Genomic DNA, 226,951 nt, shown 5'->3' on the forward strand with positions numbered 1-226,951 from the left:
ACGATGGCCTATATCATCGCCGGAAAGCTCAACTTCAAGTCGCTATACCCTCAACCCACTTGAAACGTCGAAGAGCCTTGCAGCCATTAAAGAACTACCGTCTCCCGGTGGACGCCGAAGACGTCGCGGAGGACGTTGGCGATTTCGCCGAGGGTGGCGTAGGCCTTGACGGCGTTGAGGATCGGCGGCATGAGGTTGTCGGTCCCCTTGGCGGCAGCGGCGAGGGCGGCGAGGGTTTCCTTGACCCTGGCGTCGTCACGCTTGGCTTTCATGTCGCCGAGGGACTTCTTCTGGGCGATTTCGACCTCTTCCTTGATCTTGAGGAGCTCGGGGGCCGGCTCGCCGGTGACGGTGAACTTGTTGACCCCGACGATGATCAGGTCCTCGGTTTCGATGGCCCGCTGGTAGGCGTAGGCTGAGTCCTGGATCTCCTTCTGCTGGAAGCCGCGGGAGATGGCTTCGACGGCGCCGCCGAGGGAGTCGATCTTGTTGATGTACTCGGTGGCGGCCAGCTCGATCTGGTCGGTGAGGGATTCCACGAGGAAGCTGCCGGCCAGGGGGTCGATGGAGTCGGCAACGCCCGATTCGTGGGCGATGACCTGCTGGGTGCGCAGCGCTATCCGGACCGAGTCCTCGGTGGGGAGCGCCAGGGCCTCGTCGCGGGAGTTGGTGTGGAGCGACTGGGTCCCGCCGAGGACGGCGGCCAGGGCCTGGATGGTGACCCGCATGATGTTGTTGTCGGGCTGCTGGGCCGTGAGGGTGCAGCCGGCGGTCTGGGTGTGGAAGCGGAGCATGAGGGACTTGGGGTCCTTGGCGCCGAACCGCTCTTTCATGATGGTGGCCCACATGCGGCGGGCGGCCCGGAACTTGGCCACTTCTTCCAGCAGGTTGTTGTGGGCGTTGAAGAAGAAGGCGAGCCGGGGGGCGAATTCATCCACGTTGAGGCCCGCCTTGATGGCGGCTTCCACGTAGGCGATGCCGTCGGCCAGGGTGAAGGCCACTTCCTGCACCGCGCTGGAGCCCGCCTCGCGGATGTGGTAGCCGGAGATGGAGATGGTGTTCCACTTGGGTACATGGTCCTTGCAGTAGGCGAAGATGTCGGTGATGATCCGCATGGACTCCTGGGGGGGGTAGATGTAGGTCCCCCGGGCCATGTACTCCTTGAGGATGTCATTCTGGATGGTGCCGGAGATCTTGTCCGGCGAGACTCCCTGCTTCTCGGCCACGGCGATGTACATGGCGAGGAGGATGGAGGCGGTGGAGTTGATGGTCATGGAGGTGGAGACCTTGTCCAGGGGGATGCCGTCGAAGAGGGTCTCCATGTCGGCCAGGGAGTCGATGGCGACCCCCACCTTTCCCACTTCGCCCTGGGCCATGGCGGCGTCGGAGTCATACCCCATCTGGGTGGGGAGGTCGAAGGCGACGGAGAGGCCGGTCTGGCCCGCCTGGAGCAGGTACTTGTAGCGCTCGTTGGATTCCTTGGCCGTGCCGAAACCGGCGTACTGGCGCATGGTCCAGAAGCGGCCCCGGTACATGGTGGGCTGGACGCCGCGGGTGAAGGGGTATTGGCCCGGGAAGCCCAGCTCCTCTTCGTAGCCCGGATAGTCGTCGAAACCGGGAGTGAAGCAGCGCTCCATCTCGATACCGGAGGTGGTGCGGAATTCGGCCTTCCGCTCCGGGGCCTTGGCGATATTCTTGGCCACGACAGTCTCCTGCCATGCCTGTTTCTTGTCGCTGATGCTCATGGTGTTCTCCTTCCGGTTGATAGTGAGGCACTTGCAAAACTATTGCGGGGCCGGTCTGCGTTGTTGCCGCTCGCTCGAAAGCTCAACGTACCAACGGGTACGCCTCGCTTCCTCGCTCGCTTGCGCCTAGCATCCCGGCCTCCTCATCACGTTTTGCAAGCGCCTCATTCTTTATCCTGAAAATGAAACGGCCCCCGCCGTGGTGTTCAGCAGGGGCGCGTCGGTAAGTTGTGCGGCTAGAGGATGGTTTGAACCTTGGCCCAGATGTCGGCGTTTATCTCCTCTTCCGACCTGCCGGCCCCGGCGTCGATGCTGACGCCATGCCAGCGGGAAATCTCCTTGAGATAGAACTCCCGCATCTTCTCGTAGTATTCGATGCCCCCTTCGTGGTGGATCTGCAGGACATCCTCGATCCGCTCGAAGGCCTCCTGGGCCGGCACGTCGATGAAGAGGGTCAGGTCCGGATAGATCTCATCCTCGAAGAGAAATCCCCGGGAAAGCTTCTCGATATGGCGCAGCACGTCGAAATGCTTGGTGTAACCGCTTACCCACGCGTTAGCCAGGGAGGAGATGCTCGACTGCTTGCACAGGACGATCTTGTCATCCTGGAGCGCCGGCTCAACGATGTTCTTGAAGACCTCGGTCCGGACCGCGGCCTCGAATAGGAAATCGGCCCGGGGTGTCCTCCCGAAGGGCCAGTTGAGAAGATTGTCGATCCCGAGTTCCTTTGCCCGGCCGGAATCGGGGTTGGCGCATTCGACCACGTCGTATTTTTGGCCTGCCAGGGCTTTGTGGAGGCCAACAATGGCCGCCTTCACCTGCTGGCCTGAGCCGCTGATTCCTTCAATGACGATAAGTTTTCCTTTTCTCACGGTATCCTCCCGAACGTTAGTGTTGTTTCCGGCAAGGCAATTCGGCCGCCACCATAAAAACCGACCCTGCCTTGCCAGGCAGGGTCAGCCGGTACGACGGGGGCTCCAGGCCTTTGCGCGGAGCCCCGTCCGTAACCACCTGGCCCGCGCCTAGAGAACGGCCTTGAGATAGGCCGCGGTCCGTTCGCGCTTGATCTGCTCCTGCTCTTCCGGATTCACCTCGACGAATTTCTCGTCGGGCGTGACCTTGAAGAGGGGCTGCCCCTTCTGGACGATGCTGCCGTCCGCCCCCTGCATGATGATCTTGTCGATGGTGCCCGAGAAGGTTGCCCGCACCGTGTTGAACATCTTCATGACTTCGATGATGTAGAGGGGCTGACCCTTGTCGAAGTGCATCCCTTCGCTCACGAAGGCCGGCATGCCGGGTGCCTCCTGGCCGTAGTACATGCCGCCGCACATGGCGACAATCTCGTCGGCCTTGGTGGCGGGAGGCGGCACCAGGATCTTCTTCATCCGGGCCTGCAGCTCCGGATCGTTCAGGTAGTCGGGGATGGTGACTTCCAGGTCGTCCTCCACCTTGAAGTCCCAAAACTTGACGGTGTCGGCGATGATGAAGAGCATGCCGAGGAGCTCAAGCCCTGCCTCGAAGCCCATGTGGGCGGACTGGATCTCGAGCCACTGCTCGTCGGAGAACCCCCCCTGGGGCTTCTCCTTGTTGAGGATGGCCGAAAGGGCGTCGAACTCGTGGAGCCCCAGTTTGAAATGTCCGGCCAGGGTCGTGTAGAAGCGGAGTCCCTTCTGGAGCAGGTCGTTGTCGTGGCCCCAGATGACGTCCGCAGCCGGTGCCGCCGGGTCGTAGGACATGTTCAGGTAGTCATAGGTGTCCGCCAGGATCACGAAGGGGTTGTCGTGCCAGGCCACCTTCCCGTTTTCCAGGGTGAAGTTCCTGCGGTTGATGGAGAGCCACCCCGACAGGAGATGGGGATCGGCCAGGAGCCGGTCCATGGGGCGGGTGACGAGGGTTCCCTTCCGGTCGAGGATGGCGGACATCTCCTTGGCGATCTTCGGGTCGTCGGGGAACTGCGCGGCCATCTTCTTGGCGTAGGCCTTCTTCATCTGGATGAAGGCGAAGACCGTGTCGAGCTTGTTGGCCTCTTCCTTCAACTGCCCCACCAGGGTCAGGTAGGGGACGAAGCGAGTGGTCGGCTTGGCCATGACGTTCTGGCCGATGAACCAGTTGACGAGGCCGTAGTGGAACTCCAGGTTGGTGGCCAGGTCGGTCCCCCGCAGAGAGGTCTTGCCCAGCACCTCGGAGAGTTTCAGGTAGCTGGCGAGACGGTCATCCCCCTTGGTGAGGAGGAGGGCGATGTTGGAGTCGTAGGCCCCGGCCACCTTGTAGCGCATGAACATGCCGGTGTCGGGGTTGACCATGCAGATCCCCTGGTCGTCGCGGATCTCCCCCTCGATGGGGTTGGACCAGTACCGGATCATGCCGCCGGCGTGGGGGGAGAGGGAGGCGTCGGTGGCGTTGAGGCGGGCCTCTGCGCCGGCCCCGAACCGGGCGATCCGCTCCGGCTTGGGGAGCCGCTTCTTGTGCTTCACCAGGAGAGCCATGGCCTCGACGAGGGACTCGACGATGAAAAAGTCGTTCTTGTCCTTGGGGTTGGTGAACTTGAGGGAGTAGCAGAGCTCGGAGACCCGGTGCTCCACCTGGATGCGGGTGTTCACCTCCATGAAGTAGTAGCGGTCCCGGTCCACGATGCACTCGAAGGTGGATGCGGAGTCGAGCCCCACGGCGGCGCCGAACTTGGCGGCATCCTCTTCCATCCGCTTGAGCACCTTGAGATCGCTCTCCAGGGCCTTCACCTCGGCCTTGCGCCCGGCAGCCTTGGCCTTCTCGATGGCCAGGGCAAGCCCTTCCTGGGTGACAGAGATCTCAAGGAGCTTCTGCTCGTGCATCTGGAGGGAGCAGTCGCGTCCTCCCATGGAGATGCACCACTCGCCGTTGCCCAGGAGCTGGATCTCGTTGTGGCGGGTCTGCTCGATGTTGAGCTCGATGAGGACGTTCTTGTTGTCGCCGACGCCGTTGGCCTTGACCTCGTTGAGGACCTCCCGGACCAGGGCGGGGGCCTCGGCGGCCGCTTCCCTGACCTGGGCCTCGGTCGGCTTCTTGATGTTCAGCAGCGACGCGCCGAGAATCCGCTGGCCCTTGCCGCCACCGCCGCCAATGGCCTTGAGGCGGATCCGGCTGCCGGGGTATTCCGTGAACATGTTCGCCACTTCCACCTGCACCTGGGCGGAGAGATCCTCGATGGTGTAGAGGTCGATCCCCTTGGCGTAGGAGGCGTAGAGGATGGCGTCGGCCAGCTCCTCCAGGGGAAGCTTGGCGTCCTTCAGGACCTTGGCGTCCACGTCGAGTCCCTCGGACTGCACAAGAGCCAAGAGTGCCTCGCGGGTCTGGTGCTTCTTGACCAAGGTCCGGGCGGTTACGTTGTTGATGCCCGGGGTGACGCTAACTCCCACCTGGAGGGCGGTCCGCTTGGCTTCGTCCTTCTTGCCGGCGTCGGCCTGGGTGCGGGAGTTGGGGCCCATGAACGACAGGCCGGCGTTCTCGATGGCGGCGACAAACTCCTCGTCCTCGGCCATGAAGCCGTAGCCGGCGAAGATGGCGTCGTAGTTGTTGTCCTTGGCGATCTGGATGATCTGGCCGATCCGCTCGACCCGCTCCTCCTTGCTGGCGCCGGTGTAGTCGGGCACCCGGTGGACGCGGTTGGAATCGGTCAACTGGCGCAGTTCCGGGGCCAGGGCGTTGGCGTAGACGATGGAGTCCTTCTCGGAGAGGAGGATGCCGTAGTGGGTGATCCCCATCTCCTCAAAGACATCCATGGCCTCCTTGCGGATGGGGCCGCGGCAGACGATGAGCGGCTTCATGTCCTCGCAGGTAAAAGAGCGCACCCACTCGGAATCGGACGCGCCGAGACGACGGTCCCGGTGAATCAAGGGGTTGTTCATGTACAGGTCGGTCATTGGTCTCTATCTCCAAATTAAGATAAAAAAAACTTTTGAAACACAGAGCAACTGAGCAACAGAGAAAATCGAAAAGATTTTTCAGTTTAACGATGGGGTGTCAGTAATTTTATTTTGTCAGTTCTTTAATTCTCAGTTGCTCTGTTGCTCTGTGTTATTGAATTTAATTATTGACTAGTGGAACTCGCGCTGCGGGCCGCACATGGGCGACGGCTTGTAGTGCCGCATCAGGAAGGCGATGTTCTCGCCCAGCACCTGGCGCAGGTCGGTCGGCATGACGATGGAGGAGATGGAGCCCAGGGCCAGGCCTTCCTTCGGGTTCATCAGTTCTTTTTCGTATCGCTGGTTCAGGACAGCTTCCTGCCCCTTGAGCCACTCGGCGGCTTCCTTCTCGGCATCCCGCTTGGCCGCCGCGGCTTCCGTGCCGGCACAGATCCGCTCCTCGGTCCCCTTCTTGACCATCTCGGCCACGGCGCTGCGAATCTTGCGCAGCTCGTCCTTGTAGACAAATTCCTTGCCGGCCGGCCCCATGACGGCGAGGCGGGTGGTGGGGAGGGCCAGCACCAGGTCGGCGCCGGTGGGGTAGTTGTTGTAGGAGGCGTAGGCGCCGCCGAAGGCATTGCGGAGGATTAGAAGGATCCGCGGGGTCCGGACGTCGACGATGGCGTCGAGCATGGAGCGCCCCGCCTGGACGATGCCGCGGCTCTCCTGCTCGCGCCCCGGCAGGAAGCCGGTGGTGTCTTCCATGAAGATGATGGGGATGTTGTAGATGTTGCAGAACCGGACGAAGCGGGCAATCTTCACCGCCGAATCGCAGTCGATCTGCCCCGAGGCCACGGCCGAGTTGTTGGCCACGAAGCCCACCACCTGGCCCCCGAGGCGGCCAAAGGCGGTGACCGCTTCCCTGGCCCGCTCCGGCTGGAGCTCGAAGTAGTCGCCGTGGTCGCAGATCTGCTGGATGATGATGGAGACGTCGAACGGCGTGTTGAAGCCGGTGGGGGAGTTGAAGGCCTTTTTCAGCAGGGTGTTGATCTCCCATGTCTTGCGGTCGATGGGATCGCTGGTCTCCTGGAACGGAGCCCCCACGCTGTTGTTGTCGGGAATGTACGAAAGGAGGCGGACCGCCGTGCGGAGAGCAGCCACTTCATCGGAAACGGTCAGGTCGGCCACGCCCGATTTGCCGTGGACCTTGGGACCCCCCAACTCGTCGGGGGTGATGTCCTCACCGAGGACCGACTTGACGACGCCGGGGCCGGTGAGGCCGAAGAAGGTCTCGTTGGGCTGGATGACGAAGCTCCCCTGCCGCGGCAGGTAAGAGCCGCCGCCGGCGTTGAAGCCGAACATGCACATGATGGAGGGGACCACGCCGCTGATCTTGCGCAGGGCCGTGAAGGCCTCGGCGTAGCCGTCGAGACCGCCGACCCCGGCCGGCACGAAGGCGCCCGCGGAGTCGTTCATGCCGATGAGGGGAATCCCCTTCTCGCCGGCCAGGTTGAAAAGCTTGGCCAGCTTGCTCCCGTTGGTGGCATCGATGGAACCGGCGCGGACAGTGAAGTCATGGCCGTAGACCGCAACGTCGCGGCCGCCGATGTTCATGATGGCGGTTACCAGGGAGGCACCGTCCAGGTTCTTGCCCCAGTTCTGGTACAGGACGTTGGGAGCCTGGTCGGAGAGGACCTTGAGGCGTTCCCACACAGTCATCCGCTTCTTGAAGTGCTGTTTCTCGATCTGGTCGATCTTGACCGACTTGATGGGGCGCTGGATGAGGTCGTACCCCTCCTGCATCGCCTCCTCGTAGGGGCCGGTCGTCCGAGAGATTTCGCCCGGGATGGTAAATTCTACTTTCTCGGGGGGGTCAAACGGGTTCTTGAGTTGCGGTTTGATTGCATTCTTAGACATCGCGGCCATCCTTCCGGTGAGTAGATTTGTTCAACAGTCGCATTGCGAAATCCCTCCTGTTGAGTTCTGTGCACGTTTAAACGTGATTATGTATACGATTCTGCATAAAAAAACGGGTTGTCTGAGGGGGGTGTCGGTTTAGCGGGTAACCACCGCCAGCACTTGGACTTCGCTTCCGTCCTTGGAGAGGAGCCGGTGTCTGAGGGACGAGTCGAAGTAGACGCAATCCCCCTCTTCGAGGGCGATCCGTTCGTCTTCGAGCAGGAGTTCCGCGGTCCCTTTCATGACAAAGAGAAACTCTTCGCCATCGTGGCTGTAGGTGTTCTCCTCGGCGGCCTTCTCGGTGACGGTAAGGAGAAAGGGTTCCATCTTCTTGTTCTGCTTGCGGAAGGAGAGGGACTCGTAGGAGTACCCCTGGCTGGTGCCGGCCCGGGAGATGACCCGGGGGATGACCTTGCGTTCGCCCCGGCGGACCACCTCATAGCGGTATTCCTCTTCATCCTCGGAGAAGAAGAGGCTGATCTTAACGTCGAAGAATTTTGCGATCTTGGACAAGGTCGCGATGGGAGGGGAGACGTTGTTGTTCTCGATCTGGGATATGAGGGCGGGGGAAAAGCCTGTTTCTCGGGCGACCGCCTGGAGAGTCAGCTTCTTGGCCAGGCGGAGCTTTTTGATCTTGGCCCCGATGTTGTATTCGGACATCCGCTACCCCGTGGAAGAAAGAAATAAAACTGGTTTTTATTCAGTGTTTACATACCCTAAAGTGGTTTGTACTGTCAATAAAATAATTTTTATCTTGACTTAATTTGTCAGAATAGACGGGGGATTGGAGCGGGGAGGGAGGGAACGGATTCCGTCATCGAGGAGACTATAGAACGATTTTTCCAGAAGGGGAAAATGAGTCGGCGGGAGAGGGATGGAAACCCCGTCCCGCCGTCTGGTCGCTTACTTGTTAACGGAACGGGCAAGGATTTCGAGGGTGTGCATGACGCGGGTCCGGTTGCGTTGCTGCTTGAGCCCGTCGGAGAGCTGCATCATGCAGCCGGGGCAGCCGGTGACCACCGCATCGGCGCCGGTGTTGATGATGGCGGCGCTCTTCATCTTGTTGATGGCCAGGGAACTCTCGTAATGGTAGACGTTGAAGGTGCCGCCGAGGCCGCAGCACTTGTCGGCCCCCTCCATCTCGGTCAGTTCCACGCCCGGGGTCCCCTGCAGCAGTTCCCGGGGCTGACGGGTGATGGCGCGGGTTCTCAGGTGGCACGGGTCGTGGTAGGTGACGCGGATGTCGCTGCCGGCGCCGGTTTCCTCGGGATTGAGCCCCAGTTTCTGGAGGAGCTGGGCCGCGTCCACGGTCTTGTCGGCGATGGCCTTGAGGCGGGCCGCCAGTTCCGGGTGCCGCTTACCCACCAGGTTGGGGTAGAACTTGTGGAGGGCGCCGCCGCAGGTGGCGCAGGCGGTCATGATGTAGTCGGCTTCGTACCGCTCCAACTCGGCCAGGTTCTTCTCGGCCAGCCCCCGCACCGTGTCCAGGTCGCCGCCGGACATCCCGGGCAGGCCGCAGCACTGCTGGTTCTTGGGGATGATAACCGTGCACCCCAGGTGCCGGAACAAGGCCAGGGCCGCCTCCCCCACCTGGGGATAGCAGAAGTTGGTCATGCAGCCGACGAAATAGACGATGCGCGGCTTTCCCGGTTCCCCCGGAATCACTTCGGGGTGCCGGTCCAGGAACGGTTTCTTAGCAAGGGGGGGGATGTGGCGCTTCCCCCCCACAAAGGGGAGCGGGAAGCGGAGCCGCAGCCCCGAGGTCTCCGGCACCTTGCGGAAAAAGAGGGGACCGAGAATCCGGGCCGCGGCGGCGCCAAATTTCATGAGAGAGCGATTCCTGATCACCCGCCCCACCGCCGCGTGGAAGGTGGTGAGCCCCCGTTGGCCCGAGAGGGCCTCCCGGGCCACCACGACGATCTCGTCCGTGGGGACGTTGTTGGGGCACTTCTCCACGCAGCTGCCGCAGAGGAGGCACTTGGACATGGCGGCGTAGGTGGCGTCGTCCAGCTCGATGTCCCCCTTGAGGAGGTGCTGGGCCAGGGCCACCTTCCCCCGGGCCACGGCCGGCTCCTTGCCGAAGGTGGCGAAGGCGGGGCAGTGGGCCCGGCAGGCGCCGCACTTCACGCATTTCTTCAGTTCGTTTTCGACTCGCTGCAAGGCAGACACATTGGAATTTTCCTGAATCATAAAAACCTTTGTGAAACACAGAGCAACTGAGCAACAGAGATATTTTCAACCCAAAAGGTTTCTCAGTTGCTCTGTTGCTCTGTGTTGAAAAGAAGGATTTTCCTTTAAGCTTCTCTTGGGAACATTTTCCCCGGATTGAGGATGTTGTTGGGGTCCAGGGCCTTCTTGATGGCCTGCATGGTTGCCACCTGGGCCGGTTTCAGCTCCAGGTGGATGTAGGGCTGCTTGGCGAGCCCCACGCCGTGCTCGCCGGACATGGTGCCGTTCAGGTCAAGGGCCGCCTGGAACACCTCGGCGATGGCCTCGTGGGCTTTCTCTTCCTGCCCGGCCACGGACTTGTCGATCATGATGTTGACGTGGATGTTGCCGTCGCCGGCATGGCCGAAGTTGACGATGGGGATCGCGTACTTCTGCTGAATCTTCTCGATCACCCGGATAACGTCGGGCACCTTCGAGCGGGGGACGACGATATCCTCGTTGAACTTGTCAGGGTTCACATCCCGAAGCGACGGCGACACCAGCCGCCGCACCTTCCAGAGGGCCTCTGACTCGGCGGCGTCCCTGGCGATCTTGCACTCCACGAGCCCCAGGGGTTTGATCAGTTCCTGGATGCGGGCCGCCTGCTTCTCGATCAGGTCCCGGTCGCCGTCCACCTCGATGAGGAGCACGGCCCGTCCGCTGGCCGGAATCCCCAGGCTGAAGCGCTTCTCCACGCACTGAAGGGTGGCGTAGTCCATGAACTCCAGGGTCGTGGGGATGATCTTGTTGCCGATGATGGTGGAGACCGCCTTGGCAGCCCCATCGATGGAGTCGAAGATGGTCAGCATGGTCTTCTTCGCCTCGGGGAGGGGCAGGAGCTTGAAGATGATCTTGGTGATGACGCCGAGGGTCCCTTCGGAGCCGCAGAGGAGTCGGGTCAGGTCGTATCCCACCACCCCCTTGTAGGTCTCGCCCCCGGTGCGGATGATCTCGCCGGAGGGAAGGACCACTTCGAGCCCCATGACGAAGTCCCGGGTGACACCGTACTTCACGCAGCGGGGGCCGCCGGCGTTCTCGGCCACGTTTCCCCCCAGGGTGGAGAACTTGAGGGATGCGGGGTCCGGCGGGTAGAAGAGCCCCAGCTTTTCCACCTCCAGTTGGAACTGCTCGGTGACCACGCCGGGCTCCACCTCGGCGATGAGGTTCTCGGTGTCGATGCGGAGGATGCGGTTAAGCCGCGTGACGACGAGGACAATGCCCCCCCCCTTGGGGAGTGCCCCGCCGGTGAAGCCGCTGCCGGCCCCCCGGGGATAGACCGGGAACTGCTCCCGGTTGGCCAGCTTCAGCACCGCGGAAACCTCGTCGGGGCTGCCGGGATGAACCACTGCGTCGGGGAGGAATTCCATCTGGGTGGCGTCGTAGCCGTAGCAGATCAGGTCCTGGCGGTCGGTGGCCACGTTGTCGGCGCCGACGATTTGTTTCAGCTCTTGAAGGATGCGCTTATCGAGCATGTTACCTCTGTTCTTGAATAACACAGAGCAACTGAGCAACTGAGAAATCAAAAGCTAAAATACAAAACGTTCAAAGAACTTGTCTTGTGATTTTCAACTCTGTTGCTCAGTTGCTCTGTGTTATTTCATGGTTTTATTACCGGTAGCACCGTCCCCCCCTCGGGGATGACGTAGGCGGTGTAGTCGGCCGGGAGGAACTCCGCCGCCTGTGCCATGGCCTCGTCGAGGCTCCTTGCTGGAGTCATTCCCATGGTGCGGACTTCCTCCGGCGGAAGCTCCGAGACGAGGATGACGCGGAATTTCTGCGCTTTCTGGAGCAGGGAGTAGGCGGTCTGGCCGTTGATCTCGTAGTGGCTCCGGAGCCGCGTCTCAAAGGCGCCCAGATCCCTGAACCGGAACCAGTCGAAGAAGGTGGCGTTGCCGTAGCCGTCCCGGCATTGGGCCAGGAGGACCATGCCCCCCCCCTCCTTCAGTGCCTGGCTGCCGTATTCCATGGCCTTGTGGGACTGGATGACGTTGATGTCCTTGGGGAAGCCGCCGCAGGAGACCACGACGAGATCCGCCTTCTCCCGGAGCGGCCAGGCGAACCGCTCGGCGTAGAAGCGGCACCCCTCTTCGTGGGCCTCCCGCCAAGGGCCGGCAAAGGCGGCCATGATCCGCTTGTCCGGGGAGAGGACCGTGTTCAGGATGAAGTCGGGCTCCACCATGGCGCACGCCTCCACCATGGCGCCGTGGACCGGGTTCCCCTCCAGGTTGCCGGTAACGGCCAAGGGGTTCTTGCCGGTCCCCTCGCCGGGGTTCAGGACGGCAAAGTGGCTGGCCATGCACGTTGCCCGGGACGCCACGCCGGGGAGGATGCTCTTCCTTCCCCCACCGAAACCGGCAAAGTAGTGGAAGCCGATGGTGCCGGTGAGAATGACCCGGTCGGCCTCCATTACCCGGCGATTCACGTTCACGTCGATGCCGTTGGAGGTGCGGCCGATGAAGGCCAACTGCCCCGGGTCGTCGCAGTCGTGGTCCACGATCCGGATCCGGCCGTGGAGGGGGCCGGCGATCTTTTGGTGCTCATGCTCCGTCTGCTTCCGGTGTATGCCGAGGGCCACGAGGATTTCCATGTCCCGCTCCCGGATGCCGGCGGCCACCAGCCGTTCCACGAGAAGCGGCAGGTAGACCTCACTCCCGGTGTAGCGGGTGATATCCGAGGTGACGATGACGACCCGTTCCCCGGACCGGAAGGTGCCGATCGTTTCGGCGCACCGGTCGAGGGCGGCCGCGATGATCGTTTCGGGCCTGTCGACCGGTACGCCGATTTCCGGGCGGATGACGCCGAGAAGCCGCTCCGGGGGAAGCGTCAGGGTGAATGAGGTGTCGCCGTAGTGCAGGTCCATGGGGGATCAGAACCCCTTGTGGTACTCGGATACCTGGCGGGCGAAGGTGCGGCCGAATTCGAAGCAGGCCTCCTCGTCGGCCAGGGAAGGACGGTAGGCGAGTTGGATTCCCGGTTCCACGGTCTGGAGCCCCATCTGTTTGAACACCTCGTAGGCCTCCTTCACGGCGCCACCCCCCCAACCGAAGCTGCCGAAGGCCCCGACGATCCGGTTCTTGGGGCGCAGGCCACGCAGGTGGGTGAGGAATTCGGCCACGCTCGGGAAGAGGATGTTGTTGAGGGTCGGTGAGCCGATGAGGGCGCCACGGCACTTCCAGAATTCCTTGATGGCGACGCTGGTGGGGGTGGCCCGCAGCTTGATGATCTGGCAGTTGAGACCCTCGGCCCTGACCCCTTCGGCGATGGGGCCCGCCATCTTCTCGGTGCTCTGCCACATGGTGTCGTAGATGATCGCCACCGATTCCCGGGCCTTGCCGTTGGCCATGTCCAGGTACATGCCGAGGACCTTGCCGGGGTCTTTGCGCCAGATGAGGCCGTGATCCGGAGCGATTATGTCGATCTCGAATCCCTTTGCCTGGATCTCGGCAATCTTGGTCTTGATCATCTGGCCAAAGGGCATGAGGATGTTGGCGTAGTAGTCGACGACCGCGTCTTCCAGTTCGACCGGGGAGTTGGAAATCTCGTACTCGTCATCGAAGCGGTTTGCCGAGGCCACGTGCTGGCCAAAGGCGTCCTGGGTGAAGAGGATCTTGTCCTCACGGGCATAGGTCACCATGGAGTCGGGCCAGTGGAGCATGGGGGTTTCGAGGAATTCGAGGGTCCGCTTGCCGATGGTGAGGGTGTCCCCCGTCTTGACCGTCTTCACGTTCCAGCGGGAGAGGTCGAAGAAGCGCTCAAGACCCTTTTTCCCCTTTTCCGAGATGTAGATGGTGGCGTTGGGGGCCAGATCCATGACACAGTCGAGGCTCGTGACGTGGTCGTTTTCGATGTGGTTGATGATAACGTTCTTGATCCGTGCCGGGTCCACCACCCCGCCGATGTTCTTGAGGGTGTAGGTGGCAAAATCATACTTGACCGTGTCGATAAGGGTGATCTCGTCGTCCATGATCAGGTAGTTGTTATAGGTGGTGCCCCGGGGGGTCTCGTAGCCGTGGAAATCACGCACTGCCCAGTCGACGGCGCCGACCCAGTAAATATCGTTCTTTATCTCAACAGCCTTCACTGGCATATCCTCCTGTTATATGGTGTTTGGTCGCCGTCGGCATGCCTTCCGGCGGGTAAAACGAGAGCGGGAGCGCCTCGGCGCCCCCGTTGTCAGTAGCCTGAAGAGTTACATCTCGGTGAGGACCCGTTCGTCGTAAACCGCCTCTATCTTCTGTTTGTGCCCCTTCTCGATGTCGGCGAGCACCAAGAGCATCCGCTTGAACTTGGGGTCGTCGGTCAACTCGGCCGCGGCCGTATAGAGTTTGTACGCATTCTCTTCAGTCTTCATGGCGTAGCGGAGGATCTCGGGGTAGCTCATGTCGTCCCGGAAGGGCATCTCCACCATGTACTCGGCGATCTTCATGTCAGGGCGGTCGGCGAGAGAGTACTTTTCAGCCCCCTCGATGTCCAGTCTTTCGAAGGCGGTCTTGTGGCCTGCCTCTTCGTTCGCCATCTCCTCGAACATCTTGCGGGCCGAGATGCTGGTGGCCTTTTGGGCAGCGGTCTTGTAGAGCTGGTAGGCGTTTTCTTCCCGCTCAACGGCGAATTTGATGATATCGTCAAGGGTCTTGAATTCCATGCAGTCTCCCCTCCCTGGCAGGTTTGTGTTCTCGTTCATTGCAGACAAACAAATCTATCCAACTTCCTCGAACTGGTCCCTGCCGACTCCGCAAACGGGACAGATCTCGGGCGGCTCCGGTCCCTCGTGAATGTAATCACAGACAACGCATCTCCATTTTTTCATCCTGTCCTCCTTTCGCGTGATGGGTCATGAACGACAGTCGGGGCAGATCCCGCTGAAGTTGATGGAATAGTCGACGATGGTAAAGCCGCTTTCCGTGGCGATGGGCACCTGCTGCGCAAGGTGAAGGGCCGGGGTGTGCATGTCCTCGATCTTCTCGCAGCGAATGCAGTGGATGTGGTGATGGCGCACCGTATTGGCATCATACCGGGCCTTGGACTCGGGGTTGCTGATCTTCTGGACAACGCCGATTCCCACGAGGGTTTCCAGAACCCGATAGACGGTGGTGCGGGAAATTCCCCGGAGCCTTCCGCGGACCGCATCGTAGAGCTGGTCGGCGGATGGGTGGTCCGTGCGCTCCGCAAGGGCGTCCAGGACGACGCGGCGCTGGACGGTCATGGCGAGGCCGTTTTGGCGGCAGCCGTCTTCAAGGTGGCGGAGTTTTTCCTTTTTGAATGCGAGAGGACAATCCATACTAGGTTGGTACTTTATTGCAATCGATGCCGCTAGTCAAGTGGATTCCCCTGTTGATGAAGGTCCTGTTTCCGCCTCGACTACTTGAGAGTGACGGTCGGGATCCGGTAATTTAACATTGACAAAACTTCAGACGTTCTATAACAATGTTACGTTTTTTGCTCTCTTGGAGCATTGTCTGGTTCGAGTAGGTTCAAAGCCTTTCGCAGGCTATTTTGTCAGGAGGTTGGTAAATGGAACAGTATGCAGTTTACTTCGCCCTGGCCTGTGCCGTGGCGGCCGTCGCCTACGGCCTCGTTTCGGCCCAGTGGATTCTGGGGCTCCCCCAGGGCAACGACCGGATGCGCCAGATTGCGGCAGCCATCCAGGAGGGTGCCGGCGCCTACATGAAGCGCCAGTACACCATCATCGCCGTCGTCGGGGTGATCATGTTCATCGCCCTGTTCGCTACCCTGGGGATGAAAACCGCCATCGGCTTCGCCATCGGCGCCCTCTTCTCGGGACTGACCGGCTTCATCGGCATGTTCGTTTCGGTCCGCGCCAACATCCGCACCACGGAAGCGGCAAAATCCGGCATCCACAAGGCCCTCAACGTGGCCTTCAAGGGGGGCGCCATCACCGGCATGCTGGTGGTGGGTCTGGGGCTCCTGGGTGTTGCCGGCTACTACTTCATCCTTCAGCAGGTCATGCCGGGCGCCCCGGTGAAAGAGGTGGTCAGCCAGCTGGTGGGCCTCGGCTTCGGCGGCTCGCTCATCTCCATCTTTGCCCGTCTCGGCGGCGGCATCTTCACCAAGGGTGCCGACGTGGGCGCCGACCTGGTGGGTAAGGTGGAGGCCGGCATCCCCGAGGACGACCCCCGCAACCCGGCGGTCATCGCCGACAACGTGGGGGACAACGTGGGTGACTGCGCCGGCATGGCCGCCGACCTGTTCGAGACCTACGCCGTGACCCTCATCGCTGCCATGCTCCTCGGCGCCATCGCCTTCACCGGCAATGCCGCCGCCGTCAACTATCCGCTGATCCTCGGCGGCATCTCCATCATCGCCTCCATCATCGGCACCTTCTTCGTGAAACTGGGCGGCAACCAGAAGATCATGCCCGCCCTCTACAAGGGGCTGATCGCTTCCGGCGTCCTGGCCTGCATCGCCTTCTATGCCGTGACCGTCCAGATGTTCCCCCAAGGGCTCACCAATGCCAACGGCCAGACCTTCTCGGCGCTGAATATCTTTATCTCCGCCATTGTGGGACTCGTGGTCACCGGCGCCATCTTCTGGATCACTGAATACTACACCGCCACCGAGTACGGGCCGGTCAGGCACATAGCCCAGGCCTCCACCACAGGCCACGCCACCAACATCATCGCTGGCCTCGGCGTCTCCATGAAGTCCACCGCCATGCCGGTCATCGTCATCGCCGCCGGCATCATCGTCGCCTTCCAGTGCGCCGGGGTGTATGGCATCGCCATCGCCGCCGTCTCCATGCTGTCGCTGACCGGCATCGTTGTCGCCATGGACGCCTATGGCCCCATCACCGACAATGCCGGCGGTATCGCCGAGATGGCCGAACTGGACGACTCGGTCCGCGCCGTCACTGATCCCCTAGACGCCGTGGGGAACACCACCAAGGCGGTCACCAAGGGGTACGCCATCGGCTCCGCCGGCCTTGCGGCGGTCATCCTCTTCACCTCCTACGTGGACGAGCTGAAGCTGGCCGGCAAGATTATTGACTTCAACCTGGCCGATCCCTACATCATCGTTGGTCTGTTCCTCGGCGGCATGCTCCCCTACTACTTCGCCGCCCTCTGCATGGAGGCGGTCGGCAAGGCGGGCGGTTCGGTCGTCGAGGAAGTCCGTCGCCAGTTCCGCGAGATCAAGGGAATCATGGAAGGGACCGGCAAACCCGACTACGCCTCCTGCGTCGACATCGTGACCAGGACGGCCCTCAAGGAGATGGTCATCCCCGGCATCATCCCCATCGCCGCTCCGATCGTCATCGGTTTCACCCTCGGTCCGAAGGCCCTGGGCGGGGTCATTGTCGGCACCATCGTCACCGGCATCTTCGTCGCCATTTCCATGACCACTGGCGGCGGCGCCTGGGATAACGCCAAGAAGTACATCGAGGACGGCCATCACGGCGGCAAGGGTGGCGATGCCCACAAGGCCGCCGTCACCGGCGACACCGTCGGCGACCCCTACAAGGATACCGCCGGCCCGGCCGTCAACCCGATGATCAAGATCATCAACATCGTTTCGCTCCTCATCGTGCCGCTTCTGGCCAAGATGGGGTAGGGCGAACGAGCCTTGCTGCAAAGCATGAAAGGGCGGCCGGAGACACTCCGGACCGCCCTTTTTTCATGGTCATCCTAACGGGTCAGGACGAAGTTTCGACCGAAAAGAGAAATTCCGATATAGCCGCGCAGCTCCAGTCGATCAGGCGATGCCAGACGCATTTTGCACTTGTAGCTCTTGCCGGTTTCAGGATCGTAGCAGGTCCCGTTCTCCCACCGTTTGTCACCTTTGGCGGTGAGCCCTTTCATTACCTGCAGACCGAGAATCGGGCGGTTCCTCAGCGCCGGATCGGGATTTTTCCTGTCCACTTTTGTCTTGCCGACGGGCCCATCTTTGCTGTCAATATAGTTCGGTACCATCAACCAAACTATTTTCCCGCAGATTTTCTCTCCACACCGGAATAATTCCAGCTGTGGATCGCCCCCCTCGGTTTTCCACAAACCGAGGACGCTGCCTGGACCAGCGCCAAACGCGGTTGTTGCCGTCAGCAGAACTGTCGCAAAGAATGTCCAGACCTTCATGGATTTCCTCCGGCAACGATTATATGGGGTGGCCTTCGGTGCGTTTTAATCAATGAGGCGTGCTGCATGACTTCAGTTTCCCATTTTCGAAGAGGGAGATAGATTCGAATTGCGCACAGGTTTTGCCATCAATCTGTATTGACCTGGAAAGATTGCAGGTGTTCAATTTTCCCGTTTCGTAAAAGCTAACTTGGTCATGCTGATTGCAAATTATCTCTCCATAATTGAAATAGTCACTTGTGACGCAGTTCTTGAGCGTTCCGGTTTCGAATAAGTTGATGGTCGCATACTGTTTACAGTTGACTCCACCTACCGCAAAATTATCTTTGAGTGTGCATGTTTTCAAGGTGCCATTCTGATGGTAGACAATTTCAGAGCCGGGAGTGCAAATGGACTGGTCAATCCCCCAGCATGTTCCGACATCGGTTATGGCTATGATGCTCAGCATGATAATGGTGTATCTCATAATAACCTCCTTCTGCCCGATCAGCGCCTCAGCTCCGTAACTCCGAGGGCAACGCTGGCGATCATGCCAGGCAGAACTGCGCAACCGATGCACGGGCGAGCCCTCCGCTCATATCGGGGATGATACTCAGTTCCAGCGTTGTCAATCCGACAAGATCGACAGCATAGTCTTCTATCTCCAGGGTGTTGTGGGGGGCGCTGAAGTTGTATTGCTGGCGAACAATCTCCCGGTAAGATCTACCGCCGTCCGAGGACCACCGCAGCACGAACTCATGGGTACGTTCCTTCTCCTCTTCCCGAAACATCAGAAAAATACGCCTGACCCGCAACGGCTTGTCAAATAGCAGGCGGACAGTCTGCTGGCCTGATTCCGATGCCCGCCAGCCAGGTCCCTCGATGGGTTTCAACGCCAGCTCAATCGGGTGTGACGGGTCCTCGGACGTGAGTTCCGCCTCGGCCAGGGTTTCCAGGGCCAGCCAGTTTTCATCGGGGGGTATGATATTCTCAATGGCCTGGGTGATTATTCGTTTACGCATGGTGTTTCCTCCTTTGGCTCGTAGCCGCGGATCATTGAGAAAAAATTAGCACGCTGTAGGGACCGATAGAAAGCACGGCATGGAAGGGGAGGCCGTCGCATTCGCCCGGCTCGGCGTTGACGTCGGTGCTCGGATGACTCTGGAAGTCGTCGCTGTAGCCTTGCCAATCGCTGTTGAACCGGAGCGTCCAGGCCCCTTCCGCCGGGAAGCCGATGACGTAGTCATCCTGGGGCTCGTGGAAAAAGTTGGCGACGACTACGACGTCGTCCGTCGGTCCCCCCTTGTCCCACCGGTGGAAGGCGATGACATTGCGTTCTTCGTGCAGGTGATAGACCTGGGTGAACTGCCCGCAGAGGCCGCGGGTGAAGCCGCCGCGGTTGAGCCGCAGCCGGATGAGGTCGCGGTACAGTCGAACGATGCCGTGGAACTCGTCCTTTTGGTCCCAGTCGAGGGGGACCGTGTCGCGGAACCATTCGCCTTCGAGGAATTCCTGCCCCTGGAAGAGCATGGGAATGCCGGGAGCCGTGAAGACCATGGCGGCGGCCAGGGTCGAACGTTTCCGTGCGTACCACCCCTTGGGGTCGTTGGGGCTGATCTCTTGCGGCACGCGTGCCCTGCCGTTTGCCACCTCGTCGTGGGATTCACTGTAAATGACCCGGTCGAAGGCGTCATCGTTGTAGCGGTAGCAGATGGCGTCGCGGACGGCGGCGAGGGAGCGCTGCTCGTCCTCGGGAGTGGTCACCGCGAGGCGGATGGGGTGGACGAACATGGCGTCCCACTGGGAGCCGAACCCGGCTCCACCGGCGCCAACGTCTTTGGTGATCCATCTGTTGTGTTGCAAATCCTCGGCTATCGTGATCCGGCCGGGGAATTTTTGCGCGACCTCGCTGTTGATCCACTGGAGCAGGCTCCACCCCTCGGGCAGATCCTGTGTGCCGGCACCGTTGACGGTGCGGATGAATTGGGTGCAGTCGAAGCGGATGCCGTCAACGTGGTATTCCTCAAGCCACATCAAGACGTTATCGAGGATGTATTGCCGTACTTCGCCGCGTCCGTAGTCGGGCCGGGTTTCTCCCCACGGCGTGACGGCCCGGTCGTCATTGTAGAAGTAGATCCCGCCGCGATCGTTCTCGCTCCAGCCGTCAAACTGCCAGAGATCCAGATCGCTGGGGCCCAGGTGGTTGTAGACCACGTCGAGAATCACCCCGATCCCCACCTGGTGAGCGCGCTTGACGAACCGTTTGAATGCCAGCGGGCCGCCGTAGGCGATCTCCACCGAGAAGATATGGGCGGGGTTGTAACCCCACGACCGATCCCCCGCAAACTCCCCCACCGGCATGATCTGGATCGCGTTGACGCCGAGCTTTTTCAAGTGACCCAGACGCGCTGTAACCGAGGCAAACTTGCCCGGATGGTCGACGTCCTCCTCGTCGTTGAACGTGCCGACATGGAGTTCGTAGATGACCAGTTCGTTCCAGGGCGCGAGCTGGAAGTCGTCCCCTTGCCAGTCGAAGTCCGGATCGTGAACGATGGCGTTGCCAACAGAGTTGGTCACCTGGCGGGCATAGGGGTCGATGCGCTTTAACTCGCCCTTTTCCGTGGCCAGCAGGAACTTGTACTCATCGCCCACATGGGCCTCTGCCACATCAGCGTACCAGTAGCCGTCCTCCTCGGCCTGCAGGGGGTTTTTGTTGCCGTCCCATCCGTTGAACGAGCCGATAATGGACACTCGCTCTGCATGGGGCGCCCACACGCGGAATGCGACCCCCCCGCCGTGGGGGATCGCCCCCATTCCCGAGATCTTTGTTCCATCGCTCATGGATCCACCTCCGCTTTTCCCGCTTGGGGTAATTCAAGGGTGAAGTAGAACGTCGCCCCCGCGCCCGGCTTTCCCTCCGCCCAGATTCGCCCGCCGTGGCGCCTGACGATCCTGTCCACCGTGGCCAGGCCGATGCCGCTCCCCTCAGCGTCCGTTCCGGGGAGCCGCTGGAAGGGAATGAACAGCTTGTCTGCAAGCGCCATGTCGAAGCCCGGCCCGTTGTCCCGTACAAAGAACGCCGGCTTTCCGGCACTATCCGTCACGCCGAATTCAATGACCGCCTCTTCCCGGTTGCCGGTATGCTTCCAGGCATTCCCCATGAGGTTGTCCAGGACAACCCGCAACAGTGCCGCGTCGCCGTGGGTTACGATTCCGTCCGGGATTCTGAAGGTGACCCGGCGGTCCAGCGCCGTCACTTTCAGCCCCATGGCAACATTCTTCGCCATGGTACTGAGGTCAACCTGTTCATGGCGCAATTCGACGTGGGCGATGCGTGAAAAATCGAGCAGGGTATCAATGAGCCGGTTCATCCGCAGGGTGCTTTCGTACATGTCATCAATATATCGGCGGCATTGCCCGTCGAGTTTGCTGCCGCAGAGTTCCTGAACCACCTGGCAGTAGCTGTTGATGAGTGTCAGTGGTTTGCGCAGGTCGTGGGAGACCGTGTAATTGAATGCCTCCAGTTCGATATTGGCGGCGACCAGTTCGGTGGCGCGGGCGGCCAGGTCGGTGTGCAGAATGTCGAGCCTCTCCTCCAGCTGACGGCGCGTGGAAATATCGATGATCGCAGCGCGGCACTCCTGCCCCGATGTCGCGGCCACGGCCTCGATCTGCACAAAGAGCGGGTGCGTTCCCCCTTTCAGGAGCGCCACTTCACTGACCACTTTGGCCCGGCTTTCCACTACCCTCGCGAGGAACGCGGCAAAGGCGGGACGGGCCTCATCGGCGACGAACTGCCCGAAGCGTCGGCCCAGCAGCCGGGCCCGCTCTGTCCCAAGGAGCCTTGCCGCGGTGAGGTTGGCGGCCCGGACAACTCCGTCGCGGTCGAGGGTCAAGTAGCCGACCGGGGCGAAATCATAGAGGTCGGTGTACTGTTCCAGTGCCGTCTCCATCTCTTCCCTGGCCTGGCGGAGCTCTGCATTCTGCATCTCCAGCTCGATTTGGTGGACCTGCAGTTCGTGAAGGAGTCGCTGCGTCTCATCGCCCGTGCGGGAGAGGCCCGCTTCAGGCGTTTTCGCGGTCAGCTGTTCTTCTGCACGACGGCGCAACTCGGTGGCCGTTGTTGGCAGGTTCGTGTCCTTGTCGGTTTGCATGGTTGACCCTCATACGTCAGGTTGTCAGGCTAGCGGTGAGCCGGCACACAAATGAATCGCAGCGGTGGCCATGGCCAGACAAATTTTCGGAAAGATTCTGATCGGTTGCATCGGATTCACATGATTCACTCCCTCCATATAAAACCACGTAACCACAATGTTACAACCATCGGACGAATAAATTCACAAACCACTCCCTGAACCTGAGCAACAAGGGTCTATCTTGCCACTCGTCCCAGTGGATCTGCCGTGAATCCACCAGGTCACCGGCAAACATCTTCTCCATCTCGGCGGCAAACTCTTTGCTCAGAATGACCGCATTCACCTCGTCATTGCTCAGCATGCTTAGGAAGTCCATGTTGGTTGAGCCGACGGTTGACCAAACCTTGTCAATCACCGCGGTTTTAGCGTGCAGCAGGGAGGTGCTGTGCTCGTAGACCTTCACTCCTGACTTCAGCAGCACGGAATAATGATATCTCTGGGCATGTAATGCCAGCTGGGAATCGGTGGTCCCGGGGAGGATGATCTTTACGTCAACACCCCGCTCTGCGGCATCCGTGAGGGCCTTCAGTATCTGGCCGTCAGGGATGAAGTAGGAATTCGTCAGGTGAATCGAGTGCTCTGCAAACGTCATGGCCGACACATAGACAATAAAAGGGATCCTGTTGGTCTCTCCCGGGGTGCTGCCGACCACTCGCACCAGGGCATTACCTGCATCTTTCAGGTCAGGGAAGTAGTTCCGTTCGGAACGTTGTGGTCCCTTCTGCTTCACCCAGGTGTCAAGAAAGAGCCTCTGTAATTCAGCCACGGCCGGCCCTTCGATCTGAACGTCCGTGTCACGCCAGTGAATTGGCGCCTTTTCCTTTTGTTTCCGTTTGAGAGGATTGCTCGAATAAACCTCGCTGATGTTGATGCCCCCGATAATGGCGATGGTGCCGTCGGCTATCAGGATCTTGCGGTGGTCCCGGTGTGTCAGTCCCCAGTTTTCCCTGTCTTCCAGTGGATTTATCGGGTTGAATTCGACGACTTCTATCCCGCCGTCGCGCAGGCGCTGGAAAAAGGCAGCGGGGGTAGTGATACTCCCCACACTGTCATAGATGATATTTACCTGGACACCTTCCCCCTGTTTTTTCAGTAACAGATCGGCAAACCTGCGGCCTGTTTCGTCATCTTCGATGATATAGCTTTCAAGGTTGATATGGTCTTTGGCATTCTGGAGCGCCTTGCACATTGCGGCATAGGTGGCCGGGCCATCGGCGAGCAGGGTGACCCTGTTCCCCTTTGTGAGCGGGCTTTCGGTGACCGACTCCACCACGGCAGTGTGGCGTCCCAGAACGTCAGTCGGATCGACCGATCGCTTCAGCCGTTCCATGACGGCCTTGCTTTTCTGGGGAGACAGCAGACCCTTGGACGAAAGGATCCGGCGGTGTTTCTGTGCCCTCGGCGCCCCATCAATCACGTCAGAGACGTTGGGCAAGGTCGCGCATCCCGTGCCGAGACTCACGATGGACACGAGCAGAATGAACAAAAAGAAGGGCTTGGCGATTGTCATGGTATTCCGAGGAGCCTTCCTTTCATACCAGTTCTCACCCTCGCGCTGCATCCACCGCCTCTGCTCCCGCCGTGGAGACAATGGTGTTGAACCTGATGTCCGGCGCTTTCTTGAGCAGTTTCATTGCTCCGATCAGAATCCCGAAATGGACGGACCTCAGATGGGTGTCCAAGTCCTCACGGCTCTTCCACTCCTCTATGAAGAGAAGAGAGTTTTCAGTCTCGATATCCACGTAGCAATTGCAGCTTATGCAGCCCTGCTCCCGCCGAATCGGGGCGAGTATTGCCTTGAAGGTCTGGAGGACCTCCTGCCGCTTTTCGGGTGGCATCGTTATCTTGATAATGGCGTCAATCATGGGCCTTATCCTTCAGACATCACGCAGTTGACAGCAGGGAACTATCATGATCTCCGCCCCTGGATGAACCCGAAAATCAGAACAATAATGGCGATGACCAGCAGGATGTGAATAAAATAACCAAGCGTGTAGCCGGTCACCAGCCCCAGCGCCCAGAGAACGATCAGTATCACAGCTATTGTCCACAACATGAGATCCTCCTTCCAGATTGCTATGATCACTGCCGGTTGGATCACCCTGCCGGCAGTGATCATTCAGTCTCTTTGATTCATGAACGTAAACTACTCGATGGTCATCCGGTTTTCTACGTCCTTCACGCCTTTAACGTCTTTGGCGAGTTTGGTGGCCAAGTCCTGTTCGGCTGAGTTTTTGGCCTTGCCGGTCAAGGTAACCACACCATTCTTCGTGGTGACCGATGTATTGATGGCACTGGTCGAGCGGTGGCTAAGCAGCGTCATCTTGACCAGGGCGGTGATGGACGCGTCATCGATCTTGTCGCCCATCGTCCGTGTCTTTTTCACGGGTTTTGTCACGGTCATCTCATTGTTTACGCTTTTGACCCCTTCTATGTCCCTGGCGTATTCAGCGGTCAATTCCTTTTGTGCCTGGCTGGGGGCATTGCCTCGCAGGGTCACGATGCCGTCCTTGACGTCAACCTCGGTTTTGAAGCCGCTCACGCTCCGATGGTACAGGAGTGTGGATTTAACCTTTGTGGTGAGCCACGCATCCGACATCTCAGAGGGGCGCTCCCCTTTGACTTCCAGCCTGTTGTCAACGCTCTTGACGCCGGGCAGGCCCGCCACGGTTTCCTGGGCCAATGACTTGTGGGATTCCTCGGAGACGGTTCCCGTCAGGGTGACGACACCGTCCTCGGAATCGACCTTGACCTTGTCGTTCTTGAGGTAGGTCTTGAACACATAGGTCTTTTTGGCTGATGATTCGATGCGGTCATCCAGCTTGGACGCATGGGCAGGTGCGCTGATCGCCAACAACGCGACTGCAGCGACCATCAGGAACAGGGAATAGAGTGCTTTCATAGAAACATTCTCCTTTTAGTGATCATCTATGTTTTTTCATCATTTTCTTCGCCGGTTTTTTCTCACCCGGCTGCATGGACATCATCATCGTCTTCATTTTCTTGAACTGCTCGTCCGTCAAAGTACTCCTCACTTCTTTCATGGCCTGTAACATTTCCAAATGATGGGCTGTCTTTATCCCTTCAATTTTCTTGACCGCAGAGCTGGCTTTCTCCAGATCAAAATCTTTCACTTCCATGATCTCCATGAGTTCGATCTCTGCAATCTTCAGGTCGGCTTTGAAGCGGGCATGCTTCTTTTGCATTTCCCGATGTATAGGCTTCAATTTCATGACCTGGTCATCGGTTAGCCCCATCTTGTCTGCATGTTCGATGCACATGCCTATCATGTCGCCCATCTTGTCCATGGAGCCCATTTCCATCATCGGTCCATAACCTGCCCGATGCTCCATGGGCATATCCTTCATCTGCGAAAAAGCCGGTACCGCAAAAACAGCCGTCAACAACAATGAGAGTAGTATTCTTTTCACAAATTTCCTCCTTTGCGCGGGGAGCCGTTCTCCCTATCTTTCCAGAACCTTCTTGACCTCGCCGATCTTCTCCTGAGCTTTACCAGCTAACTTTTCAGCTTTGCCTTTGGCCTCCAACTCGGGATTGTCAGTTACTTTCCCGGCGACCTCCTTGACCTTGCCTTTCACTTCGTGAAACTTTCCTTCCGCTTTGTCCCTGATGCTCGATTTCATAATGACCTCCTGTCGGTTGTGCTGATAAATTTCTTCCCGGTCAAAGGGTTGGAATCGTACCTTTTCCAACTCGTAGAATTCTCGCTGACGCTTTTCCAGGGCTCACCTCCTTTGAATTCCGGTTACCTATAACTTGCCCAACAGTAGCAGGATGAGCAGAATCAAAAGAATCAGGCCAAGCCCGCTACTGGGGTAGTAACCCCACTGTTTGCTGTGAGGCCACGTGGGCAGCGCACCTACTAACAGCAATATCAAGACGACGATCAAAATAGTTCCTAACATAGTCATTTCCCTTTCTCAGTGAACGTTCCGCCTGACAGAAACGTTCAGTGTCCTTGTTCCTTTGAACTTTGAGGCCCTTCTCTGAATAACAAACAACCCCTTCACAACTGTGCTCATGTCCTTCTACAAAGGTAGATCGCAACTAACGTACCAGAGAAAAGCTGCGGATACTGAGAGTGCAAGGGGCTGATTGTGCGGGTTAAAATGGAAAGTGAACGTGGAGGGTGAGTGGAAAGCCGTCAGCGGCATCCGTCATATGTAACATAACTGCCAAATATGACGGGTAACGTACAAAACATGAATGTCAGTTTGATGTCTTTATCTGTATAGCCGCACGCCTGACAAAATATTTACGCGTTTCGTCAAGGACGAGGAGCAGGATTGCAAAGGGGATCAGCAGCAACAGTACGTTAGCACCGATGGGGGCGGAGGCGAACAGGGAGTTGCCGAAAGGGGTGTAGATGATGAGAGCCGCCAGAAGCAGTTCGGAGGCGATCCCTCCCAGCACCAGCCGGTTTGAGAAGATTCCCAGGGTGAACAGGGAAACATTGGGCGAACGGCAGGCAAAGACGTTGGCGATCTGTGTCGCGATGATGCCGGCGAGACAGGCCGTGGTTGCCTGCAGGTAGAGTGTTGTCGTATGGGCCAGTGGTTGGGACCAGCTCCACCCCCCCTGGTACATGACATAGAAGTAGGCGGACATTCCTGCAACTGCTTCCCACAGCCCCAGATACAGGTAGGCCCTTAAAAGGACTCCTCTGGTGAGCAGGTGCTCGTCTTTGGGCCGGGGAGGGCGCTGCATGATGTCCGGCGATGGTTTCTCCGAACCCAGCGCCAATGCAGGGAACATGTCGGTGCCGAGGTCCACCGCCAGTATCTGCATGATGGTGAGCGGCAGGGGGATGCCGAACAGGATGTAGCCGATATAGGGGATCAGTTCCGGGATGTTGGAGGCGAAGATGTAGGTGATGAAGTTCCGGATGTTCTCGAAGACGGCGCGACCTTCCTCGATGGCATGGACGATGGAGGCGAAGTTGTCATCCAGCAGCACGATATCCGCAGCCTCGCGGGCAACGCTGGTTCCGGCCAGCCCCATGGCGATGCCGACATGGGCTTTTTTCAGGGCCGGCGCGTCATTGACCCCGTCTCCGGTAACCGCTACCCGATGACCTCCCTCGATCAGTAGACCTACCACATGCATCTTGTTCTGGGGGGACATGCGGGCAAAGATAAGATTCTCCTTTTTCAGCTCTTCGCGCAGTTGTTCATCGGGCATGCCGGCCAAGTCCCGCCCCTGGATGATGACAGGTTCTCCCGTTATCATCCCGATATCCCGGGCGATGGCGCTGGCGGTCGGGCCGGCATCGCCGGTAATCATGATGACCTTGATGCCTGCGCTGTGGCACTCCTTGAGGGCCTGCGGCACTTCGGGACGTGGCGGGTCCAGCAGTCCCATGAATCCGGCAAGGGTGAGACCTTCTTCCGGTATCTCTCCCGTGGGAAGCGCATCCAGTTCCCGGAATGCCAGGGAGATCACCCGAAGCCCTTCGGAGGCCATGGCCTGAAGCTTCTCCTGAAGTTCGGCAGTGCTGTTGCCGTCCAGCGGGACCATCGAACCTGCCTTGCTCAGCGATGTGCAGAGCGGCAGCACGCTTTCGCCTGCCCCTTTAACCAGTACGAACAGCTTGCCGTCGATCCGGTGGAGAGTGGCCATCCGCTTTCTGTCGGCATCGAACGGAATTTCGCCCAGTCGCTCACCGTCCACGGCCCCCTGTTCGACTGCATAGGTGTAGAGTGCCGTCTCGGTCGGGTCTCCCTTGACCCCTTCCGGTGTCACGGTGACATTGTTGCAAAGGCGGGCAACCGTGCCGGCCATGGCAGGATCATCGAGACTCCAGAGCTTTTTGACGGTCATCAGGTTTCGCGTGAGCGTGCCGGTCTTGTCGGTGCAGATCAGGTCAACGGAGCCGAGCGCCTCCACGGCGTTCAGGCTTTTCACCAGTGCGTTCCGGTGGGCCATGCGCTTGCTCCCCATGGCAAGTGCAAGGGTCACGGTCGGCAGCAGCCCTTCAGGGACGGTGGCGATGATGATGCCGATGGCAAACAGAAAGTTGTCCCAGAATCCCCGTCCCACCAGACTGCCAATCAGGAAAAAACAGCCACCACCGGCCACTGCAATGATAGCGACGATGCGGCTGACCCGGGTGATCTCGATATGGAGGGGGCTTACCTCCTCCACGACCTTACCGGTTATCTGTGCGATCTTGCCGAATTCGGTTGCCATGCCGGTCGCATAGACAACGGCCTTCCCACTGCCGCTCACCACGAGCGTGCCTGCGAAAACCAGGTTTCCGCTTTCAAGCAACTCCCCCTCGAAGGGGGCATCGGTGAGCAGGCGGGAATCGGATTCGCCGGTCAAGAGAGAATTGTTGACGGTCAGTCTGCTTGCTTCCACGACCCGGGCGTCAGCGGGGACCTTATCCCCTTCCCGCAGCACCACCAGGTCTCCCGGCACAATCTCTTCGGCATCGATTTCACGCTCGGCCCCTCCCCTGATCACGGCAACCCGGAAGGGGAGCATCTTTCGGAGTTCCTCGATCGCCTTTTCGGTGCGGTACTCCTGAATGAAGGTGAAGATGGCGTTGATGAAGATGACGGCGAGAATTGCTATGCCGAGACGGAGCAGTCCTTCGCCGGGGTGGAGGTATTCGGACAGAAAGCAGAGGGCGGCGGCAAACCAGAGGAGCAGGGCCAGGAAGTGGGTGAATTGGGACACAAGACGCAAAAGCAGGGAGCGGCCATGCAGCTCATGGATTTCGTTCAGTCCATACTCGCCACGACGGCGCGTTGCCTCTTCAGTCGTGATCCCCTGCGGGGTGCTCAGAAGGGTTGAAAATACTTCGTCGTGGGAAAGGGCCTGGATTCTCATGGCGCAGACCGGAACAGGATGGCGTTACAGGGTGGCTTATGCATGACATCGCCGGCAGGGTTGCCGAAGAACAGTTTCTGCAGTACTCCGCGCTCGCTGGCGCCCAGTACGATCAGATCATTGTGGCGGGTGATCGCTTCCACGGTGATGGATTTGCCTATATCTCCTTTGCCGCTTCGCTCCAGCACAGCAACGTCTTGCTGTTGCAGTTGTTCCCGAAACCGAGTGATGTCGTCGGGCATCCCCTTTGCGTCACGCTCTGCGGACAGATGGAACAGCGTGACCTGTGAATGGAAGCTCCTGGCCAACTCGGTGATAAAAACCAGGCGGTGATCCCTGTCGCTTATGACCTTGCCGAGCGGCACCAGGATGCGTCTGGGGTGCGGTTTGGCCATGGTGATGGCCCGCATGATTGCCAGATCTGACCTGATGGTCCGCAGGAGGCTATGAACCGTGTGCTGCTGCAGATCGGCTCCGTAGCGTTCATAGGGCGTCAGGGGATACCATACGAGATCGGCTTTTTCGGCATCTACCCGTTTGGGCAGCAGGGTGCTGATATTACCGACCTCGGTTATCCGGGTGACGGCGATGTCCAGTTCAAAGGCAACCGTGAAGAGATGATCCAGATGACGATCCGTATGGCGGAGTACTGTCTCGTCACTATTTTCGGCATGGGCGGCATACAACACAAGGTCGGCCTTGCCTGCTGCCGCCAGCGAGATGGCATAGCGGGCAGTCACCGTGGATGCGGTATGTTCGTTGATAACTGAAAATATCTTACGGTAGCTCATGGTGGCCGGGTTACGCAGTCCGGACCGGATCAGATCAGACTGCGCACTCTCCTTTCAGCGATGGTATCCCTCTGGTATTTGCTCCGTAAAATAGCCGTTACAATGCCAATCAGCCAGATACCGCCTCTTTCATTATTTTTACAATCGTGTCCTCCACTTCCTGCGCCACCTCTGCAAGTTGCGGCGCGTTGAACATCGCCAGGAGAGTGGTTGGCTTCAGGATAGCCAGAATGGTTTTACCCCCCTCCTCGTAAATGGATATCCGGCATGGCAGCGCGGTGGAGATGTCCATGTTCTGGTCGAGCACCGTCTTGGCCTGTCGCGGTTGACACACCTCAAGGATCAGGCATTCACGGGCGAACTCCACCCCTTTCTTCGCCATGGTCTCTTTGAGGTTATGCACCTGCATGACGCCGAAATTATTTGCCAGAACGGCAGCCTGCAAGGCCTCCGCAGCCTCGCTCACGGTTTTCCCGGTAGATTGTTTGATCAGCATCGGTGTTACCTGCTCCTTTCCGCCTGGTTCATCGACCCAGTATCCCTGGCGGTTATAATGGTTATGAAGACTGGTCTCATAATCCCGAGTCAGCAGAGCCTCCTCAGTGTATTCCGGTGACTCCTTGATGGCCTCGCGGGGAAGATTGACGAAGACTTTAGACTCGATCCAACTCACGCGCTCGATCCATTTAGGTGAAATCAGTGTTTTTTTGCCTGGCCACCAGTTCCTCGTATCGATAATGAGATAGCGAATCGCCCACATCTCGTCATCGATGATAAAATCCTCCACATGGCCAATTTCGCCGTCCGCGGCCTGGATGTGATAGTTTGTCACATCGCGAGAGCTGCGCAAAAAAGGATCCCAGGTTTTCTCGCTCTGGGCGGTTTTTTTCCATTTTTCAGGGTCATGCACAATGAAGGGATAGGCACCCCACATGTTTGGGCCGCCCCAATACATCGGCCATCCATAAAACCCGTAGTAGGCATCCTCGAATTGTCGCGAGACGGGCTTGTCACTGTCCAGGGGAGGGCTGTCCTCTATCTGCTTCTTGGTCAGATTGATTTCGATGTTTTGTTTTTCCTCGTTCACGGCGACCATCGCATACGGGGAGATCAGTACCTGTCTCTCCTTAAGCCAGTTTCCCGTGTCGGCGACCAGATAGCGAATCGTCCAGTGCTGGTCATCGAAGTAGAATTCTTTGACCTTCCCGATTGTCCCGTCGAGGCTGTCCAGGGTGTAACCCTTCAGTATGTTGGCTTTGCATAGCATATGTGTCTCCTTTGCGTACCGGTATCGGGCTGACGCCGTGCAGGAAATGCCTTGTCCATATGAGTCAGAGATCCTCGGCCACTTCGCGGGCAGCTATCACGACCGGGGCTGCATCGCTTTGTCGCCTACCCCTTGATGAACGCGAGCAGATCCTCGTTGACCTGGTCCTTGAGGGTCGAGCACATGCCGTGGGGTGCCCCTGGATAGATCTTCAGGGTCGCGCCTTTGATGAGCTTCGCCGAGAGGAGGGCCGAGGCGCCGATGGGCACGATCTGGTCGTCGTCGCCATGGAGGATCAGGGTCGGCACGTCCATTTTTTCGAGATCTTTCGTGAAGTCCGTCTCGGAGAAGGCCTTGATGCAATCGAAGACCCCTTTGAAGCCAGCTTGCATCCCCTGGAGCCAGAACGAGTCCCGCAGCCCCTGAGAGACCTTGGCGTCCGCCCTGTTGACGCCGTAGAACGGCGTGGTGAGGTCCTTGAAGAACTGTGATCGGTCGGCGAGGACGCCCGCGCGGATCCCGTTGAAGACCTCCATCGGCAGGCCAGCGGGATTGGCAGAGGTCTTCAGCATGAGCGGCGTCACCGAGCCGATAAGCACGGCCTTGGCAACGCGTTTCGTGCCGTGGCGGCCGATGTAGCGGGCAACTTCGCCGCCCCCCGTGGAGTGCCCCACATGGATCGCGTTCTTCAGGTCGAGCGCTTCGACGAGCGTCGCCAGGTCATCGGCGTAGGTGTCCATGTCGTTGCCATTCCAGGGCTGGCTCGATCGGCCATGGCCGCGGCGGTCATGGGCAATGCAGCGATAGCCGCGGGCGCCCAAAAACAGCATCTGGTCTTCCCATGCGTCCGCGCTCAGGGGCCAGCCATGGCTGAATACCACGGGCTGTCCGCTTCCCCAGTCCTTATAGTAGAGCTTGATGCTAGTCGAGTTTTCTTTCCCGACCGGTAGGTAATTCATGGTAGGTCTCCTTTCCATGGTAACAGCTCAACGTTCGCAGACAGCATGACAGTGCTCATATTCTGCTCAGAAGATACATCGCAACTAACGAGCCAGAGAAGACCTGCGGCTACTGCGTGCGCAAGGGTTTGATTGTGCGGGGGAAAGTGGGAAAGGAGGAAGCGGGGGGGAAGGGGAAACCGTCAGCGGCATCCGTCATATGTAACGTAACTGCCATATATGACGGGCAATGTTGAGGCAACTATCGGTAATTCTTGTGTGTTGTTTCTTTAGTGCCGGCGGATGCCATATTTACGCATCCGGGCGCGAAGAGTGCTGGGGTTGAGACCAAGGAGTACCGCCGCCCCGTTTTTCCCCTCGATGCGCCAGCCGGTTTTCTGGAGCACCTGGAGGATGTGATCCTGTTCCAGGTCGGCGAGGGCTTTGACGTCCTGCTCTGCCAGTTCCCCCGCCTTGCGGAACGTATCGAATCGGTCCAATACCTGGAGCGTGGTCCCCGGGCTGGTGATGATCGCCCGCTCGATGACGCTTTCCAGCTCCCGCACGTTGCCGGGCCAGTGGTATTCCTGGAGGGCGTTCAGGGTCTCCTTCGAAACGGTCTCTATCTTCTTGCCTATTTTCTTGTTGTATTTGGCGACAAAATACGTGACGAGCAGCGGGATGTCTTCCTTGCGCTGCCGCAGTGGCGGGATCGTGATGGGGAAAACATTGAGCCGGTAGAAGAGGTCTTCCCGGAACCTCCCCGCGCGGATCTCTTCCTCCAAGTTCCGGTTGCTGGCCGCGATGATCCGCACATCGACCTTGATGGTGCGGGGGCTGCCCAGGCGTTCAAACTCGCCGTCCTGGATGATCCGAAGCAGCTTAGACTGCAGTTCCAGGGGCATCTCGCCGATTTCGTCGAGAAATATGGTTCCGCCGTCGGCCAGCTCGAAGCGTCCCATCTGCCGGGCATCAGCCCCGGTGAACGCACCCTTTTCCCGCCCGAAGAGCTCGCTTTCGATGAGGTTCGCCGGCAGTGCCGTGCAGTTGACCGTTATCATCGGCCGGTCCTTGCGGGAACTCCTGCCGTGGATGGCGCGCGCGATCATTCCCTTGCCGGTGCCAGTCTCGCCAAGGAGGAGAACGGTCGCATCCTGCGGGGCCACCTGCTCGACCCGGAAGAATACATACTCCATGGCATTGCTTTGCCCGATGATCTCGCCGAAGTTGTACGCCCGGGCAACCTCCTTCCGCAGGTAGATGTTCTCGGCCCCGAGCCGGTCTTTCAGGTGGCTGATTTCCGCAAACGCACTCTGGAGTGACTCTTCCGCACCCTTGCGTTCCTCTATTTCCCGCGAGAGCCGCACATTCGCCCTGCTCAGCTCTCCGGTCCGCTCCTGTACCGCCAGCTCCAGCTTGTCATGGGCATTTTGCAGCGCCTCTTCCAGTTGCTTGCGGACCGTGCCGTCAACGATGGAGGTAAGGATAGAGCCGTCCATGCTTTCGATGGTGACCGCTACGCTCTGAAGTTGGCCATGGAACACCGCACCGTCGTTTCTCGTGAGACTGATTTCACATCTGAGCATGACCTGTCGCTGCAACGCCAATGCGAGATGGTTGGAAAAAATCTCCCGGTCGCCTGCATCGGCAATAAAACCGGCAAAGGGTTTGTTGACCAGCTGCCGCCGCTCTATTCCCAGCAGTTGCGCGCCGGCAAGATTCACCTCCCGTATCACTCCGCGGGCATCAAAGGTGAAATAGCCGACAGGTGCGAAGTCATAGAGTTCGGCATACTTGTTGAGCGATACCTCAAGCTCCTCCCGGGCTCGGCGCAGCTCTGCATTCTGCATTTCCAGCTCGATCTGGTTGACCTCAAGCTCATGGACGAGCCTCTTCGTCTTTTCCACGGGCCGGGGCGGGGAGTGTTTCGCCCTGTTTTCACTCAACTGCTCTTCGGCACGGCGGCGCAAGTTGGCGGTATCCTTAGACAATCCCTTGTCTTTGTCGATTCCCATTGCAAACCCTTTGATTCAGGATGAAGGCAGAAGGCCGAAGACGGCTGGAAACAAACCACACCGTTAAGACTACTACACTTTTTAACTTCTGCCTTCCGTCTTCAGTTTCAGCCGTGAAATCTCCTCGCGCAGTTCCGTCTCCAGCGTCTTGGCCGCAGTGATGTCCGCAAAGGTAATTACCACCCCGCCGATGACGTCCTCCATGGTGCGGTAGGGCATGATGCGTACCGAGAACCAGCGCCCGTCGGTGGCGGCGACCTGCTTCTCCGAAAAGACCAGCGTCCGCAGCACCTCCCGGGCCTCTTCGGTCATCCCGGGATAGAGCAGGTCGCTGGCGATGTCGGAAAGCGGTCGCCCCACATCGCCCGGGATCAGCTTGAAGAGCTTGTTCGCCCCGGTGGTAAACCGCCGGACATGGAGGTCGTTGTCCAGGAACACGGTGACAATTTCAGTGCTGTTGAGCAGGTTCCTCATGTCGTTGTTCATGCGCGACAGCTCGTCCATTTTTGACTGCTGCTCGGCGTTCACCGTCTGGAGTTCTTCGTTCAGGGACTGCATCTCTTCCCGGGAGGTGGTCAGCTCCTCGTTGGCGGACTGCAGTTCCTCGTTGGTGGACTGCAACTCCTCGTTGGTGGATTTGAGCTCTTCCTGGGAGGACTGCATCTCCTCGCGGGTCGTCTGCAGTTCTTCGCGCACCTGCTGGAGTTCCTGCTCCAGTTCGAGCACCCGGATGTTGTCGGAAGAGGAACTCCTGGAGCGGCCAGATGCTTTCTTTTCCGGGGGCGTCGCCACGTCGGTAAAAACGATCATCACCATCCCCCGCAGCGCCTCCGGCTCCTCGATCGCCTGGACAGTGACGTCAACGGTTTGCGTGGCGCCGTTCTCCCCGACCTTGAGCCCCTTGAGGGTGATCGCCTCCTTGTGCCGGACCGCCTTCTGGAAGGCGCTTCCCAGATCAAAACGGAGCCCTTCGCGGGCCATGGCGAAAATATTCCAGTTGGCCTTGCCGGCCGCCGGCTCAAGATATTTGCCCGTCCGCCCGCTGATGTAGAGGATGTCACCCTTGTCATTGACCAGCACGGCGGGCGGGGAAAAGTGCTGCAGGAGAAGCTGGTCCGCCAGCGTCTGGAGATTGGCTGCAGGTTTCATCATCGTCAACTCCTTGGGAACTCCCGGCAGGGCCGGTACAAACGAAGAGGGAAACGCCACCGGTTCGGCCGAAAGCACCGATTCGCGGCGCCGGAAGAGTCTTGACTTGGTGTTCAGCGGGGCAAAGAGATCGGTGAAGGTGCTGACGGTCTCCGCGCTCCCCAGAAACAGGATGCCGCCCGGGTTCAGGCTGTAGTGGAAGAGCGGCAGGAGCTTTTTCTGCAGTTCCGGCGTCAGATAGATCAGAAGGTTGCGGCAGATGAGGATATCCAGCTTGGTAAAGGGGGGGTCCATGATGATGTTCTGCGTGGCGAAGGTCACCATTTCCCGGATCTCCTTGCCGACCCGGTAGCCACTCCCTTCCTGGACAAAAAACCGGCGGAGGCGCTCGGGAGAGACGTCCGCGGCAATGTTGGCCGGATAGACCCCCTGACGGCCCTTGTCGATGGCGTCCCGGTCCAGGTCAGTGGCAAAAATCTGCAGCTTGAAACTCTCCGTGGGCTTGGCCTGTTCCAGCGCCTCCCTGAAGGCGATGGCCAGCGAATATGCCTCCTCCCCGGTGGAGCAGCCGGCCGACCAGGCCCGCAGCACCCCGCCGGCCGGTCGTTCCGCCAGGAGTGCCGGAATAAACTCTCCCTTCAGCTGTTCCCATGCCGCCGGGTCGCGGAAAAAGCTGGTCACACCGATCAACAGTTCCTTGAAGAGGAGTTCCACCTCCTGGGAATTATCCTGCAGGTAGCGGACGTAGGCGGCGATCCGGTCGATCTGGTGAATCCCCATGCGCCGCTCGATCCGTCGGTACATGGTGGTCTTCTTGTACAGTGAGAAGTCGTGGCCGGTCTTGGCCCGCAACAGGATGAGGACTTTCTCCAGGGCGCTCTGGTCCTTTTCCTCCAAGGGGCGCTCGGTCCTAATGAGGACGCGGGCGTGCCGGAGATAGTCGATGATCTTTACCGGCAGATCCTCCGCCGGGGCCACCAGGTCGGCCAGTCCGGCATCGATGGCGCTGCGTGGCATGCTGTCGAACCTGGCCGATGCAGGTTCCTGCACCAGCACCACACCCGCTTTTTCCTTGATTGCCCGCAGGCCCATGGTGCCGTCCGAACCCATGCCGGAAAGGATGACGCCGATGCTGCGCTCCTGCTGGTCTTCGGCCAGGGATCGGAGGAAGAAATCGATGGGAAGGCGCAGGCCGCGGGGCGCCGTCGGCTCGAACAGGTGCAGCACTCCGTGGAGAATGGACATGTCCTTGTTGGGGGGGATCACATAGACGCAGTCCGGCTTGACCCGCATCCGGTCCCTGGCCTGAAAGAGCGCCATCCCGGTGGTGCGCTGGAGCAGTTCGGGCAGGATCCCCTTGTGGGTCGGGTCCAGGTGCTGGACGATGACAAAGGCCATGCCGCACCCTTGCGGAACGTGCCGCAGGAACTGCTCCAGCGCCTCCAGCCCGCCGGCGGAGGCGCCAATGCCCACAATGGGGAAGGGGGGGGATTCCTGACCTGACAGCGCGTTTTGTGCTGGAATTGTGGCGGGTACTTTCTCAGGGGGCTTTGATGGAACTTGTTTTTTCATGAGACGAAGTCTAACAGCAGTTTGTCGGGCCGTCATCAAATATACGTTGTCATGGTGGCAACAACTGCGGCATCCAGCCGATAATGGTGGGATAATGTGACCGAAAGCGGGATGAGGGGGTCGCTCTCCGCGTTTCCCCCTCACCCTGGCCACCCCCTTGGGAAAGGTTTTGGTTCCTCCGTTCCCGTGGTATCCCAACCGCTGTTACGGGGTTATTCCCGCACGTAGATGTCCTGGTCCGACTCGTGGACCATGGTCATGACGTGGCGGTACTCCTCCTCGATCATTGCCAGGTGCTTCTCGGTCTCCTTGATGACCCGCTCGAAGATGGCCTTGACCAGGGGATCGATGATGTCTCTGGCAAGGCCCGTGTACTGGTCGATGCACGACTTCTCTTCCTTGAGGGCCAGTTCAAGGGCCTGCTGCTCCGGGGTCTCCTCGTTGACGGCCTTCATGAGGGCTGTGTACGTGGGGTTCTTCGTGTCCGGGGGCTGTGCCATGTAGGTGGCGATGTCGCCGAACTCCCCTCCCTTGTAGTGGTCGAAGAATGCCTTGAGGTGCCCCACCTCCTCATTGGCCAGAAGATCGAAGACCTTCTGGGCCCGTTCGTTCTTGGTCACCGAAGCCGCCTTGCGATAAAAGTCCATGCTGTCCTTCTCCCCCTTGATGGCGAGCTTCAGGGCCTCCTGAATCGAATACTCTCTGCCCATACCGTTACCCCCTTTCATCCCATTCGATGTCGTTTGGTTGAAAGTATAGCGGCAAATTGTTGACCTTCAACAAGGGTATTTTATCAGTCAATCCCGCACCAGATCGTTTATCACAACACCCGCCATGGTGAGCCCGAAGATGCTCGGGATGAAGGAGATGCTCCCGAGGATGTTGCGGCGGTGCTCGCAGGAAAAGCGCTGTTCCTCCTTGTTGGGGCAGATGCAGTTGGAGCGGCACCCGGCATCGGCAATGGCCTGTTCCCGGGGTTCCTCGGTGGAGTAGACCACCGTGACGCCGCTTTTGATCCCCTGCCTGCGCAACTGCTTGCGGACCACCCTGGCCAGGCCGCAGACGCTCGTCTTGGAGATGTCGGACACGCGGATCTTCGTGGGGTCCAGCTTGTTGGCGGCCCCCATGCTGGAGATGATCCGCAGTTCCCGCTCCCGGCAGCTGCGGATCAGATGGAGCTTGCTCGTGATGTGGTCGATGGCGTCCACCACGTAGTCGTATTCCCCCGAGAGGAGGAAGTCGCTGTTGCCGGCTTCGTAGAAATCCTTGTGGGGGACGATGTCCGCATCGGGGTTGATGAGGCGGAGCCGCTCGGCCATCACCTGTACCTTGGCCTTCCCCACCGTGCCGTCCATGGCGTGGAGCTGACGGTTCACGTTGGTGAGGCAGATGTCGTCGAAATCCACGAGGACGAGCCGACCGACCCCGGCCCGACAGAGGGCCTCGGCAGCAAAGCTCCCGACCCCCCCGAGGCCGAAGATGGCCACGGTCGACTCGCGGAGCCGCTGGAGCTTCTCGGGGCCGATGAGGATCTCGGTGCGGGAAAAGCGGTGAAGTGGGGACATGGGAATACCTCGATTTAGAGTTATGAAAGGCGAAAGAGTTTGGCAGCGTTTGCGTTCGTTATCCACGCCACGTGGTCCGGTGTCACCCCCTTCAGCTCCGCCAGACGGCGCGCCGTCACCGCAAGAAATGCCGGCTCGTTGGAGGTGCCGCGGAAGGGCTCGGGGGGCATGTCGGGGGCGTCGGTCTCGATGAGGAGGTGTTCCAGGGGGATTTCCCGGGCCACGGCCACGGGCCTCACGGCGTTACGGTAGGTGACGGTCCCCGCGACGGAGATGAAGAGGCCGAGCCTGATGCATTCCCGGGCAATCTCCACGCTACCGGAGAAGGCGTGCATGACCCCGCCAACCCGGGAGACACGTTCCTCTCTGAGGATGCGGAGAAGGGGCTCGAAGGCCCGGCGGCAATGGATGATGACTGGAAGCCCCGCTGCCACCGCGATCCGGAGCTGCTTCCGGAACGCCGTCTCCTGGGTTTCGCGGGGAACGGTGGAAAGCAGATGATCAAGGCCGATCTCCCCCACGGCAACGGCTGTGCCACTGAGGGTGGCGAGCCGCGCCAGGGCACCGTCGGCGGCCTGGTCAGCCGCCTGGGGATGGATGCCGAAGGCGGGAAAGATTCCCTCCTGCTCCCGTGCCAAGGAGGCGATCCGATCCCATCCACCCGGAGCGACCCCCGGAACGATGATCCGTCCGACCCCGGCCTGTCGCGCGGCGGCCATGACCTCGCCGAGGCGCGAGCTGAGGGTCGGGTCATCCAGGTGACAGTGGGTGTCGGTGAGCATCGGGGCGCTCCACACTCCGGTTGCAGGGGCGAGGGGTGAAGGAGAGGCGTATCTACTTCGGCCGTGAAAAAAAGTCGACGAGGGCGTCCGTCATGGCAGCGAGGGTGTACTTCGAGGGCTCCACGTGAACCTCAAGCCCCAGTTCCCGGCAGGTTCTGGCGGTGATTGGGCCGATGGCGGCGATCGTTACCCCCTTCAGGAGGTGGAGGAAGCGGTTCTCCCCGAGGATGGCGGCCAGGTTCTCCACGGTGGATGACGAGGTGAAGGTGACGCAGGTGATGCGCCGTTCTTCCAACTCGGCGATGACGCCGGCGGGAAGGGAGTCGGGCGTCACGTTGCGGTAGGCGACCGGCGCGGTCACCTCTCCCCCCAGCTCCGCGAGGCCCTGGGGTATCACGTCCCTGGCCCGGTCTCCCTTGGGGAAGAGGATCCGTTTCCCTGCAATCTCCTCCGAGCGGAACACTTCCACCACTCCTTCGCCCTTGTAGTCGGACGGAATGAGGTCCGGCCGGATGCCGAAGGGGGCCAGCGACGCGGCGGTCTTGGGACCCACTGCGCAGACGCGGCAGTTCCCCAGGGCGCGAGAGTCCCTTCCGGCTGCGGCGAGTCGCTCGAAAAAGAAGCGGACCGCGTTGACCGAGGTGAAAATGATCCAGTGGAACCGGTCCAGACGGGCGATGGCCCCGTCGAGGTCGTCCCAGCTTTCCGGGGGGACGATGGCAATGGTGGGGCACTCCACGACCCGGGCACCCAGTGCCCCGAGCATGGCACCGAACTCGCCTGCCTGGTCCGCGGCACGGGTAACGAGGATGCTTGTGCCGAAGAGGGGGCGGTTGTCGAACCAGCGGAGCTTCTCCCGCAGGCGCACCACCTCTCCCACCACGGTGATGGCCGGGGCCCGGAAGCCGGTCCGCCGTGCCTGCTCGGCGATGTCGGCCAGGGTGCCGGTGAGTACTTCCTGCTCGGGCCGAGTCCCCCAGCGGATGAGGGCGACCGGGGTCTCCGGCGGCCTGCCGTGGGCCATAAGGTTTGCCGTTATCTGGGGGAGGTTCTTGATCCCCATGTAGAAGACTACGGTGCCGCTCCCCAGGGAGAGACCCTCCCAGTCGATCTGGGAGACCTCCTTGTCGTGCCCCTCATGGCCGGTGACGAAGGCGACGGAAGTGGTCACCCCCCGGTGGGTGAGGGGGATGCCGGCGTAGGCAGTGACACCGATCCCGGCCGTGACGCCGGGGACGATCTCAAAGGGGATTCCCGCCGCCACAAGGGCCTCGCACTCCTCACCCCCCCGGCCGAAGACAAAGGAGTCACCCCCCTTGAGCCGTGCCACCACATTCCCCGCCAGTGCCTTTTCCACCAGGAGCGCGTTGATCTGCCACTGCTCGCGGTTGTGGTGCCCGCCGATCTTGCCGGCGTAGATCAACTCTGCGTCGGGCCGTGCGAAGCGGAGGAGGTCGTCGTTGGCCAGGTAGTCGTAGATGACCACGTCGGCCTGGCCCAGGCACTCCCTTCCCCTGACCGTGATGAGACCCGGGTCGCCAGGGCCGGCGCCGATGAGGTAGACGAGGTTTTTCTTGTGAGATTTCTCGGGCATGGGGTAGTGCTAGACCGGGATTTCCTTTTCCCGCGCCACTTCCCGCTGGTAGACCTCGGCGAGGATCTCGTGGGCGCCGTCGGCCAGGAGCTTCTCCGCCAGGGCAATGCCGAGCTTCTCGCACTCCGTCACCGGTCCGGAGATGGTGTCCTTCACCGAGCGGGTGCCATCCACCGAGGCGACGAAGCCGGTGAGGGTGAGGGTGTCGCCGGAAACCTGGCCGTGGGCGGCTATGGGGACCTGGCAGCCACCTTCGCAGCGCCACAGGAGCGCCCGCTCGGCCCGGACCGCGTGGGCGGTGTCGGGGTGGTTGAAGAAGGCGATGGTCTCCTCGATGGTTTCATCATCGAGACGGCACTCGATGCCGAGGGCCCCCTGGCCGATGGCCGGGAGCGACAGCTCCACCGGCAGGTACTCGGAGACCTGGTCGGCGAAGCCGAGGCGGTTCAGGCCGGCAGCGGCCAGAATGACCGCATCCAGGTTCTCGTCGGTGAGCTTGCGGATGCGGGTCTCCACGTTGCCGCGGATGACCACCATCTGGAGGTCGGGGCGCACCTTGAGGATCTGGGCCTGGCGGCGCAGGGCCGAGGTGCCGATACGAGCCCCCTGGGGAAGGTCGGCGAATTTCACCCCCCGGGAGATGACGGCATCGCGCGGGTCCTCCCGCTCGGTGATGCAGTAGAGGCCGAGCCCCTCGGGGAATTCGGTGGGGACGTCCTTCATGCTGTGGACCGCGATATCGATCTCGCCCCGGAGCATCGCCTCTTCAATCTCCTTGACAAAGAGCCCCTTGCCCCCCACCTGGGCCAGGGGGACGTCGAGGATCTTGTCCCCCATGGTCTTGATCTTGACGAGTTCCACGGCCATGCCGGGGTAGCGCTTTTCCAGCTCACCCTTCACCCAGTTGGCCTGCCAGAGGGCAAGCTGGCTCGCCCGGGTTCCTATTCTCAGCTGCTTCGGTGCCATTGCAGTCTCCTTTTTTTATCTATGAAAACAGCGGAATGCTTTGAGGGGTCTTACTCTTCCAGCTCTCCAAGTTCCTCCGCCTCAGACTCGCCGGTCTGGAGCTCGAAGAGGGTACGGAGGGCATCCACGTAGAGGTCGGTCCGCCCTCCCTGGCCCACCCGCTTGAGGGTTGCGGTAGGGGGGTGGAGGAGCTTGTTGACGATGGCGGTGGTGAGGGCCTCCAGCCGCTTGGCCCCGTCGGGGGGGAGGTCCTTCCAGGAGGCGAGGGTCTTTTCCAACTCGGCCTTCCGCGTCTCCTCGAATTTCGACCGGAGCGCCACGATGGTCGGCGTCACCTCCAGGTTGGAGAGCCACTTGTGGAACTGGCCGATTTCCTCGTCGATAATCGCCTCGGCCTTTTTCGCCTCCTCGGCCCGCTGCTGCAGGTTGGAGGCGACGACCCCCTGGAGGTCGTCCATGTCATAGAGGTAGACGTTCTCCACGTCGTTCACCTTGGGATCGATGTCCCGAGGCACCGCGATGTCGATGAAGAACATGGGCTTCAGCTTCCGGCGCCGGATCACCTCCTCCACGTCCTTGGGTTTGATGATGAATTGGGTGGCGCCGGTGGAGGAGAGAACGATGTCGGCCTTATGGAGCTGGTCGAAGAGGTCGTCGAAGGAGACCGGTTTCCCCTCGAACTCCTCGGCCAGCTTCACGGCCCGTTCGTAGGTCCGGTTGGTGACCATGACCCCCCGCACCCCGTTGTTGATGAAGTGCTTGGCTGCCAGTTCGCACATCTCGCCGGCGCCGATGAGCATGACCGTCTTGTCCGAGAGATTGCCGAAAATCTTTCGGGCCAGTTCCACCGCGGCAAAGGAGACGGAGACGGCCGACGAGGCGATCTTCGTTTCGGTCCGCACCCGCTTGGCCACGGAGAAAGCCTTGTGGAGGAAGCGGTTGAGGATGATGCCGCTGGTCTTGAACTCGGCGGCGTAACCGTAGGCGGTCTTGATCTGGCCCAGGATCTGGGGCTCTCCCACCACCATGGAGTCGAGGCTTGAAGCGACCCGGAAGACGTGCCGGATGGCTGCCTCGCCGTGGTGGGCGTAAAGGTGAGGTTCGAGGATTTCGGGGGAGATGCCGTGGTAGTCGGCCAGAAAACGCTTGATCCGCGCCATCCCGCCGGCGATGTCGCGGGTGGAGATGTATACTTCCACCCGATTGCAGGTGGAAACGATGACCGCTTCGGCAATGTCCTCGATGGCCAATAGCGCCCGCAGCGGCTTTTCCATCTGTGTCGGTGCGAAGGCGACTTTTTCCCGTATATCGACGGAGGCGGTCTTGTGTGACAGCCCCACAACCACAATGTTCATGGGATCCTCTGACTTCTTATTTGTAACTGTGCAGCCCCGACAGGAACAGGTTCACGCCGAGGAAGGTGAACAGGAGGACGAAGAAGCCGACAATGGCGAGAATGGCGGCCTTCTTTCCCCTCCATCCGGTGGTTAGCCTGCCGTGGAGCAGCGCCGCGTAGACGAACCAGGTGATGAGGGACCAGGTTTCCTTCGGGTCCCAGCTCCAGTAGGTTCCCCACGCGGATTCAGCCCAGATGGCACCCGAGATGATGGCGAAGGTGAGAAGCGGGAACCCGATGGTGAGGCAGCGATAGTTGATCTCGTCCAGTATGTCCAGGGAAGGAAGCTTCTGGTACATGGGGCCCAGCTTCTTGCTCTTGAGGAAATGCTGCTGGATCAGGTACATGATGGCGGCGCCAAAGGCAACGGAGAAGGCGGCGTAACTCAGGAACGCCATGACCGTGTGGACCATGAGCCATTTGCTCTTGAGGGCCGGATTCAACGGCATGATGGCCGAGGGAAAGCCGGTGGAGGCCGCCATGAGCAGGAATGCCACAGGGGTGACGAAGGAGCCGAGGATGAAGATCCGGTATTTCCGCTCGAAGAGGATGTAGATGCCTACAACGGCAAGACTGAAGAAGGAGAGGGACTCGTGGAGGTTGGTGATGGGAGTGTGTCCCGCCTCCAGGTACCGGTCGACCGTGTAGGCACAGTGAGCCACGAACCCCGCCGAGAGAATCCAGCAGGAAACCTTGCCGAGTACTTCCCGGGGTTTGACGAGGTAAGCCAGGTAGGCAATGGTGGCTGCGAAGTAGATGGCCAGGGTCAGTTTGAAGAACAGGGCGTTCATGCGGGGTCCTCGGTCCTCGTTCCCAGCGAGGCCAGGGTAAAACCGGGGCCGGCGTGGGTCACGAGGAGGCGGTCGATCGTTTCGTATTCCCCCCGCCGGATCAGGCCGGGGAGGTCGGCATCGGCAAGGGTGCGTAAAACCGCCTTATTGTAGGTGCGGTTGCTGCGGACAGTCAACAGCTTTTCACGGACTGCGCCAAGTATCGCAACGGTTTCAGCGTATTCGGGGCCGAATCGTTGCGCCAGATCGTTACAGATGCTCTGGGCCAGGGCCGGGTTCTTCCCTCCCGTGGAGACGGCGACCAGAAGATCTCCCCTGCGAAAGTGCGCCGGGGTTGTAAAACTTCCGTGCTCCGGCGCACCGGTGATGTCCACAAGAATGCCGAGGGCTGCCGCGTCCCGGGCCACGTGCAGGTTGACGGCGGGGTTGTCCGTGGCTGCGAAGGCGAGAAAGGCATCTGCGAGGTCCCCCTCCCCGTACTGGCGGGCGTGGCAGATGATCCGGCCTTCCCTCCAAAGCTCTTCCAGACGGGGATCGAGGCGGGGAGCGATCACGGTGACCCGCGCTCCCGCTTCCATAAGGAGAAGGCACTTGCGCGCGGCAACGGCACCGCCGCCGACGATGACGGCATTTCGCTCGCGAAGGTTCAGGTTTACGGGGAATTGGATCATGGAATCCGGTTGTTTCGCTAGGGTAAGTAACGAATGTGTGTGTACCAGATTTCAGGCCGATTGCCAAGGGGAGGGGAAACGCTGCCGTTTTCCTCCTTGATGTTTCGGGGAAGCTCGTCTATATTCTGAAAGTACAATTTGTTTGACAAGGAGGCTTCCATGGCCAGTGAAAAGGTGCTGACGTTCAGTGATGATAACTTCGATACCGATGTGCTCAAGGCTACCGTTCCGGTGCTTGTGGATTTCTGGGCCACCTGGTGCGCCCCCTGCAAGGCCATCGCCCCGGTCATCGACGCCATTGCCGACGAGTACGACGGCAAGGTGAAGGTCGGCAAGGTAAACGTGGACGACAACCCCGGCACCCCCGGCAAGTATGGCGTACGCGGCATCCCCACGGTCATCCTCTTCAAGGACGGCAAGGTTGTCGATCAGGTCGTAGGGGCTGTTCCCAAGGCTCAGCTTGAGGCCCTCATCAAGAAGGCGCTCTAGCTCGAACTAACTCAGGAGTTGTGCCTCTTATGCGGATAGTCCCTGTTTTGAGAGCTTTTGTCGCGGCGGCCGGTTTTACGATGGCGGTTGCCTCGCCGTCGCTTGCCATCCCCCAGAAAGGGCAGCCTGCCCCGCCCCTCAAGGTGGTAAGCACCTCCGGGCAGCAGATAAGTCTCGCCAATTACAAGGGGTATGTGCTGGTCATCGATTTTTTCGCCACCTGGTGCCCCCCCTGCAGGGAGGCTATTCCGCATCTGAATGGCATCAGCAGGAAGTACGGCAGGCAGGGACTCCAGGTCCTGGGGCTCTCGCTTGACGATGGCGATGAGGGGGCAGTCAAGGACTTCATCGCCAGCAAGCGGATAGTCTATCCCGTGGCCCTTGCCGGCCAAGATGTCCAGACCGATTACGGTCTCCGGTCCCTCCCCACGGTGTACGTCATCGACAAGAGGGGAAATGTGGCCGACAGGTTCATGGGAGGTTCGGACGCCACCCTCAAGAACATGGAAACCCTCATCAAGAAGCTCCTGGCCGAAAAATAGGGGGAGTTTCCACTGGAGCGCCCGAAGGCGGCATCCCTTTCAGGGGGTGTCGCCTTCGTCGTTTTCGTGGAGAGATTTCCAGATGCTCTCGGCCAGGGTCGGCGAAATGGTCGGGGTGGCGGCCAGCTCATCCCGGCTCGCTTCCCGGATTCGCCGCAGGCTTCCGAATTGCCGCAGAAGTTCCTTCCGCCGTTTCGGCCCGATTCCCGGAATGGTGTCGAGGATCGACCGGATGGTGTCTTTTCCCCGCAGTTTCTGGTGGTAGGTGATGGCGAAACGGTGGGCCTCGTCGCGGATGCGTGCCAGGAGGAGGAGTGGTGCGCTGTTCTGGCGGAGGACCACCGGGTTTTTGCGGCCCGGGAGGAAGACCCGCTCGGTGCTCCGTGTCAGCTCTTCCGCCGCCATGTCCCGTTCCACGCGACTCTTGGCCAAGGAGGCGGCATCCACATCCTCCACCCGCAACTCCCGGAGAACGGCGGTCAGGATGTTCAACTGTCCGATGCCGCCGTCCACCACAATCAGGTCGGGATGCTCGTCCTTGGCCGGGCTGTCCCTGAACCGGCGTGAGAGGACCTCGTGCATCATGGCGAAGTCGTCGGCGCCGGCGACCGTCTTGATCCGGTAGTGGCGGTAGCCCCCCTTGTCCGCCTTGCCGTCGCGGAACGAGACCCTGCTGCCCACTGGGTAGGTCCCCTGGATGTTCGATATGTCGTAGCACTCGATGGAGCGGGGGAGGTTCCGCAGGTGGAGCCGCTCCTTCAGTTCCGTCAGGACCGCTTCCGCTCCTTCCTCCCGTTTCTGCCTCTCCCGAAGGGCCGCTTCGGCGTTCTTCCCCGCGAGTTTGACCAGGGCGGCCTTTGTTCCCCGTTGGGGGTGCGCTACGCTTGTCCGCTTGCCCCGCCGCTCGGAGAGAAGTTCCGCCAGTGCCGCGCTGTCGGCCACGGGAAGCGGAACGAGTACCTCGTCGGGGATGAAGACCTCCCGGCTGTAGTAGTCGTTGAGGAATGACGAAACGGCCTCCTCGTCCTCCAGTTCCCAGGCGAGTAGGTAGCTGCGGCTGCCGATGAGACGCCCTCCCCTGATGAAGAGGAGGGCGAGGGAGAGGGAACTCCCTTCCCGGTGTATGCCGAGAACGTCGGCATCTCCTCCCGCGGTCACCATTTTCTGTTTTTCCACCGTTACCTCGATGGCGCGGATGAGGTCCCGGTAGCGGGCCGCGTCCTCGTAGCGCTCGTTCGTTGCCGCGGATGTCATCCGTTCCCGGTAGGTCTTCAGAAGGTCCCGGTTCTTCCCGTCCAGAAAGAGGGCGGCCCCCTGGACGAGGCTCTGGTATTCCTCGGGTGAGATGAGGCCGTGACACGGAGCCGAGCACTGCCTGAGCTGGTAGAAGAGGCAGGGGCGCCGGCGCCGGCGGCAGGTTTCAAGGGGGTAGTGGCGCAGGGGAAAGAGCCGGTAGAGCTGCTTGAGGGCTTCGCGGGCCGAGGCGGCCGATGAATAGGGGCCGAAATAGCGGGCCCCGTCCTGGCGCACCTTCCGGATGATGGTGAGCCGGGGGAACTCCTCGTTCATGTCCATGCGGAGCGAGAAGTAGGTCTTGTCGTCCCGCAGGTCCAGGTTATAACGGGGGCGATGCTTCTTGATGAGGGTGTTCTCGAGGATGAGGGCCTCTTTCTCGGTGTCGGTGACAATGACCTCCACCTCCGCCACCCGGGCCACGAGGAACCGGATGTGGTAGCGGGATTCACCGGCCGCGCCGAAGTAGGAGCGAACCCGTTTCCTGAGGCTCTTGGCCTTCCCCACGTAGAGGATGGTGCCGTCTGACCCTTTCATGAGGTAGACGCCGGGGGAATCGGGGAGGGTGTTCAGGCGAGATTTGTCGAACATGGGGCCAGTATACCGAGTGAGGGCTCCGTTGAAAAGAGGGTCGGGACCCCGGAATTCAAAGTTTTGTATGGCCGTTTTTCGCGTAGTTACGGGGCCTCGCGCCGGCATTCATCGTTGACAAGCGGGTGTTATGATGCTATGTAACTGAATCTAATTACCTTAATTTCTTTGCCCTCACGAAGGGAAAGGTCAAGCCCGTGGATTTTATGAAATATTTCCGCACTGCCGCTTTCCGGTGCCTGACCGGATGTCTCATAATCGCGTCGCTCCTTTCCTCTCCCGTCTATGCTGTCAACTCCGACGATTCCCAGGTATTCATCGCAGGTTTCAACGCCTACCAGAAAAAGGACTACCAGACCGCCATCGAGCGGATGAAGACGGTCCTTGAGAAATACCCCGACACTCCCTTGCGCGACATGGCCATCTTCTGGCTTGCCCGGGCCAATTTCAAGGCGGGGTTTGAGCGGGACGCGGCACGGTACATGTCCCAGTTTATGAAGGAGTATCCCGACAGCCCTCTCAAGGGAACTGTCGAGGATGAGCTTCTTGGGCTTGTGGCGCGCTTCGACAAGGGGGAGCAGCTTCCCGTTGCGGCTAAGCGTCCGGCATCCGCGACGGTGGCCGCTGCTCCGGCGCCGGAACGGAAGGCGCTGGCAGAAAAGACTGCGGCGGCAAAGCAGGCCGCGGAGCAGGCTGTGCGCAGCGTATCCGAGGCCGAGCGCCTTGCTGCGGAGAAGGCGGCTGCGGAGAAGGTTGCGGCAGAGCGGGCCGCTGCGGAGAAGGCTGCGGCGGAACGGGTCGCTGCCGAGCGCCTTGCTGCGGAGAAGGCTGCCCGGGAGAAAGCGGAAGCCGAGCGCATGGCCCTGGCGAAGGCAACGGCCGAGAAGGCGGCCGCAGAGCGTGCGGCTGCGGAAAAGGCCGCAGCGGAACGGGCTGAGGCTGAGCGCCTGGCAGCGGAGAAGCTTGCGAAGGAGAAGGCTGAAGCTGAGCGTCTGGCCTCGGAGAAGGCCGCCAAGGAGAAGGCCGAGGCTGAGCGCTTGGCCCTGGAAAAGACGGTTGCGGAAAAAGCCGCTGCGGAAAAAGTCGCAGCCGAGAAAGCCGCTGCGGAGCGGGCTGCCGCAGAACGTCTGGCAGCGGAGAAGTTTGCGCGGGAAAAGGCGGAAGCCGAGCGTCTGGCTGCGGAAAAAACAGCCAGGGAGAAGGTCGAGGCTGAGCGCCTTGCCGCGTTGAAGACGGCTGACGAAAAGGCTGCTGCCGAGCGCGCTGCTGCGGAAACGCTCGCCGCTGGCCGGGCCGCTGCCGAGCGGATCGCCGCGGAGAAGGCTGCCAGGGAGAAGTCGGCGGCTGAGCAGGCGGCCCGGGAGAAGGCGGACGCCGAGAAGCGTGCTGCCGAACGCCTTGCCGCCGAAAAAGTGGCTGCAGAGAAGGCGGCTGCGGAGCTCCGGCTTGCCGAACAGAAGGCCCGGGAGAAGGCCGAGGCTGATCGTCTCGCAGCCGAGAAGGCCACAAGGGAACGGGCCGCAGCGGAAAAACTGACCGCGGAAAAGGCGGAGGCCAGCAAACGTGCGACTCTCAGGGAAAAGGCCATCGGCGAATACAAGTCGCTCATCGACCGTTTCCCGGGGACCAGAGCCGCGGCAACAGCGACGGCCAAGCTGAAGGACCTCGGCATTGTCTATCCGGTTCCCGGTACCGCTGCCGTGGCGTCGAAGCCGGCACCTTCCGAAAAGAACGCCCAGATCCTTTCTCTGGAAGTGGGGCAGTTTGCCGATGCGGACCTGACGGTTGCCCCGGTCTCCCAAAGCCTGGAGGTTGGCAAGCGGCACGACATTCCCTTTGAAGTGGTCAACAGGGGTAATGGCACCGACAGTTTCTATCTCGAATCGGGCTTTCCTGCCGAGTTCGGAGCCCAGTTCGCCGATGCAGCCAGGAAGGAAATTCCCGTCAACATGACGCCGCCCATCGCTCCCGGGGAACGTTTCAACGGTGTGGTCTCCGTTACCGTTCCGCGCGAGTACATCGATGGCCAGAAAATGATCTATCCCGTCAAGATTGCCTCGCGTATGGACAGGGATGCCACCCAGGCCCGGGATATCATGTTTGCCGCCTCGGCGCCGCTGCTCCGCGCCGTGGTCAAGACCGACAAGGGTCAGATTCTCCCCGGGGAGAAGGTCGCCTATCGGGTGACGCTCCTCAACATCGGTACCGCCACTGCCCAGGGGGTAAGCCTGCGGCTTAACTATCCGCCCCAGTACGAGCCGGTAAGTCCGGTGGGAACCGGCCTCAAGCAAGAGATGAAGGCGGCGCTGGTGCTTGACGCCATACGTCTCGCATCGGGAGAGAGCAGGGAATTCGATGTGGCCTTCCAGCTGAAGGATGAGGCAATCGCTCAACAAGAGCTCTTCCTGCGGGCTGACGTGGTCAATACTGAACTCCAGACCCGGGATTCCTTCATCTCGGCCTCTTCCTTCGTGAAGCCGGTGAGCGGCGTCGCCGTCAGGACCAACAGCGACAAGCTGGTCGTGATTCCCGGCCAGTCCATGGCCGTGCCCCTTATCGTTACCAACACCGGCAACGTGCGGGAGGATTTTCTCATCAAGCCGCAACTTCCTCCCAACGTCACCTATACCTTCTATCAGGATCTCAACCGCGACGGCATACGCCAGGCGAACGAGCCGATCATTAACCACGTTGGGCCGCTGGCGCCTAAGGAGGAGTCCTACGTGATCCTCGATCTCTCCACGCCGGCCGCCGAGAGCGACGGGACAGCCGCCACCGTTTCCATGGCCTTCGAGCCGGAAAGCGACAAGGCAAAGAGTGTCACCGCGAACCTGCGGTTGGTCTACGCCAGACCTGTGGTTGAACTGGCCATGAGTGGCAAGGGGGGAAGGCTCAAGCCGGGTGAGGTGTCCTCCTTCGAGCTTAATTTCACCAACCGGGGTTCGAGCATGGCCAAGGCTGTGGAACTCCAGAGCGTTCTCCCTGAAGACCTGGAACTGGTCGCATCGGATCCTTCTTTCGGTCGAGCGAAAAACGGCGATTACATCTGGAAGTTTGACGAACTGGGGGCTGGAGAGAAGCGGGTCATCAAGGTGACCTTCAGGGTCAAGGCGGGAACCGCGGTTGGCAGGAGCATCCAGGTGAAAAACGTCCTGAACTACCAGGATCAACTCGGGAACAGGTACTGATATGAACGGCACTCTCAGACTTGTCGCGTCGTCTCTCGTCCTCTCCCTTGCGTCGCTTTCCTCAGCCAGTGGCGCGGAGTATCTCCGTTACGCTCCGGAACCATCGGATGGCAAACCACTGGCGGGCCCCGAGGAGGGGGTTCTTGTCAAGCGCATCACCATCGAAAAGGGAGATACCCTGTATGGCCTGTCGCGGAAATACAGCGGCAAGGGAACCTACTTCTCTCAGATTCTGCTCTTTAACGAGATTGCGAACCCCAACCTGATCTATGCGGGCCATAAGCTCCTGGTTCCCCTGCCTCCCGGTCACGGCGAGGGAACTGCGGCGCCGGTACGCCGTGCCAAGTCTGCAGAGAAGCGGAAGGGTGCCAGAAAGCATCAGGCGGTGACCCCTGCGGTGCCGAAGGCTCCGAAGGAGGCAAAGCCGGTGGTCAAGGTGCCTGCGGCTACAACCCGTCCATCCTCGCCACCCAGGGCGTCCGAGGTGCCGGCGGCGTCAAAGGTCGTTTCTCCTCCTCCAGCCACGCGCAAGGGGGGAGAGAACGAGCAGACCCTCTTTGAGAAGGGAGTCAGCGCATACAAGTCGGGCCAGTACCAGCAATCGCTCGACGCGTTTGACCGGTTCCTGGCCCGTTATCCGGAATCTCCCCTTGCCCCCGATGCATCCCTCTATCGGGCCGATGCCCTCATGAAGATGGCGGGTCAGTAGGGATTAGTTCATCTGCAGTATCATCTCTTTTGCCGGTAGTCTGTTCATGCGGAAATCATACATTCCCGTGATGCCGCGCCCATTTCCTTTGATCGAAAAATTCCCACCCGATAGTCTGTGATCATCGCCCGTGCAACCATGGCGTTGCTTACCCCTGGGCCCTTTACTTCTTCTCAGTCGGAGCCCACCGCAGCAACTCGGCAAATACCGGGTCGGATGGCCGGGACGTGAGCAGGAGACGGCCGGCCGAAGATTCGCGGCGGGTAATCTTGAAGCCGGTGATCGCGATCCTGTACCGCCCGTAGTCCATTTCATGCCTTCCAAATGAGTTTGGGTAGTTGAGCTCAGTGAGCAGACGCCGCGTTACGTCGGTGAAATCCTCGTTCTCCTGGGGTTGGATGATGCCGTAACCCTGCACCTGGAGGAGCCTGAAGAGGGTGTAGTTGTAGGGATCGTTTCCTGAGCAATCGAGGATAAAGCGCTTTCCCCCCGCCTCGAAGTATCCTTCTACCCTGATGCTGAACCGGTTCTCCGAGTTCTCTCCCATGGCCCCGGAAACGATACGGTTGCGGTCCAGTTTCAGGGAAAGTGCGTTAAGAAGCGAAACCGCCATATCGCAAGGTGTGGAAGGAGGGATGGCCCGGAGGTCGTACCCCGGCTCGGCAACGGTGTCTCCCGGGCGGTCGCAGAACTGGGCCACCTGGTACCCTTTCCGATGGAGGTAATCGGTGAGGGGGGGAGGAAGGCAGGGGCCATGTTCGTCCAGAAAGACGAGGACGGTTTCGGGCCCCCCCCGGGTCGTCGGAAGCCTCACGATGCGGAAGTCTGCCCGGACGGAGAGGGTGGGATCAGCCCCCAGGTCGACGGCCACGTTCTCTTCTGCCCGGGCGAACTCGGCTGCTCGCACGAGGGTTGCGACGAGCGTCTTGAGGCTATCGTTGCCCCGGGTAACAATGTGGATGTCGGGGTACTTTTGAGCCAATTGAGTACGAAGCTGGGGTTGGAGGGTGCCCCGGAGGTCCACCAGAATCCGTCCTCCATCGGTAGCCAGGAGGAGCGGGTAATCGGCCGGGTCGAGAACCTTCCCGTTGACGGTCAACGGTTCGATTTGCCGCTGGCCGGGAACGAGGTTTTCCCACAGACGGATAAGTGCCGTGGAAAAGGAAAGGTCAGCCTTTGCTTCCGTGGCTGGTGCAGGCGGCACAGTTTCATTGCCCGATAGTGTGAGTGGCGGAGGCGGCGGAGGCGACGCCACCGTTCCCTTTGCTGTTTCATGCTGTGGGGACGCCACTGGCTCGGGGGGCGAGGTGACGACAGTGGAGGGAGCCGGCGCCGATGACGGAGCAGGCGGGATGATGAGGGGGCGGTGTCCTTCCGGTGCAGATGCGGGTTCAGGTGTGGATGCCGTGGGTGCGGGTGTAGCGGTCTTAGCCAGAGATGATGCCCGGCGGTGACGGGGAATGAGGATGGTCTGTCCCACCTCGAGGCGCGTCGTGCTCGGCAATTTGTTGATTCGTTGGATTTCCGGAATGAGCGCCTCGGCCTGGGCGTTGCTGAGGCCGAAATCGCGGATCAGGATCTTAAAGAGAAAGTCGCCGGGCCTGACGGAATAGCGGGTATAGTCACCAGTTGCTTCGGATGCTGGGGTGTCCGGTTTGGTATCTGCTTTCCGGGCACTATCCTTGCTGGGAGCGCGGACGGGTTGCCGCCGGCGTTGAGGGGAAGGCTTCGTCGTTTTTTCCAGGTCCTTCAGATCCAGTTCGAAGGAGGGGGAGGCAGCCTGGGCGGTTACAGCCTGCAGTGGTCCGAGAAGTCCCCAGAGGGTAAAGGCGGTGCAAAAATTCATGTAGGTGCGTGATGTCATGACAGAGTCCGTATCTTCGGTAAGGAGTGATCAGTTGAAGTGGACGACGAAGGCCCTGATGGCGCCTTTGGGAACCGTACGGTAGACAACGAGCCGGCCGCCTCCCTTCGCCGTTCCCTTCTCCACCCGGAATTTCCCCTGGGTCTCCGTGGAGTCTAGGGTGAACTCCCGCGAGGTGCTCATCTGGTTCAGGGCGCCGCGCAGGAAAGATTCGGGAATGCCGACACCGCTGCGGTCGATGGCCTGCACGGCCCGAATGACAGTGCCGTCGCGGTAGACCTTGAACTCGGTGCGGGCGCCCTTGTAACGCTCCCAGCCGGGGTGCGACTTTCCATAGTCCCGGTCGCGCCCCTCCCGCGGTATGAAGGAGGGAAGCTGGGCGAGTCCCCCCCCCGTGCCAACCGGGGGGTGAGGAGGCGTGGCAGCTTGAGGGGGGCGTTGCGGCTCTGGCTGTGCCGGGATTTTGACTGGTGTCACTGCCGGTGCGGTTGCCCCAGGCGATGAGGCTTGTGCGGCAGTCGGTGGCGCCGCCGGTGCGGGGGGCTGTGGTGTAGGGACAATTTTCTTAGGCGCTGGCGCTGCGGGACGTGCCGCCGGCCTGGGGGCCTGTTTGGGGGAGGGCGTTTCGGGAGTCAGCAGCATGATTGTTCCGACCGCAACGACAGCCAGAGCGGCAAGCCCGATCCAGAGTAGCTTTGTGAGTTTCGTCTCTTTCCTGCCAATGCGGGGGCGTGTTGCGGCAGATGACCTCGCACCGTCAGCCCCAGCGGTGAGGTGCACCGTATCCTCCATCTCCGCCAGGGGGACCGGTTCGGCAGTCTGTTCGATGACGGTCGTGAGCTTCTCGTCGAAGGGGCTCATAGATTGGGGCGGAACAGGTGATCCCTGCCGGCCGAAAGTGTCCACCACGGTATCCGTGGCCGGGATGGGTGGTTCCGTGATCGACGGCGCGGCATCGGTGGCTGGCGAAGCAGGTACGGGCTGTTCCGCGGGGGAAGGCGCAGGCGCCTGTTCTTCCGCCTCCACGGAAGGTGGGATCTCGACGGGGGGCAGTGGTGCGGGGAGTTCCGAGATGATGCCGATGATGGCAGCGGTCAGTTCCCCGTCGGTGCGGGCAATGTCGAGGCATGCGTCCAGGGGGCCCTGGTCCGGCGGCTGTTGTGCCATTTCTCCGAAAAGTACCACCCGGGGCCTTGCCCCTTCCACCTGACCGATGAGGTGCCGGGCGATGATTTCCCCGGAGAGCCCCGAGAGGTGGTTCTGGACGAAGAGGATGTCCGGGGCCTCGTCGGCAATGTCCTGACTCCCCTGGCGGAGGGAGCGGGAGATCCTGAAGTGTATCTGGGGGGAATCGCTCACAAAGTCGAAGAGCTTTTCGAGCCGGTCCTGGTCCGCTATGAGAAGGATTTTTACCACATGCACCCCGTGCGCCGAAAAAATAATCGTATTCTATGTGACGGTCTGGAGAGAATCAAGAGCGAATGGATCATGGTATGCAAAATGGTTGCCGTCCAGCCAGGGGGGTGACGTTGGGGCCGGATTTCACGGAAAAGGAGTGGACGGCCTCCGACGACTCGGTGTACCTTTGACAGTCGAAAAACGCAGAAGGAGAAGAGATCCATGGAGTACGTTGCTGATCTTCACGTCCATTCTCCCTTTTCGCGGGCCACGAGCCGGGAGTGTGATCCGGCCGGCCTTGCCGCCTGGGCCCGGGTGAAAGGGATTCAGGTTCTGGGGACCGGCGACTTCACCCATCCCGGCTGGTTCCGTCTCCTGCGGGAGACCCTCATGCCGGCGGAGCCAGGGTTCTTCCGGCTGCGGGAGGAAACGGTGCCCTCTCCCCTGCCGGGGCTCTCCCCCTCATCGACGCCGGTCCGCTTCGTCCTTTCTGCGGAGATCAGCTGCATCTACAAGCGCCACGGTGTGGTCCGCAAGGTCCACAACCTCGTCTACGTTCCGGATTTCGCCTCGGCGGAGCGCCTTGCCGCGCGGCTTGCGGGCATCGGCAACATCGAGTCGGACGGCCGCCCGATCCTCGGCCTCGACTCCCGGGATCTCCTGGAAATCGTTCTTGAGGAGGCACCCGAGGGGTTCCTCGTTCCGGCCCACATCTGGACCCCGTGGTTTTCCCTCTTCGGTTCCCGGTCCGGCTTCGACACGGTGGAGGAGTGCTTCGGTGACCTCTCCCCCCACGTCTTCGCCTTGGAGACCGGCCTCTCCTCCGATCCTGACATGAACCGGATGATATCGGCCCTGGACCGTTTCACCCTCATCTCCAATTCCGACTGCCACTCCCCCTCCCGGCTCGGCCGGGAGGCGAATCTCTTCGCCACTGGCTTCGATTTTTTCTCGCTCCGCGACGCCCTGAAGTCGAATCACCGCGATACCTTCCGGGGGACCGTTGAGTTTTTCCCCGAGGAGGGGAAGTACCACCTGGACGGCCACCGGGCCTGCTCGGTCTGCCTTGAGCCGGAGGAGACCCGGCGCCTCGACGGCCGCTGCCCCGCCTGCGGCCGCCCTCTCACCGTGGGGGTCCTCCACCGGGTGATGGAACTGGCCGACCGGGAGCACCCCCTGTTTCCTCCTGATGCACCGGAGTTTTTCAGTCTCGTGCCCCTCCCCGAGGTGCTGGGGGAGATCCTTGGCGTCGGCCCGGGCTCCAAGGAGGTGTTGCGCCAGTACGGACGCCTTGTGGCCCGCTTCGGCTCGGAGTTTGGACTCCTGCTCCACACGCCTCCGGAGGAGATTCGGGAGGTGGCACCCCTGGTGGCCGAGGCGGTGACCCGCATCCGGTCAGGGCGGGTCATCCGGCACGGGGGGTACGATGGAGAGTTCGGGACGATCCGGGTCTTCGAGGAGGGGGAAGTGGCGCGCCTCTCGGGCCAGGCCGGCCTCTTCGCCGACGATCCCCCCCGACGGAGCCGTCGGAAAGAACCGCCGCAGCCTCTCGCCCCGCCCGTTCGCAAGGACGTAACGGCAAGCGATTCCCCACCCGGAGGGCCGAACCCGGAGCAGGCCGAGGCGATCGGCTGTGCCGACCGGCAGGTGCTGGTGGCGGCCGGACCGGGCACCGGCAAGACCTACACCCTCGTAGCGCGCATCGCTGCCCTCCTGGCGCGACCGGAGACGGTGCCGGAGCACGTTTGTGCTATCACCTTCACCAACCGGGCCGCCAGGGAGGTGCGGGAGCGGCTTGTGGCTACGGCCGGCGGAGCAGGGGAGCGGGTCTTTGTGGGGACGTTTCACCGGTTCTGCCTTGACTGGCTCCGGCAGGAGGCGTCGGGGCTCGCCGTGGTGGGGGAGGAGAGCCGGGAGCGGCTCCTGAAGCGCCTCTTTCCCGATCTTGGGAAAAAGGAACGGGGTACCGTGGCCGACGGCATCGCAGACCATCTTCACCGCTCGGGTCTCGACGGGGCGTCTGAGCCGCTGCGGCGGTACCTGGAGGAGCTTGCGGGACGCGGGGCCGTGGACCTGGATGCCGTGGTCCCCCTCGTTGTGCGGCGCCTCGGGGAGGACGACTGTTTTCGGCAAAGGGTCTGTGGCAGTGTCGAGCATCTCTTCGTGGACGAGTTCCAGGACCTGAACGCCCCCCAGTACGCCCTGGTGGAGATCCTGGCCCGGGAGGCGACGGTCTTTGCCATCGGCGACCCGGACCAGGCCATCTATGGCTTTCGGGGGAGCGACCCCGCCTTTTTCTTCCGCTTCGCCGACTATTCCGGCACCCGGCGGCTTTCCCTCTCCCGCAACTACCGTTCGGCTTCGCCGGTGGTGGAGGGGGCTTCGGCGGTCATTGCCCGAAATACCCTGCGGAGCGGCCTCGCCCTTGTGGCCGGGGCACCGCACCAGGGGATGATCGAGCTTTGCCGGGCCCCCACGCCGGCAGCGGAGGCGGAGTTCATCGTGCGGCGCATCGAGGAGTTCATGGGTGGGGTCAGCAACTTCTCCCGGATTTCGGGGCGGGGGGGCGACCAGGGGAGGGGGCGAAGCTTCGGGGAGATGACGGTTCTCTACCGGCTTTCCCGGCAGGCCGAGGAGCTGGCCGGGGCGCTGGAGCGGCGGGGCATCCCCTTTCAGCTCGTTGGCTCGGTCCCCTACTTTCTGGGACCGGCGGTGCGGGCCGTTACCCGGTTCATTCAGGCAGCCGCCGGAAGCGATGACATCGGCGAGTGGCTGGCCCTCCTGGGGGGGCTGCGGGGAATCGGCGAGGAGAGCCTGACCCGGCTTGAGGAGGCGCTTCCCCTGACCGGCGATTTCCTTTCCCTGACGGCCGCGGTGGGCCTCCCTTCCGTGGCTGCGCGTCAGGTGGCGGAACTGGCCGCCGCCCTGGGGCGGTTCCGGGACGTGATGTCCCGGGAAGGAATCGCGCCGGCCATTGGTCCTGTTTTTCCCTTTCTGGAGGTGGATGCCGGCCATCCCGATGTCTGCCGCCTCGTGGCCCTTGCGGGGAGTTTCGGACGCAATCTTGCGGCCTTTGCCCGCCATCTGCGGGACTATGCTTCCGAGACCCTCTACGACGAGCGCGCTGAGGGGGTTCCCCTCATGACGCTCCATGCCGCCAAGGGGCTTGAGTTCCCGGTGGTCTTCCTGGCCGGGTGCGAGGAGGGGCTTCTCCCCTGCACCCTCTGGCGCGATGCCGATCTGGAGGAGGAACGGAGGCTCTTCTACGTGGGGATGACGCGGGCCAAGGAGGCACTCATCCTGACCGCCTCCCGGGAGCGTCCCTGGTGCGGCCCGGGGGAGCGCCCCCTTTCCCGGTTCGTGGAGGAGATTCCGGCGCGGCTTGTCAGCCGCGCCGACCGGGATACCGTGCGCACGGGGAAGAAGGGGGAGCAGCTGGAGCTGTTCTGAGGGGCCTTCCGTCAGGTGCCGAGAATTGCCTGCCGGAACGCCTCGATCCCCATCTGCTCCACGATCCGTCCCAGCCGCTGCTCGCTGCCGGAGCCTTTGTAGTAGGCGACGATCCGTGCAACAACAGCCAGAACCTCGTCATCGTCAGGAGCGGTATCGGTGAATACCTCCCCGATGCGGGGCCGGGCGCCGGCGTTTCCCCCCACGTAGATCCGCCACCCTTTCGGCGTCCCCACCACCCCGATGTCCTTCAGCAGCGTTTCGGCGCAGTTGACCATGCACCCCGAAATCCCCATCTTCATCTTGTTGGGAAGCTTCATGGCGTGGTAGATGGTGTCGATCTTGAGGCCGAGGGCCACTGAATCCTGCACCCCCCGCTTGCACCAGGTGGTGCCAGGGCAGATCTTGACGCTCCGGACGCAGAGGCCGATGGCCGCACCCGGTTGCTGATCCAGGTCGCTCCAGATAGCGTCCAGGTCCTCTTCCTTCACCCCCATGAGAGCGATGCGCTGGGCCGACGTGAGTTTCAGTTCCTTGACGCCGTAGCGGTCGGCCACGTCGCAGATCTTGCGGAGGGTGGCGGTATCGGTGATGCCGCCGGGGATGTGGGGGGCGATGGCGTAGGTTTCCCGGTCCCGCTGGACGATTGCCCCCTTTTCGAGGATGTCCTTTTTCATTGACTGACTCCTGGATTGGAAAATAACCCTTTCATTAGCATAGTTCAGGGGGGAACGGAAGGGGATTGGCGATGCCAGAGGCTACTCGGCCTTTGCCATGTCCCCTTCGATGCTGCGGCAGCAAACGAAGGCGAAGAGGGCCGCAACGAGGATGGCGACAGGGGTGGAGAGGAGGGCAGTGCGGAGTCCCCAGATGTCCGAGAGCCGGCCGAGGATGGTGGGGGAGATTGCGTCCCCCAGGGCATGGATGAAGAAGATGTTCACGGCGAAGGCCATGGCGCGGACGGCCGGGCGGGTGACGTTGACGATGACGGTGTTGAGGGGGCCGGTGTTGAGGAAGAGGAAGAACTCTGCCAGGAACATCCCCCCCAGGCAGTGGTTGAGGGAAGGGGCCAGGATGGCGTAGGCCGCCGCCGGCGTCCCCAAGAGGAACCCCCAGCCCGAGACCAGGAGATACCCCTTGGGGGTGCGGCGCTGGAGACGGTCGCCGAGCCATCCGCCGGTGAGGGTGCCGCAGATGCCGGTCACCACGGTGAGCCCACCGAACAGGGTGTTACCGGTAGCCACGCTGAGGCCGTGCTCCCGGTAGAGGAAGGTGGGTATCCACTGGGCGAGCCCCCCCAGGGCGAAGGTCATGGCTGCCATGGCCAGGGTGTTGGCGATGAAGGAGCGGTTCCGGAACAGGGCGCGGTAGCCGCCGTTGTCAGGGGTGTCGTTCTGCTCCAGTGCTGCATCGGCGCTGCGGGGCGGTTCCCGCATGAGCCAGACCGGGAGGACGAGGAGAAGCCCCGGCAGGCCCACCATCATGAACGCGGCATGCCATCCCCAGTGCTGGCCGATGACCCCTCCCAGGAGATAGCCGAGGGCGCTCCCGACGGGAATCGCCAGGTAGAAGTAGGAGAGGATGCGCCCCCGACGCTCCCGGTCGAAAAATTCGGCCAGGAGACCGGGGGAGACGGTGCCGAAGCTCGCTTCACCGACCCCGACCGTGGTGCGGGCGGTCAACAGTGCCGGATAGGTGGGGGCAAGGCCCGCGGCGGCGGTGGCGACGCTCCAGATTCCCAGGCCCGCCGCGGCGAGCCTGGTCCGGCTCCAGCGGTCGCCGAGCCACCCGAAGAGGGGAGCCGATACCATGTAGGTGACCATGAAGCCGCTTCCCAGAAGCCCCAGGGCCGTGTCGGAGAGGCTGAAATCGTGCTGGATGAGGGGAAAGACGGCATAGAGGACCTGGCGGTCGATGTAGTTGAGAAGGTTGACCCCCAGAAGGAGGGCCAGGACGTAGCGTGCGTAGGGAGAGCTTTTCGAGGGGGGCGACGGAGCGTTGATATGCATGGGCTGATCCCTAACGAGGAACGTAAGCGGCTATGTACCGTTTCACCTGGTCGGCGGCCTCGGCGGCGATGCCGACGAACTCGACCCCGAACCCTTCGGGGAGGCCCGACTTGATCCGGCGGTGTCCCTGGTTGACCCACGCTACCCGGGCGTCGGTCTCGATGAGATCGCTCCCCGGGAGAAAGAAACCGAGCCGGATCCGGTCCTCCATTTTCACGTCGCACCGCGCACCCACATAGACGCCGCTGAAGCTGATGTCCTCGATGGAGCCGTGGAAGCTTTCGTTCCCCCTGCGGAAGACGGCCAGGGACCCGCACCGGATCCGATGGTGGCGACGCTCCACCTCGGGGACGAATCGCCGCCCCGCTTCGAGGAACTCCCGCCGGTCGATGGGCTTCGCGATGATCCCGTCGCACCCCGCTGCAAGGCACCGCTCCCGGTCCTTCTCCTTCCCCTCCGGCACCATCATCAGAACGGGAATGGTGCGCAGTTCCCGGTCCCCCTTGAGGATGGTACAGCAGGCGACGCCGTCCATCTCCGGCATCCGGCAGTCGAGGTAGATCAGGTCGGGCCGCTGCTCCCGGGCGATTCTCAGGGCCTCCTCTCCCCCCGAGGCGGAGAGGACGGCGATCGGGGAGCCCTTGAGAAAGTCCCGCTGCACGGAGAGAAAAAAGCGTTCATCGTCGACGAGCAGTACTGATGGTGGTTTCATGACGTTCTCCGGCATTTCAGGGGTGGAGCTGAAGGTGCCGCTCCTCCAGGTTCTTTATCCGGTCACGGAGTTCGGCTGCCTTCTCGAATTCCAGGTTCTTGGCAGAGGCAAGCATCTCCTTACGGAGGCGCTTCACCAGCTTAGGAATCTCATCGGCAGGAACGTACTCTTCTTGAGGCTCGGCCGCAAGGGGAATGGTGTAGTAGTCCCGCTCCTCGATGGATTCGAGTATGGTGCGGAGCCCCTTTTTCACCGTCCGGGGGATGATGTTGTGCTCGGTGTTGAAAGCCTCCTGGATCGTCCGGCGCCGTGCGGTCTCGTCGATGCATGCCTGCATGGAGCCGGTTACCGCGTCGGCGTACATGATGACCCGGCCATTGACGTTGCGGGCGGCTCGGCCACAGGTCTGGATCAGGGACCGGGCCGAGCGGAGGAATCCCTCCTTGTCGGCATCGAGGATCGCCACCAGCGAAACCTCGGGGATGTCGAGCCCCTCCCGCAGGAGGTTGATCCCCACGAGCACGTCGAACTCGCCGAGGCGCAGGTCCCGGATGATCTGCATCCGCTGGATGGTGTCGATGTCCGAGTGGAGATACCGCACCCGCACCCCCAGATCCCGGTAGTAGTCGGTCAGTTCCTCGGCCATCCGCTTGGTGAGGGTGGTGACCAGCACCCGCTCGCCCCGGGCCACGGTCTCCCTGACTTCGTGGAGGAGGTCGTCCACCTGGCCTGTGGCAGGCCTCACCTCAATGACCGGGTCCAGGAGGCCGGTGGGGCGGATCACCTGTTCCACCACCACGCCGCCGGCCTGCTGCAATTCGTAGTCGGCGGGGGTGGCGGAGACGTAGATCGTCTGGTTGAGCCGGGCAGTGAACTCCTGAAAGGTGAGGGGGCGGTTGTCCAGGGCCGAGGGAAGGCGAAACCCGTAATTCACCAGGGTCTCCTTGCGGCTTCGGTCCCCCCGGTACATCCCTCCCACCTGGGAGACGGTGATGTGGGACTCGTCCACGAAGAGGAGGAAGTCCTTCGGGAAATAATCGAGGAGTGTGTAGGGGGGCTCCCCCGGCGCCCGGCCGTCAAAGTGGCGGGAGTAGTTTTCGATTCCCTGGCAGAACCCCATCTCTTCCATCATTTCCAGGTCGAACATGGTGCGTTGCTCAAGCCGCTGGGCCTCCACGAGCATGTTCCGTTCCCGGAACCACTGGATTCTCTCCCGCAGGGCTACTCTGATTTCTTCGATTGCCCGCTCAAGGGTCTCCCGGGTGGCCACGTAGTGGGACGCAGGATAGACGGCGCATTTGGCAAGCCGCTGGTGCGCCACCCCCCGTAGGGGATCGATCTCGCTGATGGCCTCCACTGTGTCGCCGAAGAATTCGATCCGCAGCGCCTTCTCGTCCTCGTGGGCCGGAAAGATCTCCACGATGTCCCCACGCACCCGGAAGGTTCCCCGGTGGAAATCAATGTCGTTACGCTCGTACTGGATCTCCACGAGCTTGCGCAGCAGGGTGTCCCGCCCGTACTCCTCTCCCTCGTGAAAGAAAATATGCATTGCCTGATACTCGGCTGGGGAGCCGATGCCGTAGATGCACGACACCGAGGCCACGATGATCACGTCCTGCCGGGTCAGGAGGCTGCGGGTGGCCGCGTGGCGCAGCTTGTCGATCTCGTCGTTGATGGAGGAGTCCTTCTCGATGAAGGTGTCCGTGGTGGGGATGTAGGCTTCGGGCTGGTAGTAGTCGTAGTAGGAGACGAAGTACTCCACGGCGTTGTGGGGGAAGAGCTCCTTGAATTCACCGTAGAGCTGCGCAGCCAGGGTCTTGTTGGGGGCCAGGACCAGGGCGGGACGGTTGGTGGTGGCGATGACGTTCGCCATGGTGAAGGTCTTCCCCGAGCCGGTGACCCCCAGGAGAACCTGGTGCCGGTCGCCCCGGAGGATTCCCTCGCTGAGTTCCTCGATGGCCGTCGGTTGGTCTCCGCGGGGAGTATAGTCACTTACCAGGGTATAACGGTCCATGGGGGGATAGTACCATGGACGGGTTGCGTTTGCATCGGGGAAAAGGACGCACGGAATCCGGAGTTATGCGAATGTTTCGGAAGGAAGCGGTGGCGGAGTCACAGATTGCCGCGGCTTGCGACTACCTTGCGGCGTTGGAGAGTTTCGGGGTCAGGTTCATGGTGAGCCAGTAGGTGCCGATGAGGCGGAGCGCCTCACTCAGGTGGTTGAAATCGACCGGCTTGCGGATGTAGCTGTTGGCCCCCAGGGTATGGCACTCAAGGATGTCCTGCTCCTCGTTGGAGGAGGTGAAGACCACCACCGGAAGAAGCTTTGTCCGTTCGTCGCTTCTGATTCTGCGCAGGACTTCGAGCCCGTCCACCTTGGGGAGTTTCAGGTCAAGCAGGACCAGGCAGGGCATGGTGGCCGTGTCGCGTCCGCCGTGGGTGCCGGTGCCGAACAGAAAATCGAGGGCCTCAACCCCATCCCGTGCCACGGTTATTTCGGAGGCGATGTTGTGCTTGCGGAGTGCGCGAAGCGTCAGTACTTCGTCGTCGGGGTTGTCTTCAACAAGGAGAATGTGTCTGTTGGTCATGGAAGGCCCTTGCATCTAGCGTTGCCGACAAGTTAGACAAAATATACCATAGAGGGAAAGGATAGTTGAAGAGTATAAATAAAATGTGCTGCTGATTTTGAGATGTCGAGGTTAATTCTATCGGCAGTCAATCATAAAATACAGGAAAATATTGAAGAGGGCGAGGGAGACCGTTGGGTGCCGATGAAGGATCAGCTCTTGATTTTTAAGGACCCAGATGTAATACTTTTTCGTACCGTTCAGAGCAGAAGGAGGCCCAGTATGTTTGGAATCGGCATGCCCGAGCTGATAGTTATTCTCGTCATTGTCCTGGTGGTCTTCGGCGCCGGGAGGCTCCCCGAGATCGGTGGCGCCCTCGGCAAGAGCATCCGGAACTTCAAGAAGGCATCGGATGGAAAGGATGAAATCGAGATAAAGCCGGAGAAAAAGGACGACCCTTCGAAATAGGGCAAAGGGCCGGCAATGCCGGCCCTTCTTGTTATCAATAAGAGGATATTTCTGACGAATCGATCCGTGGTGAGCGGGCAGGCTCCTAGTGGCTCTTCTTGGCTTTTTTGGCCTTGCCGCCGGATTTAGTGGATGATTTCTTGGAAGTGGCCTTAGCGCCCTTCTTCGATGATTTCTTCTTCGACGCTCGGGATTTTTTTGCCTCTTTCGAAGCTTTTCCTTTGCGCCCTTTCTTGCTGTAGCGGGGTGGTTCGGGAGAAAGTTCTTCTTTGATGTTGCTCAGAAGGACGGCTGTTTCTTCCATCCCCGGGTCGGCTTTCTTGGCTGCTTCCAGAGCTCCTTTTGCTTCGGAGATCTTTCCCGTCTTCAGGTAGATCCGTCCCAGGGCATTGAGACTCTTGGCGTGATCCCCCTTCAGTTCCACCGCCTTTTTGTACTCTTGTTCGGCGGCATCGTAGTCCTTCTTGAATTCGTAGATGAGCCCAAGCTTGTAATGGCTGGCCGGATCATTGGGGGCGAGTTCCACTCCGTCCTTCAGAAGGGTGATCAATTCGTCGTATTTCTTGGACTTCACATAGAGCGCAGTGAGGATGTTGCGGGCTTCGGCGTCGTCTTTCTTGATGCGGAGGATTTCCTTGTATTGCTTCTCCGCCTCCTCGTTCTGGTTTCCCTTGCGGTAGAGGGCCGCCAGTTCGCGGCGGGCCTCCAGGTTGTCGGGAGCGATTTTGAGGGCGTCCTGGTAGGAGGCCATGGCTTCCTTGGGGTTCTTGGCCCCCAGCAGTGCCCGGGCGAGTTTCAGATGGAGGACCGGGTTGTTGTCCCCTTTCTTGAGAAGCTCGCGGTACTGTTCGATGGCCTGGGGGTAGCTGCCGCGAAGCGCATATATGTCTGCCAGGCGTCGGCGGGCGTCGCCGTTGTCGGGTGAACTGTGGATTGCCTGTTTGTACTCGACCACGGCCTCGTCGATGAGACCCTTCCGCTCATAGAGGACGCCGAGGTTGTAGTGGGTATCGCCGGTGCCGAGTTTGAGCCTGATCAACTCCTTGTAGGAGGTAATGGCCTCGTCATCGAACCCCGCTGCCGTCTGGGCGTCGGCGAGCCTCGTCAGGGCCTCTGGCCAGTCGGGTTTTTCCCTGAGTGCCGCCTTGAACTCTTCCGCGGCCTTTGCATACTCCTTGGCCTGCATGAGTTCGTCTCCCCTCCTGAGTCGTTCGTCGGAGAGGACACCGCGCTGCTTACCCGCCAGGAGTGACTGGTAGTCGGCTGCCTGACGGTCCCCCTTTTTCTCATAGGCCTCGGCGAGGAGGCTGCTGACCTCCTTGTTCCCGGGGCTGGCGATCTGGGCCTGTTTCAGTTCCTCGATTGCCCGGTCGGTCCGCCCTTCCGCCATGTAGAGGGATGCAAGGCCCACTCGTGCCTCTTCGTGGGAGGGGGAGAGGTTGAGGGCCTTGCGGTACTGCTTTTCGGCGTCGCTAACCTTCCCCATCTCACGGTAGAGGGCGGCAAGCTCGGTGGGGATTACCGGGTCGGCAGGGAGCCCCTTTGCCGCTTCAGCGTAATGGTAGAGGGCGAGGGAGTATATCTTGCGCTGGCCGAAGATCATGGCAAGGCCATGGTGGTAGTGTGGGTCGGGGTCGGAGGAGATGGCCCGGGTCAGTTCCACGACGGCGTCGTCGTGACTTCCTTGAGCCAGGAGGGCGAGGCCCAGGTTTCCCTGTGCCCGGGGAAAGGCCGGCTCAAGGTGGAGAGCCTCGCGGTAGTCCTTGATTGCCTCGTCATGGCGTCCCGCCCGCTCCGCGCGGAGGCCCCGGACGAAATAGCCCGCAGCCCCGTCGGCACAGGATTCGAGGATGACATCCTCGGTTTTCCTCATCATATCACCATCGGCCTGCACCGGGATGGTGGCTGCCAGGCGCTTTGCGTCGTCGCAACGGCTGTCGGCCCCCGCAGCAAGGGGGAGCGCGAGTGCAAGCTGAAAGAGGAGGGTCGGGACCAAGATCGTTCTGCTGTGTATCACGAAGTGTCCTCCTGAAATCGTTTCGAGTGTGTTTCGATGCCTGTCGGTTCACTCTGCATGACAGGTCTCTGTTGTGCGTGGGGTGCCCGGCGGCAGTCTCCTCGCAGTGGTCCCCTTGCTGATGGGACGTTCTGGTGTGGCGGCGGCGCGTAAGGGCCGGTTAGGCGGAGCAGGCGGCCGCCAGTGCGGCACGGTTTCCGGATGAAGGGAGTGGGAGTCGGTACGGGACAATGTCCGGCCAGCATATGCAATTCGGGGGATTATACACAGTGGGGTGGTAAAATTCAACGGATTAACCTCTTCCGAGGCTTCCCGGTGGGCAAGGGTGCGGTATTCCCGTCGGTTTTAGCCAGCGCGGATTGCCTTGACTTCGGACGCAAAGATGATTAGATGATTAAACTGATGCACTGGACCTGAATTCAATTCCAGAGAGCGCGGATTTCTCCGTCCAGGTCTTTCCGCACACAATGAGGGTGCTATGGCCGTTATTCCCAAGGAGCCGCTTGACTGGCTCTCCCTCCTGCATCTGCAGATTGACGAGGTCTTCGACTACATCGCCCGCACCGGCGGGGGGGAGCGTTGGGGTGAATGCGAGTATCTTCCGGCCATTGACATCTTCGAGACCCCGGACGAATTCACGGCGGAGTTTGAACTCCCCGGCTGCGACCGGGGCGACCTGTCACTCAAGCTATGCTCTAATACGCTGATTCTGGAAGGGGTCAAGCGTGACGATACCCGTGAAGGGGTGAGCTACCGTTGTCTGGAGCGGAGGTTTGGGCGCTTCTGTCGCGCCGTCGAGGTTCCGCTCACGGTGGATATCGCCGCCGTCAGGGCCTCTTTTCGGCAGGGGGTCCTCACGGTCACCTTTCCCCGTCTCGCGGATCGGGGGAAAATCATCCGCGAGATACCGATAGAACAAGGAGACGAGTAATGGAAGAAATTGAAGATAAAGAACCCCGGCAGGAGAACGAGGAACTGAAAATCCCCGATGTTTTGCCCCTGTTGCCGGTGCGGGATGTGGTGGTCTACCCGTACATGATCCTTCCCCTTTTCGTGGGACGCGAGATCTCCATCAACGCGGTGGACCAGGCTCTCTCCAGGGACCGGCTCATCTTTCTCGCCACCCAGAAGGAGATGGGAGACGAAGAACCGACCCCCGAGGGGATGTACACCGTCGGAACCGTGGCAATGATCATGCGGATGCTGAAGCTTCCCGACGGGCGGGTGAAGGTTCTCGTCCAGGGGCTCGCCAAGGGGCGGATCACCGAGTTCGTGGAGTCGAAGCCCGCCTATACGGTCCGGATCGAGCGGATCGTGGAGCCCTCGGTCCCCGAGGAGTCCCTGGAAACCGAGGCTCTCATGAGGGCTGTCAAGGAGCAGTTGACCCAGATCGTCTCCCTCGGCAAGGCCGTTTCTCCCGAAGTCCTCGTGATTGTGGAGAACATGCAGGAGCCGGGGAGCCTGGCTGACCTCATCGCCAGCAATATCGGCCTCAAAGTCGATGACGCCCAGGCCCTCCTGGAGATCATCGATCCGATCCAGCGGCTTCAGAAGGTGAACGAGCATCTCAACAAGGAACACGAACTCCTCGACATGCAGGTGAAGATCCAGTCGGCCGCCAAGGAGGAGATGGGGAAGAGCCAGCGGGAGTACTTCCTCCGGGAGCAACTGCGGGCCATCCAGCAGGAGCTGGGGGAGACCGATCCCCGTTCCGAGGAGCTGAACGAGCTCCGCAAGGCCATCGAGCAGGCCAAAATGCCGACGGTCGTGGAGAAGGAGGCCTTCAAGCAGTTGGGGCGCCTGGAGCAGATGCACCCCGACGCCGCCGAGGCGGGGATGCTCCGCACGTTCCTGGACTGGATGGTGGAGCTTCCCTGGGGCAAGGCGACCAAGGACGTCCTTGATATCAAGCGGGCCCGGCAGATACTCGACGAAGACCACTTCTACCTAGAGAAGATCAAGGAGCGGATTCTGGAGTTCCTGGCCGTGCGCAAGCTCCGCAAGAAGATGAAGGGGCCGATCCTCTGCTTCGTGGGTCCCCCCGGCGTGGGCAAGACCTCCCTCGGCAAGTCCATTGCCCGGGCCATGGGACGGAAGTTCGTCCGCATCTCCCTGGGAGGGGTGCGGGACGAGGCCGAGATCCGGGGGCACCGGCGCACCTATGTGGGGGCGCTCCCCGGTCGGATCATCCAGGGGCTCAAGCAGGCCGGCTCCAACAACCCCGTTTTCATGCTCGACGAACTGGACAAGCTGGGGGCCGACTTCCGGGGCGATCCCTCCTCGGCTCTGCTGGAGGTGCTGGACCCGGAGCAGAACCACATGTTCTCGGACCACTACATCAACCTCCCCTTCAACCTGTCCAACGTGATGTTCATCGCCACCGCCAACCAGATTGACACGGTCCCGGGGCCTCTTCGCGACCGGATGGAGGTGATCCAGCTCTCCGGGTACACGGAGGAGGAAAAACTGGAGATCGCCAAACGCTACCTCATCCCCCGGCAGATGAAAGAAAACGGCATCTCGGAGAAGGAGATCGTCATCAGCGACGAGGCGGTGCGCACCATCATCGCCAAGTACACCCGGGAGGCGGGACTGCGGAACCTGGAGCGGGAGATCGGCAGCGTCTGCCGCAAGGTGGCCCGCAAGGTGGCCGAGGGGGAGACGCGGCGTTTCCGGATCACCCCGGCAACGGTGGCGAAGTACCTCGGGCCGGCCCGGTTCATCCGGGAAGTGGAGATGGAGAACAACGAGGTTGGGACCGTCACCGGCCTTGCCTGGACCCCCGTGGGAGGCGAAGTCCTCTTCGTGGAGGCGACCACCATGAAGGGGAAGGGGGGGCTCACCCTCACCGGGCACCTGGGGGACGTCATGAAGGAGTCGGTCCAGGCGGCCCTCTCCTACATCCGTTCCAAGGCCAAGGAGTTCCATCTTGCCGATGACTTCCTCTCCGGCCTGGATATCCACGTCCATGTGCCGGCGGGGGCCATACCCAAGGATGGTCCCTCGGCCGGCGTCACCATGACCACGGCCCTCGTCTCGGCCCTGACGCGGGTTCCGGTCCGCAAGGACGTGGCCATGACCGGCGAGATCACCCTGCGGGGGAAGGTTCTTCCCATCGGTGGTCTTAAGGAGAAGATGCTCGCCGCCATCCGGGCCGGCATCAAGACCATCGTCATCCCCGAGCAGAACGAGAAGGACCTGGAGGAAATCCCCAAGCATATCCTCAAGAAGGTGACGGTCGTTTCCGCCAAGGTCATTGACGACGTTCTCGCGGTGGCTCTGGAAACCTTCCCGCCACCCCCTCCCGCCAGCGAGGGGAAGCCGGCAGCCACGGTGAAGGTGCCGCCGCGGCGGGGGATTGCCGCTCCCCGCAAAGGAGCCATGGCCGGGGCAAAGAGTTGAGACTTAGGGAGATAGGGGAATTCGGCCTCATCGGACGCATATCTTCCCGGGTCGCCGACGGTGCCGGGGTGCGGATCGGCATCGGTGACGACGCTGCCGCCACGGAGCCCACGCCGGGGCGGTGGCTCCTCGTTACCTCCGACATGCTTCTGGAGGGAATCCACTTCGACCTTGCCTTCACCGACCCCTACCGCCTCGGAAGAAAATCCCTGGCGGTGAACCTCTCGGACGTGGCCGCCATGGGGGGGGAGCCCCGCCATTTCCTTCTTTCCCTTGCCGTCCCTACCGGCGTGACTGTGGAGTTCCTTGACCGGTTCACCGAGGGAATGCTCGATCTGGCCCGCGAACACGGCGTTACTCTCATCGGCGGCGATACCTGCCGCTCGTCAAATGGCCTCGTGATATCGGTTACCCTCCACGGCGAGCAGGTTCCGGAACTGGTTGTCCGCCGTGGCGGCGCCCGCCCCGGCGACCATGTTTTCGTGACGGGCACCGTTGGCGATTCGGCCCTGGGGCTCGAACTCCTGAGACGGGGTGAGCGCCGGGGATGGGCCGTGGACCGCCACCTGGACCCCACCCCCCGGGTCCGGGCCGGCCTAGCCCTTGCTGGGGCAAGGCTTCCCAGCGCGATGATCGACGTGAGCGACGGCCTTGTCGCCGATCTGGGACACATCCTCGATCTTTCCGGCGTTGGTGCCTGTCTTAAGCTCGACCGTCTTCCCCTCTCTCCCTCTTTTCGCGAACTCGCTCCCCAGATGACCCCGAATCCCTCCCTTCTCTCCCTGACCGGCGGCGAGGATTACGAACTCCTGTTTACGGTTCCGGCCGATCGGAGCGAGGAAGTGGCCCCTCTCCTGGTGGAAACCGGTTGTGCCGCCACCCTCATCGGTGAAATAACCGACGGTAGAGGCCTTGCGGTGGTGGGACCCGATGGCCGCGAGATACCCGTTACCTGCGGTGGCTACAATCATTTTGCCGTAGCGTGACGCCCGGGGGGGATTCTTTCGCTTCCCGGAACGGTTCTTGCTGCCAACAACCGACATCTCCCGTGACAATGCAGGGCATGAGGCCATGATTTTACCAACATGGATGGCAACCGAGAGTGACGAAACCTCCCTTGATTTCCCCGATCACGCCCTGGAGCGGGTCCGGGACATCCTGAGGCTTCGTCGAAACTTTGACATCAGCAGTTATAAGGACAAGTATCTGAAGCGGCGGATTGCCATTCGGGTAAGGGCGACCCGCTCCGTGACGGCAGACGCCTATTGCGATCTCGTGGCAGGAAACGAAAGGGAGCTGGAACTTCTCCTCAAGGGGCTCACCATCCACGTGAGCCAGTTTTTCCGCAACAATTCCACCTTCGAGGCGCTGCGCGGAACGGTCCTCCCGGCGATCTTCGACCGGCTTCGGCGCGAGGGGCGGGACAGTGCTACCTTTTGGAGCGTCGGCTGCGCTAGCGGCGAAGAACCTTACTCGCTGGCGATCATCCTGAGAGATTCGTTCCGCGAGTCACTGAAAGAGTTCAAGGTTTCCCTCGTGGCGACCGATATAGATGGAGGGATACTTGATGCGGCCCGCGCCGGGATATATTTTCCGGAGCGTCTCGCCGAGGTTCCTGCCGAAGTTAAGGATCGCTATTTCAGGCCCATGGGAGAGCGGTTCGTGCTGGATCCGACCATCAGGGAGATGGTGGACTTTCGCCGCAGCGACCTGTTCGACCCTGAATCATCCGTCGAGAGCGACCTGATTCTCTGCCGCAATGTTCTCATCTACTTTGAACGGAGTGAGCAGGCGCGGATTCTGCGAGGGTTCGTTTCTTCTCTCCGTACCGGGGGGGTGTTGGTGCTCGGCAAGGCAGAGACCCTCGTCGCAGAGGTGCGGCAGCGGTTTGCCACCCTCTGTCCCATGGAGCGGATTTACCAGAAGAACCGTTTTTCAGTCTACTGAGGCCCGCTGCCGAGCCCTGCCGCCGAATGGCAGCAATGCTTGCGCCGAAAGTACCGGCTGAATTTCATAAAGAGATCCAGAAAGCCGAAACATGGAGGATTCATGGCTAAGAAGAGAGTGATGGTCGTTGACGATGCCCTGTTCATGCGGAACATGCTGCGGGGCATTCTGGAGGCAAACGGTTTCGAGGTGGTGGCCGAGGCGGCGGACGGAGCTGAGGCGGTGGTGACCTATCGCGACGTCCGGCCCGACATCGTGACCCTTGACATTATTATGCCGGTCAAGAACGGCATCGAGGCGCTCCGCGAGATCATGGCCATCGACCCTCACGCCCGGGTCGTCATCTGCAGCGCCGTAGGGCAGGAGTCCCTTGTCCAGAAGGCCCAGAGCTTTGGTGCGCGGGATTTTATCCTGAAGCCCTTTAACCCCGACCGGGTCAAGGAGATCATCAAGAAGGTCTCCGAAGGGTAAGCGTCGGTCCGTAGTTTTTTTTCACTCACCAAGCCGGCAATGGAATAGGGGGAAAAGCTGCATGAAATTCGATGCATTGACAGAGGAACACCTGGATGCCCTACGGGAGGTGAGCAATATCGGGGTGGCGCACGCTGCCACAGCCCTTTCCCAACTTATCGGCCGGAGCATCTCGCTCACCGTCCCGAAGGTGCTCCTGACGGAAATCTGCAAGGTGCCCGAGGTCTTCGGCGGTGCCGAAAAACTTGTCGTGGGCATCTATCTGCAGATGCTCGGCGACGCCCGGGGGAACATCCTCATCGTTCTCCCCCGGGACAGTGCTCTGAAGCTTCTTTCGCGATTGTTGCCCCGGGAAAAGAGCGAAGGGACACTCCTCACCGAATTGGAGATCTCGGCCCTCAAGGAGGTGGGAAATATTCTCGCTTCCGCCTATCTGAACGCCCTTGGTGCCCTCATGGGGAAGACCTTGATCCCTTCCGTGCCGGTCCTCTCCTTTGATATGGTCGGTGCCGTCATCGACTACGCCCTCATTGAACTGGGGGAGATCGGCGACCTGGCTCTCATGGTCGAAACCGACTTTTTTGGAGAGGAGGAGAAGATCAACGGGCAGTTTTTCCTCCTTCCCGACCCCGAGTCCCTGAAGATAATCCTCAATGCCATAGGGGTGAAACTTTGAGCAAGATTATCAGCGTCGGCATATCGGAGCACAAGGTTGCATCTGACCCGGTGGTCCTTGTGACCTACGGGCTCGGCTCCTGCGTCGGCATCGCCCTCTATGATCCCGAAGTCCGGATCGGCGGGCTTGCACATACCCTGTTGCCCGCCCCCGTCCGCGAAGTGCAAGGTGCGGAAAGGACAGCCAAATTCACCTGCTGGGCCGTCGATCTCATGGTGGAGGAACTCCTCAAATGCGGTTGCGCCCCTGAGCGACTTGTGGCAAAATTAGCCGGCGGTGCCACCATGTTCGAGCCCCAGTACCGCTCGACCCACGGCGGCATCGGCGAGCGCAATGTCGCTGCCGCCAGGGAAGCCCTGGAGCGGAGCGGTATCCCCCTTGTGGCCGAGGATACGGGGGGGGACTACGGGCGGAGCCTGGAGTTCAATACAACAACCGGGATCATCATGGTCAGGGCGCTGCAGCAGCCCATAAAGCAGCTTTAGCGGCCGCGCGGAGGGGGCATGAAGATTTACAGGCTCGTCATCGTGGTATTCCTGGCGCTTCTCGTAGGGGCGGTTCCCGCCACGGCGGCACCGGTGGTTAGGGTGAACGCCGGCCTTCAGGATGTCATCGACACGGTGGAGAAGTCGTTCAGATCGGACAGGAATACCGGCCTTCCTCCCCTTGCCACGGTGACTGCCGACTTTTTCCAGCGCTCGACCATTGCAGGGAAGGAACGGGAGATGCGGGCCGACGGCCAGATGTACCTTAAGACGGCTTCCAGCCGCGAGCCGCTCATGTTCCGCTTCGACTACTTCCGCCCCCTGAAGCAGGAGATCGTTTCCGACGGCCGGACCCTCTGGATGTACCTCCCCGAGAACCGTCAGGTGATCGTGAGCGACGTGACGCCGGTCTTCAATCCCTTTACCTTTAATCCAGACCGGGACCGGGCATCGAATTTCCTCCAGGGGCTGCCGCGGATATCCAAGGATTTCCTGATTGTCTTTTCACCCCAGGGGCAGGACATCGCCGGCAACTACGTGCTGGAACTGACCCCTCGCCGGGCCACCGCGGCCATCGCAAAGCTTTTCATCGTCGTTCCCCGTGAGGCGGTCCTGAGTTATGTCCAGAGCGGGAGAACCTCGGTGAACACTGTCTCCAGCATCGGCCGCCAGGAATGGCCGTTTCCGATTCTCTCCACCACCATGGTGGACCATCAGGGGAGCACGACCCTCATGGAGTTCAGCAACGTGCGGACGAACATCATGCTGAGCGATAGCCTCTTCTCGTTTGCTGTTCCGCCAGGGGTCCAAGTGGTGAAGCCACCCCGGAAGCACTGACGCAGATTTTCCGTAAGGTTTGTTGGCGGGGGCGGTATGAAACATGCCGCCCCCGCTGTTTGCATGGACCATCAACCGCTCAGGAGGAGCCCATGATCTTTCGCCGCCTTTTGCCGTGCCTCGTCGCGGCCCTTATGGCCTTAGCCCCGACTCTTGCCGCTGCAGCCTCTGTCAGCGAGGTGGTGACGGCCTTGGAGAAGGGGTACGCATCCCTCAGGGACCTGCAGGCCTCTTTTGCCCAGCGCTCCGAGCTGGCCTCGGTAAAGAAGGCACAGACCGGCGCCGGGGAAGTATTCATCCGCAAGGGGAGTGGAGCAGGGGCCATGTTCCGTTTCAACTACACCAAACCCCGCCAGGAGATTATCTCCAACGGCAAGAAGGTCTGGTACTACCTTCCCGAGAACCGGCAGGTAATGACCATGGACGCTGCCTCCCTCTTTGCGGGGGGAGGAGGGGTGGCTCTATCATACCTTACGGGGATGGGGGAGGTTTCCCGGGACTTCACGGTCCGTTTCGTGGGGGACGGGAAGGATGCCCGGGGGAACTACGTCCTGGAGCTTGTGCCCAAGAAGCCGGGCCAGGCTTTCCAGAAGCTCCACCTGACCGTGTCGGGCCGGGCCGTGGAAGAGTACCTGACACAGGGCCGCGCAACGGTGCCGTTTCCCATTGTGTCATCTGTGGTCTTCGATCAGATGGGCAACCGGACCGCCATCGAGTTCAGCAAGGTCAAGGTAAACCGGGGGGTGAAGGCTTCGCTCTTCACCTTTACGCCTCCCCCGGGTGTTGAAGTGATACAGAACCCCATGGGGGGAGTCCGATAACAAAGGCACTAACCAGATAAAGGAGGAGATGATGCCGTCATTCGACATCGTTTCAAAGGTGGACATGCAGGAAGTGGACAACGCGGTCAATCAGGCCGTGAAGGAGATCGGCCAGCGCTATGATTTCAAGGGATCCAAGAGCGAGGTGACCCTGGAGAAGGATGCCATCAAGATCCTGGCGGACGACGACTTCCGGCTGAAGGCCATCGTCGACATCCTCCAGTCCAAGTTCATCAAGCGGGGGATTTCACCCAAGGCCCTTCAGTACGGCAAGGCCGAGACCGCCTCCGGTGGCATGGTGCGGCAGATCATCACCGTCCAGCAGGGTATCTCCAAGGAGAAGGGGAAGGAGGTCGTGGCCGTCATCAAGGATACCAAGCTCAAGGTTCAGGGGCAGATCCAGGATGACCAGGTGCGGGTCACCGGCAAGAACCGGGACGACCTCCAGGAGGCGATCCGGACCCTCAAGGGAAAAGATCTGGGGATCGAGCTTCAGTTTGTGAATTTCAGGGATTAGACGTTACGGAAACAGAGAGAGGGAGCGGATCTGATGAAGGAAAAAGTTAGCATGGTCAGCCTCGGCTGCCCGAAGAACCTGGTGGACGCCGAGGTGATGCTCGGCTGCCTGGCCAAGGACCAGTACGAGATTACCACCGACGAGCACGAGGCGGACATCATCATCGTCAACACCTGCTCCTTCATCGGCGATGCCAAAAAGGAGAGCATCGACACGATTCTCGATCTGGCTGACCGCAAGCACGACGGCCGCTGCAAGCTCCTCGTCGTGACCGGCTGTCTCCCCCAGCGCTACCAGGAGGAACTGGCCACGGAGCTTCCCGAGGTGGACATCTTCGTGGGGACCGCCGACTATCCCCGCATCGCCGAGATCATTGCCGAGAAGCGGGGCGTTGCCGAGCAACTCCGCTACATCAGCGACCCCAACTACATCTTCGACGAGAGCCTGCCGCGGCTCAAGTCGTCCCCCGCCTACACCGCCTACCTGAAAATCGCCGAGGGGTGCTCCAACTGCTGCTCCTACTGCGTCATCCCTTCGCTGCGGGGTGCCCTCCGCTCCCGCCCCCTGGACAACCTCCTCATGGAGGCCCGGACTCTGGTCGCCACCGGCACCAGAGAGATTAATCTCATTGCCCAGGACATCACCGCCTGGGGGCGCGACCTGCCGGGAAGCCCTACCCTGGAGGAGCTTGTCCGGGAACTGGCGAAGATCGTGGGACTGCGCTGGATCAGGCTTCTCTACGCCTACCCCGACGGGATCACCGACGGGCTCATCGAGATCATCAAGACCGAGCCCAAGGTCTGCAAGTACCTGGATATCCCGATCCAGCACATCAGCGATCCGGTCCTGAAGCGGATGAACCGCCGGAGCACCGAGCCCCAGATCCGGGCGCTCATCGCGAAGATCCGCGCCGAGATCCCCGAGATCGCGCTCCGCACCTCCCTCATCGTCGGCTTCCCCGGTGAGACCGAGGAGGATTTCCGCACCCTTCTCCACTACGTGGAGGAGACCCAGTTCGACCGTCTCGGCGTCTTCTGCTACTCACGGGAGGAGGGGACCCCGGCTGCCGGGATGGAGGACCAGGTTTCGGAGCGGGTCAAACGGGACCGCTACAAGAAGCTCATGAAGGTTCAGGCGAGGCTCTCCTTCAAGCGGAACCGCCGCCTCATCGATACCGAGGAGGAAGTGATCGTGGAGGGGTACAGCGACGAGACCGACCTCCTCCTCAAGGGACGTTCGTCCCGGCAGGCCCCCGACATCGACGGCCAGGTCTACATCACCGCCGGCAATGCCAACGTGGGGGATATTGTGCGGCTGCGGATCACCGATTCGTCCGACTATGACCTCATCGGCGAGATTGTTGAAGAGTAATGGGCCTGAAATTTGCTTGACAATCAAAAGTTTTTGAGTAACATTTCGAGACCTTTTGGCCCACCTTATAACGATGGAGTGATGTAAATGGTTGAAAAACAAGACGAAATGAAGGCTCTTCTCCTGAAGGCAAAGGAGGAGATCCTGGCAGGGATAAACAAGGCGCTGAAGTCGGGGTCCGAGACGAACACCGGCGAGCCCACGGGCGACATTTACGACCAGGCGTCCAGCGAGCGGGACCGGGAACTGGGGCTTCTCCTCAACGACCGGGAGCGGGATAAGCTGCGCCAGATCGATGAAGCCCTGCTCCGCATCGCCGATGGCGAGTACGGCATTTGCGAGGAGTGCGAGGAGGAAATCCCCCTCGGGCGCCTCAAGGTGATGCCCTTTGCCCGCTTCTGTGTCCGCTGCCAGTCGGACATGGAAAAACTCCAGGCCCAGACCCGGCGCGTGGAGGAAGAACGGTCCTACCGCGAGGTTTCCTTCGGCGAGGAAGAGGAAGGGTAGCAGCCGACCAACAAAAAGGTTAACGGAAACGGAAAAAGGGCGCCACGTGATGCGGCGCCCTTTTTTTGTCAAATGAAAGAATTCTTGTCAAAAAACTGTCATGATTGGGCGATGAGGCTCTTTCCCGTCATCTCCGCCGGCTGGGAAAGGCCCAGAATCTCCAACATGGTGGGGGCGATGTCGGCCAGGGTGCCGGCACGAAGCCGAACCCCTTTGCGGCTGTCATCCACGAGCACCAGGTGGACCGGCTCGCTCGTATGGGCGGTGTGGGGGCCTCCGGTCTCGTCCATCATCTTCTCGGCGTTACCATGGTCGGCGGTGATGATGACGGCGCCTCCTTTCTCCCGCACCTTTGCGACAATGCGCCCCACGCAGTTGTCCACCGCTTCCACGGCCTTGGCAGCCGCTTCCAGGATCCCGGTATGCCCCACCATGTCGGCGTTGGCAAAATTGACGATGACCACGTCGTAGGCATCGCTTTCGATTCGCTCCAGGAGCTCGTCGGTGACGGGGTAGGCGCTCATCTCCGGTTTCTGGTCGTAGGTGGCCACCTCCTTGGGTGAGGGGATGAGGCAGCGCTCCTCAAGGGGGAACGGCTCCTCGACGCCGCCGTTGAAGAAGAAGGTGACGTGGGCGTATTTTTCTGTCTCGGCGATCCGCAGCTGCCGAATCCCGGCATGGGCAAGGACGTCGCCGAGGATGTTCTTGAGCTCCTCTGGGCCAAAGGCGATTGGGAGGCCGAAGGTGGCGTCGTACTCGGTCATGCAGACGTAGGAGGCAAGGCTGGGCCATGCCTTCCGCGCAAAGCCCGGGCAGTCGGGGAGGGCCAACGCCCGGGTGATCTCCCGGGCCCGGTCGGAGCGGAAGTTGAAGAAGATGAAGCCGTCGCCGTCCCGCAGCTCTCCCCGCGGCGCACCATTACTCACAATCACCGCCGGCTCCACGAATTCATCGGTCACATCGGCGGCGTAGCTTGCCTCTATGGCTTCGGTCGAGCTTCCCCGTGGTACCCCTTCGCCCAGGACCATGGCGTTGTAGGCCCGCTCCACCCGTTCCCAGCGGTTGTCCCGGTCCATGGCCCAGTACCGCCCCATGACCGTGGCGATGGTGCCGGTGCCGATGCGGGCGATTTCCTCTTCCAGCTGGGCCAGGTAGTCGGCGCCGCTCTTGGGCGGGGTATCGCGGCCGTCGAGAATGGCATGAATGAACACATCAGTGAGCCCCTGGCGCTTGGCCAGCTCCAGCAGGGCGTAGAGGTGGGTGTTGTGGGAGTGGACCCCTCCGTCGGAGAGGAGCCCTGCCAGGTGGAGCCGTCCGCCGGCAGCCTTGGTTCTTGCAATGCACTCCAGGAGCACCGGGTTGGAGAAGAAGTCGCCGTCCTGGATCGCCTTGGTGATGCGGGTGAGGTCCTGGTAGACCACCCGCCCGGCGCCGATGTTCAGGTGTCCCACCTCCGAGTTCCCCATCTGGCCATCGGGAAGTCCCACCGCCATCCCCGATGTCTGGATTTCGGTGGTAGGGTAGGTGGCAAGGAGGGTGTCAAGGTTCGGGGTCCGGGCCTGGGCCACGGCGTTGTGCTCGGCGCTGGGGTTGATCCCCCAGCCGTCGAGGATCATGAGCATGAGGGGGCGGGTCATGGTTCCTCCACAAAGATAGAAGTTCATATCATGAGTGATGATACGGTTCGCCGTTGAGGATGGTATGGGCCCGGTAGATCTGTTCGAGGAGGATGACCCGCACCATCTGGTGGGTAAAGGTGAGACGGGAGAGGGCGAGCACTTTGTCGGCCCGGGCCCGGAAGCTGTCGGCAAAGCCGTAGGCGCCGCCGATGGCGAAAACCATCTCGGGCACGGCGTTGTCCCGGCATTTGCCCATGAAGGTCGCCAGTTCCGGGGATGTCAGCTGGTCGCCCCGCTCATCCAGCAGGACAAGGCGGGCGTTCTTCGGCACCAGCTTCTCCAGCCGCTCGCACTCCCGGGCCCGCATGGCCTCGGCGGCGGCTCCCTTCTCCTCACGGGCCTCGGCGATCTCCAAGGGAGCGTAGCGCCTGATCCGGCCCGCGTACTCGTCGATGCCATGCCGCAGCCACTCCTCCTGGGTCTTGCCGACCCAGAGGACCTTCAGCTTCACGCCGGGATACTCTCTTTCCCTTCCCAGAGCCACGCGTCGGGAATCTCCGACGTCGGGGCCGATGACCAGAGTTCGTCCAGGTTGTAGTAGCGGCGGACCTCCTCCTGGAAGACATGGACGAGGACGTCACCGTAGTCGATGACGACCCAGTTACCTTCCTTGAGCCCCTCCACATCGAGGGCCTTGCCGTACTTCTTGAGCCCCTTCTTAACCGAATCGGCGATTGCCTGGACCTGTCTGTCGGAGCGGCCCGAGGCGAGCACCAGATAATCGGCGATGGACGAAAGACGGCCGATCTTCAGGATCTTTACGTCGAGGGCCTTCTTGTCGAGGGCGAGGCGGGCACATTCAAGGGCCCGCTCAAGGGGGGCGAGGGTCGGTTTATCGGTCATGGGTGTAAATCCTTTGTTCCGTGATGTAATGCGCGACCGGCTCCGGCACCAGGTACCTGATGGAACGGCCCAGACGGGCGAGTCTGCGGATGGCGCTTGATGAGATGTCCAGGGGGATGCCGGCCAGGTAGTAGACCGAATATCCCGAGCGGTGGGCGAGGCGTTTTTCTGCGGCATGATAGCAAAACTGCGGCGCCACCGCAACGGGGAGGGTCGCCGCCAGATCGCAGATAACGGCGCCGGGGCGCTCCACCGCCACGATGTTGCAGGAGGAGAATATAGCTTCGTACTCGTGCCAGGAGCCGAAGTCCAGGAAGGAGTCGCTGCCGATGATGAAGTAGAACTCGTCCCCGGGGCGCTCCCGCCGCAACTCCCGCAGGGTGTCGATGGAGTAGGATTTCCCCGTCCGCCTCCCTTCCAAGTCGGAGACGACGAAGGAGGGGTTGTCCGCCGTGGCAAGGCGGACCATCCCGCACCGGACCTCGAAGGAGATCCCTCCCTCCATGGGTTTGTGGGGAGGGGAAGCCGCGGGGATGAAGATGACCTGGTCCAGGGCGAACGCGTCCCGGACCTCCTCCGCAATGCGGAGGTGGGCGTGGTGGATCGGGTTGAAGGTGCCGCCGAGAATCCCCGTTCTCATGCTCTGCCGGTCTCTGGTCCCTGGTCCCCGGTCACTGCCTTACCTGGCCGTCGCCGTAGACGATGAACTTGGTGGTCGTCAGATCCTCAAGTCCCATGGGGCCGAAGGAATGGAGCTTGGTGGTGGAGATGCCGATCTCCGCGCCGAGCCCCAGCTGGTTCCCGTCGGCGAAGCGGGTGGAGGCATTCACGAGGACCGTGCTGGAGTTCACCTCCCGGATGAAGCGCTGGGAATTATGGTAGTCTCCCGTGACGATGGCCTCCGTGTGGAGGGAGCTGTAGGCGTTTATGTGGTTTATGGCCTCGTCCAGGTTGTCCACTACCCGGACGGCCAGGATCAGCTCCAGGTACTCGGCCTGCCAGTCCTCTTCCGTGGCCTTCTTCGCCTGGGGGGCGAACTGGCGGACGCAGTCATCGCCCCGCAGCTCCACCTTGAGGTCGGTCAGGGTTGCGGCGATGCGGGGGATGAAGGTTTGCGCCACATCCTTGTGGATAAGGAGCGTCTCCAAGGCGTTGCAGACTCCGGGGCGCTGGACCTTGGCGTTCACCACGATCCGCTCGGCCATGTCGAAATCAGCCGACGCATCCACAAAAACGTGGCAGACCCCCTTGTAGTGCTTGATGACCGGTATCTTCGAATGCTCCACCACGAAGCGGATCAGGCTCTCGCCCCCCCTCGGGATGATGAGGTCGATGAACTCCTCCTGCTTGAGCATCTCCAGGACCCCCTCGCGTTCCGGGAACGGGATGACCGACAGGGCCGCCTTCGGGATGCCGGCCCGCTCCATCTCCTCTCCCAGGATGCGGGCGATGGCGAGGTTGGAGTGGATCGCTTCGGATCCCCCCCGCAGGATCACGCTGTTCCCCGCCTTGAGGCAGAGGGCTGCGGCGTCGGCCGTCACGTTGGGGCGTGCCTCGTAGATGATACCGATGACCCCCAGCGGAATCCGCATCTTCCCCACCATGAGGTTGTTGGGGCGTTTCCACATCCGCGTCACTTCCCCCACGGGATCGGGGAGTCCCGCCACCTCCCGCAGGCCGTCGGCCATGGCCTTGATGCGTGCCTCATCCAGCATGAGCCGGTCGAGCATGGCGCTGGAAAGCCCCTTCTTCTCCCCGGCCTCAAGGTCCTTGCGGTTCTCGTCGATCAGGTGCGGGGTGTTGCTGATGAGGGCCATGGCCATGGCCATGAGAAGGTCGTTCTTGGCCGTGGTGGGGAGCTTCGCCATGGCGATGGCGGCCTGGCGGGCGTCGGCGGCGATGGTGCGGATCTGTTCAGCGATGGTCACTGGAGGTGCCTCCTTGCGCATAGTCGGCTTTACAAAAGAACCAGGTTGTCCCGGTGGATGATCTCGTCCCCGTACTTGTAGCCGAGGATCGCCTCGATCTCGTTGCTCCGGTGGCCGAGGATCCGCTCGATTTCGGCGTGGGAGTAGTCCACCACCCCCCGGGCGATCTCGGTGCCGTCGGCCCCGCAAACCCGGACACAGGCCCCCCGGTCGAACTCTCCCTCCACTCGGATTACCCCCGAGGGGAGGAGACTTTTCCCCTGACGGGAGAGGACCGTCCGGGCTCCGTCGTCCACGATGACCCGGCCGCTGGGGCGCAGGGTGTGGGCGATCCAGTGCTTGCGGCGGTTGAGGCTCTCCCGGGCGGGAAGGAAAAGGCTTCCCACCTCCCGGCCGGCAAAGGCCTCGGTGAGAATTCCCGGCACCGTGCCGTTGAGCATGAGGGTCGGGACGCCGAACTGCCCCGCCTTCTTGGCGGCGGCCAGCTTCGTCACCATGCCGCCGGTGCCCACGCTGGAGCCGCTGTCACCCGCGGCCCGCTCGGTCTCCCGGGTGATGCTCTTTACCAGGTGGATAAGCTTGGCATCGGGGTTCGCCCGTGGGTCGGAGTCGTAGAAGCCGTCGATGTCGGTCAGGATCACCAGGAGGTGGGCCTCGGCCAGATTGGTGACCAGGGCCGAGAGATTGTCGTTGTCGCCGAACTTGATCTCGTCCACCACCACGGTGTCGTTCTCGTTGATGACGGGAATGACGCCGAAGTCCAGGAGCGTGTCGAGCGTTGCCCGGGCGTTCAGGAAACGCCGGCGGTTGGCGAGATCGTCACGGGTGAGGAGTATCTGGGCCACCTTATGGCCGAAGCGGCCGAAGTCCTCTTCGTAGGCCCGCATGAGGCGCGACTGGCCGATGGCGGCAGCGGCCTGCTTCTGGGGAATGCTCTTGGGCTTCCCTTCGATTCCGAGCTCGCGCCTGCCGGCAGCCACGGCACCCGACGAGACGATGATGACCTGGCGCCCCTGCTGCCGCAACGACACGGTCTCAGCGGCGAGCCGGGCGATGAAGGCGTGGTCGAGGCCGTTCTCGTCGCCGGTGAGGACCCGGCTCCCGATCTTGATGACGATCCGTTTGACCTTTTTGAGGATGGACGTGCGCATTGGTACCAATCTACCACTCTTCCTCGGCCGCGCCCCAGAGGTGGCGGGCGATCTCGTCCAGAAGTGGCGGGATTCCCTCGCCGGTGGCGGCGGAGATGGGAAATACCTTCACTCCCCGCTCCCGGAACCACTCCTGTACGGCCGGGAGGTTCTCCCGGACCACCGGGAGATCGATCTTGTTGATGACGGCGATCTGCTCCTTGTCGGCCAGTTCCGGGCTGAAGAGGGCCAGTTCCCGGTTGAGGGTCTCGTACTCCCGGATCGGGTCCCGATCGGGGATCCAGGAGAGATCGATGAGGTGGAGGAGGATGTTGGTCCGCTCCACGTGCTTGAGGAACCGGTGCCCCAAGCCCGCCCCTTCGGAGGCCCCTTCGATGATGCCGGGGATGTCGGCCACGACGAAGGAACGGTAGTTCTTGTAGGGAACCACCCCCAGGTTCGGCTTGATGGTCGTGAAGGGGTAGTCGGCGATCTTGGGCCGGGCCGCGGAAACCTTGGTAATGAACGACGACTTCCCCACGTTGGGGAATCCCAGGAGTCCCACGTCGGCCATGAGCTTCAGCTCCAGCCGCAGCCAGCGCTCCTCCTCGTCCTCACCCGGCTGGGCGAACTTGGGTGCCCGGTTGGTGGAGGTGGTGAATCGGGCGTTACCCTGGCCACCGCGTCCCCCCTTGAGGAGGACCACGGCCTGTCCCGGCTCGGTCAGGTCCGCAAGGATTTCCCCGGTCTCCGCGTCTTTCACGATGGTTCCGGGGGGGACAGGGATGGTGAGGTCATCGCCGTTGGCGCCGTGACGGTCCTTCCCCATGCCGTTTTTTCCCCGCCCCGCCTTCAGGTGGGGGCGGTAGCGGAGGTCCATGAGCGTGGAGAGGTTCGGGTCGACGGTGAAGATCACGTCGCCACCCTTGCCGCCGTCTCCGCCGTCGGGGCCGCCAAAGGGGATGAACTTCTCCCGGCGGAAGGAGACGCACCCAGCGCCGCCGTGCCCCGACTGTACGTGGATTTTTACTTCATCGATAAACTGCATCGTCGTATCTCGTATCCTGTTTCAAGAAACAACAAAAGCCCGGAACTCGAAAGTCCCAGGCTCTTGGGTTTGTGCGACCCGCCAACGCGTTAGTTGGCCGGGTAGACGGAGACCTTCTTCCGGTCGCGGCCCAGTCGCTCGAACTTCACCACGCCGTCGATGAGGGCGAAGAGGGTGTAGTCCTTGCCGCACCCCACGTTGGTGCCGGGGTGGATCTGGGTGCCGCGCTGGCGGTAGATGATGTTCCCCGCCTTGACGTTCTCGCCGCCGTACTTCTTGCAGCCGAGTCGTTTTGATTCGGAATCGCGCCCGTTCCGTGTGGAACCGACGCCTTTCTTGTGTGCCATGGTGTTAAACCTCCTGACGGCATGCCGTATCGGTAGTCAGGACTGCCGGGCCGTCGTTGCGAAAAAATGCTGTGGTGCTGATTACCCGTTGATCTTTTCGATCTTGAGTACGGTTCTCGGTTGACGGTGCCCGCGCAGCTTCTTGCTGTCCTTGCGCTTCTTGGACTTGAAGACGAGGATCTTCTTGTCCTTGCCCTGTTCGACGATCTTGCCGACCACAGAGGCGCTGGGCACTAACGGTGTTCCGATCTTGACCGTTTCGCCGCCAACCATCAGGATGTCCTTGAGTTCGATGGTGTCGCCCACCGCCCCCTCAAGCTTCTCGACTTTCAGAAAGTCGCCTTCGGAAACTTTGTACTGCTTCCCTCCGGTTCTCACTACCGCGTACATGTACTTCACCACCTTTGTTCAAATTTTTTGACGAGCTTGGAAGGTTAACCGGAACAGCGCGAGGAGTCAAGAAATTTTTATTCCAGACCCACCAGCACATCGTCACCTGCCACCTCCACCGGATAGACCTTGAGGGTGTACTCGGGAAACTCCTTGCAGGCCCCGGTCTTCAGGTTGAACCGATAGCCGTGGCGCTGGCAGGAGATATGCCCTTCCTCCTTGACCAGGGCGCCGGATAGGGGGGCTCCCTGATGGGGGCACTCGGTCTCGCAGGCGTAGATGTTTCCCTTGGTCTTGACGAGGAGGATCTCCTGGCCGTTGACGGTGACAATTTTATTTCCCCAGTCGGGTACATCGGAAACTTTGGCCGCGAAATCCATGACAAACCTCCTTTTGGATGATGGTCAGAGGGTGACGATCTTCACTGCATGGGCTGCCTGCTCGGCCCGGTTTCTCGCCTCATCGGTGTCGGCGCCGAAGGAGAGTGCGACCCCCATCCGTCGTCCCGGCCGGGTGTCGGGTTTTCCAAAGAGGCGCAGCTTCGTTTCCGGGACAGAGAGGGCGGCGTCCAGGCCGGAGAAGGTGACCTCCTCGGCTGCTTCCGAGGCCAGGACGACATGGGAGGCCGCCGGGGCCAGGTTTACCACCTCCGGAACGGGAAGGCCAAGGATTGCCCGGACGTGAAGCTCGAACTCGGAGAGATTCTGGGAGATCATCGTGACCATGCCGGTGTCGTGGGGGCGGGGTGAAACCTCGCTGAACCAGACCTGATCTCCCTTGATGAAGAGTTCCACCCCGAAGATTCCGGAACCCCCGAGAGCGTCGGTCACTGCTTTGGCCTGGCGCTGGGATTCCGCCAGGGCGGCCGGCGTCATGGCCATGGGCTGCCATGACTCGTGGTAGTCCCCCTTGATCTGCACGTGGCCAATGGGAGGGCAGAAGGAGGTGCCCCCGGCGTGGCGCACGGTCAGGAGCGTGATCTCGTAGTCGAAGGGAATGAATTCCTCAATAATCACGGTGTCTGAGGCCCCCCGGCCCCCTTTCATGGCGTAGGCCCAGGCGCCGTCGATTTCATCCACGCCCTTTACAATGCTCTGTCCCTTACCGGAGGAGCTCATGATCGGTTTCACCACGCAGGGAAGACCGATATCCTTCACCGCCGCCCGGAACGATTCGATACTCGCGGCAAAGCGATAGGCAGCCGTCGGCAGGCCCAGCTCTTCCGCCGCCAGACGCCGGATGCCTTCCCGGTTCATGGTCAGGTTGGCGGCCCGGGCCGTGGGGATCACGGTGTACCCCTCCTGCTCCAGTTCCAGGAGGTAGGGGGTGTCGATCGCCTCGATTTCCGGGACGATAAGGTGGGGCCGTTCCCGGGCCACGATCCGGCCGAGCTCGACCCGGTCGAGCATGTTGACGACATGGGCGCGGTGGGCCACCTGCATGGCGGGAGCATCCGCGTAGCGGTCGACGGCGATCACCTCGATGCCGAGCCGCTGGGCTTCGAGCACAACCTCTTTCCCGAGCTCGCCGGAGCCGAGGAGCATGATGCGCGTGGCGCTTTTCTTGAGAGGGGTTCCGATCATGGGAGAATTCCTTTGTTCCTAGCTGATGGCGATCTCGAACTGCTCCTGGTGGAAGCCCGGCTTGGCCCGGACGGTGATCCGTTTCTTGAATTTCTTCTCCAACTCCTCCAGCCCTCGGCGCTCTTCGTCGTAAAGGAGGTCGGCCACCTGGGGGTGAACGGTGAGGGTCGCCTTGGTGCCGCGGATGTCGAGCATCTCCCGGCGCAGTTCCCGGAAGATCTCGTGGCAGACCGTGGTCTTGGATTTCACGTAGCCGCGCCCCTCGCAGTAGGGGCAGGGTTCGCACATCATCCGGCCGATGGACTCGCGCACCCGCTTGCGGGTCATCTCCACGAGGCCCAGCTCCGAGATCTTCAGGATATTGGTCTTGGACTTGTCGGCCTTCATGGCCTCTTCCAGGGCCGTGAAAACCTTTTCCCGGTTCACCTCCTTCTCCATGTCGATGAAGTCGATGATGATGATCCCGCCGATGTTCCGGAGCCGGAGCTGGTAGGCGATCTCCTTCACCGCCTCCAGGTTGGTCTTGAGGATCGTATCCTCCAGGTTGTGCTTCCCCACGAAGCGGCCGGTGTTGACGTCGATGGCGGTCAGGGCCTCGGTCTGCTCGATGATGATGTAACCCCCGGACTTGAGCCAAACCTTGCGCCCCAGTGCCCGGCTGATCTCCACCTCGAGCCCGAAGTGGTCGAAGATCGGCTCCTCGTCGTCGTAGAGCTCCATGGAGTACTTCATCTTCGGCATGAAGGTGGAGATGAACTGGATGATCTTGTCATGCTCGGTCTTGGAGTCCACCACGATGCGGGAGACGTCCTCGGTGAGGATGTCGCGGATCACCTTCTGGGTCACGTCCAGGTCGGCGTGGATGAGGGAGGGGGCGTGCCCCTTGTCGTTGCGCTTGACCACCTCGTCCCAGAGCTTGGTCAGGTAGTTCATGTCTGAGACGAGATCCTCCTCGCTCTTCCCTTCGGCGGCGGTCCGGACGATGAAGCCGCCGTTCTGGGGCTTCATCCGCTCCACGATCTCCTTGAGCCGTTCCCGCTCCTGCTCCTCCTCGATCCGGCGGGAGATCCCCACGTGATCCACCGTGGGCATGTAGACCAGGTGCCGACCCGGCAGCGAGATGTGGGAGGTGATCCGCGCCCCCTTGGTGCCGATGGGCTCCTTGGACACCTGGACCAGGATCTCCTGCCCCTCCTGGAGGAGTTCCTCGATGGGGTGGAGGGGTTGGAGCACCTGCTGCTCCCCTTCGCTGTCCTCGCCGTTGCGGTCCATGAAGGAGTCGAACTCCTCCATGGCGTCGAAGACGTCGGCCACGTAGAGAAAGGCTGCCTTTTCCAGGCCGATGTCCACGAAGGCCGCCTGCATGCCGGGGAGGACCCGGACAACCTTCCCCTTGTAAATGTTCCCGACGATCCCCTTCTCGCGGCTCCGCTCGATGTAGAGTTCGGCGATGGTGCCGTTCTCGATGAGGGCGATGCGGGTCTCGTGGGACGAGGTGTTGATTACCAGTTCATTGGCCATTGCACATACCCTGTATAGATAAAATTGAAGATTCTTTGAAAAGGACGTCGAGCTTTTCGATGCGGGCACCGGCCAGCTCTTCGGGTGAAAGCCCCGTGATGGCGGCGGCGTACTCAAGGGGTTTTCCCCGGCCGATGGTCAGCTCCAGGGTCGGGCCATCGACGGTGAGTGAGGCCAGTTCGTGGCGCAGGTCGTATTCCTGGATTCGCCCCTTTTTTGCCCGCTGAAGGGGGAAGCTGTCCCGGGCAAGGAATACCTCTGCCCGGGCGGCAAGGTCGCGAGCCGCTTCCTCCGGCAGGATAATCCGGTAGCGAACCTTGTCCATGAGCACCGACAGGGACGGCGTCCCCGGCGGGATCACCACGGCCTCGACGATCCGCATCCCCTCGGGGAGTGCGGCGTTGAGCCGGTCCCGTACTTCCCCCGGCGCGGGGCCGGGGATGAGCTCCATGTCGAGATATTCGGCCCATGATTCTACACCGACCGAAAGGGCAGTGGCAAACGAGAATTTGGGGTGGGGGTGGAACCCTTGGGAGAACCGGATGGGGAGCCGGGCGCGTCCCACGGCCCGGGTGAAGAGACCGATCATCTCCAGGTGGCTCAGGTAGCGCATGGCACCGGTCTTTGTGTAGCGAAGCCGCATGGTCACTTTCGCGTCGGTCTCGACAGGGGGGACCGTGGCGGGTGCGCTGCCTTTCTGCCACGCCGGATCGGTGGTCCGCATGGCGATCCGGTCGAAGTCGCAGATGCCGCAGCCGGTGCAGCGCCCCGTGCGGCAGTCGCCGGTGGGCTCCCCGGTCCACGCCTTTTCCAACTCCTGGCGCAGGAATGCCCTGGTCACACCGAAGTCCAGGTGGTCCCAGGGGAGTGTTTCGTCGATTCCCCGGCGACGGTGGTAGAAGGCAGGGTCGATGTCGCAGGCAGCGAAGGCCTCGTGCCACGCATGACGGTTCAGCCGGTCACCCCATCCGTCGAAGCGGCATCCCAGTTCCCACGCCTTGGTAAGTGCGGCGCCCAGGCGCCGGTCCCCCCGGGCAAAGACCCCTTCCATGAAGGAGAGAGGAGCGTCGTGCCACTTGAGGCCCAGCTTGCGCTTCTTCAGCTCGTCCCGGAGAAAGCGCTGCTTGGCAACGGTCTCCTCCGTGGTTATCTGGGGCTCCCACTGGAAAGGGGTGTGGGGCTTGGGGACGAAGGTGGAGACGGAGACGTTCACCTCGCCGCCGCTGCCGGCCCGCTTCCCTTCCTGTTTTACCTTACGGGCCAGATCGGCGATGCCGAGGAGATCCTCCTCGGTTTCGCCAGGGAGCCCGATCATGAAGTAGAGCTTGATGACCCGCCAGCCGTTGGAAAAGGCTTCGAAGGCGTTGCGGAGGAGGTCTTCTTCCGAGATCCCCTTGTTGATAATCGTGCGCAGTCGCTCGCTTCCCGCCTCGGGGGCCAGGGTGAAGCCGGTCTTGCGGACCTTGCGGATCTCTTCGACCAGCTCCTGGCTGAGGCTCCCGACCCGCAGTGACGGCAGCGCCACGGCGATCCTCTCGTGGGCATAGCGGACCATCAACTCCCGCAACAGCGGCGTGAGGCAGCCGTAGTCGCCGGTGGAGAGAGAGAGGAGCGACACCTCGTCGTAGCCGGTGTTCCGCAGGGTCTCCTCAACGAGCTTAAGAATCGTTTCCGGGGAGCGTTCCCGCACCGGCCGGTAGAGGTACCCCGCCTGGCAGAAACGGCACCCCCGGGTGCAGCCCCGGCCGATCTCGATGCTCACCCGGTCGTGGATCGTCTTGAGAAAGGGGACAACCGGAGCCGTGGGGTAGGGGGCCGTATCGAGATCGGAGAGAAACCGCCGCCGTACCCGACCGTGGGCAGGACGCAGGGGGATGATGGCGTCGATGGTGCCGTCGTGGTTGTAGCGGGGCTCGAAGAAGGAGGGGACATATACCCCGTCGATACCCGCAAGGCGTTCCATGAGCCACTGTTTCGACTCGCCGCGCCGCTTCCGCTCCCGGCAGGCCGCGGCCATCTCCACGATCGCCTCCTCCCCGTCCCCCAGAAGGACGGCGTCGAGGAAGTCGGCCAGGGGCTCGGGGTTGCAGGCGCAGGGGCCGCCGGCGGTGACGAGGGGGAATTCCTCCCCCCGGTCAGCGGCCCGGAAAGGGATACCGGCCAGGTCGAGCATGGTGAGAATGTTGGTATAGGAGAGCTCGTACTGGAGAGTGAACCCGATGATGTCGGCCCGAGCCAGGGAGGTCTGGCTCTCCAGGGTCGCAAGGGACTCGCCGAGGCTCCTCAGTTGTGCTTCCCGGTCGGGCCAGGGGGTATAGGCCCGTTCCGCGGCGATCCCCTCCTCCCTGTTCAGGATATCGTAGAGAATCTGGAGTCCCAGGTGGCTCATCCCCACCTCATAGACATCGGGGAAGGCGAGGACGAAGCGGAGTTCGGCATCCTCCTTCGGGCGGGAGCCGATTTCATCTCCTGTGTAGCGGACAGGTTTTTCTATGGCGAGCAGATTGTTATACGACACTAGTTGGGTTCTCCGTGTGAGGGACGACAGAGGGATGCCATACAGGTTAAATATTCAAATTTAGTGAATTAGTCGTGATTTGGCAAGGCAAAAGACCATGGTTTGCCTTGGCCGTTCCATTCCCGGCGGTAAATCCTGGTGCCTTATATGCGGTAGCCGCCGGAGCATATGCGGTTATGTTGCGATCTATTTCCTTCCCCTGATCGAGGTCGTCTGGGTTTGCAATGGTGTTATTTCAGTGAGTTGAAGGTATTCTTGAGAAGTGGCACGTTCCCTGCTTAAAGATACGACAAAATATCCTTTGGAGGTGTTGTAATGAAGAAAGTTGTTTCCTCGATCGTTGCTGCTCTTGTTGCCGTTGCCTTTGCCGGTGCTGTTTTCGCTGCCGAGCCGAAGAAAGAAGCTGCTCCGGCTGCCGCTCCGGCTGCTGAAGTGAAGAAAGAAGAGAAGAAGCCGGCTGCCAAGAAGGCCAAGAAAGCCAAGAAGGCCAAGAAAGCCGTGAAGAAAGAAGAAGCCAAGCCTGCTGAGGCCCCGGCTGCTCCGGCTGCGAAGTAATAAGTCCCCTAAGGACGTAAAAAAGCCGCATCTTCGGATGCGGCTTTTTTTGTGTCTAATGAGTGTCGGCCTGATGTACCGTCCTTGGGCTACTCCTTTTCCCAAACGTAGGCCGGGTCCATGTAGGCGTCGAAGAAGCCGGGCCAGGAGATAAAGAACGTCACCGCTTCCCCCGCACCGGCCAGGGTCCTCGCCACAGTCATTCCCACTCCCTTCAGGGGGCCGACGATCAATCCCTTTGCCGGCCCCTCTTCCTGCCAGGTGACATAAATCTGCTTTGGAAACTCCAGCCAGCCGGTCGCCGTGTTGGCTACCCCCCGGGCGAACTTGTTGGCCATGCCGTCAACCACCTCTTGGGCCGAGGCGTCTTCGACCGAGGTTATGCTTTCGGCATGGACCCGTTGGTGCTGCCCACAAACGAGCAGGCAGGCGAGGGCTGCTCCGGTAATCAGTCGTCCCGGTTTCATTGCCCCTCTCCCGACTCTGTCTCCATCGTCACGCCACCTTCCTCCACAGTCGCGCGCTGGGGCGGCTCCCATCCTTTCCATACGAAGTCGGGTTCGATCATGGGGTCGTAATATCCCGGCTGGGGGACGGGAAAAAAGACTGCCTCGGTGGCGCCGATGAAGGCCCGGTAGAGGGTCATGCCGACTCCCTTGAGGGGGCCGATGACGTAACCCACGTTGCCCCGGTCACGGACGCTCAGGTACGACTGCTTGGGAAGTTCCACGATAGCCGTTGCAACATTGGTCACGCCGCGGGCCAGTTTGAAGGCCATTTTTTCCACGACGAATTCCGGTTTCGGTTCGTCCTGGGCAAAGAGGGGTGTTGAGCAGGAAAGGGTCAGCGTCAGGGCAAGAAACCATGCGAAAGAACGCATATATTCTCCTTTTGCCGGCATGTGATGGGAGTTTCTTACCCCTTGTAGCACACTTGCCGACAGGTGGCAAGCGGCCTCAGTCAAAGAGGGTAGGCTCCTTTGACAGGTAGGGGGCAAGCCTTTTCACGAACTGGTTGAGCTTGTCGAGATAGAATTCCGTATTTTCATCGGGCCGGGTTGGATCGTATTGGGAGACCGGCTTGCAGTTTTCGTAGACGGTCACCCTTTTTCCGTGTCCCGTTACGTAGTAGCTGATCTGATCGCCGGCCCGGAAGGGGCGCTCGGCGCGCAGGGCTATCTCGAATGCCGCCGACGGGTTCCGCTTCCCTTGGCGGACCTTCTGGAGATAGGTGGGCGGCGCTTCGCCGAGGGTTTTGGTGCGGGCGAGGCTCTCGATGGGGATGAGGTGGTTCCGCAGACGCCGGATGCAGTCCTCGTGGAACGCCGGGATTTTTGCCCCGTCGCCCTGCAGCAGGAGCCGGACCGCCGTTGCCATGAAGTCCCGCAGGTACCGTTCGATCCCCCGGGAGCGGAGGGCGCTTCCCCTGACAATTACCTTCCCGTGGTGGTCCAGGAGGGCGTAGTTCTTCATCTTGTAGGAGAGGATGGCGCGGTACCGGCCGTCCATCTCCACGGCGATCCCTTCCGGGAGGGTTGCAGAGAGCTCCCGGACAAGGGCCTCCTCCTGCCCGATGGTTTCTATCCCCTGCGGAGGGATGAAGTAGATGCCGTCGGTGTCCACTTCCACGGGACGAGCCCCGTGCCGGCGAAGCCATTCGATCATGTCCTGGATCAGCTCCCGACCCAGGCGGGTCACCTCGGCGGCCACCCCCGGGTCGGAGAAGGTGTGGATGGTGGTTCCCAGGTAGCCGTAGAAGGAGTTGATGAGCACCTTGAAGGTCTGCTGGAGGGCATTGAAGTAGTCTCGCTCGTGGGGGGGCGCCGCCACCCGTGCCCGCTCCTTGGCGGCGAGGCGGAACTGCCGCAACTGCGCCAGGAGCGGCAGGAAGAGCCCCAGGTGCTCCCGTCGGGGGGCGAGGCCATAAGCAAGCATGATGGAGGGGTAGAGGGAGGCCACGTCGCAGTGGACGATGGGGCCGAGAACGCCGGTCTCGAAGACGGCGGTGTACCCGCCCTCGAAGGTCCCCCCGGATTCGGCAGGTTTCGGGACTGCAGCGCCCTGCCGCAGGTATTCCCGCAGAAAGAGGGCGTTGATCCGCGTGGCGTTTCCCCGGATGACGCAGGTCTGGTAGGAATAGGGGAAAATGCGGGCCTGGAGGAACCAGGGGTAGGAGAGGAGCCGCGACAGGGCCAGGGTCTCCCGCACGTCGTCCAGGTTGTAGCGCCTGAGCGCCTCCGGATCGCTGCGGAAGACTTCATCCATGGCCTGGCGGTCCAGGTAGACCCGGTCGGGGGAGGCAAGGCCGAAGTGGATAGCCGCCTGCTTGAGGCCGTGGCTCTCCAGTTCCCGGCTGGAGACGTCATAGATTTGAAGGAGGAAGTAGGTGTCCATGACCGAGCGGCCGTATATGTTCCAGCGGGGATAGTCGATGGTCCGCTCCGCCACGGTGAACCGGGATGGGTGGACCCTGGGTTCGCTCCCGTCGCGCCCCCAGCGGAGCCTGACCCCGTGCCGGGCTGCCCGGGCCCTGATGTATTCGAGATCAAAGCGGAAGAGGTTGTGCCCTTCGATTACGTCCGGATCCCGCTCCCGGATGATGGCGGTGAGCCGCTCCAGCATCTCCCGCTCGGAGAGTGCATGTGCCGACAGGTACTCCTCATAGCCCCCCTCTTCCATGACGGCGATGGAAAGGATGTGGTCCTCCTCCCGAGCCGGGTTGGAGAACTCGAACCCCTCGGCGCAGGCGGTCTCGATATCCAGGGCCAGGCGGCGCAGCGCATTGAATTCCAGCCCTTTGAAGAAGGTGGTGCCGGCGAGGAGGAGGTGCTGGTGCACCGGGTCCGGGAGAAAGAGGTAGGGAGCGTCAGGGGCGGAGGGGGTATGGCCGGTCCGCTTCGCCGAGAAATCCCGGGCGGCGAGGCATTCGGACCAGTCGGCGAAGAGGGCCAGGTAACGGAAGGCGCCGGGGCCGGCCAGGGGGCGGGTCTCGACGTCGCTCCGGAAGCCGCCCAGAAGGGCCCGGTCCTCCAGGAGGATGAAGGGGCGGAAGGGGATGTCCCTGAAGATGACGCCGCCAGGCGTGCGGATGAAGAGGCGGATGAACCGTCCCGCCAGTTCGGCGGCAACGATCCCTTCCGTGGGGTCGGCGCCGGAGAGGAGGGGGCTTTCGGTGAGGCGGGGCTCGGCCATGGAATCCTCGGAGAGATAAAAAAGGCACGGTCGCCGGACCGTGCCTTTCATTTCGCTGCGTGGAGGCGGCTACCCTGCGGCATGCTTCGCCAGGTAGTCGGCAACGCCGGCGGCCGTGGGCTTCATGGCCTCGTCACCCTCCCGCCAGTTGGCGGGACAGACCTGGTCGCCGTGGGTTTCCACGAACTGGAGGGCGTCCAGCATCCGCAGGGCCTCGTCAACGCTCCGCCCCAAGGGGAGGTCGTTGATGACGGCGTGGCGGACGATCCCCTTGGTATCGATGAGGAAGAGTCCCCGAAGGGCGACGCCGCCGTTCTCGAAGAGAACGCCGAACTGGGTGGCGATTTCCTTCTTCAGGTCTGACACCAGGGGGTACTGGATGTTGCCGATGCCGCCATCTTCCACCTTCGTGTTTTTCCAGGCCAGGTGGGTGAACTTCGAATCCACGGAGACGCCGATGACTTCGCAGTTCTTGGCCTTGAACTGGTCCAGCTTTTTGTTGAAGGCGAGGATTTCCGAGGGGCAGACAAAGGTGAAGTCCAGGGGATAGAAGAAGAGGATCACGTATTTCCCACGAAAGCTCGACAGCTTGATGGTGGCGAAGGTGTTGTCGGGCAGGACAGCGTCGGCTGCGAAATCGGGGGCCTCTTTGGTGACGAGGGTACACATGCACATGGAATGGTCTCTCCTTTCGTGCGGCGAATGTGATTGCAATGACAGTGAAAGAGATACCAGCCGCAGTGCCCCCTGTCAATGGAAAAAGACAAAAAGAATCCCGTTTGTCTTTTGCAGTGGATTTATCCCTTAACATCCCCCTGGATGCCGATGGTCACCTCCCTGAAGGGGATATTTTTTCCGCTGGCGGCCAGGGCCTGACGGGCCGCCATGACGATGCCGCCGCAGCAGGGGACTTCCATCCGCAGGACCGTGATGCTCTTGATGGAGGAGACCCGGAAGAGCTCGGTCAGCTTCTGGAGATAGGCGTTGTTGTCATCCAGCTTGGGGCAGCCGATGACGAGGGCTTTTCCCTCCAGGAATTCCCGGTGAAAGTCGCCATGGGCGAAGGCGACGCAGTCGGCGGCGATGAGGAGATCGGCGTCCTGGAAGTAGGGGGCCGTGGTCGGGACCAGGTGGAGCTGCACGGGCCACTGGCGCAGCCGGCTGGCGATCTTCCCCCCTGCGGGATGTTCGTCGGCGGGGTGGGAGGGCGCGAAAGCCATGGCCCGGGAGCCGGGACAGCCGCCGGCATGGTGCCCGTGGGTCTGCGGGGGAGGGGGTGTGTGGTGGGCGAGTTCGCGGCCCGTCCCCTTCAGGTGCTCGTCCACCGCAGCCTCGTCGAATTCGTCCGCTTCCCGCTCGATGATCCGGATGGCGTCCTGGGGACAGTCCCCGAGGCAGGCCCCGAGTCCGTCGCAGAGGTTGTCGGCGGCAAGGACCGCCTTGCCGTTCACGATTTTGATGGCCCCCTCGGCGCAGGCGGGGACGCAGACGCCGCAGCCGTTGCACTTCTCTTCGTCGATCTGTACGATTTTCCTGATCATGGCAGATATCTCCTTTACACCTTTATGTTCGTGTCGTTGGTTCGGTTCAGAAAAGGAAATGCAGGAGGTAATCGAGTCGGCCCCGCATGATCATCCGTTTCCCCGAAAAGCCCATGACCTCCCGGATCTTTGCCCGGTACTCCTTGCTGTAGCAGTGGATGCGGCAGCTCTTGCATGAGGGCTTCGGGTCCAGGGGGCACTTGCGGCGTTTCTGGATGCCGTGGGCAAGGAGGGCGGCGCATTCGGGGCAGAGCTCCACTCCCCTGGAGTAGCGGCGCTGCAGCTCCGGAGGCAGGTCAAAGGGGGCGCGGAGGGAACGGTCGTGGCAGGCGTGACAGTAGACCCTGACAAAGTCGACGAGTACCTTCACATCCTTCAATTGTTTGTTCGAGAACGTTTCCATGGGGTCATCATAGGTCAAGCAGGTCGACCTTGTCATGACCAATGTCAAAAAATACCCGTTTTTTGACTGCTCGGGGGCTTTTTGCTTTTGTCCCCGTTGTGTGCTATGAAAACCCCTATGAACAGCGAACCAGTCATCATCCCCCGCCCCGATCATCCCATCTCCCGCTCCCAAGTGAGCCCCAACGCACTCCGGGTTCTCTACCGTCTCAAGGATAACGGCTACATTGCCTACCTCGTGGGAGGATGCGTCCGCGACCTCCTGCTGGGACGGGAACCCAAGGATTTCGATGTGGCCACCAACGCCACCCCAAACCAGGTGAAGCGGCTGTTTCGCAACTGCCGTCTGGTGGGACGCAGGTTCCGGCTCGCCCACATCCATTACCAGGACGAGATTATCGAGGTTGCCACTTTCCGGGCCCTGGCGCCGGAGGAGCCCGAAGATACCGCGCCTGCTCCGGTCTCCCCGGAGAACGTGCCCGGCGAGGGGGAGCGCCCCCGGCCGCCCCGCCATGTGGTGAGCGACGAGGGAATGGTGCTGCGGGACAACGTCTTCGGGACCCCTGAAGAGGACGCCGTGCGGCGGGACTTCACCGTGAACGCCCTGGCTTACAATATCGCGGATTTTTCCATCATCGACTATGCGAATGGCATGGAAGACCTGCGGCGGGGGGTGATCCGGACCATCGGCGATCCCCTTGTCCGCTTCACGGAAGACCCCGTCCGGATGCTGAGGGCGGTGCGCTTTGCCGCCACCCTGGGTTTCACCGTGGAGGCTGCCACCTGGCAGGCAATCCGGGAGCTGGCCCCCGCCATCACCCGGGCCACGGCCCCCCGACTCTACGAGGAGGTGCTGAAGCTCTTCCTCTCGGGTGAAGGGGAGCGGGTCTATCAGCTGCTCCGCCAGGCAGGGCTTTTCAGTCATCTCTTTCCCCGTTTCAGCGCCTGGCTCGACCGGGAGATCGACGGTTTTCCCCATTCCCAGGTCGGCAAGGCCCTGGAGTGGGCGGACGATCAGGTGGGGGGCGGAGAGCCGGTCTCGCCCCCCCTCCTTCTCGCCCTCATGTTCGGCGAGTACGTGGAGGAACGGGCCGCGGAGTTGGCTGATGCGGGGATGCCGGTGCCGGACGCGGTCAACGAGGCAATGGCCGGCTTTCTTGGCGAGCAGGCGCCGATCATTGCCATTCCCCAGCGGATCGCGCTCGCTGTGCGGGAGATTCTGCTGATTCAGCACCGTCTCCGGAAGATACCGGGGAAGCGGCCTCAGGGGGTACTTGCCCGATCCTGCTTTGCCGAGGCCCTGGCCTACCTCCGTTGCCGGTGCGCGGTGACGGGGGAGGGTGGAAAAATTCTCGCCTGGTGGGAGCGCTACGCCCGGGAAAGCGTCATGCCGCCGGTGGAGCCGATGGCTGGCGGAGGAGAAGCTCCCCCGAAACGCCGGCGGCGCCGGGGGAAAAGGCGGAAGCCTCCTGCCGCGTGAGAGTCGACGGGATTGCTACCTGTCCGCGGAGAGCCTCTCCTTCCATCGCCGATAGGCGAAGATCCGTTCGATGAAGCTTTTCATAAGCTCCCGGTCGCGGAGCCGTTCCTCCTCCGGCAGGTGGGGGAATGCTCCGTCACCGCGTTGGCGAAGAGCCCCCGCCCCCTTACCGCCGCATCCCCTTGCGATACACCGTGACATCGTAGAGTCCCGAGCTTCCCCGTTCACCCAGGAGGCAGGCGCTGGCGCCTATTCTCATCAGTAACTGCTTTGACATGATCATGGTTGTAAGTGCCTCCTCTCGAAAAAATATTCATGAATTTTTGTGGAGTGCCGATGAGTATCCAATGAAGAAGCACGCGTTCAAGCTCTCCTTGGTGGAGCGGATACTTGGTGAACTGATTAATTAATAAAACCTTTACCGTCTTGAAAAGGTGCTGTCTGCTGGTATAATTGTGCTGTTGTGTCGCGCATAAAATCAACCCTCTCGGGAGATGGTCAGTGGATTGGGTCTGTTGTTGGCACAGAAAAGTGGTTGAACCGGGAGGATGTCCGAATATCGGCGAGGGGGAGGAGGTTCTCTACACCTCCTACCAGCGGCGGATCCTTGAAAAGTGCATCGACTGTCCCAATTTCCGTAATGACCTGCAGAAGATGCAGGAGTCGGGAAATCCCCTGGGAGAAGTGGTTTCGTTCCTGCTCGGCGAAGTCAGGGAACAGCGGGGAAAGCTCCAGTCCATGGTCAGTTTTCTCGACAGCCGGGAACGGGAGATCAAGTTCCTCCACGAGATCAGCCTCGTTCTCCAGACCTCCGTCGACCTGGACGAAGTCCTTTCGGTGGTGATGACCGCCATCACCGCCGGCAAGGGGTTCGGCATGAACCGGGCTTTCCTCCTGCTGGCCGACAAGGAGCGAAAGTTCCTCCGGGGGTACCTGGGTGTGGGGCCCCGGAATGACGGCGAGGCATGGGAAATCTGGGAAGAGATCCAGCGGGATGACTTCACCCTCAAGGAGATGGCCCGGGACTTCTACCAGACCAAGCTCACCTCCGAGAAGCAGAAGTTCCACGACGTCCTCAAGCGGATGGCCATCCCCCTGTCGGACCCGAACCATGTCCTCGTCCGGGCGCTGCGGGAAAAAAGGCCGATCCTGGTGGAGAACGCCTTCCAGAACCCCGAATGTGATCACTCCCTGGTTCAGGCCCTGGGGGTGGATACCTTCCTCATCACGCCGCTCATCTCCCGCAACCGCCGGATCGGGGTGATCATCTCCGACAACTGCATCACCCGCAAGCAGATCACCCCCCAGGACGTGCAGTCCCTGGAGACCTTCGCCTTCTCCGTGGCCTTCGCCATTGAACGCGCCTCGCTCTACGAACGGCTCCAGGAAGAACTCCTCAAGGTGACGGCTGTCAACGTGAAGCTCAAGGAGCAGCAGGAGCTGATCGTCAGGATGGAGCGGATGGCCCTGGTGGGGAAGATCACCTCCAGCATCGCCCACTCCATCCGCAATCCCCTCATGATCATCGGCGGGTTTGCCCGCACGCTCCTGCGGGGGGCTGCCGATGACGACCCCAAGCGGGAGTACCTGGAGTCCATTGGCCAGCAGGTGCGCCAGTTGGAGGAGGTTCTGGAGGATATTCTCAACTACTCCGATTCCCTCTACCCGACCTTGGATATCTGGGACGTGAACCAACTGGTGAGTGCTGTCTGCCGCGAGTTGAACGGCCGGCTCCACGAGCGGCGGGTGGCTTGCCGCCTCCGGCTCGACACAGGCCTGCCGCCGGCCCGCATTGATTACAAGCAGGTGGCTTACTGTGTCAGAACCATCGTCAATACGGCCATGGAAGGTATGCCGGAGGGGGGGGAGATCAGGGCCGAAACCCGTCGGGAAAACGGCTGGATCCTTGTGGAAATATCGGACAACGGCGTCGCCTTGAGCCGGGAAAGCATCGATGCCATGACAACCCCCTTCGGCTCCACCGAGGAACTCGGTTCCGGCCTCGGCGTGGCCATCTGCAAGACGATTATGGAGAAGCACGGCAACCTCTTCGAGGTTGACACCCCGCCTGGCGGGGGAACCCGGTATATCATCAAACTACCCGTGAACAGGGAGGAGACGTAACATGGCACGACTGCTGGTGGTGGACGATGAAAGCAGCATCAGGCTGCTCTATTCCCAGGAACTGGCTGACGATGGGCACGAAGTGGCCACCGCCGCCACTGCCGCCGAGGCGGTGGAGAAGATCAAGGAGAGCGAGTTCGACCTGATCGTCCTCGATATCAAGCTCAAGAACGAGAGCGGCCTCGACCTCCTCCAGAAGGTTGTCAAGGAACGCCACAACCTGCCGGTGATCCTCTGCACCGCCTTCTCCTGCTTCAAGGATGATTTTTCCGCCTGGCTCGCCGACGGCTACGTGGTGAAGTCCAGCGACCTCACGGAGCTCAAGGAGGAGGTCAAGCGGGTTCTGGTGAAGAAAGGGAAGTAAAGGCAATAATCATAGAATTCAGGAGTCAGAAGTCAGAATCCAGAAGGTTTTATTCTGACTCCTGACTCCTTTTTGACTACTCTATTCCACTGCGAAGGAGCATCCGACTATGAAAGCAGTCATTATGGCAGGCGGGTTCGGGACCCGCATCCAACCCCTCACGAGCAGCATCCCGAAGCCGATGATTCCGCTGCTGAACCGCCCCATCATGCTCCACATAGTGGAACTGCTGAAAAAGTACGAGATCACCGACCTGGTGATGCTCCTCTACCACCAGCCGGCTATCATCAAAAACTTCTTCCGGGACGGCACCGACTTCGGGGTGAAGATCACCTACGTCACCCCGCTCCAGGACATGGGGACCGCCGGCGCGGTCAAGTGCGCCGAGAAGTTCCTGGACGAGCGGTTCCTTGTCATCAGCGGCGATCTCCTCACGGATTTCAACCTCCAGAAGATTATCGACTCCCACGAGGACAACAAGGCCCTGGCCACCATCACCCTCACGTCGGTGAAGGACCCGCTTCAGTTCGGGGTCGTCATCACCGACAAGGAGAAGCGGATCACCCAGTTCCTGGAGAAGCCGGGGTGGGGGGAGGTGATCTCCGACACCATCAATACCGGCATCTACGTCTTCGAGCCGGAGATTTTCGCCTATATCCCCGCCGAGGAGAACTACGACTTCTCCCAGGATCTCTTCCCGAAGCTTCTGGAGCAGCATAAGCCCCTCTACGGCTACACCGCCAAGGGGTACTGGAGAGACATCGGCAATACCGACTCCTACCGGGAGGCCCACCACGACATCTTCAAGGGTAAGGTGAACGTGAAGATAGACGAGGCGAAGCAGGATCTGGTGGGGAAGGACTTGCGGCTCGGCTCCGACGTGAACCTGAACGACCATATCACCCTGGAGGGGACGGTGATCGTGGGGGACAACTCCCAGGTCTTCGAGAGCGCCCACATCAAGGATTCGGTCATCGGCCGCAACTGCACAATCGAGCCGGGGGTGCGCCTCAACCGCTGCGTCATCTGGGACAACGTCTATGTGAAGAAGGGGGCCAAGCTCCATGACAGCGTCCTCTGCAGCAACGTACGGGTGGGGCATGGGGTCGTCATGGAGGAGGGGGTTATCGTGGCCGATGACACCTCCATCGGCGAAGAGGCCTATATCAAGAGGGACGTGAAGATCTGGCCCCGGAAGGTGATCGAGGCCGGGGCCACCGTAACCGGCAACCTCATCTGGGGAGAGAAGTGGAAAAAGGCCCTTTTCGAGGGGGCCATGGTCAAGGGGCTCACCAACATGGAGCTCACCCCCGAGTTTGTTGCCAAGCTGGGGTGCGCCTACGGCACCATGCTTCCCAAGGGGAGCCATATCATATCGGCCCGCGATGCCTATCGCTCCTGTCGGATGCTCAAGCGAAGCTTCATCGGCGGGCTCCTTTCCGCCGGGGTCAACGTGCGGGATCTGACCATGGTGCCGATGCCGGTCCTGCGCTACAAGCTCCGCACCTTCGGCGAGGTGGGTGGAATCTACTTCCGCCAGGCCATTGACGACCCCGCTTCCACCGAGATTGTCTTCCTGGATGGTGATGGTCTCGACTTCTCCAGTTCCATGGGGAAGAACGTGGAGAGAATCTTTTTCAAGGAGAACTTCCGCCGGGCCCACCACACGGAGCCGGGGGCGTTGTCCGAGATTCCACAACAGGTGACGGATTTTTATCGTGAGGGGTTCCTCCACACCATCGGCAAGTCGCCGCTGCAGAAGAAACAGTTCAAGGTGGTGATCGACTTCAACCACTCATCGGCCAGCCAGCTCCTTCCCGGCATCCTGACCCAGATGGGGTGCGAGGTCATCAGCCTCAACGCCTACGTGGACGAGGAGCGGGGGATCCAGGCAGTGGCTGAACGGCAGCAGAGCCTCGCCCAGCTTTCCAAGATCGTTGCCACCCTGGAGGCAAGCGCCGGGTTCTGGCTCGACCCCGGCACCGAAGGGGTCATCGTGGTGGACGAGACCGGCAAGGTCTACGAGGGGGCCGAACTCCTGCCGCTCATGGTGGGGCTTGCGCTCCGCTCGGGCGAGAAGGGGCTCTTCGCGGTGCCGGTGTCGGCCCCCTCGGCCATCGAGCGGATGGTCCAGGAGCGCGGCAGTGCCGTGACCCGCACCAAGAGCGCCGACCGGGCCATGATCGAGGCCACCCTCTCCTCCGAGGTGGTCCTTGCGGGGACCATGGACGGCCGTTTTGCCTTCCCGAAGTTCCAGTCCGCCTTCGACGGCATGTTCGCCATCGCCAAGACCATCGAGCTGGTGGCCAAGGGGGGGCTCTCCATCTCCAGGGTGGCGGCGGAGATTCCGCAGCGTGTCTTCCTCCAGACCCGGGTCCCCTGCGTCTGGGACATGAAGGGGGGGATCATGCGGAAGATGAGCGAGGACAGCCTCGACAAGGAGGCGAGCTTCATCGACGGGATCAAGGTCCATTTCGGCGAGGACTGGGCACTGGTGCTCCCGGACCAGTACCTCCCCTACGTTCACATCGTGGCCGAGGCCCGGGATGCCAAGACGGCCCAGAAGCTCCTCGATGAGTACAAGAAAAAGGTCGAGGGGTGGAAACGGGAACTGCAGTGAGCGCCCCCCTTTCGGTCATCTTCGTATGGCACATGCACCAGCCCTACTACAAGGATCCGGTGAAGGGGGAGTACGCCCTTCCCTGGACCTACCTCCATGCCGTCAAGGACTACTTCGACATGGCGGCCATCGTGGACGACACCCCCAATGCCCGGGCGGTCTTCAACCTGGTGCCGTCGCTCCTGGACCAGATCATCGACTACGCCAGCGGCACGGCCGTGGACCCCTGGCTTGTCCGGGGGCGGATGGCCCCGGCCGACATGGCCGAGGAGGACCGGCTTTTCGTCCTGGAGAACTACTTCTCCGCCAACCGCCAGCGGCTCATCGAGCCGAACCGCCGCTACCTGGAGCTTCTCCATCTTGCAGGCGACGGGACCCGGGTGAAGAGCCGGGAACGGCACCGCCACTTCAGCCACCAGGACCTCCTGGACCTCCAGGTCTGGTTCTTCCTGGCCTGGACCGGCGAGGCGGCCCGCCGCCGCTACCCCGAGCTCAAGGAGCTGGCGCGGAAGGGGCGCAACTTCACCGAGGATGACAAGGCGCTCCTCTTCGCCCGCCACGCCGACATCCTCAACGGGATCATCCCCCTCTACAAAAAGCTCCACGATGAGGGGAAGGTGGAACTGGCCGTCTCCCCTTACTACCACCCGATTCTCCCCCTTCTCTGCGACATGAAGGCGGCAAGCACCGCCATGCCCCGGGCGAACCTTCCGGCAACCCGCTTTCGCCATCCGGAGGACGCCCGGAGCCAGGTGAGTCGCGGCATCGCCCGGTTCCGGGAGGTGTTCGGCTTCACCCCGGTCGGCATGTGGCCGTCGGAGGGGTCGGTGAGCGACGAAGCCCTCGCCATCATTGCCGGCTGCGGCATCAAGTGGATCGCCACCGACGAGGAGATCCTCGCCCGGACCCTTTCCGGGGGACTCGGTCCCGACCGGGAGGCCCTCTACCATCCCTACACCTTCCGCCACCGCACCCGGGAGCTGAAGGCTTTCTTCCGGGACCACCTCCTGTCGGACCTGATCGGCTTCACCTACTCATCCTGGGAGCCCCACCGGGCGGTGGAGGATTTCGTGGGGCGGCTCCGGGGGATCCGGGAGCGCATCCCCGGCGCCCGGGTGGTGCCGGTGATCCTGGACGGCGAGAATGCCTGGGAGTACTACCCCGACAACGCTTACGACTTCCTTCGGGGGCTCTACAGCGCCACCGCCTCCGCTCCGGGGATCGAATGCGTCACCTGCTCCGAACTCCTTGCCCGGGAGCCGGAGCGGCGGGTCATCGAGCACATCCATCCCGGTTCCTGGATCAACGCCGACTACGGCATCTGGGTCGGACACCCGGAGGAAAATCAGGGGTGGGACTATCTGGAGCGGGCCCGGGAGGCTGCGGTCACCGCCAGCCCACTGGTGGCCGACCTCATGGCCGTGGGAACCGGCTGGGAGGGGGAGGGGAGCGCCGAGGAGCAGATAGCCCGGCTCGTTTGCACCTCCCTCTACGCCGCCGAGGGGAGCGACTGGTTCTGGTGGTACGGGGACGACCACTTCTCCACCCACAGCGACCGCTTCGACCGTCTCTTCCGCAAGCACCTCATGAACGTCTACCGCCTCCTCGGCCTTGACGTCCCGCGGGAGCTCTATGAACCCATCAAGAAGCTCACTCCGGCGGGGCTCGTGCGGGAACCGGCGGCCCTCATTACACCCATCGTCAACGGCCAGGTGGACGACTTTTTCGAGTGGCTGGCGGCGGGGCTCGTGGATCTCACCAAACAGGCATCGGCCATGCACGCCGCCGAGAGCCTCCTTCAGTCCCTTTTTTACGGCTATGACCGGGAAAACCTCTATATCCGCCTCGACGGTCCGGCACCTCTGGCTCTCTCCCTTCAGGAGGGTGACACCCTTCACCTCCACTTGGTCACCGGGAACGAGTACTGCCTCGAAATGACACCGTCCGGAGGGAGCGGTGAGCTCATGGTGAAGGGGGGCAAGGGGTGGAAAAAGGCCAAGGGGCGCTGCCGTTGGGAGATCGGGCGGATCTGCGAGGTGGCGGTTCCCCTTAGGCCCCTGGGGCTTGAGCCGAAGGGGAAGCTCTTTGCCTCGGTGACCCTCACCCGTGGCGACGAAGAGTTTGGCCGCTGGCCCGCCGATGCGCCCCTCGTCCTGGCCTATGCGGGGCCGGAGCTGGATGCGGAGAACTGGCTCATATGAGACTCCTGAAAACTACTGCGGGGCCGATCTGCGTTGTTGCCGCTCGCTTGAAAGCTCAACGTACCGACAGGTACGCCTCGCTTCCTCGCTCGCTTGCGCCTAGCTTCCCGGCCTCCTCATGACGTTTTGCAGGAGCCTCATGATACTGGAGGAACAATGTCCGAACTGAGATGGGACCCCCTCAAGCAGCACTGGGTGATTATCGCCACCGACCGGGGACGCCGGCCCCGGGATTTCCTCGTGGACCCCGAGCCCGCCGAGATGACCAGCTGTCCCTTCTGTTACGGCAACGAGGACAAGACCCCCGGCGAGGTGTATGCGGTTCGCCATTCCGGTGGAGCGAACTCCAGCGGCTGGAAGGTGAGGGTGATCCCGAACCGCTTCCCGGTGCTCAGGATCGAAGGGGAGCTCAACAGCCGCGCCTACGGCATCTATGATGTCATGAACGGCATTGGCGCCCACGAGATCATCATCGAGACCCCGGACCACAACCGGGGGCTTGCCGAGCTCTCCCCCGCCGAGATCACCGACGTCCTCAAGGCGTACCGGTCCCGCTTCCTGGACCTGCGCCGGGACATGCGGTTCCGCTACATGGTCCTTTTCAAAAACCACGGTCAGCGGGCCGGCGCCACCCTTTCCCATTCCCACAGCCAGCTCATCGCCGTGCCTCTCATCCCGCCTGCGGCGGCCACCGAGCTGCGCGTCTGCCGGGAGCACTATGCCAACAAGGAGCGCTGCCTCTTCTGCGACCTGCTCGACTTTGAGCTCCAGAGCGGCGACCGGATTGTGAGGGAGTTCGGCAACTACGTGGTCATGACTCCCTACGCCTCCTGTTTTCCCTTCGAGCTGAGGCTCTATCCCAAGCGCCACTCCCACGACTTTGCGCTCTCCACCGACGGCGAACTGGCTGAACTGGCCGTGGCCCTCAAGGATATGCTCGTCCGGCTCAAGAGCGTCCTCAAGGATCCCCCCTACAACTTCATCCTCCATACCGCGCCCCCACCGCAGCCGCGGCTCGGCAAGCCGGAATTCTGGAGTTCCATCGAATATGACTACCACTGGCACATCGAGCTGGTGCCACGGCTTACCCCCATCGCCGGCTTCGAGTGGGGGACCGGCTTCTACATCAATCCAACCTCGCCGGAAGACGCAGCCACATTCCTTCGGGGGGCTGAACTGTAGATGCCCGAAGCCTGACGTCACCTATCGACTCTGAGCCGCTGCGAGGCCCGATAATGAAAATCCTGCAGGTAGCATCCGAGGTTGCCCCCCTTGCCAAGACCGGCGGTCTGGCGGACGTGGTCGCTGCTCTCCCCAAGGAACTCCGGCGGATGGGGCACGATGTCCGCGTTGCCATCCCCTTCTACAAGGAGGTGTCGTCGGGGAATCTGCCGGTGCGCAAGGCCCGCAAGAGTGCGGAGGTGGCGTTGGGGGGGGAGCTCCACAAGGGGTACCTGCGCCAGACTGCCTTGGGGGAGGTGCCGGTCTATCTGGTTGAAAACCGCGATCTCTTCGGGCGGGACCACCTCTATGGCCCCCCCGAGGGGGACTATCCCGACAATCCCCTGCGCTTCGCCTTCTTCTGCCGCAGTGTGCTCCAGTTCCTGAAGCGGATGGACTTCCGCCCCGACGTGATCCATTGCCACGACTGGCAGTCGGCCCTCATTCCCATCATCCTGAAATACGAACTGGGCCACGACCCGTTCTTCAATCGCACGGCAGTCATCTTTACCATCCACAACCTGGCCTACCAAGGGGTGTTCCCCGCCGACGCCCTCCCGCAGACGGGGCTCGACCCGTCCCTTTTCACCATGGACCGCCTCGAGTTCTACGGCCGCATCAACCTCCTGAAAGGGGCGATCCTTGCCGCCGACGCCATCACGACCGTATCGGAAACCTACTGCCACGAGATACTGAGCCCCGGCCAGGGATGCGGGCTTGAAGGGGTGCTCGATCGCCGTCAGGCCGACCTTGCCGGCATCCTCAACGGTCTCGATACGGAAGAGTGGAACCCATCCCTGGATCGGCGCATTTTCCGGAACTACTCGTCCAAGTCCCTGGCGGGAAAGGGGGCTGACAAGCGGGAGCTCCAGCGGGAACTTGGGCTCAAGGCGGGAGCGTCGATCCCCATCATCGGCATGGTGGGACGGATCGTGGAGCAGAAGGGGATCGACCTGGTCATCGACCTCCTCCCCCGGTTTGCCGCCGAAGAGCTGCAGCTGGTGATTCTTGGCACCGGCGACCTCCGCCTCATGCATCAGCTCCACGAATTCAGGAACAAGGGGGTGAAGAACGTCTCCATCAACCTCGGCTTCAAGGAGCCCCTGGCACCAAAGATCTATGCCGGTTGCGACATGTTCCTCATGCCCTCGCGATTCGAGCCCTGCGGCCTGAGCCAGCTCATTGCCCTCAGCTACGGCACGGTGCCGATCGTGCGAAGGACCGGCGGCCTTGCCGACACGGTCATCGATGTCACCGCCAATCCCCGGGAAGGGAACGGTTTCTCCTTCACAGAGTTCAGTGCCGACGCATGCTGGGACGCTGTCCAGCGGGCACTGGCCGCCTACCGGGACCGGGAGGGGTGGCGCAAGATCATGCGGCGTGGTATGCTCCGTGACGTTTCCTGGCGCAGTGCCGCCGGCAAGTACGAGGAACTCTATCGCACATGTGCGGACAATAGGCGGGGGTAGGGAGATGGGTGACGAGCGCAACGAGTTGGACGAATTGAGCAGGGAGATCCGGAAGGTCATCGAGAACAACCGGAAATTTCTCGACCATGTCATGGATGAGGATTTTGAGCCGGAGGAGACAGAAGAAACAAAGGACGAGGACGTTTTCGAGGAATTGTAGCTCCCGGCCGCTCAACAGGATACTGAACAAAAAAATCCCCCCGGCGGCTGACCTCCGGGGGGATTTTTTTGTTCAGCTAAATCAGTGAGTGCCTAGTGCTTTCCGCCACCCGGCACGTCTTCGCCGCCTGACATGTGGCAGTCGCTGCAGTTGGTCTTGTGGATTTCGTCCCCGATATCAACCGGGTGAACGAACTCCTTCACCTGCTTGCCGGCCGGAATGTTCTCCTGGGTCTGGCTGATCATGGTGTGGCACATGTTGCAGTCCTTGGAGATGGTCTTCTTCCCGTCGGTGGACTTGTGCTTGCCATCGTGGCAGCGGAAGCAGCCGGGGGTGTAGAAGTGGCCGATGTGGTTCGGGTAGGTGTTCCAGGAGACCTTCATCTCGGGGAAGAAGTTCCGTGAGTAGATATCCTTCACCTGGGTCACCGCCTGGTTGATGGCCGCGGCCTTGGTCTTGCTGACCTCCGGGTAATTGGTGGCGTAGTACTCGGGGAGCTTCGCCGCGATGGCGGTAAAGGCCTCTTGCTGGGTCTTATAGGGTTTCTCCAGAAGTTCAACGCCAATTTTCTTGATGTACGGGAGCGCCGGGTCGATGAGCCCGGAGACGATGTGCTCGTCCATCTCTTGCCCCGGCGACTTGTAGATGTGGGTCGGCCGGTTGTGGCAGTCGGTGCAGTCCATGAGCCGCTTCTTGGCCTTGGCGATCTCGTCCCTGGTCAAGGGGGTCTCGGTGCTCATGTACTCCACGAAGGAGCCGTCCTTTTGCTTGACCGCGATGTAGGGGATGTCGAGGCGCTTCTTGTCCCGGGAGATGTAGTAGACCTCGGTGCCGATGTGCCAGTGGATACCCTTGGCATGGGGCGATTTGGGAGCGCCACCGATGTTGATCAGCATGTTGATCTCGCGGGGGGTGTTCTCCTTGTTGGGTGCATAGTGATAGAAGATCTTCTGGCGACCGGAATAGAACTTCTCGGGCCAGTGGCAGTGTTCACAGGTGTCCCGCGCCGGGCGGAGGTTCTCGATGGGGGTCTCGATGGGAGTCGGATAGCTGTGGGTCGCAACGGCCCATACTTGGCGCAGGCCGGAGATCTTCGCTTTGACGTACCATTCGGCGCCGGGGCCCACGTGGCACTCGACGCATTTCACCCGTGCATGGGGAGAGTTCTTCCAGGCCGTGTGCTCGGGAGTCATGACCGTGTGACAGAGTTCGCCGCAGAAGGTGGTCGACTCGGTGAACTCGAAGCCGAGGATCGACGCCACCGAAACGATCAGGACGAAGATGACGCTTGCCAGGACGAAGAAGATGAAGAGGCGGCGCTTGTGGGGATCGTTGAAATCCATCCGGGGGTAGGGGGGGATATCTTCATCCTCCTTGCGCCGACGGTTCCGGACCATCCAGGCGCCGACCGGAACCAGGATGAGCCCGAAGATGAGCATCCCCGGGAAGGCAAAGTAGGTCAGAAGTCCGATGTAGGGGTGTTCGACCCCGGTGATCATCTCCATCGCGAGGAACGCGATGATGAGACCGGTTCCCACGAACGCCAGGAGCAGACCGATGAGGCTGATCGGGTTCCAGAGATAACCTGCCGTCTTGCGCAAAGCCATACCTTTTCCTCCAAATAAAACACTTTTTTGTTGTGGAATGGTTTGTTGTATTGACACAACCGAATCCAAAGCTCTTAAACTTACCGTCAGACTTGGCAGTTTGTCAAATCTAAAAAAATTGTTTTGAATAAAAGCCTTGCCGGACCGGGGGAGCATGGAATCGAATGAAAGGTCGGGCTTATGAGTGAATTCTTAAAATGGTGGTTTGCTGTGTGGTGCCTCCCTTGACAGATTGGGCGGATTTTGCTAATTTATTAAGCTCTTGATGCCACCGTGAATGGGCGCTTCGCAAGGCCCGTATCCCCCGTATCAGTTTCGATTCCTTCTTCCCGAGGAGACTTTATGGCAAAGAAGCTTTTTATCCCCGGACCGGTTGAGGTCCATCCCGATATCCTTCAGGCAATGGCGACCCCCATGGTCGGCCACCGGATGGCGGAGTACGCGACTCTCCACGGCAGGGTGACGACGGGGCTCAAAAAGCTCCTCGCAACCGAGGCGAAGGTTTTTCTCTCGACTTCCAGCGCCTTCGGCGCCATGGAAGGGGCGGTGCGCAACCTGGTGGCAGGGCGCTGCGTCAATTTCTGCAACGGCGCTTTTTCCGACAAGTGGCACGATGTGACGCGTCGTTGCGGCAAAGAGGCCGATGCGGTCAAGGTGGAATGGGGAAAGCCGATTACCGCGGAACTGGTTGACGAGGCACTGGCCACGGGAAAATACGACAGCCTCACCCTTATCCACAACGAAACATCAACCGGCGTCATGTCCCCCCTGCCGGAGATCGCCGCGGTGCTTCGAAAGTACCCTGATGTGGTCTCCATCATCGACACCGTCTCTTCCATGAGCGCCCTCCCGATTCCGGTGGACGAACTCGGCATCGACTGCTGCATTTTCGGCGTCCAGAAGGCCTTCGCGCTTCCTCCCGGCCTTGCCGTTTTCACGGCGAGTGAAAAGGCTCTGGCCAGGGCCCGCACCGTCGAAGGCCGTGGATACTACTTCGATTTCCTCGAATTCGAGGCAAGCGACGCCAAGAACAATACTCCCTCCACCCCGTGCATCTCGCTGATCTATGCCATGGACAAGCAGCTGGAGCGGATGTTCGCCGAGGGGCTCGATCAGCGCTGGGCACGGCATCGGGCACTGGCCGACTTCGTGCGGGGCTGGGTGTCGGACCGCGGTTACGGTTTCTTCGCCGAGGAGGCCTACCGTTCCATGACCCTTACCTGTGCCGTAAACTCCCGTGGCACCGATCTTGCTGGCCTCAAAAAGATGCTTGGCGAGCGGGGCTTCGCCTTTGACGACGGCTACGGCAAGATCAAGGGGAAGACCTTCCGGATTCCCCATATGGGGGATATGCAGCGTTCCGACCTGGAGGAGTTCCTTGCTGTGATTGATGAATGCCTCGCCGTACTCGGTTAATGAATTTTGTGTGACGCCCTGACTTTTTCTCACCTCCTGCTATACTGTGCTGTGGTGAACGAGCCACGCTCTCTGCCTGCGGGGAGATCCGGCAAAAAGGAGAAAGAACGATGAAATGCCCCAATTGCGGCAATAGAACTTCGGTGGAGATCGATATTCATTCCGAGGGGTTCTCTGCAGAGGAGTCTCCCGTCAAGGAGTGCGGTGAGTGCGGTCTCGTCTGGCGTGTTCGGATCGTGAAGGGAGAACCCGAGATCGATATCATCAAGGCCGGGAAAAAGGGGAAATAGAAGAAGCCTCCCCGTGAGGAGAGGCTTCTTCCCGAGCGGACCGGCATTGCCGGTACGTCGTCAAACTTCCTCGAACATCTCCTTGCCCGCTCCGCAGAGGGGGCAGACCCAGCTGTCGGGCAGGTCTTCAAAGGGAGTTCCCGGGGCGATGCCGTTTTCCGGGTCCCCTGCTGCCGGGTCGTAAATGTACTGGCAGATCGTGCATCTCCATGATTGCATGGTGTTCAGTCTCCTCTCTTTTTTGTTTTGCTGCGGCTACTCCTTCCAACTGATTGCCTGGACCGGACAGCCATCGATGGCCTGCTGGATTTCCTGCTCCGAGGCCCCTGCCGGATCGTAGGCCTCCGATTTGCCGTTCTCGGCGAACCGGAACACGCCGGGGCAGACCGACACGCAGAGCCCGCAGCTTATGCACGCTTCCTGATCCACCCATGGTCTTCGAGCCATTGACATTTCCCTCCTTTGAATTTCCCGATGCCCCCAATTGTAGCAACGCCGATACTGCTGTCAATGCGCGGCGCACGTTCACCAGGAAGAGTTTTTTCCTTCTAACATGCCGGATTTTCTGGTTTTTACTGGTGCTTGATATATTCTTGTGCTAGTAAAGGTGTCAGCTTCTCTATCTGGGCAAAACCTAATCCACCATGGAGGTGACGACCGTGAGACTGAACGACATAACCAGAGGCACCGGGCTCGAGGAGCATGGGATTACCAACGCGAACCTCATCTACTGGACCCCCCCGACCGCCGTGCTCTACGAGCAGATCGTGAAGCAGGGGGAGGGGCTCGTGACCCATCTGGGCGCCGTTGCGGTGAAGACCGGCCATTACACCGGCCGGGCAGCCAACGAGAAGTTCATTGTCGATGAGCCCTCCAGCAACGACCACATCGCCTGGGGCAAAGTGAACCAGCCCTTCGACTCCGCCAAATTCGACGCCCTCTTCGGCCGGATGCTGGCCTATCTCCATGGCAAGGACATTTTCGTTCAGGAGTGCTTTGCGGGGTGCAGCCCCGACCACCGGCTTCCGGTCAGGGTCATCACCGAGCGTGCCTGGCACTCCCTCTTCGCCCGCAACATGTTCGTGCGGGCAACCCCTGAGGAGCTGGTCGGCTTCAAGCCGGGTTTCACGGTCATCGACCTCCCCGCTTTCCACGCAATCCCCTCCGTGGACGGCACCAACACCGAGACCTTCATCATCGTCAACTTCGAGAAGAAGCTCATCATCATCGGCGGCACCAGCTATGCCGGCGAGATCAAGAAATCCATCTTCACCATCCTCAACTACCTCCTTCCCCAGCACAAGAATGTCCTCTCCATGCACTGCTCCGCCAACGTGGGAGAGAAGGACGACGTGGCGGTCTTCTTCGGCCTTTCCGGCACCGGCAAGACCACCCTCTCCGCCGACCCCCGGCGTCGGCTCATCGGCGACGACGAGCACGGCTGGGACAACAGCGGTGTCTTCAATTTCGAGGGGGGGTGCTATGCGAAGATCATCAACCTCTCTCCCGAGGCCGAGCCAGAGATCTACCAGACCACGCGGCGCTTCGGAACGATACTGGAAAACGTGGCCATCGACACCGTGAGCCGGCGCATCGACCTGAACGACGACTCCTTCACCGAGAATACCCGGGCCTCCTACCCCATCACCCACATCCCGAACATCGTGAAATCGGGGATGGGGGGACATCCGACCAATATCATCATGCTCACCTGCGACGCCTTCGGGGTCCTTCCCCCCATTGCCCGGCTCACCCCTGACCAGGCCATGTACCACTTCCTCTCCGGCTACACCGCCAAGGTGGCCGGTACCGAGGCCGGGATCACCGAGCCCCAGGCGGCCTTTTCCGCCTGCTTCGGCGCTCCCTTTATGGCGCTCCACCCGTCGGTCTACGCCAAGCTTCTCGGTGAGAAAATAGCCCGGCATGGGGTCAGCTGCTGGCTCGTGAACACCGGCTGGAGCGGCGGCCCCTACGGCGTCGGCTCCCGCATGAAGATCGCCTACTCACGCGCCCTGGTCAACGCCGCCATCGACGGGACCCTCAATGCCGGTTCCTTCGTGAAGGACCAGTTCTTCGGCCTTGACATCCCCACCGGCTGCTCCGGTGTCCCCGCCGAGGTTCTCAATCCGAAGAACACCTGGGTCGACAAAACGAAGTACGACGAAACCGCAACTATGCTCGTGGAGCGTTTCCGCAAGAACTTCGAGCAGTATCGCTCCTATGTTTCAGCCGGAGTGGCAGAGGTCATGTAGGTTTTTTAGCGCGCGAGGTAACGGTGAACGAAAAAAGGCTCCCGGTGAGGGGGCCTTTTTTCTTGAGTACAAAAGCAAAACGCACTGCACTATTGTAAAACGATATTTTATTTGCTACAGTACTCGGCAACAGTTTGACGCGTTATCCATCTTACGGCGGGGAGTTCCCATGGCACAAACGTTTGATTTTACCCGGTTGCGCAAGCTCACGGTTATCCACGGATTCGTGCAGGTTTTTCTCCTGATCCTCCTTGCCGGCATGTCCTTCGTGCTCCTGGGGAAGGTTCCTTCCCAGGTCTTCATGAACAGCATCATCCGGGTGGTGGTGATCCAGCTGATTCTCTTCTACCCCGTTTACAAGTTCGCCCTCGGCGATGCCCGGCGGGAGGTATCATCGGCAGCCGCGGGGCTCACCGCCGACGAGCAGCAGGCGTTGCGGCGCAAGCGGGTCTTCAGCGACATCCTGAAGGGCGCCCTGATCATCTTCTTCTTCACCTTTACCCTCAGGGCCCCCAGTGCGCCCCAGATCCAGTTCATGATCCTGGCCGTGTTCCTCCTCTCCTACCTCACCTACTTCCAGTGCTTCAACTACGCCGCGAAGAAGCTCATGAAGGCGAAGAGCTGAAAAACCGCTCCATCTCCCCGAAGACCTCCCCGCTGCCGCCGTCCGCAAGTCGCACCGGCGGGAGCGACTGGAGGAAAAACCGCCCGTAGTTTTTCGACAGGACCCGGCTGTCGAGGATCAGGACCGCTCCCCGGTCCTCCCTGCTCCGGATCAGCCTCCCGAATCCCTGCTTGAACTTGATGACCGCCTGGGGGACCGTGTACTCCATGAAGGGGTCCCCTCCCCGGAGGGCGATGTGGTCGGCCCGTGCCTCCAGGATCGGCTCCGTCGGCACCCGGAAGGGGAGCCGCGTGATGACCACCAGCTCCAGGGCCTTCCCCTGCACGTCGACCCCCTCCCAGAAGGAGTCGGTGCCGAAGAGAACCGCGTTGGGCTCCTTCCGGAACCGGGCCAGGAGGTGGTGCCGGTTGATCTCCCCCTGGCGCATGGGAGTGAGCCCCCGGCGCCGCAGTGCCTCTGCCATCCTGCCGTGGATGCGGGAGAGGAGGTCGTAGGAGGTGAAAAGGACGAAGGCGTGGCCGTTGGAGATGGCGAGCCCCCGGTGGAGGGCCACCTCCAGGGCCTCCTGGAACCCCCTTGACGTGGGCTCGGGAAGGTCGGCGGGGATACCGACGAAGGCCTGGCGCTCGTAGTCGAAGGGGGAGGCCAGGAGGAGCTCCGTCACCCGTCCCCGGTCCAGAAGGGCGATTCCGGTCCGCCCTTCCAGGTAGTCGAAGGTTTCCCCCACCGCCAGGGTGGCCGAGGTGACCACCACGGTTCGGAAGGCGTCGAAGACGGTTCGCTTGAGGGAGGCGGCCACCTCCAGGGGGGAGGCGCAGAGCCTCACCGTTATCCCCTTGGTCCCTTTTTTCACCTCGAACCAGCGGCAGACTTCGTCGTCCCGGCCGATGAAGAAGAGGAGGTCCGCGGCCAGGGCCTCCAGCCGCCCCGTAACTCCCCGGAGATCCACGAGGGGGCCGGAGAGCTTCTCCTGGACCCGTTCGGGGAGCCGCCCGCACCCGGTGAGGAATTCCTTTAGCTCCCGCACGAACGCGTTCAGGTCCGCGGCCAGCTCCCGGGCCTCGTCGTCGGTCTCCTGCCAGAGCTTCGAGCCGAAGAGGGACGGGGTGACCCGGAGCTTCCGCTCGCCGTTTTCCGGTCCTTTCCCCTTCAGGTGGGCCAGGAGGGCGAGGCCGATGGCGTCCATGGCCCGCACCGCCCCGGCGGCCAGCTCCTGGGTGCGAGAGATGAGCTTTTCCTCCAGCCGCCCGGCCAGGTCCCGGTAGAGGTCGTCCAGCTCCACTGGCACCTCCCGGGAGAGCTGGGCCGAGAGCTGGGGCAGGAGCCCCCGCTGGGCCTTGCGGGGATTCTGGAGGCGCCCCAGGAGCTTCAGGACCCCTTGGCGGGAGACCTGAGAGGAGAGGTGCCCGGTGGCCACGTCCTCCAGGTGGTGCCCTTCGTCCACCATGAGCCGTTCGAAGGGGGGGAGGATGGCGGTGGAGCGGTAGCCGGTCTCCTGGCGCAGGGCCACGTCGGCCATGAGGAGCGCGTGGTTCACCACGAGGACATCGGCGCTGGCCGCCTGGCGCCGAGCGCCGTAGAAGAAGCAGCGGGCGTAAAGGGGGCACTTGATCCGGCCGCACTGGTCCGCCTCGCAGGCTACCTCCTCCCAGGTCTCCGGCTTGGGGATGAAGGAGAGATCGCTGCGGCATCCCTCGGCCGTCTTTTCGCTCCAAGCGATGATCGCCTCCAGTTCCCCGGCCGCCGGGTCATCGGCGAAGAGGGAGGGTTCGCTTTTGACTCCGGCCAGTTTCCGGAGGCAGAGGTAGTTGGAGCGACCCTTCACAAGGACCGCCCGGAACTGGACCCCGGCGTGGCGCTGGAGAAAGGGGATGTCTTTCTTGATGAGCTGTTCCTGGAGGTTGATGGTGTTGGTGGAGACGACGATCCGCTCCTTGTTGCGGATGGCCCAGAGGACCGCCGGGACGAGATAGGCGAGGGATTTGCCGGTGCCGGTGCCGGCCTCGATGACCGCCACCCGGTCGTCATTGAACGCCTCGGTGACGGCAAAGGCCATCCGGAGCTGCTCTTCCCGGTGCTCGTAACCGGGGAGGTTCGCGGCCAGGACCCCGGCCGGCGCGAAAATCCGTTCGATCTCGGGGAAAGAGAGCCGCTCCGTCTCCCGCCGGGCAAAGGGGGCCACCGCCTGGTAGCACCGCTCCACGTCGTTGTCCACGATGGAAAAGCCGACTCCCTGGTTCCCCAGGAGGGACGCGATCTCGATGTCGGCCTGGGAGGGGTCAAGGTTCCCTGAGGGGTGGTTGTGGATCACCACGTCGCCGAAGCTGGTGGCGATCATGATGGCGGCCACCGCGTCCCGGTTCCCCCGGGCCAGGGGCTCCGCCTCGGTCACGATCCGGTTTTCGTCGGTGCGCCCCAGGAAGAAGACTTCGTTGCCCCCCGCCGCCGCGATGGCGGCCCGCATGTCGAGGATGGCCTGCTCTGAAAAGTACCGCTTCATCCGGTCGAGAATATCGGGTTTGGGGGGAGGGGGCAATGAAAAAAGGGGCGGATCGCTCCGCCCCCCGTTTCGGCTGATTCGGCCGAAGAGATTACTTCTTGTGGCACTCACCGCACTTGGTGGGGCCGGCCTTCTTCTGCTCGTGGCACCCTTTGCAGGTCTTGTGGGCCCAGTCCTTGCCGAACCCTTCGATCTTGCCGGGGGCCTTTTCGTGGCATGCCTTACAGCTTCCCGCTACTTGCTGGTGCTTCTTGTGGCCGAAGCTCACGTTGCCGTTCTTGGCGGGGAAAGTGAGGGTGTCGGCCGCCATGGCCGCCCCGGCGGCAAAGATGGTGAGGGCTACTGCTGCAATCAGTTGCTTCATGGTACATCTCCTTTCGGTGTGTGGTGGTGTAACCGCATGGGGTCATTGTATGGGATATCCCATGCCTCTGGTATCGATATCGACCGGAATGTGACCCGATGTCGGGTCGTCATAGACAAAAAATCAAGGAGTTAGCCACCTCCGTGACATCCCTTGCAGAGGACCGGCCCCCTCTTCATGGCTTCGTGGCACCCTTTGCACCCTTTGCCGTGGGCCAGCACCTTGTCGAAGCCGTCGATCTTTCCCGGTCCCGTTTCGTGACATCCCCGGCACTGGCCCAGGGCATCCTGGTGCTTCTTGTGGGGGAAGCTCACCTGGCCGATCCGGTTCGGAAAGGTAATGGTCTCGATGGCGCTGGCGGCTCCGGCAGCGAGGATCAGCATGGCCACCACAGCTGCGGCATGAATTTTACGTTCCATCGCGTCAGCTCCTTAGGAAGGCTTTACTCAGGGCATTGCCCCGGGACGGGAATCCGTATTGCAAGTTTCTTGCCTGTGGCTGAACACTTGGCGCCTGAACGCAAAATGCTTCCGTGACTTTCGGAAAACCTGCTACAATGCCACCCCATGGAAACCCAGGACGAAAAGAGTGAACGCGAACGGAGTGTGCCCCCGATTGTCGCCATCGACGGTACGGCCATTAAAAGGATACGCGAAGCCAAGAAACTGACCCAGCTCTACGTGGCAAGCGTGGTGGGAGTCACCACCGACACTATTTCCCGGTGGGAGAACAACCGCTACCCCACCATCAAGCGCGACAACGCCGAGAAGGTGGCAACGGCCCTGGAGGTTTCCCTTGAGGAAATTCTCAAGCCGGAGCCGGTTTCCGAGCCGGAACCGGAGCCGGAAGCCGTTCCCATGCTCCAGCCGCCGCGGAAACAGCGTCTAGCGCCCCTTGTCCTCGCCGTGGGCCTTGGCACCCTCCTTGTGGCCTTGATTGTGGGGGCCGTCCTCTCGCGCCGTGGCGCCGCCGAGCTGGTGGCGACCAGGGTCCTCCCCCCCTTTGGAGCACCGGGACAGCTCGTTCCGGTTCAAGTGAAGGTGGACCGGCGCGACGGCGAGAAGAGCGGATTCATCGTTAAGGAGCGGATTCCTGCCGGCTGGCGGTTTGTTGCCTCCAATCCCCCGGTGGCAGGAGAGGCGGGGGAACGGGAGGTGAAATGGCTCATCCCTCCCGGCGGTACCGGTCCTGTCACCATTTCGTATACCCTCACGGCGCCCCGGACGCTTCTCCTGGGGAGCCAGGCCGACTTTGGCGGAGAGGTCATCCTGAGCCACGGGAAGGCAACCCGCCGGGGGATCATCGGCGGTCCGGCGCGGATTGTTGTCAATGGCCGCCACTGGGCCGACACCAATGGCGACGGCAGGATTGACGACAACGAAATTATGCCCGCCTACTACCTGTGCGAAGAGATGAAGGGTCTCGGCCTCGACTGGAAGACCATCGAGACCATCTGGAGCGGCGCGGGGTATACGTGGAACGATAAGCTGAAGGTTTTCGAGGTGGTCAAGTGACCGAGCGGCGCTATACCGCCTTCTCCGACGAGCTGCGCCACATATTCGGTTGCCGGGTCCAGCGGATCTCGATTGATGCCGGTTTCACCTGCCCCAACCGGGACGGCGCAGTCGGTACCGGAGGGTGCATTTTCTGCGGCGGTAAGGGGTCCGGCTCCTTCGGCATCAGGCCGGAGCTCTCCGTCGCCCGGCAACTCGCCCACGGGAAGGAGTTTCTCGCCCGCCGTTACGGTGCTGCCAGGTTTCTTGCCTACTTTCAGGCCTACTCCAACACCTACGCCCCCGTGGAGCGGCTTCGCTCCCTTTACGATGAGGCCCTGTCGGTGCCCGACGTGGCCGGCCTCATCGTCGGCACCCGCCCCGACTGCCTCCCCCCTGAGGTTCTCGATCTCCTGGCCGGGTATGCCCGCCGCACCTATTTCTGGCTGGAGTTGGGTCTTCAATCCCCCCTGGATCGGACCTTGGCGCTCATCAACCGGGGCCACGACTTCGCCGCCTTTGCCGATGCCGTGGCCCGGAGCCGGGAGTGGGGAATCCGGGTCTGCGCCCATGTGATCCTGGGGCTGCCGGGGGAGTCGCGGGAGGAGATGCTGGCAACTGCTGAAATATTGAACGGACTCGGCGTGGAGGGGGTGAAGCTTCACCAGCTCCACGTGATGAAGGGGACAGCGCTTGAGGAGATGTACCTGCGGGGAGAGGTGCGGTGCCTGGAGCGGGACGCCTACGTGGATATCGTCTGCGATTTCCTGGAACGGCTCGATCCCCGCATCGTCATCCATCGCCTTGTGGGGGATGCCCCCGCCGACCACCTGGTGGCGCCGGATTGGTCCTTGCGGAAGGGGGAGGTGCTTGATGCCGTCGATGCCGAACTGACGCGACGGGGGACACGGCAGGGATCGGTTATGCGGGATCGTGGGAGGATGGTCTAGAACGGATACCCCAGCCCCACAAAGACCGCCGGCCCGTCGCTGCCGACGCCGATGTCGACCCGGCCCACGATGTTGGGGCGGACCACGGCCCGGAAACCGATACCGGGGTTGAACTCGAAGTTTTTACTTCTGGTTTTGTCCAAGGACTCCATCACCGCCCCCAGGTCGATAAAGGGGGCCACTTCCCAGTCGGTGTTTACGTCGAAGACGCTCCAGCGGAAGAGACGGATCCGCTCCTCCAGGTTGCAGAGGAAGTAGCTGGAATCGATGAAGCGGTTGCGGCCGTACCCCCGCAGGGTGGACTCGCCGCCGAGGATGCTCCGCTCCAGAAAGGGGACGTCGCTCCCCAGGGTCTGGTTGTAGGCAACCCGCGCCACGGTGATGTAACGGGCTTCCTTCAGGGGGAAATACCCTTTGAGTTCTGCCTCGTAGTGGCGGTAGCTGGCGTCGCTTCCAAGGAATTCCGCGCTCCCTTCGATGGCCGCCTTGGCGTAGAGCCCTCGGGTGGGCATGTCGCGGGAATCGAGGGTGTTGTAGATGAGGGAGAGCTTCTGGGCATGGGCGGTGAAACCGTTGATTCCCGGTACCTGGTTTTCGGTGAAGCGGTCGCGGATGGAGGGGAGTTTTGAAACGGCGCCGCGTCTGATGGAGACCTGACGGAAACGCTCGCCGACGACCAGTTGGAGGTGGTCGATGATGTCGTAGCCGACCCCCAGGGTGAAGCCGTATTCCTTGTCGGCGTAGTTGGTCTCGTCCTCTTTTCTGCTGTCCGACTGGAAGCCAAAGAACCGGGCCGAGCCGTCGGTGAAGTTGTAGATGAAGGCGTTGGTCTCCAGCTTGCCGTCAAGAAAGGTCTTGTCCCGGAGCCTGACTTCGTAGTCCTCGTTGACCTTGGTCGACTTGGAGAGGTTGAACTCCCAATTCCGGTTGGGGAGCGGAAAGAAGGCGCCGTAGAGGGAAAAGGTGGTGCCGAAGTTGGCGTTGTAGTTTACCTGCGGGGCGATGAGGGTACTCACCTCGTCCCGGGCGTTATGGAGGAGGAAGGCAGTCAGGCCGCCGAGGATGGCCCCCTCGTTGGGGCTTGTGGCGATGACCGGCAGCGGAATGGTCACCACCTTGACCGGATCGCCGAAGCTGGCGTCGGTGATAGGGTAGGGGAGCTTCTCCCGGGGGACCATGGTGGTACAGGCCGCCAGGAGGGAAGTGCCGAGTATGAACAGCAGGAGGACTATGCGTTGCATCGAGCGGTCTTTCTTTCTGGAATCGTGAGAGACGACCCCGAAGAATAACGGGTTTTTCCCTCGCGGGCAACACAAAAGACCGCCTCACGCCAGGTCACGGTTTCCCGTCGCGTCCCTCCTCCTGCTCCAGCCAGTAGAGCCAGGCGAGCAGCTCCGCCACCGCCCGGTAGAGCTCGGGGGGGATGTAGTGGTCGATGTCCACCTGCATGAGCTGGCTCACAAGGGCCGGAGACTCATGGACGAACACCCCCGCCTCCCGGGCGCAGGCGATGATCGCCTCGGCGGTCACCCCGTGCCCCTTTGCCACCACCTGCGGCGCATACTGCCCCTCCCGGTAGGAGAGGGCCACCGCCTTTTTTTCCCGTTCACTGTGATCCATCTCTCACCGTAAAACCGCCAAGCCTCAGCCCTGCGGCGCCGAACCGCTCCTCAAGGCCATTCTGCCCTGCCGCGAGAATCTCCGCCGTCCGTCCCTCTTCCGCAACCAGGGTCACACCGATCCCCTCCTTTCCTGCACGGAGGGTTGCCCGGACAGCCCCCAGGCTTGGCAGCTCCACCCCCACCTCGGTCAGCCACGACCGCTCCCCTTTACCCCCTTCCGCCTCCCGCTCCTCCACCTTCCACTCCATGTCCTGGCCGGGCCAGGCCTGGCCGAACCAGGTGAAGACCCCGGTGGTGAGGGTGGCGAGCTGCTCCTTGATGATGGGGATGGTCTGGGACTCAATGCCTGCGGGAGGCGGTGGCTCCGCCAGCCGGCCCAGTGCTTCCCGGCTGGTTGGCGCGGTCTCTCCGGTAATCGCGGCCCGTGCTCCTCCCTCCAGCGTTGCGGGGAGGGGGGGAGGAGAGGAAGCCCTGCCGGGGGATGTGGCTGCTGCTCCGTCCCTAAGGAGGGACTGTGGGTGGCCTTCTGTCTGGGGGCGTGCGTCCGGGGATGATGCCGGGGCGGGGTGTCCGAATTCCGTAGGGTTCGGGACAACGGCGTCCCGCGGTTGAGGTGGCTGCCCCCCCTGGAGAACCGTCGTTGCAGGCTGTTGACCGGGAACCTCACCAACTGATTTTGGCAGGGGGGCTCCGGTCGGTGCCGCTGCGTTTTGCGGGGCGGCCGGCGGTGCGTCGACGGTCTCGGGGTCCGGTGAGGTCGTGGCCATGCCTCCCTGAGGCTCCGCAGGGAGAGGTGCAGGCGCTCCTGGCCGTCCCGGGGCCGGGGGCTGGTTCTGGGGCGAAATGGCCGTTTGGGGAAGGGGGTCTCGGGGCGCGGCTGAGGTCGTCTGGCCCGCTTTCGGGGTGTCGGGAGAGGGCGGAGTTTCCCCCTGCCGGGGTGCCGCGTCGGGGGCGGCGTTCCCTGGTGCGGACGGACTCCCCTCCGCGATGGTTCGTGGGGGGGGTGGAGTGACGCCTTCCTCGAGAGGTAGTCCTGGCGTCACAGCTGGAGGCGCCGGCGCCGGTGGCGTCTCGCCAGGAGAAACCCGGACGCCCTGAAGTGTCGTGGTTGCCCCGTTTCCCTCGGCCGGGAGCCGGCCGGCAAGGGGGGAGAGTTGCCCCTGGGGCTCCCGGAGGAGGTCGGTAAGGGGATATTCCCCCTGCACCCACTGGGCCAGGTGGGATTCGTAGAAGACTCCGCTCCGGCTGAGGACGTTTTTCAGCCCCTCCGCCAGGAGGGCCGGGTCCCGTGGGGGGCCTGAAATCACGAGGGAAGGGCGGGGGAGAGGGCTCGCGACCTGCGTGCCGCCGGTCCCCTGGGCCAGGGTGTTGAGCCAGCGCCCTGTGTCGCTGATCTGGACGGGCGTCGCGGAATTGCCCGACTTCGACAGGGCAAAGAGCAGCCGGGGCTCGTCGGTGACGTAGGTGAGCTCCACTGCCTGGCCCGGCTGGAGGTTGAGGGGAAGCTCCATGTGGAGGAGCTCGTTGGCGATTCTCACCAGGTAGCGGCTGTTGGCGAAATTCGCCATGACCTCGCCGTGGACCATCTGCCCCGGCGTGAGGTTCAGGGGGGTGAGGGACTGCCAGGTGGCCTCCACCAGGGAACCGGTGGTGTCCTTGAGGAGGGCCTGGGCGATCCGGGCTATGTCCTGGGTGATGATCATGTCATACGTATCGGCCGAAACGGCAGAAACTTGAAGGGAGAGACCCCAGGCTGCGCGACCAGGATGTTTCCGATCCCTGGTCCCCGATCCCCGGTCCCGGTCTTTACCCCCATGCAATGCTCCCCTGCTCGTAGACCGGCCCCAGCTTCGGGTGGCGGGGCATGACCCGCACCATGAAGCCGTGCCTGCCGCAGAAACGGCTCTCGATCTCGCCGTAGAAGCGGTGGGCACCGTCCCCTGTCGCTTCTTCCCAGGCAAGGGGAACCAGCTCTCCTCCGACGATGTTCCCCCGGGAGTCCAGGACCCCGCAGTAGAGATCCGCGGAAAGCTGGTCGGGGGGGATATCGCCGAGGATAATGTTCACCGTCACCGGGATTACCGCCCCCAACGGGACCTCGGCGGGGGTCTTGGCTTCGATCCCCGCGATCCTTACCTGGTGCCAGGTGCGGCGGATATCCCCCTTCCATCCGGCGAGATCCACTGCCAGGGCCAGGCCGTCCGCCGAGAGCATTTCCCAGTGGGCGAAGGAGGGACGGTACATGGTCCTGGCGTACTCCTGAACCATCCGCTCGGTGCTGAAGAGGGGGCAGAGAGTCTGGAGGCTTGCCTTCATGAAGGCAAGCCAGCCGCGGGGAATGCCGTCGGGGCCCCGGTCGTAGAAGAGGGGGACCACTTCTTTCTCCAGCAGGTCGTAGATGGCCCGTCCCTCCACCTCGTTCTGGTAATCGAGGTCGTCGTAGACCTCACCCTTGCCGATGGCCCAGCCGTTGTTCCCCTGGTACCCCTCGGGCCACCAGCCGTCGAGGATGCTCATGTTGAGGCCGCCGTTGAAGGCCACCTTCATGCCGCTGGTACCGCTGGCCTCCAGGGGGCGGCGGGGGGTGTTGAGCCAGACGTCGACCCCCTGGACCAGGTGCCGGGCCACGGCCATGTCGTAGTCCTCGATGAAGACGATCCGTCCCCGGAACCGGCTGTCGAGGGAATGCTGGAAAATCTCCCGGATCAGTTCTTTCCCCTCGGTGTCGTGGGGGTGGGCCTTGCCGGCAAAGATGATCTGCACCGGCCGGTCGGTGCTGGCGAGGATTTTTTCCAGCCGTGCCAGGTCCCGGAAGAGGAGGGTCCCGCGCTTGTAGGTGGCGAAGCGGCGGGCAAAGCCGATGGTGAGGGCCTCAGGGTCGAGAACCTCGTCGGCCTGGGCGATCTCTTTTGCCGTGGCCCCCACCTGCTTCAGGTGGTCCTTGAGGCGGCGGCGGGCGAAGAGGACGAGCCGCTCGCGGCACCGTTCGTGGGTCCGCCAGAGTTCCGATTCGGGGATGTGGGCGACCCGCTTCCAGAGGAGGGGGTCCGTGGCGTCCTCACGCCAGCGGTTGCCGAGATACCGGGTGAGGAGCCCTGCCATCTCGTTGGAGAGCCAGGTCTTGGTGTGGACTCCGTTGGTGACCGAGGTGATGGGGATATGTTCGTCGGGGAGCTCGGGCCAGAGGTTCTTCCACATGAGCCGCGACACCTCGCCATGGAGCTGGGAGACGCCGTTGGCATGGTCGGCCAGCTTGAGGGCCAGGACCGCCATGCAGAACGCTTCGTGGGAGTTCTTGGGGTTGATTCGTCCCAGGGCCAGGAACTCGTCCCGGGAGAGGCCCAGGAAGCGGTAGTAGCGCCCCAGGTACTTCTCCAGGAGATCGGGGGGGAAGTGGTCGATGCCGGCATCCACCGGCGTGTGGGTGGTGAAGACGTTGCCGGCCCGCACCGCCTCCATGGCCTCGGCGAAGCGGATGCCGTGCTCTTCCATGAGGAGGCGGGTCCGCTCCAGGGCCAGGAACGCCGCGTGCCCCTCGTTCATGTGGCAGACGTTGGGGGTGATCCCAAGGAGGTGGAGGGCCCGGATGCCGCCGATCCCCAGGAGGATCTCCTGCCGGATCCGCATCTCCAGGTCGCCGCCGTAGAGCTGGGCCGTGATCTCCCGGTCCTCGGGGGCGTTCTCCTCCAGGTTCGTGTCCAGGAGGTAGAGGGGGATCCGCCCCACCTGAACTCGCCAGATGTGGGCCGTCACCTTGCGGCTTGGCATGTTGAGTTCCACGGTCAGGGGGGCGCCGGAAGCATCCCGCTCCAGGGTGAGGGGGAGGTTGTAGAAGTCGTTTTCGGGGTAGAGTTCCTGCTGCCACCCCTCAATGTTCAGGTACTGGCGGAAGTAGCCCTGCCGGTAGAGGAGTCCGACTCCTACCAGGGGAATCCCCAGGTCGCTGGCCGACTTCAAGTGGTCGCCGGCCAGGATTCCGAGCCCCCCCGAATAGGTGGGGAGCGACTCGTGGATACCGAACTCCATGGAGAAGTAAGCGACGCTCATGGGCCTGCCGCCGTTGCAGGTCCGCTCGAACCAGGTCCTGGCCGAGAGGTATTCCCGGAACTTCTCATCCACCTGTTTCAATTGGGACATGAATCCCTCGTCGGTGGTGAGCTTGTCGAGGGTGGTCTGCTGGAGGATGCCGAGCATCTCCACCGGGTTGTGGCGGGTCTGCTGCCAGAGGTCGATGTCGAGTCGCTTGAAGAGCTCCACCGCCTCGGGCTCCCAGGTCCACCAGAGGTTGTAGGCGATGGTCTGGAGTCTGGCCAGTTCGCCGGTCAGCGACGGGACAACGGTAAAACGGTGCATGCCCTTGGTGAAGTCCATTGAAACCTCCGGGACCGGGGACCGGGGACCGGGAAAACCCTTGATCCACGGTCGGTCGTTGCATCCCCCGTATTTGACTGGTTGATGGCGTTTTCGTATGTGCTGAAAAAATTGTAAGGTTCTTACTGGTCCCCGTTCCCCGTTCCCCGGTCCCGGCCTATCTCGAACTTCTCCAGCCGGTACTGAAGCGTCTTGTAGCTCATGCCCAGAAGCGGAGCCGCCTTGGCGATGACCCAGTCGGCCCGTTCCATGGCCTTGATGATGAGGTTGCGCTCCAGCTCATCGAACTGGATTCCGTCGGGGGGAAGCTCGAAGGGGAGCCAACCCGCCCGGGAAAGCCCCTCGGTGATCTCGGCCGGCAGGTCTTCCGGCTGGATCAGGTCGCTTTCCGCCATGAGCGCCCCCCGCTCGATGACCGATTCCAACTGCCGGACGTTGCCGGGCCAGCTGTAATCCATGATGAGCTTCAGGGCCGGCTTGGCGATCCCCCTGACGGTGATCCCCGTCTGGGCGCTGCACTTTTTCACGAAGAAGTCGGCCAGGGCCGCGACGTCGCTTCCCCGTTCCCGCAGGGGGGGGAGGGTGATCCGGATCACGTTCAGGCGGTAGAAGAGGTCCTCCCGGAAGCCTCCCCGCTTGATCTCCGCTTCCAGGTCCCGGTTGGTGGCGGAGACGATCCGTACGTCCACGGGGATGTTCACCTTTCCCCCCACCCGGCGGATCTCCTTGGACTGGATGGCCCGCAGGAGCTTCGCCTGCATGGCCACGCTCATCTCGCCGATCTCGTCCAGAAAGACCGTGCCGCCGTCGGCCGCCTCGAAGATCCCCAGCTCCCGGGAGCTGGCGCCGGTGAAGGCCCCCTTCTCGTGGCCGAAGAGCTCGCTCTCCATGAGGCTTTCGGGGATGGCGGCGCAGTTGATGGCGAAAAAGGGCTTTTCTTTCCGGGGGCTCCCGTCGTGGATAGCCTTGGCCACCAGTTCCTTGCCGGTCCCCGACTCGCCGTAGATGAGGACCGTGGAGGCGGTGGGGGCGATCTTGGTGACAATCCGGAAGACCTCCCGCATCTTCGGGTGTTCGCCGATGATGTTGGGAATGCCGCTCGTTTCCTTGAGCCGTTTTTGGAGGACCCGGTTCTCCCGCAGGAGATTCACCCGCTCGAAGGCGCGGCGCAGGGTGAGGAGGAGGTTGTCCCGCTCCAGGGGTTTTTCCAGATAATCGAAGGCCCCCTTCTTCATGGCCTCCACCGCCGAGTCCACGGTGCCGTGGGCGGTCATCATGATGGCGCATTGGCGGGGGTCGGCCTCCAGGATCCGCTCCAGGAGCTCCATCCCTGACATCCCCTGCATCTTCAGGTCCGTGAGGATCACGTCGAACTCACTCGTTTCGAGCTGCTCCAGGGCCTCGCGCCCTCCGGGAACCGCTGTCACGCGGTACCCTTCCCCTTCCAGGATCGTCTGGAGGATTTCCCGCTGCGCCCGTTCGTCGTCAACTATAAGAATGGTTCCGGTCATTGGTCTCCTTCGGAGACAGGGACCGGCAAAGGCCGGGACCGGGGACCAGTAACGTAAAACCTGATTTTGCTCCCAATCCCTCTTCCCATGCTAGATCCCTGTCGTTTGTTTCTAGTCTTTTCCTGGTCCCCGGTCCCTGGTCCCCGATCCCGGCTTCTCCCCTCCGGGGAGAAGCACCGTAAACGTCGTCCCCTTGCCGGCACTGCTCGCCACCCTGATCTCTCCCCCATGCTCCCGGACGATCCGCTCGGTGATGGCAAGGCCGAGGCCGATGCCGGCCTCGCGGGTAGTGTACCAAGGCTGGAAGACCTTCGCCAGGTCCTCCTCCCGGATGCCGCACCCCTCGTCGCTGAAGGTGAGGAGAAAACGCTTCTGCTCCCGGTCGTGGGTGGCGCCGAGGGTGACGGTGCCGCCGTCGGGCATGGCCTGGGCGGCGTTGGTGACGAAGTTGAAAATGCAGTTGCGGAGCATCTCCCCGTCGGCCCGCATGGGGGGAAGATCGGGAGGGATGTCGGTGCGAACCGTGACCCGCTGCTCCGTGAGCTTTTCCTGGAGCAGCGGCAGGGCCTTTTCGATGAGTTCCGCGTAGGAGATCTCCGCTATCCGCAGCTTCAGGGGGCGGCCGAAGTTCATGAAGTTTACCACCATGTAGTTGGCCCGCCGCACCTCCTCCTTGATTTTGTCTGCGATGGGGACGACCCGCTCCGTCTTGTCGGGGCAGGCGGCCGTAAACTCGCTCTTCAGGTGGTCGATGGCGAGGCTGATGTAGTTGAGGGGGTTCCTGATCTCATGGGCGATCCCGGAAGCGAGCTGCCCCACCCGGGAGAGGTGCTCGGCCTCGTAGAGCCGCTTTTCGAGGATCTCCCGCTCCCGGAGTTTCTCCACCATCTCGTTGAAGTTTGTAGCCAGTTCGCCGATCTCGTCCCCCGTTGTCACCGGGAAGGTGACCGAGAGGTCCCCGTCGGCCACCCGCCGCACCCCGTCCGCCAGGTTGTTGATGGGGGCGGTGTAGCGCTTTGCCAGGAATATGGTGATGGAGATGCCGAGGAGAAAGACCAGGGAGGTGGCCACCACCCGGTTGACGAAGTTCTCGTGCTGGATGGTGCGGATGTTGTCGAGGAGGAGGTTGATCTGCACGTAGCCCAGCTGTTCGTCGCCGACGATGACCGGAACGACCAGGTCGTAGGCCCGCGACGACCCCGCGTCGGTTTTCGTTCCGGGGGAAACCTTGAGCCCCTTCTCAAGCTTCTTGATCTCACGCTTCTTCCCGATCTTCGCCGGGTTGGAAGAGTCGATGATCTCCCCTTCGTTGCTGAAAATGTTGATCTCCCTGACCCCCTTGACCTTCGCCTCCTTCATGTACTCCGTGAGGCGGCCGCGGTCGGGCTCGTACTCGGAGGTGAGGTCCTCGATGCTCATCTGGAGGGCCTTGGTCACCATGGTGGAGCTTTCCTGGATCTCCTGCACCATCTCGTTCTGGCTGTACTGGTTCAGGAAGAAGAGGGTGAAGACTGCGATGACCAGGAGCGTCAGCATGATCATCACCAGCCTGGTATTGAGGGTCATGGATAACCTCGGGGAGAACGGCGTGAAATACCGCGGAAGTATACCTTACCCATGCCGGTGGAGACAAGGAAGTATATCCCTTTCTTTCCCCGGAGAGGCGGCTCTGCTATCATGCCCGTTCAAGCACAAACGGCCCTCGGGGCTTTGCGGAAGGGGAGATGCAGATGCACGAGATGTCCATAACCCAGAGCGTGGTGGAGATCTGCGAGAAGAGCGCCGAAGGGCGGCGGGTCCTGGCGGTGACCCTGGAAATCGGCGACCTCTCCGGCGTGGTCCCCGATGCGGTCGAGTTCTGCTTCGAGGCCTGCACGCGGGACACCCTTCTGGAGGGTGCCCGGCTCGTCATCGAGCGGATGCCGGGGCAAGGGGAATGCACCTCCTGCGGAAAGGAATTTCCGGTTCGCGGCTACTTCGACCCCTGTCCAACCTGTGGCGCCTACGGCATAAGAGTTGTGTCGGGGGAGGAGTTGCGGGTGAAGGAGCTGGAGGTAGAGTAACCGCCGATATTTTCTCTTGTCTGACCTGGTGGCGTCGCTGGTTTTGTGGTGTACAATAGTGTTTTACAAAGCCAGGCAAATGAATTACAGTCAAGTTTTATGTATCTTGTTTAATTTACCCGCTGGAGGTCCTGTCATGGAACCCCTCAAGAACACTCCCCTTTCTGCTGAGCACGAGAAACTGAACGCCCTCATGGCCCCCTTCGGCGGTTGGAACATGCCGATCCAGTACGAGGGGATCATTGCCGAGCACCGCTGGTGCCGGGAGAAGGTGGCCCTCTTCGATATCTGCCACATGGGAGAGTTTCACTTCAAGGGAGACATCGTCGCCTCGGGGCTTGAAGACGTCTTTACCTTCTCGGTGGCGTCGATCCCGGTGGGGCGCTCCCGCTACGGTTTTCTCCTGAACGAAAAGGGCGGGGTCATCGACGACCTCATCGTCTTCCGCCTGGCCGAGGACGAGGCCATGGTGGTGGTGAACGCTGCCACCATCGCCAAAGACTTCGCCGCCATCTCTGCCCGCCTTTCAGGCGGGGAGATCCGCGACATCTCCGCCGCAACCGGGAAGCTGGACCTCCAGGGGCCCCTCGCCCGCGAGGTCCTCTCCGGCGTCGTCGGCCAGGAAATCGCCACCATCCCCTACTTCAAGTTTATCCGGACCAAGGTCCTCGGTGTCGACGCCATCGTGAGCCGCACCGGCTATACCGGCGAGCTGGGGTACGAGATATTCCTCCCCGCGGAAAAGAGCGTGGAACTCTGGAATCGGCTCCTCTCTGACGAGCGGGTGAAGCCCGCCGGCCTTGGCGCCCGGGATGTGCTCCGGCTGGAGATGGGATACAGCCTCTACGGGAGCGATATCGACGAGACCACCACCCCCATCGAGGCGGGGCTGGAGGCCTTCGTCAACTTCGATAAGGCGTTCGTGGGGAAAGATGCGCTCCTGAAGCAGCGGGCCGAAGGGGTGAAGCGGCTCAAGGTGGCCTTTGACGTCACTTCCCGCCGTTCGCCCCGCCACGACTATGAAATCCACTTCGAGGGGGAGCGGGCCGGCACCGTCACGAGCGGTGTCTTCTCCCCCATGCTCGGCTGCGGCATCGGCATGGGATACGTGAAGCCCTCGGTGGCCACCCTCGGCGCACCTCTCACCATAACTCACGAGAAGGTGAGCATGGAGGCGACGGTGGTGGAGCTGCCGTTCTATCGGGGCGGGTCGTTGCGTTCCTGACTATTTACTTTAAAACATTTCAACACAGAGCAACGGAGCAACAGAGTAATTCCTGGGAAGAAATCCAGCAAAATTCGTTTTAGGGTTTTTGACTGACGTGTTGATTTCTCAGTTGCTCTGTTGCTCTGTGTTATTTCATCTGACAGTTTTTCAGCCATAAGGAGGATTAACCATGGAAACCTATTTCACCAAGGAGCACGAGTGGGTCAAGGTCAAGGAAGGGGTCGCGTCGGTGGGGATCACCGAGTATGCCGCCCACCAGCTGGGGGATGTGACCTTCGTGGAGCTTCCCAAGGTGGGGAAGACCGTGAAGCAGTTCGAGGTCCTGGCGGCCATCGAGTCGGTCAAGGCGGCCAGCGACATCTACGCCCCGGTTTCCGGCACGGTGACCCAGGTGAACGAGGCCCTTGAAGAGCGCCCCGAGATCGTCAACGAGGCGGCCGAGGACGCCGGCTGGATGGCCATTATGGACATGGAGGATCCGGCCGAGCTCCAGAAGCTCATGACCCGCGACCAGTATGACGAGTACGTGAGGAGCCTCGGATGAGCACCGCCAGCTACTGTCCCAACACGCCGGAGGAGGTGCGGGAGATGCTGGCCGCCATGGGAGCGGCGAGCATCGACGACCTGTTTCGGCCGATCCCGCCGGGGTTGCGGGCCCGGTCGTTCGATCTGCCGGCGGGGATGTCCGAGTTCGAGATGCTCAACCGGTTCGAGCACCTGGCCGGGAAGAACGCCCAGCACCTCTCCCACTTTGTCGGAGGCGGCTACTATGACCACCTGATCCCGGCCGTGGTGGACCACCTTTCGGGGCGGGCCGAATTCTACACCGCCTACACCCCCTACCAGCCCGAATGCTCCCAGGGGACCCTCCAGGCCCTCTTCGAGTACCAGACCGCCATCTGCCGCCTCACGGGGATGGATGTTTCTAACGCCTCCCTCTACGACGGCGGCACGGCCCTGGCCGAGGCGGCCATGATGGCCCTGCGGATCACGGGGCGCAACCGCCTTGTCATTGACGGGGCCGTGAATCCCTTCCACCGGGAGATCGTCCGGACCTACCTGGCCAACCTGGACGTGGAGGTGGTGGAGATCGGGCCGAAGCTCGGCATGGAGGACGACCTGCGGCTCCGGGCCGCCATCGACGACGCCACTGCCGCGGTCCTCGTCCAGAACCCCAACTTCTTCGGGAGCGTGAGCGATTTTCGCAAGCTGGCCGCTGACGCCCAAGCCGCCGGGGCGCTACTGGTGGTTTCCTCCTATCCGGTGGCCCTGGGGCTCGTGGAGAGCCCCGGCGCCATGGGGGCCGACATCGTGGTGGGCGACGGCCAGAGCCTCGGCAACCCCCTCTCCTTCGGGGGGCCCTCATTTGGCTTCATTGCCAGTCGCAGACAATACATCCGCAACCTGCCGGGGCGCATCATCGGCGAGACTGTGGACAAAAAAGGGCAACGGGGCTTCGTCCTCACCCTCCAGGCCCGGGAACAGCACATCAAGCGCCACAAGGCCACCTCCAACATCTGCAGCAACCAGAGCCTCTGCGCCCTGCGGGGGCTCATCTTTCTCTCCAGTCTCGGCGCCCAGGGGTTTGCGGAGCTGGCGCGGCTCAACTACGACAAGGCCGAGTACGCGAAAAAGGTCCTCGGCTCCCTCTCTGGGGTCGAGGTGATGAACGGCGGCGCCACCTTCAACGAGTTCACCGTCTGTCTCCCCACGATTGCCGAGGAGGTGGTCACGGCGCTCCTGCGGAAAGGGGTCGCCGCCGGCGTCCCCCTGAGCCCCTACTATCCGGAGATGGAACGGTGCCTCGTGGTGACCGTGACCGAGAAGCGGACCCGGGACGAGATCGACACCCTGGCCCGGCATTTGGAGGGTATCCTATGCAGCTGATTTTTGAAAAATCGGTCCCCGGCCGCCGGGGGGTGCGCCTTCCGGCTGGCGACGTCCCCGCTGCCCCGGAGCTTCCCGCTGCGCTGCGCCGGCAGGAGCCGGCGGCACTCCCCGAGGCGAGTGAACTGGATGTGGTGCGCCACTTCACGGGGCTCTCCCGCCGCAACTTCTCGGTGGACACCAACTTCTACCCCCTGGGCTCTTGCACCATGAAGTACAACGCCAAGGCCCTGGAGGAGGCAGCCAAGCTCTTCGCCCCCTACCATCCCATGGTGCCGCTCCTTCCCCATGGCTCCTCCTTCAGCCAGGGGTGCCTGGGGCTTGCCTACGAACTGGGGGCGACTCTGGCCGAGATCACCGGCATGGACGAGGTGACCACCCAACCCCTGGCCGGCGCCCACGGCGAGATGACCGGCATCATGCTCATCGCCGCCTACCACGAGGCCAAGGGGAACAAGAAGAGGTACGTGGTGGTTCCCGACTCTTCCCACGGCACCAACCCGGCCTCCGCCGCCATGGTGGGGTACGAGATCATCACCGTCCCGACGGCCCCCTACGGCGACATGGACCTGGACAGATTCCGGGAGGTGATGACCGACGAGGTGGCGGCGGTCATGATGACCTGCCCCAACACCCTGGGGCTCTTCAACCCTCACATCCAGGAAATCTGCGACATCGCCCACGACCACGACGCCCTCATGTACTATGACGGCGCCAACCTGAACGCCATCCTCGGCAAGGTCCGCCCCGGCGACGTGGGATTCGATGTGATCCATCTGAACCTTCACAAGACCTTCGGCACCCCCCACGGCGGGGGCGGTCCCGGCAGCGGTCCCGTGGGGGTGAAGAAGCAGCTGGTCCCCTTCCTTCCCTCTCCCCGGATCGTGAAATACGATGACGGCTGCTACGGGGTCGATGCCCCGGCCCACGGAAGCATTGGCCGTACCTCTGGCTTCTTCGGCAACTTCGGGGTCATGGCCAAGGCCTTTGCCTACATCACTATGCTGGGCCGCGACGGGCTCATCCAGGTGAGTGAGCAGGCGGTGCTGAACGCCAACTATGTCATGAGCCGCCTGAAGGACGTGTATGATCTCCCCTATGACCAGACCTGCATGCACGAGTGCGTCTTCTCGGCGGCCCGACAGGTGAAGAGCGGCGTCCATGCCATCGACATCGCCAAGTTCCTCATCGACCGGGGCTACCATCCTCCCACGGTCTACTTCCCGCTCATCGTCAAGGAGGCGATCATGATCGAGCCCACCGAGACCGAGAGCAAGGAGACCCTGGACGCCTTCATCGCCGTCATGCGCGAGGCGGCGGAACTTGTCGAGACCGACCCGGCCGCCTTTGCCGAGATGCCCCGGACCATGCCGGTCACCCGCCTCGACGAGACCAAGGCGGCCCGGGAGCAGAATGTCTGCTACTTTGGCTGCTGATGGTTCTCCCAACCTGACCCGCTGGCGCCTCGTGGACACCGGCCCCCTGGACGGCCCCGCCAACATGGCGGTGGACGAGGCGCTCCTTCTCCATTTCGACCCTGCTGCATCGCTGCCGGTGCTCCGCCTCTACGGGTGGGAGCCACCGGCTTTTTCCGTGGGGCGGTTCCAGCGGGCCGAGGATGCGCTTCACCTGGAGCGGTGCGCGGCCGCCGGCATTCCCGTGGTGCGGCGGATCACCGGCGGCGGGGTTATCTACCACGCCGCAGAGTTGACCTATGCCGTGGTCTGCGCCCCGCGCCATATTTCCGACGCACAGGGAGTCAAGGAATCGTTTCGGGCCCTCACCGGTTTCCTCCTTCGCTTTTACGGTACTCTCGGGTTCGAGGCATCCTGGGCCGTGGATTCCCAACCGCCAGGGAAGCGCTTAGGCGTGCGAACTCCCCTTTGTTTTGCCGGCCAGGAAGAATACGATATCGTTTCCGGCGGGAGAAAGATCGGCGGCAACGCCCAGCGGCGGCTGAAGGATGTGATCTTCCAGCATGGCTCGGTGCCGTTGCGTTGCGCCCTGGCCGAGGCACTTCCCTTTTTTCGCCAGCCTCCCGCCGGCCTCCAGGAGGGGGCCACGAGCCTTGCCCAACTGGGGGTGACGGCTGATTCGGCATGGCTGCGGGAGCGGCTTGTCGCCGCTTTTGCTGAAAGCCTCGGCGTCGACCTCGTTTCTGCGTTCCTCACCGCCGAGGAAAAGGCGACCGCGGCCCGCCTCGGCGCGGAGCGTTACGGAAAAGCTGCCTGGAACCTGCACGGAGAAACGCCATGACCATCGTCCGCAAGCCCCAGTGGCTGCAAAAGAAGATCAACCCCGCAGCCCACGCCGGCATGGAGGGGCTTCTGGGGGAGCTGCGCCTTCACACGGTTTGTCAGGAGGCCCGCTGCCCCAACATTACCGAGTGTTTTCGGGAGCGGCAGGCGACCTTCCTCATCCTGGGGGCCGCATGCACCCGCCTCTGCTCCTTTTGTAACGTGACGAAACAGACACCTCTCCCCCCCGATTCCGGCGAGCCGGCCCGGGTGGCGGAGGCGATCCGCCGTCTCGGCCTTTCCCACGTGGTCATCACAAGCCCCACCCGCGACGACCTCCCCGACGGCGGCGCCGGCCACTATGCCGAGACCGTCGCCGCCATCCGGAGTGCGTCTCCCGCCACCACGGTGGAACTCCTCATTCCCGATTTCCTCGGCAACCGCGAGAGCCTCGCCCGGGTCGTCGCCTCGGCGCCGGCCATCATCGGCCACAATGTCGAGACGGTGCCGCGCCTCTACCAGATCCGGGCCGGGGCCGACTACGGCCGCTCCCTTGGAGTGCTCCGGACCCTGCGTGAACTGGACTCTGTCGTGCGGAGCAAGTCGGGAATCATGCTCGGCCTCGGCGAGGCGGAGGAGGAGGTGCTGGCGGTTTTCGCCGACCTGCGGTCGGTGGGGTGTTCCTACCTCAGCATCGGCCAATACCTGGCCCCCAGCAAGAGCCACCATCCCGTCAGGGAATTCATTCCTCCTGAATGTTTCGAAAGATACCGGGCAGCGGCCCTGGCCACGGGGTTTGCCCATGTGGAGAGCGGCCCCTACGTGAGGAGTTCTTACCACGCGGCCCGTTACGACGGGCAACCGTAACCATCGGCACGGAACGTGCTGATTATTCGCCAGAACACCTCGGGGAGGTTGTGACGGATATTGGCGCGTGGAGGTCGACAGGTGGTGTGCGAATGGTGGTACTGGATAGTCTTCGGCTTCGCCTTGATAGGTTTTGAGCTTCTTTTTCCCTCGTTCACCATGGTTTGGTTCGGGCTCGGTGCCCTTATGGTTGGGGGCTGGTCGCTTTTCTGGGGTGGCTTCGGCCTGCTGGTGCACGTTGCCATCTGGGTTGCGGTGTCGGCGGCCTGTTCCCTCTGCTGGCGCAGGTACCTGAGGCGCAGGTCAAGCCAGGGGGGAGGGCAGGATACCTCCTCACCCCCTTTTGACGGATGCTCCTCCGTGGCGGGCCGGGCTGTTCACATGGTTTCCCGGCAGGGGCATCTGCTGAGAGTGGTCAAACTCTGATTCCCAAACTTTCACTGGACGTTTGCTGAGAATTCTTTCATACTGCTGCAAATTTTTGCCCTGCTGCAGATGTCGCTGCAATGAGGGCTTTGATTCTATTGATCAGTTGCATTGGGGGAGGGAATATGGGGCGAGGTGTCGTTGTCGCTTTTTTCTTCTGCATGCTCGCTTTGGCGGCATGTTCCGGCAAAGGTGCCCAGGAACTCTTCGAGACGGCTCAGTTCGAGGAGAAGCAGCACAATCTTGAGCATGCCCGCAAGCTCTACGAGGAAATCATTGCAAAGCATCCCCAGTCGGAGCTTGCCGCCAAGGCCAAGGAGCGGCTGAACGCGATGCCGGCGCGGTGACGGGACGTTCCTGACGGATTCCGACCCTTTACACCTCTTTACCCGGTGGTAAGCTTGTGGAAAATTCACGCTGCGGAGGATGCCATGAGCTACGGTGACGACAGGATTTACAAAAAGGTTGAGATTATCGGGGTGTCGAAGCGGGGGTTGGAGGCGGCCATCCAAGCGGCTGTGGCCAAGGCCCACAAGTCGCTGGACAAGCTCTCCTGGTTCGAGGTCCAGGATATCCGCGGCCATGTCGGGGACGACGGCATGGTCGCCGAATATCAGGTGGTGCTGAAGGTGGCGTTCGAGATCAAGGAGTAAGCATCTGACAGGGAAGGCAATTCATTAATTCGTGAAAGGAACAATCAAACATGGCACAGGCAAAAAAGGGTGATACCGTCAAGGTTCACTATACCGGCAAGCTCACCACCGGCGAGATCTTCGATTCTTCCGAAGAGAGCGGGAGCGGCCCCCTTGAGTTCACCATCGGCGAGGGCGACGTGATCCCCGGCTTCGAGGAGGCGGTGATCGGCATGAATGCCGGCGATGCGAAGACGGTGACGATCCCCGTGGACCAGGCCTATGGCCCCAGGCAGGAAGAGCTGGTGGCCGCGGTGGAGCGGGAGTATCTCCCTCAGGATGCCGAGCCGAAGCTGGGGCAGCAGTACGAGGTGACCCAGGATGACGGCCAGGTCTTCAACGTGACCGTGACGGAGATGACCGACACCACCGTGACCCTTGACGCCAACCATCCATTGGCTGGCCGGGACCTGGTCTTCGAGATCAAGCTGGTCGAAATCGCCTGACCGCGAATACCTGCGCCACATGAAAAAAGGGAAGGGGCACAAAGCCTCTTCCCTTTTTGTTTATGAAACGGCTGAACTGCGAACCGTGGATTTTGTGTCCTGGCCAGGCGCCCGAGCGAGTACGCGGAGGGCAACAATGCCAGGGCGCAAAAGCTGCGTTTCGTCTCAGTTTTCGGTCATGAAGTGCTCTTCGTACAGATCCTCCAACTGCTGCAGGTGTTTCGCCTCGTCCGCCAGCATCTTCTCGAAGATGCCCGCCATGGGGGCACCGGCGCACCCCTGTGACATCCGTTTGTAGAAATCCATGGACCCCTTTTCCAAGTGGATGGCGTAGGCCAGGGCCTCACGAGTGTCCGAGTTGGGGCTCAGTTCCTTCTTGGCGAGGACATAGCCGAGGTTCATAGTCGAAATCTGCCGGTCAAGGGCGCCAGCCCCTTCCATCTCCCCTTCGAGGAGGGCCTGCTCCAGGCTGTGCTTGTGCTCAAGCTCGTCAAGGGCGGCTTCCTTGAGAATTTCTCGGGCTCCCTTGTGCTTGACCTTCCTGATGGCGGCCAGGTAATGCCGGAAACCTTCTTCCTCCATTTGTATCGCCATTTCAACGGCGGCTTCGAACGTGTAGCAGACCGCACTCTGTTCGCTCATGGTTTTCTATCCTCCCCATGTCTCGATAAATGATTCTTTATTAACACACCCGCTGGTCAATCACAAGGGTCTTGTATACACGGGATGCTGGCAAATGGACGGCAGTACGGTACACTTCACTCATCATACCACCATCGTCTGGGCTGAAGGAGGGCTTCATGAAAATATTTCTGACGGGAGGAACGGGTTTCGTCGGCGGCCATGTGAGGAATGCGTTGCTGGAGGCGGGGCACAGCATAAGGCTCCTCGTCCACCGTCGGCACGAGGGGGTCGAGGCAGGGGTTGAACAGGCCGAGGGGGACGTGACGCGGCTGGACACCTTTGCCGCGGCAGTGGAGGGATGCGACGCGACCATCAATCTCGTGGGGATCATCCGGGAGTTCCCGGCGCGGGGAATGACGTTCGATAAACTCCACGTGGAGGCGACGCAAAATGTCGTGGATGCGGCCCGGCGGGCGGGAATCCGGCGCCATCTCCAGATGTCGGCCCTGGGCTCCCGACCCAATGCCACCTCACGGTACCATCAGACCAAGTGGCGGGCCGAGGAGTCGGTGCGCGCCTCGGGGCTGGAGTGGACCATCTTCCGCCCTTCCATTGTCTTCGGTCCCAAGGACGATTTCATCAACAAGCTGGCCGGTTACATCCGGTCGTACCCGGCAGTGCCGGTCATCGGCGACGGCAAGTACCGGCTTCAGCCGGTGGCGGCCGATGACGTGGCCCGCTGTTTCGCCCTGGCCCTGGAGAAGCCGGAGACGGTGGGGCAGGCCTATGAACTCTGTGGCCCCGACCGCATCTCCTACAACGACCTTCTCGATACCATCGGCCGGATCGTCGGCAAGGGGCATGTGCCCAAGGTCCCCAACCCCCTGGGGATCATGAAGCTGGTCGTGCCAGTCATGCAGGGCTTCTCCTTTTTTCCCATCACCATGGACCAGATCACCATGCTCGTGGAGGAGAACATCTGCGCGAGCCCCTGGCCCCAGGTTTTCGGCTTCGATCCCGAGTGCTTTGAGCTGGGGATTGCCAAGTACCTGCGGCACTGACTCGCTGCTACTACATGAAGCCCGCCGAAACGAAACTCGTGAAGCGGCCGTCGCCGATGATGATGTGATCGAGCACTTTTATCCCCATGAGATCCCCCGCCTCCCGGAGACGCCGGGTGATTTCCTGGTCCTCGCGGCTCGGGGCCGGGTCGCCGGTTGGGTGGTTGTGGACGAGGATCACGGCGGCGGCCGATTCCCGCACGGCCGGGTTGAAGACCTCCCTGGGATGAACGATGCTCTGGTTGAGGCTTCCTTCCGATATCTGCACTTCCCGCATGATCCGGTTCTTTCCGTCCAGCAGCAGCACCATGAAGTACTCCTTGCGCCGGTCCCGAAAGGCATAGTGGTAGTGGTTGTAGACCTGTTCGGGGGAGGTGAACCGCTCGCTGCAGATCATGAGTCGCTCAGAGTTGATGCGGGACGCGATCTCCAGGGCCGCCTTGATGGAGGCCGCCTTGGCCGGTCCGGTCCCCTTCACGGCGCAGAGCTCCCCCACGGTGGCGCCGGCCAGGGTCCGGAGATCGCCGAACTCCTGAAGGAGCGCCCTGCCGAGGTCGATGGCGCTCCGCCTGCTGACCGAGTCGCCGGTGCGGATTATGAGGGCCAGAAGTTCCGCGTCGGAGAGGGCCGGACTTCCCCGTCGCATGAGTTTTTCCCGGGGACGCTCGTCCTCGGGCCACGCCTTGATGCCGCCTGCCATATGGTCGTTCCTCCCTGCTGATTGGTGCCGGATCGGGAGCGGGAACTGTAGCATGGGCGGTAAATAATGAAAAGAGGCTCAGGATGTTTTATTGGTTGAAGATGAAGAGTAGCACTCCTGCCCCTGCCAGGAGCCGGTACCAGACAAAGGGGTAGAGCGAGTAGCGCTGCACCAGCTTGAGGAGGAGGGCGACGCTCACATAGCCGAACACTGCCGAGACGCCGACGCCGATCAGGAGCGGTTGCAGTTCCCCTTCGGGAACGCCGTGCCGCACCAGGTGCCCCACCTTCAGGAGCGCCGCTCCGGCCACGATGGGGAGGGAGAGGAGGAAAGAAAACCGGGCCGCCGTTTCCCGGCTGAAGCCGAGGAAGAGCGCCGCGGTGATGGTGATCCCCGAGCGGGAAACGCCGGGGAGGAGCGCTAGGCACTGGGCGAGACCGATCATCATGGCGTTCTTGAGGTCGATCTGGTCCATGCGCGACTTTTTCGAACCGAGGGTGTCCGCCAGGGCCAGCAGAAGCCCGAAGCCGATCAGGAAAGCGGCGATAATGGCCGGGTTGGCGCGGAAGATCGCTTCGATGGGCTCCTCGAGGGTCTTTCCGACGATGGCGGCGGGGACGCAGCCGGCGATGATGTACCAGGGAAGCAGGGTGGTGGAGGAGTGTGCCCCCCCTGTGAGGCCCGAGAGGGCATTCACGACCAGTTCGGCGATGTCGCGGCGGAAGTAGAGGGCGAGAGCGATGAGGGTTCCCAGATGGAGGGCCACGTCGAAGGTAATCCCCGATTCGGGCCACCCGAAGAGCCAGGGAATGAGAATCAAGTGCGCTGAACTGCTGACGGGGAGCACTTCGGTGAGACCCTGAATGGCTCCGAGAACTGTTGCGTGAAGGGGATTCATGACTGCTTTCTCCTTGGCGTCCTGAAGTGAGCGTCGTAGCGTAACCGATGTGTCGCTACAAGTCAAAGAGTGGAGTGAAGTACACAGAGCTGTAACGCAGTTGTAATAATTTCATAGGCAGTGGGGGGATTTTATGCTATGTCTCATCTGTTTTGGACCTTAAACCTGCGGCGTTTTGCTGCCGCACCAGAAGCGGAGGGAGCAATGTTCGGCCTTATTCCGAAGGAAGAAAAATTTTTCGCCCTGTTCAAGGACATGACCGCCAATATCATCGAGGGGGCCAAGCTCCTCAAGGATATGATCGACAACTACGACGATCCCCTGGGGATGCAGAAGCGAATCAAGGACGTGGAGCACAAGGGTGACCACATAACCCACGACATCATCCAGAAGCTCAACAAGAGCTTTGTCACTCCCCTGGACCGGGAAGACATCTATGCCCTCTCGGCGGCCCTGGACGATATCCTGGACCTGATCGACGCGTCGTCGCAGCGCTTCATCATGTACAACGTGGAGAAGCCGACCCCGGAGGCGAAGGAGCTCGCCTTCATTATCCTCAAGTCGTGCGAGGCGGTTGCCAAGGCAGTGGCGCTGCTTGGTGGCAAGTTCGAGCACATCGCTGAATCCTGCGTGGAGGTGAATGCCCTGGAGAACGAGGCTGACCGGGTCTGTCGGGATGCGATCAGCCGGCTCTTCGACGAGGAAAAAGACCCGATCCAGCTCATCAAGTGGAAAGAGATCTACGAGACTCTGGAGCGGGCAACCGACAAGTGCGAGGACGCGGCCAACATTCTGGAAAGCGTGGTGGTGAAAAATGCTTGATGCCACGTTGATCATGCTCGTCCTGGTCATCGGGGCGGCACTGGCCTTCGACTACATCAACGGCTTCCACGATACGGCCAACGCCATCGCCACCTGCGTTTCAACCCGGGCGCTCTCCATCAGGGCCGCCATCACCATGGCGGCGGTGCTGAACTTCGCCGGCGCCATGATCTCCACCAAGGTGGCCGCCACCATCGGCAAGGGGATCGTCGATGCGTCCAACGTTACCCAGATGGTGGTACTGGCAGGGATCCTCGGCGCCATCGTCTGGGACCTGATCACCTGGTACTACGGGCTCCCTGCCTCTTCTTCCCATGCCATCATCGGTGGCCTCATGGGGGCGGTGATCGCCCATGCGGGCACGGCGGCCCTCCACTGGAAGGGGCTCGAAAAGATCGTCCTCTCCCTGATCCTTTCCCCCATTGTCGGGACCTTCCTCGGTTTCGTCGTCATGGTCATCATGCTTTGGTGTTTCAAGAGCACGTCGCCCCATTCCGTCAACAGGCACTTCCGGCGGCTTCAGGTTTTCTCGGCGGCCTTCATGGCTTTCTCCCACGGCACCGCCGACGCCCAGAAGTCCATGGGGGTCATCACCATGGCGCTGGTGAGCTACGGAGCCCTCTCCGCCTTTGTTGTTCCCACCTGGGTGAAGATTGCCTGCGCCGTGGCCATGGGGCTCGGCACCGCCGCCGGCGGGTGGCGGATCATCAAGACCGTCGGCAAAGACTTCGTGAAGCTTCAGCCCGTTCACGGCTTCTGTGTCGAAACCGCCTCGGCCGGGGTCATTCTGGGGGCGTCATCCATCGGGATGCCGGTCAGCACTACCCACGTCATCACGTCCGCAATTCTCGGCGTTGGTCTCTCAAAGCGCCTCACAGCGGTCAACTGGAACGTGGCCGGGAGGATAGTCGTCGCCTGGGTCCTGACCATCCCGGCATCGGCGATCATGGCCTATGTCTGCTACCAGGTTCTCAATCCTATTCTTGGGAAGTGAGTGGAGTTGCCGATGAACGGTGGCGGGTGACAAATCGATAGGAAACAGAAAAAGCGGGGCATCGTTCCCCGCTTTTTCTATTCCAGCTCTTCGCCGACCTCTTCCATCTCATCGGCAAGGGTGGCAAGGGTTTCATCCTTTTTCCGGAAGCGGACCACGAGCCAGTAGCAGAGGGCGTAGGAGACAAGGGCGGCGGCAAAGCCGAGGAGGGAGGTCCCCACCATGAGGGTGGCGGCGTGGCTCTTCAGGTATGCCCAGTGGAGTCCCCTGAAATGGAACTCCTGGGGAGGGAGTCCCCGGACTACTCGGCCCAGCTTGTAGCTGGCCGCCAGGATGGGGACCACGGTAAAGGGGGTGTTGACCCAGGCGCCGGTGACGCAGGTGAGCTTGTTGAGCCGGAAGATGAAGGCGGCCGCGATGGCCAGGACCGTATGGAACGTGAAGAAAGGGGTGAAGCTGATGAAGACCCCCACGGCAAGGCCGGCGGCGATGTGCCCCGGATGGCTGTCGAGGGAGAGGATGGCCCTGATGTTCTTCTTCCACTTTTCCTTGTCGAGCACGTCTTCCTCCGTGTTTGCGCAGGAATCCGAGTCTAAAGGCCCGCCCCCCCCCTTGTCAATTCATTTCACCCCCCAACCACTCCGCACATGAAATCCCCGGGCGTTTGCTGAGAGCCCTGACAAATTATCTCCTTCCGGTATACTTTTACGGTTGACACAATCAAGTGCAATACATATATATAAATCCATATATTTTATGTTCTGCTAGATTTGGCCGACATCAAGGAGAAAGGGACGTTCCGTGAAGTATTTCGCCGCAGGTTTTTTGTTGCTGGTTCTTACCCCGTCGTTCCTGCTGGCTGCCGAACCCTCGGTTGCCCTTAATGAAGCCCTGATCCTGGCTCTGAAGCGGAACCACCTGGTGAGCGGAGCCGCTTACGAGAAAGAGGCGGCGGTGGAGGGGGCGGCTGAGAGCCGCAGCCGGTACCTGCCCCGGATCGTGGCGGAAGAGGCGTTCAGCGCCTCAGATCTTCCCACCCGCGTTTTCATGATGAAACTGGACCAGGGGCGGTTTGCATCGAGCGACTTCGAACCCGGCAATCTGAATAGTCCTTCTTCCTACCATGACTTCCGCACGGCGCTTACCCTGGAACAGCCCCTCTTCGACCTGGGGATCGGCTACGGTCGGGAGATGGCAGAGCGGGAGGCGGAGCGGATGGGGTACCGGTTCGAGGGGCGCCGTGAAGATGTGGGGTTCGCAGTTTATGGAGCCTATCTGGGAGTGCAGCGGGCAAAGGCTGTCCTGGCTGCCGCCGAGAAGGACGTGGAAGAGGCCCGGGAGCACCTGCGGGTGGCCACGGTCCGCGGCCATGAGGGAACCGGGCTCAAGTCCGACGAATTGCGGGCAAGAACCTTCCTTTCCGAGGCGGAGGAGCGGACCATCACCGCCCTCAACGACCTGAAGCTGGCCAAAATGCGCCTGGCCCTCGCCGTGGGAGGCGGACCCGGGGAATCCCTCGATATCCGCGGGGATGTGACGGGTGAGGCGTTCCGCTTGAACGAGGATGAGATCGTGCGCCAGGCCGTTGCCAACCGCCGGGACCTGAAGGGGGCCGAAAAGGGGGTGGAGCGGGCCGAGGCCGCCGTGGGGCTCGCCCGTAGCGCCTGGTTCCCCACGCTTTACGCCGCTGCGTCCGTGCAGATGAACGACAGGGATGTTCCCTTCGGCCGCGACAACGACGGGTGGAGCGCCGGGGTGAACCTGCGCTGGGAGGTCTTTGACGGCATGGGAAGGATGCACGGGACGGCCAAGGCACGGGCCGAGCGGGACGCTGCCGCCCAGTACCTGGAGCAGTTCCGCAATGAAGTGGACCTCCAGGTGCGGGAGAGCATTCTGCGCCGGGCCGAGGCGGGAAAACGGCTGGAGGTGGCGCGCCATGCGCTTCTGGCGGCCGAGGAGGGATCCCGGCTCGTGAACAAGCGCTTCGCCAACGGCCTCGCCACCATGGTGGAGCTTCTGGATGCCCAGTCGGCCCTCAGCCGGGCGAGGACCGGACTCGTGGAGCGAGAGGCCGACCACCTGCTGGCAACGGCCAGGATATATTACACCGCCGGCATATTCCTGAAGGAGATGGCACCATGAGGATGCGGACAATCACCGTCCTTCTCCTTTTCGCCGCTGCCGTACTGACGTTTTACGGCTGCGGCGGGGGGAAGGAAGGAGCGGAGAAGAGAGAAAAACCCCCTGTCGTGACCGGGATCGCGGTGGAAAAGGTCGCCGCGGTGACGATCCCCGAAGGGATTGAAGCGGTGGGGACGGTGAAGGCCCGCAATGCCGCGGTGATCGCCGCCCGCATCCCCGGTACCGTCACCAGCGTCTTTGCGGTCGAGGGGGATCGGGTCGGGCGGGGGAAGGTTCTCGTGACCCTGGAGGCAACGGAGAGCACGGCCCAGGCGGCGGCCGCATCGGCCTCGGCGGAGGAGGCAAGGCGTGGGTTGGAGGAGGCCCGGGCCCGCAGGCGTCTTGCCGACGCCACTTTTGAACGTTACCACAACCTTTTCAGGGAGGAGGCCGTTACGCGGCAGGAACTGGATAACCGGCGTGCCGACAAGGATGTGGCCGACCAGGGGGTTGCCCGGGCCGAGGCCAGAGTTGCCGCAGCGCGGGAAGGCGCCCGGGCCGCCGGTGCCGTTGCCGGCTACACCCGGATCACCGCACCCCTGACCGGGGTGGTCACGGCGAAACAGGTGGAGCGGGGGATGACGGTCTTCCCCGGTACGCCGCTTCTCACCGTTGAGGAGGAGGGGAACTACCGCCTTGAGGTGGCGGTTCCCGAGTCCCTGGTGGCCAAGGCCAAGGTGGGCGCCACGGTGCGGGTGGCCGTGGATGGCGCCGGTGCGGCTGCATCCGGACGCATCGCCGAGGTGGTTCCGGCCGCCGACCCGGCGAGCCGCACCTTCACCGCCAAGGTGGATATTGCCGGCAAGGGGCTGAAGTCGGGGATGTTCGGCCGGGTCCTTTTATCCACCGGGGAAAAGAAGGGGATCCTCGTGCCACGGGGGGCGGTGCTGGAGCGGGGCGCCCTCACCTCGGTCTGGGTGGTTGACGGGCGCAACATCGCCCGGATGCGGCTCGTGAAGCCCGGAGCGGTCCAAGGGGATCGGATGGAGATCCTGACGGGGCTCACCGAGGGCGAGCGGGTCGTGACGAGCGGCATGGAGAAGGTTGTCGAAGGAGCGGAAGTCCGGTAGCACGGCTCCCATCATCCGTGGGGGGGTGCCTTGAGTGCGTCGCGACGATGACGATACCCGCAGCGGGAGGAGGTACCTTGTCTGGTTCCTCTGCTTTGTGGCGGTCTGGCTCCTGATTGTTGGCATCATCCTCGTGGTGCGCCACGGGTGGTCGTTCCCGGACATGGGATAAGGTACACGTAATGGAAAAACTCGGCGTCGCCGGAAACATAGCGAAAGCGTTCATCAACTCGAAGCTGACTCCCCTCATCGTGCTAGCCGCGCTTCTGCTGGGGGTCTACGCAGTGCTCGTGACCCCCCGGGAGGAAGAGCCCCAGATCGTCGTGCCGATGATCGACGTCTACCTCCCCCTGCCCGGTTCCACCCCCAAGGAGGTGGAGGAGCGGGTGGTAGTCCCCTTCGAGAAGGTCATGTGGGAGCTTCCGGGGGTGGAGTACGTCTACTCCATGAGTCGGCCGGGGATGGGGATCGTGACGGTACGCTTCCTCGTGGGCGAGGATATGGAGAAGTCCCTCGTCAAGCTCTACAACAAGGTGATGGAGAAGCGGACCATGCTTCCGCCGGGGGCGGGTGAGCCGATGGTCGTTCCGAAATCCATCGACGACGTCCCCATCCTGACCCTTACCCTCTGGTCCGACCGCTACGACAGCCAGACCCTGCGACGCCTCGGGCGCGAACTCTGCGACGAGCTGAAGAAGGGAACCAACGTGGCCGAGACCCGGATAACGGGCGGCCTCGGCCCTCAGCTCTCGGTCCGCCTCGACTCGGCCCGGCTCGCCGCCTACAGCCTCTCTCCCCTCCAGGTCATGGGCGCAATCCAGGGGGGGAATGCCCGGCTCTCCTCCGGCTCATTCGACGCGGGGAACCGGGAGCTCCTCGTGGATACCGGCAGCTTTATCGCCAGTACGGATGACGCCCGGCGTCTCGTGGTGAGCGCCCGCGACGGCCGTCCCGTCTATCTTTCCGATGTGGCAACCGTCGTGGACGGCCCCCAGGAGCCCCGGGACTACGTCTTTTTCGGCCTCGGGCCGGCGGCGGACCACAAGGGGATTTCCGGCAACCGGGCCGAGAGCTACCCCGCCGTCACCCTCTCCGTGGCCAAACGCAAGGGGGCCAACGCCACCTGGGTGGCCGAGGATCTTCTGAAGCGGGTGGAGTTTCTTAAAGGGAAGCTGATCCCCTCCGACGTGCAGGTGACGGTCACCCGCAACTACGGCGAGACGGCCAAGGAGAAGAACAACGAGCTTCTTTTCCATATGTTCCTGGCGGCCATCTCGGTCACAATCCTCATCGCCGTTTTCATGGGGTGGCGGGCCGGGGCCGTGGCGGCCATTGCCATCCCGGTGACCCTGGCCCTCACCATGCTGGTCTTCAACCTGATTGGCTACACCCTGAACCGGATCACCCTCTTCGCCCTCATCTTCTCCATCGGCATCCTGGTGGACGATGCCATTGTGGTGGTGGAGAACATCCACCGCTACTTCACCACGACCCGCTTCAAGCCCCTGGAGGCGGCCATCCGGGCCGTGGACGAGATCGGCAACCCGACGGTGCTCGCCACCTTCGCGGTCATCGCCTCCATCCTCCCCATGGGGTTCGTGGGGGGGCTCATGGGGCCGTACATGCGGCCGATCCCCGTGGGGTCCAGCATGGCCATGCTCCTCTCCATGTTCATCGCCTTCATGGTCACCCCCTACTTCGCGTACCGGCTCATGAAGGGGGAGTCCCACTTCGGGAGCGACGCGCCGGCCGAGGAGTCGAAACTTACCGCCTTCTACCGGAAGTGGATGGGGCGCCTGATCCATGACCGGAAGCTCCGCTACGGGTTCCTGACCGCCGTGGTGGTGCTGCTGCTCGTGTCGTGCTCCCTCATCTACTTCAAGCTCGTCACCGTGAAGATGCTCCCCTTCGACAACAAGAACGAGCTCCAGGTGATCATCGACACCCCCGAGGGGACGCCGCTGGAGGAGACGGCCCGGATCACCGCTGAGATGGCCGAGGCGTTGCGCACCGTGCCCGAGGTGACCGACTTCCAGACCTACGTGGGGACCAGCGCCCCCTTCAACTTCAACGGCCTCGTGCGCCACTACTACCTGCGGAGCGGCGCCAACGTGGCCGATATCCAGGTGAACTTCGTCCACAAGGAGGAGCGCACGGACCAGTCCCACGCCCTGGCCAAGCGGATCAGGCCCCTTTTGAAGAGCGTGGCCGACCGCCACGGTGCCCGCATCAAGGTGGCCGAGGTGCCGCCGGGGCCGCCGGTCATCTCGACCCTCGTCACCGAGGTCTACGGCCCCGACCAGGCGACCCGCCTCGACATCGCCCGGAAGATCAAGGCCATCTACCAGAAGGTGGACGGGGTGGTGGACACCGACTGGTACGTGGAGGACGACCAGCAGAAGGTCACCTTTGCCGTGGACCGGGAGAAGGCGGCCCTCAGCGGCATTGCCGTGGCGGATGTGGCCAAGACGCTGCGGATCGCCGTGGCGGGGATGGACGCCGGGATCATGCACCTGCCGGCGGAGAAGGAGCCTGTTCCTATCACCCTTCGACTCCCGGTGGCGCAGCGGAGCTCCGTGGCCTCCCTCTCCTCCATCTACGTGCCGGGCCCCCGGGGAAACGTGCCGCTTTCGCAGCTGGTGCGGGTGACCACCGGCATCGAGGACCAGACCCTCTACCGGAAGAACCTGAAGAGCGTGGTCTATGTGACGGGCGATGTGGCCGGGAAGATCGAGGCGCCGGTCTACGCCATCCTGCAGATGCAGAAGGAGATCGACAAGATAGCGCTCCCCGGCGGGTACCACATCGAACAGCGGGCCGCCACCCAGCCCTGGAGCGAGGAGCGCCCAGGCATCAAGTGGGACGGTGAGTGGCACATCACCTACGAGGTCTTCCGGGACCTGGGGCTCGCCTTCGGGGCGGTGATGATCCTCATCTACCTCCTCGTGGTGGCCTGGTTCAAGGACTTCACCACGCCGCTGGTGATCATGGCGCCGATCCCCCTGACCCTCATCGGTATTCTGCCTGGGCACGCCCTGTTCGGCGCCTTCTTCACCGCCACGAGCATGATCGGCTTCATCGCCTTGGCCGGGATCATCGTGCGGAACTCCATCATCCTCATCGACTTCGCCGAGCTGAAGCGGCGGGAGGGATTGCCGCTCGACGAGGCCATCATCGAGGCGGGAGCGGTCCGATTCCGTCCCATGCTCCTGACGGCGGCGGCGGTGGTGGTGGGGAGCTTCGTCATCGTCTTCGACCCCATCTTCCAGGGGCTCGCCCTGGCCATGATGTTCGGGGAGATCGCCTCTACGACCCTCTCTCGGGTGACGATACCAATACTCTATTATATGGTTGAAGACTGGAAGGAGCGCCACCGGAAACGCGACTTTTCCGCAATATCTGCGTAAGTCTTCGGGTTCGCTTGTGCGGCGTAGCGCTGCTACGCCTCCGCGCTCGCCCTCGACAGCCTTGATCTTGCGAAAAATTCACGTTTCCATCAAATACACCAAAAATTTTGGAGGTTCAATGTTCTGGCAGAAGAAACAAGTGACTCCCGCTGACGAGTCCGTGGCCGATAAGGTGGGGATCGAGGCGGAGGGGTTCTACCGTTCCGGGAAGATGCACTGTGCCGAGGCGGTGCTCATGGCGGCCCGCAACCAGTTTTTCCCGTCGATGCCCGAGGATGTCGTGGGGGCCGCATCGGGCTTTGGCGGCGGTTCCGGCGTGGGATGCGTTTGCGGCGCCGTGGCCGGCGGCACCATGGCCTTCGGCTTTGTCCTCAAGGATGACAAGCACAAGCTCAAGCGGGTCACGAAGGAGCTCCACGAGTGGTTCAAGCAGGAGTACGGCGCCTCCTGCTGCCGCATCGCCACGAAGAATGCCAAGGACAGGGGCGGGTGTGCCGTCCTGACGGGCGAAGTGGCGAAAAAGATGGCGGAACTTCTGGCGTCGTAGAACCGGGGCGGTCACGAGGATCGCCCCTACGGAACAGGGAGGTTTGACATGGAACTGACGACATCGTACGCATTCGGCAAGACGGTCGGGATGGGCTACGCCGAGGCCGTGGCCCGGGTCCGGGAGGAACTGGGAAAGGAAGGGTTCGGCGTCCTCACCGAGATCGACGTGACCGAGAAGTTCCGGGAGAAGCTGGGCCGCGACTTCCGGGATTACATCATCCTCGGGGCCTGCAACCCGGCCATGGCCTGGGAGGCGTTCCAGCGGGAGCTGAACATCGGGACGCTCCTCCCCTGCAACGTCTGCGTCTACACCGACGACGACGGAAAGACCGTCGTGATGATCATGGACCCGGTGGCGGCCCTCGGTGTCATCGGCAACGCGGAGCTGACCGAAGTGGCCGCCGCCGTGCGGCAAAAGATGGAGCGGGTGCTGGCCGCCCTGTAGCAAACGTAAGGAGAACAAACAATGTACATTGATCGCATGCTCAGAATCATCGCCGGGAGCTTCATCCTCATCTCGCTCCTCCTGGCCAACTACCACAGCATCAACTGGCTCTGGTTCACCGCCTTCGTGGGGCTGAACCTCCTCCAGTCGGGGTTCACCAACTGGTGCCCCATGATTACCATCCTGGAGAAACTGGGAGTGCCGCGCTTTCCTGAAGAGTGCTGCCGTAAATGACCCGGAGGATCACCATCCTCTGCGACAACACCGTGGGCCCCATCGCCGGCACCATTGGCGAGCACGGCTTCTCCGCCCTGGTGGAGTGGGAGGGGGGCGCGCTCCTCTTCGACACCGGCCGGGGGGAGGGGCTCCTCCCCAATGCCCAGCGGATGAACCGGGACCTGCGCCGGGTGGGGGCGGTGGCCCTCTCCCACGGCCACTACGACCACACCGGAGGGCTCTGGGGGCTCCTCTCCTCCTGCGGGGGGAAAGAGATCCTGGCCCATCCGGGGATCTTTGCCCGGCGCTATCGCGTGAAGGACACCGGCGAAGCCCTCTCTATCGGCATTCCCTATGCCGAGGAGTTTCTTCGGGGCCAGGGGGCCCGCTTCTCCTTTTCGGACCAGTTCCGGGAGGTGGGGCCCGGCCTCTTTCTCACGGGCGAGGTGCCCCGCACCGCCCCCTTCGAGAAGGGGGACGCGGGGCTCTTCTGTGACGATGCGGGGTGCGCCGCGGACCCGATTCGCGACGACCAGTCCCTCATTGTCCGGACGGAGCGGGGGCTCGTGCTCCTTCTCGGCTGCTGCCACGCGGGGCTCGTGAACACCATCGAGTGGGCCCGGGAGGCCACCGGCGTGCCCGAGATCCATGCCGTCATCGGCGGAACTCACCTCGGCTTCTGCGGCCAGAATCAGTTGGACGAGACGGTGGCGGCCCTCAGGGGGTATGGCGTGCGGAAGATCCTCGGGAGCCACTGCACCGGATTCGCCGCCGCGGCCCGGCTCCACCAGGAGTTCCCGGGCCGCTTCCATCCGGCCCACGTGGGATACACTATCGAAGTGTAAGAAACGAAAACGGAGTCACTCATGGTCATGAAACAGATTGCCATCATCCCGATGATTGTCCTGGCCCTGGCGGCCACGGTCCTGGCGGCCGGCTACCGCGACATCAAGGCCTCTGAGGCGAAGAGCCTCCTCGCCGCAAACAAGAAGGTCTTTCTCCTGGATGTTCGCACTCCCGAAGAATTCGGCCAGGGGCGGCTCCATGGGGCGGTCCTGATACCCATCAACGAGGTGGAGCGCCGCATCGGCGAGATCCCCCGCAACCGGCCTGTCGTGGTTTACTGCGCCGTGGGCTCCCGCTCGGGGCTCGTGGCCGGCTTCCTCTCCCGGAAAGGGTACCGGGAGGTATACAACATGGCCGACGGCATCGTTGGCTGGTACCGCAACGGCTTACCCATTCTCCGCTGAACCCTTCCAGATACGCCCTCTTATTTTTCTAAAGTTTACCTTCCGTTGGTCGATTGATAGTAGTACGTGACGGCGACGCCGTGCGATCACCATGACGAAGGAGACAATACCTCTATGGCGCTCATTACCTGGAACGACAGCCTGAGTGTGAAAGTGAAACAGTTCGATGACCAGCACAAGAAGCTCGTCGAAATGCTGAATCAGCTCTTTGACGCCATGAAGGCCGGCAAGGGAAGTCTGGTCGTGGGGGACATCCTCAAGCAGCTCATCGCCTACACGCAGACCCATTTCGCCGCCGAGGAACGGCTCATGAAGCAGTACGGTTACGCCGACCTCGAGATCCACAAGAAGGAGCACAACGCCCTTGTCGTGCAGGTTCTTGACCTCCAGAAACAGTTCCAGGACGGGAAAGCGGTTCTCACCCAGAATGTCATGACCTTCCTGCGGGACTGGCTCTCCAAGCATATCCAGGGCGACGACAAGAAGTACGGCGTCTTCTTCAACGGCAAGGGAGTGATGTAGCCGCTCGACCTTCCTGCCGGAATTTCTCTTCTTTCAGGCTCTTGTGGAACGGACCGTGCATGAGACACGGATGCCCGGGGTATTCCCGCGGCCGGGGAGGGAACTCGTGAACAAAGCGGGGGCAACGGTCAGAGGGATGGAGGAGGTGCTTCGCACCATCGAGGAATCGGCGGATGCGGCCAATCTCCTGGCTTTCGAAATGGCCATCGGGGGGTGGGAGACGGCACCGGTGCGTCAAGGCGACGATCAGCTTGCAGCGGCGGCGGACCGTGCCGTGCGGGCAACCGCCGACATGGCCTGCCTCTTGCGTTCCTCCGGGCTCCTTTGACGAACGGTTCAATTTTCTGACTCGTCGGGGCAACCCGGCATACTCTATCGGTTACAGAAGAAACGGAAGGAGAAAGGCATGGCCAACGTACTCATTGTGGACGATTCCTCAACCATGAGAAAGATCATCTCCCGTTCGCTTCGTCAGGCGGGTCTCCCCGTGGACGAGATCTTCGAGGGGGGCGACGGCATCGAGGGGCTCAATGTCCTTGCCGGCAAAAGCGTCGACCTCATTCTCTCCGACATCAACATGCCGAACATGGACGGCCTCGAGTTCATCAAGCAGGCCCGGGCCAACGGCTGCAAGGCCCCCATCGTCATGATCACCACCGAGGGTGGCGAGGACATCCTCAAACAGGCTCTGGAAAACGGTGCCAGCGACAGCATCAAAAAGCCCTTCACCCCGGACCAGCTCAACGAGAAGCTCGGAGGCCTCCTATGACCCTCGCGAGCGGTGTGGCCGAAGCGACCAGGCTTACCGAGGAGCAGGTTGCCGGCTTCATCATCGATGCCACCAAGGAAGTATTCAACACCATGGTGATGATGGAGCTGGAGGACCAGTACCCCCTCCAGGAGCCGGTTACGAAATTCCGCTGCAGCGTCACCGGGATGGTGGGGCTTGCCGGTACCTATTCGGGAATCCTTTCCATTCACTGTCCCTTGGAGTTTGCCCTGCGGATCACCTCAAACATGCTCGGCATGGAGGTGGACCAAGTGGGCGAGGATGTGAACGACGCCCTGGGGGAGATTGCCAACATGCTGGGCGGCTACGTGAAGATGGTCCTCTCCAAAGGCGGGATGGACCTCCACCTTTCGGTCCCGACGGTCATATCCGGCGAGGAGTACACCCTGAACGCCATGGCCGACAGCGACTGCGTCATCATTCCCTTCGTCAACGAGTCGCAGCGGTTCCTCGTGGGGTTGAAACTGCAGAAGGAAGCATAGATCTCAGCAGGAGCCTCTTGATCCATGGATGGGTTTACGAATCTCACCTCCATCATCGATAACGCCCTGAAGCAGACCGCCGAAGACAGCGGCATGCTTCTGGGGCAGGAACTCACCATCGGCGAAGCCGACATCATCGCCACGAACCGGGCCACCTACTTCTGCGACCTGGACGAGGTCTGTTTCGTGGCGGAGGTAACGGCCAGCGGTGAGTACCCCGGCACGTTCCACCTGGTTTTCGGGTTGCGGGACGCCATCTGCATGAGCGGTTTCCTCCTTGGCATCCCCTCTGCCCGCATCAACGAGAAGCGCCGCCTCGCCATCATGGAGACTGACGACGCCGACGCCTTCTCCGAGATCATCAACCAGGCAATCGGATCGTTCAACACGGTTTTCCAGCCGGCCTTCGAGAACAAGGTTCACCTGAAGGTAGTTCCCCCCAAGAAGTTTGTCCCCGAGACCACCGAGATCACCGACACCGAACCGATTCCCGACGGCGAGTATCTCATGTTCCGCGCCCGCATGGAGATGCCGGGGCTGGAGATGGGGAATTTTGACATCCTCATGCCGCGGGGGCTTGCCGAACTCTTCGATCCGCCGGCGGAAGAGCCTGAACCGGTTCCCGAAGACTCAGGCAGCGACAGCGAAGAGGGGGATGAGGCGGCTGCTGCTGAGGAGGAGTTCGTCGCAACGCCGGTGGTCGCTCCTGTGGCCGAAGAGGGCGAGGCGGCGTCTGCCGTGGTGGAAAGCTGCGCCCGCAGGGTCCTCATCCTCGAAGACGACGAGACCGATCGCCAGATGGTGCGGGAACTCCTGGAAACCCGCGGGTTCGAGCTGGTGGAAGCCCGGCTCGATGCCGACATCCGTGAGATATTCTCCCAGGGGGGCGTACGGCTCGTGGTGCTCGGCATCCACAATAACGACGACCGCGACATGTCCCTTTGCATCAAGATCAAGGCCATCGCCCAGGGCGAGACCCTTCCCATCATCATGTGCGCCCGGGAATGGACCCGCACCGCCGTGCTCAAGGCGGTCAGGTACGGCGCCCGCGACATCATCCTCAAGCCCTACCAGGAGGACGACGTGCTGGCCAAGGTGGAAAAGTTCCTGAACGCCGCATGATTTTCCACCCTGGTCCCGTTTGTCAAAATTGTGACATAAACGGACCTCTTTTGACGTCACCCTTCCCCTCGCCCCTCTCTATCGTCCCGAATCCCCCTGTTTGACGCCTCGCCGTAACGGCACGACTTTTGCCGTTCGTGATGGGGGGATTGCGCCCCGGACTTCACTCAAGGTGTCATGACCGTGAACAGATTACTGAAAACAGCCCTCGGCTGCGCCCTCCTGCTCCTGACCATCCTGGCGACAGCGGATCCTGGCCGGGCCGACGACCGGAACCGTCTCCGCCGCATTGACGTCAGGCCCCGAAGCGGATTCACGCGGCTTATGCTCAAGCTCGATCGGGAACCGGCTTATACGCTGACCCCTCTTGCGGGAAACCGGGTGCGGGTCACGCTGCGGGATACCGACGGCGCCCGATGGAAGCGGCTCCGCTCCTACAGCGACCCCAACATTGCCGGCTGCGCCGTTGCCAGGCGTCGGGGGGATCTCCTCGTCACCGTGGGTGTCAAAGGTGATCCCCGCGGAGTGAGGGCCATCGCCATGCCGGGAGTGGCGGCGCTCACCCTCGACGTGGGGAGCCGCCTGGCCCCTTCCCGCACCTCTCCCTTCGCCCAGGGGCGTGATGGAATCAAGGTTGGGGTCGAGCAGCTTGTCTCGCGCTTCGATCCTCCGGTGAAGAGCGACATCCCCTTTGTACCCACCGACCGCCGCGTCCTCCAGAAAGTGCTCACCCCCGAGGAGGTGGATATCGTTCTCGCCGGCGAGGCTGCCCTCTACCGGGGGCAGGGGAGCGAGGCCGAAAGGATATTTGCCCCCATCGTCACCGTTCAATCGCCGGTGAAAGCCCTGGCCTACTACCGTCTTGGCGAGGCCCGCACCATGCTCCAGAAATACGGCGAGGCCCTGCGGGACTTTCGGGAGGGGGAAAAGCTCCTGCCCGAGTTCCTGGCCCAGTCGCCAGGAACGGCCTTTGCCTACGCCGATGCCGTAGTCCGCAGCGGCGACCTGGAGGGGGGGCGCAGGATGCTGGGACGCCTCATTGCGAGCCTTGCCGACAAGAAGTTTGCGCCGGTGCTCCTGGTGAGGCTGGCCGACATCCTTTCCCGCCAGGGGAAGGAGATGGCGGCAGAGGCCATCTACCGGACTGTCGCGGAAAACTTCCCGGACAACAAGGCGAAGTGGCAGGCACGGATGAAGCTTGCCGACCGCAAGTTCATGACGATCGAGCCGGCCACCTTCAGGGGGCTCGTGGACGAGTATCTGGAGATCAACCGGAACAGCGACTTTTCCCTCCGTGAGGAGTCGCTCTTCAAGGCGGCGCTTCTTACCGCCCTCTTCGGCGAGGCCCCGGACGGCTTCGCCCTCGTCTCCGAGTACGAAAAGAAGTTCTCCCGGGGCACCTACATAAGCGTCGCCCGGGGGATGCGGGAAGAGCTCATCGTGCCGATGGTCCGGGTGTTGATTCAGGCCAAGGATTTTCCTGCCCTCATCACGCTGGCCCAGGAGAACCGGGACTACCTGGGGAGGTGCATCGCCGATCCCGATTTCGTGCGCAGCCTCGTCATCGCTTTTGCCGATCAGGGACGCTTCTCGGAAGAAGCGGAGCTCTTCTCGTACCTGGCCGGCAAGGATTGGAGCGCCCCCCAGGCACCCGAACTCTACCGTCGGATCATCGAGGCCGCGGAGCGGACCGGCGACATCCCCTTGCTGGAAAATTCAGCCGACAACTTTCTGAGGCGCTTTCCCGATCATCCCCTGGCCCAGGGGTACCGGGAGCGGGTGGCGGCCCTCGACTACAGCCGGGGAAATCTGCCCAAGGTAGCGGCGCGGCTCGCCCCCCTCCTGACGGGCAAGGGGCGTCCCGATGACGTGGAAAGCTACTACATCCTTGGCAAATCCCTGGAAAGCGCGGGCAACAAAAAAGACGCGGAGCGGGCCATGATCCTCTTCCTGTCAGAACTCCGACAGCGGGGGGGGACGTCGGAACTGGCGCCCGACGCCCATTACGTGGCTGCCTCGGCCCGGCTTGCGAGGGGTGACCGGAAAGGTGCCATGGAACTCCTCCGGGCCGGGAGTACCGCGGCCCCCGAGGCCCAGCGGGACCCGTTCCTCTACAAGATGGGGGAGATTGCCCGCCTTGAGGGGCGCAACGACGAGGCCGCCGGCCACTTCAAGGCGGTTGCCGACAAGGGGAAAGACCCCGTCTGGCAGCAGATGGCCGCCCAGGCCCTGGCCGACATGGAGCTGAAAAAGAAACTGGCGACGCAGGTGAAGCTGTCAAAATAGTGACCTGTCGATAGTTAACTATCATCCCGGAAACGTTCGAAACACAGAGCAACAGAGCAACAGAGCAAATTCGTTCAGGCCTGCCTTCAAGACAACCAGGACTATTTTGAATCAAATCTTTGATTTCTCAGTTGCTCAGTTGCTCTGTGTTATTGAGTTTTGTGAGGTTTTCAGGTTGATTTCGTTCCATGGTACGCCTTTTGCTGAACAGGTTGCGTAGGAACAAGGAGGACCCCAATGCCGATTGACAAGATATTTGGAACCACGGTGGATCTTCTGGCCAAGAGCATCGATCTCCGCTCCCGGAGCCACACCATGATTTCCGCCAACCTGGCCAACGTCGAGACCCCCAACTATACCCCCACGGCCCTTTCCTTCGAAAATGAGCTCAAGGGTGCCCTCAAGGGGAAAAAGGTGGGAACCCCGGCCATCACCCATCCGAAGCACATCCCCCTCAAGGGGCAGAGCAACTCCGTCCAGCAGGTCCAGGGGACGGTGATCGAGACCCCCTCCCTCTCCCCCGGCAAGGACTATAACGGGGTAGACCTGGAGACGGAGATGTCCCGCATGGCGGAAAACCAGATCATGTACAACGCCTCGATCCAGATCCTCTCCAAGCAGTTCAACGAAATCAAATCCGCTATCAGGGAGAATAAATAATGGATTTCTTCAGCGCCATGCAGATCAGCTCTTCCGCTCTCTCTGCCGAGCGGACGCGGATGAACCTCATCTCCTCCAACATCGCCAACGCCAACTCCACCCGCACCGCCGAGGGCGGTCCTTACAAGCGCAAGGACGCCGTCTTTGCCGCGACCCCGGCTGCCGAAAAGTTCCAGGCGGCCATGGAGCGGATGCGCCGCGGCGCAAGCCCCGCCGGGGTCCAGGTGACACAGGTCATCGAAGACCAGAACCCGCCCCGGCTCCAGTACGACCCCACCCATCCGGACGCCAATCCCCAGGGGTACGTGGCGCTTCCCAACGTGAACGTGGTGGAGGAAATGGCCGACATGATCGCCGCCACCCGGGCCTACGAGGCCAATGTCACGGCGGTGCAGGCCGCCAAGGGTATGGCCCTCAAGACCCTGGAACTCGGGTCACGCTAATCGGTTTCATTTTTTTGACGTAAAAAAAGGTGCGACGCAGGCACCCTATGGAAGTTTATCGGCCGCACGTATTGAAACGCTAGAATTCTTCAGGAGGGAGTCGTGATAGACGGAATCGAAAGCGGTATAGGCCTGGGTCAGGCATTTCCCGAAATCGGCGCGAAAAGTGCCAAACCGGCCAATATGGCCGGCGACGCGGGTAAATTCTTCGGCGAGCTGGTCTCCAAGGTGAACGAGCTCCAGTCCCAGTCGGACTCTGCCGTTCAGGCCCTCGCCACCGGAGAGTCCCAGGGGCTCCACGAAGTGATGATCGCCATGGAGAAGTCGTCCCTTGCCTTCCAGTTCCTGGGCCAGGTCCGGAACAAGGCCATCGACGCGTACAACGAAGTCATGCGCATGCAGGTCTAGGTGGGAGGTGAGCGCTGAAAAACGCCCATCTGCGTTGTTCCCCTCACCCTCGTTCGCTGCGGCGTAGCTGGGCTACGCCTCACTCCTCGGGTTCGGGCGCCTAGCATCTGGGCATTTTTGAGCGCTCACTGTGGAAGAGAAGCGTGAAAAGAAAAAACCGGAGTCATAAATGCCTGAAGGTCTGAAAAAATTGTTGGAGCCGTTCATGGCCCTTCCCCCCGCGAAGCGGTGGATCGTGGGCGGGGTCGTGGGGGTGTCGATCATCGCCTTCGCCCTCCTGATAATGGTCGCCAACCGGACCGACTACCGGCCCCTCTTCACCAACCTCACCACCGAGGATGCCGGCGAGATCGTCACCAAGCTCAAGGAGCAGAAGGTTCCCTACCGGATCGCCGCCGACGGCAAGGCAATCCTGGTCCCCTCCGACAAGGTCTACGATCTCCGCCTGACCATGGCTTCCGCAGGGCTTCCCCAGGGGGGCGGGGTCGGCTTCGAGATCTTTGACCGAAAGAACTTCGGCATGACCGAGTTCGTCCAGAAGCTCAACTACCAGCGGGCCCTCCAGGGGGAACTCTCTCGGACCATCGGCCAGATCGCCGGGGTGGAGCAGGCTCGGGTCCATCTGGCAATTCCCGAAAAGGCCCTCTTCAAGGAGGACGAGAAGCCCGCCACCGCCTCGGTGGTGCTCAAGGTGAAGGGTAATCGCCAACTCAATGACAGTGATGTTCAGGGGGTCGTCCATCTCGTGGCTTCCTCCATCGAGGGGATGAACCCGGAGCACGTGACCGTCCTCGACCAGAAGGGGAAGCTCCTTTCCAAGAATGGACCCACCGACGCCGCCGGCAAGATGACCGCCTCCATGCAGGAGGTGCAGCGGACCTACGAGCGGGGCACCGAGGAGCGGCTCCAGTCGCTCCTGGACAAGGCGGTCGGTTCTGGCAAGTCGGTGGCCCGCGTGTCGGCGGTCTTCGATTTCCGGCAGGTGGAGCGCTACGAGGAGAAGTACGACCCCGAAACTGTGGTCCGCAGCGAGCAGCGCAGCGAGGAGAGCATGGGAGGCGCCAACGCCACGGCGGGAGTCCCGGGGGCACAGACGAACCTGGGCCGCACCCCGGCCGGCGCCGGCGGCGCCACCGGCCCTAACGGAAGCAAGAACGATGAAACCCTCAACTACGAGGTGAGCCGCTCCACGGCCCGGACCATCGAGCCGGTGGGAGCCCTTTCCAAGGTGTCGGTGGCGATCCTCGTGGACGGCAAGTACGACGCCCCGGCCGCCGGCAAGGACGGCAAGAACGCCAAGCCCAAGTACACCCCCCGCTCCCCCGTCGAACTCCAACAGATTGAGGCTCTGGTCAAAGGCGCCGTCGGCTTCAACGCCGGCAGGGGTGATCAGGTGACGGTGGCGAACATCCCGTTCCAGGATACCGCCGAGGCGGGCACTGACGAGGGGAGCCAGTGGTGGAACGCGCCGATCTTCCTCTCGCTCCTCAAAAATGGCCTCATCGGCTTCGGCTTCCTGGCGCTCCTTCTCTTTGTGGTGCGCCCCCTCATGAAGATGCTGAAGCCCGAGAAGCAGACCAGCTTCGAACCGATTTCCGCTGCCGAGGAAACCCTGAACCAGATCGCCGAGGTCCACCGTGCCCAGATCCAGAACCAGACCATCCGGCAGGTGGAACTCATGAACAAGGTGAAGGAAGAGCCCTACCAGGCCGCCCAGATCCTCCAGAACTGGCTCCGCGCCAAGGAACAGTGATCCTTTAGCATGAACCACCATCCCATCCCACGTTTTCCGAGGCTCTGACCATGGACGGTACCGACAAGGCTGCCATTCTGCTCCTCTACCTGGGTCCCGACGCGACTGCCAGCGTATTCGAGCATTTGGACGATTCCGAGATAAAGCAGATATCCAAGAGCATGGCGAAGCTGGGCCATGTCCCCCATTCCGTCATCCAGGACGTGGTCAACGAGTTCACCGAGATGACCAACCCGGAAACCGGCATCTTCTCCCAGGGGGAGGAATTCGTCCGCAAGATCCTGGAGCAGACTCTGGGGCCCCAGAAGGCCGAGATGCTCCTCAAGGAGATCAGTTCTTCCAGCTTCGGCGACATGGTTGACATCCTGGCCAACCTGGACGGCAAGACCATCGCCAACTTCCTCTCCCAGGAGCATCCCCAGACCATCGCCGTCATCCTGGCTAAACTGCGGGCCAAGCAGACCGGCGAGATCATCGCCATGCTTCCCCAGGAGCTTCAGGCCGAGGTGGTGATGCGGATCGCCGACGTCGATCAAGTGTCACCGGAGATCCTCGAGGACATCGACGAGGTCATCAAGCGGGAGCTGACCGCCATGGGGGGCATCCAGCGCTACAAGGTCGGCGGTGTGGAAAAGGTGGTCGACATGTTCAACTACCTGGACCGGAGCAAGGAGAAACAGATCCTCGACAAGCTCGACGTTCTCAATCCGCCGTTGGCCGAGGTCATCCGCAAGCACCTCTTCACCTTCGACGATATCTTCAAGCTGGACGACCGCTCCATCCAGGGAATCATGCGCGAGCTCTCCAACGACACCCTGACCCTTGCCATGAAGACCGCCCCCGACCAGATCAAGGAGAAGATCTTCCGCAACATCTCCAGCCGCGCCGCCGAGATGATCAAGGAGGACCTGGAGGTCATGGGCCCCGTCCGCCTCTCCGACGTGGAAAAGGCCCAGGGGGAGATCATCAAGATCGTCCGCCGTCTGGAGGAAGAGGGGAAAGTGGTGCTGGCGGGCCGCGGAGGCGACGATGTTCTCGTCTAAGGGACGGTCGAGGATCATCAAGGCGGGGGAACCCTCTCTCCACACCCCCCAGGGGTTCACGTTCTGCCGCATCCTGGCCGAGGCCCCATCCCAGGAGCCACCCGAGGAACTGCCGCCAGGCGCGTCGGGATTCGTTCCCCTCTCCCTCGGTTTCGTGTCCGGCGGGGAGGAGCCTCCCGATCCTGTCGCGTCCATTGCCGAGGATCCGGATCCGCCCATGCCGAGCCTGGAGGGGATGATCGTACTCTCCGAGGAGGATTTTCAGGCCAAGGTGGACGAAGTCTACCGCAACGGCATGGACGAGGGGCGTCGCCAGGCGGAACGGGGACTGGCCAACGTCTTCAAGTCCCTGCGCGACGGCGTGTCGGCCGTGACGGGGTTGCGGAGCCGGGTTTTCAAGGAGAGCGAGGAGGATATCCTCAAGCTCGCCGTCATGGTGGCCCGCAAGATCGTCCAGCAGGAGATCACCCAGGATCCGGCGATCCTCGCCTCCATCATCGCCGCTGCAGTGGGGGGGTGTACCGAGCGGGACCGGGTGGTGGTGCGCCTCAATCCCAACGACTACACGGTGGTGGCGGCAAACCGGCAGGCGTTTCTGGCAGGCCTTGGCGACGACGTTCCCATCACCCTCACCCCCGACGACGGGGTGGGGCCGGGGGGCTGCCTCGTGGAGACCGCCACGGGGACGGTTGATGCCCGCATCGAGTCCCAGCTGGACGAGATCTACCGCACGCTTCTCGAAGAGCGGAGCGCGCCTGTGGAAACGGCATTGCCGGCACCCGCGGAGCCGGAGCCCCGGGGCGAGCTTCCCCTTCCCGGCGCCGACGACGTGATCCCCTCCTTCTCGGGGCAGGGGGCCTGGCTCAAGGGCGATGAGGAGACAACCAGTGTCGATGGATAGGATCGACCTGGCCCGCTATCTCGCCGCCGTGGAGAATACGAAACCGATCCGCTTTCACGGCAAGGTGACCCAGGTGGTGGGGCTCGTCATCGAGGGGTATTGCCCCGATGCGGCCGTGGGAACCCTCTGCCACGTCCATCCCCACGACGGCGATCCGATCCCGGCCGAGGTGGTGGGGTTCCGCGACAACAAGACGCTTCTCATGCCCCTGGGGGAATTGCGCGGCGTGGGGCTTGGGAGCCTCATCTCCGTCAAGCGGAAAAAGTCATCCCTCGGCGTCGGCCCGGGCCTTCTGGGACGGGTCATCGACGGTCTCGGTGAGCCTATTGACGATAAAGGTCCCCTCGCGACCCGCGAAGAGTATCCCATCTACGCCAATCCCGTGAACCCCATGAAGCGCCGCCCCATCAGGGAGCCCCTCGATCTGGGGATCCGGGCCATCAACGGGCTCCTCACCTGCGGCAAGGGGCAGCGTGTCGGAATCATGGCCGGCTCCGGTGTCGGAAAGTCGACACTGCTCGGGATGATAGCCCGCTACACCGAGGCGGACGTGAACGTCATCGCCCTGATCGGCGAGCGGGGGCGGGAGCTGCGGGAATTCATCGAGAAGGACCTTCAGGAGGAGGGGCTGAAAAAATCGGTGGTCGTGGTGGCCACCAGCGATCAGCCACCCCTGGTGCGGATGCGGGGGGCCTACATCGCCACCACCATTGCCGAGTATTTTCAGGCCCAGGGGAAAAAGGTCCTCCTCATGATGGACTCGGCCACCCGCTTCGCCATGGCCATGCGCGAGGTGGGGCTGGCCATCGGCGAGCCACCGACAACCAAGGGGTACACCCCGTCGGTCTTCGCCGCGCTCCCCAAGCTCCTGGAGCGGACCGGCAACTTCATGGACGGGAGCATCACCGGCCTCTACACGGTGCTGGTGGAGGGGGATGACTTCAATGAGCCGGTCTCAGACGCCATGCGGAGCATTCTCGACGGCCACATTATCCTGAACCGCGAGCTGGCGGCGCGGGCCATCTACCCTCCCATCGACGTCCTGGCCAGCGCCTCGCGGGTCATGATGGACGTGACCGAGCGGGGCCAGCAGCAGTTCGCCTCCCGCTTCAAGGAGCTTCTGGCGGCCCACAAGCAGGCGGAGGACCTGATCAATATCGGCGCCTACAAGCCGGGGTCCAACCCGACCATCGACTATGCCATCTCCAAGATGGAGGGGATGGTGGGGTACATCCGCCAGGGGATCCATGACGGGGTCACCATGGAGCAATCGGTTACGGCACTCGGAGACATTTTCGATGAAGGAATGGCACTCTGATTGCACATTCCCTGGTAAGAGAAAAGTCTTTCTGATTCCGAGCGATTCGGGAGCATGCCATGATGCAAAACCATAACAACGGGTTCCAGCTGCAGCAGGTCCTCAACTACCGCAAAGAGATCGAGAAGGTGCGCAAGGTCGAATTTGCCACTGCCAAGCGCGAGTTCGAGAGCGCCACCGAGGTGCTGGAGCGCCACAAGGCGGAGGCGGACCAGGCCCGGGTCGAGTACAACAACAAGCAGGCCTCCGTGGTCAATGCCGCCGAGCTCCAGATGTATGCCGACTTCTTCCGGCGCAAGACCGGCGACATCCAGTCCCAGCGCGTGCAGGTGGACTCCCTTGGCCGGGAGATGACCGAGCGCCGTGAGGAGCTCATGGACGCCGCCAAGGACAAGAAGGCCCTGGAGCTCCTCAAGGAGAGGCAGATGGCGGCACTGCGGCGGGAGCGGGCCGAGAAGGAACGGGCCTTCCTCGAAGAGCTGGCCATCCAGAAGGCCCGGCGGTAACCCATGCGGAAAGCGACGTACATACCGTTTGTGGCGGCGACGGGGTTCCTCCTCCTCGCGCCGCCGATTTGTACTCCCCCCTCTGTCGAGGCCCAATCCTCCGGAGGGGGCAGCACGCGTCCCGCCGTGGCCGCGCCCGTCTATCCGACGACGGGCACCAAAAACGGCGTCAGCGAAGCCGCGTCCCTGGAACTGAAGAAACAGCAGCTCTCCGCCAAGGAAGCGGCCCTCGCCGTTAAGGAGCAGGAGCTGAAAGCCCTGGCAGCTACCCTTGAAGCGCGGGTGAAGGAGCTGGAGGCTGCCAAGGCGGGGCTGGACCGTTCCCTGGACGCCCGCAAGAAGGTGCAGAGCGCCAACTACCAGAAGCTCCTCAAGGTCTACAAAGGATTGAAGCCCCAGGAAGCGGTGAAGCTCCTGGACGGCCTCTCCGAGAACGAGGCCCTGGAGCTCCTGAGCGAGATGGACCAGAAGCGGGCCACCAAGCTCCTCCCCCTTATCAAGAAGGAGAGAGCGCTCAAGTGGACCCGGCAAAATCTTGCGGCCCGGTAGGGCACTGAAAAAATTAGAGTTCTGTGTTTTTGGTTTTTGTTCTTTGACAATCACATAGGTTTCAGAAACGTGGATTTTTCGCAAGGTCAAGGCGATCGAGTGACGACGCGGAGGCGTACCGAGGTACGCCGCACAAGGAGTCGCGAAGGTCAACGCAGAGATTGCGGAAAAGCCGCGTTTCAATCCACCAAAGAAAGGAGGTGAATAGTATGAGCATGGAGATCATGCAGATGCTCCAGGTGATTCCTCAAGCCGTCCCCACCGCCGGAACCACACCTGAAGTCCCTGCCGGGTCTGCCGCCACCCCCGACCTCTTCGCCTCGCTCATGGCCGGGCTTCTTGTTCAGCCCCCAGCCACGACGGCGACCGCGGAACTTTCAGCACTTACCGCGGAAACCCCGGAGCCTAACGATCAAAACGCCGCCGCCCCGGAGACCGACGACATCACCACCGCCGAAGCAGCCATGATGTCGCTCGCATCCCTTGTGGCACCCCAGACGATTGTTCCGCAGGCCGCACCGGTTCCCGAAATTACTGTCCCGACCGGCACGACCACCGAGGTGAGCGCCGCCACCGCTGCGACGCAGGTCACGGCCACCGCACCTTCGCCAGCAGCGGCACCTGTAAGGGTAATGGCGCCTGAATCCACACCTGCCATGCTTCCGCCCCAGGCCGACGCCGTCATCCCCCAACCCGAACTTCCCCGGGAGACGACCAAGGCAACAATCCCGACAACGGAAGCAGCCCCAGCCGCACCGGCACCCACAGCCACGGCACAGCCTGCCCCGGAAAAGAACAGGGTGGAGGTCCTCGCGGTCAATCTCGAACCCGCAAAAACCACAGAGATGGCCCAGGTGGAACCCCAGGTGTCCGAGCCCCTGCCCGAAACGGCACCGGCACCCGAGATCGCGGCAGCGGACAAACCGGCACCCCGCACCATGGGACCGGCGGCAGCCTATCCCGACCGGATACCGGTCATCCCGAAGGAGGCGGAGTCATCTTCCCCGGCCGATAAGGCTTCGGGGACGGAAACCGCACCCCTCACTGATGCAAAGCTCCAGAAGGTGGAGGTGACTATCAGGGATGAAAGCGGCAAGGAGCAGTCCACCGGCGAGCAGGGGAAAGGCGGGAGCAACTCCGCTGACCTGAAGGCCCACGTCGCACCGGTCCAGACCGACGCGGCGAAACCCTTCGAACCGGCCCTCGCCGGCACCACGAAGCCCGAGCACCAGCCGAACCACGGTTTGCGCGACAGCATCATGGCCCAGGTGAAAGAGGGGATCGCAACCCGGCAGCCGGCCGGCAACGGCGAGATCGCGATCCGGCTTGCCCCGGCGGAACTGGGGGAACTCCGGATCAACGTCCAGGTGGTGGATCAGCACGTGAAGGTGGAAGTGCTGGCGGCCAACAGCCAGGTGCGGGAGATTCTTCTCAGCAACCTGGATTCCCTCAAGGAGAACTTCTCGCGGCAGAACCTGACCATGACCGGTTTCGACGTATCCACCGGCACGGGCCAGGGGTACGAGCAGCTCTTCCACCAGGGGAAGGAGGCCGGCCAACAAGGGGGCTTCCGGACCGCGTACCAGCGGGGAACAGCAGAGACCGAGGCACCGGCGACCCAGGCAGCCGACTACTACTACACCGACCGGCGCGACTCGATCCTCGACGTAAGACTTTAGGAAAGGAGGTGCATAGACTGTGGTAAACGGAATCACCACTGACACGACAGCGGCGGCAGCTGCCATGAAGAAGTCCACCGGCATGAACAAGGACGACTTCCTCAAGCTGTTCGTCACCCAGCTCCAGCACCAGGATCCCCTGAACCCCGCGGACAGTTCGGAGTTCATCGGCCAGCTGGCGCAGCTGACCCAGGTGGAGCAAGCCTACAACACCAACTCCAACCTGACCAAAATCATCGACCTGTTCAACGGCGCCACGAGCCTCTCGTCGGTCTCGTACATCGGCAAGTCGGTAACGGCCAACGGCGATCAGATCAACCTCACCGCCGGCTCCAAACCGGCCCTCGGCTACCGGCTCCCGGCCGATGCGCAACAGGTGGCCATCAACATCTCGGATATCAGCGGCACCGTGGTCCGGACCCTGAACCTGGGAAATACCCGGGCCGGCGACGGCACGATCCTCTGGGACGGGAGAAACGGCAACGGAAGTACGCTGCCGGCAGGGCAGTACAGCTTCAGCGTGACCGGCTACAATGCCAAGGGGGAGAAGTTCCAGGGGAACCCGCTTCTCGTCGGCACGGTGGAAGGGATAACGCTGGAAGGAAAGGAACCCAACGTAACCATCGGCGGCATCAGCGTGCCGCTCAGCAACGTACTCTCGGTGAAAGGAGCGTGAGGAAGGGATGATCGACAAGATCTATTTTCCCGAACCACTCCCCATCAACCCGGGACAGAAACCGGCGCAACCGCAACCGGCGAAGCAGGGGGGCGCACAGCCACCCGCCTTCGCGAAGATCCTCGACGGCAAGATGCCGGCCCAGGGGGTCAAATTCTCCCAGCATGCCCAGGAACGGCTGAGGGCACGGGGGATCAGCCTCAACGAAGCTGATATGGATATCAGCGGCACCGTGGTCCGGACCCTGAACCTGGGAAATACCCGGGCCGGCGACGGCACGATCCTCTGGGACGGGAGAAACGGCAACGGAAGTACGCTGCCGGCAGGGCAGTACAGCTTCAGCGTGACCGGCTACAATGCCAAGGGGGAGAAGTTCCAGGGGAACCCGCTTCTCGTCGGCACGGTGGAAGGGATAACGCTGGAAGGAAAGGAACCCAACGTAACCATCGGCGGCATCAGCGTGCCGCTCAGCAACGTACTCTCGGTGAAAGGAGCGTGAGGAAGGGATGATCGACAAGATCTATTTTCCCGAACCACTCCCCATCAACCCGGGACAGAAACCGGCGCAACCGCAACCGGCGAAGCAGGGGGGCGCACAGCCACCCGCCTTCGCGAAGATCCTCGACGGCAAGATGCCGGCCCAGGGGGTCAAATTCTCCCAGCATGCCCAGGAACGGCTGAGGGCACGGGGGATCAGCCTCAACGAAGCTGATATGAAGAGGCTGGAGGGAGCGGTGGACAGCGTGGCCCAGAAGGGTGGGCGCGAATCGCTCATCATGCTCGGCGACGCGGCACTTGTGGTGAGTGTCAAAAACCGGACAGTCATCACCGCCATGGACCGGGGGAGCATGCAAGGGAATGTGTTCACGAACATCGATTCGGCAGTAGTTTTCTAGGATACGGGGACCAGGGATCGGGGACCTGAAGCAGCAGGGAAGAAAATGATCCACAACGGGCCGGACCTTCACGGGGGCCCGGGGACGCCGACCGACAGAGGCGTCCCGTTTGAACCAGGCGGCAGTCGACTACTGCCGACCCCTCGGAGGCAACACACATGAGCGTTACATCTGCACTGTATACCGGCATCAGCGGCCTCAACGCCAACGGCGAAGCCATGTCCGTCATCGGCAACAACATCTCCAACGTTAACACCATCGGTTTCAAGCAGGGACGGATGCTCTTCTCCGACGTCCTCTCCAGCACCATCAGCGGCGGCTCCCAGATCGGCCGCGGCGTCCAGATCCAGACCGTTGAGAACCAGTTCACCCAGGGCTCCTTCGAGAGCACCGAGAGCGGCACCGACCTGGCCGTCCAGGGCGATTCCTTCTTCGTGGTCCAGAACGACAACGGCCGCTATTACACCCGTGCCGGCGCCTTCACCTTCGACAAGGACAAGACTCTCGTGAACCCGGAAGGGTACCAGGTGCAGGGGTATGGGATCATCCCCTCGTCGGGCCTTGCCGATGGCGTCATGAAGCCCATCGATCTGACCACGTTCGCCACCACCCCGCCGAAGCAGACCTCTGCCGTCGACATGGTGCTGAACCTGGATTCCACCCAGAGCACGCCGGCCCTTCCCTGGGATCCGGCCAACCCGGTTGCCACCTCCAACTTCTCCACGAGCCTGTCGGTTTACGACTCCCAGGGGAACGCCCACACGGCAACGGTCTACTTCCGCAAGACCGCCGCCAACGCGTGGGGCTGGCACGCCATTCTCCCCGACGCCCAGGCCGGTACCCCCGGCAGCAGCACCACCCCCTTGGACGGGACCCTTACCTTTGACGCCACCGGTGCCCTCACCGGCCAGACCCCCTTGGCCAGCGCGGCCCAGAACATCACCTTCACGGGCGGGGTAACCGCTCCGCAGCCGATCCTCTTCGGCATGGGCGTCGGCGCCACCACCCAGTACGCCAGCCCCTCCATTGTCTCTTCCCAGACCCAGGACGGCTACTACCAGGGTACCCTGACCAAGGTCACCATCGACGACAAGGGGTACGTGAACGGGGTTTACTCCAACGGCGAGCTCAAGAAGCTCTACCAGGTGGCCCTGGCCAAGTTCGCCTCCACCACCGGCCTCTCCAAGGCGGGGGGCACCCTCTTCGAGGAGACCCTCGACTCCGGCCAGCCCCTCTTCTCCAACGCCAGCACTCCGGGCGTCGGGAAGGTTCTTGCCAACTCCCTGGAGCAGTCCAACGTGGACATGGCGGCCCAGTTCGTCAAGATGATCACCACCCAGCGGGGCTACTCCGCCAACTCCAAGACCATCACCACCGCCGACGAGATGCTCCAGGAAGTCCTCAATCTCAAGCGGTAACCTGACATTCCCCAGGGGGAGCCACGCGGCTCCCCCTTTTTTTTGACCCGCGCCGGCATTGATCCGCTGTGAAGTTGTGCCGGAAAATTGACCCCCCTGCGCCGTTCCCCCGGCTGACGGCGTTTCATGGCCCCTTCGTGCCGCCCATGTATCGTCTCCCGCCGTTATTCCGTGTCAAAACATCGACCATCAAAGCCATTCCCGTAGCGCCCCGTCCCCATCCGTTCGTCAGTCCCATTCGCTGAAAATCCGAGTCCGTCGGTTTTTCGGGATTTTTTCCGGTTCTTTTGCTCTTCCCCTTCTTTTAAATTGTTTTTAGCATTCTGGCACTTCGGTTGCAGTATCTGCATCGGTGCGTCAAACCCACTGATATCAACCGCAAAGTAACGAGGAGGAGGACCCCAATGGCTGCAGAAGAAAACGCCTCGGCAGAAGGTGCGCCGAAAAACAAGAAAATGCTCTTCATCATCATCGGCGCGGCCGCCGTGGTGATTATCGCCCTTGCCGTCGTATTCATGGGGGGCAAAAAGGAGAAAAAGGGAGAAGGTGCCGAGGCGAAGGTTGAGCAGAAGGCTGAAGGGGGAGGCGCCGCTTCCAGTGGCGGCAAGGAGGGGGGCAAGGAGGGAGCGGCTGGCGCCGCTGCCAACATCTTCCCCATGGAACCGTTTATCGTCAATATCTACGACGGACAGGAACTGCGGTACCTGCGGGTCAAGGTGGAGTTCGAAACCGCCAGCGCCGACGCCAAGAAAGAGATCGAGCTTCGCCAGGCGCCCCTGCGGGATGCCATCCTCGTGCTCCTGACCACGAAGACCCTTCAGGATGTCCAGGACCTCCAGGGGAAGAACCAGCTTCGGGACGAGATCATGGTGGCAGTCAACAAGATCCTCCCTCCGGGCAAGGTGAGCAAGGTCTACTTTACCGACTTCGTGGTCCAGTAGGGACGCCGCTTGCTGCACCCCTACGTGATTCGTTGTAACACCAGGGCCTGTTCATGGAAAAAATCCTCACCAAACAAGAGATAGAGGCGCTGCTGGCCGCCGTCTTCGAGGGCAAGATCGAGCCCGACAAGGAGCTGGCCAAGGCAGAGGCGACGGTTCAGTCCTACGACCTCTTCAGTAGTGAGTCGAAGGGGAACATTCCCAACCTCGACATCATTTACGACAGCTTCATCCGCTACCAGCGGGGCACCCTGTCGAACCGCCTGGGGCGCATCGTCGAGATCAAGAAGGTGGGGGCTGCTTCCTTCAAGTTCGACGACTTCCTCCATACCATGCCGTCGCCGGTGGCCATGGCCGTCTACAAGGCCGATCCCCTCAAGGGGGCGGCGCTGATCGCCTTTGACAGCACCCTGGTCTTCACCATCGTCGACTGCATCCTGGGGGGGACCGGTTCCTCGGTCGTGCCGACCGTCGGCAACCGGATGTTCACCTCCATCGAGCTGCGGCTGGTGCAGAAGATCGTCATGGATGTTCTCGCCGATCTCGAAAAGGCCTGGGCCCCCATTTACGCCACCAAAATGGGCTTTTTGCGGATGGAGATGAACCCCCGGCTCGTCAATATCGTTCCCCCCGAGTATCAGGTGGTGACGATGGAGATGGAGATCCAGATCGAGGAGATCATCGGCAAGATGATCTTCGCCGTACCCCTCACGACCATCGATCCGGTCAGGGAAAAGCTCAAGAACGGCGCCCAGGTCGACATGATGGCCATCGATCCCCAGTGGTCGTTCCGCCTGTCGAAGGAACTTCTGGAGGCCCCCCTCGACCTTTCCGTGGAGGTGGGAGGAGCCATCATCAGCATGGACGAGCTTCTGAATCTCACCCCCGGCGACACCATCATGCTTGACACCCCCTGCAACAGCGACCTGGTGGTGAAGGTTGGGGGGGTATCGAAATTCATGTCCGCACCGGGGCTGAGGCACGGCAACAAGGCGGCGCAGATAACCACCATTATCGGTAAAGGGAGAGAGCAGTGAGCGACCTCGACAATGAAAACCTGAAGGATGGCGAACTGGATACCAAGAACCTGAACTTCATCCTCGACATACCGCTGCAGCTCACGGTGGAGCTGGGGCGCACCAAAATCCTCGTGAAGGATGTTCTCCAGCTTAACCAGGGGGCGGTCGTGGAACTGACGAAGCTGGCGGGGGAGCCCCTCGACGTGTTTGTCAACTCCAAGCTCGTGGCCCGGGGCGAGGCGGTGGTGGTGAACGAGAAGTTCGGTATCCGGCTTGTGGATATCGTCAGCCCCAACGAGCGGGTGGAGAAGGTGCTGTGAAACGCCTCGCCATGTCAGGGGCTGCAACGGCGGCAACGCTCGTGCCGGCCGCTGCCCTGGCCGCGGACGGGCAGGGGAGCCCGAGCCTGTTCATGCTTACCCTCCAGATGGTGGCTGCGCTGGCAGTGGTGCTGGGGCTCATCTACCTCTTCTACCACCTCTCCAACCGCTGGCTGAAACTGGGAGCCCCAATGGGGGGCGGCGAGCGCCACATCCGCCTGGTGGAGACGCGCCACCTGGCGCCGAAGAAGTCGCTGGTCCTCGTGGAGGTGGGGGGAGAGTACCTGCTGCTGGGCTCCAGCAGCGACAACCTCACCTTTCTCAAGCAGATCGACATCCTTGAGGAGATCGAAGTGATCGATGACCCGGAAAAGCAGTCGACCATGGCCACCCTCTTTCAGGGAAAGCTCGATGCCATGGCCGCGAAGATTGCCGCCATCAAGCAGGGGCGGGCCGACTCCCCCAGTCGGCGCGCCGAAAAATTCTGACACCAGGGACGGTGTTGTCATGAAAAAGCATATCCTCATACCCCTCGCGGCCATCGCTCTGGTTGCCGGATTCGCCGCCGCAGCCTTTGCCGAGCCGGTGATCCCGACTCTCTCCATCGGCGTCGGCAAAGCCTCCAAGCCGGGCGACGTCTCCGCGGTCCTCCAGATCTTCTTCCTCATGACGGTCTTGTCGCTGGCGCCGGGACTCATGATGATGACCACCTCCTTCACCCGGATCGTCATCGTCCTCTCGTTCCTGCGCAACGCCATCGGCACCCAGCAATCCCCTCCGAACCAGATCATCGTGGCCCTATCGCTCTTCCTTACCTTTTTCGTCATGAGCCCGGTCTGGCAGCAGGTGAATACCCAGGCGATCCAGCCCTACCGGGCCGCCCAGATCACCCAGGAGGAGGCGTTCAAGCGGGCACAGGTCCCCGTGCGCAAGTTCATGTTCTCCCAGACCCGGGATAAGGACCTGGCGCTCTTCATCAACCTCTCCAAGCTGCAGCGCCCCCGCAACGCCGACGATATCCCGACCCTCACCCTCATCCCGGCCTTCATGATCTCGGAACTGCGGACGGCGTTCCAGATCGGCTTCCTCATCTTCATCCCGTTCCTGGTGATCGACATGGTGGTGGCCTCGGTCCTCATGTCCATGGGTATGATGATGCTGCCGCCGGTCATGATCTCGCTCCCCTTCAAGATCCTCCTCTTCGTCCTGGTGGACGGGTGGGGGCTGGTTATCGGCTCGCTTATCAAGAGCTTTGGATAAATGCCGGAACCAGGGACCTGAAAAAGCATTAAAAAGCCCTTCCCGGTCCCCGATCCCCGATCCCGGAGGTTAACCCATGAGTCCCGATCTCGTCGTTCAGCTGGCACGCCGCAGCTTCGAGGTGACGCTGCTCCTTTCCGCGCCGCTCCTCATCTCGGGGCTCGTGGTGGGTCTGCTCATCAGCATCTTCCAGGCGGTCACCTCCATCCAGGAGGCGACCCTCGCCTTCGCGCCGAAGATCATCATCGTCATGGTGGCGATGGTCATCTTCTTCCCGTGGATGATGAGCTACATGAGCGACTTCACCCGGGAGCTCTACGCGATGATCCCCAACATGAGGCACTGAAAGCCCGCAACGAGGGAGCAGGGACCCTTGGCCAGGTAATAGTTGTTACCGGTCCCCGGTCCACGGTCCCCGGTCCCGACTATGTTCCCCTTAACCACCCCATTCCCGTCGGTCAATGACGTCGCCTTCTTCGCCCTGGTGCTCGGGCGGATGGCCGGCATCTTCGCGGCCATCCCCCTGTTCGGCGGCCGACGGGTGCCCATGAACATCAAGGTCCTGGTGGTCTTCGCCCTGACGGTGGTCTGCTTCCCCCTCATCAAGGCAAAAATCCCCCAGCTTCCCGCCGACATGCTCTCCCTCGGCATGCTCATGATCCGCGAGGCCCTCGTGGGGACCTGTCTCGGCCTCCTCTCTCTCATCATCTTTGCCGCCGTGGAGTTCTGCGGCCAGATCTGCGGCATCCAGATGGGGCTTTCCATTGTCAGCGAGATCGACCCTTCCCGGGGGAGCCAGTTGTCGATTATCTCCATCTTCCAGGAGATGTTCGCCACCCTCCTGTTTCTCTCCCTCAATGTCCACCATGTTTTCATCAACGCCCTGGTGGAGAGCTATGCCGTTCTCCCCGTGGGGGCCTGGACCATGAGCGAAGGGCTTCTGAATTTCCTGGTCGTCACCATCGGCCAGGTCTTCATCCTGGCCATCAAGCTGTCCGCGCCGATCATGGTGATCCTGCTCCTGACGAGCGTCATGCTCGGCATCATGGCCCGGGCGTTCCCCCAGATGAACGTCTTTTTCGTGAGCATGCCCCTCAACATCGGCATCGGTTTCATCATTCTCGGACTTTCACTCACCGTGTTCCTCCATACCCTCCGGGGATCGTTCGGGGCGTTGGACGAGCAGATCATGGCTCTCATGAAACTTATGGGTAAGGGATAGTGTCGGAAGAAGACAAGCATTCAAAGACAGAACAACCCACCCAGAAGAGGCTGGATGAGGCGAAGAAGAAGGGGGTCCCCCACAGCCGCGACCTCACCTCCACCGTCACGCTTATCTCCGCCATGGTCGCCCTCTACACCACTGGCGGCTTCATGTTTACCACCCTCGAGTCCACCACCCGCGAGATTTTCGGCTCCATGGGCACCTTCCAGCTCACCGAGTCGAGCGTCGAGATGCTGCTGGTGAAACTTTTTCTTGTGATCCTGCAGGTCATTGGTCCCTTCATGATCGTGGTGGTTATCGTCGGTCTCCTTACTACCGTGGCCCAGGTGGGCTTCTCCATGAACGCCGAACGGATCGCCTTCAAGCCCGAAAAGCTGAACCCGGCGGAGAATTTCGGCAAGCTCTTCAACAAAGACTCCTTCATGGAGATGGCCAAGGCGACCCTCAAGATTCTGATCGTCGGCTACATGTCCTACAAGATCATGCGTGACGAACTGGACGGGATCATCTACCTGACCGACACGGACCTGTCCGGCATCCTGGAACTGTTCAAGCACCTCTCCTTCAAGCTCGTGATCCACACCTGCGGGGTGCTCCTGATCCTGGGGGTCGTTGACCTCGTCTTCGTGAAGTGGCGCTTCATCGAGCGGCAGAAGATGACCAAGCAGGAGGTGAAGGACGAGCACAAGGAGTCGGAGGGGGACCCGAAGGTCAAGGGGAAGATCCGCCAGATGCAGTTCCAGCAGGCCCAGCGGAGGCTGCGGACCGTCATCCCCACCGCCGACGTGGTCATCACCAACCCGACCCACTTCGCCGTGGTCCTCAAGTACGACCGCCTCACCATGGCCGCTCCCACGGTCCTCGCCAAGGGTGCCGATCACATGGCCCAGACCATCAAGGCAATGGCCAGGGAGCATAACGTCATGCTCGTGGAAAACCGCTTTCTGGCCCGGGAACTCTACGCCCAGGTGAAGGAGGGGGAGGAGATTCCCGAGGCGCTCTATGCGGCGGTGGCGGAGGTGCTAGCCTACGTCTACAGCCTCAAAGGAAAAGTATAGTCGCGTCCGTCTGCACGCCATCTTCGGCCGCTCCTCAATCGCGCAATCCTCGACGTAGCTTGGGCTACGCCTGCGGTTGCGCTCAATCGTCGCAGCCAAATCTGACGCACATACGAACGCGATGGTGGCGGTGGTGGTGATTGGGATTGGGGAATGAAAAAGGCCGGAGCGTGATTGCTTCGGCCTTTCGTTGTTACGGATGGTTGGGCTGCAGTCGCTATGCCGCGTAACGGAGAATCTCCACTTCAACGCTCTTGCCGGTTCCGGCGATTATCGCCTCAACCTTCTCCATGACCGGGTCTTCCAGCAGAAATTCGCTGCAGTTACTACACTGCAACACGGGCAGGTCCTTGATGATGATGATGGAATGGGGGCCAGTTTTGAAGGGAAGGTCGGTGGTGATCCGTTCGAAAGACCCCCCACAATTGTGACACTTCATGATTTCCTCCGTCTTCTGCCGTCAGATTCCCATTTATCACCCGACGGCATGTATGTGGTGATGATCCTGACCGTATCGTTGTCTCGATCCAGGGCGAAGAGGATATGAAAGACCATCTCACCGTGTTCAGCCCGGATCAGGTAGCTGGGCAGGTATTTGTCATCGGGGTACGATTCGATTATTTCATAAGTATCTAGAGATGCAAAGATAATTTGCCTGGGAACAAAACGCTCGGCCATGCGCATGCTGACGTGATAGGTCCAGAAAATGCTCTTGCGACTGATGCACGAGCGGATTATATCGATAACATTTTGTTCTTTCTGGGGCGACATGGGACCCATATTGCATGACTTTGGCGGAAAGTCAATGGGCGGTGGGAGAGGCCGGAGGAGTTCTCCGGCCTTTCGTTATTCGGCTCAGTTCGTGAGCGGCCGTGGCGTGGTGTCGGAGTTGGGGGGCAAGACCGGGTGCATGACTTTCGGCTGCTTCCCGGTGAGGCTCCCTAAAAACGCGGTGATCTTGCCGGCGTCGTCGTCGGTGAGGGAGATGCCGAGCTGGGCGCTTCCCATGACCTTGACGGCATCTTTCAGCGCCCAGACCTTGCCCGAGTGGAAGTACGGCATGGTGATGGCGGCATTGCGCAGGCTCGGGGACCGGAAGACGTACTTGTCGGCCGCCGTGTTGGTCACCTTGAACCGGCCGGTGTCCCCCTCGGGGCGGATTTCGGGGCCCGGGCTTTCCTTGACGCCGAAGGGGAAGTAGCCGGTGCCCCCCACGTTGATGCCGCTGTGGCAGGCGACGCATCCCTTGTCGAGGAAGAGGGCGAGTCCTTTCTCCTCGGTGGCGGTGAGGGCCTTGCGGTTCCCGCTCAGGTACCTGTCGAAGGGTGCGCCGGGAGTGACGAGGGTCGCCTCGAAGACCTCGATGGCCTTTGCCACGTTGTCGAAGGTGACAGGGTCTTTCTCGCCGGGGAAGGCCTTCCTGAACAGGGGTTGGTAGCCGGGGATGCTCTTCAGGGTCGCCACCAGGTTCTCGGGCTTGTTGTTCATCTCGACGGATGCCTGGACTGGCCCCTTGGCCTGGGCCGCCAAGTCCTCGGCCCGGCCGTCCCAGAACTGGGCGATGTTGTAAACGGCGTTCAGGACCGTGGGTGAGTTGCGGGGACCCTTCTGCCAGCCGTGGCCGATGGCGGTTTCCTGGAGGTCGGCGCCGGCCAGCCCCACATTGTGACAGGTGTTGCAGCTGATGAGGTGCGACGACGAGAGCCGCGGGTCGAAGTAGAGCATCTTCCCCAACTCGACCTTTGCCGGCGTGGCCGGGTTCCCCTTCAAAGCCTTGGCCTTGCCGGGAATCGGCTTGAAAATCCCCTTGGCCCGTCCCATGACATCATCCTTGCCCCAGGCCACTCCGACAACCAGGGCGAGTACGGCCGCACATGCAATAGCCTTTCTCTCCATGCGTTTCCTCCTCCCGAGTGATTGATGAGAATGTTTTCAGTATAGTTCATGACGGCTTAATCGCAAGACAGGCATAGTGAGTCACGTTCCCATTGCTGTTCATTCCAGCGTGCGTTCCTTCCCGAGAGAGATCCTCTTTTCATCCTGCCGTTATGTACCGTTTACCAATCCTGCACGATTGCGGTTTACCGCCCCACGGAGTTGTGTGCCGATTTATGCGTTGATGTTCGGGGATTATAGTTTGCCCATGCTCGTCGATAACCCTGACGGTCAGTGGTTTAACGCTAAATTTACGTGCTTCATTGCCTATGGTAACCGAACAATTAATTCGGTATTAATATTTGCATATTTGCATTGATTGGCATTGGTACTGCAAGAGATAATGAGTGAAAACCGTAAGATGGCGACAATGGGGGGAAGGCCGCGGGTAAATTTCGGGGATTTCGCGATGTGGTGACAATTTTTGACGCCTCCGTGACGGACAAACGACACCCCGGCCCTAAGGCGTGACGCAACGATGGAGTGAGAGGCCGGAGCAATTTAAGTATTAAACCTTCTGTCAGCAGCAATGACCACGAGAAAGGAGAACACATGAAACGGGTAGCGAACAGAGTTCTGGCGGGAGCGGTGCTATTGGGGTTGTCCCACCCGCTCGCGGCAGTCGCGGCGGAACAGGACGTCCTGAAGAAGATCGAGGCGCTGGAAAAGCAGTTGCAGGAAATGAAGGATCAGATGAAGAGCACCGAGCAGAAGGCTCAGACCAGTGAAAAGAAGGCCGATGAGGCCGCAAGGAAGGTGGAGAAGGTGGAAGAGAAATCCCTGGGGCGCTGGCTGAGCATCGGCGGCGACTACCGGTTTCGGTATGATTACCTGAGGGGGAAAGTCGCACCATACTATCAGCTCAATCCTCGAAACGCCAAGGGTGACGGAAGTGACCTCTTCTTCCCTGTGCAGGGGGGGACGGTCAAGAACAACTCCCTCTATACCAACCGTTTCGGTCTCAATGTTGATGCCAAGGCGACCCAGGATGTCACCGTTCACGCCCGTCTCCTGATGTACAAGGTAACGGGCGCCCGCGACGACGCGGCCCTGCGCGGGGAAAACGGCCAAGCATATTTCTCGGACCGGGCCGGCCTCTTTGACGGCACCGTCGGTCACGTTCCCGGAGACGGTACCCTTGCCGTGGACCAGGTCTATGCCACCTGGAAAAATATCGCCGACCAGCCTATCTGGTTCTCCATCGGCCGGCGTCCTTCCACTGGCGGCATCCCTTCCCACCTGAAGCAGAACAAGGAAAAGCCGGGGAACTCCGGTGTGCCCCAACTGCTGGTGGACTACGCCTTTGATGGCCTGACCCTCGGCTATGCGCCGGACATCGAGTCCCTTCCCGGCGCCTACATGAAGTTCTGCTACGGCCGCGGCTTCGAGAACGGCATTACCGACAAGCAGGGTAATGGTCTCCATGACACCGACATGCTCGGCTTCAACATCGTCCCCTACGATACCGACAACCTCAAGGCCGAGTTCCAGTACAACCGTGGCATGAACATCTTCAACACCCCGGTCATGCTGTCCGGTCCCTTTGAGGGGAGCTCGCCAGCGACGGATCTGGGCGACATCGACTGGTACGGCCTCAACTTCCTCGGTCGCGTGAAGAAAGCTGGCCCCGGCACTTTCCACTGGTTCGCATCGGGTGCCGTCAGCCACACCAATCCGAACAATAATACGGTGAAGGTGCAGGTTCATACTCCGGTTGCAGGATTCACAACAACTGAGGGAGTGCTCGATACCCAATCGGGCCTCATGTGGACCGGCAAGAAGGAGAGCAAGACCGGCTGGGCCGTGTACCTCGGTGGCCGCTATGACATCGAGGCGACCGGAACCAAGCTCGGCTTCGAATACAACCACGGTTCCAAGGATTGGATCACCTTTGCCCCGGCCGCCGACGACATGTGGACCAGCAAGGTCGGAGCTCGCGGCAACGTCTACGAAGGGTATATCATCCAGGAGTTGAAGCTGAAACCCATCTCCAGCTACCTGAGCAAGACATTCTTCAAGATTGGCTACCAGTACTACGACTTCGACTACACCGGCAGCAACAACTGGGTGGGTGCCCCGGTCAAGATCAGCGGATTGGGGCAGACTACTCCCCAGATGCTTACCCCTCTCAAGAGCGCCCAAGACCTCTATGCGACATTTGAGGTCCATTTCTGATCGGTATCCGGGCGGGGGACTCCGGTCCCCCGCCGTTACTCAGCCCTGAGAAGGGCTTGGAACGAGACAAAGGAGCAGAGTCATGAGAAAAGCAATTGCAGCAGCAGCGGCAGTCATCATGTTGTCCATCGGCACAATCGCCGGCGCGGCCGAGGTGAAGATGGTCGGCACCGTCCAAAAGATCGAGATGCAGGGGGGAACGGCCACCGTCATTCTCAAGGACACCAAGAGCGGCAACGAGGTCAAGGTGACGGTGAAGGACGATCTTACCCTCGATAAGTTCAAGGACAAGCGGATCGTCGAAGGTGACGAGGTGCGGGTCAAGTATGACGACGGCGACGGTGTCGTCACCATCTTCCGCAAGACGGCGGGCTGCTGAGTGGGCAGGGTGCCGGCTGACCGTTTATACACGCAGCGGGCACTCATTCTCCTGTGGCTTCCCGACGTATATTTCATTCATTTATCTATATAGACAAAATTACAGGTTCCCCAGCTCATGGGGGGCCGGAGTGAGAGGATAGAGATATGATCAAGATACTTTTCACCGGGCTCGTTGCCGGGGCGGTGATGGCATCCGCCGCCTTTGCCAAGGATCATCCCGGCAGGGAGTATATGGAGAAGAACGGCTACAAGGGGCCGGAAACCTGCGAGGTCTGCCACCCCGGCACGGCAAAGGAGTTCCTCTCCACCGTCCACTGGACCCACGCCTCGAAGGTGGACAATGTGGAGAATACCGATCCGGCCCGGGAATACGGCATGAAAAACCGCATCTACACCATGTGCAACGGCAACGATATTGTCAATAACCTCAAGGAGATCCCCAAGACCCCCGACGCCAAGGGGCCGAAGTTCACCGGCTGCAACACCTGCCACCCCGGCAACCACGTGAGCGACGTGGGGAGCACCGGCCCCGAGGCCGAGGCGGCCATCGACTGCCTGCTCTGCCATTCCCGCGAGTACGACTACAGCAAGCGCAAACCCTTCAAGGATGACCAGGGGCGGGTCGTGCTCGGGCAGGACCGCAGTGTCAAGGCGGCGCTCGCCATCGCGAAGCCGACGGTCAAGAACTGCATGACCTGCCACGAGGCGGCCGGTGGCGGCGTGCTGGTGAAGCGCGGGTTCGCCTTCACGAAAGAGAACGATGTCCACGCCGCCAAGGGGATGGTCTGCGTCGACTGCCACAAGGCAAAGAACCACAAGATCCCCACTGGCTTTGATCCCAACAACTGGGCCCACGATGGGGTACGGGTTGCCTGCGCCGACTGCCACACGGAAACCCCCCACAAGGATGCGGAGTACAACCGGCATACTGCCCGCATCGCCTGCCAGACCTGCCACGTGACCAGAACCGGCGGCGCCTTCGCCAAGGATTTCACCAAGTGGGAGAAGCTCTCCAGCGGCTACTACGAGCCGACCACGCTCCGCAAGGAAGCCAACGAAACGGTGCCGGTCTATGCGTGGTACGACAAGACCGTTGCCAACCGGCCAGACTTCATCGGCCCGAAGGGAAGCCGGAGTAACAAGGCCAGCAGGATTTACCCCTTCAAGGTCTTCCAGGGGAAAGGGTTCTTCGACCGCAAGACCGGCAAACTGCTTTCCATGGACTTCGCCCCCCCCATGGCAAACGGCGACACCCTGGCCGGCGTGGCCTCGGCGGCGAAGATCCTCGGCATCAAGCAGTACGACCCGGTTCCCGGCTGGCAGACCATCATGTTCGGCAGCAATCACCTGGTGACGAAAAAGAATGCTCTGACCTGTAACAACTGCCATGCCCCCAACGGGGTGCTCCGGTTCAAGGATTTGGGGTATTCGGACGATGAGGTGAAGCGGCTGACCAGCCCGGAGTTGTATCTCCAGAAGATGGCGGAGAAACAGCGGGAAGAGTGGTAGATGCAACGGAGTCACTTGCTTGATCTGGCTGACTGCGCATGGTTAATGTGCCAAAATTATTTTTAAACATGCTCAAGTTGTGCAGATTTTGCCGATAAGCAATAACAGGGGGGGAGAAGGCGCTTGGCGTCTTCTCCCCCTGTTGGTGCAGTTTAGTTGGGTTGCATGGCGGCAAGCAGAGGACTTTTCGAATGACCATCAAGACAAAACTCACGGCGAACGCCTGTATCATGATCATCGTTGTTGGTGCCGTCGCCGTCACCAGCTTCATCGGCATGCGGTCCATCAAGGGGCGACTCTCGTATCTCACGGAAAAGAGCACCCCCTTCCAGATGCGCACTGTCGAGTTCCAGCGGTCGCTCCAGGGGGCCACCGCCGATCTGATCAAGGTGGTGGCGTCGGCAACCACCCAGGAGTTCGCAGCGGCGAAGGCGGAGGCCGAACAGTCGCTGAGGGATGTCAGGGCGGCGCAGGAGGTGCTGGAAAACCTCTCCGGGGAGAAACTCCAGGCGTCCGATGAGTTGAACGGCATTGCCGCCGAACTGTTCAGTACCATGACCGCGAAACTTACGTCCGAAAGGGAATCGGCGGAGGCAAGCGCCATGATTTCCCGGCAGGCCAGGGAGACAACCGCGCGGCTCAAGGAGTTGGACCGCAAAGTCAAGAACCTCCAGCAGAGCAGTTCCGCCGCCTATGCCTCGGCCACTGACGAAACCGACAAGATTGCCCAGCGGTTGAGGAGCATTGAAACCCTCAAGGCATCCCTGAAAGAGGTCCAGTACCTGGTCGTCGACCTGCAGCGGGTGCAGAACAAGAAGCAGATTCAGGAAAAGTACGCCGTTGCCATGAAGAAGGTTATGCAGAACAGTAACGTCCGGCAGAACAAGCAGATCGGCAGCGAAGTCGCTGCCATCAATGCCAGGATGGAAGAACTCATCAAGGCCCAGGTGGAGGGGGGCGATCAGAAGCGGGTCGATGCCCTTGCCGGCCACGTGGGCGAGGCGTTGTCAACGCTTTCCGAAACGATCGAGGATGAGGCGGACAAGGCGAACCAGATGAGCACGGCTGTTGCCGCCAAGCTGAAGGGCAATTTCTCGAATTCGAATATCGCCGTTGGTGTTCTGTCGAGCAACTCCGATCTGGTCTCCCTCGGTGTCTCCGTGGAAGGGCTCTCCTCCCGCCTGTTCCTCGCCGGGTCGGAAAAGGAACTGGACGGTATCGCCGCCGAGATCAACCAGCAGTACGGGAGGATAGCCGCGGCAGAGAAAACGGTGGCAGCCTCGCTGCGGAAGGTCAAGGCCAACCAGGAGCTGAAGCTCCTCAATGCGGCTTTCGGCTCGCTCTCCAGCATCCGGGAGACCATTCTGGCCAAGGACGGGATCCTTGCAAAACTCCACCAGAAGATGCAACTCAAGGCCCGGGCGGAGCACGATGCGGCAAAGCTTCGGGAAATCGTGCGGAAGCAGGCAGCGAAGGGAAAAGAGACCGTAACAACTGCCCAAGGTGATCAGGAAAAGGCCATTGCATCGGTCAATACGACGATCCGTTTCAGTATGGGCCTCATTGTCGGTATCAGCATCGGCGCCATCGTGTTTGGCATTCTGATTGGCTTCTGGATCTATCGCTCCATTGCCCTGCCGATGGGACAGCTCATCGCCGCTTCCGAGGAGGTGGCCGGGGGAAACCTTGCCACACGCCTGGAAAGCGGCAACCGCGACGAGGTGGGGAAGGTTCAGGCGTCAATGGCGAAGATGGTGGACAGTATCCGCCAGATAGTGGCCAGAATCGGCGCTGCCACGGAGTCTCTGGCCAGTAATTCCGAAGAGATGTCAACCACTGCCGCTGTCCTTGAGGAGGGAGCGGAACAGCAGGCTCTACGCGTGGAGCAGTCGGCGGCTGCCATGGTGGAAATGTCCCAGACGACCCTCGATGTGGCCAGGAATACCTCCGAGGCTGCCGGAACCGCCGAGATGATGAAAACGGCCGCGCTTGAGGGAAAGGAGGCCATGTCGCTCACCGTCCGGGAGTTGCGGCACTTCGCCGGAACCTTTGAGGATACCGCCGGCAAGGTGGAGCTCCTGGGGGACCAGTCGGCCCAGATCAACGAGATCGTCACCCTGATCGAGGATATTGCGGACCAGACCAACCTGCTGGCCCTCAACGCCTCCATCGAAGCTGCCCGTGCCGGTGAGCAGGGGCGGGGCTTCGCCGTGGTCGCCGACAGCGTCCGGCAACTGGCCGAGAGAACGGCAACCGCCACCGCGGACATTTCCCAGACGGTGAAAGCCATGCAGGAGAGCGTGAAACAGTCGGTGGGCTCCATGCATCACGAGCGGCGGTCGGTGGGCACGATCCTCGACCGCATTAACGATACCATGGAGGCCACGGACCGGATCGTGGAGTATGTGGAACGGGTCACCGACATGGTGCGGCGCATCGCCGTGGCGGCGGAGCAGCAGTCGTCAACCAGCGGTGACGTTTCCCGGAACATGGATGAGATTTCCGTCATTACCCGTGAACTGCGCAGCTCGTTCAGTGACATCAAGCATTCCTCCGAGGATCTCTCCCGCCTGGCCGGTGAGTTGAACGGCATGGTGGGGTGGTTCAGGGTGTAGGAGCCGTTTTTTCTCGTTGCACCTCCCGGCGCTTCAGGTATCATCCCCCCCAAAGTCGTCACCGGGAGGTCAACCATGCAGAAGGGAAAGCCGGCCAAGAAGTACTCCCAGGCAGGGAGGGTCCATGACCTCATCCGCCTCATCGAGGCGCGCCACGGGGTCACCCTCGACGAGATGGCCGAGGAGACCGGGGTGGACCGCCGCACCGTCCACCGGGACCTGAACGTCATCCACGAGGCGGGGTATCCGCTGATTTCCGAATGGCTGAACGGTCGCAAGGCCTATCGCTTCCTCACCCGCTTCAAGGATGTCCCCCCCATCACCTTCACCCTCCAGGAGCTCATGGCTCTCTCCTTTTTCCGCTCCCAGCTCTCCTTTCTCGACGGAACTCCCTTCCGGGAGGATCTCGATGCGGTCTTCCGCAAGATCAATTCGGTGCTTCCCCCCCGCTACGCGGCCCACATGGAGCGGATTGCCGATGTGTCGCTGCCGCTTTTGCAGGGGCGGCGCGACTACGCCCCGGTGGCCGGCCACCTGGAGAGCCTGCGCGACGCCCTCATCTACCAGTACCGGGTGCGGCTCTCCTACCGTGGGGCTGGGAAGGGGAGGGCCAGCACCTACGAGGTGGACCCCTACACCCTGGTCTTCTACAAGGGGGGGCTCTATCTCGTGGGGTACGCCCACAACCGCCAGGCCATCCGGACCTTTGCCGCCGAGCGGATCACCGGCGTGGAGGTGCGGAAGGAGCGCTTCGAGATTCCCGCCGACTACCGCCCCGAGGAGCGGCTCAGGGGGGCCTTCGGCATCGTGGAGGAGGAGCCCCTGGAGGTGGCGATCCGCTTTTCCCCCGGGGTCGCCCACGCGGTCCGTGGGCGGGTCTGGCACCCGAGCCAGACGGAGCGGAGCGGAGCCGACGGAAGCCTCGTCCTCTCCTTCTCTGCCGGAGGGAAAATGGAGATCGTCTCCTGGGTCCTCTCCTACGGCGAGCATGCCGAGGTGCTGGCGCCTGCCTCCCTGCGGGATGAGGTCGGCGCGGCGGCGCGGCGGATGGCTGAAAAATACGGGGCAAAGACTTCCTGACCACTACGGCTAAAGTTTTTTGCCGGCCGGTCGATACGGGTAAATAGAGTGTGAACAATCCGTAGCACGCGGCCCCTCGCCCCTTCCGGCGCCGCGGTGGAGCGCCCGTATGGGTTTGGCCGAAAAATCCGACAAGATTCTGCGATATCTGCCGTCGCCTAAAAAGCAGTTGCTGGCCCTTCTCCTCATAGTTTTCGTCATCGAGTTGCTCCTCATGGTGCTGCTGCCGCGAACCGCTGATGGCGGCATTCCCCTGGCCATCTCCCTCCTTGACGCGCTTCTCCTCGTCATCCTTTCGGCCCCCATCATCTGGTTGAGCATTGTCCTTCCGCTTCGGAGCGTGGCATTCACCGCCTCGCTGCACACCGATCTCCTCCTCGATCACATCGCCGACGGCATCATAAGTTTTGACGGAGCCGGCCGCCTCCTCTCCCTCAACCCCGCTGCCGAGCAGCTCTTCGGCTACCAGAGTGCCGAGGCAACGGGACGCTCCCTTGGCGATATCCTGGCAATCAGGTCGACGGGGAAGGATAATCCTCTCCTTACCCCCCTTGTCTGCTGCGGCGAGGAACATTCCCGCCTGACCTGCGAGGCGGAGGGGATCCGGAGCGACGGGAGCCGTTTCCCGGCCGCCCTTTCCCTGAGCCGGGTGCAGATGAAGGGCGTCTGGCACTTTCTCGGCATTGTTCGCGACGTTACCGAGAGCAGGGAGACCGGTGAGCGGCTCCGCGAAACCAATGAAAAGCTTGACACCCTGATTCAGGCCTCGCCCCAGGGTATCGTGGCGGTGGACTGCTGCGGGAAGGTGACCCTCTGGAACCGGGCTGCCGTGGAAATCTTCGGCTGGAGCGCCGAGGAGGTGCTGGGAAAACCCTATCCCGTCGCCCCGGCGGAGCGGGCGGCAGAGCACCGGAAGCTGCGGGAGTTGGTCCTCCAGGGGAAGAGGATCACCGACGTGGAACTTCGTCGCCGGCGCAAGGATGGCTCCCCCATCGACGTGAGCCTCTCGGCGGCCCCCATCTGCGACGGCTCGGGCACGCCGCTCGGGGTCATCACCATCATCTCCGACATCTCGGCCAGAAAACGCAATGAGCAGGAGCTGGTTCTCCTCAAGCGGGCCATGGAGTCGAGCATCAACGGCATAACCATCACCGACGCCACCCATCCCGACAACCCCATCATCTACGTGAACCCGGCCTTCGAACGGATCACCGGCTACGGCGTCGATGAGGTGATCGACAAGAACCCCCGCTTCCTCAGGGGCGACGACCGGGACCAGGCCGAACTCAAGAAGCTCGTGCAGGCCTTCAAGGAGGAGCGGGAAGGGTGCTTCGTGCTCCGCAACTACCGCAAGGATGGCTCGCCCTTCTGGAACGAGCTCTTCATCGCTCCCGTCCGGGACCGGGACGGCGTGGTGACCAATTACATCGGGGTCATGAACGACATCACCGAGCACCGCCGCTACGAGGAGCAGCTGGTCTACCAGGCGACCCACGACCCCCTCACGGGGCTCCCCAACCGCAACCTCCTCCAGGACCGCCTCGGCCAGGCCCTGGCCCTGGAAGCGTTCCGGCGCCGCAATCCCATCTGCGTCATGTTCCTGGACCTGGACAACTTCAAGAAGGTGAACGACACCCTGGGGCACACGGTGGGGGACATGCTCCTGAAGGCGGTGGCCAACCGGCTCAAGAACTGCCTGCGGGGAGGGGACACGGTGGCGCGGCTCGGCGGCGACGAGTACATCGTCGTACTCCCCAACGTGCGGGAAGTGCCTGACGTCATCACCGTGGCCAAGAAGATGATCAACGTCTTCGCGGCGCCGCTCCTCCTCATGGGGAACGAGATCTACGTCACGGCCAGTATCGGCATCGCCCTCTTCCCCACCGACGGCGAGACCGTGGACGCGCTCCTCAAGAACGCCGATGCCGCCATGTACCACGCCAAGGAGCAGGGGAAGAACAACTACCAGTTCTACTCGGCGGAGATGAACATCCGGGTCTTCGAGCGGCTCTCCCTGGAGACGAGCCTCCACCGGGCCGTGAAGAACCAGGAGTTCTTGCTCCACTACCAGCCCCGGGTCGACCTGCGGAACGGCCGGATCTGCGGCGTGGAGGCCCTGGTGCGCTGGAACCACCCGGAGATGGGGCTCGTGTCGCCGGCCAAGTTCATCCCCCTGGCCGAGGAGACGGGGCTCATCGTTCCCATGGGCGAGTGGGTTCTCAGGACCGCCTGCGCCCAGAACAAGGCCTGGCAGGATGCCGGTCTGCCGCCGCTCCGCATGGCCGTCAACCTCTCGGCCCGCCAGTTCCGGCAGGAGAACCTCATCGCCATGGTGGAGGAGATCCTCATGGAGACGGGGCTCGCCCCCCAGTGGCTGGAGCTGGAACTGACCGAGAGCCTCGTCATGCAGGAGACGGAGAAGTCGGCCGCCATCCTCCGCGAACTGACGGACCGGGGGATCGAGGTGGCCATCGACGACTTCGGCACCGGCTATTCATCCCTCAGCTACCTGAAGCGCTTCCCCATCGCCAACCTGAAGATCGACCAGGCATTCATCCGCGACATGACCCGCGACCCCGACGACGCCACCCTCGTGAAGACCATCATCACCATGGCCCACGGCCTCGGCATGAAGACCATCGCCGAAGGGGTCGAGCTGGCGGAACAGATCGACTTCCTCTGCCGCCACCAGTGCGAGGAGATGCAGGGGTACTACTTCAGCCGCCCCATCACCGCCGAAGAGCTCGGCCGGCTCCTGGCCGACGGGAAGACCCTCGACCTCTCCCCGGTCCATGTGGACCCCCGTGACCGTATCCGGGCGGTGTAAGCCGCCCGTTTCCCTTCTTGCACCTTCATCGTTACCGTTGTGCCACCCCCTGCATTGACAAACCCATCCCCATCCTCTATAACTGAGCTTTTTCGGGAGGTTTTGCGTGGATCAGCCGGACGACAGCAGGCTCAGGGGGATCATTCTCAACCGGATTCGGGAGCGGGGACGAATCCCCTTCGCCGACTTCATGGCGATGTGCCTCTACGAGCCGGGGCTCGGCTACTATACTTCGCCCGGCCGCAAGGTGGGGGCCGAGGGGGATTTTTACACCAGCATCAACGTCCACTCCGTTTTCGGACGCCTCATCGCCCGGGAGATCGGTCGCATGTGGGAGGAGATGGGGCGTCCTGCCGCCTTCGACATCGTGGAGGCCGGGGCCGGCCACGGCCGTCTCGCCGCCGATGTCCTCGACGCCATCCGGGAACTGAACCCCGAACTCTACGACGGTGTCCGCCTCACCCTCATCGAGGCCGAGCCGAGCCTTGCCGCGGTGCAGGGGGAGCTCCTCGCCCAGCATCTTCCCAAGGTCTCCTGGAGCACCCCCGCCGACCTGGCCGAGGGGCGGCTCCGGTTCACCGGCTGCCTCTACTCCAACGAACTGATTGATTCCTTCCCGACCCACCTGGTCGAAATGTGCCCCGACGGGCTGCGTGAGGTCTTTGTCGCGGCAGAGGGGGACCAGTTCTCAGAAATCCTCGACCTCCCCTCAACGCCGGAGCTGGAGGCGTACCTCTCCCGTCTCGGCATCACTTTCGCCGTGGGACAGCGGGCCGAGATCAACCTGAACGCCGTCCGGTGGCTTGAATCGGTGGCCACTGCCTTGGAACGGGGCTTCGTCCTCACCATCGACTACGGCTACCTGGCCCCCGAGCTCTACGGCCCCATGCGCCTGAACGGCACCCTCCTCTGCTACTACCGCCATACCATCGAAGAGAACCCCTACATCCGGATCGGTCTCCAGGACATGACCACCCACGTGGACTTCACCACCCTTGCCGCGCGTGGGGAGGAACTGGGGTTGCGCAAGGTCTGGTACGGCGAGCAGTACCGCTTCCTGGTGGCCACCGGCATGATGGAGGAACTCATGGCCCTGGAGGCCGCCGCCACCAGCGAAAAGGAGCAGATCGCCATCCGCCTCGCCCTCAAGAAGCTCATCCTCCCCGAGGGGGGGATGGGGGACACCTTCAAGGTCCTCGTCCAGGCGAAAGGGGTCGAAAACCCCCGGCTCCTCTGCATGCGCGACTGGGGCAAGCTCTTTTGACACGGGGCCTTCCGATGATAGACTCTACCCGTAAGGGGAGGGGGTAACGGTGAGCGGGATTCGCGCCCTGGTTTTCGACCTGGACGGCACCCTCTACGACAGTGAAGGGGTCGGTCGCCAGATCGACGCCTCCGCCATGGGGCATGTGGCTGCGGTGCGGGGGATTTCCCCCGAGGAGGCGAGACTCCTCATCCGGGAGACCCGGGAGCAGATAGCTGCCCGCACCGGCCGGACCTCCTCCCTGAGCCATGCCTGCCTGGAACTGGGGATTGACCTGCGGGAGCTCCATCGCCGTTTTGCAGCCGAGATCGTGCCGGAGCCCTTCCTCACCCGGGACGAGAGGGTGGTGGAGTTGCTGCAAAGGCTTGGCGAGCGGTTCGAGCTCCATATCTACACCAACAACAACCGCCACCTCTCTTCGCGGATCATGACGGCCCTCGGCGTTGACGGGTGCTTCCGGCGCGTCTTTACCATTGAGGATTCCTGGCGCCCCAAACCGGACCGGCAGGTTCTCGAAGAGATTTTCCGGGAGATCGGGCAAGAACCCTCCCACTGCCTCTTCGTGGGGGACCGCTACGACATCGATCTGCGGCTGCCGGAGGAACTCGGCTGCCGGGTATTTCACTCCAGGACCGTTGACGAACTGCTTACCATTGAAACCATCTTAGCCTAAGGAGCGCCGATGAACGACCAGACCAAAGAGACCCTCGACGCCATCATGCGGGCCATGGAGATCGAAAAGGAGACCTTCGACTTCTACACCAGGGCCGAGCAGAAGACCTTCAACCCCGAGGGGAAGCGGATCTTCCGCTGGCTCGCCAAGACCGAGGAGCAGCACTACCTGAAGCTGAACGAGCTCTACCAGTCCCTCCACGAGGGGGGGCGCTGGGTCTTCTACGGCGGCTCCACCATCGCCCTCGACCCGGCTGGTTCCGGCGAGCAACAGGTGGGGTTCAACACCGACGACCTTCAGGCCCTGGAGATCGCCATGGAGATCGAGAAGAAGGGAATCGCCTACTTCGACGACCTCATGGCGAAGACCGCCGACGCCGACGGCAAGAACATGCTCAAGGCCCTGCGGGACGAGGAGGCCGAGCACTTGCGGGTGATTACCGAGAAGTACAACGAAATAAAGCGGTAATCGGGGACCGGGGACCAGGGACCGGGAAAAGGCAGAAACAGTGACGTTTCGGATTGAAAAGGATACCCTCGGCCAGGTTCAGGTTCCGGCCGGCGCCTACTACGGTGCCCAGACGGCCCGGGCCGTGGCCAACTTTCCCCTCTCGGGGCTCCGGCCCCATCCGGCCCTGGTCCGGGCCACGGTCGTCATAAAAAAGAGCGCCGCCCGGGCCAATATGGCCACGGGGAGGCTCGAACCCCGGCTCGGCGAGGCCATCGTCCGGGCCGCCGACGAGGCCCTCGCCGGCGACTTCGATCCCCACTTCGTGGTGGACCCGTTCCAGGCCGGGGCCGGCACCTCCCACAATATGAACGTGAACGAGGTTCTCGCCAACCGGGCCAATGAACTCCTGGGGGGGGAGCGGGGCGCCTACGCGCCGGTCCACCCCAACGACCACGTGAACATGGCCCAGTCCACCAACGACGTCTTTCCCACGGCCATGCGGCTGGCGTCTCTTTCACTCGTGGAGAAGCTGCGTCCGGGACTGGAGGGGCTCGTGGCGGCCCTGCGGGGGAAGGGGCGGGAGTTCGACGCCATCCTCAAGAGCGGCCGGACCCACCTCCAGGACGCGGTGCCGATCCGCCTCGGCCAGGAGTTCGAGGCGTGGGCCGTGGCAATGGAGAAAAACCTGGCGGGGATCGACGCCGCGCTGCCGGGGCTCCGGGAGTTGGGGATCGGCGGCACCGCCGTCGGCACCGGCATGAACGCCGAGGCGGCCTACGTCGATCTGGTGGTGGCGGAACTGGCCCGGGAAACCGGGTTTCCCCTTCATCGCGGGATGAACCTGGTGGAGCGGATGCAGAACATGGACCCCTTCGTGGCCCTCTCGTCGGCCCTCAAGGGGCTTGCCGCGAACCTCGTCCGCATCGCCAACGACCTGCGGCTCCTCTCCTCCGGCCCCCGGACGGGGCTCGCCGAGATCGCGCTTCCGGCGATCCAGCCCGGCTCCTCCATCATGCCGGGGAAGGTGAACCCGAGCATGGCCGAGGCAACCGACATGGTCGCCTTCCAGGTGATGGGGGCCGATGCGGTTATAACCCTGGCAGCCCAGGCGGGACAGCTGGAGTTGAACGTGATGATGCCGGTCATCGCCTTCAATCTCCTCTTCAGCCTGGAGCTCCTGAAGAACTCGGTGCCCAGGCTGGCCGAATCCTGCATTGCCGGCATCACCGCCGACCGGGAGCGCTGCCGCCGGTACCTGGATCAGTCGGTGGGGCTCGCCACGGTGCTGGCCCCCTACGTCGGCTACGCCGCCTCCGCCGAGGTGGCAAAGGAGTCGACGGCCACGGGACGGAGCATCCGGGAGATCGTGGAGGAGCGGCAGCTGCTGACGGCCGATAAGCTTGCGGAAATCCTCGACCCCCTTCCCCTTACGAGCCCCGGGGTTCCGGGAGAGAAGCATAACGATTAAGCATTTCCCCCTCACCCCCGCCCCTCTCCCTCAAGGCGAGGGGAGAACTCAAACCCTCTCCTTGGGGGAGAGGGTGGCCGAAGGCCGGGTGAGGGGAAGTGATAGACAGCGGAAGTTAGAATAAGCAGAGCACCCAAACCCAAGGAGGAAACAACAATGCTGGAAGAAGTGAAGAAGGTTCTCGATACGGTGCGCCCCGCGCTCCAGGCGGACGGCGGCGACGTGGAGCTGGTGGAGGTGACCGAGGACGGCGTGGTGAAGGTGAAGCTGGTGGGGGCCTGCGGCCACTGCCCCATGTCCACCATGACCCTCAAGATGGGGATCGAGCGGACCCTGAAGGAGAAGGTCCCCGGCGTGAAGGAAGTGATTTCCGTCCAGTAACCGACGTACGCGTTACCCGGATCAGCCTGAAGGTAACATCAAGGAGGATGGCATGGGCTACAAGGTCAAGACGTTCGGCATGGAAATCCGTCCCCTCAAGACCATGAAGGAGCTTTCCTCTCTGGACGCCATGGTCAACGACTTCGTGACAAACAACGGCGTGAAGCGGATCATCTCCGTTTCCGACTCGCCGACCACCGACGACAAGGGTGAGACCATCGGCCTTGTCCGGGTGGTTGCCTACGAAGACTGAAAAGAACGCACGATGACAAGCAGGGAGGCGCGGGGGAGACTTCGCGCCTCTTCGCTTTTCCCCTCCATCATCTCCCTTGCCCTCCTTGCCCGCCTGCGTTACCCTTGATGCAGGAGTCCCGGGCATGTCCATCGTGAGACGAAAAAAGATAATCGGCACCCACCGTGCCCCCCGATTCCTCCGCATCTTCCGGAGAAATGCCGAGGCGTCCCATTCCCGGGGGAACAGGGTGAAACTTTACGATTCGGGTTCGGAGTTCTTCCCGGCCATGCTGTCAGCTCTGGCCGAGGCCCGTCACCACATCCACGTCGAGTTCTACATCATTCGCGACGACGCCACCGGCACCGCCTTTGCCGAGGCGCTTCTGGCCGCCGCTTCCCGCGGGGTTGACGTCTCGCTCATCTACGATTACATCGGCTGTTTCGATGCCCCCTCCGCCTATTTCCGGCGTCTGGAGCAGGGGGGAGTCCGGTGCCTCGCCTTCAATCCTCCCCCCTTCCGGCGGGGACTTGCCTGGTTCGACAAGCGGGACCACCGGAAGATGGCGATCATCGACGGAGAAACCGCCTTCACCGGCGGAATCAACATCGGCGACGAGTACTCGGGGTTCGGGAGGGGCACCGACCGCTGGCGGGATGTGGGGGTCCGGATCGACGGGCCTGCCGTCACGGACCTCGTGCGGCTCTTCCGGGAGTTCTGGGTGGAGGAAAAGGGGAGCCCTTCTCCGGCCTGGTTTGCGGAGCATGTCTCCGTGGCAGGCATGGGAGATGCCGACGTGATGATCGTGAGCGACGGCCCCCACCACGCCCGTTCCTTCATTCGCAACGCTTTCCGCATCGCCATGGCCGGAGCGGGAGAATCGATCCGGATCATGAACCCCTACTTCGTGCCGGGTCCGCGGGTGGTCCGCTCTCTGCTGCGGGCCGTGCGGCGTGGGGTGAACGTTCAATTGATCCTCCCCGCCAAGAGTGACGTCCCCATTGTCCGGCTCGTGGGACGCGGTTACTACGCCCCCCTCCTTCGGGCCGGCGTCGAGATCTACGAGCGCCAGGGGGAGTTTCTCCATGCCAAGGTCATGCTCATCGACGACACCTGGGGGGTGGTCGGCTCGGCAAATCTCGACCAGCGCAGCTTCCATCGCAACTACGAAGTCAACACCATTGTTGCCAGCCGCGAGTTCGGCCGGCAGATGGCGGAGATGTTCGCCGACGACCTCAGGGGGTCCCGCCGTATCGTTCTAGAGGAGCATGAGCGCCGGGGCTCGCTGGTGCGGCTTCTGGAGCGGCTTTGCAATTCGGTAAGCTGGTTTCTGTGATCCGGTTTTGTGTTTGAAAAGTGACCACTTTTTGTGTAGAGTTGTAACTACTTAAGGTCTGTCTCGTTCCGATGAGGTGATGCCATGATTGCGGTAGGAATCAAGGAGTTGAAGGCGCGTCTGAGCAGCTATGTGGAAAAGGTGCAGCAGGGTGAAGAGGTGGTGATAACGGACCATGGCAGGGAGGTGGCGCTGGTGGTCCCCATCTCCCCGGAGCGCCGCGCGGTGAAAACTCTCATGGCTGAAGGGCGGGCGAAATGGTCGGGCGGGAAGCCGGCGGGGAAGCGGGGGGTGACGCTGAAGGGCGAATCCCTCTCTGATACCGTGCTGGAGGAGCGCCGTTGATCCTCTATCTCGACACGAGCAGCCTGGTGAAGCTCTATGTGGAAGAGGCCTGCTCCGACACCGTCCGGCAGTGGGTGGAACGTGCCGAAGCAGTCGCCACCTGCCGCGTCGCCTATCCGGAGTTGCTGTCGGCCCTCACCCGGAGGCACAACCGCGGCGACCTCCCGCGCGAAGATTACGAAGTTGTGGCCGAATGCTTCGCCGGTGAGTGGGAACATTTCGTGGCCCTCGATTTTGATGAGATCGAGGCGGGGCATTTCGTCAGGAAATACGGTCTTCGAGGGTTTGACGCCGTGCATCTGGCCGCGGCAAAACTGCTGTTGAATGACTGCGGCGCCATTGAGGTTGCCTTTTCATCGTTCGACAACAAGCTCAACGGGGCAGCCGAGGCCGAGGGGTTCGCCCTGCTCGCGGCAAGTCACTAGTCCGACATTCGGGAAGGAACTACATCCGATGCACAAAAAAGCCGTCGTCCTCTACAGCGGAGGACTCGATTCCACCACCTGTCTCGCCATTGCCCGGGCTGAAGGGTATGAGCCCTATGCCATGAGTTTTTCCTACGGCCAGCGCCACAGCGTCGAGCTGGAGCAGGCCAAGCGCAACGCCCGCCCCATGGGCGCCGTGGACCATCTGGTCGTGGAGTTCGATTACCGTCAGGTGGGGGGAAGCGCCCTCACCAGCGACATCGCCGTGCCCAAGGAAGGTGTGGGGAGCGACATCCCGGTCACCTACGTGCCGGCCCGCAACACGGTCTTTCTCTCCTTCGCCCTGGGATGGGCCGAGGTGCTCGGCGCCTTCGACATCTTCATCGGCGTCAACGCCCTGGACTACTCCGGCTACCCGGACTGTCGGCCGGAATACATCGCCGCCTTCGAGGCAATGGCGAGCCTGGCCACCAAGGCCGGGGTGGAAGGGAAGGGGCGGTTCCGCATCCACACCCCCCTGATCCATCTCACCAAGGCCGAGATCATCCGCAAGGGGCTCTCCCTCGGCGTCGACTACGGCCGGACCCACTCCTGCTACGACCCCACGTCCGAGGGGCTTGCCTGCGGCCTCTGCGACTCTTGCCGCTTGCGGCTCAAGGGGTTTGCGGAGGCTGGGATGGCGGATCCGGTTGCGTACGCAACCATCAAGAATCCAGAAGTTAGGAGTCAGGAGTCAGAATAGAAGATGCCTGGTTTTTTCTGGCTCCTGAATTCTGACCCCTGAATACCCAGAGGTTGTTATGACCACCATGCCCGACATGCAGAAAACCCCCGACACCCGGAAGATTCCCATCAACAAGGTGGGGGTGAAGGACATCTCCTACCCCATCGTGGTGATGGACAAGAACAAGAAGTTCCAGCAGACCGTGGCCCGGATCAACATGTACGTGGACCTTCCCCACCACTTCAAGGGAACCCACATGAGCCGGTTCGTGGAGATCCTCAACGCCTACCGTGAGGATATCGCCCTGGACAAGATGGAGCCGATCCTCCAGAAGATGAAGGAGAAGCTGGGGGCCTCGTCGGCCCACCTGGAGATCGAGTTTCCCTACTTCATCGAAAAGTGTGCCCCGATCTCCGGCGCCCGGAGCCTCATGGAGTATACCTGCACCTTCAGCGGATCCCTGGGGGAGGCGTTCGATTTCGTTCTCGGCGTGCAGATTCCGGTCACGTCGCTCTGCCCGTGCAGCAAGGAGCTCTCCCGCTACGGGGCCCACAACCAGCGGAGCCACATCACCGTGCGCCTGCGGTACACCGACTTCATCTGGATCGAGGATCTGGTGGCGATGATTGAGGAGTGCGGGTCGAGCCCGGTCTGGTCCCTGCTCAAGCGGGTGGACGAGCAGTACGTCACCGAGCGGGCCTACGAGAACCCCAAGTTCGTGGAGGATATCGTCCGCGAGGTGACCCAGAAGCTCCTGGCCCACGATGCCGTCACGTGGTTTTCCGTGGAGGCGGAGAACTTTGAATCGATCCACAAGCACTCGGCCTACGCGGCCATCGAGCGTGACAAGAAAATGACATGATTCATGAGGGATTGTTGTTGTCGAATTAATTTTTTTTGACGTGGAGTTCTGTGCCGCCTTGTCCCCGTGGGTGTTGATAACTATGTTGAAAAGCGCCAAAGTTGTGGATAACGCTATGCGTTGCAGTTGCGCTCCCTTCCCCCAAACCTGCTCTGCCGTATGTCAAAAGCACTGATCGTTTTTGCCAAAAGACCGTCACCGGGCCGTGTCAAAACTCGGCTCACCCCCCCCTTTTCTCCTGAGGACGCCGCCGAGCTCTACCGTTGCATGCTTCTGGATGTCCTCGCAAAAACCGGCCAAATGACAGGTGTGGACAGACTCCTCTTTTATAAACAGGGGGACGGTGTGCCTGAGTTCTTCGCGGAAACGGTGGGGGAGGGGGAGAGTTATCCACAGGAGGGGGACGGGTTGGGAGCGCGGTTGGCGGCGGCCTTCGACCGGACCTTTGGCCAGGGGTACGACTTGGCGGCGGTCATCGGCACCGATTCGCCCCATCTCCCGCCAGACTACATCGAACAGGCCTTTGATCTGTTGAATGATCCTCGGGTGGATGCTGTCTTCGGCCCCACGGAGGATGGCGGCTACTATCTCCTGGCCATGAAGCGGCTCCACCGGGAGCTCTTCGAGGGGATCGCCTGGTCAACGCCGGAGGTACTGGAGCAGTCCCTGGCCCGGGCTGAGTCAGCCGGCATCGCCACGGCGCTCCTCCCGGTGTGGCATGATGTTGACACGGCCGCCGACCTCCTGCGGCCGGAGTTGGTGGATCCGGACAACGGCGCTCCCCTCACGCGGGAGTTCATTTTACGACATCCACCTCGTAGCCCCGTCGCCCCAGGTGGCCGATGATCTCCTGGATGTGTTCGTAGCCCCGGGTCTCCAGTTCCAGAAGAACCTCGGTCTTGCCGAGGGGAAGGTCCAGGGAGCGGCGCTCGTGGTTGATGAGGAAGATGTTGGCCCGGACAGCAGCCACCTCCGTGGCCAGCCCCGCCAGGGAACCGGGAATGTCGTCCAGCACCACCTGCAGCTTCAGATAGCGTCCCGCCGCCACTAGGCCCCGCTCCACCACGGTGGAAATGGTCTTTACGTCGATGTTCCCGCCGGAGAGGACGCAGACCGTCTTCCCCGGCAGCTTTCCCGCCTTGCCGTTCAGCAGGGCCGCCAGGGTCACGGCTCCAGCCCCTTCCACGAGGAGTTTCGTCCGCTCCAGGAGCCCCACGATGGCCAGGGCGATCTCCTCTTCCTCCACGAGCACCACGTCGTCCACCAGGTCCCGGATGATGGGGAAGGTGTTCCGGCCCACCCTCTTTACGGCGATCCCGTCGGCAAGGGTCACCGTGAGGGGGGCCTCCGTGATCTTCCCCTTTCTGAGGGAGTAGTGCATGGAGGGTGCGGCCTTGGATTCGATGCCGATGATCCGCACGTGGGGGTGAGTCTCCTTCACGGCCGTGGCAATGCCGGCGATGAGCCCGCCTCCCCCGATGGGGACCAGGATGGCTGAGACGTCGGGGAGTTCATCGAGGATTTCGAGGCCGATGGTACCCTGGCCGGCCATGACCAGGGGATCGTCGAAGGGGTGCACGAAGAGGGCGCCGGTCTCCTTCTGGGCCTGGACTGCGGCGGCATAGGCCTCGTCGAAGTTCCTGCCGGTGAGGACCACGTCGGCGCCATACTCCTTGGTGGCCTGCACCTTCTGGGGCGGGGTGCTCTCGGGCATGAAGACGGTGGCCTGCACCCCCAGGAGGTCGGCGGAAAAGGCGACCCCCTGGGCGTGGTTGCCGGCCGAGGCGGTGATGACCCCCTTTGTCAGGGCCTCCCGGGGCTGGGAGGTCATGAAGTTGAGGGCTCCCCGGATCTTGAAAGCGCCGGTCCGCTGGAGGTTCTCGCACTTGAAGAGAAGGGGGAAGCCGAACCGCTCGCTGAAGTGGTGGGAGTGGATCAGCTCGGTGCGCCGGACCCGCTTTTTGAGGCGGTCTGACGCTTCCTGGATCAGGGTGTAGGGGAGCATCGGTTCTCCGTGGGGTTGCTAGTGGTCATGGTGGCAGTGGTCGTGGTCGTGCCCGTGGTGGTCATGGCCGTGCCCATGGTCGTGGCCGTGATGGTCGTGGTGCTGGCCGTGGCGGGGGCGGTGGCGTAGCTCCTTGATGATCGGCGGCGCCTCCACGCACCGGGTGCACTCGGCCTGGAGGGTGGTGTGGGAGATGTGGTAACGCTCGAAGAGCAGCTCTTCGAGCCGCCTGAGCACATCCGCCTGCCGCTCCTTGTGCTCGGGCTCCACATCCACGTGGGCCGACAGGGCCAGGATGTGGGAGCAGATGGTCCAGATGTTCAGGTGGTGGACCGTGTTCACCCCCTCCACTTCCTGCATGGCAATGGCCACTTCCCGGGTGCTCATCCCCCGGGGGACCCCCTCCATGAGGATGTGGGACGACTCCCGGATCACCCGCCACGACCCCCAGAAGATGACGCAGCCGATCCCGGCGGAGATGATGGCGTCCAGGAGGTACCAGCTGGTGTAGTACATGATGACGCCGCCGATGATGACCCCCACCGAGGCGGCCGCGTCGCCGATGACGTGGAGAAAGGCGCTGCGCACGTTCAGATCGTCGTGGGAGTGGCTGTGGAGGGCCGAGGCGGCGATGAGGTTCATGACGAGGCCCACCGCGGCGATGACCAGCATCGGGAGGCTCTTGACCTCCACCGGGTGGCGCAGCCGCTCCCAGGCCTCGTAGAAGATGCCGATGGCCATGAGGAAGACCGTGGCGCCGTTGATGAAAGAGGCGAAGACCTCGGTCCGGTGCCAGCCGAAGGTGCGGGTGTCGGAGGCGGGGTAGCCGGCGAGCTTGATGGCCGCCAGCGACAGGATCAGGGCGAAGAGGTCGAGAAAGACGTGGGCCGCGTCCGACAGGAGGGCTAGGGAGTTGGTCCAGATCCCACCCGCGACCTCGGCCACCAGGGTGAAGGTCGTCAGGATGATGGCATACTTGAAGCGTCCGGTGATGCTCTGGTCAAGGTGCGTTTCGGCGTGCATGGTCGGCTTCGTCCCCCCTTCCCGTCAGGGGTTCACTGTAGCAGATGCCCCTTTGGCGGGTCAAACGGAAAGAACCGCTCCCCCCTTGCATTTCCGGAGTGTTGCTGCTATCGTAGCGCGACTGTCTTTGGAGGATTCTAATATGGAAACAACCCATCACCGCCTCATTATTCTCGGTTCCGGCCCTGCCGGCTACACCGCCGCCGTCTACGCCGCCCGTGCCAACCTTAATCCGACCCTCATCACCGGACTCCAGCAGGGGGGGCAGTTGATGACCACCACCGAGGTGGACAACTGGCCCGGCGATCCCGGCGGCGTCCAGGGACCCGACCTCATGGAGCGGATGCGTCAGCACGCCGAGCGCTTCAATACCACCATGGTCTTCGACCACATCGGTAAGGCGAATCTTCGCGAGCGCCCCTTCCGCCTGGAGGGGGACAATGGCATCTATACCTGCGACGCCCTCATCATTGCCACCGGTGCCACCGCCAGATACCTGGGGCTGCCGTCGGAGGACGCGTTCAAGGGGAAAGGGGTTTCGGCCTGCGCCACCTGCGACGGTTTCTTTTATCGCGGCAAGCCGGTGGCGGTCATCGGCGGCGGCAGCACTGCCGTGGAAGAGGCCCTCTACCTTTCCAACATCGCCAGTCATGTCACGGTCATTCACCGGCGCGACAAGTTCCGCTCCGAGAAGATTCTCGCCGACCGTCTGATCGAAAAGACCAAGGGGGGTAATGTCACCATCGAATGGCACCATGTGCTGGACGAGGTTTTGGGGGACGCCACCGGGGTCACCGGCATCCGCATCCGCCACACCAGCGGTTCCACCAAGGATATCCCGGTGCACGGCTGCTTCATTGCCATTGGCCATGCTCCCAACACCCAGCTCTTTGAGGGGCAACTGGAGATGGACAACGGCTACATCCGCACCCTCTGCGGCGGCGAGGGGAACGCCACCGCCACCAGCATCCCCGGCGTCTTTGCCGCCGGCGACGTGCAGGACCAGTACTACAAGCAGGCCATAACCTCGGCTGGCACCGGCTGCATGGCGGCCCTGGACGCCGAAAAATATCTGGAGACTCTCTTGTCATGATCAGTCAGGTTCTTCTCACGGCCACTACCCTGTCTCCGGTCCACGGCCCCTGATGTTAGCCAAGGCCCTCTCCAGCGCTCTCCTCGGGATCGACGCAGTCATCGTCGACGTGGAGGTGGATATCGCCCAGGGACTTCCCCAGTTCGCCACCGTGGGGCTTCCTGACGGCGCCGTCAAGGAGAGCAAGGACCGGGTCAAGTCAGCCCTCAAGAACTCCGGTTACGATTTTCCCCCCCGCAAGATCACCGTCAACCTGGCCCCCGCCGACCTGAAGAAGGAGGGGGCCTCCTTCGACCTCCCCATCTCCATCGGCATCCTGGCCGCCATCGGCGTCGTCAAGGGAGAGCGGCTCAAGGAGTACCTCCTCCTCGGCGAGCTCTCCCTGGACGGGAGCGTCAAGCCGGTCCGGGGCTGCCTTCCGGTGGCCGTGGCGGCCCGGGACGCGGGGCTGCGCGGCATCGTGGTCCCCCTGGAAAACGCCCCCGAGGGGGCGGTGGTGGAGGGGATCGAGGTCATTGGCGTCTCGGAACTGGCCGAGGTGGTGGAATTTCTCAACGGCGACCGGGCCATCGAGCCGTTCCGGGTGAACGTGGAGGAGTTCTTCGCGCGGAGCGCCGAGGTCGGCGACGACTTCTCCGAGGTGAAGGGGCAGGAGCATGCCAAGCGGGCCCTGGAGGTAGCCGCTGCCGGGTCTCACAATATCATTATGATCGGTCCGCCGGGATCCGGCAAGACCATGCTCTCCCGCCGGATCCCGACCATCCTTCCCCGCATGTCCTTCGAGGAGGCCATCGAAACGACCAAGGTTTACAGCGTCATGGGGCTCCTGGACCGGGAGAACGCCCTGGTGGCGCAGCGGCCGTTTCGGTCTCCCCACCACACTATTTCCGATGCCGGATTGATCGGCGGAGGAAATACGCCTCGCCCCGGCGAGGTCTCCATGGCGAACCATGGAGTCCTTTTTCTTGACGAACTACCCGAATTTAAAAAGCATGTTCTGGAAGTCCTCCGCCAGCCCCTGGAGGACGGCCGGGTCTCCATCTCCCGCGCCCTCATGTCCCTCACCTATCCGTCGCGCTTCATGCTCGTGGCGGCCATGAATCCCTGTCCATGCGGATTCTTAGGAGATGCTAATCATTCTTGTTCATGTACACCCGTTATGATTCACCGCTACAGATCTCGTATTTCCGGACCTTTGCTGGACCGGATCGACCTGCATATTGAAGTACCTGCCGTAAAATACCGCGACCTTGCAGACCGCGCTGACAGTGAATCTTCCGCAGCAATCGCCGCCCGGGTCGAGACCTGCCGCAACCTCCAGCTAGAACGCTTCAAAGGGACCAAAGTCCACTGTAACGCCCAGATGCCGCCGCGTATGATCAAGAAATTCTGCGAACCCGATGCAGCCGGTCACCGCCTCCTCGAAATGGTCACCGATCGCCTCGGCCTCTCCGCCCGCTCGTATACCCGCATCCTCAAGGTAGCCCGTACCATTGCCGATCTGGAAGCTTCCGAAAACATTCGCGAACAGCATCTGGCCGAGGCGATCCAGTACAGGAGTCTGGACCGGAAGACGTCCTGACTCCCAACTTAACTCCGTCGTCTCCATATCGCCAGCCCGCCGAGACCGGCACCAAGGAGCAGCAAGGTGGATGGTTCCGGAACGGGATCTGGGTCGGGATTTGGGTCTTGTTTGGGTATGAACGTAAGATCGTCGAGACCCGGTGCTAGTCCGTTTATTACAAAATAGGAAATGTCTGCCGATGTGCGCTGGATACCGCGGAACGCGCCGGCGTTCACACTGTATGGAGTGATGATATCCGCTAAGGTCGTTACATCATAGGTTTCAAGCACATTCAGGGATGAGTCAAGGGCGCTGATCCACAGATCTCCAGCGCCAATTGCGTAGTTCATGAAGCCGCCTACGCCTGAAACGGGGCCGTCCAGGAAGTGGATAATCATCGAATCAGCGGCAGTAGTAGAAGTAAAAGCTGAAATATAGGTTTTTCCGTCACCCCAGTTGCCGTTATACATAAAGCCCCAACCGTTGAAATTTGTGTAGAGACCGCTATTGGCTTTGCTGGTGACCTCTATGTTCAGACCGTAAGAATTTACCAGTTGTATGGGGCCGACGGCGTTAAAGACGGTTGGCTGGGTGCTGAAATCAATCACCGGCATGCCCAGCATGGTATTATTGCTGGTGATGAATTCTGCTTGCGCCGTCGTAGTGAATATGATGGTCAGGCAGATAGCTAGCGATAATGTTGCTGTTATTGCTTTCATGTGTAGGCTCCTTTCAGTTTGTGTCAACATTGTTAGTAATGAATTGATGCCCCATATTCATCATGGCGTTAACCGACAAAAAAGCCGAACTGCGCTGGTGCAACCGAAACGGTGGTTGCATCCGGCAATCCGGCAAACTTGGGAGTGTGAAACTGATGAGTGTTGCGTGGAACCCAAGTTCCGTGGACTTTCCGACCCCTGATCACTCAGGATTTGGCAAACTGATTAGTTATTTTTTATTTATTAAATCACTCAAATAATTCTTGTCAAGCGTTTTGAGGAATAGTGTGGTGAGGAATAGGCCCATAAATATTGGTGTCGGGGAGTCGTAAGGAATGGAGGTTCAGAAAGTGAAGTTACAATGTCAAGCACACTCCGTCTTAATATAACAGGGATCGATATCGATACCGATTGGGAGGTTCACAAATATCAATTGCAAGGCAGTGAACACGGAGCTGTTGTTTCCTTTTACGAAGGAAATTATTTCCTATTTCTTCTCTGGTACAAGGAAATTTTTCTGACTTTCCAAGAACAGCTCGATCTACTCCCGGTTCTTACTGAACGGATTATGCCGGCCACTCAACCAGTCGGAAAGCTGTTCCGTATCTCTCCCAATTGCTTCCCCAAGACATTTTTGATTCATCCCTCTTGCTCTCTTGTACCATGCAAGCCGCCCCACTGTGTCATCCGGGCAGTCGAACGGAATATAGCCTAGAAATTTGATAATACTTGGATTATATTGCAGTTTCGGTTCGGTGCCATGTTCCCAGTTCCAAATAGAGGATTCGGTGACGCCGATGATCTTCGCGACTTCTCTCTGGAGGAGTCCAAGATCCATTCGTTTCTTGCGGATGTGTTCACCGACTGTGATGGGGAATTCGGGATAACCGGGAAGATGCTGTTTTTCAAGGGGAATTTGAATTGAGAACGAGTGCCGTCTTGAATCAGAATAGTAGAGAAAGGTGCACACACCCCTGCCCCTGCGGCTACCTGGGCGACCCCCTCCATCCCTGCTCCTGCACGCCGGTAATGGTCCAGCGCTACCGGTCCCGCATCTCCGGGCCGCTTCTGGACCGGATCGATATCCACATCGAGGTTCCCGCCGTCAAGTACCGCGATCTGGCCGACCGCAGCGAGGGTGAAAGCTCCCGGGCCATCGGCAGTCGCGTGGAGCGTGCCCGGGAGGTCCAGCGGGATCGTTTCCGGGGCTCCAAAGTTCACAGTAACGCCCAGATGACACCCCGTTTCATAAAGAAGTTCTGTGAGCCGGACGCGGCCGGCAGTCGGATGCTGGAGCTGGTCACTGATCGGCTCGGCCTTTCGGCCCGCTCCTACAGCCGCATCCTCAAGGTGGCCCGCACCATCGCCGACCTGGATGGGTGCGACGCAGTCAGGGAGCAGCATGTCTCCGAGGCAATCCAATACCGCAGCCTGGACCGCAAGGTGTCGTCGTGACACCACTCTTTCTTTTCCTGTTGTGCAGATGTCTGAAAGTGTATGCAGTATGCCGCGTCGCCTGAGCTACTCCATGAATAGTTAATAATTTTTTAGCTTGACTAAAGAATGGTGCGCAAGTAAAATCCGGTTCTAATTTTAGGTAGACACTATGGTGGTTCGGGCTGGTTTTTTTGCGCTCGAATACTTGGGAAGTGTCAACTTTTGTACCAGCGTTTACAGGCTTTGCTTGTAATCATCATCACAAAAACGGAGGTAAGAGATGTCAGAGTACGGCACACTGCAAGACCGCGTACGTTGCAAGTCACTGCTCAGCAAGGTCATGACCCCCGAGCAAACTGTCCAGTTCTTCAAGCCGGGCATGAACCTCGGTTGGTCCGGCTTCACCCCTGCCGGTTATCCGAAGGTTGTTCCCATCGCCCTGGCCGACCACGTTGAGAAAAACAACCTCCAGGGGAAGTGGAAGTTCAACCTCTTCATCGGCGCTTCCGTCGGTGCCGAGACCGAAGACCGCTGGGCCACCCTTGACATGATCGACCGCCGCTGGCCGTACCAGACCGGCAAGAACATCGCCGCCGGCATCAACGAAGGCCGCATCCGGATGGGCGACAAGCACCTCTCCCTCTTCGCCCAGGACCTGGGCTACGGTTTCTATACCAAGGACAGCGAGACCGGCCGTCTTGATCTGGCCATCATTGAAGTCTCCGCCATCACCGAGGACGGCGGTCTGGTTCCCACCACCTCCTGCGGCGTCATCCCCGAGATCCTCATGCAGTGCGACCGGATCATTGTCGAGGTGAACACCGGCGAGCCCTCCTTTGAAGGGATTCACGACATCATCGTCTGCCAAACCCCGCCGAACCGTCAGGTGATCCCTATCACCAGCGCAGGTGAGCGGGTCGGCACCACCTATGTGCCGTGCGACCCGAGCAAGATCATCGCCGTGGTCGAGTCCAAGCTCCGCGACAAGGGCCGCGCCTTTGCCGAGCAGGACGACACCTCCGAGGCCATCGCCAACCACCTCATCGACTTCTTCTCTCACGAAGTGAAGGCCGGCCGTCTCCCCAAGAACCTCCTCCCGATCCAGTCGGGCGTCGGTTCCATCGCCAACGCCGTCATCGGCGGCCTGGCCAAGGGTCCCTTCACCAACCTGACCGTCTTCACCGAGGTGCTCCAGGATACCATTCTGGATCTCTTCGATTCGGGCAAGTGCGATGCCGCGTCCGCCTGCTCCCTGTCGCTGTCCGAGAGCCCGGGCTTCCCGCGCTTCTTCGAGAACTGGGACAAGTATTTCGGCAAGTGCGTTCTGCGCCCCCTCTCCGTCTCCAACGCCCCTGAGCCGATTCGTCGTCTCGGGTGCATCGCCATGAACACGCCGGTCGAGATCGACATCTACGCCCACGCCAACTCCACTCTGGTCGGCGGCACCCGGATGATCAACGGCCTCGGCGGTTCCGGCGACTTCCTCCGCAACGGCTTCCTGAAGATCATGCACACCCCGTCGAGCCGGCCGTCCAAGACCGACCCGACCGGTATCTCCTGCGTGGTACCGCACTGCTCCCACATCGACCACACCGAGCACGACCTGGACTGCGTCGTTACCGAGCAGGGTCTGGCCGATCTTCGCGGCATGGCTCCGAAGGAGCGGGCCAAGCGGATCATCGAGAAGTGCGCCCACCCGGACTACAAGCCGATCCTCAGCGAGTACCTTGAAATCGCCACCAAGGACTGCCTTGCCCGCAAGGTCGGCCATGAGCCGCAACTGTGGGACCGCGCTTTCAAGATGCACCTCAACCTGGAGCGCAACGGCACCATGAAGATCAAGAACTGGGACGTGAAGATCGACCTCTGCGAGTAAGATCGACAGTCAGTGCCAGACACGAAAAAAGCCCCACCGGGAAATCGGTGGGGCTTTTTTCGTGTCTGCGAAGAGAAGCGACGGACGCCATGAAGGAAGTCCGTCGCCGGCAAGGGGGAGACCCCGAAGATGACGCTTTGCTCGATCAGGACTGTCGGCGGGGTTGGCCGCTCCCCTCGCGTCCCTTGGAACTGCGATATTCAACGACTGGACCGTTGGAAGTGGTGTGCTTGCCCCAGGGGGAACGCTTGGCGTTGCCGGGCCTGCCGCCTGTCTTGGCAGCGTCGCGGTTTCCGTAACTTTTCCGGGGACCGCCGGTGGAGTTCCCTGGCCTGCTTCCCCTGCCGGTGGAGACGCGGTGAAGGGGCCGGCGGGGCTCCAGACCCGGAATCTGGTGCTCGGGAAGGGTTTGGCCGATGTAGCGCTCGATCCGGGCCAGGTAGCTGACCTCGTTGAGGGAGGCGAAGGAGATGGCGATCCCCGATGCCCCTGCCCGGCCGGTGCGGCCGATGCGGTGGACGTAATCCTCGGCGAATTTCGGCAGGTCGAAGTTGATGACGTGGCTGATGCCGGAGACGTCGAGGCCCCGGGCTGCCACGTCAGTAGCCACCAGGAGCCGAATTCTCCCCTGCTTCATGGCGGCGATGGTCCGGTTGCGTGCACTCTGGGGCATGTCGCCGTGGAGTGCCGCGGCGGAGTGCCCCTGGCTCCTGAGTTCGATAGCCATGTTTTCGGCATCGCGCTTGGTGGCGGAGAAGATGATCGCCTTCCGGACGTCGCCATCGGTGATCAGATGCTGAAGCAGCCTGTTCTTGTGGGAGAGGTCGTCAGCCACGTGGAGGCGCTGCTCGATATGCTCATGGGTCGTCTTGGTGCCCGCGATCTCGATGCGCTCCGGTTCGTTCAGGAGCCGCCCCGCCAGGCGCGCCATGGTGGCGTCCATGGTGGCGGTGAAGAGGAGGGTCTGGCGGTCGGAGGGGGAGGCGGCGGCTACCCGGTCGACATCATCGCTGAAACCCATGTCGAGCATCCGGTCTGCCTCGTCGAGAATCAGCAACTCCAGGCGGGAGAGGTCGAGGCTTCTCCGGTCCAGCAGGTCCACGAGGCGCCCCGGTGTGGCCACGATCAGGTCCACCGGCGCCGAGAGGAGCCGGAGCTGCTCCCGGTAGGGCATGCCGCCAAGGATGGCGCCGCTGCGTATCCGCAGGAACTTGCCGTAGGAGCGGACCGCGTCGGTTACCTGTTGGGCCAGTTCCCGGGTGGGGGTGAGGACCAGGACGCGGGGTCCCCGGCCGGGCTTTTGGGCCGGCCGAGCCAGACGCTGGAGGGCTGGAAGGACAAAGGCTGCGGTCTTGCCGGTGCCGGTCTGGGCCGTGGCGAGAAGGTCGCGGCCCTCCAGTGCCCTGGGAATCGCCTGGGCCTGGATCGGGGTCGGGTCGGTGTAGCCGCAGGCGGCGACCGCCTTGAGAATGGGGGGGAGGAGGTTCAGTTCAGCAAACGTCATGAATCGGTTCCTTAGGTCGTTTCCAAACGCCAACGGGCACAGCCGGACGGATTGCGGGCATGCAACGCACCATGCCACGCGCGTCGCGAAGGGCGCCGTGATCGTTACCGGAAAAGACGGAAATGAGTACGCGTGTGAGCCGCAGGGCAACCTGATGCCCTGAAAGGGGACGGCAGCAACACAGGATGACTGGCATGATACATCGTCGCCAACCGTGAGTGCTGCTGCGCCGTGGGGCGTTGCCGAAAGCAGAGGGGGTTAGTGAGCGATGAAGCAAATGGCGGGGGTACTTCGTGGGTGTGCCTGAAGGCAGGTTCCGCCTGAGCGTTGATCAGTCGTCGGTCACTCTACGGGATAATTAATGAAATGACAAGGAATTATTTCCGGGCCTTGGGGTGGGCCTTGTCGTAGACTTCCATGAGGCGGTCGATGCCGACATGGGTGTACTTCTGGGTCGTGGAGAGGGAGGCGTGCCCCAGAAGCTCCTGGATGGCTCGCAGGTCAGCTCCCCCTTCCAGCAGGTGGGTGGCGAAGGTGTGCCGGAGGGTGTGGGGGGAAATCTTTCGCATGGCGGCGATCCGGAGGATATGCTTGTCCACCACGCGCCGGACGCTGCGGGAGGTGAGGCGCCCTCCCCTGGCATTGGTGAAGAGGGGGGCGTCGAGGGGGGGATGGTTTCGGGCGGCCAGGTAGCGGGAGAGGGCGGCGCGGGCGATGCTTCCCACCGGCACGATCCGCTCCTTTCCCCCCTTGCCGAGAACCCGTGCGGTGCCGTCATCCAGGTCGATCCCCCCTATGTTCAGGCCGGTCAGTTCAGACACCCGGACGCCGCAGGAGTAAAGGGTTTCGAGGATGGCCCGGTCCCGCAGGCTCAGGATGTCCGGCTCCTTTGGGGTTTCCACCAGGGCGGTCACCTCGTCGATGGAGAGGTGATAGGGGACCTTCTTTTCCTTCTTGGGGGTGGAGACGAGCTCGGCGGGATTCTTGACGAGGCGCCCGGTCCGGATCAAGTGCTTGAAAAAAGCCCGCACCGCCGCTAGCTTCCGCCCCACGGAGCTTTTGGTTTGGTCCCGGTGCAGGAGCGCGAGCCAGCGCCGGATCAGGAGGTGCGAAACCCCTTCCGGTCCCGCCGCCGCTCCCGTTTCCTGCCGGACGAACTCCCGGAACTGGGCCAGGTCCGAGCGGTAGGCGGCGAGGGTGTGGGGCGAGACGTTGCGCTCCGTTTCCAGGTGCCGGATGAAGGCTGCTATCTCCTGTTCCATGGGGACTCCTTTTTGCTGCCGACAGCATAGCAGATTTTTCCCCTAAACCGAACCCCGGTTGTTTCCGAGAGGAAAACAGGATATTCTTCTTTCGTTTCCCTGTGGTTTTGACCACGGTCAAGGCGCGGGAACGGCTTTGAAAGTAAGTTTCGGAATAGTCAATCAATCCTGGAGGTACATGAGAGCGTGAAACGGGTGGTTATTATCGGCATGGGGTTCGGCGGCATCAGGGCGGCCCGCGTTCTGGCGGGAAAGGGGCTCGACGTGGTGCTGGTGGACCGGAACAACTACCACCTCTTTCAACCCCTCCTCTACCAGGTGGGGACGGCGGGCCTCGAGCAGGAATCCATTGCTTACCCGGTGCGGGCCATGGCCCGGGAATGGCGCGGCACCCGCTTCCACCTGGCGGAGGTGGCCGGGGTCGATTTCGCGGCCCGGGAGGTGGTGACCGGCAACGGCCGCATCCCTTACGACTATCTGATTATCGGCGCCGGGAGCGTCACCAACTACTTCGGCCTCGAATCGGTGGAGCGCCACGCCTTCGACCTGAAGGAACTGGTGGACGGAGAGCGGCTCCGCAACCATATCCTCACCGCCTTTGAACGGGCCGTGGTGGAGCCCGACCCGGCGAAGCGGCGGGCCCTCATGACCTTCGTCATCGTGGGGGGCGGACCCACCGGGGTGGAATTTGCCGGGGCACTCATGGAGCTCGTCCGCTACGTCCTGGCCAAGGATTACCCGGAGTTGAGCGTCCAGGCGGCCCGGGTGGTCCTCGTGGAGGCATTCGACCGGCTCCTGGCCACCATGCCGCAGGAACTGCAGGTGTACACCCTGGAGAAGCTCCGGACCATGGGGGTGGAGGTCCTGTTCAACGCCCGGGTGGTGGATGCGGGGCCCGAGCGGGTCATCCTCCACGACGGCGCCATCATCCCGGCCCATACCCTCTTCTGGTCGGCGGGGGTCAAGGCGGCCCCCCTGGCTGCGACCCTCGGCGTCACCCCCAAGCCGGGGGGGCGGATTCCCGTGGAGCCCGACCTGACCCTTGCCGATCATCCCGAAGTCTATATCATCGGCGACATGGCGTACCTCGAGCAGGACGGAGCGATCCTCCCCATGGTGGCGCCGGTGGCGATGCAGATGGGGACCTATGCCGGCGAGGCCATCGTGGCCCGGGAGAAGGGTGAAACTCCCAAACCGTTCCGCTACCGGGACCGGGGAAGCATGGCCACCATCGGCCGGAGCGCGGCGGTGGCGTGCGCCTTCGGCATGAAGTTCCGGGGGTATGCGGCGTGGCTCGTCTGGCTTCTCCTCCACCTCTACTACCTCATCGGTTTCCGCAACCGGATCGTCGTCATGCTCAACTGGATCTGGTACTACTGGTTCCATGAGCGCCAGGTGCGACTCATCACCGAGCGGGTGGAGGAGTGAGGCACGCCGTCGCCATCGAGCGGGCCGGGGATTACCAACCCGACGTGGTCAGGCCTGCTCTGGACCGCCTTCTCAAACCCTTTGGGGGGATGGTCTCCTTCGTCAAGCCTGGGGAGAGGGTTCTTCTCAAGCCGAACATGCTTGCTGCGAAGGAGCCGGAGCGGGCGGTCACGACCCACCCTGAGCTGCTCCGGCAGGTGATCGGCCTCGTCAAGGAGGCAGGGGGAATTCCGCTCGTGGGGGACTCCCCCGGCGTCGGCGGCATCCGGCGGGTGGCGGAGCGAAGCGGTATCCTTGCCGTGTTGGAGGAGACCGGGGCTGAATTCGTCCCCTTTGACGAGACGGTGACGGTACGGGGCCAGGGGCTCTTCCGGGAGTTTCAGATCGCCCGCCCCTACCTGGAGGCGGACCGCCTCATCAACCTCCCCAAGCTCAAGACCCACGAGATGATGACCATGACCTGCGCCGTGAAGAACCTCTTCGGCGCGGTGGTGGGGGCCGCCAAGGCGGGTTGGCACCTGAAGGCGGGGGCCGACCGGGAGCTCTTTGCCCGGATGCTCCTGGAGATTTATCTCTTGCGCAGGCCCGACCTGACCATCGTTGACGGCATTCTTGCCATGGAGGGGGATGGGCCGGGAAGCGGCGACCCGCGCCCCTGCGGACTCCTCCTCGCCGGGACGAATCCGGTGGCGGTGGATGTCATCGCCGCCGAACTGGCCGGCATCCCGAAGAAGCTCCTCTGGGTGGAGCGGGCCGCCGAGAAGCTCGGCATCGACGGCTGGGACCGGGCCACCATCGACACCCGCGGCGTACCCGTTGACGAAGCGAAGGTTTCCCCCTTCCGCCTCCCCCACATTTCCGATGTCCAGTTTGGCCTTCCCCGCTTTCTCAAGAACCGGCTCCGCCACTACCTCACCTCGCGTCCCTGCGGCAATCCCGAGGTGTGCACCCTCTGCGGCATCTGTCGCGATGCCTGCCCCCCCCGAGCCATAACCATCCGGGACGGAAAGCTCCAGTTCGACTACCACGCCTGCATCCGCTGCTTCTGCTGTCGGGAACTCTGTCCCGAGGGGGCCCTCAACGTGCGGGAAGGGGCGCTCCTGAAAATGATTAAGAAATGTATATAAAGATATTTAATCGCCCCCTCCGTTGACATTCTCCGGGGGGGTGATTACTATTGAATCAGGCCCGCAAACGCGGGAACATCATTGCGAAAGGAGACCTCGGCCATGTGGACCACGATCTATATGCTTCGCCCGGTAACCCGTTGCAAGGAGGGTTGCCGACGCATGCCCGTCGCGTAGTGCGGCGGGCTTAACCACCAGCCCCCTGTCTGATGAAGACAGGGGGCTTTTTTGTGTCAACCGGTTGAGGTTTGCCTCGTTTTCATCTATACACAAAGCATAATTCCGATAGAAGATCATCCTCGCCGAGGTCCCCCATGAAGAAATTCCTCATCCCCGCCGCTGCCGTCCTCGTGGTGGCCGGCGTTGCCGCGTACTTTACCCTGAACAAAAAGCCGGAAACGGTGTTCAAGACCGCCAAGATCGAGCGGGGGGATATTGTCTCCACTGTCTCCGCCACCGGCAACCTTGCCGCCGTGGTGACGGTACAGGTGGGTACCCAGGTTTCGGGCACCATCCAGAAGCTCTTTGTGGACTACAACTCGCCGGTGAAAAAGGGGCAGGTCATCGCCCAGATCGATCCCTCCCTGTTCTCGGCCCAAGTGGAGCAGACCCGGGGAAACTATCTGAACGCCCAAGCCAACCTCCAGAGGGTGAGGGCTGATCTGGCCGATGCCCGGCGGAACCTGGAGCGGAACCGCCAGCTCCTCAAGGACGGTGTCGTCTCCCAAAGCGATTTTGACGTCGCAGACAATCGGTACCAGATGGCCCAGGCCACCGTGAAAGCGGCCGAGGGGAGCGTGGCCCAGACCCGCGGCGCCTTCAGCCAGTCGGAGACCAACCTCCGCTATGCCACCATCCGTTCGCCCGTGGACGGCATCGTCGTCTCCCGCAACGTGGACGTGGGGCAGACCGTGGCCGCCTCGTTCCAGACCCCGACCCTCTTCACCATCGCCCAGGACCTGACCCGCATGGAGATCGACACCAGCGTGGACGAGGCCGACATCAGCCGGGTGCAGGTGGGGCAGCCGGTCAGCTTCACCGTGGACTCCTATCCCGAGAACCGCTTCACCGGCACCGTCCGGCAGGTGCGCAACGCCCCGGTGGTCACCCAGAACGTCGTGACCTACGTGGTGGTGATCGACGTGGACAACAAGGACATGAAGCTCAAGCCGGGGATGACCGCCAATGTCAGCATCGAGACCGCCCGCAAGGACAATGTCCTGAAGCTCCCTTCCGCTGCGCTCCGGTTCCGGCCCAAGAAGGGGGGTGATGAGAAGGAGGCGAAGGGACAGCAGGCTGGCCAGGAGCAGCGGAGGAAAAAGCGGGAAGGTGGGCAGCAGGTCTACATCCTGGGGCCGGAGAACAAGCCGGTTCCGGTGCCGGTTAAGACCGGCATCGGCAACGATGGGCAGGTGGAACTGGTTTCCGGGAACCTCAAGGAAAACGACCAGGTGATCATCGAACAGGTTACCCCGCAGCAGAAAAAATCGGGCGGCATGGGCGGACCCATGGGGCCGAGGTTCTAGATGGGCGAGGTGGTCAAAATAACCGACGTCACCAAGGTCTATACCATGGGAGACCAGCGGGTTGAGGCCCTGAAGGGGATATCCTTCACGGTCTCTCAGGGGGAGTTCGTCGCCATCATGGGGGCCTCGGGTAGCGGCAAGTCCACCTGCATGAACATGCTCGGCTGTCTCGATGTCCCGACCAGCGGCGAGTATCTCCTGGAGGGGGTGAATGTGGGGGGGCTCTCCCGCAACGAGCTGGCCGAGATTCGCAACCGCAAGATCGGTTTCGTGTTCCAGGGATTCAACCTCCTGGCCCGGACAACGGCCCGGGAGAACGTGGAGCTGCCCCTGGTCTACGCCCGGGTGCCGGCGGCGGCCCGCCGGGAGCGGGCACTGGCGGCCCTGGAACGGGTGGGGCTCGCCGGCCGGGCCGACCACTACTCGAACCAACTTTCCGGCGGCCAGCAGCAGCGGGTGGCCATCGCCCGGGCACTGGTGAACGAGCCGGCCATCATTATGGCCGACGAGCCCACCGGCAACCTCGACTCCCGGACCACCGTCGAGATCATGGCCATCTTCCAGGAACTGAACCGCCACGGCATCACTATCCTCATGGTCACCCACGAGCCCGATGTGGCCGCCTTCACCGGCCGCCATCTCGTCTTCCGGGACGGCACCATCATCGCCGATTCGCCGAACGCCTCCCCTGCCGTGGCGTCGCCGGCCCAGGGGGAGGCCCCATGACGACCCTCTGGCAAAGTCTCCTGATCGCCCTCCGGGCGCTGCGGGTCAACAAGATGCGGGCACTCCTGACCATGCTCGGCATCATCATCGGGATCGCCGCCGTCATCGCCATGGTGGCCATTGGTGCCGGGGCGAGCAAGATGATCTCCGACCAGATCTCCAGCATCGGGAGCAACCTCCTCCTGGTCCTTCCCGGCTCCACCACCAGCGGGGGGCTTCGGACCGGGGCCGGCGGCACCCCGACCCTCACCTATGACGACGCCCGGGCCATCAAGGCGGAATGCCCGTCGGTGGAGAATGTGGCCCCTACGGTGCGGGGCTCGGCCCAGATCGTCTACGGCAATCAGAACTGGTCCACCATCGTGATGGGGTGCACCCCCGAGATGGTCGTCGTCCGGGACTGGCCCCTAACAACCGGCAGAAACATCTCTCAGCCCGATGTGGACGGCGCCACCAAGAACTGTCTCATCGGCCAGACCGTGGCCGAGAACCTTTTCGGCGATGCCGATCCCATCGGCAAGATCATCCGGATCAAGAAGATACCGTTCACCGTCATCGGGATTCTGGACCACAAGGGGCAGTCTCCCCAGGGGACAGATCAGGACGACGTGATCTTCGTGCCGCTGCGCACTGCCCAGCGCAAGCTCTTCGGCAGCCAGTTCCCCAACACGGTGGGCGCCATGATGATCCAGGCGAGAAGCGCCGATGTCCTCAAAAAGGCCGAGGAAGAGGTGACTGCGCTCCTGGACCAGCGCCACCGGATCGGTCCGAGCCGGGAGCGGGACTTCACGGTGCGCAACCTGTCGGAGATCCTCGCGGTATCGGAGCAGTCCTCCAAGGTCATGTCGATCCTCCTGGGGGCCGTGGCCTCCATCTCCCTAGTGGTCGGCGGCATCGGCATTATGAACATCATGCTCGTCTCGGTCACGGAGCGGACCCGGGAGATCGGCATCCGGATGGCCATCGGCGCCAAACAGCGGGACATCCTCCTCCAGTTCCTGACCGAGGCGGTGCTCCTCACCACGGCGGGGGGGATCATCGGCATGGGGCTTGGGGTGGTGGGGGCCATGGCGGTCTCGAAGATCATGCAGTGGCCCACCCTCATCTCCACCCAGGCGATCGTCATTGCCTTCCTCTTCTCCGCCGGCGTCGGCGTCTTCTTCGGCTTCTACCCGGCCCGCAAGGCGGCCAACCTGAACCCCATCGAGGCGCTGCGGTACGAGTGAGTCCCGCCAGGGACGCAATGAACGAAAAAGGGGAAAGGCTGGTCGGCCTTTCCCCTTTTTCGCTCTATCCATCTTGTTCTGAATGGTTCCTATTCCGGCTTCGGCTTCTCCCCCGCCGGTTTCTTCCGGGGCCCGCGGCGGCGCTTCTTCGCCTCCCCTTCTCCCTCTTTCTTCTCCCCTTCCGGGTGCTTCCGGCCGTGGCGGGTCGGCCCCTTGGCTCGGGTCTCGTGCCCCTTGGGCTTCGGTTTCACCCGCTTGAAGTCGTGGACGAAGAGGTCGTCCTCGGCCCACTCCACCGGGATCTTGTCCTTGATGTACTCGTGGATCGCCTCCAGGTGGAAGGCGCCGTCCTCATCGGCCATGGAGATCGCCTTTCCCTCGGCGCCGGCCCGGGCGGTGCGGCCGATGCGGTGGACGTAGTCCTCGGCGTCCTGGGGAAGGTCGTAGTTGATGACGTGGGAGACCCCGTCGATGTGGAGGCCGCGGGAGGCGACGTCGGTGGCGATCATGATCGGGAGCTTGCCGTTCTTGAAGTCCTCCAGAATCCTCATCCGCTTGCGCTGCTCCACGTCGCCGGAGATGACCCGACAGGGGAAGTCGTTGGCGTTGAGCCGCTCGTCCAGGAACTCCGCTTCCCGCTTGGTGTTGACGAAGATCATGGTCCGTTCCATCACCTTCGTGCGGAGGAGACCCAGGAGGAGCGGGAACTTCTCCTTGCGCCCCACGTGATAGAGTATCTGCTGCACCTTCTCGGCGGTCATCTGCTCGGGGGTGACCGCCACCTTCTCGGGGACGTTCATGAATTCGTAGGCCAGCTCCATGACCCGCTGGTTGAGGGTGGCGGAGAACATGAGGTTCTGGCGCTTGTCGAAGGGGGGGAGCCGCCGGAGGATGAAGCGGAGGTCGGCGATGAACCCCATGTCGAACATCCGGTCCGCCTCGTCGATGACGAGGACCTCGATCTCCTTGAGGGAATAGACCTTCTGCTTCAGGTAGTCAATGAGGCGCCCCGGGGTGCCGACCACCACGTCGGCCCCTTCCTTGAGGGCGCTGCGCTGTTTCATGTAGTCGACGCCGCCGTAGATGGCCTGGATCACGAAGCCACAGTGGGCCCCGAGGGCCTGGGCGTCCTTCTCGATCTGGACCACCAACTCCCGCGTGGGGGCCAGGATCAGGGCGCGTGGATTGCGGGTTTCCCCTTCCTTTGGATTCTTCAGGAGGCGGGTGAAGAGGCTGATGAGGAAGGCGGCGGTTTTGCCGGTACCGGTCTGGGCCTGACCGGCCACATCCTTGCCGGAAAGTGCCAGGGGAAGGGTCTTTTCCTGGATCGGGGTGCAGTCGGTGAAGCCGGTGTCGGCGATTCCCTGTTGCACCTCTTCGGGGAGGTTTAAGTCGGTGAATTTCATCTGGTGTTCCTTTTTTTCGTTATTTCAACCAGATAGCTATAGCACAGGAGGTCGGGAATGGCAAGAAAAGCGCTTCCGAGCTTCCGGGCTTTTGTGGTATGGTACGCCCACTTCAACCCCGAGGAACCGACAAGAATGCAGCGCATGATCGAAATTTCTTCACCCTTTTTCCTGAACCCTGACGAACTGTCAACGCCCGCCGATTGGGCCGCCGTCTTCGGCAACGCCAATCCCCTGGCACTGGAGATCGGCTGCGGCATCGGCGACTTCATCGCCAAGACCGCCAACGATAATCCCGGCACCAACTATATTGCCATCGACTTCTACAACAAGGGGTGCGACAAGACCTGCCGCCGCCTCGAACGGCTGGCTATTCCCCATGTCCGTGTCGTGCGGGACGAGGCCCGCAAGTTCATCGTCGAGCGCATTCCCAAGAGCTCCCTCTGTGCTGTCCACATTAACTGCCCCGACCCGTGGCCCAAAAAACGTCACCGCAAGCGCCGGCTTGTGAACCGGGAGTTCGCCGCGTTTATCCGCGAGTATCTGGCACCGGGGGGCGATTTCTACTTCGCCACCGACTTTGACGACTACGGCATCGATGTGTCGGAGTTCATGCCGGGAGTGGAGGGGTACGCGAACATGCTCGCCCCGGACCGTTACCGCCACGAGTTGGAAGGGTACCATCTCTCCAAGTACATGATGAAGTTCATGGCCGAGGGGAAGCGGATATACTTCGTCCACTACCGGAAATCGGCGGAGAGCGCTGAATGAGTGACGAGACCTTTTACCTAACCGCTGAACTTCCCGGCACCGGCGGGACCATCAAGGAGACCGTCGACGATTTCGTGGTGGAGGAGATTCCCCTCTACCTCCCCTGCGGCGAGGGAGAGCACGTCTACGCCCTCATGGAAAAGCGGGGGGTGACGACCCTGGACGCCATCCGCCGCCTGGCCCGGGCACTGAAGCTCTCCGAGCGGGACGTGGGGTATGCGGGCATGAAGGATGCCCGGGGGGTGACCCGCCAGACCGTGTCGCTCCCCCGGATGAAGCCCGAGGAGGTGCTCGCCCTGGAGCTTCCCGGCATCCGCATTCTCTCGGCGGTGCGGCACCGGAACAAGCTGAAGCTGGGGCACCTGGCGGGAAACCGGTTTCGGATCCGAGTCAGGGGGGTGGTGTCCGACGCCCCGGCCCGGGCCACGGCGATCCTGGCGGTGCTGGAACGGCGCGGCGTCCCCAACCGCTTCGGGGAGCAGCGCTACGGTGCTCAGGGGAACAGCCATCTCATCGGCCGGGCCATGCTGGCCGGCGACTGGCGCGCTGCGGTGGATCTCCTCATGGGCGATCCGGCAAAGGTTACGGGGGAGGCATGGCGGAGCGCCATCGAGGCGTACCAACGAGGGGAACTGGAGGAGAGCCAGCGCCTCTTCCCGGGCCACTGCCGCACCGAGCGGGACGTCATCCAGCGTCTCGTGAAGCGCCCCGACGACTTCGAGGGGGCCTTCCGCGCGGTCAATCCCCGGCTCAGGAAGCTCTACCTCTCCGCCTGCCAGTCGGCTCTTTTCGATCACGTGGTGGAGGCCCGGCTCGACTCCCTCGACACCGTCCAGGAGGGCGATCTGGCCTGGAAGCACGCAAACGGCGCCTGTTTCCTGGTAACGGACTCCGCGGCCGAAGCGCCACGGGCGGAGCACTTCGAGATCTCCCCCACCGGGCCGCTCTTCGGCTGCCGGATGATGATGCCCGAGGGTGAAGAGGGGGCGCTGGAACGGTCGCTCCTGGCGGCCGAAGGGGTGGAGCCGGCCAGTTTCGACCTTCCCGGCGGGCTCCGGATGGAGGGGGAGCGGCGACCCCTTCGGGTTCCCCTGGGGGATCCCCGGGTTTTCGCGGACGCTGACGGGCTGGTGCTGGAGTTTTCGCTTCCCAAGGGGAGCTACGCCACGGCAGTCCTGCGGGAGGTCGTGAAGGGGGGTAGGCTGGATTGAATTACGCCCGCGGCCTGGAGAAATCGCGGTAAAAGCCGATACAATGTAAAACAGCCGCAATGCAGCCGATTCCCCATGGGGAGGTGCTCTATGGAGCATGATCGCGAGTGGTACGACGTCAACATCTTTCGTCCCCGGAAGGGGTACATGACCGGCGAGGTGGTGATCATCCTCTTCGTCCTCCTTGGCTGGGCTGTGGCCAACTTCGGCGTCCAGGCCATCCTCTGGCTCCTCTCCGAAACTCCCCAGGGGGAGGGTATCCTGACTCGCCTCACCTTCCTTTCGTTCCCCTGGCATTTCTGGTTCACGGCCCAGTTTCTCCCCCTCTGGTTCATCATTCTCTGCATCCTCTTCAATATTTACATCGACCGGCACACGGAGCAGCACAGCAGAAGGAAGGATCGAAGCCATGACTGACGCGGGGCCCAATCTCATACCCCTCATCATTGTCACCCTTGCCCTTGCCTCCTTCATCGTGGCGGGGCTCCGCGCCCGGGCCCGGAGCGCCAGCGATTACGGCATCGGTGGCCGCTACATCGGCCGGATCGGCGGCGGGGCCGCCATCGCCAGCAACTGGATGAGCGCTGCTAGCCTCCTCGGCATGGGGGGACTCCTCTACCTCCACGGGTATTACGCCCTGGCCTACGTGATCGGCTGGACCGGCGGCTACGTACTCCTTCTGGTCCTCATGGCGGGACAGATCCGGCGTTTCGGCAAGTACACGGCGCCGGACTTCGTGGGGGACCGCTACGCGTCGCCCATGGCAGGGCTCATTTCAGCCGGCATCTCCATCACCATCTCGATCATCTATTGCACGGCCCAGTTCAAGGGGATCGGGATGCTCTTCGGCTGGCTCTTCGGCACCGGCTATCGCAACGGCGTGATCCTGGGAGCCGTCGTGGTGGTTGGGTACGTGATCATCTCGGGGGTGCTGGGTGTGGCCCGCAACCAGCAACTCCAGTACACGCTTCTCATTGTCTCCTTCATTCTCCCCCTCATGGTGCTGGCGTACAAGCTCGGCTACTTCTGGGTTCTCCCCCAGTTCGGCTATGGGGTGGCCATCCAGGACCTGAAACGGGAGTTCGGCATCAACTTCGCCGCCCCATTTGCCTCGGGTTCCCTCTTTCAGTGGATATCCCTCTGTTTCACCCTCATGGTGGGGACCGCAGGGCTCCCCCACGTGCTGTCGCGCTTCTACGTGGTCCCCAACATCCGGGACGCCCGGTGGAGCCTCGTGTGGGGGCTCTTCTTCATCGCCCTCATCTACTGGTCGGCTCCGGCCTACGCCGTCTTTGCCCGGCTCCTGGAGGCCCGAACCGGAATGACCCTTCCGCCTGCCGCGGCCGAGAAAATGGCCGACCTTATCGTTATAAGGACAGCGGTCATGGGGGGGCTTCCCCCGTGGATGATCGGGATTCTCGCCGCCGGGGCCGTGAGCGCCGCCTTTTTCACCGTGGCCGGGCTCCTCATCACCGGCGCCTCCTCTTTTTCCCACGACATCTACTACCGTTTCATCAACCCCCGGGCGTCGGAGACCACCAAGATGGCCCTCTCCAAAGCGGCGGTGGTGGCCCTGGCCGTGGTGGTGCTGGTGATCGCCATGGACCCGCCGGGACTCATCGCCGAGATTACCGCCGTGGCCTTTGCCCTGGCCGGCAATACCATTTTCCCCGCGTTCCTCCTGGGTATCTGGTGGGGGCGGGCCAACCGCCACGGGGTTATCGCGGGGATGCTGACCGGGGTCGTCATTACCTTTTCGACTCCCCTATTCGGCCGTTTTCTGCCGGTGGTGGCGGATATTTTCCCCCTTACCTCGTCGGCCTTTTTCGGCGCGCCGGCCGTTATCGCCGTAATGGTAGCGGTGTCGCTCCTGACCCCTCCGCCCCCTGAAGAGGTCCGGCGGTTCCTGGCCGAGCAGGTTCACGGCCACATGGACTGACTATGACGGTAAAGGAGCAGTGACATGGCGCTGTTACTAGGTGCGAGGGGGGAGGATATCCTTACCCGGCGCGGGACCGCCGAGTTCATCGAGCAGGTGCGCCAGGGACTCTATGCCCGCATGGCACACCTGTCGGCCGGGGACGAGGAACTGCTGCTCCTGGGGGTAAGGAATGCTCTGGAAGAGGAACTGGCGGCTGAACAGGGGTGCCGGGAGGATTTTTCCCGTGTCCTGGACGAAGCCGACCAGGCAGAGGATGTCCGGGAGCTCATGCCGATCCAGGACCGGCTGCGGGCCATGGCGGCCGATTACTTCAGCCGTCGCGGATCGGTTGCGGCCTACCACCTTATGCGCACGGTGGCCCTGGACCGGATCACGGGGGCAGTCCTGAGGATAACCTTGAGCCAGATGGCGGCGGGAGGTGTGGGGGTGCCGGCCGGGCGCTGGTGCTGGATGGCCCTCGGCGCTGCGGGGCGGGGGGAGGTGAGCCGGTTCGATGCCTGCGATTTTCTGTTGGTCCACGAGGAAATCGAGGCCGGATCGTCCTTTGTGGGGTTCAGCGGCAGGCCAGCCCCCCTGCTGGAGCGGTTGAGTATTGGCAGCCGCGCGGGTATCACCCCCGCCTCTTCCTCATGGCGCGGGAGTCTCACGGAGTGGCGCCAGCGGATTGCCGCCAGGGCGGTCGAGGGGGGAGGAGACATGGAGTGGCTCGTCCGCCTGGCCGATCTGCGCCTGGTGGCCGGCGATCCCTCCCTTGCCGCCGAAATGGTCAACCTGGTCCGGTCCGCTCTTTCGGTCCAGATCGATCCCCTGCGGGAGATCGCCCGGCGGACGGCAATGATGCAATCGGGCTTCGACTTCTTCGGCAGGCTCCGGCTGGAGCGGGGGATGTTCAATCTGGCCCTCTACGGTATAGGTCCCCTTGTGGCCAACGTGCGGATCATGACGGTACGCTTCGACATTCAGGAAACGGCGACAACGGAGCGGATCCGGGGACTTCTCTACCAGGGGCGCATTGACGTGGAACTGGCGGAACGGCTCCTGCGGGCCTGGAACTGTTTCTACCGCCATGGCATCCGGCGGGAGATTGCGGGGGAAAACGGCATTCTCGTTGATACCGAAGAATTCGGAGAGGATGCCGAGCGCGAGCTCCACGCGAGCCTCGAAGCGGTGGGAAGCCTCCAGAAGATCGTTTACAGCAGTATCAGTGGGCAGGGGTAGGCGGGATGCGGATATCCCTCTCCACCGGCACCCTCTTTACGTTTCCCCTCGGCAAGGTCATGGCCATTGCCCGGGATGCGGGGTTCGACGGGGTGGAGCTCATCGTCAATCAGGACTTCCAGAAGGTCAACTGCCGCACCCTCATCCGGGAGCTTGCGGAAATCCTGCCGATTCACTCCATGCACGCCCCCTTCATGCCCCTGGATGGCTGGGGAAGCTCCATCGACTCGCTGAAGCGGTGCGTGGAACTCTCGGCCGACTGCGGCGTTCAGCTGGTGAATTTCCACCCCCCCTCGTGGATGGGGTTCGAACTGGGGTTCTGGCGCTGGCTCTACCGGGTGATGGATTTCCAGAAGGAGGTGGGGCAGGGGGGGGTCATCGTCACCCTGGAGAACATGCCGTGGGTGGGGAAACGGGTCAGGATGAACCCCCATATCCTCTCCAGCACGACGAAGTTCATCGACTTCATCCAGGAGCGCAACCTCTTCATGACCTTCGACACCACCCACATGGGGTCGGGGAAGGCCAACTTCATCAACGACTTCTATCTCTGTTACAACAGCGGCCGGATCAGGAACATCCACTTCTCAGACTATGGCCACGGTCGCGAGCACCTGCTGCCGGGACACGGCATCCTTCCTCTTACCCGCTTTCTCAATCATCTGCGCAGCACCGGCTACAACGATACCCTGACCCTCGAACTCTCCCCCGAAGAGTTTCCCCGCGACGAACGGATCATCGTTGAAAGCCTCAGGGAAATTCTCTCCTATCTCCGCAAGGAGACCGAACACCCTATCCCCTGACGATGTAGACCGAGCAGGGGGAGTTCTTTACCACCTTGTGGGAAACGCTTCCCAGAAGTTTCCGTTTCAGGAATCCCTTCCCCGAACTACCGATCACGATCACGTCAATCTGTTCCTTTTCCGCGAAATCAATGAGCTCGTCCGCGGGATCGCCATACACCACCTTGATCTCGAGGGGGATATCCGCCTCCCTGGCGTTCTTCTCGATGACATAGAAGACCCGCTCCCTCAGTTCGTCCCATTCCTTGGTTTCCGTGATGGGAGGCGGGGGGACGAAGTCGGTGAAGGTGCTCCGGGGTGCATTGGGGAGGACCAGCATGGCGTAGATTTTGCTTTTGAACTGGCTTGGGTTCCCCGCAGCCATCCGGACCGCTTCCTCGGCTGCTTTGTCGGAGAAGGGGGAGCCATCAATGGCCACGAGGATTTTTTTACGCAGGTTGAGCATGGAGAATCTCCTGGAATAGAACAGACATGGAGTTGTCCGGGAGTCTCGCCGGCTCCTGGGTAAGGCGGGAAAAATAATCGATTGGGATGAGGTTATGGTATGAGGCCATCGACATCGGCCGACGCTATCTCCGTGGGACGACTATAAAATAAATAATGAGTCTTGACAATTATAAAACGATATTCTACAGTTCAAGGGGTTTTCGCATAAATATATAACGGAGAAGTGGGTCTTGACAATGGAGTGACGGTTTCTGGCAGAGACGTTACCCTTGACTTATTTCCCCTTAAAGCTTATGTAAGAAGGCTTATTTCTTTCTGTGAAAGAGGAGGGCCAATGGCCAAGAAGGATAAATCGGAATATATCATTCAGGCGGTCGATCACGCCCTTGACCTTCTTGAGCAGTTTCATGAAGATGTGGACGAACTCGGCGTTACGGAGCTCTCCAAGCGGCTGAAACTCCACAAGAATAACGTGTTCCGGCTCCTGGCCACCCTGGAGTCGCGGGGCTATATCGAGCAGAACAGGGTTACGGAGAACTACCGGCTCGGGCTCAAGACTCTGGAACTGGGGCAGACCTTCATTAAGCAGATGGGACTTCTGCGCCAGTCGCGGCCGGTGCTCGAGTGGCTCGTCAAGGAGTGCAACGAGACCGCCTACGTGGCGATTCTCAAGGAGCAGAGCATTGTCTATCTGGATGTGGTGGAGACCGACCTCACCGTGCGGGTTGTACCCCGTGTCGGCTCCCGGCTTCCGGCATACTGCACCGCAGCGGGAAAGGTTCAGATTGCATACATGCCCGACGAAGAACTTGATGCCTTTTTCCCTGTCAAAGAGCTCAAGCCGTACACTCCCAATACGATCACCGACCGTGACGTGCTGAGAAAGCACCTGATGGAAGTGGCGGAGCAGGGGTACGCCATCGACAACGAGGAACTCGATCTGGGGGTCCGCTGTGCCGGCGCGCCGATCCGTGACTATACCCGCCGGATCATCGGCGCGGTCAGTCTTTCCGGGCCATCCATGCGTTTTACCGACGAGAGGATGGCAAAGGAACTCATTCCCCTCATTACGCAGGCCGCCGATGAGATTTCCATGAAACTCGGCTACCACAAATAAAAAAACCCCCGGATTTACCGGGGGTTTTTTTCTATTCTCTCCCTCCAAAGGGCAACCACCTGCCGTTCCGTCTCCTCTGACGTCCCCCGGTTGTCAATGACGGCCGAGCCATAGGAAGCCTTTTCGTCCATGGGCATCTGGGCTGCGAGTCGCTGTTCAGCCTCCCCTCGCCCGATTCCGTCGCGCTCCGTAAGTCGAGCGAGCTGTGTCTCCCGATCGGCGTACACTACCCAGATATCGTCAACCCGGCCAGCCGCTCCCGCCTCGATGAGCAGGGGCGCCACGTAAAAGACCGCTGGTGCGTCGGAGCGGTGGGCCTCTGTCAGCCGCGCTTGTGACAGGCGGGCGATGGCGGGATGGGTTATGGCCTCCAGGCGTCGCCGCGCATCCGGATTGGCGAAGACGATGCGCCCCAGCGCTTTACGATCAATGGTGGCGTCCGGCAGGAGGACCTCCGTGCCGAAGGCGGCCACGATGGCCCGGTGGGCCGGGGTGCCGGGGAGAACAGCTTCCCTCGCGAGGAGGTCGGCATCGATAATCGTGGCGCCGAGTCGTTCCAATATCCGCGCAACGGTACTTTTTCCCGACGCTATCCCACCGGTCAGTCCTATGACTAGCATGGCTCCCTCCCCTGATGACCAGGAACCATTCCATACTTTGTTAAAGCTGTCAATCGGGAAGGGGGCCCGAAGCGGCAGGCTCACTGGGAGGCGACGATGGCGTCATCTTCCAGTCGGAAGGTGATTCCTCCTTCCATGTCATCTTTCACTTCGAGGGTCTTGGTGCCGATGGAAATGACAACGCCGCTCAATACGGCCCGCTCCACGCGTATCAGGGCATCGGAGGCCTGTTCGAGCCTCTTTTCGAGCCGTTTCTTTTCTCCCTTGAGTTCCGATAGCGCCGTCACGAGCTTGTCCTTGGCCTGGCGGGTCTCATTGATCTGCTCGGGGGTGCCTTTGAGTGGGGTAGAGGCAAAGTAGTCAAGTTTCTTGGTCAATTCGTCGAGTTCACGCTCCGCTTCAGCGATCTTCAATTTGACGGTGGAGAGCTTTTCCTTTACGTGGGGATTAACCCCCACGCTCACTGTGGTGTGGACTCCCGCGTGGGAACCGAGGGTTACTGCCTGGATCCGCGATACCGCCTGACAGGACCCGCCGATGATGTGCCCTTTCGTGGTCCCCTCCTGGCCGACCACGACCTGGGTGCCGGCCACTAGGTTGCTTTGCATGGCAAATCCTGCAATCTGGATCATGCCGCCGGCCTCCACAAGGGAGTTTTCCACAAAGAGCGCCTCAATGTTACCCTTTGCGCGGATTAGGGCGCGTTCCTGGCCTGACTTACCCTTGGGATCCCGGTTCTCTCCTGGCCCGATAATCCCTCCCCGCACCACAATGTCCCCCTGCGCCTCAAGGGTGGCCCCCTCGACGACACCGCCGACGGTGATGTCGCCCGTGGCGCGCACCGTCATCCCTGGGGTAATATCCCCTGAAATGTCGACGGAACCCTTGAAGGTGATGTTGCCCGATGAAAGGTCGACATTTTTGATCTTTATGACCGGCTCGATCATGACGCCGTTGGCCACGAGCACCGGTTGTCCGTCGATGGCGGCAATGAGAAGGTCGGGGTCGTCGGGGGCAAAGGTCGTGCCGGGCAGATTCGGGGTGAACTGAAGATCCTTTGCCGGTGGTGCCGGGACCTCCTTTCCCATGATGTTGGTACCCGGCTTTCCCGGGGTCGGAGGAATCCGGCGCATGAGGGGATCACCCGCCTTGACGCTGCTGATCTCTCCCCTGTCACGATAGTCGACGGTTTCGTTGTCCTGAAGTTCGGGTTGCCGGTCGCGTGCCTGGGGGATCAGGCTTACCAGTTCTGCGTCGGTCCCCTGCTCAGGGGGAACTCCCCGCGCAATGAGCAGGTCCGTGGCCTCGCCGGCCTCTATGGCCGTCTCGATTTCATCTGTGAGGACTCCATAGATAACCCCCTGCTCTCTGAGGGCCTGGTGCAGCTGTTCCGGGCGTACCGGTTTCCCGCCATAGGGGCGGGTCAGGGTCAGATAGGCCTCGATGTTGTCAGGAGTGTTGCGGATGATGTAAGTCCCGTCGCGTTGTTCGCCGACATCGTAGACGAACTCCTGGGTGGCGGCATTATAGCGCTTGATGAGCTCCACGAGGGCATGGTCGTAGATGAAGAGATCGGCGAAGCCGCCGGCGACGAGGGCATGCCTCAGGAAGCCGAGGTTTACGGAGGCTTTCTCGGCCGCAGGCACATAGATGGCCTTGAGCTTGCGGTCATCGGCGAGCCTGAAGGTGAGACCCGAAGGGTTTGAGGGGGATTCTCCCATGCTTCCACCTTACTCGGTTGGGTGTTGTTGAGTCTCTCTGAAGACGTGCGTCTATAGGCATACTCATCGGATGGATGTAAAAAAACTTGAGCCACCCCAAGCAATTTGTGTGAAGGGGGATTAGAGCAAAAGCGTACCGTCCCTCAACAGCACCGTGGGGGAGCCATCAGCGGTTACGGCGGTAAGGGTTGGTCGGTAGAAGACGTAGTCCTCGTGAAACGGCGCCTGGACCGTGCCGCCGAAACCTGAATTGTCACCGAGGGCGATGTGGATAGTGCCGAGAATCTTCTCTGCTTCGAGTATGTTGTCGGGCCTGGTAGCACGGTCATTGGTTCCAATGCCGAGTTCGGCGATGTTGCGGTTTTTTCCGTTCTCGGCGAACCGGCGTTCAAGCCACTCCCGATGGGGTTCGTCGCCGCGGATATCGGTAACGATTCCGTTGCGCACGATTAGTTCCACGGGGGAGGAGAGCTTTCGGGTCGGTCCATACTCCAGCACCATGACCCCTTCGCTTGTCCCTTCGAGGGGGGCCAGGTAGACCTCGCCGGCCGGGAGGTTGCCGAAGCTCCCCGGTGCGGTCAGGAGGCCGTCGTCTCCCTCGGCCTGTCGACCCATCTTGCCGATCCGCATCCGCGTCCCGTTGGGGGTTTCGATAAGGATTTCCGTTGCTTCGTTGACTGCCGCCGCAAGCTGTTTGGTCCGTTCTGCCAGGGCATGCCAGTCGATCTGCATGGAGGTAAAGAACATTTCGGGATCGAAGTGGGGGAGACTCGCGAAGCGTCCTCCGGCCGCGTTCACGAGGGACCGGAAGCGGGTATGGCTCGTTGAGTTGTTTGCCAGGGCCACCACCACGTCAACCACGTCACGACGGGAGGCGAGTATCAGTACCCTGGAGCGCTCGACATCGTCCGCTGTAGCCTCTTTTGCCAACAGGCGCGGCAGGATGCCCTCGGCGGCAAGCGTGTCGACAATGCCATTCCCGAAGGCTGACCGCCAGAGAGTTTCCGGCGGCTCGGCTCCCGATGCGGCAGTTGCGGGGAAAGAAACGAAATCCGTCCTTCCGTACGTTGTTTCCGCGAAACGGGCGGCTTCCTCTGCTACCTGCAATAGGCGTTCGCGGCGGTTCCGTTCGGAAGGGATTGGTGCCTCGTCGATGCGGATCGTGTCACTGAAAACAAGTACCCGTTCTCCGCTACGAATCCCCATATTAATCTCAAATAGCGATCTGAAAGCATCCTGATACATTACAGGCTCCTTTTCCGTATGGATGGGTCACGACTGGTGGCTGTCCGGGAACTATACCAGAGGGGGAGAGGTGGAGCAATCATAAGGGAAAACCAATGATTTGTTATTTTTTCCCTTGATTTATCAAAGGATGTTGTGATAGATATTGCATACTGTATACAATTGTGGCTAGCTAAAACAATTAATAAATATAAGTGGTTAAGTGATATAGATCCTGTCTGTGAAGGTCTGAACGGAGGCGTGCGTGGCACAGGTGGTTTTTTCGAGCTGGGGAGGGACTGTCGTCGATAATCGCGCGGGTAGCGAGGCGAAGGACGCAAGCTTCAGGCTCCCGACTACCCTGGACGGTGACCGGGCGTTGGCCGCCTTTATGGGGTGGGACGGCATCATTGTTTTCGATAAGGGTGTCGATGTGCCGGCCATGGCCGCGGAATACATGAAGAGGGTGCAGACCCTGTACTGTTGCGGCAAGTGCACTCCGGGCAAGAAGGGGACCCGTGTCCTTATGGACGCATTGGCCGCCATCGTCGAGGGGAGAGGGACTGAAGCCCAGCTGGATACTATTGCCGATCTGGGCGATCTCCTGGCAAACTGCAAGTGTACCCTCTGCCAGTCGTCCACGGTGCCGGTCATTGATGCGGTAAAGCATTTCCGCGATGACTTCCTTGCCTACGTCAATGGCGCCAAAAAGCCCACGGCAAGCCATCGCTATATCGAGAAGTACACCGCCCCGTGCATGGACCGCTGTCCCGCCCATATCGACATCCCTGCGTACATCGAGGCCATAAAGGAATACCGCTTCGACGAATCGCTTCACGTCATCCGCGATAATATGCCTCTTCCCTCTGTCTGTGGACGGGTTTGCCCCCATCCGTGCGAAACCCACTGTCGTCGCAAAAACGTGGATGATTCGATCAATATCATGGTACTCAAGCGCTCTGCGTCCGACTACGAGTGGATGCATAATGTTGCGCCTCCCATGAAGCCGAAGCCCCGCAAGAATAAGACGGTTGCCATTGTCGGGGCCGGGCCTGCTGGCCTTGCCTGTGCCTATTACCTGGCTCTTGAAGGATATCCCTGCACCATCTACGAAGCTCTTCCCGAAGGGTATGGCGGCGGCATGATCGCCGTGGGTATCCCCCCCTACCGGCAACCGCGGCACCTGCTGCAGCGGGACATCGATATTATCGCCTCCATGGGGGTTGAGCTCATCTACAACACCCGCATCGGCGTTGACATCTCCCTCGAAGAACTCAAGAGCAAGTACAATGCTGTCTTTCTCGCTCCCGGCGCCCACCGCTCGAAGCCCATGGGGGTCGAGGGTGAGGACAAGGGGTACAAGGGGTTCCTCAGGGGAGGGATCGATTTCCTCCGTGAGGCCTATATGGGGCGCCCTACCGGCATGGGTAAGAAAGTGGTTGTCGTGGGCGGCGGTAACACTGCCATCGACTGCGTCCGTGTTGCTCTGCGTGAAGGGGCCGAGGAGTCGATCCTCCTTTATCGCCGCTCCCGGAAGGAGATGCCGGCCGACGTGTGGGAGGTGGATGGCGCCGACGAGGAGGGGGTACGCTTCGAGTTTCAGGTGCTTCCCACCAAAATCATCGTCGACCAGAACGAACAGGTTACTGGCGTCGAGTGTGTCCGGATGGCCCTCGGAGAGCCCGACGCCTCAGGGCGCCGTCGTCCCGAACCGGTTCCCGGCAGCGAGTTCGTGGTTGAGTGCGATACGGTCATCCCGGCCATCGGTCAGGACCCGGACCTCTCGTTCATTCCCGAGAACATGGGGATCGACATCACCAAATGGAATACCGTGGTCACCAAGTACATTCCCCTCAAGGACGCAGCGGGCAAGGATCTGAA

The 226,951-nt window shown here is 61.7% G+C and carries 217 protein-coding genes and 1 riboswitch (1 of these 218 cut by a window edge); of the genes, 120 read left to right on the forward strand and 97 right to left on the reverse strand.

The genetic code is table 11. The features are described 5' to 3' along the window. Positions 1 to 86: 86 nt before the first annotated feature. The 12 genes from KJB29_RS05420 to KJB29_RS05470 all read right to left on the reverse strand — a co-directional run bounded on the left by KJB29_RS05420 (position 87) and on the right by KJB29_RS05470 (position 15,071). Complete coding sequence (locus KJB29_RS05420) at positions 87 to 1,745, reverse strand: acyl-CoA mutase large subunit family protein (RefSeq protein WP_215733723.1); 1,659 nt, start codon at positions 1,743 to 1,745, stop codon at positions 87 to 89. A gap of 236 nt (positions 1,746 to 1,981) precedes the next feature. Then, positions 1,982 to 2,617 carry a dTMP kinase gene (locus KJB29_RS05425; RefSeq protein WP_215733724.1) on the reverse strand — a complete coding sequence of 212 codons (636 nt, stop codon included), beginning with the start codon at positions 2,615 to 2,617 and terminating at the stop codon, positions 1,982 to 1,984. 150 nt (positions 2,618 to 2,767) lie between these two features. Continuing rightward, positions 2,768 to 5,644 carry an ATP-binding protein gene (locus tag KJB29_RS05430; RefSeq protein ID WP_215733725.1) on the reverse strand — a complete coding sequence of 959 codons (2,877 nt, stop codon included), beginning with the start codon at positions 5,642 to 5,644 and terminating at the stop codon, positions 2,768 to 2,770. A 174-nt stretch (positions 5,645 to 5,818) separates the two neighbouring features. Beyond that, a complete protein-coding gene (locus tag KJB29_RS05435; RefSeq protein WP_215733726.1) occupies positions 5,819 to 7,543 on the reverse strand; it encodes an acyl-CoA carboxylase subunit beta in 1,725 nt (574 codons plus the stop codon). 138 nt (positions 7,544 to 7,681) lie between these two features. Beyond that, positions 7,682 to 8,245, reverse strand: coding sequence for a helix-turn-helix domain-containing protein (locus KJB29_RS05440; RefSeq protein ID WP_215733727.1), 564 nt, complete (start codon positions 8,243 to 8,245; stop codon positions 7,682 to 7,684). 243 nt (positions 8,246 to 8,488) lie between these two features. Then, entirely contained in the window at positions 8,489 to 9,775 is a 1,287-nt protein-coding gene (locus KJB29_RS05445) for a (Fe-S)-binding protein (protein WP_246560581.1), read from the reverse strand. A gap of 104 nt (positions 9,776 to 9,879) precedes the next feature. Further along, on the reverse strand, positions 9,880 to 11,265 hold the full coding sequence (locus KJB29_RS05450) for an FAD-binding oxidoreductase (protein WP_215733728.1): 1,386 nt from the start codon (positions 11,263 to 11,265) through the stop codon (positions 9,880 to 9,882). Between the two features lie 125 nt (positions 11,266 to 11,390). Next, positions 11,391 to 12,653, reverse strand: a complete 1,263-nt coding sequence (locus tag KJB29_RS05455; protein WP_215733729.1) for a lactate racemase domain-containing protein — start codon at positions 12,651 to 12,653, stop codon at positions 11,391 to 11,393. 6 nt (positions 12,654 to 12,659) lie between these two features. Continuing rightward, a complete protein-coding gene (locus tag KJB29_RS05460) occupies positions 12,660 to 13,874 on the reverse strand; it encodes an FprA family A-type flavoprotein (protein ID WP_215733730.1) in 1,215 nt (404 codons plus the stop codon). Positions 13,875 to 13,982: 108 nt separating this feature from the next. Then, a complete protein-coding gene (locus KJB29_RS05465; RefSeq protein ID WP_004512680.1) occupies positions 13,983 to 14,435 on the reverse strand; it encodes a ferritin family protein in 453 nt (150 codons plus the stop codon). Between the two features lie 54 nt (positions 14,436 to 14,489). Then, on the reverse strand, positions 14,490 to 14,600 hold the full coding sequence (locus KJB29_RS19675) for a rubredoxin-like domain-containing protein (protein ID WP_425514110.1): 111 nt from the start codon (positions 14,598 to 14,600) through the stop codon (positions 14,490 to 14,492). 24 nt (positions 14,601 to 14,624) lie between these two features. Then, on the reverse strand, positions 14,625 to 15,071 hold the full coding sequence (locus tag KJB29_RS05470; RefSeq protein WP_004512679.1) for a Fur family transcriptional regulator: 447 nt from the start codon (positions 15,069 to 15,071) through the stop codon (positions 14,625 to 14,627). A 233-nt stretch (positions 15,072 to 15,304) separates the two neighbouring features. On the opposite strand from KJB29_RS05470, the gene KJB29_RS05475 reads away from it, so the two are divergent. After that, positions 15,305 to 17,359, forward strand: coding sequence for a sodium-translocating pyrophosphatase (locus KJB29_RS05475; RefSeq protein WP_215733731.1), 2,055 nt, complete (start codon positions 15,305 to 15,307; stop codon positions 17,357 to 17,359). Positions 17,360 to 17,433: 74 nt separating this feature from the next. Here the strand turns inward: KJB29_RS05475 and KJB29_RS05480 are convergent, their stop codons facing one another. The 26 genes from KJB29_RS05480 to KJB29_RS05605 all read right to left on the reverse strand — a co-directional run bounded on the left by KJB29_RS05480 (position 17,434) and on the right by KJB29_RS05605 (position 44,407). Beyond that, on the reverse strand, positions 17,434 to 17,880 hold the full coding sequence (locus KJB29_RS05480; protein ID WP_215733732.1) for a DUF2147 domain-containing protein: 447 nt from the start codon (positions 17,878 to 17,880) through the stop codon (positions 17,434 to 17,436). A gap of 49 nt (positions 17,881 to 17,929) precedes the next feature. Next, the gene (locus KJB29_RS05485) at positions 17,930 to 18,346 is read right to left on the reverse strand and encodes a hypothetical protein (protein WP_215733733.1); all 417 of its coding nucleotides are present in this window, start codon (positions 18,344 to 18,346) and stop codon (positions 17,930 to 17,932) included. A 61-nt stretch (positions 18,347 to 18,407) separates the two neighbouring features. Then, positions 18,408 to 18,881: a hypothetical protein gene (locus KJB29_RS05490; RefSeq protein ID WP_215733734.1), complete on the reverse strand. Its 474-nt coding sequence runs from the start codon at positions 18,879 to 18,881 to the stop codon at positions 18,408 to 18,410. 31 nt (positions 18,882 to 18,912) lie between these two features. Continuing rightward, positions 18,913 to 20,700: an alpha-amylase family glycosyl hydrolase gene (locus KJB29_RS05495; protein WP_215733735.1), complete on the reverse strand. Its 1,788-nt coding sequence runs from the start codon at positions 20,698 to 20,700 to the stop codon at positions 18,913 to 18,915. After that, positions 20,697 to 22,013, reverse strand: coding sequence for a sensor histidine kinase (locus KJB29_RS05500; RefSeq protein WP_246560597.1), 1,317 nt, complete (start codon positions 22,011 to 22,013; stop codon positions 20,697 to 20,699). Before KJB29_RS05500 ends, KJB29_RS05495 begins: the two co-directional genes overlap by 4 nt. A gap of 160 nt (positions 22,014 to 22,173) precedes the next feature. Continuing rightward, complete coding sequence (gene cls / locus KJB29_RS05505) at positions 22,174 to 23,565, reverse strand: cardiolipin synthase (RefSeq protein WP_215733736.1); 1,392 nt, start codon at positions 23,563 to 23,565, stop codon at positions 22,174 to 22,176. Between the two features lie 34 nt (positions 23,566 to 23,599). Beyond that, complete coding sequence (locus KJB29_RS05510; protein WP_215733737.1) at positions 23,600 to 23,920, reverse strand: putative quinol monooxygenase; 321 nt, start codon at positions 23,918 to 23,920, stop codon at positions 23,600 to 23,602. A gap of 44 nt (positions 23,921 to 23,964) precedes the next feature. Continuing rightward, the gene (locus KJB29_RS05515) at positions 23,965 to 24,111 is read right to left on the reverse strand and encodes a lmo0937 family membrane protein (RefSeq protein ID WP_215733738.1); all 147 of its coding nucleotides are present in this window, start codon (positions 24,109 to 24,111) and stop codon (positions 23,965 to 23,967) included. A gap of 90 nt (positions 24,112 to 24,201) precedes the next feature. Then, a complete protein-coding gene (locus tag KJB29_RS05520) occupies positions 24,202 to 24,957 on the reverse strand; it encodes a BON domain-containing protein (protein ID WP_215733739.1) in 756 nt (251 codons plus the stop codon). Positions 24,958 to 24,979: 22 nt separating this feature from the next. Continuing rightward, a complete protein-coding gene (locus tag KJB29_RS19290) occupies positions 24,980 to 25,486 on the reverse strand; it encodes a Spy/CpxP family protein refolding chaperone (protein ID WP_215733740.1) in 507 nt (168 codons plus the stop codon). Between the two features lie 33 nt (positions 25,487 to 25,519). Then, positions 25,520 to 25,699, reverse strand: coding sequence for a CsbD family protein (locus KJB29_RS05530; protein ID WP_215733741.1), 180 nt, complete (start codon positions 25,697 to 25,699; stop codon positions 25,520 to 25,522). 126 nt (positions 25,700 to 25,825) lie between these two features. Next, positions 25,826 to 25,987 (reverse strand): DUF3309 family protein, encoded by a 162-nt coding sequence (locus KJB29_RS05535; protein ID WP_425514111.1) that lies wholly within the window; start codon positions 25,985 to 25,987, stop codon positions 25,826 to 25,828. A 298-nt stretch (positions 25,988 to 26,285) separates the two neighbouring features. Continuing rightward, the gene (locus KJB29_RS05540; RefSeq protein WP_215733743.1) at positions 26,286 to 28,910 is read right to left on the reverse strand and encodes a cation-translocating P-type ATPase; all 2,625 of its coding nucleotides are present in this window, start codon (positions 28,908 to 28,910) and stop codon (positions 26,286 to 26,288) included. After that, a complete protein-coding gene (locus tag KJB29_RS05545) occupies positions 28,907 to 29,701 on the reverse strand; it encodes a universal stress protein (protein ID WP_215733744.1) in 795 nt (264 codons plus the stop codon). The genes KJB29_RS05540 and KJB29_RS05545 overlap by 4 nt, the downstream gene beginning before the upstream one ends. 109 nt (positions 29,702 to 29,810) lie before the next feature. Then, complete coding sequence (locus tag KJB29_RS05550; RefSeq protein WP_215733745.1) at positions 29,811 to 30,968, reverse strand: DUF302 domain-containing protein; 1,158 nt, start codon at positions 30,966 to 30,968, stop codon at positions 29,811 to 29,813. Between the two features lie 125 nt (positions 30,969 to 31,093). Next, the gene (locus KJB29_RS05555; RefSeq protein WP_215733746.1) at positions 31,094 to 31,927 is read right to left on the reverse strand and encodes an alpha/beta fold hydrolase; all 834 of its coding nucleotides are present in this window, start codon (positions 31,925 to 31,927) and stop codon (positions 31,094 to 31,096) included. Positions 31,928 to 32,196: 269 nt separating this feature from the next. Beyond that, on the reverse strand, positions 32,197 to 33,921 hold the full coding sequence (locus KJB29_RS05560; RefSeq protein ID WP_215733747.1) for a sigma-54 interaction domain-containing protein: 1,725 nt from the start codon (positions 33,919 to 33,921) through the stop codon (positions 32,197 to 32,199). Between the two features lie 81 nt (positions 33,922 to 34,002). Then, entirely contained in the window at positions 34,003 to 36,642 is a 2,640-nt protein-coding gene (locus tag KJB29_RS05565) for a chemotaxis protein CheB (RefSeq protein WP_215733748.1), read from the reverse strand. A 212-nt stretch (positions 36,643 to 36,854) separates the two neighbouring features. After that, positions 36,855 to 37,352: a ferritin family protein gene (locus KJB29_RS05570; protein ID WP_215733749.1), complete on the reverse strand. Its 498-nt coding sequence runs from the start codon at positions 37,350 to 37,352 to the stop codon at positions 36,855 to 36,857. 87 nt (positions 37,353 to 37,439) lie between these two features. Continuing rightward, the gene (locus KJB29_RS05575; protein WP_215733750.1) at positions 37,440 to 38,207 is read right to left on the reverse strand and encodes a tRNA threonylcarbamoyladenosine dehydratase; all 768 of its coding nucleotides are present in this window, start codon (positions 38,205 to 38,207) and stop codon (positions 37,440 to 37,442) included. A 20-nt stretch (positions 38,208 to 38,227) separates the two neighbouring features. Continuing rightward, a complete protein-coding gene (locus tag KJB29_RS05580; protein WP_215733751.1) occupies positions 38,228 to 38,989 on the reverse strand; it encodes a TatD family hydrolase in 762 nt (253 codons plus the stop codon). A 52-nt stretch (positions 38,990 to 39,041) separates the two neighbouring features. Continuing rightward, positions 39,042 to 40,583, reverse strand: a complete 1,542-nt coding sequence (gene cobA, locus KJB29_RS05585; RefSeq protein ID WP_215733752.1) for a uroporphyrinogen-III C-methyltransferase — start codon at positions 40,581 to 40,583, stop codon at positions 39,042 to 39,044. A gap of 9 nt (positions 40,584 to 40,592) precedes the next feature. Then, a complete protein-coding gene (gene hemC, locus KJB29_RS05590) occupies positions 40,593 to 41,549 on the reverse strand; it encodes a hydroxymethylbilane synthase (protein ID WP_215733753.1) in 957 nt (318 codons plus the stop codon). Positions 41,550 to 41,599: 50 nt separating this feature from the next. Continuing rightward, a complete protein-coding gene (gene hemA, locus KJB29_RS05595) occupies positions 41,600 to 42,904 on the reverse strand; it encodes a glutamyl-tRNA reductase (RefSeq protein ID WP_004512672.1) in 1,305 nt (434 codons plus the stop codon). Between the two features lie 16 nt (positions 42,905 to 42,920). Continuing rightward, a complete protein-coding gene (gene ccsB, locus KJB29_RS05600; RefSeq protein WP_004512671.1) occupies positions 42,921 to 43,736 on the reverse strand; it encodes a c-type cytochrome biogenesis protein CcsB in 816 nt (271 codons plus the stop codon). After that, complete coding sequence (locus KJB29_RS05605) at positions 43,733 to 44,407, reverse strand: precorrin-2 dehydrogenase/sirohydrochlorin ferrochelatase family protein (protein ID WP_215733754.1); 675 nt, start codon at positions 44,405 to 44,407, stop codon at positions 43,733 to 43,735. Before KJB29_RS05605 ends, ccsB begins: the two co-directional genes overlap by 4 nt. Before the next feature lie 159 nt (positions 44,408 to 44,566). Here KJB29_RS05605 and trxA point away from each other — a divergent pair, with 159 nt between their 5' ends. Together trxA and KJB29_RS05615 are read left to right on the forward strand one after the other, a co-directional pair. Next, positions 44,567 to 44,896 carry a thioredoxin TrxA gene (gene trxA, locus KJB29_RS05610; RefSeq protein WP_004512669.1) on the forward strand — a complete coding sequence of 110 codons (330 nt, stop codon included), beginning with the start codon at positions 44,567 to 44,569 and terminating at the stop codon, positions 44,894 to 44,896. A gap of 29 nt (positions 44,897 to 44,925) precedes the next feature. Next, positions 44,926 to 45,438, forward strand: coding sequence for a TlpA family protein disulfide reductase (locus tag KJB29_RS05615; protein WP_004512668.1), 513 nt, complete (start codon positions 44,926 to 44,928; stop codon positions 45,436 to 45,438). Positions 45,439 to 45,477: 39 nt separating this feature from the next. On the opposite strand, the gene uvrC is transcribed toward KJB29_RS05615, so the two are convergent. Next, positions 45,478 to 47,322, reverse strand: coding sequence for an excinuclease ABC subunit UvrC (gene uvrC, locus KJB29_RS05620; protein ID WP_215733755.1), 1,845 nt, complete (start codon positions 47,320 to 47,322; stop codon positions 45,478 to 45,480). Positions 47,323 to 47,528: 206 nt separating this feature from the next. Here uvrC and KJB29_RS05625 point away from each other — a divergent pair, with 206 nt between their 5' ends. Both KJB29_RS05625 and KJB29_RS05630 read left to right on the forward strand, forming a co-directional pair. Further along, complete coding sequence (locus KJB29_RS05625) at positions 47,529 to 50,510, forward strand: tetratricopeptide repeat protein (RefSeq protein ID WP_215734022.1); 2,982 nt, start codon at positions 47,529 to 47,531, stop codon at positions 50,508 to 50,510. 1 nt (position 50,511) lies between these two features. Further along, positions 50,512 to 51,219: a LysM peptidoglycan-binding domain-containing protein gene (locus KJB29_RS05630; protein ID WP_215733756.1), complete on the forward strand. Its 708-nt coding sequence runs from the start codon at positions 50,512 to 50,514 to the stop codon at positions 51,217 to 51,219. 163 nt (positions 51,220 to 51,382) lie between these two features. On the opposite strand, the gene KJB29_RS05635 is transcribed toward KJB29_RS05630, so the two are convergent. Next, positions 51,383 to 53,083, reverse strand: a complete 1,701-nt coding sequence (locus KJB29_RS05635) for a LysM peptidoglycan-binding domain-containing protein (RefSeq protein ID WP_215733757.1) — start codon at positions 53,081 to 53,083, stop codon at positions 51,383 to 51,385. 30 nt (positions 53,084 to 53,113) lie between these two features. Further along, positions 53,114 to 54,499, reverse strand: coding sequence for a hypothetical protein (locus KJB29_RS05640; RefSeq protein ID WP_215733758.1), 1,386 nt, complete (start codon positions 54,497 to 54,499; stop codon positions 53,114 to 53,116). 204 nt (positions 54,500 to 54,703) lie between these two features. On the opposite strand from KJB29_RS05640, the gene KJB29_RS05645 reads away from it, so the two are divergent. Further along, entirely contained in the window at positions 54,704 to 57,931 is a 3,228-nt protein-coding gene (locus KJB29_RS05645) for a UvrD-helicase domain-containing protein (RefSeq protein ID WP_215733759.1), read from the forward strand. Between the two features lie 11 nt (positions 57,932 to 57,942). Here the strand turns inward: KJB29_RS05645 and KJB29_RS05650 are convergent, their stop codons facing one another. The 5 genes from KJB29_RS05650 to KJB29_RS05670 all read right to left on the reverse strand — a co-directional run bounded on the left by KJB29_RS05650 (position 57,943) and on the right by KJB29_RS05670 (position 63,240). Continuing rightward, entirely contained in the window at positions 57,943 to 58,608 is a 666-nt protein-coding gene (locus KJB29_RS05650) for a nitrite/sulfite reductase domain-containing protein (RefSeq protein WP_215733760.1), read from the reverse strand. Positions 58,609 to 58,689: 81 nt separating this feature from the next. Next, positions 58,690 to 59,940, reverse strand: coding sequence for a spinster family MFS transporter (locus KJB29_RS05655; protein ID WP_215733761.1), 1,251 nt, complete (start codon positions 59,938 to 59,940; stop codon positions 58,690 to 58,692). Positions 59,941 to 59,950: 10 nt separating this feature from the next. Beyond that, a complete protein-coding gene (locus KJB29_RS05660; protein WP_215733762.1) occupies positions 59,951 to 60,652 on the reverse strand; it encodes a response regulator in 702 nt (233 codons plus the stop codon). A 16-nt stretch (positions 60,653 to 60,668) separates the two neighbouring features. After that, the gene (gene uvrB, locus KJB29_RS05665; RefSeq protein ID WP_215733763.1) at positions 60,669 to 62,666 is read right to left on the reverse strand and encodes an excinuclease ABC subunit UvrB; all 1,998 of its coding nucleotides are present in this window, start codon (positions 62,664 to 62,666) and stop codon (positions 60,669 to 60,671) included. A 121-nt stretch (positions 62,667 to 62,787) separates the two neighbouring features. Beyond that, entirely contained in the window at positions 62,788 to 63,240 is a 453-nt protein-coding gene (locus KJB29_RS05670; protein ID WP_215733764.1) for a response regulator, read from the reverse strand. Positions 63,241 to 63,501: 261 nt separating this feature from the next. Between KJB29_RS05670 and KJB29_RS05675 the strand changes: the two genes are divergently transcribed. After that, positions 63,502 to 63,687, forward strand: coding sequence for a twin-arginine translocase TatA/TatE family subunit (locus KJB29_RS05675; protein WP_004512655.1), 186 nt, complete (start codon positions 63,502 to 63,504; stop codon positions 63,685 to 63,687). Between the two features lie 85 nt (positions 63,688 to 63,772). Here the strand turns inward: KJB29_RS05675 and KJB29_RS05680 are convergent, their stop codons facing one another. Then, positions 63,773 to 65,704, reverse strand: a complete 1,932-nt coding sequence (locus KJB29_RS05680) for a tetratricopeptide repeat protein (RefSeq protein WP_215733765.1) — start codon at positions 65,702 to 65,704, stop codon at positions 63,773 to 63,775. Positions 65,705 to 66,182: 478 nt separating this feature from the next. On the opposite strand from KJB29_RS05680, the gene KJB29_RS05685 reads away from it, so the two are divergent. From KJB29_RS05685 to KJB29_RS05740, 12 genes are all read left to right on the forward strand, one after another. After that, on the forward strand, positions 66,183 to 66,635 hold the full coding sequence (locus tag KJB29_RS05685) for an Hsp20/alpha crystallin family protein (protein ID WP_215733766.1): 453 nt from the start codon (positions 66,183 to 66,185) through the stop codon (positions 66,633 to 66,635). Then, positions 66,635 to 69,106 carry an endopeptidase La gene (lon, locus tag KJB29_RS05690; protein ID WP_215733767.1) on the forward strand — a complete coding sequence of 824 codons (2,472 nt, stop codon included), beginning with the start codon at positions 66,635 to 66,637 and terminating at the stop codon, positions 69,104 to 69,106. Before KJB29_RS05685 ends, lon begins: the two co-directional genes overlap by 1 nt. After that, on the forward strand, positions 69,103 to 70,092 hold the full coding sequence (thiL, locus tag KJB29_RS05695) for a thiamine-phosphate kinase (protein WP_215733768.1): 990 nt from the start codon (positions 69,103 to 69,105) through the stop codon (positions 70,090 to 70,092). The genes lon and thiL overlap by 4 nt, the downstream gene beginning before the upstream one ends. Before the next feature lie 85 nt (positions 70,093 to 70,177). Further along, positions 70,178 to 71,053 carry a CheR family methyltransferase gene (locus KJB29_RS05700; protein WP_215733769.1) on the forward strand — a complete coding sequence of 292 codons (876 nt, stop codon included), beginning with the start codon at positions 70,178 to 70,180 and terminating at the stop codon, positions 71,051 to 71,053. 102 nt (positions 71,054 to 71,155) lie between these two features. Continuing rightward, entirely contained in the window at positions 71,156 to 71,524 is a 369-nt protein-coding gene (locus KJB29_RS05705; RefSeq protein WP_004512649.1) for a response regulator, read from the forward strand. A 61-nt stretch (positions 71,525 to 71,585) separates the two neighbouring features. Then, positions 71,586 to 72,200 carry a chemotaxis protein CheC gene (locus KJB29_RS05710; RefSeq protein ID WP_004512648.1) on the forward strand — a complete coding sequence of 205 codons (615 nt, stop codon included), beginning with the start codon at positions 71,586 to 71,588 and terminating at the stop codon, positions 72,198 to 72,200. Beyond that, the gene (locus KJB29_RS05715) at positions 72,197 to 72,685 is read left to right on the forward strand and encodes a chemotaxis protein CheD (protein ID WP_215733770.1); all 489 of its coding nucleotides are present in this window, start codon (positions 72,197 to 72,199) and stop codon (positions 72,683 to 72,685) included. Before KJB29_RS05710 ends, KJB29_RS05715 begins: the two co-directional genes overlap by 4 nt. Positions 72,686 to 72,703: 18 nt before the next feature. Next, the gene (locus KJB29_RS05720) at positions 72,704 to 73,522 is read left to right on the forward strand and encodes a LolA family protein (RefSeq protein WP_215733771.1); all 819 of its coding nucleotides are present in this window, start codon (positions 72,704 to 72,706) and stop codon (positions 73,520 to 73,522) included. Positions 73,523 to 73,614: 92 nt separating this feature from the next. Next, positions 73,615 to 74,343 carry a LolA family protein gene (locus tag KJB29_RS05725; RefSeq protein WP_215733772.1) on the forward strand — a complete coding sequence of 243 codons (729 nt, stop codon included), beginning with the start codon at positions 73,615 to 73,617 and terminating at the stop codon, positions 74,341 to 74,343. A 31-nt stretch (positions 74,344 to 74,374) separates the two neighbouring features. Then, positions 74,375 to 74,860, forward strand: coding sequence for a YajQ family cyclic di-GMP-binding protein (locus tag KJB29_RS05730; RefSeq protein WP_004512644.1), 486 nt, complete (start codon positions 74,375 to 74,377; stop codon positions 74,858 to 74,860). Between the two features lie 33 nt (positions 74,861 to 74,893). Beyond that, entirely contained in the window at positions 74,894 to 76,231 is a 1,338-nt protein-coding gene (rimO, locus tag KJB29_RS05735) for a 30S ribosomal protein S12 methylthiotransferase RimO (RefSeq protein WP_004512643.1), read from the forward strand. 87 nt (positions 76,232 to 76,318) lie between these two features. Beyond that, positions 76,319 to 76,738 carry a TraR/DksA family transcriptional regulator gene (locus KJB29_RS05740; RefSeq protein WP_004512642.1) on the forward strand — a complete coding sequence of 140 codons (420 nt, stop codon included), beginning with the start codon at positions 76,319 to 76,321 and terminating at the stop codon, positions 76,736 to 76,738. 98 nt (positions 76,739 to 76,836) lie between these two features. On the opposite strand, the gene gpmI is transcribed toward KJB29_RS05740, so the two are convergent. From gpmI to KJB29_RS05805, 13 genes are all read right to left on the reverse strand, one after another. Continuing rightward, positions 76,837 to 78,375: a 2,3-bisphosphoglycerate-independent phosphoglycerate mutase gene (gene gpmI / locus KJB29_RS05745; RefSeq protein ID WP_215733773.1), complete on the reverse strand. Its 1,539-nt coding sequence runs from the start codon at positions 78,373 to 78,375 to the stop codon at positions 76,837 to 76,839. A gap of 28 nt (positions 78,376 to 78,403) precedes the next feature. Beyond that, positions 78,404 to 78,868, reverse strand: coding sequence for a 23S rRNA (pseudouridine(1915)-N(3))-methyltransferase RlmH (locus KJB29_RS05750; protein WP_215733774.1), 465 nt, complete (start codon positions 78,866 to 78,868; stop codon positions 78,404 to 78,406). Then, complete coding sequence (rsfS, locus tag KJB29_RS05755; RefSeq protein ID WP_215733775.1) at positions 78,865 to 79,260, reverse strand: ribosome silencing factor; 396 nt, start codon at positions 79,258 to 79,260, stop codon at positions 78,865 to 78,867. Before rsfS ends, KJB29_RS05750 begins: the two co-directional genes overlap by 4 nt. Next, positions 79,250 to 79,900 carry a nicotinate-nucleotide adenylyltransferase gene (nadD, locus tag KJB29_RS05760; protein WP_215733776.1) on the reverse strand — a complete coding sequence of 217 codons (651 nt, stop codon included), beginning with the start codon at positions 79,898 to 79,900 and terminating at the stop codon, positions 79,250 to 79,252. Before nadD ends, rsfS begins: the two co-directional genes overlap by 11 nt. Positions 79,901 to 79,931: 31 nt before the next feature. Further along, positions 79,932 to 81,188, reverse strand: coding sequence for a glutamate-5-semialdehyde dehydrogenase (locus KJB29_RS05765; RefSeq protein ID WP_215733777.1), 1,257 nt, complete (start codon positions 81,186 to 81,188; stop codon positions 79,932 to 79,934). Positions 81,189 to 81,217: 29 nt separating this feature from the next. After that, positions 81,218 to 82,339 (reverse strand): glutamate 5-kinase, encoded by a 1,122-nt coding sequence (proB, locus tag KJB29_RS05770; RefSeq protein WP_215733778.1) that lies wholly within the window; start codon positions 82,337 to 82,339, stop codon positions 81,218 to 81,220. A 10-nt stretch (positions 82,340 to 82,349) separates the two neighbouring features. Next, a complete protein-coding gene (gene obgE, locus KJB29_RS05775; RefSeq protein ID WP_215733779.1) occupies positions 82,350 to 83,366 on the reverse strand; it encodes a GTPase ObgE in 1,017 nt (338 codons plus the stop codon). A gap of 89 nt (positions 83,367 to 83,455) precedes the next feature. Beyond that, positions 83,456 to 83,713 (reverse strand): 50S ribosomal protein L27, encoded by a 258-nt coding sequence (gene rpmA, locus KJB29_RS05780; RefSeq protein ID WP_207164208.1) that lies wholly within the window; start codon positions 83,711 to 83,713, stop codon positions 83,456 to 83,458. 81 nt (positions 83,714 to 83,794) lie between these two features. Beyond that, positions 83,795 to 84,103: a 50S ribosomal protein L21 gene (rplU, locus tag KJB29_RS05785; protein WP_004512633.1), complete on the reverse strand. Its 309-nt coding sequence runs from the start codon at positions 84,101 to 84,103 to the stop codon at positions 83,795 to 83,797. A 77-nt stretch (positions 84,104 to 84,180) separates the two neighbouring features. Beyond that, a complete protein-coding gene (locus KJB29_RS05790) occupies positions 84,181 to 84,483 on the reverse strand; it encodes a Rieske (2Fe-2S) protein (RefSeq protein WP_215733780.1) in 303 nt (100 codons plus the stop codon). Between the two features lie 24 nt (positions 84,484 to 84,507). Further along, entirely contained in the window at positions 84,508 to 85,686 is a 1,179-nt protein-coding gene (gene purT, locus KJB29_RS05795; protein ID WP_215733781.1) for a formate-dependent phosphoribosylglycinamide formyltransferase, read from the reverse strand. Positions 85,687 to 85,704: 18 nt separating this feature from the next. Continuing rightward, positions 85,705 to 87,207: a ribonuclease G gene (gene rng / locus KJB29_RS05800; RefSeq protein WP_215733782.1), complete on the reverse strand. Its 1,503-nt coding sequence runs from the start codon at positions 87,205 to 87,207 to the stop codon at positions 85,705 to 85,707. Next, positions 87,197 to 89,725, reverse strand: a complete 2,529-nt coding sequence (locus KJB29_RS05805) for a TIGR03960 family B12-binding radical SAM protein (RefSeq protein WP_215733783.1) — start codon at positions 89,723 to 89,725, stop codon at positions 87,197 to 87,199. Before KJB29_RS05805 ends, rng begins: the two co-directional genes overlap by 11 nt. Before the next feature lie 315 nt (positions 89,726 to 90,040). Here KJB29_RS05805 and KJB29_RS05810 point away from each other — a divergent pair, with 315 nt between their 5' ends. Then, positions 90,041 to 90,280: a hypothetical protein gene (locus tag KJB29_RS05810; protein WP_215733784.1), complete on the forward strand. Its 240-nt coding sequence runs from the start codon at positions 90,041 to 90,043 to the stop codon at positions 90,278 to 90,280. Between the two features lie 89 nt (positions 90,281 to 90,369). Here KJB29_RS05810 and KJB29_RS05815 read toward each other — a convergent pair whose 3' ends face one another. From KJB29_RS05815 to KJB29_RS05840, 6 genes are all read right to left on the reverse strand, one after another. Further along, entirely contained in the window at positions 90,370 to 90,747 is a 378-nt protein-coding gene (locus tag KJB29_RS05815) for an exosortase system-associated protein, TIGR04073 family (protein ID WP_215733785.1), read from the reverse strand. Next, the gene (locus KJB29_RS05820; RefSeq protein ID WP_215733786.1) at positions 90,744 to 91,160 is read right to left on the reverse strand and encodes an exosortase system-associated protein, TIGR04073 family; all 417 of its coding nucleotides are present in this window, start codon (positions 91,158 to 91,160) and stop codon (positions 90,744 to 90,746) included. Before KJB29_RS05820 ends, KJB29_RS05815 begins: the two co-directional genes overlap by 4 nt. Positions 91,161 to 91,236: 76 nt before the next feature. Then, complete coding sequence (locus KJB29_RS05825; protein WP_215733787.1) at positions 91,237 to 93,471, reverse strand: DNA polymerase domain-containing protein; 2,235 nt, start codon at positions 93,469 to 93,471, stop codon at positions 91,237 to 91,239. Between the two features lie 69 nt (positions 93,472 to 93,540). Then, positions 93,541 to 94,146: a peroxiredoxin gene (locus KJB29_RS05830; protein WP_004512624.1), complete on the reverse strand. Its 606-nt coding sequence runs from the start codon at positions 94,144 to 94,146 to the stop codon at positions 93,541 to 93,543. Positions 94,147 to 94,268: 122 nt separating this feature from the next. Beyond that, the gene (locus KJB29_RS05835; protein ID WP_215733788.1) at positions 94,269 to 95,012 is read right to left on the reverse strand and encodes an ATP-binding protein; all 744 of its coding nucleotides are present in this window, start codon (positions 95,010 to 95,012) and stop codon (positions 94,269 to 94,271) included. Between the two features lie 46 nt (positions 95,013 to 95,058). Then, positions 95,059 to 95,415 (reverse strand): nitrous oxide-stimulated promoter family protein, encoded by a 357-nt coding sequence (locus tag KJB29_RS05840; protein ID WP_011366158.1) that lies wholly within the window; start codon positions 95,413 to 95,415, stop codon positions 95,059 to 95,061. Between the two features lie 105 nt (positions 95,416 to 95,520). Here KJB29_RS05840 and pcnB point away from each other — a divergent pair, with 105 nt between their 5' ends. Further along, entirely contained in the window at positions 95,521 to 96,894 is a 1,374-nt protein-coding gene (pcnB, locus tag KJB29_RS05845) for a polynucleotide adenylyltransferase PcnB (RefSeq protein ID WP_215733789.1), read from the forward strand. Positions 96,895 to 96,909: 15 nt separating this feature from the next. Here the strand turns inward: pcnB and KJB29_RS05850 are convergent, their stop codons facing one another. Then, entirely contained in the window at positions 96,910 to 97,095 is a 186-nt protein-coding gene (locus tag KJB29_RS05850) for a hypothetical protein (RefSeq protein WP_138983419.1), read from the reverse strand. Positions 97,096 to 97,395: 300 nt separating this feature from the next. Here KJB29_RS05850 and KJB29_RS05855 point away from each other — a divergent pair, with 300 nt between their 5' ends. The 7 genes from KJB29_RS05855 to KJB29_RS05885 all read left to right on the forward strand — a co-directional run bounded on the left by KJB29_RS05855 (position 97,396) and on the right by KJB29_RS05885 (position 107,053). Continuing rightward, a complete protein-coding gene (locus tag KJB29_RS05855) occupies positions 97,396 to 99,018 on the forward strand; it encodes a sensor histidine kinase (protein ID WP_215733790.1) in 1,623 nt (540 codons plus the stop codon). 1 nt (position 99,019) lies between these two features. After that, positions 99,020 to 99,382 carry a response regulator gene (locus KJB29_RS05860; protein ID WP_004513896.1) on the forward strand — a complete coding sequence of 121 codons (363 nt, stop codon included), beginning with the start codon at positions 99,020 to 99,022 and terminating at the stop codon, positions 99,380 to 99,382. Positions 99,383 to 99,491: 109 nt separating this feature from the next. Then, positions 99,492 to 102,002 (forward strand): mannose-1-phosphate guanyltransferase, encoded by a 2,511-nt coding sequence (locus tag KJB29_RS05865; RefSeq protein WP_215733791.1) that lies wholly within the window; start codon positions 99,492 to 99,494, stop codon positions 102,000 to 102,002. Then, positions 101,999 to 104,203, forward strand: coding sequence for a glycoside hydrolase family 57 protein (locus KJB29_RS05870; RefSeq protein ID WP_215734023.1), 2,205 nt, complete (start codon positions 101,999 to 102,001; stop codon positions 104,201 to 104,203). Before KJB29_RS05865 ends, KJB29_RS05870 begins: the two co-directional genes overlap by 4 nt. Before the next feature lie 156 nt (positions 104,204 to 104,359). Then, on the forward strand, positions 104,360 to 105,385 hold the full coding sequence (gene galT, locus KJB29_RS05875; RefSeq protein WP_215733792.1) for a galactose-1-phosphate uridylyltransferase: 1,026 nt from the start codon (positions 104,360 to 104,362) through the stop codon (positions 105,383 to 105,385). A 53-nt stretch (positions 105,386 to 105,438) separates the two neighbouring features. Further along, complete coding sequence (gene glgA / locus KJB29_RS05880; RefSeq protein WP_215733793.1) at positions 105,439 to 106,893, forward strand: glycogen synthase GlgA; 1,455 nt, start codon at positions 105,439 to 105,441, stop codon at positions 106,891 to 106,893. A gap of 4 nt (positions 106,894 to 106,897) precedes the next feature. Beyond that, positions 106,898 to 107,053 (forward strand): hypothetical protein, encoded by a 156-nt coding sequence (locus tag KJB29_RS05885; RefSeq protein WP_004513891.1) that lies wholly within the window; start codon positions 106,898 to 106,900, stop codon positions 107,051 to 107,053. 92 nt (positions 107,054 to 107,145) lie between these two features. On the opposite strand, the gene KJB29_RS05890 is transcribed toward KJB29_RS05885, so the two are convergent. Further along, on the reverse strand, positions 107,146 to 108,660 hold the full coding sequence (locus tag KJB29_RS05890; protein ID WP_215733794.1) for a NapC/NirT family cytochrome c: 1,515 nt from the start codon (positions 108,658 to 108,660) through the stop codon (positions 107,146 to 107,148). A gap of 342 nt (positions 108,661 to 109,002) precedes the next feature. On the opposite strand from KJB29_RS05890, the gene KJB29_RS05895 reads away from it, so the two are divergent. Continuing rightward, a complete protein-coding gene (locus KJB29_RS05895) occupies positions 109,003 to 110,076 on the forward strand; it encodes a pyridoxal-phosphate-dependent aminotransferase family protein (protein ID WP_215733795.1) in 1,074 nt (357 codons plus the stop codon). A gap of 110 nt (positions 110,077 to 110,186) precedes the next feature. Next, positions 110,187 to 110,366, forward strand: a complete 180-nt coding sequence (locus tag KJB29_RS05900) for a hypothetical protein (RefSeq protein ID WP_004513888.1) — start codon at positions 110,187 to 110,189, stop codon at positions 110,364 to 110,366. A gap of 60 nt (positions 110,367 to 110,426) precedes the next feature. Here the strand turns inward: KJB29_RS05900 and rd are convergent, their stop codons facing one another. Next, complete coding sequence (gene rd / locus KJB29_RS05905; RefSeq protein ID WP_004513887.1) at positions 110,427 to 110,585, reverse strand: rubredoxin; 159 nt, start codon at positions 110,583 to 110,585, stop codon at positions 110,427 to 110,429. A 36-nt stretch (positions 110,586 to 110,621) separates the two neighbouring features. Continuing rightward, a complete protein-coding gene (locus KJB29_RS05910; RefSeq protein ID WP_004513886.1) occupies positions 110,622 to 110,813 on the reverse strand; it encodes a ferredoxin in 192 nt (63 codons plus the stop codon). A 212-nt stretch (positions 110,814 to 111,025) separates the two neighbouring features. Here KJB29_RS05910 and pckA point away from each other — a divergent pair, with 212 nt between their 5' ends. Both pckA and KJB29_RS05920 read left to right on the forward strand, forming a co-directional pair. Continuing rightward, the gene (pckA, locus tag KJB29_RS05915; RefSeq protein WP_215733796.1) at positions 111,026 to 112,618 is read left to right on the forward strand and encodes a phosphoenolpyruvate carboxykinase (ATP); all 1,593 of its coding nucleotides are present in this window, start codon (positions 111,026 to 111,028) and stop codon (positions 112,616 to 112,618) included. A 169-nt stretch (positions 112,619 to 112,787) separates the two neighbouring features. Further along, on the forward strand, positions 112,788 to 113,243 hold the full coding sequence (locus KJB29_RS05920; RefSeq protein ID WP_004513884.1) for a hypothetical protein: 456 nt from the start codon (positions 112,788 to 112,790) through the stop codon (positions 113,241 to 113,243). On the opposite strand, the gene KJB29_RS05925 is transcribed toward KJB29_RS05920, so the two are convergent. The 3 genes from KJB29_RS05925 to KJB29_RS05935 all read right to left on the reverse strand — a co-directional run bounded on the left by KJB29_RS05925 (position 113,224) and on the right by KJB29_RS05935 (position 116,526). After that, entirely contained in the window at positions 113,224 to 115,743 is a 2,520-nt protein-coding gene (locus KJB29_RS05925; RefSeq protein WP_215733797.1) for a helicase C-terminal domain-containing protein, read from the reverse strand. The two genes, KJB29_RS05920 and KJB29_RS05925, sit on opposite strands and share 20 nt — an antisense overlap. 91 nt (positions 115,744 to 115,834) lie before the next feature. Next, positions 115,835 to 116,107 carry a cytochrome c7 gene (locus KJB29_RS05930; protein ID WP_004513882.1) on the reverse strand — a complete coding sequence of 91 codons (273 nt, stop codon included), beginning with the start codon at positions 116,105 to 116,107 and terminating at the stop codon, positions 115,835 to 115,837. Positions 116,108 to 116,238: 131 nt separating this feature from the next. Beyond that, positions 116,239 to 116,526 carry a cytochrome c3 family protein gene (locus tag KJB29_RS05935; RefSeq protein WP_215733798.1) on the reverse strand — a complete coding sequence of 96 codons (288 nt, stop codon included), beginning with the start codon at positions 116,524 to 116,526 and terminating at the stop codon, positions 116,239 to 116,241. A 147-nt stretch (positions 116,527 to 116,673) separates the two neighbouring features. Here KJB29_RS05935 and KJB29_RS05940 point away from each other — a divergent pair, with 147 nt between their 5' ends. Both KJB29_RS05940 and mnmL read left to right on the forward strand, forming a co-directional pair. Then, complete coding sequence (locus KJB29_RS05940; RefSeq protein ID WP_215733799.1) at positions 116,674 to 117,621, forward strand: helix-turn-helix transcriptional regulator; 948 nt, start codon at positions 116,674 to 116,676, stop codon at positions 117,619 to 117,621. After that, a complete protein-coding gene (gene mnmL / locus KJB29_RS05945; protein ID WP_215733800.1) occupies positions 117,618 to 118,550 on the forward strand; it encodes a tRNA modification radical SAM protein MnmL/YtqA in 933 nt (310 codons plus the stop codon). Before KJB29_RS05940 ends, mnmL begins: the two co-directional genes overlap by 4 nt. On the opposite strand, the gene KJB29_RS05950 is transcribed toward mnmL, so the two are convergent. From KJB29_RS05950 to KJB29_RS05975, 6 genes are all read right to left on the reverse strand, one after another. Then, a complete protein-coding gene (locus KJB29_RS05950) occupies positions 118,547 to 119,791 on the reverse strand; it encodes a BamA/TamA family outer membrane protein (RefSeq protein WP_215733801.1) in 1,245 nt (414 codons plus the stop codon). The two genes, mnmL and KJB29_RS05950, sit on opposite strands and share 4 nt — an antisense overlap. A gap of 94 nt (positions 119,792 to 119,885) precedes the next feature. After that, positions 119,886 to 120,170, reverse strand: a complete 285-nt coding sequence (locus KJB29_RS05955; protein ID WP_004513877.1) for an EscU/YscU/HrcU family type III secretion system export apparatus switch protein — start codon at positions 120,168 to 120,170, stop codon at positions 119,886 to 119,888. After that, positions 120,157 to 121,875, reverse strand: a complete 1,719-nt coding sequence (fliK, locus tag KJB29_RS05960; RefSeq protein WP_215733802.1) for a flagellar hook-length control protein FliK — start codon at positions 121,873 to 121,875, stop codon at positions 120,157 to 120,159. Before fliK ends, KJB29_RS05955 begins: the two co-directional genes overlap by 14 nt. Before the next feature lie 103 nt (positions 121,876 to 121,978). Further along, positions 121,979 to 124,543, reverse strand: coding sequence for a glycosyltransferase family 1 protein (locus tag KJB29_RS05965; protein WP_215733803.1), 2,565 nt, complete (start codon positions 124,541 to 124,543; stop codon positions 121,979 to 121,981). Positions 124,544 to 124,665: 122 nt separating this feature from the next. Further along, positions 124,666 to 126,054 carry a sigma-54-dependent transcriptional regulator gene (locus KJB29_RS05970; protein WP_215733804.1) on the reverse strand — a complete coding sequence of 463 codons (1,389 nt, stop codon included), beginning with the start codon at positions 126,052 to 126,054 and terminating at the stop codon, positions 124,666 to 124,668. 111 nt (positions 126,055 to 126,165) lie between these two features. Beyond that, positions 126,166 to 127,620 carry a sensor histidine kinase gene (locus KJB29_RS05975; RefSeq protein WP_215733805.1) on the reverse strand — a complete coding sequence of 485 codons (1,455 nt, stop codon included), beginning with the start codon at positions 127,618 to 127,620 and terminating at the stop codon, positions 126,166 to 126,168. Between the two features lie 164 nt (positions 127,621 to 127,784). On the opposite strand from KJB29_RS05975, the gene hypA reads away from it, so the two are divergent. The 11 genes from hypA (at position 127,785) to KJB29_RS06030 (ending at position 135,900) form a co-directional block, all read left to right on the forward strand. Continuing rightward, positions 127,785 to 128,117 (forward strand): hydrogenase maturation nickel metallochaperone HypA, encoded by a 333-nt coding sequence (gene hypA / locus KJB29_RS05980; protein ID WP_215733806.1) that lies wholly within the window; start codon positions 127,785 to 127,787, stop codon positions 128,115 to 128,117. 136 nt (positions 128,118 to 128,253) lie between these two features. Next, entirely contained in the window at positions 128,254 to 129,342 is a 1,089-nt protein-coding gene (gcvT, locus tag KJB29_RS05985) for a glycine cleavage system aminomethyltransferase GcvT (protein ID WP_215733807.1), read from the forward strand. Positions 129,343 to 129,514: 172 nt separating this feature from the next. Beyond that, entirely contained in the window at positions 129,515 to 129,889 is a 375-nt protein-coding gene (gene gcvH / locus KJB29_RS05990; RefSeq protein ID WP_215733808.1) for a glycine cleavage system protein GcvH, read from the forward strand. Next, the gene (gene gcvPA, locus KJB29_RS05995; RefSeq protein WP_215733809.1) at positions 129,886 to 131,232 is read left to right on the forward strand and encodes an aminomethyl-transferring glycine dehydrogenase subunit GcvPA; all 1,347 of its coding nucleotides are present in this window, start codon (positions 129,886 to 129,888) and stop codon (positions 131,230 to 131,232) included. The genes gcvH and gcvPA overlap by 4 nt, the downstream gene beginning before the upstream one ends. Next, positions 131,223 to 132,668: an aminomethyl-transferring glycine dehydrogenase subunit GcvPB gene (gene gcvPB, locus KJB29_RS06000; RefSeq protein WP_215733810.1), complete on the forward strand. Its 1,446-nt coding sequence runs from the start codon at positions 131,223 to 131,225 to the stop codon at positions 132,666 to 132,668. Before gcvPA ends, gcvPB begins: the two co-directional genes overlap by 10 nt. After that, positions 132,646 to 133,488: a lipoate--protein ligase family protein gene (locus KJB29_RS06005; RefSeq protein WP_215733811.1), complete on the forward strand. Its 843-nt coding sequence runs from the start codon at positions 132,646 to 132,648 to the stop codon at positions 133,486 to 133,488. Before gcvPB ends, KJB29_RS06005 begins: the two co-directional genes overlap by 23 nt. Next, positions 133,485 to 134,336: a lipoyl synthase gene (lipA, locus tag KJB29_RS06010; protein ID WP_215733812.1), complete on the forward strand. Its 852-nt coding sequence runs from the start codon at positions 133,485 to 133,487 to the stop codon at positions 134,334 to 134,336. The genes KJB29_RS06005 and lipA overlap by 4 nt, the downstream gene beginning before the upstream one ends. 81 nt (positions 134,337 to 134,417) lie before the next feature. Beyond that, positions 134,418 to 134,762 carry an NfeD family protein gene (locus KJB29_RS06015; RefSeq protein WP_004513865.1) on the forward strand — a complete coding sequence of 115 codons (345 nt, stop codon included), beginning with the start codon at positions 134,418 to 134,420 and terminating at the stop codon, positions 134,760 to 134,762. Between the two features lie 125 nt (positions 134,763 to 134,887). Beyond that, on the forward strand, positions 134,888 to 135,109 hold the full coding sequence (locus KJB29_RS06020) for an outer membrane protein assembly factor BamD (protein WP_004513864.1): 222 nt from the start codon (positions 134,888 to 134,890) through the stop codon (positions 135,107 to 135,109). Positions 135,110 to 135,193: 84 nt separating this feature from the next. Continuing rightward, entirely contained in the window at positions 135,194 to 135,415 is a 222-nt protein-coding gene (locus KJB29_RS06025; protein WP_215733813.1) for a dodecin, read from the forward strand. A gap of 50 nt (positions 135,416 to 135,465) precedes the next feature. After that, complete coding sequence (locus KJB29_RS06030) at positions 135,466 to 135,900, forward strand: FKBP-type peptidyl-prolyl cis-trans isomerase (protein ID WP_004513862.1); 435 nt, start codon at positions 135,466 to 135,468, stop codon at positions 135,898 to 135,900. Between the two features lie 165 nt (positions 135,901 to 136,065). On the opposite strand, the gene KJB29_RS06035 is transcribed toward KJB29_RS06030, so the two are convergent. Then, positions 136,066 to 136,542, reverse strand: a complete 477-nt coding sequence (locus KJB29_RS06035; RefSeq protein WP_215733814.1) for a ferritin family protein — start codon at positions 136,540 to 136,542, stop codon at positions 136,066 to 136,068. 158 nt (positions 136,543 to 136,700) lie between these two features. Here KJB29_RS06035 and KJB29_RS06040 point away from each other — a divergent pair, with 158 nt between their 5' ends. Then, a complete protein-coding gene (locus tag KJB29_RS06040) occupies positions 136,701 to 137,585 on the forward strand; it encodes a complex I NDUFA9 subunit family protein (RefSeq protein WP_215733815.1) in 885 nt (294 codons plus the stop codon). Positions 137,586 to 137,595: 10 nt separating this feature from the next. Here KJB29_RS06040 and radC read toward each other — a convergent pair whose 3' ends face one another. After that, entirely contained in the window at positions 137,596 to 138,285 is a 690-nt protein-coding gene (radC, locus tag KJB29_RS06045; RefSeq protein ID WP_215733816.1) for a RadC family protein, read from the reverse strand. An 88-nt stretch (positions 138,286 to 138,373) separates the two neighbouring features. Then, positions 138,374 to 139,183: an undecaprenyl-diphosphate phosphatase gene (locus KJB29_RS06050; RefSeq protein WP_215733817.1), complete on the reverse strand. Its 810-nt coding sequence runs from the start codon at positions 139,181 to 139,183 to the stop codon at positions 138,374 to 138,376. A gap of 204 nt (positions 139,184 to 139,387) precedes the next feature. Here KJB29_RS06050 and KJB29_RS06055 point away from each other — a divergent pair, with 204 nt between their 5' ends. Then, positions 139,388 to 140,005, forward strand: coding sequence for a DUF47 domain-containing protein (locus KJB29_RS06055; RefSeq protein WP_215733818.1), 618 nt, complete (start codon positions 139,388 to 139,390; stop codon positions 140,003 to 140,005). Then, complete coding sequence (locus tag KJB29_RS06060; RefSeq protein WP_215733819.1) at positions 139,998 to 140,999, forward strand: inorganic phosphate transporter; 1,002 nt, start codon at positions 139,998 to 140,000, stop codon at positions 140,997 to 140,999. Before KJB29_RS06055 ends, KJB29_RS06060 begins: the two co-directional genes overlap by 8 nt. 77 nt (positions 141,000 to 141,076) lie before the next feature. On the opposite strand, the gene KJB29_RS06065 is transcribed toward KJB29_RS06060, so the two are convergent. Next, positions 141,077 to 141,559, reverse strand: coding sequence for a DUF2062 domain-containing protein (locus KJB29_RS06065; RefSeq protein ID WP_215733820.1), 483 nt, complete (start codon positions 141,557 to 141,559; stop codon positions 141,077 to 141,079). Between the two features lie 241 nt (positions 141,560 to 141,800). On the opposite strand from KJB29_RS06065, the gene KJB29_RS06070 reads away from it, so the two are divergent. The 37 genes from KJB29_RS06070 (at position 141,801) to flhB (ending at position 173,392) form a co-directional block, all read left to right on the forward strand. Next, the gene (locus KJB29_RS06070) at positions 141,801 to 143,141 is read left to right on the forward strand and encodes a TolC family protein (protein ID WP_215733821.1); all 1,341 of its coding nucleotides are present in this window, start codon (positions 141,801 to 141,803) and stop codon (positions 143,139 to 143,141) included. Then, positions 143,138 to 144,250, forward strand: coding sequence for an efflux RND transporter periplasmic adaptor subunit (locus KJB29_RS06075; RefSeq protein WP_215733822.1), 1,113 nt, complete (start codon positions 143,138 to 143,140; stop codon positions 144,248 to 144,250). The genes KJB29_RS06070 and KJB29_RS06075 overlap by 4 nt, the downstream gene beginning before the upstream one ends. Before the next feature lie 34 nt (positions 144,251 to 144,284). Beyond that, positions 144,285 to 144,422 (forward strand): hypothetical protein, encoded by a 138-nt coding sequence (locus KJB29_RS06080; protein ID WP_187148457.1) that lies wholly within the window; start codon positions 144,285 to 144,287, stop codon positions 144,420 to 144,422. A gap of 10 nt (positions 144,423 to 144,432) precedes the next feature. Then, on the forward strand, positions 144,433 to 147,657 hold the full coding sequence (locus KJB29_RS06085; RefSeq protein ID WP_215733823.1) for an efflux RND transporter permease subunit: 3,225 nt from the start codon (positions 144,433 to 144,435) through the stop codon (positions 147,655 to 147,657). 118 nt (positions 147,658 to 147,775) lie between these two features. Beyond that, positions 147,776 to 148,204, forward strand: a complete 429-nt coding sequence (locus KJB29_RS06090) for a C-GCAxxG-C-C family protein (RefSeq protein ID WP_215733824.1) — start codon at positions 147,776 to 147,778, stop codon at positions 148,202 to 148,204. A 48-nt stretch (positions 148,205 to 148,252) separates the two neighbouring features. Further along, the gene (locus KJB29_RS06095; RefSeq protein WP_215733825.1) at positions 148,253 to 148,651 is read left to right on the forward strand and encodes a DUF302 domain-containing protein; all 399 of its coding nucleotides are present in this window, start codon (positions 148,253 to 148,255) and stop codon (positions 148,649 to 148,651) included. A 21-nt stretch (positions 148,652 to 148,672) separates the two neighbouring features. Beyond that, a complete protein-coding gene (locus tag KJB29_RS06100; protein WP_215733826.1) occupies positions 148,673 to 148,885 on the forward strand; it encodes a YgaP family membrane protein in 213 nt (70 codons plus the stop codon). Next, on the forward strand, positions 148,882 to 149,712 hold the full coding sequence (locus tag KJB29_RS06105) for an MBL fold metallo-hydrolase (RefSeq protein ID WP_215733827.1): 831 nt from the start codon (positions 148,882 to 148,884) through the stop codon (positions 149,710 to 149,712). Before KJB29_RS06100 ends, KJB29_RS06105 begins: the two co-directional genes overlap by 4 nt. Positions 149,713 to 149,733: 21 nt before the next feature. Next, positions 149,734 to 150,117: a rhodanese-like domain-containing protein gene (locus KJB29_RS06110; protein WP_215733828.1), complete on the forward strand. Its 384-nt coding sequence runs from the start codon at positions 149,734 to 149,736 to the stop codon at positions 150,115 to 150,117. 114 nt (positions 150,118 to 150,231) lie between these two features. Then, positions 150,232 to 150,639, forward strand: coding sequence for a bacteriohemerythrin (locus tag KJB29_RS06115; RefSeq protein ID WP_215733829.1), 408 nt, complete (start codon positions 150,232 to 150,234; stop codon positions 150,637 to 150,639). A gap of 70 nt (positions 150,640 to 150,709) precedes the next feature. Beyond that, positions 150,710 to 150,967 (forward strand): chemotaxis protein, encoded by a 258-nt coding sequence (locus KJB29_RS06120; RefSeq protein ID WP_246560607.1) that lies wholly within the window; start codon positions 150,710 to 150,712, stop codon positions 150,965 to 150,967. Positions 150,968 to 151,045: 78 nt separating this feature from the next. Further along, on the forward strand, positions 151,046 to 151,408 hold the full coding sequence (locus KJB29_RS06125; protein ID WP_004514294.1) for a response regulator: 363 nt from the start codon (positions 151,046 to 151,048) through the stop codon (positions 151,406 to 151,408). Next, complete coding sequence (locus tag KJB29_RS06130; RefSeq protein ID WP_004514293.1) at positions 151,405 to 151,911, forward strand: chemotaxis protein CheX; 507 nt, start codon at positions 151,405 to 151,407, stop codon at positions 151,909 to 151,911. The genes KJB29_RS06125 and KJB29_RS06130 overlap by 4 nt, the downstream gene beginning before the upstream one ends. 24 nt (positions 151,912 to 151,935) lie before the next feature. Then, positions 151,936 to 153,033, forward strand: a complete 1,098-nt coding sequence (locus tag KJB29_RS06135) for a response regulator (RefSeq protein ID WP_004514292.1) — start codon at positions 151,936 to 151,938, stop codon at positions 153,031 to 153,033. 177 nt (positions 153,034 to 153,210) lie between these two features. Continuing rightward, the gene (locus KJB29_RS06140) at positions 153,211 to 155,319 is read left to right on the forward strand and encodes a tetratricopeptide repeat protein (RefSeq protein WP_004514291.1); all 2,109 of its coding nucleotides are present in this window, start codon (positions 153,211 to 153,213) and stop codon (positions 155,317 to 155,319) included. Positions 155,320 to 155,556: 237 nt separating this feature from the next. Continuing rightward, positions 155,557 to 155,979 (forward strand): flagellar basal body rod protein FlgB, encoded by a 423-nt coding sequence (gene flgB, locus KJB29_RS06145; protein ID WP_215733830.1) that lies wholly within the window; start codon positions 155,557 to 155,559, stop codon positions 155,977 to 155,979. After that, a complete protein-coding gene (flgC, locus tag KJB29_RS06150) occupies positions 155,979 to 156,422 on the forward strand; it encodes a flagellar basal body rod protein FlgC (protein WP_215733831.1) in 444 nt (147 codons plus the stop codon). Before flgB ends, flgC begins: the two co-directional genes overlap by 1 nt. A 102-nt stretch (positions 156,423 to 156,524) precedes the next feature. Further along, positions 156,525 to 156,830, forward strand: a complete 306-nt coding sequence (gene fliE, locus KJB29_RS06155) for a flagellar hook-basal body complex protein FliE (RefSeq protein WP_004514288.1) — start codon at positions 156,525 to 156,527, stop codon at positions 156,828 to 156,830. A gap of 169 nt (positions 156,831 to 156,999) precedes the next feature. Continuing rightward, positions 157,000 to 158,583 (forward strand): flagellar basal-body MS-ring/collar protein FliF, encoded by a 1,584-nt coding sequence (gene fliF, locus KJB29_RS06160; RefSeq protein WP_215733832.1) that lies wholly within the window; start codon positions 157,000 to 157,002, stop codon positions 158,581 to 158,583. Positions 158,584 to 158,633: 50 nt separating this feature from the next. After that, positions 158,634 to 159,626, forward strand: coding sequence for a flagellar motor switch protein FliG (fliG, locus tag KJB29_RS06165; RefSeq protein ID WP_004514286.1), 993 nt, complete (start codon positions 158,634 to 158,636; stop codon positions 159,624 to 159,626). Beyond that, positions 159,613 to 160,527 carry a FliH/SctL family protein gene (locus tag KJB29_RS06170; RefSeq protein WP_215733833.1) on the forward strand — a complete coding sequence of 305 codons (915 nt, stop codon included), beginning with the start codon at positions 159,613 to 159,615 and terminating at the stop codon, positions 160,525 to 160,527. Before fliG ends, KJB29_RS06170 begins: the two co-directional genes overlap by 14 nt. Beyond that, positions 160,520 to 161,845: a flagellar protein export ATPase FliI gene (gene fliI, locus KJB29_RS06175; RefSeq protein WP_215734024.1), complete on the forward strand. Its 1,326-nt coding sequence runs from the start codon at positions 160,520 to 160,522 to the stop codon at positions 161,843 to 161,845. Before KJB29_RS06170 ends, fliI begins: the two co-directional genes overlap by 8 nt. A gap of 59 nt (positions 161,846 to 161,904) precedes the next feature. Next, positions 161,905 to 162,351 carry a flagellar export protein FliJ gene (gene fliJ, locus KJB29_RS06180; RefSeq protein WP_215733834.1) on the forward strand — a complete coding sequence of 149 codons (447 nt, stop codon included), beginning with the start codon at positions 161,905 to 161,907 and terminating at the stop codon, positions 162,349 to 162,351. Positions 162,352 to 162,354: 3 nt separating this feature from the next. Next, on the forward strand, positions 162,355 to 162,900 hold the full coding sequence (locus tag KJB29_RS06185) for a MotE family protein (protein WP_215733835.1): 546 nt from the start codon (positions 162,355 to 162,357) through the stop codon (positions 162,898 to 162,900). Between the two features lie 209 nt (positions 162,901 to 163,109). After that, entirely contained in the window at positions 163,110 to 164,579 is a 1,470-nt protein-coding gene (locus tag KJB29_RS06190; protein WP_215733836.1) for a flagellar hook-length control protein FliK, read from the forward strand. A gap of 19 nt (positions 164,580 to 164,598) precedes the next feature. Further along, positions 164,599 to 165,255, forward strand: coding sequence for a flagellar hook assembly protein FlgD (locus KJB29_RS06195; RefSeq protein WP_004514280.1), 657 nt, complete (start codon positions 164,599 to 164,601; stop codon positions 165,253 to 165,255). A 7-nt stretch (positions 165,256 to 165,262) separates the two neighbouring features. After that, positions 165,263 to 165,754 carry a FlgD immunoglobulin-like domain containing protein gene (locus KJB29_RS19295; RefSeq protein WP_246560610.1) on the forward strand — a complete coding sequence of 164 codons (492 nt, stop codon included), beginning with the start codon at positions 165,263 to 165,265 and terminating at the stop codon, positions 165,752 to 165,754. Positions 165,755 to 165,761: 7 nt separating this feature from the next. Next, the gene (locus KJB29_RS06210; RefSeq protein ID WP_004514279.1) at positions 165,762 to 166,151 is read left to right on the forward strand and encodes a TIGR02530 family flagellar biosynthesis protein; all 390 of its coding nucleotides are present in this window, start codon (positions 165,762 to 165,764) and stop codon (positions 166,149 to 166,151) included. Between the two features lie 158 nt (positions 166,152 to 166,309). Beyond that, a complete protein-coding gene (locus KJB29_RS06215) occupies positions 166,310 to 167,569 on the forward strand; it encodes a flagellar hook protein FlgE (RefSeq protein ID WP_215733837.1) in 1,260 nt (419 codons plus the stop codon). A 404-nt stretch (positions 167,570 to 167,973) separates the two neighbouring features. Beyond that, positions 167,974 to 168,510 (forward strand): flagellar basal body-associated FliL family protein, encoded by a 537-nt coding sequence (locus KJB29_RS06220; RefSeq protein WP_215733838.1) that lies wholly within the window; start codon positions 167,974 to 167,976, stop codon positions 168,508 to 168,510. Positions 168,511 to 168,563: 53 nt separating this feature from the next. Further along, positions 168,564 to 169,547 (forward strand): flagellar motor switch protein FliM, encoded by a 984-nt coding sequence (gene fliM / locus KJB29_RS06225; RefSeq protein WP_004514554.1) that lies wholly within the window; start codon positions 168,564 to 168,566, stop codon positions 169,545 to 169,547. Continuing rightward, positions 169,544 to 169,849, forward strand: a complete 306-nt coding sequence (gene fliN, locus KJB29_RS06230) for a flagellar motor switch protein FliN (protein WP_004514553.1) — start codon at positions 169,544 to 169,546, stop codon at positions 169,847 to 169,849. Before fliM ends, fliN begins: the two co-directional genes overlap by 4 nt. Then, positions 169,846 to 170,337, forward strand: a complete 492-nt coding sequence (gene fliO / locus KJB29_RS06235; RefSeq protein ID WP_343213542.1) for a flagellar biosynthetic protein FliO — start codon at positions 169,846 to 169,848, stop codon at positions 170,335 to 170,337. Before fliN ends, fliO begins: the two co-directional genes overlap by 4 nt. A 19-nt stretch (positions 170,338 to 170,356) precedes the next feature. Next, complete coding sequence (gene fliP, locus KJB29_RS06240; RefSeq protein WP_215733839.1) at positions 170,357 to 171,109, forward strand: flagellar type III secretion system pore protein FliP; 753 nt, start codon at positions 170,357 to 170,359, stop codon at positions 171,107 to 171,109. A 76-nt stretch (positions 171,110 to 171,185) separates the two neighbouring features. Continuing rightward, positions 171,186 to 171,455: a flagellar biosynthesis protein FliQ gene (gene fliQ / locus KJB29_RS06245; protein WP_215733840.1), complete on the forward strand. Its 270-nt coding sequence runs from the start codon at positions 171,186 to 171,188 to the stop codon at positions 171,453 to 171,455. Positions 171,456 to 171,536: 81 nt separating this feature from the next. Beyond that, positions 171,537 to 172,331, forward strand: coding sequence for a flagellar biosynthetic protein FliR (gene fliR / locus KJB29_RS06250; RefSeq protein ID WP_215733841.1), 795 nt, complete (start codon positions 171,537 to 171,539; stop codon positions 172,329 to 172,331). Beyond that, on the forward strand, positions 172,331 to 173,392 hold the full coding sequence (gene flhB / locus KJB29_RS06255; protein WP_215733842.1) for a flagellar biosynthesis protein FlhB: 1,062 nt from the start codon (positions 172,331 to 172,333) through the stop codon (positions 173,390 to 173,392). Before fliR ends, flhB begins: the two co-directional genes overlap by 1 nt. A gap of 217 nt (positions 173,393 to 173,609) precedes the next feature. Here the strand turns inward: flhB and KJB29_RS06260 are convergent, their stop codons facing one another. The 3 genes from KJB29_RS06260 to KJB29_RS06270 all read right to left on the reverse strand — a co-directional run bounded on the left by KJB29_RS06260 (position 173,610) and on the right by KJB29_RS06270 (position 175,288). Next, positions 173,610 to 173,831, reverse strand: coding sequence for a YgiT-type zinc finger protein (locus tag KJB29_RS06260; RefSeq protein ID WP_215733843.1), 222 nt, complete (start codon positions 173,829 to 173,831; stop codon positions 173,610 to 173,612). After that, a complete protein-coding gene (locus tag KJB29_RS06265) occupies positions 173,828 to 174,163 on the reverse strand; it encodes a DUF4258 domain-containing protein (protein ID WP_246560612.1) in 336 nt (111 codons plus the stop codon). The genes KJB29_RS06260 and KJB29_RS06265 overlap by 4 nt, the downstream gene beginning before the upstream one ends. Positions 174,164 to 174,247: 84 nt before the next feature. Beyond that, complete coding sequence (locus tag KJB29_RS06270) at positions 174,248 to 175,288, reverse strand: cytochrome-c peroxidase (protein WP_215733845.1); 1,041 nt, start codon at positions 175,286 to 175,288, stop codon at positions 174,248 to 174,250. Between the two features lie 591 nt (positions 175,289 to 175,879). Here KJB29_RS06270 and KJB29_RS06275 point away from each other — a divergent pair. The 18 genes from KJB29_RS06275 (at position 175,880) to KJB29_RS06360 (ending at position 194,920) form a co-directional block, all read left to right on the forward strand. Continuing rightward, a complete protein-coding gene (locus tag KJB29_RS06275) occupies positions 175,880 to 177,502 on the forward strand; it encodes a DUF3373 domain-containing protein (protein ID WP_215733846.1) in 1,623 nt (540 codons plus the stop codon). 82 nt (positions 177,503 to 177,584) lie between these two features. Continuing rightward, entirely contained in the window at positions 177,585 to 177,881 is a 297-nt protein-coding gene (locus KJB29_RS06280; RefSeq protein ID WP_215733847.1) for a TOBE domain-containing protein, read from the forward strand. Positions 177,882 to 178,027: 146 nt separating this feature from the next. Then, positions 178,028 to 179,392, forward strand: a complete 1,365-nt coding sequence (locus tag KJB29_RS06285; RefSeq protein WP_215733848.1) for a cytochrome C — start codon at positions 178,028 to 178,030, stop codon at positions 179,390 to 179,392. Positions 179,393 to 179,583: 191 nt separating this feature from the next. Then, entirely contained in the window at positions 179,584 to 182,007 is a 2,424-nt protein-coding gene (locus KJB29_RS06290; RefSeq protein ID WP_215733849.1) for a methyl-accepting chemotaxis protein, read from the forward strand. Positions 182,008 to 182,082: 75 nt separating this feature from the next. Then, on the forward strand, positions 182,083 to 183,087 hold the full coding sequence (locus KJB29_RS06295; RefSeq protein WP_215733850.1) for a helix-turn-helix transcriptional regulator: 1,005 nt from the start codon (positions 182,083 to 182,085) through the stop codon (positions 183,085 to 183,087). Positions 183,088 to 183,196: 109 nt separating this feature from the next. Continuing rightward, positions 183,197 to 185,914: a sensor domain-containing protein gene (locus KJB29_RS06300; protein WP_215733851.1), complete on the forward strand. Its 2,718-nt coding sequence runs from the start codon at positions 183,197 to 183,199 to the stop codon at positions 185,912 to 185,914. Positions 185,915 to 186,020: 106 nt separating this feature from the next. Beyond that, the gene (locus KJB29_RS06305) at positions 186,021 to 187,178 is read left to right on the forward strand and encodes a class I SAM-dependent methyltransferase (RefSeq protein ID WP_215733852.1); all 1,158 of its coding nucleotides are present in this window, start codon (positions 186,021 to 186,023) and stop codon (positions 187,176 to 187,178) included. Positions 187,179 to 187,227: 49 nt separating this feature from the next. After that, positions 187,228 to 187,851, forward strand: a complete 624-nt coding sequence (locus KJB29_RS06310; RefSeq protein ID WP_215733853.1) for an HAD family hydrolase — start codon at positions 187,228 to 187,230, stop codon at positions 187,849 to 187,851. Between the two features lie 9 nt (positions 187,852 to 187,860). Beyond that, a complete protein-coding gene (locus KJB29_RS06315) occupies positions 187,861 to 188,319 on the forward strand; it encodes a ferritin family protein (protein WP_215733854.1) in 459 nt (152 codons plus the stop codon). A gap of 40 nt (positions 188,320 to 188,359) precedes the next feature. Beyond that, entirely contained in the window at positions 188,360 to 189,769 is a 1,410-nt protein-coding gene (locus tag KJB29_RS06320; RefSeq protein WP_215733855.1) for an aspartate ammonia-lyase, read from the forward strand. Between the two features lie 156 nt (positions 189,770 to 189,925). Then, positions 189,926 to 190,150: a NifU family protein gene (locus KJB29_RS06325; protein WP_004513639.1), complete on the forward strand. Its 225-nt coding sequence runs from the start codon at positions 189,926 to 189,928 to the stop codon at positions 190,148 to 190,150. Between the two features lie 52 nt (positions 190,151 to 190,202). Then, positions 190,203 to 190,403 carry a hypothetical protein gene (locus KJB29_RS06330; protein ID WP_004513638.1) on the forward strand — a complete coding sequence of 67 codons (201 nt, stop codon included), beginning with the start codon at positions 190,203 to 190,205 and terminating at the stop codon, positions 190,401 to 190,403. A gap of 124 nt (positions 190,404 to 190,527) precedes the next feature. Beyond that, positions 190,528 to 191,718, forward strand: a complete 1,191-nt coding sequence (locus KJB29_RS06335) for a phospholipase D-like domain-containing protein (protein WP_215733856.1) — start codon at positions 190,528 to 190,530, stop codon at positions 191,716 to 191,718. Between the two features lie 84 nt (positions 191,719 to 191,802). Then, a complete protein-coding gene (locus KJB29_RS06340; protein ID WP_215733857.1) occupies positions 191,803 to 192,063 on the forward strand; it encodes a type II toxin-antitoxin system Phd/YefM family antitoxin in 261 nt (86 codons plus the stop codon). After that, positions 192,060 to 192,488 carry a type II toxin-antitoxin system VapC family toxin gene (locus tag KJB29_RS06345; RefSeq protein WP_215733858.1) on the forward strand — a complete coding sequence of 143 codons (429 nt, stop codon included), beginning with the start codon at positions 192,060 to 192,062 and terminating at the stop codon, positions 192,486 to 192,488. The genes KJB29_RS06340 and KJB29_RS06345 overlap by 4 nt, the downstream gene beginning before the upstream one ends. A 28-nt stretch (positions 192,489 to 192,516) precedes the next feature. Then, positions 192,517 to 193,230 carry a 7-cyano-7-deazaguanine synthase QueC gene (queC, locus tag KJB29_RS06350; protein WP_215733859.1) on the forward strand — a complete coding sequence of 238 codons (714 nt, stop codon included), beginning with the start codon at positions 192,517 to 192,519 and terminating at the stop codon, positions 193,228 to 193,230. 58 nt (positions 193,231 to 193,288) lie between these two features. Beyond that, positions 193,289 to 194,074, forward strand: coding sequence for a GTP cyclohydrolase FolE2 (gene folE2 / locus KJB29_RS06355; protein WP_215733860.1), 786 nt, complete (start codon positions 193,289 to 193,291; stop codon positions 194,072 to 194,074). Between the two features lie 159 nt (positions 194,075 to 194,233). Next, positions 194,234 to 194,920, forward strand: a complete 687-nt coding sequence (locus tag KJB29_RS06360) for a TIGR04282 family arsenosugar biosynthesis glycosyltransferase (protein ID WP_246560626.1) — start codon at positions 194,234 to 194,236, stop codon at positions 194,918 to 194,920. Here KJB29_RS06360 and ilvA read toward each other — a convergent pair. Next, positions 194,871 to 196,079 carry a threonine ammonia-lyase gene (ilvA, locus tag KJB29_RS06365; RefSeq protein ID WP_215733862.1) on the reverse strand — a complete coding sequence of 403 codons (1,209 nt, stop codon included), beginning with the start codon at positions 196,077 to 196,079 and terminating at the stop codon, positions 194,871 to 194,873. The genes KJB29_RS06360 and ilvA overlap by 50 nt on opposite strands. Before the next feature lie 18 nt (positions 196,080 to 196,097). Further along, positions 196,098 to 197,102, reverse strand: a complete 1,005-nt coding sequence (locus tag KJB29_RS06370) for a cation diffusion facilitator family transporter (protein WP_215733863.1) — start codon at positions 197,100 to 197,102, stop codon at positions 196,098 to 196,100. A gap of 142 nt (positions 197,103 to 197,244) precedes the next feature. On the opposite strand from KJB29_RS06370, the gene trxB reads away from it, so the two are divergent. Both trxB and KJB29_RS06380 read left to right on the forward strand, forming a co-directional pair. Further along, entirely contained in the window at positions 197,245 to 198,195 is a 951-nt protein-coding gene (gene trxB, locus KJB29_RS06375; RefSeq protein ID WP_215733864.1) for a thioredoxin-disulfide reductase, read from the forward strand. 52 nt (positions 198,196 to 198,247) lie between these two features. Beyond that, the gene (locus KJB29_RS06380; RefSeq protein WP_215733865.1) at positions 198,248 to 199,777 is read left to right on the forward strand and encodes a YifB family Mg chelatase-like AAA ATPase; all 1,530 of its coding nucleotides are present in this window, start codon (positions 198,248 to 198,250) and stop codon (positions 199,775 to 199,777) included. 8 nt (positions 199,778 to 199,785) lie between these two features. Here the strand turns inward: KJB29_RS06380 and KJB29_RS06385 are convergent, their stop codons facing one another. Together KJB29_RS06385 and KJB29_RS06390 are read right to left on the reverse strand one after the other, a co-directional pair. Continuing rightward, on the reverse strand, positions 199,786 to 200,478 hold the full coding sequence (locus tag KJB29_RS06385; RefSeq protein ID WP_215733866.1) for a PEP-CTERM sorting domain-containing protein: 693 nt from the start codon (positions 200,476 to 200,478) through the stop codon (positions 199,786 to 199,788). A 120-nt stretch (positions 200,479 to 200,598) separates the two neighbouring features. Beyond that, positions 200,599 to 200,706, reverse strand: a riboswitch (cyclic di-GMP riboswitch). Between the two features lie 313 nt (positions 200,707 to 201,019). Then, entirely contained in the window at positions 201,020 to 201,448 is a 429-nt protein-coding gene (locus tag KJB29_RS06390) for a helix-turn-helix domain-containing protein (RefSeq protein WP_215733867.1), read from the reverse strand. Between KJB29_RS06390 and KJB29_RS06395 the strand changes: the two genes are divergently transcribed. Beyond that, on the forward strand, positions 201,418 to 201,933 hold the full coding sequence (locus KJB29_RS06395) for a magnesium chelatase subunit ChlI family protein (RefSeq protein ID WP_246560629.1): 516 nt from the start codon (positions 201,418 to 201,420) through the stop codon (positions 201,931 to 201,933). The two genes, KJB29_RS06390 and KJB29_RS06395, sit on opposite strands and share 31 nt — an antisense overlap. Before the next feature lie 262 nt (positions 201,934 to 202,195). Next, positions 202,196 to 203,791, forward strand: coding sequence for a succinyl-CoA:acetate CoA-transferase ScpC (gene scpC, locus KJB29_RS06400; RefSeq protein WP_215733869.1), 1,596 nt, complete (start codon positions 202,196 to 202,198; stop codon positions 203,789 to 203,791). Positions 203,792 to 203,936: 145 nt separating this feature from the next. Here scpC and KJB29_RS06405 read toward each other — a convergent pair whose 3' ends face one another. Then, on the reverse strand, positions 203,937 to 205,295 hold the full coding sequence (locus KJB29_RS06405; RefSeq protein WP_215733870.1) for a DEAD/DEAH box helicase: 1,359 nt from the start codon (positions 205,293 to 205,295) through the stop codon (positions 203,937 to 203,939). A 377-nt stretch (positions 205,296 to 205,672) separates the two neighbouring features. After that, positions 205,673 to 206,557, reverse strand: a complete 885-nt coding sequence (gene xerC / locus KJB29_RS06410) for a tyrosine recombinase XerC (RefSeq protein WP_215733871.1) — start codon at positions 206,555 to 206,557, stop codon at positions 205,673 to 205,675. Positions 206,558 to 206,743: 186 nt separating this feature from the next. Here xerC and KJB29_RS06415 point away from each other — a divergent pair, with 186 nt between their 5' ends. From KJB29_RS06415 to KJB29_RS06435, 5 genes are all read left to right on the forward strand, one after another. Then, on the forward strand, positions 206,744 to 207,985 hold the full coding sequence (locus tag KJB29_RS06415; RefSeq protein WP_215733872.1) for an NAD(P)/FAD-dependent oxidoreductase: 1,242 nt from the start codon (positions 206,744 to 206,746) through the stop codon (positions 207,983 to 207,985). Further along, positions 207,982 to 209,112 (forward strand): DUF362 domain-containing protein, encoded by a 1,131-nt coding sequence (locus KJB29_RS06420; protein ID WP_215733873.1) that lies wholly within the window; start codon positions 207,982 to 207,984, stop codon positions 209,110 to 209,112. Before KJB29_RS06415 ends, KJB29_RS06420 begins: the two co-directional genes overlap by 4 nt. Positions 209,113 to 209,426: 314 nt before the next feature. Beyond that, positions 209,427 to 210,638, forward strand: coding sequence for an efflux RND transporter periplasmic adaptor subunit (locus KJB29_RS06425; RefSeq protein WP_215733874.1), 1,212 nt, complete (start codon positions 209,427 to 209,429; stop codon positions 210,636 to 210,638). Continuing rightward, positions 210,639 to 211,364, forward strand: coding sequence for an ABC transporter ATP-binding protein (locus KJB29_RS06430; RefSeq protein WP_246560632.1), 726 nt, complete (start codon positions 210,639 to 210,641; stop codon positions 211,362 to 211,364). Beyond that, a complete protein-coding gene (locus KJB29_RS06435; protein ID WP_215733875.1) occupies positions 211,361 to 212,590 on the forward strand; it encodes an ABC transporter permease in 1,230 nt (409 codons plus the stop codon). Before KJB29_RS06430 ends, KJB29_RS06435 begins: the two co-directional genes overlap by 4 nt. Positions 212,591 to 212,679: 89 nt before the next feature. Here KJB29_RS06435 and KJB29_RS06440 read toward each other — a convergent pair whose 3' ends face one another. Then, positions 212,680 to 213,996 (reverse strand): DEAD/DEAH box helicase, encoded by a 1,317-nt coding sequence (locus tag KJB29_RS06440; protein ID WP_215733876.1) that lies wholly within the window; start codon positions 213,994 to 213,996, stop codon positions 212,680 to 212,682. 135 nt (positions 213,997 to 214,131) lie between these two features. Between KJB29_RS06440 and trmB the strand changes: the two genes are divergently transcribed. The 6 genes from trmB to KJB29_RS06470 all read left to right on the forward strand — a co-directional run bounded on the left by trmB (position 214,132) and on the right by KJB29_RS06470 (position 219,941). After that, complete coding sequence (gene trmB, locus KJB29_RS06445; RefSeq protein ID WP_215734027.1) at positions 214,132 to 214,767, forward strand: tRNA (guanine(46)-N(7))-methyltransferase TrmB; 636 nt, start codon at positions 214,132 to 214,134, stop codon at positions 214,765 to 214,767. Then, positions 214,764 to 215,978, forward strand: a complete 1,215-nt coding sequence (gene truD, locus KJB29_RS06450; protein ID WP_215733877.1) for a tRNA pseudouridine(13) synthase TruD — start codon at positions 214,764 to 214,766, stop codon at positions 215,976 to 215,978. Before trmB ends, truD begins: the two co-directional genes overlap by 4 nt. Positions 215,979 to 216,068: 90 nt before the next feature. Next, positions 216,069 to 216,395 carry a DUF4212 domain-containing protein gene (locus KJB29_RS06455; RefSeq protein ID WP_004514346.1) on the forward strand — a complete coding sequence of 109 codons (327 nt, stop codon included), beginning with the start codon at positions 216,069 to 216,071 and terminating at the stop codon, positions 216,393 to 216,395. After that, complete coding sequence (locus KJB29_RS06460; RefSeq protein WP_215733878.1) at positions 216,388 to 217,917, forward strand: VC_2705 family sodium/solute symporter; 1,530 nt, start codon at positions 216,388 to 216,390, stop codon at positions 217,915 to 217,917. Before KJB29_RS06455 ends, KJB29_RS06460 begins: the two co-directional genes overlap by 8 nt. 24 nt (positions 217,918 to 217,941) lie before the next feature. After that, complete coding sequence (locus tag KJB29_RS06465) at positions 217,942 to 219,138, forward strand: putative nucleotidyltransferase substrate binding domain-containing protein (protein WP_215733879.1); 1,197 nt, start codon at positions 217,942 to 217,944, stop codon at positions 219,136 to 219,138. 5 nt (positions 219,139 to 219,143) lie between these two features. Then, positions 219,144 to 219,941, forward strand: coding sequence for a sugar phosphate isomerase/epimerase family protein (locus KJB29_RS06470; protein WP_004514343.1), 798 nt, complete (start codon positions 219,144 to 219,146; stop codon positions 219,939 to 219,941). Here the strand turns inward: KJB29_RS06470 and KJB29_RS06475 are convergent. After that, positions 219,931 to 220,386, reverse strand: coding sequence for a universal stress protein (locus KJB29_RS06475; RefSeq protein ID WP_004514342.1), 456 nt, complete (start codon positions 220,384 to 220,386; stop codon positions 219,931 to 219,933). The genes KJB29_RS06470 and KJB29_RS06475 overlap by 11 nt on opposite strands. 336 nt (positions 220,387 to 220,722) lie before the next feature. On the opposite strand from KJB29_RS06475, the gene KJB29_RS06480 reads away from it, so the two are divergent. Beyond that, entirely contained in the window at positions 220,723 to 221,505 is a 783-nt protein-coding gene (locus KJB29_RS06480) for an IclR family transcriptional regulator (RefSeq protein ID WP_004514341.1), read from the forward strand. 14 nt (positions 221,506 to 221,519) lie between these two features. On the opposite strand, the gene coaE is transcribed toward KJB29_RS06480, so the two are convergent. From coaE to KJB29_RS06495, 3 genes are all read right to left on the reverse strand, one after another. Next, positions 221,520 to 222,125 carry a dephospho-CoA kinase gene (gene coaE, locus KJB29_RS06485; RefSeq protein WP_215733880.1) on the reverse strand — a complete coding sequence of 202 codons (606 nt, stop codon included), beginning with the start codon at positions 222,123 to 222,125 and terminating at the stop codon, positions 221,520 to 221,522. An 80-nt stretch (positions 222,126 to 222,205) separates the two neighbouring features. Next, the gene (locus KJB29_RS06490; protein ID WP_215733881.1) at positions 222,206 to 223,846 is read right to left on the reverse strand and encodes a FapA family protein; all 1,641 of its coding nucleotides are present in this window, start codon (positions 223,844 to 223,846) and stop codon (positions 222,206 to 222,208) included. Between the two features lie 120 nt (positions 223,847 to 223,966). Further along, complete coding sequence (locus KJB29_RS06495) at positions 223,967 to 225,052, reverse strand: aminopeptidase (RefSeq protein WP_246560635.1); 1,086 nt, start codon at positions 225,050 to 225,052, stop codon at positions 223,967 to 223,969. A gap of 283 nt (positions 225,053 to 225,335) precedes the next feature. Between KJB29_RS06495 and KJB29_RS06500 the strand changes: the two genes are divergently transcribed. Further along, positions 225,336 to 226,951: the 5' portion of an FAD-dependent oxidoreductase gene (locus KJB29_RS06500; protein WP_215733883.1), read on the forward strand. It continues 403 nt past the right edge of the window; only the first 1,616 of its 2,019 coding nucleotides appear in the window; the start codon lies at positions 225,336 to 225,338; its stop codon lies off the right edge, out of view.

This window comes from Geobacter grbiciae (genome assembly GCF_018531165.1).
Lineage (GTDB): Bacteria > Desulfobacterota > Desulfuromonadia > Geobacterales > Geobacteraceae > Geobacter > Geobacter metallireducens.

Excerpts from the sequence above, each read along its gene's own strand:
- KJB29_RS05920 (WP_004513884.1), top strand. The coding sequence starts at position 112,788 with ATGGCACAAACGTTTGATTTTACCCGGTTGCGCAAGCTCACGGTTATC.
- KJB29_RS05520 (WP_215733739.1), bottom strand. The coding sequence starts at position 24,957 with ATGAAAGCACTCTATTCCCTGTTCCTGATGGTCGCTGCAGTCGCGTTG.
- KJB29_RS05630 (WP_215733756.1), top strand. The coding sequence starts at position 50,512 with ATGAACGGCACTCTCAGACTTGTCGCGTCGTCTCTCGTCCTCTCCCTT.
- KJB29_RS06495 (WP_246560635.1), bottom strand. The coding sequence starts at position 225,052 with ATGGGGATTCGTAGCGGAGAACGGGTACTTGTTTTCAGTGACACGATC.
- trxA (WP_004512669.1), top strand. The coding sequence starts at position 44,567 with ATGGCCAGTGAAAAGGTGCTGACGTTCAGTGATGATAACTTCGATACC.
- gcvPA (WP_215733809.1), top strand. The coding sequence starts at position 129,886 with ATGAGCACCGCCAGCTACTGTCCCAACACGCCGGAGGAGGTGCGGGAG.
- KJB29_RS05885 (WP_004513891.1), top strand. The coding sequence starts at position 106,898 with ATGGGTGACGAGCGCAACGAGTTGGACGAATTGAGCAGGGAGATCCGG.
- hypA (WP_215733806.1), top strand. The coding sequence starts at position 127,785 with ATGCACGAGATGTCCATAACCCAGAGCGTGGTGGAGATCTGCGAGAAG.
- lon (WP_215733767.1), top strand. The coding sequence starts at position 66,635 with ATGGAAGAAATTGAAGATAAAGAACCCCGGCAGGAGAACGAGGAACTG.
- KJB29_RS06430 (WP_246560632.1), top strand. The coding sequence starts at position 210,639 with ATGGGCGAGGTGGTCAAAATAACCGACGTCACCAAGGTCTATACCATG.
- KJB29_RS06275 (WP_215733846.1), top strand. The coding sequence starts at position 175,880 with ATGAAACGGGTAGCGAACAGAGTTCTGGCGGGAGCGGTGCTATTGGGG.
- rimO (WP_004512643.1), top strand. The coding sequence starts at position 74,894 with ATGAAGGAAAAAGTTAGCATGGTCAGCCTCGGCTGCCCGAAGAACCTG.
- KJB29_RS06380 (WP_215733865.1), top strand. The coding sequence starts at position 198,248 with ATGTTAGCCAAGGCCCTCTCCAGCGCTCTCCTCGGGATCGACGCAGTC.
- KJB29_RS05440 (WP_215733727.1), bottom strand. The coding sequence starts at position 8,245 with ATGTCCGAATACAACATCGGGGCCAAGATCAAAAAGCTCCGCCTGGCC.
- KJB29_RS05485 (WP_215733733.1), bottom strand. The coding sequence starts at position 18,346 with ATGAGATACACCATTATCATGCTGAGCATCATAGCCATAACCGATGTC.
- KJB29_RS05580 (WP_215733751.1), bottom strand. The coding sequence starts at position 38,989 with ATGCTCACCGACACCCACTGTCACCTGGATGACCCGACCCTCAGCTCG.
- KJB29_RS06290 (WP_215733849.1), top strand. The coding sequence starts at position 179,584 with ATGACCATCAAGACAAAACTCACGGCGAACGCCTGTATCATGATCATC.
- KJB29_RS06060 (WP_215733819.1), top strand. The coding sequence starts at position 139,998 with ATGCTTGATGCCACGTTGATCATGCTCGTCCTGGTCATCGGGGCGGCA.
- KJB29_RS06120 (WP_246560607.1), top strand. The coding sequence starts at position 150,710 with ATGCCCGGGGTATTCCCGCGGCCGGGGAGGGAACTCGTGAACAAAGCG.
- KJB29_RS06405 (WP_215733870.1), bottom strand. The coding sequence starts at position 205,295 with ATGACGTTTGCTGAACTGAACCTCCTCCCCCCCATTCTCAAGGCGGTC.
- fliR (WP_215733841.1), top strand. The coding sequence starts at position 171,537 with ATGTTCCCCTTAACCACCCCATTCCCGTCGGTCAATGACGTCGCCTTC.
- KJB29_RS06110 (WP_215733828.1), top strand. The coding sequence starts at position 149,734 with ATGGTCATGAAACAGATTGCCATCATCCCGATGATTGTCCTGGCCCTG.
- KJB29_RS05950 (WP_215733801.1), bottom strand. The coding sequence starts at position 119,791 with ATGCAACGCATAGTCCTCCTGCTGTTCATACTCGGCACTTCCCTCCTG.
- KJB29_RS05810 (WP_215733784.1), top strand. The coding sequence starts at position 90,041 with ATGAAGAAAGTTGTTTCCTCGATCGTTGCTGCTCTTGTTGCCGTTGCC.
- rng (WP_215733782.1), bottom strand. The coding sequence starts at position 87,207 with ATGGCCAATGAACTGGTAATCAACACCTCGTCCCACGAGACCCGCATC.
- KJB29_RS06140 (WP_004514291.1), top strand. The coding sequence starts at position 153,211 with ATGACCGTGAACAGATTACTGAAAACAGCCCTCGGCTGCGCCCTCCTG.
- KJB29_RS05545 (WP_215733744.1), bottom strand. The coding sequence starts at position 29,701 with ATGAGCTACCGTAAGATATTTTCAGTTATCAACGAACATACCGCATCC.
- KJB29_RS05500 (WP_246560597.1), bottom strand. The coding sequence starts at position 22,013 with ATGCAAACCGACAAGGACACGAACCTGCCAACAACGGCCACCGAGTTG.
- KJB29_RS06085 (WP_215733823.1), top strand. The coding sequence starts at position 144,433 with ATGGAAAAACTCGGCGTCGCCGGAAACATAGCGAAAGCGTTCATCAAC.
- rd (WP_004513887.1), bottom strand. The coding sequence starts at position 110,585 with ATGCAATCATGGAGATGCACGATCTGCCAGTACATTTACGACCCGGCA.
- gcvT (WP_215733807.1), top strand. The coding sequence starts at position 128,254 with ATGGAACCCCTCAAGAACACTCCCCTTTCTGCTGAGCACGAGAAACTG.
- KJB29_RS05900 (WP_004513888.1), top strand. The coding sequence starts at position 110,187 with ATGAAATGCCCCAATTGCGGCAATAGAACTTCGGTGGAGATCGATATT.
- KJB29_RS05970 (WP_215733804.1), bottom strand. The coding sequence starts at position 126,054 with ATGACCGGAACCATTCTTATAGTTGACGACGAACGGGCGCAGCGGGAA.
- KJB29_RS05535 (WP_425514111.1), bottom strand. The coding sequence starts at position 25,987 with ATGACTATGTTAGGAACTATTTTGATCGTCGTCTTGATATTGCTGTTA.
- KJB29_RS06490 (WP_215733881.1), bottom strand. The coding sequence starts at position 223,846 with ATGGGAGAATCCCCCTCAAACCCTTCGGGTCTCACCTTCAGGCTCGCC.
- KJB29_RS06075 (WP_215733822.1), top strand. The coding sequence starts at position 143,138 with ATGAGGATGCGGACAATCACCGTCCTTCTCCTTTTCGCCGCTGCCGTA.
- KJB29_RS05650 (WP_215733760.1), bottom strand. The coding sequence starts at position 58,608 with ATGAAAAAGGACATCCTCGAAAAGGGGGCAATCGTCCAGCGGGACCGG.
- KJB29_RS05710 (WP_004512648.1), top strand. The coding sequence starts at position 71,586 with ATGAAATTCGATGCATTGACAGAGGAACACCTGGATGCCCTACGGGAG.
- KJB29_RS06190 (WP_215733836.1), top strand. The coding sequence starts at position 163,110 with ATGAGCATGGAGATCATGCAGATGCTCCAGGTGATTCCTCAAGCCGTC.
- KJB29_RS06025 (WP_215733813.1), top strand. The coding sequence starts at position 135,194 with ATGAGCTACGGTGACGACAGGATTTACAAAAAGGTTGAGATTATCGGG.
- KJB29_RS05705 (WP_004512649.1), top strand. The coding sequence starts at position 71,156 with ATGGCTAAGAAGAGAGTGATGGTCGTTGACGATGCCCTGTTCATGCGG.
- KJB29_RS05625 (WP_215734022.1), top strand. The coding sequence starts at position 47,529 with ATGAAATATTTCCGCACTGCCGCTTTCCGGTGCCTGACCGGATGTCTC.
- coaE (WP_215733880.1), bottom strand. The coding sequence starts at position 222,125 with ATGCTAGTCATAGGACTGACCGGTGGGATAGCGTCGGGAAAAAGTACC.
- KJB29_RS05430 (WP_215733725.1), bottom strand. The coding sequence starts at position 5,644 with ATGACCGACCTGTACATGAACAACCCCTTGATTCACCGGGACCGTCGT.
- fliQ (WP_215733840.1), top strand. The coding sequence starts at position 171,186 with ATGAGTCCCGATCTCGTCGTTCAGCTGGCACGCCGCAGCTTCGAGGTG.
- KJB29_RS05555 (WP_215733746.1), bottom strand. The coding sequence starts at position 31,927 with ATGAATTACCTACCGGTCGGGAAAGAAAACTCGACTAGCATCAAGCTC.
- gpmI (WP_215733773.1), bottom strand. The coding sequence starts at position 78,375 with ATGACCCGCCCCCTCATGCTCATGATCCTCGACGGCTGGGGGATCAAC.
- KJB29_RS06005 (WP_215733811.1), top strand. The coding sequence starts at position 132,646 with ATGTCTGCTACTTTGGCTGCTGATGGTTCTCCCAACCTGACCCGCTGG.
- KJB29_RS05940 (WP_215733799.1), top strand. The coding sequence starts at position 116,674 with ATGGAAACCCAGGACGAAAAGAGTGAACGCGAACGGAGTGTGCCCCCG.
- KJB29_RS06260 (WP_215733843.1), bottom strand. The coding sequence starts at position 173,831 with ATGAAGTGTCACAATTGTGGGGGGTCTTTCGAACGGATCACCACCGAC.
- KJB29_RS06325 (WP_004513639.1), top strand. The coding sequence starts at position 189,926 with ATGCTGGAAGAAGTGAAGAAGGTTCTCGATACGGTGCGCCCCGCGCTC.
- glgA (WP_215733793.1), top strand. The coding sequence starts at position 105,439 with ATGAAAATCCTGCAGGTAGCATCCGAGGTTGCCCCCCTTGCCAAGACC.
- KJB29_RS05830 (WP_004512624.1), bottom strand. The coding sequence starts at position 94,146 with ATGTGCATGTGTACCCTCGTCACCAAAGAGGCCCCCGATTTCGCAGCC.
- queC (WP_215733859.1), top strand. The coding sequence starts at position 192,517 with ATGCACAAAAAAGCCGTCGTCCTCTACAGCGGAGGACTCGATTCCACC.
- KJB29_RS05815 (WP_215733785.1), bottom strand. The coding sequence starts at position 90,747 with ATGAAACCGGGACGACTGATTACCGGAGCAGCCCTCGCCTGCCTGCTC.
- KJB29_RS05895 (WP_215733795.1), top strand. The coding sequence starts at position 109,003 with ATGGCAAAGAAGCTTTTTATCCCCGGACCGGTTGAGGTCCATCCCGAT.
- KJB29_RS06280 (WP_215733847.1), top strand. The coding sequence starts at position 177,585 with ATGAGAAAAGCAATTGCAGCAGCAGCGGCAGTCATCATGTTGTCCATC.
- KJB29_RS05890 (WP_215733794.1), bottom strand. The coding sequence starts at position 108,660 with ATGGCTTTGCGCAAGACGGCAGGTTATCTCTGGAACCCGATCAGCCTC.
- ilvA (WP_215733862.1), bottom strand. The coding sequence starts at position 196,079 with ATGCTCCCCTACACCCTGATCCAGGAAGCGTCAGACCGCCTCAAAAAG.
- KJB29_RS05850 (WP_138983419.1), bottom strand. The coding sequence starts at position 97,095 with ATGTCACGGTGTATCGCAAGGGGATGCGGCGGTAAGGGGGCGGGGGCT.
- KJB29_RS05540 (WP_215733743.1), bottom strand. The coding sequence starts at position 28,910 with ATGAGAATCCAGGCCCTTTCCCACGACGAAGTATTTTCAACCCTTCTG.
- uvrB (WP_215733763.1), bottom strand. The coding sequence starts at position 62,666 with ATGGACCGTTATACCCTGGTAAGTGACTATACTCCCCGCGGAGACCAA.
- purT (WP_215733781.1), bottom strand. The coding sequence starts at position 85,686 with ATGATCGGAACCCCTCTCAAGAAAAGCGCCACGCGCATCATGCTCCTC.
- KJB29_RS05935 (WP_215733798.1), bottom strand. The coding sequence starts at position 116,526 with ATGGAACGTAAAATTCATGCCGCAGCTGTGGTGGCCATGCTGATCCTC.
- flgC (WP_215733831.1), top strand. The coding sequence starts at position 155,979 with ATGGATTTCTTCAGCGCCATGCAGATCAGCTCTTCCGCTCTCTCTGCC.
- KJB29_RS05930 (WP_004513882.1), bottom strand. The coding sequence starts at position 116,107 with ATGAAGCAACTGATTGCAGCAGTAGCCCTCACCATCTTTGCCGCCGGG.
- KJB29_RS05700 (WP_215733769.1), top strand. The coding sequence starts at position 70,178 with ATGATTTTACCAACATGGATGGCAACCGAGAGTGACGAAACCTCCCTT.
- fliK (WP_215733802.1), bottom strand. The coding sequence starts at position 121,875 with ATGATCATCACCCAGGACATAGCCCGGATCGCCCAGGCCCTCCTCAAG.
- KJB29_RS05840 (WP_011366158.1), bottom strand. The coding sequence starts at position 95,415 with ATGGAAACGTTCTCGAACAAACAATTGAAGGATGTGAAGGTACTCGTC.
- KJB29_RS05495 (WP_215733735.1), bottom strand. The coding sequence starts at position 20,700 with ATGAGCGATGGAACAAAGATCTCGGGAATGGGGGCGATCCCCCACGGC.
- KJB29_RS06170 (WP_215733833.1), top strand. The coding sequence starts at position 159,613 with ATGTTCTCGTCTAAGGGACGGTCGAGGATCATCAAGGCGGGGGAACCC.
- KJB29_RS05685 (WP_215733766.1), top strand. The coding sequence starts at position 66,183 with ATGGCCGTTATTCCCAAGGAGCCGCTTGACTGGCTCTCCCTCCTGCAT.
- uvrC (WP_215733755.1), bottom strand. The coding sequence starts at position 47,322 with ATGTTCGACAAATCTCGCCTGAACACCCTCCCCGATTCCCCCGGCGTC.
- fliP (WP_215733839.1), top strand. The coding sequence starts at position 170,357 with ATGAAAAAGCATATCCTCATACCCCTCGCGGCCATCGCTCTGGTTGCC.
- KJB29_RS05560 (WP_215733747.1), bottom strand. The coding sequence starts at position 33,921 with ATGGGAATCGACAAAGACAAGGGATTGTCTAAGGATACCGCCAACTTG.
- KJB29_RS06105 (WP_215733827.1), top strand. The coding sequence starts at position 148,882 with ATGACCCGGAGGATCACCATCCTCTGCGACAACACCGTGGGCCCCATC.
- KJB29_RS05435 (WP_215733726.1), bottom strand. The coding sequence starts at position 7,543 with ATGTCTAAGAATGCAATCAAACCGCAACTCAAGAACCCGTTTGACCCC.
- KJB29_RS06220 (WP_215733838.1), top strand. The coding sequence starts at position 167,974 with ATGGCTGCAGAAGAAAACGCCTCGGCAGAAGGTGCGCCGAAAAACAAG.
- fliM (WP_004514554.1), top strand. The coding sequence starts at position 168,564 with ATGGAAAAAATCCTCACCAAACAAGAGATAGAGGCGCTGCTGGCCGCC.
- KJB29_RS06335 (WP_215733856.1), top strand. The coding sequence starts at position 190,528 with ATGTCCATCGTGAGACGAAAAAAGATAATCGGCACCCACCGTGCCCCC.
- xerC (WP_215733871.1), bottom strand. The coding sequence starts at position 206,557 with ATGGAACAGGAGATAGCAGCCTTCATCCGGCACCTGGAAACGGAGCGC.
- KJB29_RS06215 (WP_215733837.1), top strand. The coding sequence starts at position 166,310 with ATGAGCGTTACATCTGCACTGTATACCGGCATCAGCGGCCTCAACGCC.
- KJB29_RS06050 (WP_215733817.1), bottom strand. The coding sequence starts at position 139,183 with ATGAATCCCCTTCACGCAACAGTTCTCGGAGCCATTCAGGGTCTCACC.
- fliG (WP_004514286.1), top strand. The coding sequence starts at position 158,634 with ATGGACGGTACCGACAAGGCTGCCATTCTGCTCCTCTACCTGGGTCCC.
- hemC (WP_215733753.1), bottom strand. The coding sequence starts at position 41,549 with ATGGCACCGAAGCAGCTGAGAATAGGAACCCGGGCGAGCCAGCTTGCC.
- KJB29_RS06095 (WP_215733825.1), top strand. The coding sequence starts at position 148,253 with ATGGAACTGACGACATCGTACGCATTCGGCAAGACGGTCGGGATGGGC.
- KJB29_RS05635 (WP_215733757.1), bottom strand. The coding sequence starts at position 53,083 with ATGACATCACGCACCTACATGAATTTTTGCACCGCCTTTACCCTCTGG.
- KJB29_RS06370 (WP_215733863.1), bottom strand. The coding sequence starts at position 197,102 with ATGCACGCCGAAACGCACCTTGACCAGAGCATCACCGGACGCTTCAAG.
- KJB29_RS05865 (WP_215733791.1), top strand. The coding sequence starts at position 99,492 with ATGAAAGCAGTCATTATGGCAGGCGGGTTCGGGACCCGCATCCAACCC.
- KJB29_RS05465 (WP_004512680.1), bottom strand. The coding sequence starts at position 14,435 with ATGGAATTCAAGACCCTTGACGATATCATCAAATTCGCCGTTGAGCGG.
- KJB29_RS05570 (WP_215733749.1), bottom strand. The coding sequence starts at position 37,352 with ATGGGCAGAGAGTATTCGATTCAGGAGGCCCTGAAGCTCGCCATCAAG.
- KJB29_RS06125 (WP_004514294.1), top strand. The coding sequence starts at position 151,046 with ATGGCCAACGTACTCATTGTGGACGATTCCTCAACCATGAGAAAGATC.
- folE2 (WP_215733860.1), top strand. The coding sequence starts at position 193,289 with ATGACCACCATGCCCGACATGCAGAAAACCCCCGACACCCGGAAGATT.
- KJB29_RS05670 (WP_215733764.1), bottom strand. The coding sequence starts at position 63,240 with ATGACCAACAGACACATTCTCCTTGTTGAAGACAACCCCGACGACGAA.
- KJB29_RS06340 (WP_215733857.1), top strand. The coding sequence starts at position 191,803 with ATGATTGCGGTAGGAATCAAGGAGTTGAAGGCGCGTCTGAGCAGCTAT.
- KJB29_RS05575 (WP_215733750.1), bottom strand. The coding sequence starts at position 38,207 with ATGTCCCCACTTCACCGCTTTTCCCGCACCGAGATCCTCATCGGCCCC.
- KJB29_RS05660 (WP_215733762.1), bottom strand. The coding sequence starts at position 60,652 with ATGAAACCACCATCAGTACTGCTCGTCGACGATGAACGCTTTTTTCTC.
- fliJ (WP_215733834.1), top strand. The coding sequence starts at position 161,905 with ATGATGCAAAACCATAACAACGGGTTCCAGCTGCAGCAGGTCCTCAAC.
- KJB29_RS05530 (WP_215733741.1), bottom strand. The coding sequence starts at position 25,699 with ATGAAATCGAGCATCAGGGACAAAGCGGAAGGAAAGTTTCACGAAGTG.
- galT (WP_215733792.1), top strand. The coding sequence starts at position 104,360 with ATGTCCGAACTGAGATGGGACCCCCTCAAGCAGCACTGGGTGATTATC.
- KJB29_RS05740 (WP_004512642.1), top strand. The coding sequence starts at position 76,319 with ATGGTTGAAAAACAAGACGAAATGAAGGCTCTTCTCCTGAAGGCAAAG.
- KJB29_RS05910 (WP_004513886.1), bottom strand. The coding sequence starts at position 110,813 with ATGGCTCGAAGACCATGGGTGGATCAGGAAGCGTGCATAAGCTGCGGG.
- KJB29_RS06270 (WP_215733845.1), bottom strand. The coding sequence starts at position 175,288 with ATGGAGAGAAAGGCTATTGCATGTGCGGCCGTACTCGCCCTGGTTGTC.
- KJB29_RS05450 (WP_215733728.1), bottom strand. The coding sequence starts at position 11,265 with ATGCTCGATAAGCGCATCCTTCAAGAGCTGAAACAAATCGTCGGCGCC.
- KJB29_RS05955 (WP_004513877.1), bottom strand. The coding sequence starts at position 120,170 with ATGGATCACAGTGAACGGGAAAAAAAGGCGGTGGCCCTCTCCTACCGG.
- KJB29_RS05655 (WP_215733761.1), bottom strand. The coding sequence starts at position 59,940 with ATGCATATCAACGCTCCGTCGCCCCCCTCGAAAAGCTCTCCCTACGCA.
- gcvPB (WP_215733810.1), top strand. The coding sequence starts at position 131,223 with ATGCAGCTGATTTTTGAAAAATCGGTCCCCGGCCGCCGGGGGGTGCGC.
- KJB29_RS06455 (WP_004514346.1), top strand. The coding sequence starts at position 216,069 with ATGGAGCATGATCGCGAGTGGTACGACGTCAACATCTTTCGTCCCCGG.
- rsfS (WP_215733775.1), bottom strand. The coding sequence starts at position 79,260 with ATGACCGATAAACCGACCCTCGCCCCCCTTGAGCGGGCCCTTGAATGT.
- KJB29_RS06435 (WP_215733875.1), top strand. The coding sequence starts at position 211,361 with ATGACGACCCTCTGGCAAAGTCTCCTGATCGCCCTCCGGGCGCTGCGG.
- KJB29_RS05975 (WP_215733805.1), bottom strand. The coding sequence starts at position 127,620 with ATGACCCTCAATACCAGGCTGGTGATGATCATGCTGACGCTCCTGGTC.
- KJB29_RS05475 (WP_215733731.1), top strand. The coding sequence starts at position 15,305 with ATGGAACAGTATGCAGTTTACTTCGCCCTGGCCTGTGCCGTGGCGGCC.
- KJB29_RS06300 (WP_215733851.1), top strand. The coding sequence starts at position 183,197 with ATGGGTTTGGCCGAAAAATCCGACAAGATTCTGCGATATCTGCCGTCG.
- KJB29_RS05730 (WP_004512644.1), top strand. The coding sequence starts at position 74,375 with ATGCCGTCATTCGACATCGTTTCAAAGGTGGACATGCAGGAAGTGGAC.
- KJB29_RS06425 (WP_215733874.1), top strand. The coding sequence starts at position 209,427 with ATGAAGAAATTCCTCATCCCCGCCGCTGCCGTCCTCGTGGTGGCCGGC.
- KJB29_RS05825 (WP_215733787.1), bottom strand. The coding sequence starts at position 93,471 with ATGGCCGAGCCCCGCCTCACCGAAAGCCCCCTCCTCTCCGGCGCCGAC.
- cobA (WP_215733752.1), bottom strand. The coding sequence starts at position 40,583 with ATGCCCGAGAAATCTCACAAGAAAAACCTCGTCTACCTCATCGGCGCC.
- KJB29_RS05835 (WP_215733788.1), bottom strand. The coding sequence starts at position 95,012 with ATGATCAGGAAAATCGTACAGATCGACGAAGAGAAGTGCAACGGCTGC.
- KJB29_RS06020 (WP_004513864.1), top strand. The coding sequence starts at position 134,888 with ATGGGGCGAGGTGTCGTTGTCGCTTTTTTCTTCTGCATGCTCGCTTTG.
- KJB29_RS06210 (WP_004514279.1), top strand. The coding sequence starts at position 165,762 with ATGATCGACAAGATCTATTTTCCCGAACCACTCCCCATCAACCCGGGA.
- KJB29_RS06185 (WP_215733835.1), top strand. The coding sequence starts at position 162,355 with ATGCGGAAAGCGACGTACATACCGTTTGTGGCGGCGACGGGGTTCCTC.
- fliF (WP_215733832.1), top strand. The coding sequence starts at position 157,000 with ATGCCTGAAGGTCTGAAAAAATTGTTGGAGCCGTTCATGGCCCTTCCC.
- KJB29_RS06100 (WP_215733826.1), top strand. The coding sequence starts at position 148,673 with ATGTACATTGATCGCATGCTCAGAATCATCGCCGGGAGCTTCATCCTC.
- KJB29_RS05510 (WP_215733737.1), bottom strand. The coding sequence starts at position 23,920 with ATGATTGACGCCATTATCAAGATAACGATGCCACCCGAAAAGCGGCAG.
- KJB29_RS05470 (WP_004512679.1), bottom strand. The coding sequence starts at position 15,071 with ATGGATTGTCCTCTCGCATTCAAAAAGGAAAAACTCCGCCACCTTGAA.
- KJB29_RS06480 (WP_004514341.1), top strand. The coding sequence starts at position 220,723 with ATGGCCAAGAAGGATAAATCGGAATATATCATTCAGGCGGTCGATCAC.
- KJB29_RS06090 (WP_215733824.1), top strand. The coding sequence starts at position 147,776 with ATGTTCTGGCAGAAGAAACAAGTGACTCCCGCTGACGAGTCCGTGGCC.
- gcvH (WP_215733808.1), top strand. The coding sequence starts at position 129,515 with ATGGAAACCTATTTCACCAAGGAGCACGAGTGGGTCAAGGTCAAGGAA.
- KJB29_RS06030 (WP_004513862.1), top strand. The coding sequence starts at position 135,466 with ATGGCACAGGCAAAAAAGGGTGATACCGTCAAGGTTCACTATACCGGC.
- KJB29_RS06285 (WP_215733848.1), top strand. The coding sequence starts at position 178,028 with ATGATCAAGATACTTTTCACCGGGCTCGTTGCCGGGGCGGTGATGGCA.
- KJB29_RS19675 (WP_425514110.1), bottom strand. The coding sequence starts at position 14,600 with ATGAAAAAATGGAGATGCGTTGTCTGTGATTACATTCACGAGGGACCG.
- KJB29_RS06035 (WP_215733814.1), bottom strand. The coding sequence starts at position 136,542 with ATGAGCGAACAGAGTGCGGTCTGCTACACGTTCGAAGCCGCCGTTGAA.
- KJB29_RS06295 (WP_215733850.1), top strand. The coding sequence starts at position 182,083 with ATGCAGAAGGGAAAGCCGGCCAAGAAGTACTCCCAGGCAGGGAGGGTC.
- flgB (WP_215733830.1), top strand. The coding sequence starts at position 155,557 with ATGCCGATTGACAAGATATTTGGAACCACGGTGGATCTTCTGGCCAAG.
- KJB29_RS05420 (WP_215733723.1), bottom strand. The coding sequence starts at position 1,745 with ATGAGCATCAGCGACAAGAAACAGGCATGGCAGGAGACTGTCGTGGCC.
- KJB29_RS06135 (WP_004514292.1), top strand. The coding sequence starts at position 151,936 with ATGGATGGGTTTACGAATCTCACCTCCATCATCGATAACGCCCTGAAG.
- truD (WP_215733877.1), top strand. The coding sequence starts at position 214,764 with ATGAGTGACGAGACCTTTTACCTAACCGCTGAACTTCCCGGCACCGGC.
- KJB29_RS05965 (WP_215733803.1), bottom strand. The coding sequence starts at position 124,543 with ATGGACTTCACCAAGGGCATGCACCGTTTTACCGTTGTCCCGTCGCTG.
- KJB29_RS05645 (WP_215733759.1), top strand. The coding sequence starts at position 54,704 with ATGGAGTACGTTGCTGATCTTCACGTCCATTCTCCCTTTTCGCGGGCC.
- cls (WP_215733736.1), bottom strand. The coding sequence starts at position 23,565 with ATGACAATCGCCAAGCCCTTCTTTTTGTTCATTCTGCTCGTGTCCATC.
- KJB29_RS05720 (WP_215733771.1), top strand. The coding sequence starts at position 72,704 with ATGAAGATTTACAGGCTCGTCATCGTGGTATTCCTGGCGCTTCTCGTA.
- KJB29_RS05820 (WP_215733786.1), bottom strand. The coding sequence starts at position 91,160 with ATGCGTTCTTTCGCATGGTTTCTTGCCCTGACGCTGACCCTTTCCTGC.
- KJB29_RS06460 (WP_215733878.1), top strand. The coding sequence starts at position 216,388 with ATGACTGACGCGGGGCCCAATCTCATACCCCTCATCATTGTCACCCTT.
- pcnB (WP_215733789.1), top strand. The coding sequence starts at position 95,521 with ATGAAAACCCCTATGAACAGCGAACCAGTCATCATCCCCCGCCCCGAT.
- KJB29_RS06385 (WP_215733866.1), bottom strand. The coding sequence starts at position 200,478 with ATGAAAGCAATAACAGCAACATTATCGCTAGCTATCTGCCTGACCATC.
- KJB29_RS05925 (WP_215733797.1), bottom strand. The coding sequence starts at position 115,743 with ATGAAGCGGTACTTTTCAGAGCAGGCCATCCTCGACATGCGGGCCGCC.
- scpC (WP_215733869.1), top strand. The coding sequence starts at position 202,196 with ATGTCAGAGTACGGCACACTGCAAGACCGCGTACGTTGCAAGTCACTG.
- KJB29_RS05515 (WP_215733738.1), bottom strand. The coding sequence starts at position 24,111 with ATGTTGTGGACAATAGCTGTGATACTGATCGTTCTCTGGGCGCTGGGG.
- KJB29_RS06470 (WP_004514343.1), top strand. The coding sequence starts at position 219,144 with ATGCGGATATCCCTCTCCACCGGCACCCTCTTTACGTTTCCCCTCGGC.
- fliI (WP_215734024.1), top strand. The coding sequence starts at position 160,520 with ATGGATAGGATCGACCTGGCCCGCTATCTCGCCGCCGTGGAGAATACG.
- KJB29_RS06465 (WP_215733879.1), top strand. The coding sequence starts at position 217,942 with ATGGCGCTGTTACTAGGTGCGAGGGGGGAGGATATCCTTACCCGGCGC.
- proB (WP_215733778.1), bottom strand. The coding sequence starts at position 82,339 with ATGCGCACGTCCATCCTCAAAAAGGTCAAACGGATCGTCATCAAGATC.
- KJB29_RS05565 (WP_215733748.1), bottom strand. The coding sequence starts at position 36,642 with ATGAAAAAACAAGTTCCATCAAAGCCCCCTGAGAAAGTACCCGCCACA.
- KJB29_RS06330 (WP_004513638.1), top strand. The coding sequence starts at position 190,203 with ATGGGCTACAAGGTCAAGACGTTCGGCATGGAAATCCGTCCCCTCAAG.
- KJB29_RS06475 (WP_004514342.1), bottom strand. The coding sequence starts at position 220,386 with ATGCTCAACCTGCGTAAAAAAATCCTCGTGGCCATTGATGGCTCCCCC.
- KJB29_RS05860 (WP_004513896.1), top strand. The coding sequence starts at position 99,020 with ATGGCACGACTGCTGGTGGTGGACGATGAAAGCAGCATCAGGCTGCTC.
- KJB29_RS05725 (WP_215733772.1), top strand. The coding sequence starts at position 73,615 with ATGATCTTTCGCCGCCTTTTGCCGTGCCTCGTCGCGGCCCTTATGGCC.
- KJB29_RS05480 (WP_215733732.1), bottom strand. The coding sequence starts at position 17,880 with ATGAAGGTCTGGACATTCTTTGCGACAGTTCTGCTGACGGCAACAACC.
- nadD (WP_215733776.1), bottom strand. The coding sequence starts at position 79,900 with ATGAGAACGGGGATTCTCGGCGGCACCTTCAACCCGATCCACCACGCC.
- KJB29_RS06055 (WP_215733818.1), top strand. The coding sequence starts at position 139,388 with ATGTTCGGCCTTATTCCGAAGGAAGAAAAATTTTTCGCCCTGTTCAAG.
- KJB29_RS05550 (WP_215733745.1), bottom strand. The coding sequence starts at position 30,968 with ATGCTATGCAAAGCCAACATACTGAAGGGTTACACCCTGGACAGCCTC.
- KJB29_RS19295 (WP_246560610.1), top strand. The coding sequence starts at position 165,263 with ATGATCGACAAGATCTATTTTCCCGAACCACTCCCCATCAACCCGGGA.
- KJB29_RS05605 (WP_215733754.1), bottom strand. The coding sequence starts at position 44,407 with ATGATCCAATTCCCCGTAAACCTGAACCTTCGCGAGCGAAATGCCGTC.
- KJB29_RS06360 (WP_246560626.1), top strand. The coding sequence starts at position 194,234 with ATGTCAAAAGCACTGATCGTTTTTGCCAAAAGACCGTCACCGGGCCGT.
- trmB (WP_215734027.1), top strand. The coding sequence starts at position 214,132 with ATGCAGCGCATGATCGAAATTTCTTCACCCTTTTTCCTGAACCCTGAC.
- KJB29_RS05790 (WP_215733780.1), bottom strand. The coding sequence starts at position 84,483 with ATGGATTTCGCGGCCAAAGTTTCCGATGTACCCGACTGGGGAAATAAA.
- KJB29_RS06265 (WP_246560612.1), bottom strand. The coding sequence starts at position 174,163 with ATGTCGCCCCAGAAAGAACAAAATGTTATCGATATAATCCGCTCGTGC.
- lipA (WP_215733812.1), top strand. The coding sequence starts at position 133,485 with ATGACCATCGTCCGCAAGCCCCAGTGGCTGCAAAAGAAGATCAACCCC.
- rplU (WP_004512633.1), bottom strand. The coding sequence starts at position 84,103 with ATGTACGCGGTAGTGAGAACCGGAGGGAAGCAGTACAAAGTTTCCGAA.
- KJB29_RS06115 (WP_215733829.1), top strand. The coding sequence starts at position 150,232 with ATGGCGCTCATTACCTGGAACGACAGCCTGAGTGTGAAAGTGAAACAG.
- KJB29_RS05675 (WP_004512655.1), top strand. The coding sequence starts at position 63,502 with ATGTTTGGAATCGGCATGCCCGAGCTGATAGTTATTCTCGTCATTGTC.
- KJB29_RS05455 (WP_215733729.1), bottom strand. The coding sequence starts at position 12,653 with ATGGACCTGCACTACGGCGACACCTCATTCACCCTGACGCTTCCCCCG.
- KJB29_RS06315 (WP_215733854.1), top strand. The coding sequence starts at position 187,861 with ATGAACGACCAGACCAAAGAGACCCTCGACGCCATCATGCGGGCCATG.
- KJB29_RS05445 (WP_246560581.1), bottom strand. The coding sequence starts at position 9,775 with ATGATTCAGGAAAATTCCAATGTGTCTGCCTTGCAGCGAGTCGAAAAC.
- KJB29_RS06040 (WP_215733815.1), top strand. The coding sequence starts at position 136,701 with ATGAAAATATTTCTGACGGGAGGAACGGGTTTCGTCGGCGGCCATGTG.
- hemA (WP_004512672.1), bottom strand. The coding sequence starts at position 42,904 with ATGAACATTGTGGTTGTGGGGCTGTCACACAAGACCGCCTCCGTCGAT.
- trxB (WP_215733864.1), top strand. The coding sequence starts at position 197,245 with ATGGAAACAACCCATCACCGCCTCATTATTCTCGGTTCCGGCCCTGCC.
- KJB29_RS06440 (WP_215733876.1), bottom strand. The coding sequence starts at position 213,996 with ATGAAATTCACCGACTTAAACCTCCCCGAAGAGGTGCAACAGGGAATC.
- obgE (WP_215733779.1), bottom strand. The coding sequence starts at position 83,366 with ATGCAGTTTATCGATGAAGTAAAAATCCACGTACAGTCGGGGCACGGC.
- KJB29_RS05490 (WP_215733734.1), bottom strand. The coding sequence starts at position 18,881 with ATGCGTAAACGAATAATCACCCAGGCCATTGAGAATATCATACCCCCC.
- rpmA (WP_207164208.1), bottom strand. The coding sequence starts at position 83,713 with ATGGCACACAAGAAAGGCGTCGGTTCCACACGGAACGGGCGCGATTCC.
- ccsB (WP_004512671.1), bottom strand. The coding sequence starts at position 43,736 with ATGAACGCCCTGTTCTTCAAACTGACCCTGGCCATCTACTTCGCAGCC.
- KJB29_RS05615 (WP_004512668.1), top strand. The coding sequence starts at position 44,926 with ATGCGGATAGTCCCTGTTTTGAGAGCTTTTGTCGCGGCGGCCGGTTTT.
- KJB29_RS06130 (WP_004514293.1), top strand. The coding sequence starts at position 151,405 with ATGACCCTCGCGAGCGGTGTGGCCGAAGCGACCAGGCTTACCGAGGAG.
- radC (WP_215733816.1), bottom strand. The coding sequence starts at position 138,285 with ATGGCAGGCGGCATCAAGGCGTGGCCCGAGGACGAGCGTCCCCGGGAA.